At 47.1% G+C, this 230,686-nt stretch carries 183 protein-coding genes (2 of these 183 cut by a window edge); 96 read left to right on the top strand and 87 right to left on the bottom strand.

The window, feature by feature from the left end:
- Positions 1–1,104, bottom strand: the 5' portion of a protein-coding gene (locus AC5JBY_RS29435; RefSeq protein WP_495908275.1) for a heparinase II/III domain-containing protein. It extends 783 nt beyond the left edge of the window; only the first 1,104 of its 1,887 coding nucleotides appear in the window; it begins with the start codon at positions 1,102–1,104; its stop codon lies beyond the left edge, outside the window.
- A 339-nt stretch (positions 1,105–1,443) separates the two neighbouring features.
- Here AC5JBY_RS29435 and AC5JBY_RS29430 point away from each other — a divergent pair, with 339 nt between their 5' ends.
- Together AC5JBY_RS29430 and AC5JBY_RS29425 are read left to right on the top strand one after the other, a co-directional pair.
- Positions 1,444–2,475: a LacI family DNA-binding transcriptional regulator gene (locus AC5JBY_RS29430; protein ID WP_495908274.1), complete on the top strand. Its 1,032-nt coding sequence runs from the start codon at positions 1,444–1,446 to the stop codon at positions 2,473–2,475.
- 67 nt (positions 2,476–2,542) lie between these two features.
- On the top strand, positions 2,543–3,724 hold the full coding sequence (locus AC5JBY_RS29425; protein ID WP_495908273.1) for a glucuronyl hydrolase: 1,182 nt from the start codon (positions 2,543–2,545) through the stop codon (positions 3,722–3,724).
- 4 nt (positions 3,725–3,728) lie between these two features.
- Here AC5JBY_RS29425 and AC5JBY_RS29420 read toward each other — a convergent pair whose 3' ends face one another.
- The 4 genes from AC5JBY_RS29420 to AC5JBY_RS29405 all read right to left on the bottom strand — a co-directional run bounded on the left by AC5JBY_RS29420 (position 3,729) and on the right by AC5JBY_RS29405 (position 9,140).
- Complete coding sequence (locus tag AC5JBY_RS29420) at positions 3,729–4,739, bottom strand: LacI family DNA-binding transcriptional regulator (RefSeq protein WP_495908272.1); 1,011 nt, start codon at positions 4,737–4,739, stop codon at positions 3,729–3,731.
- A 151-nt stretch (positions 4,740–4,890) separates the two neighbouring features.
- Positions 4,891–6,453: a DUF6770 family protein gene (locus tag AC5JBY_RS29415; protein ID WP_495908271.1), complete on the bottom strand. Its 1,563-nt coding sequence runs from the start codon at positions 6,451–6,453 to the stop codon at positions 4,891–4,893.
- 36 nt (positions 6,454–6,489) lie between these two features.
- Positions 6,490–7,896, bottom strand: a complete 1,407-nt coding sequence (locus tag AC5JBY_RS29410) for a M48 family metalloprotease (protein ID WP_495908270.1) — start codon at positions 7,894–7,896, stop codon at positions 6,490–6,492.
- Positions 7,897–7,967: 71 nt separating this feature from the next.
- On the bottom strand, positions 7,968–9,140 hold the full coding sequence (locus tag AC5JBY_RS29405; protein ID WP_495908269.1) for a PDDEXK nuclease domain-containing protein: 1,173 nt from the start codon (positions 9,138–9,140) through the stop codon (positions 7,968–7,970).
- Positions 9,141–9,360: 220 nt separating this feature from the next.
- Here AC5JBY_RS29405 and AC5JBY_RS29400 point away from each other — a divergent pair, with 220 nt between their 5' ends.
- From AC5JBY_RS29400 to AC5JBY_RS29385, 4 genes are all read left to right on the top strand, one after another.
- Positions 9,361–9,816: a (2Fe-2S)-binding protein gene (locus tag AC5JBY_RS29400; RefSeq protein WP_495908268.1), complete on the top strand. Its 456-nt coding sequence runs from the start codon at positions 9,361–9,363 to the stop codon at positions 9,814–9,816.
- Between the two features lie 3 nt (positions 9,817–9,819).
- Complete coding sequence (locus AC5JBY_RS29395) at positions 9,820–11,973, top strand: xanthine dehydrogenase family protein molybdopterin-binding subunit (protein ID WP_495908267.1); 2,154 nt, start codon at positions 9,820–9,822, stop codon at positions 11,971–11,973.
- A gap of 171 nt (positions 11,974–12,144) precedes the next feature.
- Complete coding sequence (locus AC5JBY_RS29390) at positions 12,145–12,651, top strand: RNA polymerase sigma factor (protein ID WP_495908266.1); 507 nt, start codon at positions 12,145–12,147, stop codon at positions 12,649–12,651.
- 5 nt (positions 12,652–12,656) lie between these two features.
- Positions 12,657–13,307: a hypothetical protein gene (locus AC5JBY_RS29385; RefSeq protein ID WP_495908265.1), complete on the top strand. Its 651-nt coding sequence runs from the start codon at positions 12,657–12,659 to the stop codon at positions 13,305–13,307.
- A gap of 62 nt (positions 13,308–13,369) precedes the next feature.
- Here AC5JBY_RS29385 and AC5JBY_RS29380 read toward each other — a convergent pair whose 3' ends face one another.
- Complete coding sequence (locus tag AC5JBY_RS29380) at positions 13,370–14,068, bottom strand: hypothetical protein (protein ID WP_495908264.1); 699 nt, start codon at positions 14,066–14,068, stop codon at positions 13,370–13,372.
- Between the two features lie 508 nt (positions 14,069–14,576).
- Between AC5JBY_RS29380 and AC5JBY_RS29375 the strand changes: the two genes are divergently transcribed.
- From AC5JBY_RS29375 to AC5JBY_RS29350, 6 genes are all read left to right on the top strand, one after another.
- Positions 14,577–15,410, top strand: a complete 834-nt coding sequence (locus AC5JBY_RS29375) for a hypothetical protein (RefSeq protein WP_495908263.1) — start codon at positions 14,577–14,579, stop codon at positions 15,408–15,410.
- Positions 15,411–15,600: 190 nt separating this feature from the next.
- Positions 15,601–17,961, top strand: a complete 2,361-nt coding sequence (locus AC5JBY_RS29370) for a TonB-dependent siderophore receptor (protein ID WP_495908262.1) — start codon at positions 15,601–15,603, stop codon at positions 17,959–17,961.
- Positions 17,962–18,137: 176 nt separating this feature from the next.
- On the top strand, positions 18,138–21,548 hold the full coding sequence (locus AC5JBY_RS29365) for a carboxypeptidase-like regulatory domain-containing protein (protein WP_495908261.1): 3,411 nt from the start codon (positions 18,138–18,140) through the stop codon (positions 21,546–21,548).
- A 26-nt stretch (positions 21,549–21,574) separates the two neighbouring features.
- Positions 21,575–23,548, top strand: a complete 1,974-nt coding sequence (locus AC5JBY_RS29360; RefSeq protein ID WP_495908260.1) for a sensor histidine kinase — start codon at positions 21,575–21,577, stop codon at positions 23,546–23,548.
- Between the two features lie 19 nt (positions 23,549–23,567).
- Positions 23,568–24,239 (top strand): response regulator, encoded by a 672-nt coding sequence (locus AC5JBY_RS29355; protein ID WP_495908259.1) that lies wholly within the window; start codon positions 23,568–23,570, stop codon positions 24,237–24,239.
- Between the two features lie 109 nt (positions 24,240–24,348).
- The gene (locus AC5JBY_RS29350; protein WP_495908258.1) at positions 24,349–25,083 is read left to right on the top strand and encodes a hypothetical protein; all 735 of its coding nucleotides are present in this window, start codon (positions 24,349–24,351) and stop codon (positions 25,081–25,083) included.
- Between the two features lie 8 nt (positions 25,084–25,091).
- Here the strand turns inward: AC5JBY_RS29350 and AC5JBY_RS29345 are convergent, their stop codons facing one another.
- A complete protein-coding gene (locus AC5JBY_RS29345) occupies positions 25,092–25,565 on the bottom strand; it encodes an SRPBCC domain-containing protein (RefSeq protein ID WP_495908257.1) in 474 nt (157 codons plus the stop codon).
- A gap of 239 nt (positions 25,566–25,804) precedes the next feature.
- Between AC5JBY_RS29345 and AC5JBY_RS29340 the strand changes: the two genes are divergently transcribed.
- From AC5JBY_RS29340 to AC5JBY_RS29310, 7 genes are all read left to right on the top strand, one after another.
- Positions 25,805–28,036, top strand: coding sequence for an ATP-binding protein (locus tag AC5JBY_RS29340; protein WP_495908256.1), 2,232 nt, complete (start codon positions 25,805–25,807; stop codon positions 28,034–28,036).
- Between the two features lie 45 nt (positions 28,037–28,081).
- The gene (locus tag AC5JBY_RS29335; protein ID WP_495908255.1) at positions 28,082–28,717 is read left to right on the top strand and encodes a response regulator; all 636 of its coding nucleotides are present in this window, start codon (positions 28,082–28,084) and stop codon (positions 28,715–28,717) included.
- 89 nt (positions 28,718–28,806) lie between these two features.
- Positions 28,807–30,042 (top strand): C39 family peptidase, encoded by a 1,236-nt coding sequence (locus tag AC5JBY_RS29330; protein ID WP_495908254.1) that lies wholly within the window; start codon positions 28,807–28,809, stop codon positions 30,040–30,042.
- A gap of 15 nt (positions 30,043–30,057) precedes the next feature.
- Positions 30,058–30,873, top strand: coding sequence for a hypothetical protein (locus AC5JBY_RS29325; RefSeq protein ID WP_495908253.1), 816 nt, complete (start codon positions 30,058–30,060; stop codon positions 30,871–30,873).
- An 18-nt stretch (positions 30,874–30,891) separates the two neighbouring features.
- A complete protein-coding gene (locus tag AC5JBY_RS29320; protein ID WP_495908252.1) occupies positions 30,892–31,929 on the top strand; it encodes a hypothetical protein in 1,038 nt (345 codons plus the stop codon).
- A 19-nt stretch (positions 31,930–31,948) separates the two neighbouring features.
- The gene (locus tag AC5JBY_RS29315; protein ID WP_495908251.1) at positions 31,949–32,968 is read left to right on the top strand and encodes a hypothetical protein; all 1,020 of its coding nucleotides are present in this window, start codon (positions 31,949–31,951) and stop codon (positions 32,966–32,968) included.
- A 225-nt stretch (positions 32,969–33,193) separates the two neighbouring features.
- Positions 33,194–34,060: a restriction endonuclease gene (locus tag AC5JBY_RS29310; protein ID WP_495908250.1), complete on the top strand. Its 867-nt coding sequence runs from the start codon at positions 33,194–33,196 to the stop codon at positions 34,058–34,060.
- 79 nt (positions 34,061–34,139) lie between these two features.
- Here the strand turns inward: AC5JBY_RS29310 and AC5JBY_RS29305 are convergent, their stop codons facing one another.
- The 4 genes from AC5JBY_RS29305 to AC5JBY_RS29290 form a co-directional block, all read right to left on the bottom strand.
- Positions 34,140–35,036: a helix-turn-helix transcriptional regulator gene (locus AC5JBY_RS29305; RefSeq protein ID WP_495908249.1), complete on the bottom strand. Its 897-nt coding sequence runs from the start codon at positions 35,034–35,036 to the stop codon at positions 34,140–34,142.
- 40 nt (positions 35,037–35,076) lie between these two features.
- Positions 35,077–37,608: a phosphocholine-specific phospholipase C gene (locus AC5JBY_RS29300; protein ID WP_495908248.1), complete on the bottom strand. Its 2,532-nt coding sequence runs from the start codon at positions 37,606–37,608 to the stop codon at positions 35,077–35,079.
- 105 nt (positions 37,609–37,713) lie between these two features.
- Positions 37,714–37,944, bottom strand: coding sequence for a helix-turn-helix domain-containing protein (locus tag AC5JBY_RS29295; RefSeq protein ID WP_495908247.1), 231 nt, complete (start codon positions 37,942–37,944; stop codon positions 37,714–37,716).
- A 25-nt stretch (positions 37,945–37,969) separates the two neighbouring features.
- Positions 37,970–38,947 (bottom strand): DUF2975 domain-containing protein, encoded by a 978-nt coding sequence (locus tag AC5JBY_RS29290; RefSeq protein WP_495908246.1) that lies wholly within the window; start codon positions 38,945–38,947, stop codon positions 37,970–37,972.
- Between the two features lie 189 nt (positions 38,948–39,136).
- Here AC5JBY_RS29290 and AC5JBY_RS29285 point away from each other — a divergent pair, with 189 nt between their 5' ends.
- The gene (locus AC5JBY_RS29285; RefSeq protein ID WP_495908245.1) at positions 39,137–39,604 is read left to right on the top strand and encodes an Lrp/AsnC family transcriptional regulator; all 468 of its coding nucleotides are present in this window, start codon (positions 39,137–39,139) and stop codon (positions 39,602–39,604) included.
- Between the two features lie 5 nt (positions 39,605–39,609).
- Positions 39,610–40,629 carry an EamA family transporter gene (locus tag AC5JBY_RS29280; RefSeq protein ID WP_495908244.1) on the top strand — a complete coding sequence of 340 codons (1,020 nt, stop codon included), beginning with the start codon at positions 39,610–39,612 and terminating at the stop codon, positions 40,627–40,629.
- 83 nt (positions 40,630–40,712) lie between these two features.
- On the opposite strand, the gene AC5JBY_RS29275 is transcribed toward AC5JBY_RS29280, so the two are convergent.
- The gene (locus AC5JBY_RS29275; protein WP_495908243.1) at positions 40,713–42,848 is read right to left on the bottom strand and encodes a hypothetical protein; all 2,136 of its coding nucleotides are present in this window, start codon (positions 42,846–42,848) and stop codon (positions 40,713–40,715) included.
- 561 nt (positions 42,849–43,409) lie between these two features.
- On the opposite strand from AC5JBY_RS29275, the gene AC5JBY_RS29270 reads away from it, so the two are divergent.
- Both AC5JBY_RS29270 and AC5JBY_RS29265 read left to right on the top strand, forming a co-directional pair.
- Positions 43,410–43,853 carry a hypothetical protein gene (locus AC5JBY_RS29270; protein ID WP_495908242.1) on the top strand — a complete coding sequence of 148 codons (444 nt, stop codon included), beginning with the start codon at positions 43,410–43,412 and terminating at the stop codon, positions 43,851–43,853.
- Positions 43,854–43,954: 101 nt separating this feature from the next.
- Positions 43,955–46,774, top strand: a complete 2,820-nt coding sequence (locus tag AC5JBY_RS29265; protein ID WP_495908241.1) for a CHAT domain-containing protein — start codon at positions 43,955–43,957, stop codon at positions 46,772–46,774.
- 7 nt (positions 46,775–46,781) lie between these two features.
- Here the strand turns inward: AC5JBY_RS29265 and AC5JBY_RS29260 are convergent, their stop codons facing one another.
- Positions 46,782–46,991, bottom strand: coding sequence for a hypothetical protein (locus AC5JBY_RS29260; protein ID WP_495908240.1), 210 nt, complete (start codon positions 46,989–46,991; stop codon positions 46,782–46,784).
- Positions 46,992–47,342: 351 nt separating this feature from the next.
- On the opposite strand from AC5JBY_RS29260, the gene AC5JBY_RS29255 reads away from it, so the two are divergent.
- Both AC5JBY_RS29255 and AC5JBY_RS29250 read left to right on the top strand, forming a co-directional pair.
- Entirely contained in the window at positions 47,343–47,933 is a 591-nt protein-coding gene (locus tag AC5JBY_RS29255) for an RNA polymerase sigma factor (RefSeq protein WP_495908239.1), read from the top strand.
- Positions 47,934–47,940: 7 nt separating this feature from the next.
- The gene (locus AC5JBY_RS29250) at positions 47,941–48,675 is read left to right on the top strand and encodes a tetratricopeptide repeat protein (RefSeq protein ID WP_495908238.1); all 735 of its coding nucleotides are present in this window, start codon (positions 47,941–47,943) and stop codon (positions 48,673–48,675) included.
- 11 nt (positions 48,676–48,686) lie between these two features.
- On the opposite strand, the gene AC5JBY_RS29245 is transcribed toward AC5JBY_RS29250, so the two are convergent.
- The 4 genes from AC5JBY_RS29245 to AC5JBY_RS29230 form a co-directional block, all read right to left on the bottom strand.
- Positions 48,687–49,730: a homoserine O-acetyltransferase family protein gene (locus tag AC5JBY_RS29245; protein WP_495908237.1), complete on the bottom strand. Its 1,044-nt coding sequence runs from the start codon at positions 49,728–49,730 to the stop codon at positions 48,687–48,689.
- 78 nt (positions 49,731–49,808) lie between these two features.
- Positions 49,809–51,134, bottom strand: coding sequence for an O-acetylhomoserine aminocarboxypropyltransferase/cysteine synthase family protein (locus tag AC5JBY_RS29240; protein ID WP_495908236.1), 1,326 nt, complete (start codon positions 51,132–51,134; stop codon positions 49,809–49,811).
- A 347-nt stretch (positions 51,135–51,481) separates the two neighbouring features.
- On the bottom strand, positions 51,482–52,078 hold the full coding sequence (locus tag AC5JBY_RS29235) for a hypothetical protein (RefSeq protein WP_495908235.1): 597 nt from the start codon (positions 52,076–52,078) through the stop codon (positions 51,482–51,484).
- A gap of 77 nt (positions 52,079–52,155) precedes the next feature.
- Positions 52,156–56,019, bottom strand: coding sequence for an AsmA family protein (locus AC5JBY_RS29230; protein WP_495908234.1), 3,864 nt, complete (start codon positions 56,017–56,019; stop codon positions 52,156–52,158).
- Positions 56,020–56,213: 194 nt separating this feature from the next.
- On the opposite strand from AC5JBY_RS29230, the gene AC5JBY_RS29225 reads away from it, so the two are divergent.
- From AC5JBY_RS29225 to AC5JBY_RS29205, 5 genes are all read left to right on the top strand, one after another.
- Complete coding sequence (locus tag AC5JBY_RS29225) at positions 56,214–58,211, top strand: PKD domain-containing protein (RefSeq protein WP_495908233.1); 1,998 nt, start codon at positions 56,214–56,216, stop codon at positions 58,209–58,211.
- A gap of 25 nt (positions 58,212–58,236) precedes the next feature.
- On the top strand, positions 58,237–60,948 hold the full coding sequence (locus AC5JBY_RS29220; protein WP_495908232.1) for a CHAT domain-containing protein: 2,712 nt from the start codon (positions 58,237–58,239) through the stop codon (positions 60,946–60,948).
- Between the two features lie 446 nt (positions 60,949–61,394).
- Positions 61,395–62,183, top strand: coding sequence for a hypothetical protein (locus AC5JBY_RS29215; protein ID WP_495908231.1), 789 nt, complete (start codon positions 61,395–61,397; stop codon positions 62,181–62,183).
- 45 nt (positions 62,184–62,228) lie between these two features.
- On the top strand, positions 62,229–62,372 hold the full coding sequence (locus tag AC5JBY_RS29210; RefSeq protein ID WP_495908230.1) for a hypothetical protein: 144 nt from the start codon (positions 62,229–62,231) through the stop codon (positions 62,370–62,372).
- A 373-nt stretch (positions 62,373–62,745) separates the two neighbouring features.
- Positions 62,746–64,449 (top strand): T9SS type B sorting domain-containing protein, encoded by a 1,704-nt coding sequence (locus AC5JBY_RS29205; RefSeq protein ID WP_495908229.1) that lies wholly within the window; start codon positions 62,746–62,748, stop codon positions 64,447–64,449.
- A gap of 4 nt (positions 64,450–64,453) precedes the next feature.
- On the opposite strand, the gene AC5JBY_RS29200 is transcribed toward AC5JBY_RS29205, so the two are convergent.
- A complete protein-coding gene (locus AC5JBY_RS29200; protein ID WP_495908228.1) occupies positions 64,454–66,001 on the bottom strand; it encodes a sulfatase family protein in 1,548 nt (515 codons plus the stop codon).
- A 108-nt stretch (positions 66,002–66,109) separates the two neighbouring features.
- Between AC5JBY_RS29200 and AC5JBY_RS29195 the strand changes: the two genes are divergently transcribed.
- Positions 66,110–68,065 (top strand): glycoside hydrolase family 127 protein, encoded by a 1,956-nt coding sequence (locus AC5JBY_RS29195; RefSeq protein WP_495908227.1) that lies wholly within the window; start codon positions 66,110–66,112, stop codon positions 68,063–68,065.
- 57 nt (positions 68,066–68,122) lie between these two features.
- Here the strand turns inward: AC5JBY_RS29195 and AC5JBY_RS29190 are convergent, their stop codons facing one another.
- Entirely contained in the window at positions 68,123–69,448 is a 1,326-nt protein-coding gene (locus AC5JBY_RS29190; RefSeq protein WP_495908226.1) for a S41 family peptidase, read from the bottom strand.
- A 201-nt stretch (positions 69,449–69,649) separates the two neighbouring features.
- On the opposite strand from AC5JBY_RS29190, the gene AC5JBY_RS29185 reads away from it, so the two are divergent.
- Entirely contained in the window at positions 69,650–70,657 is a 1,008-nt protein-coding gene (locus AC5JBY_RS29185; RefSeq protein ID WP_495908225.1) for a hypothetical protein, read from the top strand.
- A gap of 67 nt (positions 70,658–70,724) precedes the next feature.
- Here the strand turns inward: AC5JBY_RS29185 and AC5JBY_RS29180 are convergent, their stop codons facing one another.
- On the bottom strand, positions 70,725–71,735 hold the full coding sequence (locus AC5JBY_RS29180; protein WP_495908224.1) for a LacI family DNA-binding transcriptional regulator: 1,011 nt from the start codon (positions 71,733–71,735) through the stop codon (positions 70,725–70,727).
- Positions 71,736–71,887: 152 nt separating this feature from the next.
- On the opposite strand from AC5JBY_RS29180, the gene AC5JBY_RS29175 reads away from it, so the two are divergent.
- Both AC5JBY_RS29175 and AC5JBY_RS29170 read left to right on the top strand, forming a co-directional pair.
- Complete coding sequence (locus tag AC5JBY_RS29175; protein WP_495908223.1) at positions 71,888–72,775, top strand: inositol oxygenase family protein; 888 nt, start codon at positions 71,888–71,890, stop codon at positions 72,773–72,775.
- Between the two features lie 76 nt (positions 72,776–72,851).
- Positions 72,852–74,483, top strand: coding sequence for a sodium/sugar symporter (locus tag AC5JBY_RS29170; RefSeq protein ID WP_495908222.1), 1,632 nt, complete (start codon positions 72,852–72,854; stop codon positions 74,481–74,483).
- A gap of 126 nt (positions 74,484–74,609) precedes the next feature.
- Here the strand turns inward: AC5JBY_RS29170 and AC5JBY_RS29165 are convergent, their stop codons facing one another.
- Positions 74,610–75,269, bottom strand: a complete 660-nt coding sequence (locus tag AC5JBY_RS29165; protein WP_495908221.1) for a RhiA family protein — start codon at positions 75,267–75,269, stop codon at positions 74,610–74,612.
- A 371-nt stretch (positions 75,270–75,640) separates the two neighbouring features.
- Between AC5JBY_RS29165 and AC5JBY_RS29160 the strand changes: the two genes are divergently transcribed.
- The 4 genes from AC5JBY_RS29160 to AC5JBY_RS29145 all read left to right on the top strand — a co-directional run bounded on the left by AC5JBY_RS29160 (position 75,641) and on the right by AC5JBY_RS29145 (position 78,327).
- Complete coding sequence (locus AC5JBY_RS29160; protein ID WP_495908220.1) at positions 75,641–76,207, top strand: hypothetical protein; 567 nt, start codon at positions 75,641–75,643, stop codon at positions 76,205–76,207.
- Between the two features lie 185 nt (positions 76,208–76,392).
- On the top strand, positions 76,393–76,863 hold the full coding sequence (locus AC5JBY_RS29155; protein ID WP_495908219.1) for a hypothetical protein: 471 nt from the start codon (positions 76,393–76,395) through the stop codon (positions 76,861–76,863).
- Positions 76,833–77,633 (top strand): sensor histidine kinase, encoded by an 801-nt coding sequence (locus tag AC5JBY_RS29150; RefSeq protein WP_495908218.1) that lies wholly within the window; start codon positions 76,833–76,835, stop codon positions 77,631–77,633. The genes AC5JBY_RS29155 and AC5JBY_RS29150 overlap by 31 nt, the downstream gene beginning before the upstream one ends.
- Positions 77,634–77,655: 22 nt before the next feature.
- The gene (locus AC5JBY_RS29145; RefSeq protein WP_495908217.1) at positions 77,656–78,327 is read left to right on the top strand and encodes a response regulator; all 672 of its coding nucleotides are present in this window, start codon (positions 77,656–77,658) and stop codon (positions 78,325–78,327) included.
- On the opposite strand, the gene AC5JBY_RS29140 is transcribed toward AC5JBY_RS29145, so the two are convergent.
- Positions 78,328–80,763, bottom strand: coding sequence for a TonB-dependent receptor (locus AC5JBY_RS29140; RefSeq protein WP_495908216.1), 2,436 nt, complete (start codon positions 80,761–80,763; stop codon positions 78,328–78,330). It abuts the gene before it with no gap.
- A 231-nt stretch (positions 80,764–80,994) separates the two neighbouring features.
- Between AC5JBY_RS29140 and AC5JBY_RS29135 the strand changes: the two genes are divergently transcribed.
- Genes AC5JBY_RS29135 through AC5JBY_RS29125 form a run of 3 tightly spaced genes read left to right on the top strand, consistent with a single transcriptional unit; the run spans position 80,995 to position 85,184 of the window.
- Entirely contained in the window at positions 80,995–82,482 is a 1,488-nt protein-coding gene (locus tag AC5JBY_RS29135; protein ID WP_495908215.1) for an ankyrin repeat domain-containing protein, read from the top strand.
- Positions 82,483–82,487: 5 nt separating this feature from the next.
- Positions 82,488–82,982 carry a DUF2271 domain-containing protein gene (locus tag AC5JBY_RS29130; RefSeq protein ID WP_495908214.1) on the top strand — a complete coding sequence of 165 codons (495 nt, stop codon included), beginning with the start codon at positions 82,488–82,490 and terminating at the stop codon, positions 82,980–82,982.
- 6 nt (positions 82,983–82,988) lie between these two features.
- On the top strand, positions 82,989–85,184 hold the full coding sequence (locus AC5JBY_RS29125; RefSeq protein WP_495908213.1) for a PepSY domain-containing protein: 2,196 nt from the start codon (positions 82,989–82,991) through the stop codon (positions 85,182–85,184).
- Positions 85,185–85,186: 2 nt separating this feature from the next.
- Here the strand turns inward: AC5JBY_RS29125 and AC5JBY_RS29120 are convergent, their stop codons facing one another.
- Positions 85,187–85,915, bottom strand: a complete 729-nt coding sequence (locus tag AC5JBY_RS29120) for a siderophore-interacting protein (RefSeq protein ID WP_495908212.1) — start codon at positions 85,913–85,915, stop codon at positions 85,187–85,189.
- A 107-nt stretch (positions 85,916–86,022) separates the two neighbouring features.
- On the opposite strand from AC5JBY_RS29120, the gene AC5JBY_RS29115 reads away from it, so the two are divergent.
- Entirely contained in the window at positions 86,023–87,027 is a 1,005-nt protein-coding gene (locus tag AC5JBY_RS29115; protein ID WP_495908211.1) for a helix-turn-helix transcriptional regulator, read from the top strand.
- Between the two features lie 5 nt (positions 87,028–87,032).
- Here AC5JBY_RS29115 and AC5JBY_RS29110 read toward each other — a convergent pair whose 3' ends face one another.
- Both AC5JBY_RS29110 and AC5JBY_RS29105 read right to left on the bottom strand, forming a co-directional pair.
- Positions 87,033–88,538: an alpha/beta hydrolase gene (locus tag AC5JBY_RS29110; protein ID WP_495908210.1), complete on the bottom strand. Its 1,506-nt coding sequence runs from the start codon at positions 88,536–88,538 to the stop codon at positions 87,033–87,035.
- A gap of 49 nt (positions 88,539–88,587) precedes the next feature.
- Positions 88,588–89,547 carry an energy transducer TonB gene (locus AC5JBY_RS29105; RefSeq protein WP_495908209.1) on the bottom strand — a complete coding sequence of 320 codons (960 nt, stop codon included), beginning with the start codon at positions 89,545–89,547 and terminating at the stop codon, positions 88,588–88,590.
- Positions 89,548–89,661: 114 nt separating this feature from the next.
- Here AC5JBY_RS29105 and AC5JBY_RS29100 point away from each other — a divergent pair, with 114 nt between their 5' ends.
- The 3 genes from AC5JBY_RS29100 (at position 89,662) to AC5JBY_RS29090 (ending at position 90,925) form a co-directional block, all read left to right on the top strand.
- On the top strand, positions 89,662–90,129 hold the full coding sequence (locus tag AC5JBY_RS29100) for a DUF6934 family protein (RefSeq protein ID WP_495908208.1): 468 nt from the start codon (positions 89,662–89,664) through the stop codon (positions 90,127–90,129).
- Positions 90,129–90,287, top strand: coding sequence for a hypothetical protein (locus AC5JBY_RS29095; protein ID WP_495908207.1), 159 nt, complete (start codon positions 90,129–90,131; stop codon positions 90,285–90,287). The genes AC5JBY_RS29100 and AC5JBY_RS29095 overlap by 1 nt, the downstream gene beginning before the upstream one ends.
- Before the next feature lie 176 nt (positions 90,288–90,463).
- On the top strand, positions 90,464–90,925 hold the full coding sequence (locus AC5JBY_RS29090) for a DUF6934 family protein (protein ID WP_495908206.1): 462 nt from the start codon (positions 90,464–90,466) through the stop codon (positions 90,923–90,925).
- Positions 90,926–90,971: 46 nt separating this feature from the next.
- Here the strand turns inward: AC5JBY_RS29090 and AC5JBY_RS29085 are convergent, their stop codons facing one another.
- A complete protein-coding gene (locus AC5JBY_RS29085; RefSeq protein ID WP_495908205.1) occupies positions 90,972–91,271 on the bottom strand; it encodes a hypothetical protein in 300 nt (99 codons plus the stop codon).
- A gap of 163 nt (positions 91,272–91,434) precedes the next feature.
- Here AC5JBY_RS29085 and AC5JBY_RS29080 point away from each other — a divergent pair, with 163 nt between their 5' ends.
- The 3 genes from AC5JBY_RS29080 to AC5JBY_RS29070 all read left to right on the top strand — a co-directional run bounded on the left by AC5JBY_RS29080 (position 91,435) and on the right by AC5JBY_RS29070 (position 95,435).
- Positions 91,435–91,884 (top strand): cupin domain-containing protein, encoded by a 450-nt coding sequence (locus tag AC5JBY_RS29080; protein WP_495908204.1) that lies wholly within the window; start codon positions 91,435–91,437, stop codon positions 91,882–91,884.
- Positions 91,885–92,018: 134 nt separating this feature from the next.
- Positions 92,019–94,037 carry a T9SS type B sorting domain-containing protein gene (locus tag AC5JBY_RS29075; RefSeq protein ID WP_495908203.1) on the top strand — a complete coding sequence of 673 codons (2,019 nt, stop codon included), beginning with the start codon at positions 92,019–92,021 and terminating at the stop codon, positions 94,035–94,037.
- Between the two features lie 51 nt (positions 94,038–94,088).
- Entirely contained in the window at positions 94,089–95,435 is a 1,347-nt protein-coding gene (locus AC5JBY_RS29070) for an alpha-L-fucosidase (protein ID WP_495908202.1), read from the top strand.
- Between the two features lie 10 nt (positions 95,436–95,445).
- Here AC5JBY_RS29070 and AC5JBY_RS29065 read toward each other — a convergent pair whose 3' ends face one another.
- The 10 genes from AC5JBY_RS29065 to AC5JBY_RS29020 all read right to left on the bottom strand — a co-directional run bounded on the left by AC5JBY_RS29065 (position 95,446) and on the right by AC5JBY_RS29020 (position 110,806).
- Complete coding sequence (locus AC5JBY_RS29065; protein WP_495908201.1) at positions 95,446–95,913, bottom strand: acyl-CoA thioesterase; 468 nt, start codon at positions 95,911–95,913, stop codon at positions 95,446–95,448.
- Between the two features lie 93 nt (positions 95,914–96,006).
- The gene (locus tag AC5JBY_RS29060; protein WP_495908200.1) at positions 96,007–96,834 is read right to left on the bottom strand and encodes a hypothetical protein; all 828 of its coding nucleotides are present in this window, start codon (positions 96,832–96,834) and stop codon (positions 96,007–96,009) included.
- Between the two features lie 27 nt (positions 96,835–96,861).
- On the bottom strand, positions 96,862–97,884 hold the full coding sequence (locus AC5JBY_RS29055) for a polyprenyl synthetase family protein (protein WP_495908199.1): 1,023 nt from the start codon (positions 97,882–97,884) through the stop codon (positions 96,862–96,864).
- A gap of 11 nt (positions 97,885–97,895) precedes the next feature.
- Complete coding sequence (locus tag AC5JBY_RS29050) at positions 97,896–102,020, bottom strand: hypothetical protein (protein WP_495908198.1); 4,125 nt, start codon at positions 102,018–102,020, stop codon at positions 97,896–97,898.
- Between the two features lie 41 nt (positions 102,021–102,061).
- On the bottom strand, positions 102,062–103,072 hold the full coding sequence (locus AC5JBY_RS29045) for a ComEC/Rec2 family competence protein (protein ID WP_495908197.1): 1,011 nt from the start codon (positions 103,070–103,072) through the stop codon (positions 102,062–102,064).
- Between the two features lie 46 nt (positions 103,073–103,118).
- Positions 103,119–104,384 carry a hypothetical protein gene (locus AC5JBY_RS29040; protein ID WP_495908196.1) on the bottom strand — a complete coding sequence of 422 codons (1,266 nt, stop codon included), beginning with the start codon at positions 104,382–104,384 and terminating at the stop codon, positions 103,119–103,121.
- Positions 104,385–104,414: 30 nt separating this feature from the next.
- A complete protein-coding gene (locus AC5JBY_RS29035) occupies positions 104,415–105,809 on the bottom strand; it encodes a JHBP domain-containing protein (RefSeq protein ID WP_495908195.1) in 1,395 nt (464 codons plus the stop codon).
- 400 nt (positions 105,810–106,209) lie between these two features.
- Positions 106,210–108,573 (bottom strand): family 10 glycosylhydrolase, encoded by a 2,364-nt coding sequence (locus tag AC5JBY_RS29030; RefSeq protein WP_495908194.1) that lies wholly within the window; start codon positions 108,571–108,573, stop codon positions 106,210–106,212.
- A gap of 194 nt (positions 108,574–108,767) precedes the next feature.
- Positions 108,768–110,375, bottom strand: coding sequence for a hypothetical protein (locus AC5JBY_RS29025; RefSeq protein ID WP_495908193.1), 1,608 nt, complete (start codon positions 110,373–110,375; stop codon positions 108,768–108,770).
- 71 nt (positions 110,376–110,446) lie between these two features.
- Complete coding sequence (locus AC5JBY_RS29020; RefSeq protein WP_495908192.1) at positions 110,447–110,806, bottom strand: hypothetical protein; 360 nt, start codon at positions 110,804–110,806, stop codon at positions 110,447–110,449.
- Positions 110,807–111,033: 227 nt separating this feature from the next.
- On the opposite strand from AC5JBY_RS29020, the gene AC5JBY_RS29015 reads away from it, so the two are divergent.
- The 3 genes from AC5JBY_RS29015 to AC5JBY_RS29005 all read left to right on the top strand — a co-directional run bounded on the left by AC5JBY_RS29015 (position 111,034) and on the right by AC5JBY_RS29005 (position 113,562).
- Complete coding sequence (locus AC5JBY_RS29015) at positions 111,034–112,029, top strand: GlxA family transcriptional regulator (RefSeq protein ID WP_495908191.1); 996 nt, start codon at positions 111,034–111,036, stop codon at positions 112,027–112,029.
- Positions 112,030–112,196: 167 nt separating this feature from the next.
- A complete protein-coding gene (locus tag AC5JBY_RS29010; protein ID WP_495908190.1) occupies positions 112,197–112,829 on the top strand; it encodes a hypothetical protein in 633 nt (210 codons plus the stop codon).
- Between the two features lie 169 nt (positions 112,830–112,998).
- Complete coding sequence (locus tag AC5JBY_RS29005; RefSeq protein ID WP_495908189.1) at positions 112,999–113,562, top strand: hypothetical protein; 564 nt, start codon at positions 112,999–113,001, stop codon at positions 113,560–113,562.
- A 62-nt stretch (positions 113,563–113,624) separates the two neighbouring features.
- Here the strand turns inward: AC5JBY_RS29005 and AC5JBY_RS29000 are convergent, their stop codons facing one another.
- Positions 113,625–113,819 carry a hypothetical protein gene (locus tag AC5JBY_RS29000; RefSeq protein ID WP_495908188.1) on the bottom strand — a complete coding sequence of 65 codons (195 nt, stop codon included), beginning with the start codon at positions 113,817–113,819 and terminating at the stop codon, positions 113,625–113,627.
- 97 nt (positions 113,820–113,916) lie between these two features.
- On the opposite strand from AC5JBY_RS29000, the gene AC5JBY_RS28995 reads away from it, so the two are divergent.
- From AC5JBY_RS28995 to AC5JBY_RS28950, 10 genes are all read left to right on the top strand, one after another.
- Complete coding sequence (locus AC5JBY_RS28995) at positions 113,917–114,417, top strand: contact-dependent growth inhibition system immunity protein (protein WP_495908187.1); 501 nt, start codon at positions 113,917–113,919, stop codon at positions 114,415–114,417.
- Between the two features lie 89 nt (positions 114,418–114,506).
- The gene (locus AC5JBY_RS28990) at positions 114,507–115,523 is read left to right on the top strand and encodes a GntR family transcriptional regulator (RefSeq protein ID WP_495908186.1); all 1,017 of its coding nucleotides are present in this window, start codon (positions 114,507–114,509) and stop codon (positions 115,521–115,523) included.
- Between the two features lie 14 nt (positions 115,524–115,537).
- Positions 115,538–117,124, top strand: coding sequence for a solute:sodium symporter family transporter (locus AC5JBY_RS28985; protein WP_495908185.1), 1,587 nt, complete (start codon positions 115,538–115,540; stop codon positions 117,122–117,124).
- 47 nt (positions 117,125–117,171) lie between these two features.
- On the top strand, positions 117,172–119,220 hold the full coding sequence (locus tag AC5JBY_RS28980; protein ID WP_495908184.1) for an alpha-amylase family protein: 2,049 nt from the start codon (positions 117,172–117,174) through the stop codon (positions 119,218–119,220).
- Between the two features lie 303 nt (positions 119,221–119,523).
- Positions 119,524–122,742 carry a SusC/RagA family TonB-linked outer membrane protein gene (locus AC5JBY_RS28975; protein WP_495908183.1) on the top strand — a complete coding sequence of 1,073 codons (3,219 nt, stop codon included), beginning with the start codon at positions 119,524–119,526 and terminating at the stop codon, positions 122,740–122,742.
- Positions 122,743–122,831: 89 nt separating this feature from the next.
- Positions 122,832–124,760: a RagB/SusD family nutrient uptake outer membrane protein gene (locus AC5JBY_RS28970; protein ID WP_495908182.1), complete on the top strand. Its 1,929-nt coding sequence runs from the start codon at positions 122,832–122,834 to the stop codon at positions 124,758–124,760.
- Between the two features lie 33 nt (positions 124,761–124,793).
- Positions 124,794–125,978, top strand: a complete 1,185-nt coding sequence (locus tag AC5JBY_RS28965) for a DUF5000 domain-containing lipoprotein (RefSeq protein ID WP_495908181.1) — start codon at positions 124,794–124,796, stop codon at positions 125,976–125,978.
- A gap of 20 nt (positions 125,979–125,998) precedes the next feature.
- Positions 125,999–127,204: a DUF4998 domain-containing protein gene (locus AC5JBY_RS28960; RefSeq protein WP_495908180.1), complete on the top strand. Its 1,206-nt coding sequence runs from the start codon at positions 125,999–126,001 to the stop codon at positions 127,202–127,204.
- 11 nt (positions 127,205–127,215) lie between these two features.
- Positions 127,216–129,621: a glycoside hydrolase family 95 protein gene (locus AC5JBY_RS28955; protein WP_495908179.1), complete on the top strand. Its 2,406-nt coding sequence runs from the start codon at positions 127,216–127,218 to the stop codon at positions 129,619–129,621.
- A gap of 13 nt (positions 129,622–129,634) precedes the next feature.
- Positions 129,635–131,830, top strand: coding sequence for an alpha-galactosidase (locus AC5JBY_RS28950; protein WP_495908178.1), 2,196 nt, complete (start codon positions 129,635–129,637; stop codon positions 131,828–131,830).
- Here the strand turns inward: AC5JBY_RS28950 and AC5JBY_RS28945 are convergent.
- The 4 genes from AC5JBY_RS28945 to AC5JBY_RS28930 all read right to left on the bottom strand — a co-directional run bounded on the left by AC5JBY_RS28945 (position 131,827) and on the right by AC5JBY_RS28930 (position 135,105).
- Positions 131,827–132,642 carry a nucleoside hydrolase gene (locus AC5JBY_RS28945; protein ID WP_495908177.1) on the bottom strand — a complete coding sequence of 272 codons (816 nt, stop codon included), beginning with the start codon at positions 132,640–132,642 and terminating at the stop codon, positions 131,827–131,829. The two genes, AC5JBY_RS28950 and AC5JBY_RS28945, sit on opposite strands and share 4 nt — an antisense overlap.
- The gene (locus tag AC5JBY_RS28940) at positions 132,594–132,821 is read right to left on the bottom strand and encodes a hypothetical protein (RefSeq protein WP_495908176.1); all 228 of its coding nucleotides are present in this window, start codon (positions 132,819–132,821) and stop codon (positions 132,594–132,596) included. Before AC5JBY_RS28940 ends, AC5JBY_RS28945 begins: the two co-directional genes overlap by 49 nt.
- 10 nt (positions 132,822–132,831) lie before the next feature.
- A complete protein-coding gene (locus AC5JBY_RS28935) occupies positions 132,832–134,115 on the bottom strand; it encodes an amidohydrolase family protein (protein WP_495908175.1) in 1,284 nt (427 codons plus the stop codon).
- A gap of 120 nt (positions 134,116–134,235) precedes the next feature.
- A complete protein-coding gene (locus tag AC5JBY_RS28930) occupies positions 134,236–135,105 on the bottom strand; it encodes a hypothetical protein (protein WP_495908174.1) in 870 nt (289 codons plus the stop codon).
- Positions 135,106–135,408: 303 nt separating this feature from the next.
- Here AC5JBY_RS28930 and AC5JBY_RS28925 point away from each other — a divergent pair, with 303 nt between their 5' ends.
- Both AC5JBY_RS28925 and AC5JBY_RS28920 read left to right on the top strand, forming a co-directional pair.
- Positions 135,409–135,723, top strand: a complete 315-nt coding sequence (locus AC5JBY_RS28925; protein WP_495908173.1) for an ArsR/SmtB family transcription factor — start codon at positions 135,409–135,411, stop codon at positions 135,721–135,723.
- A 2-nt stretch (positions 135,724–135,725) separates the two neighbouring features.
- Positions 135,726–136,223 (top strand): SRPBCC family protein, encoded by a 498-nt coding sequence (locus tag AC5JBY_RS28920; RefSeq protein WP_495908172.1) that lies wholly within the window; start codon positions 135,726–135,728, stop codon positions 136,221–136,223.
- Between the two features lie 47 nt (positions 136,224–136,270).
- Here the strand turns inward: AC5JBY_RS28920 and AC5JBY_RS28915 are convergent, their stop codons facing one another.
- Both AC5JBY_RS28915 and AC5JBY_RS28910 read right to left on the bottom strand, forming a co-directional pair.
- The gene (locus AC5JBY_RS28915) at positions 136,271–139,840 is read right to left on the bottom strand and encodes an ABC transporter permease/M1 family aminopeptidase (RefSeq protein ID WP_495908171.1); all 3,570 of its coding nucleotides are present in this window, start codon (positions 139,838–139,840) and stop codon (positions 136,271–136,273) included.
- Positions 139,834–140,736 carry an ABC transporter ATP-binding protein gene (locus tag AC5JBY_RS28910; protein ID WP_495908170.1) on the bottom strand — a complete coding sequence of 301 codons (903 nt, stop codon included), beginning with the start codon at positions 140,734–140,736 and terminating at the stop codon, positions 139,834–139,836. The genes AC5JBY_RS28915 and AC5JBY_RS28910 overlap by 7 nt, the downstream gene beginning before the upstream one ends.
- A 124-nt stretch (positions 140,737–140,860) precedes the next feature.
- On the opposite strand from AC5JBY_RS28910, the gene AC5JBY_RS28905 reads away from it, so the two are divergent.
- Positions 140,861–142,435 (top strand): sensor histidine kinase, encoded by a 1,575-nt coding sequence (locus tag AC5JBY_RS28905; RefSeq protein WP_495908169.1) that lies wholly within the window; start codon positions 140,861–140,863, stop codon positions 142,433–142,435.
- Positions 142,432–143,151, top strand: a complete 720-nt coding sequence (locus AC5JBY_RS28900; RefSeq protein ID WP_495908168.1) for a LytR/AlgR family response regulator transcription factor — start codon at positions 142,432–142,434, stop codon at positions 143,149–143,151. The genes AC5JBY_RS28905 and AC5JBY_RS28900 overlap by 4 nt, the downstream gene beginning before the upstream one ends.
- Positions 143,152–143,182: 31 nt before the next feature.
- Here the strand turns inward: AC5JBY_RS28900 and AC5JBY_RS28895 are convergent, their stop codons facing one another.
- The 6 genes from AC5JBY_RS28895 to AC5JBY_RS28870 form a co-directional block, all read right to left on the bottom strand.
- Positions 143,183–145,435 carry a WD40 repeat domain-containing protein gene (locus AC5JBY_RS28895; protein WP_495908167.1) on the bottom strand — a complete coding sequence of 751 codons (2,253 nt, stop codon included), beginning with the start codon at positions 145,433–145,435 and terminating at the stop codon, positions 143,183–143,185.
- Between the two features lie 20 nt (positions 145,436–145,455).
- Positions 145,456–148,752, bottom strand: coding sequence for a hypothetical protein (locus AC5JBY_RS28890; protein WP_495908166.1), 3,297 nt, complete (start codon positions 148,750–148,752; stop codon positions 145,456–145,458).
- Between the two features lie 16 nt (positions 148,753–148,768).
- Positions 148,769–150,061 (bottom strand): ATP-binding protein, encoded by a 1,293-nt coding sequence (locus tag AC5JBY_RS28885; RefSeq protein WP_495908165.1) that lies wholly within the window; start codon positions 150,059–150,061, stop codon positions 148,769–148,771.
- A 7-nt stretch (positions 150,062–150,068) separates the two neighbouring features.
- Positions 150,069–150,473 carry a hypothetical protein gene (locus tag AC5JBY_RS28880; RefSeq protein WP_495908164.1) on the bottom strand — a complete coding sequence of 135 codons (405 nt, stop codon included), beginning with the start codon at positions 150,471–150,473 and terminating at the stop codon, positions 150,069–150,071.
- Between the two features lie 122 nt (positions 150,474–150,595).
- On the bottom strand, positions 150,596–151,108 hold the full coding sequence (locus tag AC5JBY_RS28875) for a type 2 periplasmic-binding domain-containing protein (protein ID WP_495908163.1): 513 nt from the start codon (positions 151,106–151,108) through the stop codon (positions 150,596–150,598).
- A 6-nt stretch (positions 151,109–151,114) separates the two neighbouring features.
- Positions 151,115–151,585, bottom strand: coding sequence for a hypothetical protein (locus AC5JBY_RS28870; RefSeq protein ID WP_495908162.1), 471 nt, complete (start codon positions 151,583–151,585; stop codon positions 151,115–151,117).
- 99 nt (positions 151,586–151,684) lie between these two features.
- Between AC5JBY_RS28870 and AC5JBY_RS28865 the strand changes: the two genes are divergently transcribed.
- On the top strand, positions 151,685–152,206 hold the full coding sequence (locus AC5JBY_RS28865; RefSeq protein ID WP_495908161.1) for a hypothetical protein: 522 nt from the start codon (positions 151,685–151,687) through the stop codon (positions 152,204–152,206).
- Positions 152,207–152,216: 10 nt separating this feature from the next.
- On the opposite strand, the gene AC5JBY_RS28860 is transcribed toward AC5JBY_RS28865, so the two are convergent.
- Together AC5JBY_RS28860 and AC5JBY_RS28855 are read right to left on the bottom strand one after the other, a co-directional pair.
- Positions 152,217–152,684 carry a hypothetical protein gene (locus tag AC5JBY_RS28860; protein WP_495908160.1) on the bottom strand — a complete coding sequence of 156 codons (468 nt, stop codon included), beginning with the start codon at positions 152,682–152,684 and terminating at the stop codon, positions 152,217–152,219.
- 55 nt (positions 152,685–152,739) lie between these two features.
- Entirely contained in the window at positions 152,740–153,531 is a 792-nt protein-coding gene (locus AC5JBY_RS28855) for a hypothetical protein (RefSeq protein WP_495908159.1), read from the bottom strand.
- Positions 153,532–153,912: 381 nt separating this feature from the next.
- Between AC5JBY_RS28855 and AC5JBY_RS28850 the strand changes: the two genes are divergently transcribed.
- From AC5JBY_RS28850 to AC5JBY_RS28820, 7 genes are all read left to right on the top strand, one after another.
- Positions 153,913–154,335 carry a DUF5958 family protein gene (locus tag AC5JBY_RS28850; RefSeq protein ID WP_495908158.1) on the top strand — a complete coding sequence of 141 codons (423 nt, stop codon included), beginning with the start codon at positions 153,913–153,915 and terminating at the stop codon, positions 154,333–154,335.
- 98 nt (positions 154,336–154,433) lie between these two features.
- Positions 154,434–154,823, top strand: a complete 390-nt coding sequence (locus tag AC5JBY_RS28845; protein WP_495908157.1) for a hypothetical protein — start codon at positions 154,434–154,436, stop codon at positions 154,821–154,823.
- Between the two features lie 103 nt (positions 154,824–154,926).
- Positions 154,927–155,337 carry an SMI1/KNR4 family protein gene (locus AC5JBY_RS28840; RefSeq protein WP_495908156.1) on the top strand — a complete coding sequence of 137 codons (411 nt, stop codon included), beginning with the start codon at positions 154,927–154,929 and terminating at the stop codon, positions 155,335–155,337.
- A 79-nt stretch (positions 155,338–155,416) separates the two neighbouring features.
- Positions 155,417–155,872, top strand: a complete 456-nt coding sequence (locus tag AC5JBY_RS28835; RefSeq protein ID WP_495908155.1) for an SMI1/KNR4 family protein — start codon at positions 155,417–155,419, stop codon at positions 155,870–155,872.
- A gap of 71 nt (positions 155,873–155,943) precedes the next feature.
- Positions 155,944–156,240 (top strand): hypothetical protein, encoded by a 297-nt coding sequence (locus tag AC5JBY_RS28830; RefSeq protein WP_495908154.1) that lies wholly within the window; start codon positions 155,944–155,946, stop codon positions 156,238–156,240.
- Between the two features lie 45 nt (positions 156,241–156,285).
- Complete coding sequence (locus AC5JBY_RS28825) at positions 156,286–156,777, top strand: SMI1/KNR4 family protein (RefSeq protein ID WP_495908153.1); 492 nt, start codon at positions 156,286–156,288, stop codon at positions 156,775–156,777.
- 42 nt (positions 156,778–156,819) lie between these two features.
- Entirely contained in the window at positions 156,820–157,029 is a 210-nt protein-coding gene (locus tag AC5JBY_RS28820; protein WP_495908152.1) for a hypothetical protein, read from the top strand.
- A gap of 98 nt (positions 157,030–157,127) precedes the next feature.
- Here AC5JBY_RS28820 and AC5JBY_RS28815 read toward each other — a convergent pair whose 3' ends face one another.
- The 5 genes from AC5JBY_RS28815 to AC5JBY_RS28795 all read right to left on the bottom strand — a co-directional run bounded on the left by AC5JBY_RS28815 (position 157,128) and on the right by AC5JBY_RS28795 (position 160,838).
- Positions 157,128–157,916: a hypothetical protein gene (locus AC5JBY_RS28815; protein ID WP_495908151.1), complete on the bottom strand. Its 789-nt coding sequence runs from the start codon at positions 157,914–157,916 to the stop codon at positions 157,128–157,130.
- A 167-nt stretch (positions 157,917–158,083) separates the two neighbouring features.
- The gene (locus tag AC5JBY_RS28810; protein WP_495908150.1) at positions 158,084–159,310 is read right to left on the bottom strand and encodes an RNA polymerase sigma factor; all 1,227 of its coding nucleotides are present in this window, start codon (positions 159,308–159,310) and stop codon (positions 158,084–158,086) included.
- Between the two features lie 6 nt (positions 159,311–159,316).
- Positions 159,317–159,673, bottom strand: coding sequence for a YciI family protein (locus tag AC5JBY_RS28805; RefSeq protein WP_495908149.1), 357 nt, complete (start codon positions 159,671–159,673; stop codon positions 159,317–159,319).
- Between the two features lie 96 nt (positions 159,674–159,769).
- Complete coding sequence (locus tag AC5JBY_RS28800; RefSeq protein ID WP_495908148.1) at positions 159,770–160,330, bottom strand: dihydrofolate reductase family protein; 561 nt, start codon at positions 160,328–160,330, stop codon at positions 159,770–159,772.
- Positions 160,331–160,406: 76 nt separating this feature from the next.
- Positions 160,407–160,838, bottom strand: coding sequence for a hypothetical protein (locus AC5JBY_RS28795; protein WP_495908147.1), 432 nt, complete (start codon positions 160,836–160,838; stop codon positions 160,407–160,409).
- Between the two features lie 228 nt (positions 160,839–161,066).
- Here AC5JBY_RS28795 and AC5JBY_RS28790 point away from each other — a divergent pair, with 228 nt between their 5' ends.
- Entirely contained in the window at positions 161,067–161,984 is a 918-nt protein-coding gene (locus AC5JBY_RS28790; RefSeq protein ID WP_495908146.1) for a ketopantoate reductase family protein, read from the top strand.
- 69 nt (positions 161,985–162,053) lie between these two features.
- On the opposite strand, the gene AC5JBY_RS28785 is transcribed toward AC5JBY_RS28790, so the two are convergent.
- From AC5JBY_RS28785 to AC5JBY_RS28755, 7 genes are all read right to left on the bottom strand, one after another.
- On the bottom strand, positions 162,054–163,118 hold the full coding sequence (locus AC5JBY_RS28785; protein WP_495908145.1) for a M12 family metallopeptidase: 1,065 nt from the start codon (positions 163,116–163,118) through the stop codon (positions 162,054–162,056).
- A 182-nt stretch (positions 163,119–163,300) separates the two neighbouring features.
- The gene (locus tag AC5JBY_RS28780) at positions 163,301–164,377 is read right to left on the bottom strand and encodes an alpha/beta fold hydrolase (RefSeq protein ID WP_495908144.1); all 1,077 of its coding nucleotides are present in this window, start codon (positions 164,375–164,377) and stop codon (positions 163,301–163,303) included.
- A 17-nt stretch (positions 164,378–164,394) separates the two neighbouring features.
- Positions 164,395–165,825: a SusD/RagB family nutrient-binding outer membrane lipoprotein gene (locus AC5JBY_RS28775; protein ID WP_495908143.1), complete on the bottom strand. Its 1,431-nt coding sequence runs from the start codon at positions 165,823–165,825 to the stop codon at positions 164,395–164,397.
- A gap of 9 nt (positions 165,826–165,834) precedes the next feature.
- Positions 165,835–169,044: a SusC/RagA family TonB-linked outer membrane protein gene (locus tag AC5JBY_RS28770; RefSeq protein WP_495908142.1), complete on the bottom strand. Its 3,210-nt coding sequence runs from the start codon at positions 169,042–169,044 to the stop codon at positions 165,835–165,837.
- A gap of 260 nt (positions 169,045–169,304) precedes the next feature.
- On the bottom strand, positions 169,305–171,671 hold the full coding sequence (locus tag AC5JBY_RS28765; RefSeq protein WP_495908141.1) for an ABC transporter permease: 2,367 nt from the start codon (positions 171,669–171,671) through the stop codon (positions 169,305–169,307).
- A 165-nt stretch (positions 171,672–171,836) separates the two neighbouring features.
- Positions 171,837–173,072 carry a purple acid phosphatase family protein gene (locus AC5JBY_RS28760; protein WP_495908140.1) on the bottom strand — a complete coding sequence of 412 codons (1,236 nt, stop codon included), beginning with the start codon at positions 173,070–173,072 and terminating at the stop codon, positions 171,837–171,839.
- Between the two features lie 214 nt (positions 173,073–173,286).
- A complete protein-coding gene (locus AC5JBY_RS28755) occupies positions 173,287–173,661 on the bottom strand; it encodes a response regulator (RefSeq protein WP_495908139.1) in 375 nt (124 codons plus the stop codon).
- A gap of 113 nt (positions 173,662–173,774) precedes the next feature.
- Between AC5JBY_RS28755 and AC5JBY_RS28750 the strand changes: the two genes are divergently transcribed.
- Positions 173,775–175,043, top strand: coding sequence for a sensor histidine kinase (locus AC5JBY_RS28750; protein ID WP_495908138.1), 1,269 nt, complete (start codon positions 173,775–173,777; stop codon positions 175,041–175,043).
- On the opposite strand, the gene AC5JBY_RS28745 is transcribed toward AC5JBY_RS28750, so the two are convergent.
- On the bottom strand, positions 175,044–176,339 hold the full coding sequence (locus tag AC5JBY_RS28745; RefSeq protein ID WP_495908137.1) for a glycoside hydrolase family 16 protein: 1,296 nt from the start codon (positions 176,337–176,339) through the stop codon (positions 175,044–175,046). It abuts the gene before it with no gap.
- Positions 176,340–176,537: 198 nt separating this feature from the next.
- Between AC5JBY_RS28745 and AC5JBY_RS28740 the strand changes: the two genes are divergently transcribed.
- Together AC5JBY_RS28740 and AC5JBY_RS28735 are read left to right on the top strand one after the other, a co-directional pair.
- The gene (locus AC5JBY_RS28740) at positions 176,538–177,332 is read left to right on the top strand and encodes a helix-turn-helix domain-containing protein (protein WP_495908136.1); all 795 of its coding nucleotides are present in this window, start codon (positions 176,538–176,540) and stop codon (positions 177,330–177,332) included.
- Positions 177,333–177,393: 61 nt separating this feature from the next.
- A complete protein-coding gene (locus tag AC5JBY_RS28735; RefSeq protein WP_495908135.1) occupies positions 177,394–177,909 on the top strand; it encodes a dihydrofolate reductase family protein in 516 nt (171 codons plus the stop codon).
- An 84-nt stretch (positions 177,910–177,993) separates the two neighbouring features.
- Here AC5JBY_RS28735 and AC5JBY_RS28730 read toward each other — a convergent pair whose 3' ends face one another.
- Positions 177,994–179,421: a hypothetical protein gene (locus AC5JBY_RS28730; protein WP_495908134.1), complete on the bottom strand. Its 1,428-nt coding sequence runs from the start codon at positions 179,419–179,421 to the stop codon at positions 177,994–177,996.
- Positions 179,422–179,650: 229 nt separating this feature from the next.
- On the opposite strand from AC5JBY_RS28730, the gene AC5JBY_RS28725 reads away from it, so the two are divergent.
- The 3 genes from AC5JBY_RS28725 to AC5JBY_RS28715 all read left to right on the top strand — a co-directional run bounded on the left by AC5JBY_RS28725 (position 179,651) and on the right by AC5JBY_RS28715 (position 183,387).
- Positions 179,651–181,066, top strand: a complete 1,416-nt coding sequence (locus AC5JBY_RS28725; protein ID WP_495908133.1) for an MDR family MFS transporter — start codon at positions 179,651–179,653, stop codon at positions 181,064–181,066.
- 51 nt (positions 181,067–181,117) lie between these two features.
- Positions 181,118–182,065: a helix-turn-helix domain-containing protein gene (locus tag AC5JBY_RS28720; RefSeq protein WP_495908132.1), complete on the top strand. Its 948-nt coding sequence runs from the start codon at positions 181,118–181,120 to the stop codon at positions 182,063–182,065.
- Positions 182,066–182,148: 83 nt separating this feature from the next.
- Positions 182,149–183,387 carry an MFS transporter gene (locus tag AC5JBY_RS28715; protein WP_495908131.1) on the top strand — a complete coding sequence of 413 codons (1,239 nt, stop codon included), beginning with the start codon at positions 182,149–182,151 and terminating at the stop codon, positions 183,385–183,387.
- A gap of 74 nt (positions 183,388–183,461) precedes the next feature.
- Here the strand turns inward: AC5JBY_RS28715 and AC5JBY_RS28710 are convergent, their stop codons facing one another.
- The 4 genes from AC5JBY_RS28710 to AC5JBY_RS28695 form a co-directional block, all read right to left on the bottom strand.
- Positions 183,462–184,094: a hypothetical protein gene (locus tag AC5JBY_RS28710; RefSeq protein ID WP_495908130.1), complete on the bottom strand. Its 633-nt coding sequence runs from the start codon at positions 184,092–184,094 to the stop codon at positions 183,462–183,464.
- A 26-nt stretch (positions 184,095–184,120) separates the two neighbouring features.
- Complete coding sequence (locus AC5JBY_RS28705; protein WP_495908129.1) at positions 184,121–184,786, bottom strand: hypothetical protein; 666 nt, start codon at positions 184,784–184,786, stop codon at positions 184,121–184,123.
- A 105-nt stretch (positions 184,787–184,891) separates the two neighbouring features.
- Positions 184,892–185,425: a hypothetical protein gene (locus AC5JBY_RS28700; RefSeq protein ID WP_495908128.1), complete on the bottom strand. Its 534-nt coding sequence runs from the start codon at positions 185,423–185,425 to the stop codon at positions 184,892–184,894.
- A gap of 114 nt (positions 185,426–185,539) precedes the next feature.
- Entirely contained in the window at positions 185,540–187,183 is a 1,644-nt protein-coding gene (locus AC5JBY_RS28695) for a serine hydrolase domain-containing protein (protein ID WP_495908127.1), read from the bottom strand.
- 672 nt (positions 187,184–187,855) lie between these two features.
- Between AC5JBY_RS28695 and rbp the strand changes: the two genes are divergently transcribed.
- Positions 187,856–188,224 (top strand): RNA-binding regulator, encoded by a 369-nt coding sequence (gene rbp / locus AC5JBY_RS28690; protein WP_495908126.1) that lies wholly within the window; start codon positions 187,856–187,858, stop codon positions 188,222–188,224.
- A gap of 114 nt (positions 188,225–188,338) precedes the next feature.
- On the opposite strand, the gene AC5JBY_RS28685 is transcribed toward rbp, so the two are convergent.
- The 8 genes from AC5JBY_RS28685 to AC5JBY_RS28650 all read right to left on the bottom strand — a co-directional run bounded on the left by AC5JBY_RS28685 (position 188,339) and on the right by AC5JBY_RS28650 (position 193,553).
- Entirely contained in the window at positions 188,339–188,686 is a 348-nt protein-coding gene (locus AC5JBY_RS28685; protein ID WP_495908125.1) for a YciI family protein, read from the bottom strand.
- A 35-nt stretch (positions 188,687–188,721) separates the two neighbouring features.
- Positions 188,722–189,474, bottom strand: a complete 753-nt coding sequence (locus AC5JBY_RS28680) for an alpha/beta fold hydrolase (protein ID WP_495908124.1) — start codon at positions 189,472–189,474, stop codon at positions 188,722–188,724.
- Between the two features lie 81 nt (positions 189,475–189,555).
- Complete coding sequence (locus AC5JBY_RS28675) at positions 189,556–190,485, bottom strand: hypothetical protein (protein ID WP_495908123.1); 930 nt, start codon at positions 190,483–190,485, stop codon at positions 189,556–189,558.
- A gap of 16 nt (positions 190,486–190,501) precedes the next feature.
- Positions 190,502–191,488, bottom strand: coding sequence for an alpha/beta hydrolase (locus tag AC5JBY_RS28670; RefSeq protein ID WP_495908122.1), 987 nt, complete (start codon positions 191,486–191,488; stop codon positions 190,502–190,504).
- Positions 191,489–191,581: 93 nt separating this feature from the next.
- Positions 191,582–191,890 carry a hypothetical protein gene (locus AC5JBY_RS28665; RefSeq protein ID WP_495908121.1) on the bottom strand — a complete coding sequence of 103 codons (309 nt, stop codon included), beginning with the start codon at positions 191,888–191,890 and terminating at the stop codon, positions 191,582–191,584.
- Between the two features lie 40 nt (positions 191,891–191,930).
- Positions 191,931–192,134: a hypothetical protein gene (locus AC5JBY_RS28660; RefSeq protein ID WP_495908120.1), complete on the bottom strand. Its 204-nt coding sequence runs from the start codon at positions 192,132–192,134 to the stop codon at positions 191,931–191,933.
- A 219-nt stretch (positions 192,135–192,353) separates the two neighbouring features.
- Positions 192,354–193,109, bottom strand: coding sequence for an SDR family oxidoreductase (locus AC5JBY_RS28655; protein WP_495908119.1), 756 nt, complete (start codon positions 193,107–193,109; stop codon positions 192,354–192,356).
- A gap of 156 nt (positions 193,110–193,265) precedes the next feature.
- Positions 193,266–193,553 (bottom strand): hypothetical protein, encoded by a 288-nt coding sequence (locus tag AC5JBY_RS28650; RefSeq protein WP_495908118.1) that lies wholly within the window; start codon positions 193,551–193,553, stop codon positions 193,266–193,268.
- Between the two features lie 117 nt (positions 193,554–193,670).
- On the opposite strand from AC5JBY_RS28650, the gene AC5JBY_RS28645 reads away from it, so the two are divergent.
- The gene (locus tag AC5JBY_RS28645) at positions 193,671–194,648 is read left to right on the top strand and encodes a GlxA family transcriptional regulator (RefSeq protein WP_495908117.1); all 978 of its coding nucleotides are present in this window, start codon (positions 193,671–193,673) and stop codon (positions 194,646–194,648) included.
- A gap of 87 nt (positions 194,649–194,735) precedes the next feature.
- Here the strand turns inward: AC5JBY_RS28645 and AC5JBY_RS28640 are convergent, their stop codons facing one another.
- Positions 194,736–195,500: an SDR family NAD(P)-dependent oxidoreductase gene (locus AC5JBY_RS28640; RefSeq protein ID WP_495908116.1), complete on the bottom strand. Its 765-nt coding sequence runs from the start codon at positions 195,498–195,500 to the stop codon at positions 194,736–194,738.
- 257 nt (positions 195,501–195,757) lie between these two features.
- Complete coding sequence (locus tag AC5JBY_RS28635) at positions 195,758–196,168, bottom strand: winged helix-turn-helix transcriptional regulator (protein ID WP_495908115.1); 411 nt, start codon at positions 196,166–196,168, stop codon at positions 195,758–195,760.
- A 152-nt stretch (positions 196,169–196,320) separates the two neighbouring features.
- On the opposite strand from AC5JBY_RS28635, the gene AC5JBY_RS28630 reads away from it, so the two are divergent.
- Together AC5JBY_RS28630 and AC5JBY_RS28625 are read left to right on the top strand one after the other, a co-directional pair.
- Positions 196,321–196,977 carry a DUF2306 domain-containing protein gene (locus AC5JBY_RS28630; protein WP_495908114.1) on the top strand — a complete coding sequence of 219 codons (657 nt, stop codon included), beginning with the start codon at positions 196,321–196,323 and terminating at the stop codon, positions 196,975–196,977.
- Between the two features lie 72 nt (positions 196,978–197,049).
- Positions 197,050–197,676 (top strand): hypothetical protein, encoded by a 627-nt coding sequence (locus tag AC5JBY_RS28625; protein WP_495908113.1) that lies wholly within the window; start codon positions 197,050–197,052, stop codon positions 197,674–197,676.
- Here AC5JBY_RS28625 and AC5JBY_RS28620 read toward each other — a convergent pair.
- On the bottom strand, positions 197,673–198,362 hold the full coding sequence (locus AC5JBY_RS28620) for a class I SAM-dependent methyltransferase (protein WP_495908112.1): 690 nt from the start codon (positions 198,360–198,362) through the stop codon (positions 197,673–197,675). The two genes, AC5JBY_RS28625 and AC5JBY_RS28620, sit on opposite strands and share 4 nt — an antisense overlap.
- A gap of 248 nt (positions 198,363–198,610) precedes the next feature.
- On the opposite strand from AC5JBY_RS28620, the gene AC5JBY_RS28615 reads away from it, so the two are divergent.
- Positions 198,611–199,906 carry a DUF3108 domain-containing protein gene (locus tag AC5JBY_RS28615; RefSeq protein WP_495908111.1) on the top strand — a complete coding sequence of 432 codons (1,296 nt, stop codon included), beginning with the start codon at positions 198,611–198,613 and terminating at the stop codon, positions 199,904–199,906.
- On the opposite strand, the gene AC5JBY_RS28610 is transcribed toward AC5JBY_RS28615, so the two are convergent.
- Together AC5JBY_RS28610 and AC5JBY_RS28605 are read right to left on the bottom strand one after the other, a co-directional pair.
- Positions 199,872–200,702: a hypothetical protein gene (locus AC5JBY_RS28610; protein WP_495908110.1), complete on the bottom strand. Its 831-nt coding sequence runs from the start codon at positions 200,700–200,702 to the stop codon at positions 199,872–199,874. The two genes, AC5JBY_RS28615 and AC5JBY_RS28610, sit on opposite strands and share 35 nt — an antisense overlap.
- A gap of 134 nt (positions 200,703–200,836) precedes the next feature.
- Positions 200,837–201,301, bottom strand: a complete 465-nt coding sequence (locus AC5JBY_RS28605; protein ID WP_495908109.1) for a hypothetical protein — start codon at positions 201,299–201,301, stop codon at positions 200,837–200,839.
- A 338-nt stretch (positions 201,302–201,639) separates the two neighbouring features.
- On the opposite strand from AC5JBY_RS28605, the gene AC5JBY_RS28600 reads away from it, so the two are divergent.
- A complete protein-coding gene (locus tag AC5JBY_RS28600; RefSeq protein WP_495908108.1) occupies positions 201,640–202,056 on the top strand; it encodes a hypothetical protein in 417 nt (138 codons plus the stop codon).
- Positions 202,057–202,122: 66 nt separating this feature from the next.
- On the opposite strand, the gene AC5JBY_RS28595 is transcribed toward AC5JBY_RS28600, so the two are convergent.
- Positions 202,123–203,001: an AraC family transcriptional regulator gene (locus tag AC5JBY_RS28595; RefSeq protein ID WP_495908107.1), complete on the bottom strand. Its 879-nt coding sequence runs from the start codon at positions 202,999–203,001 to the stop codon at positions 202,123–202,125.
- Positions 203,002–203,192: 191 nt separating this feature from the next.
- Between AC5JBY_RS28595 and AC5JBY_RS28590 the strand changes: the two genes are divergently transcribed.
- The 10 genes from AC5JBY_RS28590 (at position 203,193) to AC5JBY_RS28545 (ending at position 225,327) form a co-directional block, all read left to right on the top strand.
- Entirely contained in the window at positions 203,193–205,022 is a 1,830-nt protein-coding gene (locus tag AC5JBY_RS28590) for a sodium:solute symporter family protein (protein ID WP_495908106.1), read from the top strand.
- A 25-nt stretch (positions 205,023–205,047) separates the two neighbouring features.
- Positions 205,048–206,244, top strand: coding sequence for a glycoside hydrolase family 130 protein (locus AC5JBY_RS28585; protein WP_495908105.1), 1,197 nt, complete (start codon positions 205,048–205,050; stop codon positions 206,242–206,244).
- A gap of 80 nt (positions 206,245–206,324) precedes the next feature.
- Positions 206,325–208,451 carry a polysaccharide lyase family 8 super-sandwich domain-containing protein gene (locus AC5JBY_RS28580; RefSeq protein WP_495908104.1) on the top strand — a complete coding sequence of 709 codons (2,127 nt, stop codon included), beginning with the start codon at positions 206,325–206,327 and terminating at the stop codon, positions 208,449–208,451.
- Between the two features lie 34 nt (positions 208,452–208,485).
- Positions 208,486–211,542 carry a SusC/RagA family TonB-linked outer membrane protein gene (locus AC5JBY_RS28575; RefSeq protein WP_495908103.1) on the top strand — a complete coding sequence of 1,019 codons (3,057 nt, stop codon included), beginning with the start codon at positions 208,486–208,488 and terminating at the stop codon, positions 211,540–211,542.
- 11 nt (positions 211,543–211,553) lie between these two features.
- Entirely contained in the window at positions 211,554–213,218 is a 1,665-nt protein-coding gene (locus AC5JBY_RS28570; RefSeq protein WP_495908102.1) for a RagB/SusD family nutrient uptake outer membrane protein, read from the top strand.
- Positions 213,219–213,293: 75 nt separating this feature from the next.
- The gene (locus tag AC5JBY_RS28565; RefSeq protein ID WP_495908101.1) at positions 213,294–215,630 is read left to right on the top strand and encodes an alpha-L-rhamnosidase-related protein; all 2,337 of its coding nucleotides are present in this window, start codon (positions 213,294–213,296) and stop codon (positions 215,628–215,630) included.
- 7 nt (positions 215,631–215,637) lie between these two features.
- A complete protein-coding gene (locus AC5JBY_RS28560; RefSeq protein ID WP_495908100.1) occupies positions 215,638–219,411 on the top strand; it encodes a glycoside hydrolase family 88 protein in 3,774 nt (1,257 codons plus the stop codon).
- A 7-nt stretch (positions 219,412–219,418) separates the two neighbouring features.
- Entirely contained in the window at positions 219,419–222,226 is a 2,808-nt protein-coding gene (locus AC5JBY_RS28555) for a polysaccharide lyase family 8 super-sandwich domain-containing protein (RefSeq protein WP_495908099.1), read from the top strand.
- A gap of 245 nt (positions 222,227–222,471) precedes the next feature.
- Positions 222,472–222,852, top strand: coding sequence for a response regulator (locus AC5JBY_RS28550; RefSeq protein WP_495908098.1), 381 nt, complete (start codon positions 222,472–222,474; stop codon positions 222,850–222,852).
- Between the two features lie 15 nt (positions 222,853–222,867).
- Entirely contained in the window at positions 222,868–225,327 is a 2,460-nt protein-coding gene (locus tag AC5JBY_RS28545; protein WP_495908097.1) for a PAS domain-containing protein, read from the top strand.
- On the opposite strand, the gene AC5JBY_RS28540 is transcribed toward AC5JBY_RS28545, so the two are convergent.
- From AC5JBY_RS28540 to AC5JBY_RS28525, 4 genes are all read right to left on the bottom strand, one after another.
- On the bottom strand, positions 225,328–226,716 hold the full coding sequence (locus tag AC5JBY_RS28540) for a sigma-54-dependent transcriptional regulator (RefSeq protein ID WP_495908096.1): 1,389 nt from the start codon (positions 226,714–226,716) through the stop codon (positions 225,328–225,330).
- On the bottom strand, positions 226,713–228,719 hold the full coding sequence (locus AC5JBY_RS28535; protein WP_495908095.1) for a tetratricopeptide repeat-containing sensor histidine kinase: 2,007 nt from the start codon (positions 228,717–228,719) through the stop codon (positions 226,713–226,715). The genes AC5JBY_RS28540 and AC5JBY_RS28535 overlap by 4 nt, the downstream gene beginning before the upstream one ends.
- 219 nt (positions 228,720–228,938) lie before the next feature.
- Complete coding sequence (locus AC5JBY_RS28530) at positions 228,939–230,609, bottom strand: hypothetical protein (protein WP_495908094.1); 1,671 nt, start codon at positions 230,607–230,609, stop codon at positions 228,939–228,941.
- 5 nt (positions 230,610–230,614) lie between these two features.
- Positions 230,615–230,686, bottom strand: partial view of a hypothetical protein gene (locus AC5JBY_RS28525; protein WP_495908093.1) — the 3' portion only. The gene runs 1,050 nt beyond the window's last position; only the last 72 of its 1,122 coding nucleotides appear in the window; its start codon lies off the right edge, out of view; the stop codon is at positions 230,615–230,617.

Here is a 230,686-nt window from a genome sequence, read left to right as displayed (position 1 = left end):
TACCCACATGGTGGATGTAGGGGCTTGTATTTTGTCGATGCTGGTGCCTGCGCCCCATAGCATAATCGCTGGCAGCAATCGGTTGCCGACCTGTGTTTTAGGATCGGTGGTGAGCAGACGGCTTCTTTCTACCCAAAGCAGGGAGGGGTTTTTCTGTTTATTGGCAAACCAGAACATGGCTGGCTGCAAGCCTCCGCTGCCTCCTGCATCGGAATAGTTGAAGGGTTTGCCTGAAGGGCCGGTCATGTTTTCCAGATAACCGGCCGTCTTCAGGAAGCCAGGTTTTTCATTGAGGCCAAAGTCCTTTCCGAATAATTTTTCTATGGCGCTGTTGAACATAACATTGAAGCTTGTCCCATATCCCCAATAGCCGTACCCTTCGGGATAGGCTCCATCGGGTGCATAATCGGCCATGGGCAGTACGATGGTTTCGATAGCGCGGTTTATGAGTTGTTTGGCCAGTGCCGGCTCATCTTCATAAATGGCCATTGCTCCGTACGCCATGCCGGCGTTGCACACCTGGTTCCAGTTGTGTTCTGCTTTGAGCCAGCTGTTGTTTTTGGCATCGAGTGAAGGTTCGAGGCCTTTCTTCAGTATAGCTGCTTTGATGGTAGTGCGGGAGGTTGGCGACAGTTGATCATATAGCCAATCGTACCCAATGGCCATGGCCATCGTCATTTCGGCCACATCGAGGAAGTGGGAGGGATTCCAATCGCTAAAGGCGGCAATGGCCAGCATTTCTTTTTCTGCCCGCTGGTAGTATTGTGGTTGTTGTGAAAGCCGGTAAGCATAGGAGAGGAAGAAGATGCGGCGGATGGCTTCGCGTGATTTGTCCAGCAGGCGACGGCCAATTTGTATGCGTTCCAGTACGGGCTTTTGCAGCAGATCATCCGACTCGGTCAGGATAGCCTGGTGCATGCCGCTCCATATCTTATCGGCTTTGATGGTGTTTTGTATGTTCTGCTCTTCGCCTTTGTGCAGTAGTATGCGTGGGTGTGCCGGTAGCTTGTTGAAGGCGCCAACATGATCAGTTTGTGCAGTGGCTGTAAGTGTAGTTAACAGGAGCAGTGCCGGCAAGCCGGACAGCAGGCGTTTTAGTGACATAGCAATCGGTTTCGCGTTATAATCAAGGAAATTAGACATTCTCTGTCACACCAATCCTGTGGTGCAGGACTTTATTTTTACGAAAACGTTTCAGTAAATAAATTGATTGTTCCTGAAAACGATTCCAGCTTTTTTCATCAAGTTTGGATGGCCTAATATTTCAGACCAAAACGATTGCCTATGTCAACGAGCCCTCCTTGTGTGGACCATGTTCCACTGGTTCCTCCGTCAACTCAACGTCTCCAACTACCTTATCCATTATAAGCATACTGGAAACGATTTCAGCCTTTTTGCAACTAATGATGCTGCATCGTGTCCTTGTGTGTAGAGCCCGCCATTATGAAGAAAAAACTCAACAAAAAAAACTCCATTCAGGACCTTGCAGCTGCTTTACAGTTGTCGCCCGCCACTATTTCCCGTGTATTGAATAATCATCCGCATGTACATGAAGCCACCCGCACCAAGGTGATGACCATGGTTGAGCAGGTGGGGTACAAGCGTAATGTGATGGCATCGGGGTTGCGGACCAATAAGACGAATACGATCGGCTTGATCGTGCCACGTATTTCGATGTTCCTGCATACGGAGGTAATCACTACTATTCAGAACGGGTTGCATACGCATGGTTATAACCTGATCATCTGCCAGTCGAATGATTCGCTTGAAATAGAGAAGGACCTTGCGCAAACGATGTATGCTTCGCGTGTGGATGCGGTGATTGTGGCTTGTACCTTGTTTACTTCCGACTTCAGCCACTTCGATGTGCTGACGCAAAATAATATTCCTGTTCTTTTTTATGATCGTGTTCCGGTAAAACCGTACCCCGCGTGTGTGATCAAGGGGGATGATTTCCGTGGGGCTTACCTGGCTACCTCGCACCTGATCGAACTGGGTAGTAAACGGATCGCTTATATCTCCGGCCCGATCGGTTGTAATATTTATATTGATCGATATGCCGGTTTTGAGCGTGCTATGCGGCAGCATGATATGCCGATCCAGAAGGACCTGGTGTTTTATCATGAGCTTACGGTGGACAACGCTCGCAAAAGTCTGCACCGCTTGTTTGCCCGCAAGCCTTATCCTGATGCTATCCTGGCCGCCAACGATCTTACTGCGCTGACGGCGCTGGCTTTTGCCAAAGAGATCGGTATCGCTGTGCCGCAGGAATTACGTATCGTAGGTTATTCCAATGATCCGCGCTCTTCTATCGTGACGCCTTCTATCACTACTGTAGAACAGTTTCCGGGGCGTATCGGTCAGGTCATTGTTGCCGAATTGCTGAGGGTCTTAAAGAACGATATGCAGTCTGTGGCGATCGATGCCCCACCGATCATAACGCCGGTGGAATTGATCCGGAGGATGTCTACGTGAGGGTTGACTGGTTAACAGGTTGAAAAGTTGATAGGGTAATACAATAATCAAAATACTTGTTATTAATATGAAAAGGATTGTTCTGTTTTTTATTGGCGCTGTTTTTTGTCAGGGAATGTTTGCGCAGCCTTCTAAGAAAGCGATGCAGCAATTGATCGATGAGAATATGCAGTTTGCTGCGCAGCAGTATAAGGTGTTGGCGCAGAAGACGCCGGCTACTGTGATGCCGCGCACTTTTCAGGGTGATACGCTGGTGACCAGCAATACCAAGTGGTGGTGCAGCGGGTTTTATCCCGGCACGCTTTGGCTTATTTATGCCGGTACGAAAGATGCCGCTATTAAAGCTGAGGCCGAAAAAAGGCTGGGTATTCTGGAAAAAGAAAAGACATATACTGGCAATCATGATCTTGGATTTATGATGTATTGCAGTTTTGGAACTGCTTATGATATTACGAAAAACCCTGCTTACAAGGATGTGATCTTTACTGCAGCTCATTCGCTGTCTACCCGGTACCGTCCCTCCATCAAAGCGATCCAGTCCTGGGATTCGAGTAAGAATTTCAACTGTCCGGTAATCATCGACAACATGATGAACCTGGAGCTGCTGGAGTGGGTGACGCAACAAGGCGGTGATAAGAAGTATCACGAGATCGCTGTGACGCATTCCAATACCACTTTGAAGAACCATTACCGTCCCGATTACAGTTCCTGGCATGTGCTGGACTATAATCTTTCATCTGGCGGTGTTTCGAGGAAGAAAACGCACCAGGGGTATGCCGATGAATCGGCCTGGGCGCGTGGTCAGGTGTGGGGCTTGTATGGCTATACGGTGATGTACCGGTTTACCAAAGATCCTGCTTACCTGGACCTGGCTCATAAGATCGCCAGTTTCCTGCTGAAGCATCCCAACCTGCCAGCCGACAAGATCCCTTACTGGGATTTCAACGCGCCTGACATTCCCAATGCCAAACGTGATGCTTCTGCGGGATCGATCATGGCTTCTGCGTTGCTGGAACTGGCGCAATATTCCAAGGGTAAAGTGAAGGATGAATATGTGGCTACTGCCGGACAGATATTGGAGTCGCTGGCATCTCCTGCTTATCGTGCTCCGCTGGGTTCCAATGGTGGTTTCCTGTTGCTGCACAATGTAGGCTCACTACCACATAATTCGGAAGTGGATGTGCCGCTGACGTATGCAGATTATTACTTTATTGAAGCGTTGGGCAGGTATAAGAAGTGGTATTTATAAAAAATTATTTTGCTGTAGATGTCCTCTGAATGAGTGATGAGCGGAAGATGATGCTCTCATTCGTTAAGGGGGCATTCTTTTTTTCAAGGGTGTTCAGCAGTCTGGTAGCTGCTTCTTTGCCGATGTCGAAAGCGGGTTGGGTTATAGTGCTGAGTGATGGGTTTAAAAAGGCGGCTATGGGCAGGTTGGAAAAGCTGATCACTTTTACATCGTTGGGAATGTGGAGGTCAAGCTGTCGGCACACATCATAGCTGGCCATTGCGTAGCGCTCTACGGCGGCAAAAACGCCGTCTGGCTTTTCTTTCAGGAACATTTCTTTAATCAACTCCCTGTCTTTTTCATCGTCGTTCATGCATTCCACGATCAGGGATTCGCTGGCTGGCAGATGAAAATCGGCCACTGCCTGTTGATAGCCTTTCATGCGCTTATTGCCAATGGACAAACTGCCGGAGATCGACAGGTGGGCAATCTTCTTACAGCCTTGCTCCACCAGGTGGCGGGTAGCCAGGTAGCTGCTTTCGTAATCGTCAGTCGTTACTTTGGCGGTTTCAAACTCATCGCATACGCGGTCAAAGAACACGATGGGCAATCCTTTGTCCTGCAGGTGGTGTAAGTGTGCGTAATCGGAGGTGGTGCTGGAAACGGAGATCAGCAATCCATCCACCCGGCCATTGTTCAATTCTTTGGCCAGTGATATTTCTTTTTTATAATCTTCATGGGTAATGTAGATGAGTACATGGTATCCTTTTTCCTGGGCAACGGTTTCTATGCCATTAATGGCAAGGGTGAAATAGTTGTTGGCTATTTCCGGTATGATCACTGCAATGGTCTTGCTTTTGTGTTTCCGGAGACTGCTGGCATGCGGGTTGGGCTGGTAATTCAGTTCATTGGCCAGTGCAACTACCTTTTCTTTCGTCTCTTTGCTGATATCATAACTATCGCGCAGTGCTTTCGACACGGTAGCAATGGACAAATTCAATAATTGCGCAAGTTTCTTAATGTTAACAGTCTCCATAAATGACGGGTCGTATATTAGACCTGTAATCTAAGTATCTTTTTTCATATATAATTTGGGTGTAATGATAAGTGTGGAAAATACATACATTAAAAAAGACGTCCGCAGTTTTTAATGCTGCGGACGATGTGTATAGTAGGTTATACTGTTATTATCCCAGTTTCTCCAGTCGCAGATCGAGGCGTTTATCTTTTTTGAAATACTCCAGGATCATTACCGATCCTGCTTTAGCTGGAAACACCCGCATGCTGCTGGCTTTTGATTTCAATTCTATTTTGTCGGTAGTAAACTTGCTGCCGTTGTAGCGAATGGAATTGAAGGTTTGTCCTTTGTAATCGGAGCTTCTTACCCAATCGCCGTAGCAAACCGTGAAGGTGCTGTTGTCGGGCTCGCCGGTTGTAAATTCGTAATCAAATGCGCCCACCATTTTCAGCATAATGGCGATGGCATGCTGGCTGTTGTAATCGCTGATGGCGGATAGGGTAGCGTCGTTCTGGTTTTTGTCATATATAGTGGCGTTCGTCACCTTATACTTGTTGTTGAATTCCATCATGACCATGTCGGTGATCACGATCTTGGTTACACCTGCTGAACCAGTGCTTCGGCCACCACTCAATACTGCAAGGCCAATACCTACGGCACTTGCTTTCCGCTTGTATCCTTCGCCCACTACAAACAATTTGCCATCGGGTGTTTTCATCAGCTTATGAATATACAGGAAGCCCACATCGTCTATCTTGCCTTTGGCGTTGGTGGGCAGGTATTTGGCAAAGTCGCCGCCCCAGCTATTATAGGTTTTAGTCAATATTTTTCCTTTGCTGTCGATCTCATACAAGCCAAGGCCGAGGCTGGCATCTTTGGCAATATTGGCATTGAGATCAAAGTAGCTGCCCATAACGAGCATTTTGCCACTCTCTTTCAACGACACTACGCTGGAAGGAACGAATTTGTAATCGGTGCCTTCTGCATCTATCTCAAATTCCTTCTTTTTAGTTACATAGTTTAACCCGATCAGGCTGGCGGCCATTTTACCGCTCAATGCCCGCCTTCTTTTTACTACTTCCAATATAATGAGGCTGTCAGTACTTCCGAGGAATTCAGCTTGTGCAAATTTTTCTTCATCATCGGTGGGCACATACGTCCATTGCTTTTTAGATTCTGACGAAAAGAAATCTACTTCATATGTACGTTGTTTACCATCGCGTAATGGCAGAACAGAGGCGTAGCCTCTTTCTCCAAGATCAAACACATTCTGGTTGGTACCTTCGTCAGTGTGCATGGTCTCGTATTGTTTCATCAGGTCGTCAGTTCTCTTATCATATTCACGTGTGTAGGTATATTTCAGCTTGCCATCGAGGCTGTATATTTTCATATCCAGCGTTTTATTATCGGCGTTCTTAAACAGGAAGGCCAGTGTAGAACCATTATAGGCTGCTTCGAGCAGGTTGAGCTGTCTGCTGTCCTGGAATTTGATGTCTTTTACTTTATTCAGGTTCTGGTCCAGTATCTGCAAGGTGTATTCGTTGGTCTGCCTGTCGATCTTATCGCTCTGGTACAGGAAGAAGTAACCTTTGATCTGGTTGTTTTCCATGATGGCACCACTGTTTCTTAAGTAGGCTGAATAAACTTTGTCAATACTCAGTTTGTTTTGGGCATTGATCGTTTGTGTGCCTAAACACAGGAAGGCAGCAGCGACGATGAATTTTTTAATCATTTTTCTTGTTTTGGGGTGGAGAGTTCAGTTTTGTTTTTATTGTTGGGCTATCTGTATGCTGTTGCTATAGGCTGTTTTAAAAGGTTCATATTGGTTCAGCTGTGCCTGGTACCGGTTGAGGAAGTGGTAACTGATGGAGGCCAGGTTTTCCAGGTAAAGGTTTTGTATGAATTGCAGCACCAGGTTGTAACTGGAGGCATACCCTGGAGCAGGCATATCGATGTATTTGCCTAAAGTGTGGGACTTTTGCGCTGCAAACATACTATTGAACAGTATACCTGTATGCGCTACCAGGTAGGGGTCTGCAGGCTTTTGCTGTAACAAGGCCAATGTGTAATACAGGCTCCTTGTATAATTGTTGTTGCTATAAGCGTAAGCTATGACCTCGTACCTGAAATCATTTTTCAGTGTTTCGAATTTTGCCTTGTCGATGATGTCTGATGGACGCGGCGCCTGGTTGTAACTATTGATAATGGGCTGTAGCTGTTTGATCCTTTGTTGACAGTCGGGGTGTGTTTTCAGCGAATCTTCCAGCTTTTCGTCGTCATCTTTCAGCAGGGCATGACCTCCCAATAATCCTTCTTCTTTTTTGATCCACTTTTTCTGAAAAGGGTATTTAGGCGCATTGAAGGTAGCTTCGAGGGCCGTTGCAGTATTGAACTTATCCGTATCGATGGTGTCGAGTAGAGCAAGCGTAGTAAGTGCACCTGTGATATCGAATCTTGTATTGCGTATTAACGAGACGGCCACTGAATCAGCTTCGCCTTCATGATCCCTGCTATGGCGGCGGGAGGTAAAAGTGAGGCCTTTTACCAGTTTGTCCAGTTGCTCCCGCTTCCTGAATTCCGATCCTTTTATCTTCCGTAATTCAGCTTGTACTTCATCGGAATTGATGGTGGTAACGTACCGGTTGATGGCATTGTCGCCATGCTTTAAAAGGAAATGAGCAATTTCGTGGGCTATTACAAAGACTGCCTGGCTTTCATTGTCGAGCCGGTGAAACAGGCCCATATTGAATAATATGATACCTTCTCCAATATAGCTGGCGTTGGGAACGCCGGAACGGGAGAAGTAACAATGAAACGTCTGTTGTTTTAGCGTGGGATTGGCCTGTATGAGTTCGTTGACGAGTGCGTCAAGATATTGTTGAGCAGCGGTGGATGTGTAGATCTCTTTGTCGTCGAACCTGGACTTGATATTTTTCCAGCGCTCCTGGTACATTTCTTTGAAGTCATCTTTATATTTTGCAGGGAGGGCTGTAATGTGTGCCTTGTGCTGGTCTTCGTATTGGGTAAAGAGCTTTTTAAGTAAGGCAGCGTCCTCCGGTGCAGGGGCAAATGCTTGTGCAATGCCGGTACTGACGAATGAAAGAATGAATACAACAATGAGTATGGCTGTCCGTACCGGACATAGCAGGGGTGTGGGCCGTAAGCAGGGCTTCATATTAGGAGTTAGTTGCTAACGGTTGCAAGTAACAGCAAATATTCAAATTAAACAAAATTTGTCGTGCTTGCTTAGCCGAAGCGTGGTAAATGTGATAACTCTTTGTTTAACTCATTTTCAAATTCTTCTATTGTGGGAATATTGCTTTTTAATTCGGCTGGTAACGCCTGCGTAATATTGAATTCGCTAACCCCGATGGGTTTGGTGATTCCCCGAAGGGCGTATTCAACTTCTATCCCTTTTTTGCCCTTGCAGAGAATAATACCAATAGAAGGTTGATCGGTTTCCTGTTTCAGTTGATCATCTATTACTGACAGGTAGAAGTTCATTTTACCTGTGAATTCAGGTTCGAAGGCTCCTGTCTTAAGGTCAATGACCACAAAACTCCGTAAACGAATATGATAGAACAACAGATCGATACGGTATTCCTTATCACCCAATTCGAGTGGATATTGTCGGCCAATAAAGGCGAACCCTTTCCCTAACTCCAATAGGAATTTGGTAATGTGCTCGGTTAGCCGTTTTTCTAACTCCAGTTCCTGCACCTGTGGCTCCAGCGTTAGAAAACCAAAATTGTAGGGGTCTTTGAGCATTTGTTGAGCCATCAATGCCTGCTGTTCCGGGAGGGTATTTTTGAAGTTGTTGAAGGCTTTTCCCTGGCGGGCAAACAGGTTCTGTTCAATTTGAAGGGCTAGAATGGCCCTGCTCCAGTTGTGTTCGATGGTTTGTTGGATGTAGAATAATGCCTGTTCCGGGTCTTTAATTTTATTCAACATCAACAGGTGATGTCCCCAAGGAATTAAAACAAGGAGTTGTTGTATTGAACTAATTCGTTGATTATCATAGCTGCCCAGTGCAGCAAGCTGCTGCACTGAAATTGTGTCGAGTAAGGCTGAAAGATTTGCTGATTGGCTAATTCGTTGATTATCATAGCTACCCAGTGCAGCAAGCTGCTGCACTGAAATTGGGCTGTAAAGAAGATAAAACCTACGAATTTCAAAAAGATTCCTTCTTGAAAACCCTGAAAGATCGGGGAAAGCCGATTTAATGTCTGCTGATAACTGTTCAATGTAGCTATTCCTTCCTTCAAACAAAGACTGGTTGTTGGCAATCATTTCTCCAATGTTCCAGTAAAGTTGAATGATCGCTGAGTTAACTGCCAGGGCTGCTTTTGCCTGGCTGGAACGTATGCGGTCTTTAATAGCGGTTAGCAGCTCCCGATATTGGTAATCGTTTGTTAGCATTGGTTAGTCATAGAATGAAAAATAAATATACTATTATATTTTAATTCATGGATAGGCCAGCCATGTATTGCTAACTATTTAGTGAGCGGTTTTGCCAAAACCAGCTAAGGGCTTGAATTTGATTCGACAAACAACGGAATTATCAGGATGAATGGTTTTCATGAACGATCGCCTGCCTTGCTTTTTTTCCTAACTTTAGAGCACTCAAAATGAAATCCTTATGGCCATTTTCAAGCTTACTGTTAACGGGAAACAGCAGCAGGTGGATGTAGATGCCGATACGCCCTTGTTGTGGGTGCTGCGCGACAGCCTGCACCTCGTGGGTACCAAATACGGCTGTGGCATGGCACAATGTGGCGCCTGCACAGTACACATGGGTGGTAATGCTGTTCGTTCCTGTATTTTACCTGTATCGGCAGTCAGGCAGCCGGTAACTACTATTGAAGGTCTTTCAGCTAACGGGGATCACCCGGTGCAACAGGCCTGGGATGAAGTGGATGTGCCACAATGTGGCTATTGCCAGGCGGGCCAGATGATGACGGCTGCTGCCTTCCTCAAAACCACATCCCATCCAACCGATGAGCAAATTGCCAGCGCCATGCACGGTAATATATGCCGCTGTGGCGCCTATCACCGTATTCACGAAGCAGTAAAAGTTGCCAGTCAAAAAAAGTAATCTATGCAAACCACTAATGATACCAGCAGGAGGGATTTCCTGAAATGGTCTGCTTTCACCGCAGGCGGGCTTGTTCTGGGCTTTAAATGGGCCGATGCAGAGGCTTCCACCGCTACTGTCTTTTCTTCGACCGTGGCTGAAGCTGAAATAGCCATGGGGCATTATCTTTCCGTTGGCACCAATGGAATTGTAACTATATTTTCTCCCAATCCTGAGTTGGGGCAGAACATCATGACCTCATTTCCCATGATCGTGGCAGAAGAGCTGGATGCGGACTGGAAGCAGGTGAAAGTGGTGCAGGCTCCGCTCGATAGCCGTTTCGATCGTCAGTTGACTGGCGGTAGTGGGGCTGTGCCTCATTCCTGGCCTTTACTCAGAAAGGCAGGCGCTACAGCCCGGTTCATGCTCATTGCTGCAGCCGCCCAACGTTGGGGTGTGCCTGCTTCGGAGTGTACTGCCGAAGAAGGATTTGTGCTGCATAAGGCCAGCGGCAAAAAGCTGGGCTATGGTGAGCTGGCTGAAGATGCCGGCAAGGTGCCTGTTCCTGCTACGGTAACGCTCAAGGATCGCAAGGACTTCAAACTGATCGGTACGGCTGTTAAGAATGTGGCCAATAAAGATATCCTTACTGGTAAGCCTTTGTATGGGCTCGATTTTTACCGGGAAGGTATGTTGTATGCCATGATCCAGCGGCCACCAGCATTTGGTACCAAAGTGCAATCTTTTGATGCTACTGCGGCCAAAGCAATGCCGGGTATCATCGATGTGGTGCAGGTGAAGAATGGGGTAGCTGTTGTAGGCAAATCTACCTGGCAGGTGATGAAGGCTAAAAAAGCACTCAAGATCACTTATGAGAAATCCGGCAATATTGAAAGTACTGCCGACCACGATAAAATATTTGTTGATCTGCTGAATAATGGCAAACCCACTTTGCGCAGGAAAGATGGTGATGTGGAAACGGCTTTTAAAGAGGCGGCTAAAGTGGTGAAAGCTGAATACCAGTGTCCGTTCATTTCACACAGTCCACTGGAGCCCATGAACTTCTTTGCGCACGTGAAAGAGGGGAGTGTTGAACTGGTTGGCCCTTGTCAGATCCCTGGCAGTGCACGTACAGCAGTTTCCAAGTTGCTGAATATTCCTGAAGACAAGATCACGCTGGAGCTTACCCGCCTTGGTGGTGGTTTTGGTCGCAGGTTGTACAACGACTATGTAGTAGAAGCTGCCGAAGTGTCTTCACTCATAAAGGCACCGGTAAAAGTGATCTGGTCACGGGAAGATGATATGACGGGCGGCACTTACCGTCCGGCGGTTCGCTACCGTTTTGAAGCGGCATTGGATGCTTCCGGTAATATGATTGGTTACAGATTGCGTGGTGTGGGCATCAATTCAGGCAACCCTACGCGTGAACATAATTTCCCTTCGGGAGCTGTAGAGAACCTGCTGATCGAATCGGTAGAACATCAGTCGCCTATTACTACAGGCGCCTGGCGTGCACCGATCACCAACTTCCTCGCTTACGCCGAGCAATCATTCATTGATGAAGTAGCGCATGCTGCGGGTAAGGATCCTGTGCAATTCCGCCTCGATCTATTAGAAAAAGTGAAAGCCAAGCCTGTTGGCAGAATTGATTATAATGTCAACCGCATGATCGATGTTACTAAAAAAGTAGCAGAGCGTTCCGGTTGGGGTACAAAGGCTGGGGTGATACAGGGCTTCAGCGTTTATTTCTCTCACCGTTCTTATGTGGCGCAGGTAGCTGAAGCGGTAATGGAGAAAGGGAAACCTGTTATCAAGAAAGTATATGCGGTGGCCGATTGCGGACAGATCGTTAACCTGGGTGGTGCTCGTCAGCAAGTGATGGGTGCTATTGTCGATGGCATGGGGCATGCTTTATTTGGCAAGCTGTCGTTTAAAGATGGTGCTGCCGAGCAAAGTAACTTCCACAATTACCGCCTCATCCGTATGAAGGAGATCCCGCAAGTTGATCTACATTTTGTAGACAGTGGTTTTGATCCTACGGGCCTTGGTGAGCCAGCATTACCACCAACAGGTGGCGCTGTTGCCAATGCAATCTTCAAAGCAACTGGCAAACGATTGTACCAACAGCCGTTTATGGATAGTGAGATTTTTGGTGGTAGTGGGAAGAAGACTTTCTAAGTATTATCATACATCATTTCAAAACATTGATTATAACGAAGCCGGCAACTTGCCGGCTTTGTTGTTTGTTAGGGTAAGCGCCGAGCCGGTGGGGACTCAAAAAAAGTTGCTGCCGGGTGTGATATTTCCTCTGCTTGTGCGAATAATAAGGAAAAGCACTAATATTAAAGCATGGCTATGACAAGAGATGCTCCCGCTTTCCTGGCCGTTATCGAAGCAAACAAGGGAATTATATACAAAGTGGCCAATTCCTATTGCCGAAATGCGGACAACAGGAAAGACCTGATCCAGGAGATCATGGTGCAGTTATGGTTATCATTCAATAACTATGATGAAAAGTACCGCATCACTACCTGGATGTACAGGATAGCCCTGAACGTTTCCATCTCGTTTTACCGGAAAGAAAACCGCCGGGATACCATCAACCATCCTTTGCCGGGAGAAATACTTACTCTGTATGAAGCTGATGCAGGACATCCGCAGGCTGAGGTAGAACTGTTGTACAAGTGTATACGGGAACTAAAGGAAATAGACCGGGCCGTGATTCTCCTGTATCTCGAAGGGAACGCTCAACAGGAAATTGCCGAGATATTAGGTTTGTCCCTGACCAATGTATCAACCAAAGTGTCAAGGATCAAACAACAACTTAAAACAGCTTTCTCGAACTTAACAACTTAATTAAAATGGAAGACAAAGATATTATCGCACTGTGGAGATTTTATGATGATAGCCTGAGGCAGGCGTTGGTGCTGAATACGAAAAATGCAGAAGATATTACGAAGCTGAAGGTGCAGTCGTTTCTCGCATCTATGAAACCGATCAAGGTGTTTACGCTTGTGGTGGGCATTTTATGGGTGGGCTTTATCGATATGCTGCTGGTCAACCTGTTTCATGTAGCCAGCCCGTTTTTTCTGGTATCGATGGGCATCCAGGTGTTACTGACAAAGTTGGCCATCGGTGTATATGTATATCAGTTGGTGTTGTTGCATGGGACAGATGTGAGTGAGCCTATTCTCGCTACCCAGGAGCGGATTGCCCGCCTGATATCGTCTACTTTGTGGATTACCCGTATACTCTTTTTGCAGTTCCCTGTGTGGACCACTTTTTATCTTAGTATGGGTATGTTGGAGGGTTCTAATTGGTGGCAGCTTGCTATTACATTCGGCATTACTGCGGTGTTCACCTGGATTGGTGTTTGGTTCTTTTTCAACATCAAATACGAAAACAGGGACAAGCGCTGGTTCCAACTGATCTTCCGGGGCAGGGAATGGACGCCTGTGATGAAATCGAGGGAGTTGCTGGGGCAGATCAGTGAGTATAGAGAGGGGTATTGATGAGTGTAAACACGAATTTTTATCGAATTACACGAATTAAATGGCGGGCGGGCTGGAGCACGTTATGCGACGCGTTGGTTGGGTGGTTTTAGTTGGATGGATTGGCGTTGTTGTTCGCGCTTTCTCTTCTTCTTGCGCAAGGTTCCGGAGGCGATGATCTCCTGCATCCATTTTTCTTTGCGGCGTTGTTCTTCGAGCCAGGCAAGCTTCTTTTCGCGGGCTATGCGCTTGCGTTCCCGTTCGATGAGTTCAGCAGTATTATCGTAGTTGCTTTTCCAATGATTGCGGCCAATAAGCCTGCGGTAGCGACGGCACTTGGGATTTTCGGTGCGGTGCTTTAGACGTGTCTTGTAAGTTTTCTTTGGCCTGACGGGTTGTTGCTTACGGCCTGTTTTGAGTTTGATGCCGGTGGCTTGCTGGTATAGCACCCAATATTCTACATAGGTTTTCCAGAGATAATCGTAGGCTTCCTGTGCAGTGGCGCCGTTATCAATCATGATCATCGCTTCGCCGGTGAAATCGCGGTACATCCAGAACTGGCGCCAATTCATAGGCAGATCGCTATAGATGGAGGAGGCGATCTTTGAAGCGGTTACCAGTCTGCCGGCAGCAAGGCGGGTTTTGTGGAAGGCCGGGTGTGTGAGGACTTTCTCCCGGGTGAGCCTGCTTTTCATGCGTACGAGGTGCTGGCCCTCCCATTTGTAAAAGGTGAGGTTGTCCCAGGTGCATTCAAGAAATATGGGTCCACATTGTTGGGCCATCGGTAAGCGTTAATTATATGCATGAAATTAATAATGTTATTTGTGCTTTGGAAGGGGATGACCGAAATTATTTTAAGGAGGGGCACAAGCACCCTGCCCGCCAAGGCCGTACGGCATGCTTGCGCCAGTATTTAGAAGCAGGCGATTGCTTTGATAGCAGATTTCTCACTCCGCTATCGCTTCGTTCGAAATGACAGCGTAAAATGAGGTATTCCGTCCGAAATGGCAGGGATACGGACTAAGGGTTCGCGATGGTACCTCAATGGATTATCGAGCCCCGGATAGGCCTAAGCGATTGACTTACATATAATTATTAAGCATTCAGTTGCACGGACCGGTGGAATGTTTATGAAAATGCGCCTTTAGTGCGGATCATGTACGGCTCAACCCCGGCTTAAGTACGGCTTATCCCGTTTAGGGGTACGGGAAAAGGGGTAAAGTGCAGTCGGTGTGGCTGGCACTTGCAGGAGCTTTGCGTAAGCAGTACATTTGATTCAAACCCTTTACCGTGTACGAAACTGTAACTGTAGATCAGGCGATTGCGAAAGCGCAACGGACGATCAATCTCCCTGTCATTCTTTTCATTATAGGAGGCATTGCTGGCGTCGTTTATGTAGGCTTCCAAAATATCCTGCCAGCCTGGACCATTCCAATAGGAATAGTACTGGCCATTGGCCTCGGCTGGCTTTACTGGAGTATTACGATCACCAAATGGAAGGTGTGGGCTTTTGAAAATGTCCGTAATGTGCATGAGCTAAAAAAGCGCGCGGTGAAAGAGAAGCTGATCTGGTCCGACTATAGTTTCTGGAACAAAACAGAGATCTGGTCGGCGATAGATCGTGAAAAATGGGAGTCCCTACAAAGCAAGTTTGACAAGGAAGACCTTTTTACGGATGACGTCACTGTGCCGTCCGAAACGATCATTCGCTATTCCAGGAGCAAGAACTTCTTTGAGATGGCTGTTATGCTGGCGATTATGGGTGGGGGCATATATTTCTTAGTCGCTACGGATAACTTTATTATTGGCATCATTGGTATTGTACTCGGAGGTTTTCTGGCTTATAAAGAGTACAAGCAAGCTACAAATACGGAACCACAAATAGTCCTGAGTGATAAAGGTATTCAAACGGCATCTACTCCTTTTTATGCATGGAATGATATTCTTGATGAAGATGTTGTTGACAAGCGTTGCGGTAAAACTACCAATTACTATCTCGTTTATGACTATCCCGGAGGATCAGCCGAGGTACAAATTGATGACCTCGAAACAGATCAGAAACAATTATACGACCTGTTGAACTTATATCGTGGACGTTATAACAAGAAAAGTAAGCTTCGATAAGTCAATATGCTATACAACAGTAGTAACAATTACTGCATATGTAAGGCTGATGTGTGTGTGCGACACAACTAATACTTATCAGCAAACGAAGTAATATTTGAATTTCCACATCTCGCAAAGACTTTTTCCCGCTATAAACTGTATAAGATTTGTTGGTGCAATTACTTCGCGCCTCAAATACTAACTGATCATGAAAATAGCAATATCTCCAGGGCTGTTATGCCTTGTTATTATTCTTTTGTTCTCTTCATTCTCCTCATTTGCACAAGCTTCACAGGAAGGCACTATTAAAGGTAAAATAGTAACTGCCGATGGCCAGGCTGCCGAAGGTGTAAGTATTGTGTTGGCCGGTTCTTCAAAGGGAACAGTCTCTGCTGCCGATGGTTCTTTCGAATTGAAGCGGGTGAGTCTTGGATCACATATACTGATCGTGAGTTTTGCAGGGTTGCAAACGCAAAAGATCAAGGTGGAAGTAACCAGTGGTAATAATACTGTGCCTGATATTACTTTAAAAGAGAGTTCGAATGTCATGCAGGAGGTGATCGTTCGCTCACAAAGAACAACTTATAAGGATGATCAACCGTCTTCTTCGCTGCGCATTCAAACTTCTGTAATGGAGACACCTCAAAGCATCATTGCTGTGAACAAGAATGTGTTGGAAGATCAGCAGGTTTTTGTGGTGACCGATGCTGCCAAAAACGTGAGCGGCGTTACCAGCATTTTCCCTTACGTTGGTATTTACACCGATTTTAATATCCGTGGCACGCGGGCTTCTTCCAACAAGTTGAGGAATGGAATGAATACCAGTGGTGGTGGTGTGCTACAGGAAGATGCGAGCTATATAGAAAGCATCGAATTCATTAAAGGGCCTGCGGGTTTTATGCTGGCGCAGGGAGAGCCTGGCGGCATGTATAATGTGGTGACCAAGAAGCCGCTTGGCAAAACTCATGCGGGTGTAAATTTCACTACAGGCAGTTATGGGTTGTTCAGGGGCGGCATTGATTTTGGCAGTACTGCCGGCAAGGACAAGCAATTTAGTTACCGGTTAAATATCATGGGCCAAAAATCAGGTACTCATCTTGATTATGGCATCAATAACAGGTTGTCTATTGCTCCTGTTATCCGTTATGATTTTAATGATAACACAGCGCTGACGCTTGAATATAACTTTGACAAGGTGACGGTGAATGGAACATTTGCCCAGGTGCCTACGAGGAATGGCAAGTTTCTGAGAAGAAGTTTTACGATCGAAGATCCGCTGGCTGATCCGATGCACCTGACCAATCATTACGGTTACATCAACTTACAGCATAAGCTCGATGATAACTGGAAGCTGACCGCTCAGCTGGGCGTACAATATGCCGATCAATATGGTACGTTGTTTTACTCTACAGCAGTTGTCAATGCCAACGATCTGCTGCCAAGGAACTACCGTTATCTTGCCCGCAGAAGCACCAATACTACCGGGCAGGTATTTTTGAACGGAAACGTGAAAACAGGAAAACTTGAGCACAAGCTGTTGTTTGGATTCGATGGGGGAGTAGTAGAGAATAAGTCTGCTTTTGTAAGCTTGCTGAATGTGTTGCCTATAAATGTCAACAAGCCAGTTTATGGGCTTAGTGTTGGTATCGACACGCTGATGAATGAATCGGCTGTACCCTGGGCTTCTCCCAGCAAAGTTTTATGGCAGGCTTTTACTTTGCAGGATGATATCAGGATCACCCCCTGGTTGCAGCTTACTGTAGGTGGAAGGTTTACGCATTACGAAAATAGTCCCAGCCGCGATGCGCTGAAGGACGGCGTATTTACGCCGCGCGCGGGTATCGTGTTGCAGCCGCTGAATGACCTTTCCATATACGCTTTGTATGACCGTGCTTTTGTGGCGCAAACCGGTACGAATGCTGCCGGTGAGCGATTCGAGCCGTTACGGGGAAATAATCTTGAAGTAGGTATTAAGCGTGAGTGGTTCAACAGGCGTCTGCTTACACAAGTGGCCGTGTATAGTATTACCAAGAACAATGCACTTACTGCCGATATCAACAATCCCGGGTTCAATATCCAGACAGGTTCGGTAAAGAGTAAAGGGATCGAGTTTGATGTGATGGGGTTGATTGACAGGAATACCAGCATTGTAATGAATTATGCTTATACGGATGCAAAGATTACGAAGGATAATAATGCAGCCCTGGTAGGGCAGCGGCAACAAACGCCTTTGCATACAGCCAATGCATGGGTGAAATACAACTTCGTGGATGGAGCGCTTAATGGCCTTGGAATTGGATTGGGCGGTTCATATTATGCTGACCAATATACTTTCACTACTAAGAAGGCCGCTTCAGATGCGCAGGCGACATTGCCTGATTATAAGAGTCTGAATGCTTCACTGTCATACCGGATCAAAAGGCTCAATTTCGGATTGAATGTAGATAATATCACCAATGAGTTTAATGTCATTGGTAATTACAATTATACGCTGGGCACTTCAGGGGAGTATGTTTACATCGCTATGCCGGGTACGAACTGGCGTTTTTCGATCGGATATAAATTCTAACTATATCGAGGCGTTCCAACTATAGAGAGCTATAAGCCCAATACTAACCCCTTCAGGTCGCTGGATCTGAAGGGGTTAGTGCTTTAAGGTTGTCCTGTACTACAAATTGAGTATTTCCCACGCAGGCTGAAGATTAGATTTTTGGACCATCAAATCATCTTCTAAAGCGTAGAAATATGAAACAGGTTTTTCTTTTCTCCTTTCTTATACTGCTGGTGATCAGCAATGGTTGCCAGAAAAATGATCATCCGGGTAAGAATGATCCGCCCATTCCCGGACTACCCAAGGAAGGCGTACTGGTCAGCACCAGTATGTTTGGCAGGGTAGTGGATGAGCAGGACAAACCTTTGTCGGGCGTCACCGTTGCCGGTGGCGGCAAAACAGCCCTGACGGATGACAATGGCGTTTTTGTGATCAACAATGTCATGCTCGACCAGGCGCGCGCTTACATTACAGCCACTAAAGCTGGCTACTTTGGTGGTTCGCGCATTTTTCAGCCTGTCAAGGATGGCACATCGAGACCTCCATTGATCAAAATGCTGGCGCAAAAAAGTATTGGCACCATCAAGGCTTCTACAGGCGGATTCGTGGAATCCAAAGGTGGCACCAGAATAGAACTGCCGGCCAATGCAGTGGAAGGCTACACCGGAACGATCAATGTAGTAGCCAATTATATCAATCCTACCAGTCCGGACTTCTTTGCACGGATGCCGGGCGACATGGCGGCTGATAATTCCGAAAACAAAAGAGGGGCTTTGATCTCATATGGTATGTCGCATATAGACCTGCTGGATGATAACGGCAAAAAACTAAAGATCAAGGCCGGTGTGCAGGCAACTGTTACGCTGCCTGTTCCTCAAAACTTACAGGCCAGTGCTACGCCCACTATCGCGATGTGGTATTTCGATGAAACAAAAGGTATCTGGAAACAGGAGGGAAGTGGTACTTACCAGAACGGGAAGTATGTAGGCAAAGTATCGCATTTCTCCATCTGGAACTATGACCACTGGAATCCGCTGATGAATCTGCCTATGATATTGCGGTGGATGTTGTCCAAGCTTTCCAGCACACCACCCGAAGACCTCGATAATATCCTGAGCCGTCCGCCCGATTTTGTAGTGACGGTGAAAGATAAAAAGACAAAAACAACGTTGTACACCAATACTTTTCCTCCTCCTGTGCGTGATCAGTCCAGCAGTACACCTCAGGCAACCAGTACTGTTACTTTTCCGCTGCCTACTATGACGGATGTGATGGAAGTAACTGTTACGCCGGTACAGCCCGGGGGGCCAGACTATCCCAGGAATACCAATTACTCACCAACGGATGATGAGGTACCACCCTCAGCACCCACCTTTGCGACAGAGCAGGAAAGTGTTACTGTAGAGGTGACGCCCACTAATCCGCCATCGACTATTACTATCACGATTCCGCCGCAAGGTGGTGGAGGTGGTGGTAGTGGCGAAACCGTTGTGAATGTAAATGGTAAAGCGGTGAATTGTGAAAACAGGCCTGTTACCACAGGTTATGTATTCATGAGCATGCGCAGTGGCAATACGATAGTCAAAAGCACCACGGCCCCCATTTTTGGTACAGAAGGACGTTTTACTGCGCAATATGTGTTTTACAATGCGCTGCCAAGCCGGGTAGATAATGTGGTGCTCACCGTGTATGATGTAGCTGCCGGCAAAAAAAGCCAGGATCTGGCTATCAATGTCAATCCTTCGGTGGCGCATATGATACAGGCTCCTGTATCTGTATGTAATACTCCCGGTACCGGTAATCCCGGAACAGGAACAGGCAAAGTGTTTCAGGGTAATTATTTAATTAATGATGCCGCTACTTTGAAAAAGTTCATTGACTCTGCTTATACGGAAGTAACGGGTATGCTGTATATTTCCAACATGAGCGATCTCGGAGGCATTATAAGTCTTAAAAAGGTATGGGGGCTTGAGCTTCGGAGTAATACTTTTAGTAGCCTTGGTGGATTGGCTGAGTTGGAGAATATGTCTTTCCTCACGATAGTTGCCAATGGTCAGCTGACCAATGCGGCTTTTCCCAAACTGGCCAGTAAGAGTCTGCAGGGCATTCACATCAATCACAATTATTCATTGGTTGGTCTTACGCTGCCTTCCGTAGAAAGTGTCAGTCCATTGGGCAACGATAATATCAGTATCACGAGCAACCCGGTGTTGAAGACGTTTTCTATGCCTAATCTGAAATCGGTAGACAAGTGTGGTAATATCGAGATCACCAATACGCTGCTCGAAAACCTCAACGTGTTCTCCGGCGCCAGCGGCACGTTGGGAGGCTGGGGGATGACGCTGGTAGATAATCCATCAATGACGTCTGTAAGTGGGTTGAAGAATATTGTGTGTACTGCCCGGCTTACGATCGATCAATGTCCTAAATTAACTTCCCTCGATGGTATCAATATTCCGGCTGATATGACTGATTGGGTGTCATTGACCAGGAATGATGCGCTTACGGACATTACTCCCGTAAGTAATAAGTTGAAATCTACGGGTGGACTTACCATTCATCTTAATGGGGCTCTTGTCACTGCCAGCTTCCCGTTGTATGAAAAAGGCAGTGTATCGTGCAAGGATAATGGAAACCTTGCCAGCCTTAGCATGCCGAAATTTAAAGAGGCGGTATCGGTGGATCTTACGCACAATGTGAAGTTATCTTCTGTGAACATGAATGCGCTGGAAACGCTGCCCAATGGCTTTAACCTGAATGGTGGTTATGAAACGGTGCAGGCATTAAGCACCTTCGATCTGCCAGCTTTAAAAAGTTGTGGACGGTTTACGATCACTAACTGTCCGGGCATCACTAATCTCGATGGGTTCAATAACCTGGAGATCGTGGATGGTGATCTTAGTATCTCCAATGCCAATATTCCGGGCGCCAGTATAAAACTGAAAACCATCAATGGTTTCAATAAACTCACCAAAGTGAACTATTCTTTGGGGCTGGAAACTGCGGCAGGATCAGGTGACGGATTGGTTGGTTTTGATGGGCCGTTGAATAGTATTAAAGGGTTTACGCAACTGAAGACCGTAGGTGCTATGTTCAATATTGGCGGTAAGAGTCTGACAGATATTTCTGGTTTTGCCAACCTGGAAAGCATTGGGCAGGATTTCAGGATCATTACCACGGGGCTTACAGGGCTGGAAGGGTTTGGCAAACTGAAATCATCGGGCATGAATGAAAACAGGCTGATCCAGATCGCTGATAACACGAAGCTGACCTCGGTCAAAGGATTTACATCGCTTACCACAGTGGCAGGTATTTACTTCGTGCGCAATCCCGAGTTGAAAGACTTGCAGGGGCTGGAAAAGATCACGTCTATGAAGAATGGCATGACGGTGAGTGGCAACAATAAGCTGACGAATGTGGATGGACTGGCCAATGTGGAAGGTGCTACCACCGGCATTTTCATCAATGCAAATACCATCCTGCGCAATTTGTGTGGTATCACCAAAGTCGTGAAAGGCGGAGGCAATACCGGCTCATACCAGGTGACAGGGAATGCTTACAATCCGACTGTTCAGCAGATAATTGCCGGACAATGTAGTCAATAGCAGAAAAAGAGTATATTTATTACCGCATGAACCGCTTTGTTTTATCTGTCATTGCCCCTATGCTTTGTGTATGTATGGCTACTGCACAAACGAAGACTATTGACAGTTTGCTGTCGATGATCTATAAGGCAAAGACTGAGCGGCAGGAGTTGGTAGCCATGATCAATCTGTGTGAAGAGTACCAGAGCCTGAACCGCGATACGTTGGATTATTATTCGTTCAAGGCGCTGGAATTATCGAAGAAGGTGGGTGATGAGAAACTGATCGATCTGGCGGCTATTGCGGTAGCGGATGATTACTACAGGTGGGGATGGGGCGACAGCGCGCTGGCGACTATTGCCCCGGTATTAAAGAATAACTCAGTTACGGTGCCTGCCGAAAGAGCTGTGTATTTCAAAGCAGCCCGACGGCAGGCATTGTATTTTTCCAGTAAAATGAAGCTGCCCGAGGCGCTGGATGTATTGTACAAGCTGGTGAACGAGGCAGAGCAATACAATGATACTATTGTCATTACCACCAACCTTAATACGATAGGCTCTATAGCGCTGCTGCGTGAGTCGCCGCAAGTGGCATTGGGATGGTTGAACAAGGCGAAAGGTTTTTTGACAAGCGATGCACGCTTTGATGCGGTGAGGGCCGCTATTTACGTCAACCTATCTGAAGGGTATTTCCTTGATAATCGATTGGATTCAGCCGTTTATTATATCGAAAGTGGCGTACGTCTTTTCAAAGCGCAACAAAACCTGATGAGTCTTGCACTGGCGTTACAACGGCAGTCGAGGATATTGCTTAAGAAAGGGGATTTGGCAGGCGCCGAGTCGGCGTTGAAAGATATGATCGAGGTGCGCAAGTCGACACATGATGGCGGCGTTTGGGTAGACGATAATATTTCCCTGATCGATTTTTATATTACTTCTCATCAATTGGATAAAGCGATTGAGTTTTGTAACACGATGTTGAGGCGGGGCGACTTGTATGAGGCAAAGCCGGAGAAAGGAGTACTCCTTACCAATAACCTCAGTATGCGCTTGCTTTACTACCAGCAACTGGCCAGGTGTTATAAGCTGAAAGGGGATGTGAACCTCTATCAGCAAACACTGGAGCAGATCATCCTGGCCAAGGATACTTTGGCAGAAGCACGTGAAGAGTTGGCTATTGCAGAAGTTCAAACCAAATATGAGGTGCAGAAGAAGGAGAATACTATCATGCAGCAAAACCTCACCATTGTGCAGAAGAATAACATGCTGCTGCTGTCACTTAGTATTGCGATTATTATTGCTGTTATTGTTTTCTTTCTGTTCAGGGATTATCGCAAAAAGCAAAAGCTGAAAGTGACCAAAGCCATTGAACATGAAAAGCTGCTGACGGTTCAGGCGATAGCAGATGCCGAAGAGAATGAACGCAAGCGGATAGCAGCCGATCTGCATGATAACCTGGGGGCTTATGCTGCTTCTATTGCTTCCAACCTCGATGTGCTGCAATCGGAACAACTGGGAACACAGCATGCCACCGCTTTGCAGGAGTTGAATAATAATTCGCAAACGATGGTGGCCCAGTTGAGCGATACCATTTGGGCCTTGAATAAAGATTCGCTTACCCTGACGGCCATCAGCGACCGGCTCAAGCTTTTCCTGAATCGTCTCCGGAAAAGCTATCCCGGCATCGAGATGGAAGTGGAGGAGCATATCGGTGATGATGTTGAATTGCCACCTACGCAGGCATTCCACCTCTTTCAGGTGATCCAGGAAGCGGTTACCAATGCGGTGAAGCATAGTGGAACTCAATTGCTGACCGTGCAGGTAACTGGTGGTGAGCAATGGGAGATAGCAGTCATAGATTATGGAAGAGGGATGAGCTCAACAGGGCATAATGGACATACTGTTTCCGGCAATGGCCTCCGGAATATGAAGGACCGGGCCGGTATTTCCGGCTGGCATATTAGCTGGGAAGGCGTGAATGGCGGCGGTACTGCCGTGGTGGTCCGTTCTATGGAAGATTAACTTATTAAAAAAGCGTGTTATGGAGTTTAAAGTAGCCCTGGTAGAAGACAATGCGGTGAACAGAAACACCTTTATGCAAAAGCTGAAGCTGTCGGGCAAGATGGAGCTGGTGTTCACTGCTTTCAACGGCAATGAATGCCTGGAGCAGTTGAAAGGATTGTCGCATACCGGTTTACCACAGGTGATATTCATGGACCTGGAAATGCCTGAATTGAATGGCATTGAAACGATTCGTATTGCAAAGTCGTTATATCCCACCATTCATTTTATCGTCCTCACAGTTTTTGACGACGATGCTAAATTATTTGAAGCGATCCGGGCGGGGGCGTCTGGTTATATGTTGAAACATGAGCCCGCTGCCATGCTGGAAAACGCCATCGTTGAAGTGTTGCAAACCGGAGGTGCTCCTATGAGCCCGGCCATTGCCCGCAAGGCGCTGCAATTGTTGAGTCGTACTCCGGAGCTGACGCAGGCGCCGGCTGCCAACAACGAAATCCTGGTAAATGTTACCGACCGGGAAAAGGAGATCCTTCAGTACATGGTAAATGGCTGGGATGCCAAGAGGATTGCCGTTGAAGCCGGGTTGAGTGTACTGACTGTCCGCAAGCACATTGCCAATATTTACGATAAGCTGCATGTCAATTCAAGGGCGCAGGTAATAAGTCTGGCCCATAAAAACAAGTGGGTTTGAGTATCTTTGCATCATGGGTATTGTCCGGCATATTATTTTTATTGCAGGCATAACAGTATTGCTCATTGTATGCATAATATACCCTTTTCTTCCCGGTAAATATGATCCTTTGGCTGTGCCGTTATCTACTATGGCGCAGGTGTTTGGAGTAGTTGGATTACCTCTTTCTTTGGTTGGCCTGCTATGGCTACTAATGCCCCGGTACAAGGTTGCTTTTGTCATTACTTATTTGGTGCTGGCAACGTTTGTTGCGTTGATCATTGCCCTGTTTGCGGCATTAAGCGTGGGAAATGCTTTTGGGATTCTTACTGTCGTAGTGTGGGTGTATGTACTTCTCTGGCAAATACCGAAATTGAAAAAGCTAAAGTCGACACACAGCCACCTGTTTAATTGTACACCCTGGTATCTGGTCACCTTGCCTGTACTCTCCTTGTTTTTTCAATTGGTGCTGGCAAAGCCAATGATGCAGTATAGCAAAAATCGCGCGATCGCCCATGCGGAAGCATTTATTGGTGACATTGGGCAGTATCATGCTCACCATGGACGTTATCCGCTGTCATTGCAGGCGCAAAACAAGGATTATTACCCTGGTGTGGCCGGTGTTGAAAAATACCATTATGCCTTGCAAGGTGATGGATATAACCTTTCTTTTGAACAGCCGCGCTTTCTGTTGGATCGTTTTGGCACCCGGGAGTGGATCGTGTATAACCCGCTCGATGAGCATAGGTCATACAGCCATGTTGCCTGGCTGCTGCCTGGCTTTGACACGTCGGCTCCCAATCAGGGCTGGTATGCCTCTGGCACAACAGACCACCCACATTGGAAATACTTTTGGTTTGATTAAATAGGTGCTCAGGAGGCTGCCGTAGCGCCTTGTTGCTCTACCAATGCCTTGATCTGTACCAAGATCGGGTTCCAGCCTTCGCCATTGTTCCACGCCTCATTGTATCTTCTCTCGCCTTCTGCTACTTTGGAGTAGTCGCCTTGTGTTACTGTCAACACGGTATGACCGTTTTCTGGTTTCAGGTCATAGGTGACGGTGAGGTAGTTTTCTGACACGTCGTCGATATTGGAGTGGGGATCGATGGTGGTATAGGCCAGAAATTTGCCGGGGTTGATCTCCAGGATAGTTCCTTTAACAAAAATCATTTCTTTTCCTTCGTATTCACCTTTCCACTCCAGGCTGCTGCCGGGTTTCCAGTCGGACACTGTTTCACAGCCAAACATGTACTTTTTGGTCTGTGCCGGATTTACCAGGGCATCCCATACGGTGGCGGCCGGAGCGTTGATGGTAATGGTGTTCTTTACAAATAATGGCTGGCTCATAATGTGTTGTTTTTAATGACTTATGCAAACGTAGGCAGTTTGCCATCAGCCGGATTGCATTTTACGGATTATTTATTGCAGAAGCAGGTATCACCGCTTTTCATAGTACACGTGGGAAAGAATTTGGTGAAATAGAAATTACAGTTAATTTTAATTCATGCGGCCATCACCCTAATATGGTATTTAAGGATGGGTGCGGGATGATACATTTGTTGACTGCTTAATTTCAAAATTAACCAATGCGTCGAGCGGCCATCTTACTGACTGTTTTCTTCTTTCTTTCCTGCCTTGAAATAGTGTGTCCGCTTCAGGCTCAGGTATATACAGTGAGGGATTCTGCTGCCATCTATAAATTGCTGGATGATGCCGACCAGGCCGACCTTTCCGGTAATCTCGATGCGGCACTTGGATTGGCCCGGCAGGCGCTTGCTATAAGTACAGAAAAGCGCATGAAAAGAGGGGAGGGTTTCGCCCTGCTCAAGATTGCGGACCTGGCGCTTAAGAAAGAAGGCGCCGGTAAAGTGCTCGATCAATTGCATGCTCCTTTGCAAATTGGTATGCAATTAAAGGATAGTTTCATGATTGGCCTTGCCTGCCAGCAGCAGGGACAGGTTTACCTCAATCAAACAAAATACCAGGACGCGGATAATAGTTACAACAAGGCTTTGCACTATTATACAGAACAGAAGCATCCCGATTACCGGGCTATGATCCTGAATGAAAAAGGGTTTATCAATGACCGGACGGGTGCTTATGACAAAGCTGCGGGCTTTTATCTCGAAGCTTTGCGGTTGTTGGAATCGTTGAACAATATCAAAGAGGCAGCCAATACAACCGGTAACCTTGCCGTTACCAACTTCCGGATGGGTAATAAGGAGGAAGCTATTCGTCTTTTCAAAAAGTCGGCCTCCATGCGGGCGCAGATAGGGGACGCCAAAGGGCTGAGCGCAACTTATGGTAACCTGGTTGTGGCATACACGCCTATTTCGCTGGATTCGGCGCTCCATTATCAGCAACTGGTATTGCAGTATGCCAACAAAACAGGGGTTAAAAGTAATATGGCGCAGGCCAATGCCAATACCGCCATGCTGCTTACAAAGCAGAAAAAATATACGGAAGCTATTTCCTTCCAGCAAAAGGCTATAGAACTCTACAGGGATGTTGGGGATCGCCTTAAGCTCGGCAATCAATATATCGGTATGGCCAACCTGGCCAATTTGATCAATGATTCCGTAAATGCTGAAAGCTGGTATGCGCAAGGCGCGGCAACCGCCAAAGAGCTTGGCAATAAACCTTTGCTCCAGAATTATTACACGCAGTATGCCGATTTCCATTTTAAGCGCAACAACTTTGAAAAGGCTTATCAACATACCCAGGCTGCCTATAATTATAAGGATAGCATCGTCAATGAAAAAACGGCCACCAACATTGCGGAGCTGCAAACAAAATATGAAACAGAGAAAAAGGACAATGCAATAGCGCGTCTTGAAACAGAACAGAAGATACGGCAACTGGAACTGGAAAAGCAGCAGGTAGTTATTGCAGGCAATAAGCTGGAGGCGCAAAAGAAAGAGACGCAGATCCAATTGTTGCAGCAGCAGCAGCAGTTGCGCGATGTTGCACTGGCAAAGCAGAAAGATGAGTTGGAAAGGCAGGTGCTGCTCAATAAGAACAACGAGCAACAGTTGTTGCTTTCGGTACAGCAATTGCAGATATCTGAAAACGAAAAGAAGCTCCGCCTGCGTCAGCTTGATCGGGAGCGGTTGCTGCGCAATGGTGTTATTGCCGGCACTTTGTTGCTTGCTTTATTGGGGGCGTTGCTGTTCAATCGTTATCAACTGCGCAAAAAGATACAGGAACAGGATAATCTATTACAGGTGCGTAACAGGATATCCAAAGACCTGCATGATGAAATAGGCAGTACGCTTACCAGTATCAACATCCTCAGTAATGTATCGCTCGCTGCGGTGGACGCCAATCCCGGGCAGACCAAACAAATGCTGGGCGATATTTCGCAGCAGAGTAAAACCGTGCAGCAGAACATGAGCGATATCGTTTGGGCCATCCGCCCGGACAATGACAGGGTGGAAAATCTGGCTGCCCGCATGCGGGAGTATGTAGGTCAGACCCTGGAGCCGCAGCAGATACAAACGCGCCTGGAGGTGAATGATGCTGCGCTGAACCAATACCTGCCTATGGAGCATCGCAAAGAGCTGTTGTTGATCTACAAAGAAGCTGTCAATAATATTGTCAAGCATGCGGGAGCTACTGCAGTAGCTCTGAAACTGGATGTGCAGGATGGTAACGTGGTGATGAGTATAAAAGATAATGGAATATGGAAAGGTTCGCCTTCTTCCAGCGGTACCGGCACTTACAGCATGCAGCAGCGGGCTGCCGGCCTGGGTGGAAAGGTGACTATTACAGGCAATGGCCATGGTACTGAGGTAAACCTCGTTCTGCCCCTACCATAAATATGGGATGGAGGGTGACCGGCCGTTGGTTAATTTTACGATCTGATGATCCGGACTATTTTATATGAGGATAATGAAAGTCTGCGCAACAGTCTTTCCTCCCTGTTGCAATGGCAAAGTGACATTGAACTGGTGGCTGCTATGCCCAATGCGGAGACGGTGCTGGTGGATATAGCTCAATGCCGGCCCGACGTGGTATTGATGGATATCGATATGCCCGTGGTAAACGGCATCGAGGCATTGAAGAAGATCAGGCAGCAACATGCCGATCTGCCTGTGATCATGCTCACCGTGTTTGAGGACAACGACAATATTTTCAATGCTATTTGCGCCGGAGCAAGCGGCTATCTGCTGAAGAAAAGCTTCGATCAGATAATACCTGCGCTGAAAGACGTACTCGCCGGTGGCGCACCCATGACCGGCTCGATCGCCAAAAAAGTATTGACGCTCTTCCCACGGCCTGCACAAACACAAATCGAAGAAGAAAAGCTGCTTTCTTCCCGGGAGCAGGAATTGCTGCAACTGCTTATAAAAGGTTACAGCTACAAGATGATTGCTGAAGAACTGAGCATAGCACTTGAAACTGTTCGCTCGCACATCAAAAAGATCTACCGCAAACTCCAGGTCAACAGCGCTACGGAAGCGATCTACAAAATCACCAACACGACTACCGGGCGTTAATGCCCTGCCATGATTATGGCATTGATAACGGTGTGAGGTATCTCTACTTTCACATCGTTAAAAGCATTGTTTACCATAATCATTAAGTCATGAAACTCTTCCAACATGGATTACAACTTACACTTGCTTTCTTTTTATCGATGCCTGCATGGGCTCAACAGAGTAATACGCCTGTCATCAAAGCCATCACCAAAACACCGGCCGGGGTGCTGGCGCAACCCCGTGATGTGACACTGCATAAACTGCAAACTGCTTTTTTTGTTCCTCCTTTCAAGAGCGGTGGTGATAAGGATTTCGGGGGCAATGGTCCGCAAATGCGTATCACGGCACAGTTAATGATCAGCTCCGACAGGCAGCAGATACTGGCGATGGTGACCATGAGCGCCAAAGAATCGAAAGACAACTGGACCATGGCCGAAGGCAGCAAGGTTATGCCTATATTTTACTGCAATCCCGGTCAAACTATCCAGGCGCTGGGCGCAGGAACGGGTTATACCAAAATGGATATCAGTGTTACAGATAATAATGGCCATGCCGACCAGTTTTTCCTTGCCAATGGACAGCCGGCTGTTACTGCTGCACAAAACTCTGCCTGGGAGCTCACGAACCCTCTCCCGCATAGTTCGGGCGTAGAAGTGGTACGTGTGGTAGGAGATGTCGATGGTGAAGAAGCAGGCAGCAGAACCGGTGTAGAGATATTCTTTGCTCCTGTTGCTATAAAGCTGTTGGGCAATCCTATCAATGAAATACAGCTGAACATTGCCAGTACCAGCCCTACCTGTGGTGTCAATACCTGCGGCTCCAGTGCCAGCTCAACAGTGATGACCTTTTATGGTTTTGCCAATACCTGCGAGCAAATGAAGGCAAAACTGGATGCTTCCCCTAATCTCATCAATACCATCCGTTCGGTTTCGGGCTATAATATTGGTATCGACCCCAATTCTATGCGCGACCGGATGAACGAGATCAATAACCGTTTCACAGCTGTGGAGGCCAGGCCCAATCAAATGCTTACGCATGTTGTTCAGGCGTTGAACAACCGGAAGCCTGTGATCATCCTAACCGGATGGGGATCGCGCACCATCCGGAACATTTATGCCAACAGCAGCGATCCCGTAAGCCTGAATCCCAATAGTGTTCTTCATTATCTGGTTATCGACGGCTTTAACAGACAGACCAATGTGTATTCTGTGATCGACAACGGCAGGCGCATCTATCTCAAAGGGGATTACATCAAACAGATCGTTTACTGGCGCCCGGAGAATGCTGTTATTGAAGGAGCTCTCTACTCCAACCAGGTGAAACCCGGCATGATCATTTATTAAATCAATTTATTAGTTATGAAGAAACTCTTATTGCTCCTTATTGGAGTGATCACGGCTACGCAATGGCTGACAGCGCAATCGCCCGACTCACGCATTTGTAATTGTTTTACCGGGGCTGTATCGCCTGACCTGATGCTTGGTACAAAAGCCATTTATGGTACAGTAGGTATTACATTAAGCCGTGATCTTGAATTAAAGCCCCGTCAGTTGGAGGCGGTGAAGTTCACGCTGCCGGTCGTTGCATCCAAAAGCAATTGCCGCACCTGGTATACATTGTACATCGCCGATGATCAAAACAAGAAGGTGTATGAATTGACAAGCGGCTCCAATGAAATGACCTACAGTTTTCCCGACTGTAACCGCACTTATTATGTGCGGCTGTTGGTCTTCAGCAAGTCGGCGGCAGGCGGGGATGGGAATTGCAGCCGAGCCATATCTATTAAGGTGACGCCACAATGTATAACTGCTACCTGCAATTGCTCGGTGGAAAAAGGATCGAAGGGTGGTGTTATGAGTGCTGATTTTACACTGGCCGGTAAAGTGCAAGCTGCTCCACCTGCTGCCGGTCAGCGGAAATATGTTGTTCGCTTCGACATTGTCAACAAGTCGAACTGCATACTTAATATTCAATCATTGACGGTGCACGGGCAAACTATCGAGGTGCCTCCATTCAATACGGCTCCGCGAGCGCAGACCAGGGGCATCTCTCTCGGTTTTTCCACGCCGGCTACTCAATCGCCACCGGCTGACTCCAAAGTGAGTGTGTTGGTCCGATATAGCTTAGGCGCCAGGAAATGTGCAGAAACTATCGAGCTTCCTTATTCCCAATAACTGATCAAACAAACTGATATGAATAAGCAATTGTTATGGCTTGCCATTATGATAGTGTTGACAGTGCCGGCATTTTCTCAAAAGCCGGACAATAAGCAACCTTCCAAAGCGATCATCAGTACGTCGCCTGTCAACAATGCTCAATTGAAAGAGGCATTAACACAGCCGGCAGAGCCCGAGTATTATCGACTTGAGTTCACCGCTTTGATCGTGGAGGCGCGGCAAAAGTTCAGGCTTGCCACGCAAAGGGCCTTTGTAAACATACTTTTTACTGATGGCTTTTATATTACCATACCCATCGATAATAACTCCGGTGGTAAACTGTATGGGGTGGGCCGGTGCTCAAGAAGGCTGGCCGATACGTCTATTGCCCGCATCGAATTGATCTATACCAACCAGCCCAACAGGGGCGGCAATTACGAATGGGAGGTATTCGATGTGATCATACGGGGTATGGCTATGAGCATCACCAGCCCGGGTAAGACGTTCATGTGGGAAACGAAGAATTATTTCAGTAACCTGCAGATATTACTACCGGGTCAGGTGGCTGAAAGTCTTGCACGGCGTTCCATGCGTTTATCGGATTATACGCTTAAAAATAGCTATGTCTCATCGCTGTGTCCGCAATTTATCATTGGCAAGGATGATATCAGGGATAACTATAGTGCATTCAATATGCTTATTACGCTTAAGTCCAATCCCGGTGTTTTTCTCAAAAGTCCTGTAGCACCGAGGCCGGATTACAGACAGAAGCTGAAAGGGGCGAACACTTTTTTCTGGCTTACGAATGAAGAGTTCTCCAGAGGTTTTCCTTTCGGGCAGGAATGGCGCGATAACAGCAACAACCGTATTGCTTTAGGTGTTCGGCTGGCCGATCTGGACAAAGTCTCCATGGAATATTTATTTGGTGATCATGGTCCTCTTGAAAATGACGACTGGGACCTCGAAGGCCTTTGCCTGAATGTGATTCAACAAGGTAATACCGGTTACCGGTATTATACGAACTGGAAGCTCAAAAAACGGATGGCCAGAACAACCCGTTTAGACATTTTATAATACTTGTAAACAAAAAAACATGAAGCGTATTATATTCTCATTGATTTTACTATTAGCTGGCAGCTTTGCTATGGCGCAGGAGCCGCCTGTGAAGAAGTCGAAAGTGGTAAAGGCGACCGAAAAAATAAACCAGCAAACACAAAAAGCAAATGAAGTCTCCAATGAGGTTGTGAATCAATCGCAACAGGCGGCTAATAACGTGAAGCAGGTGCTGAACAATGCCAAAACTGTTATCAGCATCTTTGAGCCTATCCTGCGTTTCCGGCTCAAAAAGAACCGGGCGACTGCGGATACAGATATCCCTGTTCAGTCTAACTCCGTAACCACCGAAGACCCAGCTGTAGCTGCGCCGCCAACACCTCCTTATGATGATCCGGCGGTGTATGCTACCCAAACCGATATTGCGCAAGGTGTGCCATTGGTTGCCGAAGGACCTGCGTACAATACCGATGGCACGGCCAACCTGGGTAGCCAGAACAACAAGAAGTTTGGTTGCTACATAGATGTGGCGCAGGGATTTGTAATGGATGAAGTAGATGCAGCCGGCAATGCCAGGTCGATAGACCTCATCTTTACTGCTACCAATGCTTTCAACGAGCAGGTGCCGATGTATGCTTTTCTTACACCGTCATACGTAAAGAATGATGCAGCTGCGTATAATTTCTTCAAGGGAACCAAATACAAGGACCGCAATATTCCTCCTGCCGAATGGGAGGAAGTGAATGAATCGGAAGTGGCCATGACCAGCCTTACCGGGCAGCAGTTTGAAAAGATTCAAAATAATAACCAGCTGATGGCGGTAGTAAAACAAGTAAAAGGCTTTGGGCAAAAAGTGGAAAGCCGTGTTAAGCTGGATGGAAAGGTGATTGCCGTTAAAACAGAAATGGGCGACCGTACTGCTTATGGCCTTATCTACATTATGAACCATTATGGGACTACCGGCGATAATGGCTATTTGAAGATCAAGATCAAAGTAACAGGTTTTGATCAGAATGGTGACGGTATTCCGGATGGAGCTGTGTATCAGAATATTCCCTGAGTCGGCGTATCAATAAACAGGATTTTCAGAGCTGTGCTTACCCATTTTAACATGCCTCTTCGGGCTTAGTAGCCTGAAGGGGCTTTTGTTGTAAAATGCAGGGCCCCGATTGCATACTATCTAAATAAAAACGTTTTTTGCTCATGTTGGTTGAATATCTATGTACTATTTTAGAGTTCGTTCTTGCTTATTTTATTAGCTTTAATATGGATTAAATTACTTCTTATGGCCTTAAGAGCATACATGACGGTTTCATTCGAATATTATCGTAGCGTTATACTGAGAAGTTTTTTAGCACCTGAATTAATAGCCTTTTATGAATTACATAGAAAGTTAGGGACTGATTTTAATTCGAACGAATTTGGTATTGAGTTTCGGCAAAGACTTCATCAAGCATTAGATACAGTTTTAGCCCAAGAATCTTCTTTGGCAAGTTCAATATTAAGTGCTTCTAAAATCATGGACAATTTCGTTTTTAGTCCTGTAAATGTTCATGAAGCGCAAACGATGCAGGATATATTGATAGCGTTTGATCATCCAGATGCAAATGTTGATTCTTCTATACAACTGAGTAAAGTTCTTCCTTCTTTTGCTCAACTCGAATATGATTTCTTGAATGGGGTAAGTAGTAGCCTTTTGGCTGAAGCTATTATTAAAGAAGCCGATAGAATCAAAAGAATAATATATGACATTTATAAGAACAACGATCAAATACATCAATTGGGATCACGGCAATTCGAAGAATTAATAGCTGAATTGCTTTTTAAACAAGGGTTTGAGGTTCAGTTGACAAAACAAACCCGTGACGGAGGGTATGATATTCTTGCTATTTATCATATGCCTTCACAAGCCCCACAAAAATGGTTAGTTGAATGCAAGAAATTCACTGAAAATAAAGTGGGTATAGAAGTAATCCGTAGTTTTAAAGAGGTTATTCAGGCTGAAAATGCCAATAGAGGTGTTATTGCTACGACTTCGTACTTCACAAAGGATGCATATAAAAAACAGCAGGAAGTTCCTTATTTACTTGATTTTCGGGATAAGGATGCTGTCATGAAATGGATATTTGAATATATTAGTCATTCTAAATAATGAGACTCTGCATTGGACTGAACTCTTGAATAGTGTAAGTTTATTTGGGGAGTCATTTTTGTTTCAAAAGAGAATCAGATTATGTCATATTTCTTGCTGCGGCCGGTGTAATGCCAAACTTCTTGCGGAAGGCATTGTTGAAATGCTGGGGTGTAGCAAAGCCCAGCTCGAAGGATATTTCAGCTGCTGTTTTACGGGTATCGCGTAGATAACGTTGTGCGAGGTGCAAGCGCTGATCGGCGAGGTAACCAAACACAGTATTGTTGAACACTTCTTTAAAGCCACGTTTAAGTTTATATTCGTTAAGCCCGACCATGCGGGCTATCTGCGACAGGTTGGGTGGGTCCTGCACCCGGTCATTGATAATGTCTCTTACTGCGATCAGCTTTTCTTTGTCAGAGGGGCTTTTGATGAACTGCTCCTGGCGGGTGTGCTCATAAGCTTCTGCGCATAGTACCAACAGCTCAATACTTTTGGATAACAGAAACAGCTTCTTCATCTCCTCATTGTATCTGCAATGGATGATCTGCTGTAATACCTGCTGGATAGGGGAGTCGATAGCGCCCCATTGCTCCGAAAGCATCACATTCCTGCCGCTGAGGATGTCTTCCGCAAATCGTTTCAGGGAGTCGTTGGCATGTTGGGTGAATTGAATAAACAAGGCCGAGGGAAACTGTACGCCAAAGGTTTCCAATACCAGTGTTTTGTTGAACACTGTAATGTCGAATTCCTTTGAGTACATGATATTGTGGTGGCCGCCAATGAGGTCGTAGGTCTTGTCGAGTTGCTTGTAGGTGAAAGCATAGTTGCCCTTCATGCCAAAGTGCAGGCGTACTACATCGGCCTTGCCGCTGCCTGTAAAGGTGGTAAACTCTTTAAAGGTGGATACGCCATGCCCTAATATGATATCGTCCACTTTCCAGGTAACGCTGGTGCGGGTGCCGTATTCGTTGGTAACAGTGTTCCTTTCTTCCATGCCGGCTGTAAAAATACTGGCTTACCGCCGGTATTCCAACCTATTTGATCATGCCGCCCATGAAGGGGTCGGTTTTGCTGGGTACACCTGTTTCTATACGGCCGGCATACCTTTTACTGAAAGAGGAATGTCCTTTTACGGTAATGGTGAAATCGTACCAGCCATAGCTTTTGGTAGTGTCTATAATAGTGCCATTTTCCTGGCGTGACTGAACGATCACTGTTTTTTGCGGCTGCTTATAAGCGTTGTCGGTAATAATAACTGTTTGTGGAGTAGTTTCTCCGTTGGCAAGCGTAAGGATGAGCTTATTGGACAGGCGTGCAGATGAGTTGTCAACCGGCTCGTACCTGGTACGTGCGAACACCATGGGTTCTTTACTGCTGCCGATAAACTCACGGAAGAAACCATTAGGACCGTATACCTGCAGGTGATAGATGCTATTCTCAAAGTCCTGTATCTTCCAGTTATCAGTTACTGCTTTACCGGCTGCTGCCGTATAATCCCACACACGTACCTTTTCTCCTTTGTAAATGCCAGGAGCATACACCTGGAAGGGGGCTCCTGCGGTTGCTTCCTTAAAAGCATCGTCTTCGGCTTTCATCACAATACCGAACGACTCTCTATCCTTGCTCATCAACCCTTCTGCATATAATTCATAAGGTAGGGCATTGGCATTACGGATACCCTTTTCCTGTGCCGTCATAAAGGAGGCTGGCAGGGGTTGGGCATTAACCTGTGCTATTTCTTTTTTGGTGAGCTTGCGGTAATTGGAGGGCAGTTTTTTGAACTGCGCTTTGTGAATGCCTTCGATAAAGGTATTGCGTTCTACAGGAGTAGGTATGGCAATCTTTTCGCCGTTGTATGGCCTGAATGTGGAGGTCAGGTCGCCACACACTGCGCGGCGCCAGGTGCTGATGTTGGGCTCCGCTACGGGGCGGCCCAGTTTATGGGATAAGAACTTCTCGAGCATTTGCAGGGAAGAGGTGTGATCAAACACCTGTGAGTTGACCCAGCCACCGCGGCTCCAGGGGGAGGCAATGACCAGCGGTACGCGGTAGCCTAAGCCGATAGGGCTTTCCCGCATATCTTTTGCATTAGACGATTGCTGGCTGGCTGTGACATATTCTACACCTGTGTTTATTCCTTCAGACACAGTGCCTGTTTCTTTTTTGTAGGGATGGGGTGCTACAAAAGGAGGCACGTGGTCGAAGTAACCATCGTTCTCGTCATAGGTGAGCACGAGGATCGTCTTCTTCCATACTTCGGGGTTCTTCGTCAATATGTCCATCACCTCACTGAGGTACCAGGCGCCATACCAGGCAGCGCCCGGGTGGTCGGAGAAGTTCTCCGGCGCTACGATCCAGGATACCGTAGGAAGTTTGCCGGTGTTTACATCTTCACGGAATTGGTGCAGGATATCGCCTTTGGGCAGTTTAACGGTGCGCTCTATATCACCATCCTTGTATGTCAGTGTATCCAGTTTATGGTAATCAGGGTCTTTGCGATTGGTAGAAAATGCTTTGTCGTGCAGGTTCTTTTCGCGTTGAGATAGCTGGTCGTACTTTTCCCGGGTGTATATTTTCTGGTCTTCTTCTACGGTGGCCAGTTGTTTTTTCAGCCAATCAAGTCTTTTGCTCACCCTTTCTGCATCCGGCGATCCAACGGTCAGGGTCTTCATCTGTTGTTCCTGCCGGGCGATTTCGTCAGCCAACTGCTTAACTGCTTTGGGCAGGTTGGCAATGTATTCTGCAGAGAGTTTCACATTGTATTGGGAGAAGAACTCGAGCGGGTTATCCGTGAAGTTGGAGAGCCAGGCATCTTCTTCGCCTTCAAAGCCTACGCCTACGCTGATCTCGTTCTGGTATACCTTCCAGGCTACGCCCAGGTCTTCCAGGCGTTCGGGGAAAGTGGTCCAGTTGACCCAGTTGCCATAATCGGCATCGCCGTTCCATACGCGGGCCATTACATTTTCGTGGGCTTTCTCGCGGATGGTGCCCGACCAGAAATATAGGCGGTTGGGCGTAGTGCCGGTGAGGGAAGAACAGAAGTTCTGGTCACACACGGTGAAGGCATCGGCCAGGGCATAATAAAAGGGAATGTCTTCCCGGTTATGATAGCCCATGGTGAGCGGCATTTCTTTATAGGCTTTATTGCCGGATGCTTTGGCCTGCAGCCAGCGATCGTATTTACCGTTGTTGCGGGCGTCTACCTGGTTGCTCCAGGAGTGGGGCAGGGAGTTCATCCAGGTGGCTTTGGTGTTCCTGATATCGAGGTGAAAGGGTGCGTAGGTTTCACCGGCTGCATTGGTTTGCAACCATACTTTATTGTTATCCGGGAGGGTGATGGCGCGGGGATCATTGAAGCCACGTACACCCTGCAGGGTGCCGTAGGTATGGTCGAAAGAGCGATTCTCCTGCATCAGGAATACTACATGTTCTGCATCGAGCCAGGTGCTGCCGGCGGCAGGATTGATGGCCATGGCTTTTGCAATGGATGCGGGTAGAACCTGTGCCAGTCCGGCTCCGCCAGACAATATCGATGCTTTCTTTAAAAATGATCTCCTGGTCTCCATAATGTGGGGTAACTATAAGTTTCTAAAAGGGCTAAAAATATGGGATAGCCACTAAATACGTTTGTACAAGTTAAGATTTAAAAGGAAGGTAACACTGGGCAAACGTTAGCCCATGAGTTTTTTATAGTCTTTGGGGTTTAGGTATTCCAGTATGTCGCCGGGCTGGCATTCCAGCACTTTGCATATTTCTTCGAGGGTGGAAAAGCGAATGGCTTTGGCTTTTCCGCTTTTCAATATACTCAGGTTGGCGATGGTAATATCTACTTTTTCACTTAACTCGGTCAGTGACATTTTCCTTTTGGCCAACATGACATCCAGGTTCACAACTATAGGCATGGTATACCGGAGTTTAATGGGGAATTTAGATGGTCAGGTCTTGTTCATCCTGTAAAGAAAGTCCTTTCTTAAATGCTTTGGCAACAGCGAGGATGATAAGTCCTCCGATCAACACCTTTTGGTAATCCGCCAATGTTGTCCAGGGCGTCAGCTTTACATCAGCCGTGATGTACCGGTGAAAGATCCACTTTAGCAGATATTGTATAAAAACGATAATAAAAGGGGGCAATAGCCAGCACCAGGCTGATAGATACAGTTGACGTACGTTTTTCCGAGTAAAGATCTCTCCTTGTGAAATGCGGATCAGCACTTTGGCAGGGAGTCCAATGCAAATGTACAGAAACACCAGGCCGAGCAACAGGGTAAGTATCATTGCAGCCTGTGAGCATGTATTATACGTTTTTATACTGATGGGAATTAATACTGCGCCTTTATCTTCTGTTTCAGGAGCCTCTGTGTCATAAGCAAAACGAAAACGAAGCTTTTTATATTCGTAATGTCCTTCCCTTGCAGGTTCTCCATTCCTAAGTTTGTAAACTGAATCCCATACAGGATACTCTAAATAATATTCACCTTTTCGAACAAGAAACCTGCTATCATTATCCTTTAATGAATAGCCAGGCAATAGAAGGTAGCACCTTTCTGATTCCCTGGGGTTACTGAAATCTGCCAGTGTTGTGCAGTCATAGCATTCTGAAAATTTTCTAAAATCGATCAAGGAGGGTTGGCCGCTGCCTCTCATGCCGCGATCAATCATGTTCAACTGTGTTTTGAGGCTTTTCTCATCTTGTTCGATTTCCCTGTATTGATCGTAGGTGAGATGGCTTGTGTCTCTCCAGTTGAGCGTTTCTACAGAATCTTCAGTTTCACTTAATACTATCGATGATTGATAGTCTACCTCATTGACCATAGGGAAATGCGGAAAAAAATTGACTAAAAAAAGTATCATGGGGCCGACTATCAGTACAATATTGGCGAAGTCGAACTTTATTTTCCGGAGCATAAGAAAGGCTTTAGGATGCCCAAAATAATAAATATTTATTGATAAACGATAAATAATTGTTGTAAATCGTTTGTATGGGGATATTGGCTATCAGGAATGGAGAATATAATTCTGTTAATAAATGAAAAAACAGAACTTTATTCAGAATTATATTCTGAATAGTTGTAAGTTTACAGAAATATATTCTGTATGACTATTGAACTGGATGACATTGACCTTCGTATTCTCGAGCTGATGCAGGCCAATGCCCGTCTTTCCAATGCGGACCTGGCACGGGAACTGTCGATGGCGCCCTCGGCAGTACTGGAGCGCGTAAAAAAGCTGGAGCAGAAGAAAGTGATCCTACAATATAATACAGCTATAAATCCAGCTGCCTTGAATCAGAAGCTGCTGGCGTTCATTTTCATTAAAACAAAGGAAATTGGTTCAGACTCAGCTATAGCCGCTCAGTTGTCCAAGGTCCCTGAAGTACAGGAAGTGCACATCGTTGCCGGTGAAGATTGCTTCCTGGTGAAGGTACGTACGGAGGATTCCGCTTCTCTGATGGCCATGATGCGCAAATCCATCAAGCGGATCCCCAATGTATTATCAACGAAAACGACGATTGTACTTGAAACCGTGAAAGAGCAACAACAATTGGTCATTCCAAAAACTTAGCCTTTATGTCATTAGCCGAAAAACAAAAACAAGCTTCTCCCTTAATGATCATCATAGCGTTTGCTACGGTGTACATTGTATGGGGTTCCACTTATTTCTTCATTGCCAAAGCGGTGGCTCACATACCGCCTTTCATCCTTGGCGCCATTCGTTTTATTGCTGCAGGTATATTATTGCTGCTGTGGTGTGCCATCAGAAAAGAAAAACTATTCGACCCTGCTCAGATAAAAGTTGCCGCCATTACCGGGGTATTACTGTTATTTGTTGGAACAGGGGCGGTGATCTATGTTGAGACAGCTTTGCCCAGCTCACTGGTGGGGGTTCTGATCGCCTCGCAGGCCATCTGGCTGGTGCTTTGGGACAAGGACAACTGGAAAACCAACCTCACCAATCGTAATACGGTGTTGGGATTGCTGATAGGGCTTGCCGGGGTAGTGCTGCTGTTCCTTGAAAGTATCAATAGTATCTCTTTACAGGCAGGTACGTTTGGTTTTATCATCAGCTTTATCATCCTGTTTATTGGCATGCAAAGCTGGTCTGGTGGTTCCATCTATTCCAAGAAACACTCAAAGGGTTCTTCAACCGTCAACTCTGCCTGGCAAATGCTGGCAGCGGGGCTGGTATTTATCCCTGCAAGCTTCATTAATAAGGAATGGGCAGGTTTCCAATGGCAGGCGGTTCCTGCTGAGTCATGGTTGTCGGCCCTGTACCTCGTTATCATGGGTTCGCTGGCCGGTTATAGCGCCTATGTGTGGCTGTTGAGCGTGCGGCCTGTGGCACAGGTAGGTACGCACGTATATGTCAATCCGGTGGTTGCCGTATTGCTCGGTGTGTTGTTTGCCGGCGAAAGCATGAGCGGGCTGCAGGTGGTGGGCCTGGCTGTTATTTTAACGAGTGTACTGCTGATCAATTTATCTAAATATCGTAAGCAAAAAGATGTTTCTGAGACAGTTAGTTCAACGCCATCTACTGGTAAAGTGACTGTCGCCGGCGCTGGCAAGCCAGCCATTAGCGCCGATTGTTAGGGGTTATAGCCATGAAAGAAGATCACCCGGCCATGGCAGTTTTACCTGCCATCCGCCGGGTGATGTGTTTTCAAGTGGTTGTTTTAAGGTGTCCTCAGACAGAATCCTTGTATATCATTGTTATGAAGTCCTATGCCATGGGAATTATAGATCGTCCTGTCCCAGGCATCGATCCGCACGTTGTAACCGCATTTGGGTACGCCTGCTGTGTGGATCACGAAAGTGCCCGTTTTGCCTGTAGCTGGTAACGTGCCGCCGGAATAGCTGAGGCTATTGACGCCAGTGCCATCTACATCAACTACTGCTCCTTTATTTGGCGTTACAGAGATGGAGAAAGAGCCTGCATGATCGTCGAGCATGGAATAAGTGCCGCTGATGTCGGTGCCGGAATTGAAGTCGGCGCAATCGCCGCCGCCGGTAACGATATGTATCGATACATCCGGTGCTTTGTCGTCGATCAGCAAGGTCACAGAACCATTGGGATCGTCGTATATGGTAATGCCATCCCGGGCCTGTATGCGGATAACGTGTTTGCCCGGTACATAGGCGCCATAACGACCCAGTAAGCCGCCTACGATATTGATGGAAGCGGTTTCAAGGTAAGGAATCCATCCATCGCTATCGGGGTCGAGTGCATGGTCGGTAAATGTGCCGCCGCTGTTGGCAGTAGTGATGATCTGCTGATCCAGCAGTGGTCTTTCTGTTTCGCCGGGTCGTGTTATCAGGAAGCGGTATTCCATGCCAGGTACTGCATAGAAAATGTGACCTATCAATTCAATAATGCCATAGAACGGACTATTGAGGGCGCCGCCGAGTGAGCCGGCTGAACCAGTGGTGGCCAGTCCGGTGCCATCGTTGATGTCGACTACAACCATACCACCCGCTTTTTCCAATACTATGCTGGTCAGTCCGGAAGTAACACCTTTGGGCAACGGCTTCACTTCCACGTTGCATTCTTCCCAGTCGCCCCAGGGCGCCACGAATTCCGGATCGTTGGGTGCAGGTACGAGGTTGTAGGAGAGGATACCTTTTACTTTGGCCTTACCTACCTGGCACCATTGTTTGCGGTGGGCATCGAGCTTGATACCAAGCGATACATTGTACCAGAGGCCACCGGCAGGATTATCGGGTATATCGTGTACAGCAGTAGATTGGGTGCCCATGTATTCCCATCCGGTGCCAAAGTCCATATAGAAGGCTACATACTCTCTGCCGCCATTGCTACAGAGGTCGCCATTGTACCCTGATTTTCTTTTGATCTGTATGGAAGCGTGCAAGGTGTCCATATCACGGTTAAGGCTGACGCAATGCAATTCTTCATAATCGGTGTTGAACTTTGACTTTGCATATACGTCAAATATTTCCACGAGATTGAAGTTGGGCAGGAGGGTGGAGATAATGCTGTTGTTGTGGAGCGTAGCATTATTCAGGGACAGTTCATGGATGGCTTTGAGCGCGATGCGTGCTTCCTGTACTTCTGCGCCATATGCTTTTTTGAGGTCGGCGGCTGATGTGGTAAGCTCTGCCAGTGGTTTTACGAACTTGACTTTCTCCTTTAGGTCGGGCAGGAACTGCTTTTCAAATTCAGGCTTGTAAAACTCCGGCGCCAGTTTGAAATTGGGATACTTGTCGAGTGAGCTGAGAATATAGCACCAGATGCTGTTGCTGGGCTGTATCTGTATGAAGGCTTCGTGTACATCGCCCCATACGAAGGGGAAGTCGGGATCGCCGGCCGTGGGAACGATGTTCCAGGAAAGGATAGCGCGTACTTTGGGCAGTACGGCCTTGCTGCGGCAGCAGCTGACTTTGTCGGGGCTCAGGTTGATCTCTACGTGATAGCACAGGTCATCTGTAAATGAGTGATCATATACGCCCAATTCTGCCAGCCCTTCATCGGTCCAGGTACCGTTGTTGTCATAATCGACAAAGAAGCGTACGTATTCGCGGCTACCGCCGATGCACGGTGTGCCTCCGTAGCCGCCGGATTGCTTGACTTTGATCACGGCGCCCAGGCGGGCTGTTTCTGGTTTGTAGTCGATACATTCCAGTTCTTCATAATACTGTTTACTGCTGCCAAGGTCCAGAACGGGTTCAAACTTTTTGGCGATCACTTTATCGGTAAGTGTGCCAAAGTAATTGGGGTTTTGCAGGAGGAGCAGCGGTGTTTGTTTACGCAACTGTACCAGCTTTTCGTGGTCAATCGTTGACTTGTTTGCCATGTTGGTTATGTTTTTAGTGTGACAAAGACATACCTGGCCTTGTGTACCCGATTGCGGCAGGAGAATAGCGCACACAGGGATGCTAAATAACCGGAACCTTTAAGTGAGGGAAAGGGGCAGGAGAATCCGTTGGCAGGGAGGAAACGAAAAACCCGGTATTAAAGTAGTCGTTGATTGGCAGGAAAAGGAAACAGTGTGAAATGTTTTTTTTAGCCGTGGCTTTTTGCTACTTTCACTTCGTTAAATAACAAACCCCAACTGACTGGCCGATTCAGGCGCTTCTGATGAGAAAGATTCACCGCTTTGTTTCCCTTTATTCAATGAATTACGACAAAAAGCTGTAAAAGCTTACGACCCTGGAAAGAACAGTACTGTACTTGTCCTTATTTATGGTTGCTCATCCTTCCTTATGGAACGTATGCTTCTCTGAAAACGGAAGCCATCCTTGTATTGAAACCAACAGGTAACCTTTTAAAACCTGCCCTGGCGGTGTTATGTACGGGATGTGCCAGCAATAGCACATAGCAAACCTCCATTGTTCACTTTAAAAAAACGGGTTTTATGAGTAGTAATGCATTAACCGCCGCCACTGATGCGCAAGCGCTAAAGGGTGGACCTCCCGCTCCCAAGGGCTATACCAAATGGTTCGACGTCGTATTTAAGAATGTTATTTTCGATCCTTCCATCCTGCATCGCAAAGAAGCCATAGAGGGCTATTATATCGGTTATCTTACCGGTTATAATACGATCAAGCAGAAGAAATATGCCATTCTTTTTGAATGGACCGAAGTGCCCAGCAAGCTGCCTAATTGTAAGGATTTTACTTTACATGTGTTCGTCACTCCGCCTCCTGTGTTTATCCGGAAAGGGGGGAAAGCGTTAACGTCGAATGATGCACCTTCTTTTGCTGCCGCTGCTGTTCCTGTTATCACAATGGACGACCCCGATGATGACCGTGAAATCGATCCACCACCGCCACCGCCGCCACCACCACCTACCATGTAAACGATATTAGAACAGAGAAAGGCGATGAAAGTCCCGGCAATGCAGCTTGCTAAAAGCTGTTTGCCGGGACTGTGTGTTTTTATTAACTACCTTTAACTGCCATGTTAAAGCTCGTCGTCTTTGTTATTAGTAGCCTGCTCCTGACTGTTGGACTGAAGGGTCAATGTCCTGACAGGGATTCCCTGTGGCGGCAGATCAACAGGTTGAAAGATTATCCTTATCCTTATGACTCGACGAGGGGGGAATTGCTGGCGCTGGAAAAAAAGATCGCAGCCTGCCCGTATGCCCAGGATTCAGTACGCGTGTTATTGCTCCGGTCTATTGCCAATACCTGGTATTATCAAAAAAACTATCTCAACACTATCCGATATTTTCAGCAGGTGACCTCGCTGATCAGGCGGGTGCCCAATAATCCTGCTATAGATGAACGGGAGCTACTCCGTGCCTATTATTGGATTGCCGATTCGTATCAAAAGATCAATAATATACCTGAAAGAATAAAGGCGCTCGATAGCTGTATCGATGTGAGCCGGCGGCTCAATTATACCAATACTTCGACCCTGCCTGCACTCTACTACCGCGGAGAGTATTTTTTCAACATGGGTGACTATCACCATTGCATTGATTTTTTTAGTGCCTGCAAAACAAAAGCGATCGGGTTTCTTCCTTTTGCCGAAAGTCGCCGGGACAGTACATTGGCTATTAGCTGTGCGTTCAGCAGCTTTGTGTGGCATGTCAATGCCCTTATACGACTAAAGCGGTATGATGAAGCGGAGGTATTGCTGAACAGTGAGGTCAACGCATCGGGCACCAGCAGTTTCGTTGCCTATAGGGGTATTTTTTATGGCCTTCGTGCAGAAATGGAATTGCATAAAGGCAATTATGATCAATCCATTAAAACTTTCCGGCAAGCGCTCACCGTGGAGCAGCGGCCATTTGGGCGCAAACAACTGCTCAATACCATGGCCACTGAAGTGTATTTCAAGCATTACAAAAACTATAAGAAGGCGCTATCCCTGTTCAAAGAGGCGTTGGCACATAATAATACTGATAGTACTTATTTTACCGTAGACTCTGCCGAGTCGATGAATATCTGGGCCAATATGGCCGAAGTGTATGTGCAGCAGGGCATGTATGACACGGCTTTCAGGTGTTTTCGCAAGGCGTTAGACTTTATCAGGCCGGGCATTAGTATGGCTGAGATCGTAAACAGCCCTACGGAAGCTTTTGTAAAGTATAAAAAAATCCATTATCTCACCGGCCTGCTGACTGAGCAGGGTGATACCTGGCGGAAGCAGTATGCCCGGTCGGGCAACACAGGGGATCTGCGTACGGCTATCGATATTTTTAAAAGGGCCGATCAACTGGTGAATCGTATCAAGGGGGAACAATCGAACCTCAACTCCAAATTATTCTGGCGCAGTAACAGTCATGGCTTGTATGAACATGCGTTGGAGGCTTGTTACGATTCCCGCAACACAGAAGATGCTTTTTACTTTTTTGAAAAAAGCCGTGCCGTATTGCTGAACGACCAACTGGCAGAGCAGCGCTGGATGGGAGAGCAGGACATCCTGGAGCAAACGCAGGCTACGCAGCGGCTCAATACTCTTACCCGGGAGCTGGACAACCGGCAGCTGTCTGCTTCCGACCGTGCTACTAAGGAGGCCGAAAAAGCCAATACCCAGCAGCAACTCAGTACGCTGACAAACTCTATCAAGGCACGCAACCCATTTTACTATCAGAGCTTCCTCGATACGAATTTTGTGAACCTGCAACAGGTGAGGCAGTCGATCCTGAAAGATCACCAGGGGTTGGTAGAGATCTTTTCCGGTGACAGTGCGGTGTACGTAATGATCATTACTGCAAAAGACGCCCGCTTCCGGAAGATCGATAAGCAGCTGTATGACAGCCTCGCCAACCAGTTTATCAGTTATCTTACCGACTACAACAAGCAGAATACCAATTTCGACACTTTTACACAGGTATCGCATAGCCTGTACCAACTGATCTTTCAGCGTGATGGGATCCCTCCGGGTCGATTGATCATTTCACCCGACGGGCATTATTTTCCTTTTGAGGCGCTGGTGACGCGCATGAGCCCGGTCAATTATTTGCTTAAAGATTATGCTATCAGCTATACTTATTCGGCCCGCTACCTGCTGAATGACTTTGCGGCTGTTACCAATAAAAAAGCCAAGCCTTTTATGGGGTTTGCGCCGGTGCAATATGCAGGTACCCGGCTACCCGCATTGAAGGAAAGTGATCGCTCGCTGAATGCTTTGACGGACTATTTTGGCTCTGCAGATAATTTTACCGGGAGGGAAGCATCCCGTAACAACTTCCTCCGGCATTTTGCCGACTACCGGGTAATTCAGTTGTATACGCATGCCATGGATAATATGCAGGGGGAGCCAGTGATCTATTTTGCCGATTCTTTGCTCTACCTGTCGGACCTGGTGAGTGATAAAAAGCCTGCAACCAGCCTTGTGGTACTGTCGGCCTGCGAGACTGGCACCGGTAAATTTTACCAGGGAGAGGGGGTGTTCAGTTTCAACCGGGGGTTTGCTGCGCTTGGTATTCCGGCTGCTATAACCAACTTGTGGAAGGCTGAGGATAAAAAAACTTATGCGCTGACTACTTCTTTTTATAAATACCTGGCAGCAGGCGAGCCAGCCGACGTGGCGTTGCAACATGCCAAGCTGGAGTTTATGGCTACTTCTAAAGAAAATGCACTGCCTTATTGCTGGGCAGTGCCTGTGTTGACGGGGAAGGTAACTGTGCTGCCGGAGCAAACGACTACTGCCTGGTGGCTGTTATTACCGGCCCTTGCGTTGGCCCTGATCGTGTTGGTCGTTGTCTATCGCTGGTGGCGTGGCAAGAAGGCGGTGCGCTCCTTTTCGCAGCAGCCTGTGGTTGAATAATGGGTTATTAAGTAACGGGTGTGATCTTGCGCAACAACTCCTTAATGGCGATGATCTGCTTGCAGATGGCCTGTATCTCGTGGGGGTGCTCCAATATATTCAACCGGTTCAATTCTTCTTCCAGTTGTTTCATCCTGGCCAGGTGGTAAACCTGCTGGGCTTCCCGTGAATCGAACGGCACTGTATCGTCACTAAGATGCATGTTTTGCACTTTCATAGAAGATAGTCTTATTGCTACGTTGGTTAATGTGCCCCGGCTTTCTAACCGGGTTTACTGTTTTATTGCGCTTTTAAATGGGCTATAAAGCCCCACGCAGAAGCGGGGGCTTTATGTTATAGCACTGCAAATCCCTGCCGCGCAGTTATTTTAAATTGTCATTATCTGGTAAATTGTTCTCTACAGGAATATTGAGATACGCGGTTTTAGCATGGATAGATAGCTAAGTAGTCGCGGGGGTTAGTCCGATCTTATTTGATTAGACGCAGCATTTGTGGTGGGGGAAACAGGTTGCATAAATTATTTTTGGGCATATTTTTGGTATCTTACATGCAACTGCCGCATTCTATAATGAACGAGTCTAAAAATTTACCTGTTGCCGATCTCCGGATCATCGAAAGTCTTACCCGTGGCGGCATTAACAAACGAAAAGGGGAGGAAGAGCTGTTTACTACATATATGTATTTTATACATGAGGGGATGCGTAAACACTCGCTCACGGAGGACGAAGCCTTTGATGCTTACTCCGATACGATCCTCACAGCCATCGAAAAGATCTCCGACGGAACCTTTGAACGGGCCTCTTCTCTAAAAACCTGGTTGTACAAAATTTTTCATAACAAAAGCGTTGACCTGTTACGCAAAAGGACGACTAATAAGAATAAGGTGCATCAAACGGTCGATATCACGGACATGTTGGTACATGTCTCGGATGCTGCGAAGACCATCGTGCAAAAACTGGCAGATCAAGCAGATGAAGCACTGTTGAGGCAACGGTTGACGGAGGTGGGAGATACCTGCCACCAGTTGCTACAGCTCTCGGCAGAAGGACACACAGATAAGGAAATAGCCGCACTGATGGAGTACAAAACAGCCGATGTGGTAAAGACCAGCAGGCTACGTTGCCTGGAAAAACTGCGCCGATTATACAAACCGACATAAAGGTCACATGAAACATCTTGCGTACATAGACGACTACTTCAAAAGCACTGAGCCGGCTGTCGATAGCGGCGAATTCGAGCAAAAGCTGCTGGATGACACTTCCTTTGCGGAAGAAGTAGCTTTTTATCTCACTACTCAACGGCTATTACAGGAAAAAGCCCGGAACGAAAAGATAGAGCGGTTCAAAGAGCTGTACGAACAACAACCGGTGTCTTCATCCCCATTGCGGGTTGTAAGACCGATCAACCGTATCTGGCGCTATGTGGCCGCAGCAGCTGTTCTTGTGGGATTGATATTTACGATCAACCTGTTGCTGCCTGTGTCGAAGCAACAAATGGCTGACCGCTATATTCAGCAGGAATTATTGGATCTCGATGTTTCCATGAACAGCACGATAGATAGCGTTCAAGCGATGCGCGACCTGTACAACCAGGGCAAGCTCAGTGAATCGCTGGCCATGTCTGAAGCTATTATAAATAATAATGGTGGCAACCTGAAGGCGCTCGAGTATGCAGGTGTTATCAATTTGCGGTTGCAAAAATACGATGAGGCATTGCGTTGGTTCAAGCAATTATCTGAACAAAAAGCCTACTCCAATAAAGGTGTTTTTTATCAAGCTGTTACACTCATGAAACGTAACCAGCCAGGCGATCTGCCACTTGCCAAGACATTACTGGACGAAGTGGTGAAGAAAGACCTGGATGGAAAAGCGTTTGCTGAAAAATGGTTGGAAAAATGGTAGTAAGTAAAGGATCAGTTAACCTGAAGTCTGTAACCTGCCGTTTTTAAAAAAGCTGTTATCTCCTTCTCTATAATTTCAAACTCCAGCAGGAAACCATCGTGTCCATACAGTGAATTGATCACTGCCAGTCTTGCGCCCGGTATGTGTTGCGCTAAGTAGCGTTGTTCGGACACGGGGAACAAAATATCTGTCTCTATTCCTATTACCAGGGCCTTTGCTTTAATGGACCGTAGTGCGGTGGGGGCGTCGTTCCTTCCCCTGCCCACGTGGTGACTATCCATGCTGGCGCTCAGGCGGTGATAGCTGAAGGCATTAAAGCGTTTGGCCAGCTTTTCTCCCTGGTATTGCTGGTAGGAGCCTGCTTTGTATTGCCCTACGGGGTAGGGTGCATCATCGCTTTGAAACAGGTCGTAGGTTTGATAATGGCGGTAGGAGAGTAGTGCTACACTGCGTGCCACCTTCATTCCTTCTGTTCCTGCTTCCGGCGTGCTTTGCTGCCAGGTAGGATCTGCTTCTATACAAGCACGTTGTGATGCATTGAATGCTTTGCCCCAGGCCGAATGCCAGGCATTGGTTGCAATGGGAACAATGTATTCAAAAGCCTCTGGCTCTTCGATAGCCCATTCGAGTAATTGCTGTCCGCCCATCGATCCACCAATGCCAATATGGATCTTGTCGATGCCCAGGTGTTGTCGTAATGGCTGGTATGCGCGTACCATATCGCGTATGGTGAACGCCGGAAAATCATGGTAATACAGTTCTTCACTGTCAGGCTTTTTCTCTAACGGTCCAATACTGCCGTAACAGCTGCCTGGCATGTTGACGCAAACGATGAAATACTGTTTCGGGTCGAATAGTTTCGACGGGCCTACCAGCCCCGGCCACCAACTGGCTGCATCGCTGTTGGCGGTCAATGCATGGAATATCCATACGACGTTATTGCGTTGTGCATTCAGGGCACCGTAGGTATGATAAGCAAGTTGATAACCCGCGAGGGTGATACCGCTTTCAAGTGTAAATGGTTTGCGGTATTCAAATAATTGATGATCGCTCATGTTCAAATCACTGCGTTACTGAGAAAAAAGGCCACCCCACATGGAGAGATGTGGGATGGCATGAGTGGCACTTTCTAATTATGATACAAGTTCTTTGGCAAAGACCTTATCGATTGCCTGCTCGAAGTCGGCAATGATGTCGCCTATGTGTTCAATACCTGCGCTTACTCTCACCTGGTTGGGGCGAACGCCGGAAGCGAGTTGTTCTTCTGCGCTCAGTTGTTCGTGGGTGGTAGAAGCAGGATGTATTACCAGTGTTTTAGCATCGCCAACATTCGCCAGGTGGCTGGCCAGTTTCAAAGAATCAATAAACTGGCTGGCTTTTTCCTTACCGCCTTTGATGCCGAAGTTGAGTATACCGCCATATCCATTGGTGAGGTATTTGCGGGCAAGGTCATGATAGGGATTGTTGTTCAATCCCGGATACTCTACGAACTCAACCAATGGGTGGTTTTGCAACCAATTGGCCAGCGCCAGTGCGTTGTCTACATGGCGTTGTACGCGCAGTGACAATGTTTCCAGGCCCTGCAGCAACAGGAATGAGTTGAAAGGACTCAGGGATGGTCCGAAGTCGCGCAATCCTTCTACGCGTGCGCGGATAGCGAATGCGATATTGGGCAGGCCGAGTGGGTTTCCTTCACCAAATATGTCCCAGAACTTCAGGCCATGGTAGCCTTCAGAGGGTTCTGTGAATTGTGGGAATTTACCGTTGCCCCAGTTGTAATTGCCGCCGTCAACTATCACGCCGCCAATGGAGGTGCCGTGGCCGCCAATCCATTTGGTGGCAGACTCTACTACGATGTTGGCGCCATGTTCCAATGGCCTGAACAGGTAACCGCCAGCGCCGAAGGTGTTGTCTACTATCAGTGGCAGATCGTATTCTTTGGCGAGCTGGGCAAACTTCTCAAAATCAGGGATGTTGAGGCGTGGGTTGCCAATGGTTTCGAGGTAAATAGCTTTTGTGTTCTTATCGACTTGACGTGCGAAGTCGTTTACGTCATCTCCGTCTACAAAGCGTACTTCAACGCCGAGGCGTTTGAAGGCTACTTTGAATTGGTTGTAGGTGCCTCCATATAAATAGGAAGTAGATATGAAGTTATCGCCCGCCTGCAATATGTTATTGAGGGCGAGGAACTGAGCTGCCTGACCTGAAGAGGTGGCCAGGGCTGCTACACCACCTTCCAGCGCTGCGATTCTCTTTTCAAACACATCCGTGGTGGGGTTCATGATGCGGGAATAGATATTGCCAAACTGCCTTAATCCGAAGAGGTCGGCTGCATGGGCAGCATTGTCGAACCCGTAGGAGGTGGTTTGGTATATGGGCACAGCCCTTGCTTTGGTGGTTGGATCAATTTGTTGACCGGCATGCAATTGCAATGTGTCGAAGTGCCACTGCTGACTCATAATGATAGTATTTAATAATGATGGAATAAACGATAAGAAAAGCGATACTGGAATTGGATGGGCGTGCTTATTGACAAGCGCAACCCATCATGGATTGACTGTTACAACAATACGAGCGGTGATATGTCTTTATCGATGGCAGGAGAATACTTATATCCTACAAGTTATGTAGGATATTAAACCTGTCCAAATAATTTTTCCCGGTTAGGTTTGACAAATGTAGGCCGGGTTATACGTGGAGAAATGTTGTATTGAGTTGGAAGGAGGTCTTCTTGAGTGAAAGGACGGGATTATTGATTGGGGGTTATTCCTGTTGAAACTTTAAACCTGGCTCCAGGGTATTTGCCTTATCTCGGCGTCATTACTCTTGCAAACGCATCAGCGATGCGAAGTCTTGCTACCCAAATTATTGACTTATTGGGGTTTGTTTCTACAGCTTTCAATATTCCTCCGCACCGTACATTTTTTCCGATAAATTCTGAGGGATTGACCGGCGCAGCATAGTCGAAATACTCAAAGCAAAGAATGCTTGTCTTGGCATTATTGGCTGCGATTGTAAAGCCTTGTAATTTACCACTCTCATCTTTAGTAAACTGTAGTGAGTTGAAAGCGCGGGATGAAGTGTCGACGCAGGGGTGTGCAGACATGACGATATACTGTCCAATGTATTTATTCGCGTTTTTGATAAAGTCGTCATGCGTCATTTGATTCAGTACGACCATGCCTGCTGCTGAAAAGATGTTCATATAGGTAACGATGCCTCGTAAGTCGGAGCTGTCGTTTTGGGTTGAACTTAAAATCTTGCTTGATTTGTCAAAAGCTTCTTTGAAGTCTTCTTTTTGGAGGGATGGGATAACGGTCCTGAAGTCTTCATAGGTCACAGATTGGGAATAAGCGTTTGAAATCAAGAAAACGGTAAGCAGAAGTGCCAGTGTAAGTTTCATTTCAATAGCGTGCTGTTTAAAATTGCACTCAATTCCGAATATACACATAATTGATTTGCGTGTATCAAAATCATATGTTATAAATGTATCGGAGGAAGCCCTTGCCTGCGCAACTCACGTTTGTAGTGTTTGATGTATTTATTGTTCTTTTTGGCGCCTACGCTGGAGCCGGCACCACTCATCACCATCTTAATCATGTAGTTGAAGATGGACCGGTCGCGGAGGCGCTCGAAGTAGATGATGCCTGTTTTATGCTCATTACGGGTTTTGATCACAAAGGTGTTGGCTATGAAGGTGATCATCTTCGTTATAAAGCTTCTTTTTTGTGCATCGCCTGCCTGCAGGAATTGTACGTTTAGCTTACGGTAGAGCATCTTCATTTCGCCGTAGGATAAATACTCCCGGCCGATTGCTCTTAGTGTAAGTGTGTCCAGGTGGCCGGATCTGATCCTGACAGAAGCCAGTGGCTCTACTACTTTATTCAATACCATCAGGTTGGTGGGGCCAATTTTGGTCGTCATATGAAAGGCTGCCAGTGAATCTGTGTAGGATTCGTGGAGGCGTAAATTAACATGGATGGAATCCAGCAGCCAGGCGTCTGCATGCAGGCGTAGGCTATCTGTAGGGTGGAGGTCGTGGCTTTTGATACTGACCAGTGATGCGTTCAGTTTCGAGATGCCGATGACACCTGCGCGACCTGTCTTCTCACTCAATTCTTCATACCGCACGAGCCCGTTGTGTACCAATATGCTGTCTACTTTCAGTTTCAGCTGCAGGTTCTTAAGCATGTCAACGGGTAACGGCCTTATTACGTGGGGTTCACGGGGTGGTCGCTTATCGCGGTATACGCTGATCAAGGGGTTCTCGATGTGCATGGTAGCTACATGGGCCAATGTGTCCCTGAAATAACCATGCAGATCGGGGTTGTGCATGCTGATCTTACCGGTATGTAGTTGTATGTAGTCTGTCTGGTAGGGGTGTGCGGCTACGTAGGCGTCTCTTTCCTGCACTGGTGTATAGGCAAATGAATCGACTGTTAATGTTCTTTGCTGGTGCTGGTAGCTTAACTGTTTCCAGTGAAAATAGTTTTTAGTGGTAGTCAGTTCTCCCGAGAAGTCCTGCAGGTAAAAGTGAGGACTGTTGTTGAGCCATTCCCGGTGATGTTGATCAGCTTGGAGGGCCAGGTGCTCCAGAGAGAGTGCCTGTAGTTTTAGCTGGCCACTGTCTTTGCCTATGCCATCTACCTGCATATTCCGGAGTGCAAATTTCTCTATGACCGTTTTCCAGGGTACGTCGTGGTGTTTGATCGTGGCAACGGCTGTATTGTCCAGTACCAATTGTATGCTTTGTGGTTTCAGCACAATCGACTTGTCTGCATGCCGGGCAAACGATACGTCTGTGCCTGCTATGCTGATCTTACCAATGTTGAGGGGCTCTTTTCCATCGTGCCTGATGTTGGTGAAGGACCATTGATTACGGGCGGGTTGTTCCCCCCGGTTCCAGTTGAGTTGTAGTGTATGTTCATCCTGCCGCTGCTGCAGGTGTAGCAATGGTTGTTCTACCAATAGTTTCTTAATATATATAGCTGGTAAGGGCTTGCTGCTATTCTTGTACTGTTCCTTCTCTTCTGTCTTTGATAGTTTAACGATCAGGGCAGGATCCTTCAGTGTGATCTCTTCTGCCCGCAAGTCTCCTGCCATCATCGCTTCGAGGTCGGGTACCAGGTTCACCTGTGGTATGGCGGCGGTGATGCTGTCGTGGGTAGTATAACGGGTGAAGCGGATGTCATCGATGTGCGAGCGTGCCATGGGTGCCAGGTTGTATGCGCCTGTATTCAATGACATATCCTTGCCGATGTACTGCAGGTAAGTGCCGTGGATGGCTACGCCTTCCAGTTTGGGCTTTTGTTGCTGTCCTTCCTCTCCAGCCCCCAGTTCTTTTGTCACTGCATCCACGCGCAGGGTTGTGACAAAGGTGGTGATGGTATGATTAGGGCCTGTTATAGAGAGGTGGGTATTGTTGCCCTGTATATGCTGCATGCTTAAGGTGATGGGGGAACGATTGGCCGGAGCAGGGGCTTTATGTCCTGTTTGCAAAGATACTACTGCTTCTTTCCAGGTGGCCGATCCTACATTGATATGATCATTGCTGTCGTTGAAGTCCAGTCCACTCATGCGTAAGCCTTTTACTTTTACGCTCATTTTACCTTCCCGGTCATGGACGGTGGCTTCGGCTGCTTCGAGCAGGCTGCCATCTCCTTTGAAGCTACCTCTGTATATGGTGGCCAACAGTTTTTTTGTTTTTATGCTGCCATTTTCAAAATGTAAAGAGTCTACCGCATCGCCCATCATAGAGGAGGAGCGGGCTGCCAGCAGACGGTTACTTCTGACAGTGAGGTTTACCTGTTGGAGCAGTAGTCTTGTATCAGGGTTGGGTTCAAAGGATACATTGCCGTTGATGACGCGTATTCTTTCCAGGGACATGGAGTTGTCCAGCGAATTGAGCATGGAATATATAGATGTCTTCTTGCCTTTTTGGGTAATGGTGGATTTGATGTAATGTATTTTGGGGCCGTATAGTACTGCCTGTTTTGCTTTGATGTGGCGGTTGAAAATTAGTTCCTCCCATGACAGGCTGTCCAGTTCGAACAACGGTAATTGATGATGGCGTACGACTGCAGCGTGGTTAAGGCTGTTGATCGAAAAGTTATTGAGTAATATGCTCGAGTTCTCGATGCGGATGCTATCGAACTTAAAGCGATAAGTGCTGTCTTTGTTCAGGCTGGAATATCCCCGCACGGCCATGTCGAAGCGGCCAACCGTGACTGGCTGTTCTGCTGTGCGATCAATTACGAGGTCGCGCATTTCAAAGTCATCGCCTTTCGTACTGAATTCAGCAGATTGTCCGCTTTGTGTAGTGACCACGGAGGTGCTGATATTCTTCACACCCATGTATTTAAGCTGTGTGTTGATGCCCAGGTGGCGCAGCAGGGTATCCATCTGAACGGGGGGCTTATCTTTCTGATGTACACTATCTACCGTTACTTTCAGGTTGAGCAATGGGTTTACAGCATACATGGAATCTGCCTTGATGATATTGCCTGCATAGAGTGACGGGAAATCCATATTGGCAAAACGCAGCTTGTCAAAGAACAGGTTTACCGATACTTTCTTTTGCTGCAAGCCAGTGGAAATGATATGGCAACTGTCCAGTGCGATCGTCCGGTCTTTTACATCGATCCTGAAATTGCTGAAGGCCATGCGGTAGCGGCCATCGGGAAATGTGATCTCCTGGTGATGGGTATTGAAAACGATGTCGTCGCTGAAATAGAAGCCTTGGCCGTCCTTTTTATCTTTATCTACTTTCAGGTTATTGATGCGGAAGTAAATGTTGGAAATGGTGACCGGCTGCCAGTCTTCCCGTGCGCTATTGGCCAGGGAGAAGCGGCCATTGTCGATCTGGAAGTGACCAACGGAAAACAACGACAATGCTTTATGAATAGAATTATACAGGTTGCCGATCTCATGGGAGAGGGAGCCGTGTTTTTTCTGGAGCGTATCCGACTTCATAACCCTGATGTCGGGGTTGTTGATCAGGATACTGTCGATGGCCAGTTCCCGGTGCAATATCAGTGGCGTCAGGGCATGCAGTTGCAGGCTGAGGCGCTTAACTGATACGTGATAGGCGGTTTTTGTCGTTAATGAGTCTGTGTTGTATAAAATGGCTTCTTTCAGGTCGAGCCGGCGGTCGCTGAAATTGTAGGAGACGTTTTTGAGGGACAGTTCTACTTTGCCTTTTGATTTGAGGTGTACGATCTCCCGGATGATGCTTTCGGCATGGTGTACAAACCACACGTAGGCCAGTACCAGCAGCACCAGCAGGATGCCGATGGTGATACCGGTAATCTTCAACAGCTTCCTTATCAAAGGTTTAACGGCCATATTGTAATATACGTCAATTTGTTTGAACAAGCTACCTGCCGGCGGCTTCGGGCGGAGCGTCTTTTATGTGGTGTATACTATCCGAAGCTTATGGCTATAAACTCTTTAATCATGCGTCTTTTTTTATATCTTTCGTGGGGTAACAAATCCAATGTCTTGTTGATATACCTCTGAACACCATAAAACGGCTGAACATGAAACCGGGCCTGATAACAGGATTGCTATTGCTAAGTCAACTGGCCATGGCGCAGGTAAATGATACCTTGCCTGCCGTGGTAGAACCTCTGATCGAGGACAACCGCGTGAAATTTACTTCCCAACTGCGCCCGCTGCGCGGCGTTGCCGGGGCACCTGTTCCATTTTATACTTACTTCTGGGAATTTGGTGACGGTTCTTATAGTTTTGAAAAGGAACCGCATCATGTATACAAGGATACCGGCGATTATCCTGTGCGCCTGTATGCTACGAATAATTATGATGATGGTAAAAAGCCGCCTACGCGTCTTAAGAAGATAAAGGTGGAAAAGAAGACCATGCTGGCAGCCAATACAGCGCCTGCTTTTTTCAAAGGCACCGGATCGCTGGAAATGATCACCAACCAGATGCCGCGGCCGGGAGAAGACATGGTATTGCTGCTGGGCTACCGGAATAAGCCGGGCAGCCCGCTGCCGGCAGTAAGTGGCTCGGTGATGTTGCTGTATAATGAAAAGCAGTTTGCCCAGAACAGTTTCGATATGGCAGAGGCCCGGCGTTATCACCAGGAAAAAAGTATTGGCCTCGATTCGCTATTGGCTTATGCGCCCGCTGAAGAATGGGGCATGGAAGCGGTAGCTGCTTCTTATAGAGAAAACAGGAACGGTAAGAAGAGCTTGTTCACTGCCAGCGCGGGCAGTGCAGCGCCTTTTGCGGATAAACCGCAGCTGAAGCAGTTCCTCAAACAACAGATGGAAGGTTATCGCAAGCATCATATCTGGCGGATAGATGGGGTGAAGCAGGAGCAGTTCATGTTCCTTTCGCTGAATACGCTGCCTGAAATGATCAAGGATACCAATGCTGTGGTAACTGTAACCGGTCTGTTCATTCCTGATGATCCTTCTCTCGATGTGGAGCAATACAGTCTCGAATTGCAGATCGTAGCGTCTCATGATCCCAACCGTATCATGCTCAGGAACCGTCGCCTCAATTACCGCTTTGCCGGTAAAGGCAAGGAGAATATATACAAGATACAATTCCAGAATACCGGTAAGGGGCCTGCCAAAAGGGTGGCTGTGACTGTTACTATTCCCGGCATGCTGAATACGGCCACGGTGGAACTCGTGGACATGAAGCCGGCCTGTGCCTGGTGTGATTCGGCTTATGCCAATCAAAGCTGTATCGATACCATACTTACGAAGGATAGTATTCAATTCATCTTTAAGAATATTTACCTGCCTGGTACGCAGCAGGATGGTATCAGTGATCCAGACTCTACGATGGGCTATGTGCGATATAAGCTGCGGTTCAACAAAAAGATGAAGAAGTTGCCTTTTACCAGCCGGGCCTCTATTGTATTTGATAAAAATGAACCGGTGTATACGAACCGATCGACGGGCCGTTTCAAGAGAGGGTTGTCGCCCGGTATTATTATCGGTTACAATGCTATTCCCGGTAAAGTGCCTGCGGATATAGCGCAGCAGAATTATGTATTGGGGTTCAGCTTGTCGGAATATGCTGCTTATCGTAACTACTTTCAATGGGAGCTTTACCTGCAAAAGTCGCGCACGATCGAATCGTATGATGGCCGCAGGCAGGGTGGCGATACCATGATCAATGGGGTAGGCTATAAGGTGGAATACCGCGATTATTACCGCAAGCAAAAGGTGTTATCAGCAGAGGCTGTCCCTGTGTTCTTCCGGCGTAACCTGAATAACTGGCTGGTAGCTGGTGCGGGTGCATTGGTGGCAGTAGATGTAGAAAGAAGTATTAAGCCGTCGGTAGAGACCTGGGTGCAACGGGCCAATGGCCAAGGGCTGGCCTTGCTGAAGGGTGATGAGCATAAACAGCTTGAATCGTTTACCAACTGGCGTGGTGCTGTCTTTGCGGACGTGCAACTGGGCATGGTACGGACCGGTCCTGCTGTTGGCTGTCGTTTTCTGCAATACATCAATCCATCGCATCAACGTATTTTCCTGTATGCAAGCTGGAAATTATAATTATTTTTAGCGAAATACAACCCTGATGACGCACTGCCTGTATAGGGTAGTTTTACAGTTTGCCTTTTATTGTACTTTCTTTCTTCTTCGATCTTATGCATCGCCTGATAGTACCGGGGTGCCTGCTACTTTGCAGCGCCAGTTGCAGGAGCTGCGGCAGAAAGACAATCTGGAGCAATGGTTGTATGCACGCATCGATTATGTAGATGCTGCTCCTTTTGAGCGTATCGATTTCCTTATGGCCACTCAACAGGACGCTTGGCGATCATACGTCTCGTATGATGAACGCCTGGCCTGGTTCAATGTGCTGATCCTGCAAGGGTATTACCAGCTGCAAACGGGCAATATCCTTTCTTCTATCAATGCTTATGAAACAGCACTTGGGTTTTATGAAGCTTATCCCTTGCCCGACGCGGATAATATCAACTATGTATTGAAACCGCTGGGGAATAATTATACCCGGCTGGCGGATTATAACACTGCCTTGCTCATTCATAGTAAAATATTGGCGCTGGCACAACAGCAAAACAATAACCGGGAAATAGCCGCTGCTTATAGCAATATGGCTATCTGCGCCCGTTGGAAAGGAGACTTATCAACGGCCATGCAATATTGTAGGGAAGGTATTGCCAAGGCCGATCATCGTACTTCTTTGTATGGATTGTTGCTGAGTACTTCGGCGGATGTGTTAACGGAACAGGGAAGGTACGATACGGCAAGTGGTGTAATAGCGGAAGCGTTGCATCATTTAAAGCAATACAAACACGATACGGATGCTGTGTATTGGTATGGGAGTGCCTTGCAAATGGCTGCGCGCATCGCGACATTACAGGAAAAGGATGGGGTTGCCTTGCAGTATGCCCGTGCCGCATTGCAGTTGTTCAATCGTTATTATCCTTCTGCACGCCAACGCGAAAAAGCGAAAGTGAATGTGTTGCTGGGTGATGTATGCAAGAAGACTGGTAAGCCGCAGGAGGCTTTACAGTATTATCAACAGGCTTTGCGTTGGTTATTACCTTCCTGGCAACCGGCCGACTTACTGGATGTGCCGGATGAAGCATTGCTATATAGCGAGAGTACACTGGCTGATGCGCTGGCTGGCAAGGCGGCTATATTGCCGCTGCTGGATAAACGGGAAGCTGCCATGGAGCATTATATTGCTGTATTTGCTGCCGGGCGCAAATTGCGGTCGGCATTTTATTATACAGAATCCAAGCTGAAGGAATTACAAATGACCAGGTTGCGTGCGGATGGGGCCATGCAACTGGCATATGGATTGTGGACTTCCACACAACAGAAAAAGTACCAGGAGCAGTTATTGCTCATTGCTGAACTTTCCAAGGCACAGGTGCTGGCAGAGGAAAGGGCGGCCCGGATTGACCAGGCACAGCATAAACAGTCTACAGACAGCATTACCCGCAAGATGAGGCAGCTGCAGGATGCCATCATTTATTATCAGCATGAACTGGCTGTGGCTCCCAACAACAAGAATATCCCGGCATTGCTTCAGGTGGCCGAGTATGAATTGTCGCTGCTGAATAAAAAGAACCCGATGCAAGACCTTTCGACTGTCAATATGATCGGCATGGCGCAGCTGCATCAGTATTTTCAGCGTATCCCTGTCGGGGTAACGGTGTTGGAGTTCTTCGCAGGGTTTAATAATGCTTATGTCATAGAAGCAGACAATAAGGGTGTCAATAATGTAAGGAGCATTGAAAACAGCGGTCAAGTGCAGCACGCCGTGCAGCAATTCATGGGACGTTGGTTCCTGAAGGGAGCAGGGCCTATGATGAACGCGCCAAAGCAGTATTTTGGGGAGAGCTATGCTATCTACAAGTCGCTATTTGCCGGTTATAAGTGGACGGTAGGGCAGCGCTACCTGTTGATCCCGGATGGTCAGTTCAACTACCTGCCTTTCGATGCGCTGGTGACCAATGATCAATACAGTAATAATTACGCTTCATGGCCTTTTCTGTTTAAGCAAGTGGCTTTATCGCAAGCTTATTCTTTGCAAACCTGGTATCAGCAGCAGTCTGCTACTTACGCAGGTAATGGCTTTACGGGATTTTTTGTATCTAAAGGAAAAGGCCAGCGGCAACCGGAGCTATCGGTTATGCAGGAGTATGGGTCATTGCAAGGAATGATCAAGGGTGATTACTATCTCGATTCGATGGCTACCTGGCAGGAGTTTACCTCCCGTGCAAATGGTACAGGTGTCATGCATATCAGTACGCATGGCGTGTCGGGTGTTGAGGAGGCTGTTCCTTATTTGCAATTGTATGATCAGCCTTTTTATTTGTTCGACCTGCGTTACCGACATTTTGCTCCGGCGCTGGTGGTGCTGGGAGCTTGTAAAACTGCCGATGGTGAATGGCTGGCCGGGGAAGGCGTTAATAGTTTAAGCCGTGGCTTTACTGCTGCGGGTGCCGGTGGTGTGGTTTCCGGGCTATGGAATGTAAATGATGACGCGGCGATTGGTATTACGCAGCGATTTTATGAGGAATTGCAGCGGGGAAAAGATCCTGCACTGGCGTTGCATGATGCGAGGCTGCAGTGGTTGCAGGAGCATACAGAGAATGCTACGATGCATCTGCCTTATTATTGGGCGGGGTTTGTGTATAGCGGTCATTTGCAGCCGATATCGTTGGCGAAGCAACAACAAAATACTATTTTGTATGTTATAGCAGGAGGTGTATTTGTTGTTGGGTTGATCTTTTATTTGAGAAGGAAAGTCTGAACCTGGATTTATAAGATTTTTAGGATTTAAGTTGGAAATATAAATTGTTCTTATTGCTTTTTTTGTCTTGTATATTATATGTGCTTCAATAAGTTATACTCCGATCTACCAATAAGCCGTACAGTGGCTATAAGCGTATTCCAGCGTCCCTGCTGCATTTGAGCCCTCCCGCCTTACTATTCTCTTACTATTGCCTTACAATTGTCTTACTATCGGCTTACTATTGTCATGCTTCTGCTATATGGGAACTATGGAGGAGGCTGGGTGTAGCTATTAGTCTGGCCGCTTTGAGCGGCCTGACCACAGCTCTGACGGTTATTTTAGGACGAAACTTGTCAAATAAGATACACCATTTCGGATAATCTGGCCTCATGTGAGTCATTTTGGATCATCGCGATTTGGAAATTGGTTATGCATGATCGTAAGTTTGAGTAAAATCCAATTTTATGGGAAAACAACTTCGAAACAAACCGGGTCCTACTTCTGAACAGGTGCTTAAGCACAAGAATCTTGATCTTACGCGGCGTAATGCCAGTGAGTTTGGCAGGGCTATCAGGGATGCTATGTTGCTGCGACGTGCATTGGGCAGTATGGTGCGTGCTGTGAAAGACCCCAAACTGAACAGCCACATGAACAAGTGGCTACATAAGGCAGCTAAGTCGGATGCAGTGAATGAATATGGTTCGCGTCACGCGGATGCAGGCAACCTTCAACTACTGGAAGGATTCAACTATAATCGTTTGCTAAGCCTGGATAGAGCATTGCCAGTAAGACCGGAGCATGCGATGGATGTAGCGACAGGCGTTATGCGGTTAAATGTGCCAGCTTGTATTGTACGACGTAAGAAGGACTTGTTTCCTGAAGACGCTACGCATTTCAGGATCGTTTCCTGTGGGGGAGCTGTTGATTTTGGCAAGCAGCGTTATTCTTCCAACATTACTAAAAGTGAATTGCTGACAATGAGTAAGAAAATGCCTGGGTTTCAACTGGAACATAGTCTTGAGGTACAACCTGGACAAGTGATGCTTCATACGATTGGCATCGTGTTTTATAAAGTAGAGGACGGAGAGGCTATCATGTTGCGTGGCGGTGCGTTGAAGATTGTTCAGGTGGCGAGGAAGGAGAAAGTTGTGGAGACTCCAGGCACAAGTACCCAGCGCGGCCGAGCCGGGCGGCATACTTGCGCCAGTGACGGAAAAGGAGAGCCTCTGGGAGGAATTTATTCAAGAATGTGAAGTTGATCTTAGGGATAAAGATTTCTCAAAGTATTTCTACTTCGAATGCCCGTTTTGGGCGTCCTGATCATTGGTGGTACGATCGTGTCGGTCATGATATCGGTGCGTCCTTTTGATGAAGATGCCTTGCAAAGGTTTCTCGATGAGCGGGAGCACGTTGAAGGAGCCTCCTTCCGTGGATATATTTAAAATAGCAAAGCCCGCCTATGCGGGCTCTGCAAAAAAAGAAAAGGAAGAGACGAGCGATATACTTAGTTGGCCAAAATATAATTATGGATGGGCAATTTAAGACTAACTCTATTTCTTTATTACACGATCTATTAAGTGTGTCAAATCTCACTGTAACTGTGTTGTTTTAGCCGAAAACCGTGCAGCGAAAAACGGCAGTACACCTTAGTTGCCTTCCCGGGTTACACTTAAAACAAGTGTATATTGTACAGTATATAGTTCTCCGATGCTTTCCGGGAATCGTTACGTTGCAGCAGCCGTTCTTTATGCCTGTTTGTTTTTCATGCTGGCAGCGTTTCCTGTTTGCCTTCATGCTCAGCAATCTGCGCTTTCTGTGAGTGCGACCAGTACGCCTTCTACCTGTTTTAATAACAATGGAAAGTTAGTTATCCGGGCTTCCGGTGGCGTGGCGCCCTATACTTATAATTATAACGGATGGGATTTTCAGAGTAGTGGTGTTTTGTATGTAGCAGGCGGTTCTACTTATACGGTGGGTGTAAAAGACGCTACAGGCACCACTGCTTATACATCCGTGCTGGTCGGTAATAATGGTGTTGGCCCTAATTTATCAGCCAAAATGCTTGTCAACCCAACTGGTTGTACAGGTGCCGATGGTGTAATGGAGGTGACTGCTTCCGGCGGCACACCTCCTTATACGTATACGCTCGATGGGATTAATTATCAAGCCAGCAATATCTTCAATAATATTTCTCCCGGTACTTATGAGCCGATCGTGAAGGATGCTTTGGGCTGTTTAAAGGCTTACTGGTTTGTGGCTGCGCAAGGAAACGGATGCAGTAAATTTCCTGTAGATGTTTACTATAGCCAATCTACCTGTAACAATGGAGGCTTCATAACTATTTATCCGCAAGGAAATCCGCCTGATCCGTATACCTATTCGCTTGACGGCATTAATTACCAAACGGCTCCTGAATTTAATAACCTATCGTGGGGACTACATACCGTTCGTATTAAAAACAGTGCCAGTGTAGTCAATTTGTTCTCGATCTACATTCGTAAGTTCTGTGATATAGCGCTTACTGTGACGAAAACTGATGTGTCGTGCGGCAACAATGATGGCCAGCTGACTATTTCTGCTACAGATGGTTTTGCTCCATATGGTTATTCGATAGATGGCTTCAATTTCCAATCTGCAGGTTTATTTGCCGGGCTTGCTGCCGGCAATTACACGGTTACTGTAAAAGATGCTTTTGGGACTGTCAAGACAATATATGCGATCATCGGGCATGATTGTCCAAATGTTGGTATACAAGTAAGTGCCACGTCTGGAAATGCTACCTGCAGTAATAACGATGGTAGTATTACAGTTTTTGCCAACAATGGAGTAGCTCCTTATCAGTATTCTCTCGATGGTAATAACTGGCAAGGCAGTAATGTATTTGCAGGATTGGGAGCGGGGCCTTATACCGTTACTGTCAAAGATGCGACAGCGCTAATCACCACCAAATCTGTATTGATATCTCTTGATAATCGCCTGACAGTGGAAGCTGGTAACGACCTTACTGTTTGTACGGGGAAGGGCGTTGTGCTGCCTGTAACTGCCAACGCAGCCTCTGCCCGTTTTTCCTGGACACCGGCAAGTGGGTTGAGTCAAACCGATATTGCCAGCCCTGTGGCTAATCCCCTTGTTACTACCAGGTATTATGTAACGGCAAGTGTAGGCGCCTGTGAGGCCATAGATTCTGTCATGGTCACCGTCCGTGGCAATACAGGTATCGGAGACACCGTATGTTTTGGCAAACTGGCTGATATTTATGTGCCCACTGCTTTCTCGCCTAATGGGGACAAGAGAAATGATGTGCTTAAAGCTATTCCTACAGGCATAAAAGAGTTTAAATACCTGGTGGTGTACAACCGCTGGGGTGAACAGGTATTTAAGTCTACCAATGCAGCAATAGGCTGGGATGGCGCTGCCAAAGGGCTGAAGCAAACCGGTACTTTCATCTGGATGGCTGCCGGTGTAGATCACCTGGGCAACGTCATCCAACGAAAGGGAATGGTTGCCATAACAAGGTAGCATGTTATTTCATTGGCCTGCTGTATCCCTGTTTGCGGTATTGTTCCAGTAATGCGGATAATTCTTTTACTACTTCAGGATGTTCCTTGTAAACATTGGTCTGTTCGGTTGGGTCTTTCGACAGATCATATAATGTGCCGGGGGCTTCGCCGGGCTCGGGCTTTATTACTTTCGGTGTGCTGAAACCGCCTGACCCCAGTTGCGTAGTCAACTTCCAGTTGCCTTTGCGAATGGCGAAGAAGCCATCGATAGAGTGGTGGATGGTGGCTTCACGGATGGGTTTGTTGTTGGCGGGTTTTACAAAGGCATCCAGCATGTTGTAACTGTCTTCGCCTGCCTGGGCAGGTAATGGCTTGTTGATAATGGCTGCCACCGTACCCAGCAGATCGGTAGTACACATGGTTTGGTTGGAAACAGATCCTGCAGGGATCTTAGCCGGCCAACGGGCTACAAAGGGAATGCGGTGACCTGATTCGTAAATATCGGCTTTGCGTCCTTTGTAGATATAATTGGCCTGGTGTTGTGTTTTTTCAATGTCCTCAGGCTTCCAGTCGGAACCATTGTCGGAGGTAACGATGATCAGGGTGTTTTCGGCAAGGCCATTTTTTTCAAGTGCTGCTACTACTTTACCGATCATCTTATCGACTTCGGCTACATAGTCGCCATACTTACCTGCTTTTGATGCTTTTTCATATTCTGCTACCGGCATCCAGGGGGTGTGGGGCGCCGGCAGGGGCAGGTATAAAAAGAAAGGTGATCCTTTTTTAGTGCTGTGTTCATTGATATAGGTTACGGACTTGTCGATGAAGTGGGGGAGCACCTGGAAGAAGTCGAAGTCGGGTGACATATTACCACCGCGCCAGAATACACCGCGTTCGGATGATTTGCCGGGAGTAAAGGCCGTGGGTGCATTCACTGTTTTGTTGTTCTCCACATAGCAGTAGGGATTCATGTCGAGCGATGCCGGGAGAATATAGGAGTAATCAAAACCGTGGTTGGCCGGTCCATCGGTGAGGGGCAGTGCGTAATTGACATTGTCTGCCGTGTCGGGTGATTTGGTATTGTTGAAGATCGGTTTGGAGGGATCGGTCCTTTGCCAGCCAAGTCCGAGGTGCCACTTGCCGATGCAGGCGGTTTGATAGCCATTGTCTTTGAGGAAAGAAGCTACCGTAACGCGCCCCGGTTCAATCAAAGCCGGAGAATAGCCATTCAATACTCCTTTTTTGAGGGAGGAACGGAAGGCATAACGTCCGGTCAATATTCCATAGCGGGTAGGTGTGCACACGGCTGAATTGGAATGGGCATCGGTGAACACCACACCTTCCTTTGCTAACTGGTCCATCACCGGCGTTGTGATCTTAGAGTCTTTATTCAGGCAGGAAAGGTCGCCGTAGCCCATATCATCGGTTAGGATATAAATGATATTGGGTTTGTCTGCAGCGGCAGCTGGGTGTTGGTCTGCTTTCCGGGTGGCGGAAACGCCCATGATGCCAATGGCGGAAAGAGCTACTATTCCTGCAAGGTACCGGCGTTGGGTGGCTTTCTTCAGCATATCGTAAGGTGCTAATTAACAGAGCTATTTAAAACAGCAAGCTAAAAAGTATGGCAATATTACAATTATCTTATTCATACATTTGACTAAGCTATTTAAGCATATATTATGAGACTCATTCGATCATTATCCCTGTCATTGCTTTTGCCATTCACTGCGGCGACGCAGCAATCGCTGCAAAAAGTAAATCCTGTCAACTTTTCACAGGTGACTATTACGGATGGCTTCTGGAAAGGTAGAATGTATAGTGTGGCCACCGGCACGCTCAATGCCTGTATCCTGTATACTGAAAACAGAACCGGCCGCATCCGCAATTTTGAAAAGGCTGCTAAAAAGAGTGGTACGCATGAGGGCATTTATTATGACGACTCCGATGTATATAAGGCGCTGGAAGCAATTGCTTATTCGCTGAAGAATAATCCGAACCCGTCTATTGAGCGAAAGGCTGATGAGTGGATCGCGAAGATTGCTGCTGCACAGCAACCAGATGGTTATCTCAACACTTTCTATACCCTTGTTGGACTTGATAAGCGCTGGACCGATATGGAGAAGCATGAAGATTATTGTGCTGGTCACCTCATAGAGGCGGGCATCGCTTACTACAACACCACCGGCAAAAAACAATTGCTGGATGCTGCCATCCGTTTTGCCGATCATATCGATTCTATGTTCCGGCAGCAGAACCGTCCATGGGTGAGTGGTCACCAGGAGATAGAACTGGCGCTCATGCGGCTGTATCATCATACCAATCAACGCAAGTACCTGGAGCTGGCACAATGGTTCCTGGAGCAACGTGGTCATGGACATGGCAAGGGGGTGATCTGGGACCAGTGGAAAGACCCTAATTATTGCCAGGATAGTATTCCTGTAAAGGATCAGCGAAATATTACCGGTCATGCCGTGCGCGCCATGTATATGTACACCGGTGCAGCCGACGTAGCAGCCGTGACCAATGAAGAAGGCTATATAAAAGCCATGCATGCCATTTGGGATGATGTGGTGGGGCGCAATATGTACATCACCGGCGGCATTGGTGCGCAGGGAAGGAATGAAGGTTTTGGCATCGACTACGACCTGCCAAACGAAAGTGCTTATTGTGAAACCTGTGCTTCTGTAGGCATGGTGTTTTGGAACCAGCGTATGAACAATCTTACCGGTGATGCCCGGTACATCGATGTGCTGGAAAAGAGCCTGTATAATGGTGCTCTTGATGGTTTGTCATTGACAGGCGATCGTTTCTTTTACGGCAATCCGCTTGCTTCTTCCGGTACGCACCAGCGCCGGGAGTGGTTTGGTACCGCTTGCTGTCCTTCCAACATTGCGCGGCTGGTAGCTTCGCTCGGCAACTATGTTTACTCAACTTCCAATAATGCTGTATGGGTAAACCTGTACATTGGCAGTGATGTAAGTGTGCCGGTACAAAAAGAATCATTCAGCCTGTCTACGCAAACCGGCTATCCCTGGAATGGCAAAACGACCATCGCGGTTACGGCAGCGCCAAAAAAGACAATGCAGCTGAGGCTGCGCATACCGGGCTGGCTTCGTGAGCCTGCACCGGGTGGTTTGTATTCTTTTGAAGACCAACAGGACACTAAATTCACTGTAACTATCAATGGCAAACCTGTAGCGTTTAAAGAAGAGCAAGGTTATGCAGTAATAGATCGCAAATGGAAAAAAGGAGAAGTAGTGGAGATCAATACGCCCATGGAAGTGAGACGCGTAGTAAGCCGTCCGGAGTTGAAACAGAACAATGAGCGTGTGGCTATTCAATATGGACCCATGGTCTATTGTGTAGAAGGGGCTGATAACAGTGGGCAGGCGTGGAACTTCATTGTGCCCAAAGCAACCAGCTTTGCTGTAAAATATGAGCCGAGCTTGCTCGGTGGGGTAAATACCATTGCATTCAGTGTAAAAGAGCCTGGCGGTGCTCCTGACGGACAGACTATCCAGGTAAAGGACAGAACCGTAAAAGCCATCCCTTATTTTTCCTGGAATAATCGTGGCGCCAATCAAATGCAGATATGGTTGCCTACTGCTTTCCGGGAGTTTAAAGTGAATCCGTAAAAGCTATCGCGAGGTGAGCTGTCCCGACTAAAAGTACGGGACGACCCACCATGTGATCTACTTCGTTCTCGTAACAACATCAACCCAGCCATCGCGCCAATATAGCTTTATTGTATTGCAGCGATCCTGTGCATCCAACAGGAACTCTACCTGGCATTCATCATCCAGTACAAAAAGGTTGTTAGTGACAGGTGTCAGCTTGTTTGTTCTATTGCGTTGAGATGTATTGGTGCAGGTCAGTTGATGATTGGTGGTAGTAAAAAGAAACTCTTCGAATTGCCCGGTAAACTTGCTGATCTCTGTTGGGGTAGCCTGCATAGTGACGTTTTGTGCCCGACAATAATTGATCAACCATTGTAGCTTTCTTCTTTCGGTAGAATCTGCTGTAGTCGACAGCTTCGTTTCAAGGATGATTGTTTGTGCAGTAACAAGGCTATTGCTTTCAATATCCCTGGTGTCCGGTATAACACCCGTGCCTTCCCAATCAGTCTTAGAAATAACGCTTTCGCTGCGGCTGAAAGGAATAAAGCCAACAAATCCATTACCCAGACTAAAGCTCCTGGTGAGGTGAGCGCCCCCGCGGGTTGTATCGCCGATCACCACCGCCCGTTTCAATTGCTGCAGGCTGTATGCCATGCCTTCAGCAGCAGAGAAGGTCCGCTGGCTGGTGAGTATATACACCGGCATATTCAGTACTAATCCTTTTGTAAGAGCGGGATTGTTTTCCTGCCACATATCGGTCCATGTATTTCCGATCCTGCTGTAGCGACGTCCTGCATAAACTTTTTCCTTGAAAAAGTAACCTGCTATTTCGCCTGCCATGATACCATTACCGCCATAGTTATTGCGCAGGTCTATGATCAATGCATCTGTGTAGGCTACAAATTGCATGGCTGCTCTCACTGTGGCTCTTGCCTGTTCACTCGTGTCGGAGAAGTTGGTAAAAGTGATATAGCCAATATTCCCGGGCAACACTTCAGCTTTCCTGAAATAGAAATTCTCTCTTTGTTCGCGGGCAACGTCTGTCCTGTCTGGTTGTTTCGTGGCGTTGAAGCTTACTATCCTTTGTTGGAGGTTGGGGTCAAACCGGATCTGCAGATGCCGGTCTTTGTGTACAGTACGTATGTCGGTCATAAGCTGTTCGGCCAGTGCTGGTCCATTCAATGGGGCATCATACTTATGTTTCTGCCATTGCTGTTGCAGGTGTTTTGTCATAGCTGCTGCCTGCTCCGGATAAACATAAAAATTATTGAGCGCCTGCGACAGGCTGTCGATAACTGCCTTTTTGGTAGACGGGTCGAGGGCCGGTAAAGGATTCTTCTGAGCAGCAAGGGGCATGTAGCAGCTAATAAAAGCAGCCAGCCAGGAAGCGAAACGATGCATACGGGATTTTTGGCTAAAGTAGCCCCGGCCTGTTCCGGCAGGAAACCAAATCTGCAAACAGGGCAGGCATCTCTACGAACTGACCGGGTCCCCGGTCATGGGCTTGGCCCAACACCCGGCCTAATACAAATTGAGTATTTTTTAGCGGCTCCATACCGGCGACTTTTACGGAGTAAATCTTCAAATCTAAAAAGCTACAATATGAAACAGTCACCCGTTTCTTTTGCTTTCCTGCTGTTACTGACCGGTATTACCTTGTCGGGTTGTGGTCAAAATGCCGGGAATAGTCCCGTCGCTTCTTTAAAGGACAGGGGCACTTTCAAAGTGCCAGCCAACATGCATCTTATAGAACCATCATCACCCTCAAAAAAGAATACCATGAATAACAACGCATCCTTGCAACAAAAGCCTCAGGAATTAAGAATCGGACAAGGCAACTTTTTCTCTTACGCGCTGCCGCCGGGCTGGAAAGTAGGGGAGGATGGACAGTTTGCGATTACCCTCGTATCGCCTGACCACCAAGCCATGACCGTAATGGTAGGTAACTCCGGACTGATGCCCGGTTATAACCCCGGTCAATTCGTGTACGAAAAAATGATGGCTTTGCGGCCTGCCAACCTGCAGCTGAGCAATGCTATCAAGACAACGCCTGTTAATGGTTTTCAGGATGCGTATAAGTTCCAGGTAGCCTATAGTCTTCAAAGTGGCAACTATACCGGAGAGGCGGTTTGTCATATCACCAATTATTATGGTGGTTGCGTGATGGCCATGACGGCAGCGTTGTCGGAGCAGTCGCAGTGGGCTTCTTATAGCAGCTGGCTGCCACAAGTGTCACGACAGTTATCGGCTACGAATGGGGCAGCATTCGGCATGCGGGGTGTTATGCAGCAGAACCTGCAAAACTCAAAAGCGTTTGGGGAAGCCATGACTGCTTACCGGGCGTGGTCGCAGGCGAAGTGGCAACAAGTGACGGATGAGCGCAATCAATCAGTTGACCGGCAGAATTACCAGTTCCGTGAGAATCTCGGTGCAGTAAATACGTGGACAAATCCTTACAATACAAATAGTCCAATAGAACTGACTACGCAATATCAATATTATTGGATCGATAATCAGGGAAGGGTATTGGGTACGAATGATGCTGGTGTCAATCCCAATCACGGTAGTACTATAGAGTGGAAACAGTTACAGCGAAAAGTGAACCCTTAATCCGGTATGCGGGCCGAGTCTGCATTCGGCCTGCACCGTACCCTCTGTTTATTCTTTTGTTGAAGTTTTATCCCTGATGCACACCCGTAGTACTTTCTCTCGGAACCAGTACCGATGGCACTACGATGGTTTCGGGTTTATATTGCTGGTTGTTCCTTTTGAGATTATTGAACAAGGCTGCCGCCGCAGCTTTGCCCATTTCAAAAGCCGGTTGTGTGATAGTAGTGAGTGAGGGGTTCAATATCGGTGCTGTGGACTGATTGGAAAAGCTGATCACTTTTACATCTTTGGGGATGGCCATTTTCAGGTCGCGGCAGGCAAGGTATACGCCTGCTGTCAGCTTTTCTACTGACGCTATAATGCCATCGGGCCTGTCTTTTCGTTGCAGCAACTTTTTGATGATCTCACGGTTGTCGGCGTCCTTGTCGGTGCATAATACCAGGTCGTTTTCCTGGAAGCTAAGACGATGTGCTGCCAGTGCCTGCCTACAGCCTTCGAGCCGGTTCCTGCTGATAGATAGGCTTTCGGACAGGGTGAGAAAGGCAATGCGCTTGCAGCCGTTTTCCAACAGGTGCTGGGTAGCCAGCCGGCCGCTTTCGCGGTCATTGGTGGTGATGCGGGTAGTAGCGGTTTCCTCGCACACCCGGTCGAAGAACACCACGGGAATACCCCGCTGCATCATATCATTAATATGGGAGTCGTTGGTGGTTTCGTTCGATACAGAGATCAATACGCCATCTACCCGGCCGCTCTGGAAGTCGGCCAGGATGGCCTGCTCGCGGTCGAACAGCTCATGAGTAAGGTAAATAAGTACATGGTAGCCTTTTTCGCGGGCAATGGATTCGATGCCATTGATGGCTACCGAAAAGAAACTGTCGGCCACTTCCGGCAATACAACGGCAATTGTTTTGCTTTTTCTTTTGCGCAGGCTGCTGGCATAAGGGTTGGGCACATAGTTAAGCTGTTTGGCCATTGCCAGCACCTTCTGCTTTGTTTGTTCACTGATCTCATGACTGTCTGTAAAAACCTTGGATACCGTCGATAATGAAAGGCCTAATTCCTTCGCTAACAATTTCATGCTGATGTTTGGCATACTATACGCGTGTGGGCCAAAAATAGCTATTTCGCAACCGGTTTCGTAAATAAAAGTGTTCGTTAACAAGGAGTGAGCAGGAAATATGTGCAAATTAGGGAAACAATCCGCCCACATTATCCATTAAAGATTGCCGTATGACACCTGTAAACAAATTGACCGAAGCTGAAATAAATCCATTACAAAGTCTTGATGAATGGGAAGATGACGTGTTGGAACGTTATCCTGATCCTGAGTCTATTGCCACTTCCAAGAAAACGGAAGAGTACCGCAATTATGAAACGCCGGGACGCGATACTGTAAAAGAGTTTTACAGGCTGAACCATACGTATCAGACTTATGACTTTGTGCAGGAAAAGAGAAACGACTACCTGAAATTCGATAAAAAAGAAATGCCTGTTTGGGATGCCTTCCAGTTCCTCAATCAACTGGTGGATGATTCCGATCCGGATACTGACCTGGACCAGTTTCAGCACCTGCTGCAAACTTCTGAAGCCATCCGTGCCGACGGGCACCCTGATTGGATGGTAATGGTGGGGCTCATGCATGATATGGGTAAGGTGCTTTGCCTGTTTGGTGAGCCGCAATGGGCCGTAGTAGGGGATACTTTCCCTGTGGGCTGCGCCTATTCCAATAAAATAGTATACCCTGAATTCTTCAGTAATAACCCGGATTATTCCGATGAACGCTACAATACCAAATACGGTGTGTATACGCATGGTTGCGGCCTGCGCAATGTAGATATGTCGTGGGGGCATGATGAATATGTATACCAGATGATGAAGGATCGTTTGCCTGAATCGGGTCTGTATATGTTGCGTTACCATTCTTTTTATGCCTGGCACCGGGAAGGGGAATATGATCACCTGCTCGACGATCATGATCGTGAGATGCTGAAATGGGTGAAGCTGTTCAATCCTTATGATCTGTATTCCAAAAATCCCACTCCTCCGGATTGGAACAAGTTAAGGCCTTACTACCAGGAGCTGGCCGACAAATATTTACCTGAGAAGCTTCGTTTTTAAATAGGTTAACCAAAAGGTCACATGTATTGGCAGCTGTGCCAATACATGATGGCTATTCCCTGTCCGCAACTGCTATATGAATAAATTACAACCCGCAGACTATGTTGTCTTCCTGGTATACTTCGTGCTGGTATCGTTGTACGGATTATACATCTACACCAAGAAGAAGAAAGCAACCACCGATTCCAAAGACTTTTTCCTGGCTGAAGGTTCTCTGACCTGGTGGGCCATTGGAGCATCGTTGATCGCTTCCAATATTTCAGCCGAACATTTTATTGGTATGTCTGGCTCAGGTTTTGCCCTGGGGCTGGCAATTTCCACGTATGAATGGATGGCGGCTGCTACATTGATTATTGTGGCCGTGTTTTTCATTCCCCTGTACCTGAAGAACAGGATCTACACCATGCCCCAGTTTCTGGCGCAACGGTATAATGATAAGGTGAGTACCATCATGGCCGTGTTCTGGCTGCTGGTGTATGTATTTGTAAATCTCACTTCTATTATTTACCTCGGGGCTATTGCCATTACCTCTATTACGGGCATCAGCTTTGCCTGGTGTATTTTTGGCCTCAGTGTTTGTTCTATCCTCGTTACGCTGGGAGGTATGAAGGTGATTGGCTATACTGATGTGGTGCAGGTGCTGGTGCTCATAGCCGGAGGTCTTATTACCACTTATCTGGCGCTTACGCTGTTGTCGGAAAAGTTTGGCTATGGCAAAGATGTATTGAAAGGGTTGTCTCTATTACAAGAGAAAGCGGACTCTCATTTTCACATGATCTTCAAGTCGGATCATCCTTATTATAAAGACCTGCCCGGACTTTCGGTATTGATCGGCGGCATGTGGATCAATAATCTGAGTTACTGGGGATGTAATCAATATATTACGCAGCGGGCATTGGGGGCTGATCTTAAGACTGCCCGTAACGGTATTTTATTCGCGGCCTTTTTGAAACTCTTGATTCCCGTTATCGCCGTGCTGCCGGGGATTGCTATGTACGTAATGCATCAGAATGGTATGTTTCAACAGGAAATGGTGGATGCTGAAGGTGTTTTAAAACCTGATCATGCTTACCCAACGTTGATGAACTTATTGCCGGCAGGTTTGAAGGGGATGGCTTTTGCGGCTTTAACCGCGGCAGTAGTTGCTTCTCTGGCAGGTAAGACGAATAGCATAGCTACTATCTATTCACTGGATATTTACAAGAAGTTCTTTAATAAAAATGCCAGTGAAAAACAGGTAGTGCGTACCGGCAGGTGGGCCGTGATCATTGCTATGCTAATTGCTGCAGTAGTGGCGCCTGCGTTGCGTACACTCGATCAGGCTTACCAATTTATCCAGGAGTATGTAGGTTTTATATCGCCCGGCGTCCTGGCTATCTTTCTGCTGGGCCTTTTCTGGAAAAAGACGACAGCTGCTGCTGCGCTGGCTGGCACGTTGCTCACCATACCTGTTTCTACTTTGCTGAAATTCCTGCCATCCTGGACAAACGGGGCGTTCCCCGATTATCCTTTCCTCGATCGTATGACTATCACTTTTGTACTGATTATTGCGGTAATGGTGGCCATGAGCCTCCTATGGCCGCGCAAAGAGGGTAAGGGTGAGCCGGTTGTTATCGAGAGGTCCATGTTTAAGGTATCACCCGTGTTCATGGTTGGTTCGGTGATCATACTCGGTATTCTTGCTGCGTTGTATACTGCATTCTATTAACAACTATTAGAGAGGCGAGCGTTTCAAAGTTCACATTGCGTATAGGTTGATTAAAAAAGGGGTTGTCAAAATAACATTTTTGACAACCCCTTTTCAGTTCCTGTTTACATTGCCTGCATTGGGGGATTACACAGCCAGTGTTTTCCTGAAGTTGCTGCTTTTGTCTTTGGATATAGTAGGTGGTGTTGCGGATACATGCCATGTATTGGCTGCATCCAATGTGGCATACATTACATATACATTCGGAGGGAACTCGATTTTTGCACCTTCCGTCATTTGTTGCACATCCAGCACTTCTCCTTGCTCAAAATCACCAAATGCCACATAGTAAGTTGGGTGAGGGGTGAAGGTAACATCCATGTTCGGCTCTGCCTGTACTACGAATGTTCCTGCATGCGACATACCTATTCCTACCGAAGCTTTTTGTAGCGGTATGTTGCCGGTTTCCTCAACATAGAGACTGCCCTGAGGAGTAGCGCTTCCCTTGGCGCCGAAATGAAATGCTCCATCATAATCGAGTGTGATCAGGTTGTTTTGCGCTAAGTCGGCGGGGATGGTTTGTGAAGCCTGGAAGGTGATACCTGGTTTTAGTATGCCTGTCTCAGCCCAAATAAAGCTGTAATCTATTGTCCAGTTAAAAGTGCAGCTCGAATTGGTATCGCATCGTTTGGCGAACCAAGCCAGTGACATTACTCCTGAAATCTTCATGTCTTCATCCTGCTGAAAGCAGCAAAAGGTTCCATCATTAGTAGATTGATTGTTGAAAACGATTGAATACTGTGACATAGTGTTAAGTTTTTTGTCCTACTCGTAAGGCTTTTCGGATTGCGCCCCCGCTTTAGTGCCCTGTGCGGACAGGTCTGTTTTTAAAGTGATGACAGCCTCCACTTGGTTTTCAAAAGCTTTTGATACCTCAAAATTGCTACATGCCCTGCTGCCGGGAAAGATGATAAATAACTGTTTCTGAAAACAGTATATAATGCGCTGTTGGCCCCAAACAGCGTATAGGTATAAATACCTGTTTTGAAACGGAAGGCAGGTATTAATACTGCTTTTGGGGTCATGCCGTCTGTTGGCTGCGTTCCACAATGGATAAACATTTTAATATTGTATTGCCAATGGATATGTGTTGGCGTTATTAACCAAAAACTAAAGACATGAAAAAGATCATTTGCAAAATGCTACTGGTTGTGTTCGTTACGGCTATGGCAGCGGCGTGTAATGACAAAGTGGCTGACAATAGTAATGAAGGCGGATCGCCGGATGTTTTAGATTCAGTGCAGCTCGTACTTACGCCTTATGCTGTTGCTTCAGAGGATATAGGGCGCTTTAAAAGCATACAGGATACCGTGCTTAAATATGCTAACCAGCCCCAGCTCGGCACTACGACAGCGATTACAGCTTATACTATACGGGCTATCGATATGCTGGCTGCTATGGGTTTGCCATCCAATTTGGTCAATTCAAAAGAATGTAAATATAAATATGCCCGGGTGTACCTTGCCGTTGACTCTCTCCTGAAATTTAAATTGTACATATTGCCTGTCCAGGGAGCCGATTTAACCGACTCTATTGGTGGTACTGATGTTTATCTCAACAGTAAAGGCAAGTATAAAAATCCGGCAGCGCAGGATGGGGATAGCGACAAATACATGCTCGATCTAAATGCCCCTTGCCCCAGTACATGTGCTGACAATCCGCCTTCACCCATTGTAAAAAAATGATAGTACCTAAAATTATTATCCTTTTATCGCATGTTCCTATACTTCTGACCACCTTGTATGCTTTATACTGTTATAAAAGCCTGGGCCGGGAGTTAAAAGTATTTTCCTGGTTTATTTTCTTTTCGGGCTTTATACAGATGGGGTCCTTGTTGCTTTGGTTCCTGCGACATAACAATATGCCCCTTTTGCACTTATATGTGGGCATCGGCTTTGTGCTGCTGGCATGGTTCTATACTACCTTGTTGCATAAGTTTATGCCTACCAAAATAATATGGCTGACGGCCATATTATTTTTATTGTATACCATTGTCAACGCTCTCTATTTTCAGGATATCTTTACATTCTGTTCTTATGCGTTGACAACAGAATCTGTCCTTATCATTATTCTGGCTATTTTTACTTTTACCGTTTTTTTAAACCGTATCGTAAAAGCTTCTCTGTGGAGCGACAGTAAAAGCCTGAATTGGATCAACGCGGGCTTGTTCATTTATTATTCCTCGACCCTGCTTATTTCTTTTTTTGGAACCGCTATTGTGCATCGTATTCAGGGAATGATAGCATTGTATACCTGGGTATTGCACTCTTTCTTCTCCATAATAATGTATACCTGTTTTATTATCGGTTTATGGAAACGATCAAAGACACCAATGTTGTAAGTGTGCTGCTCCCTATGGCAATCGTTATTTTTATCATTGCCGGGGGCGTAGTGTTGCTGAGTCTGTATTTTCAGAAAAGCCTGTATGCGCAAAAACTGCGAGAGGAGGAGTTGAAGAACAGGCATCGTGCTGAATTGTTGCGGCATAGCATTAGTGTACAGGAAATGGAGCAGAAGCGGATTGCGCAGGACCTGCATGACGAACTGGGAGCGGCACTTTCGATGATGAGAATGCACCTGATGCTGATAGAGCAAAAGGGGGAAGCACTGCCGGAAGGTGTCATGAAGTCGGTACATAACGCCCGCCAATTGTCGGAAGCTGCCATGGCAAGTACACGCAGCATAAGTCACCGGCTAATGCCGCCACAATTAGAGGCATTTGGTTTATTGAAAACCCTGGAGGGTGTGGCAAGGCAATTGAACAGTGCCGGGAATATAGCGGTGAACCTTGTCAATGATTCAAACGCTGAAGAATTAGCTTTTCCTGTTAGCCTGGGATTGTACCGGATCGCTATGGAGCTGATCAACAATACGATCAGGCATGCGCAGGCAAATAAGGTAGATATACTTCTTACTGTTGAAGAGAAACAGGTTACTTTTAGATATACTGATAATGGTATTGGTATAAGCGGAAATAATGCCAATGGATTAGGTCACAAAAGTATAGAGGCAAGGGTAAGTGCATTGGATGGGGTATTCGAAATGGGCAATAGTATGCAGCAGCCCGGCTTTTATGCGCTGGTCAAAATACCCCTTGAAGCTATTTCATAAACCGTCTAAATTATGCATGACTATGGAGAACAAGATTTACGTAGGCATAATAGAAGATCAACTGCTTTTCAGAGAAGGGATGAAGGCGATATTGAGCAATTGGCCTGAATTTGAACTGGTGTTTGAATGTGCCGACGGCTATTCGGCTATAGATAAGTTAAATAAATGTACTGTCCTTCCGGACGTAATGCTGGTGGACCTGTCACTACCGCCACATGGACAGAAAGAGTTTAGCGGACTTCATGTGACGCTGGCGCTGGCGGAAGCTTATCCGGATATGAAGATCCTTATTTTATCTGTTCACGAAGATGAGAACTTTATCACGCAGTTGATCAATCATGGCGCACATGGCTACCTGGTAAAAGATGTCGATCCCGGAGAAGTACAGGAGGCCATTATATCTGTTCATAAAAAGGGCGCCTATATCAATGAGCGCACCTTGCGGGCCTTACAACATAACACCGGAAAAAAGGTTAGGACCGTAAAATTGCTAACGCAGATCACCAGGCGGGAAGAAGAAATATTGCAGCTTATCTGCCGCCAATATACTGCCGAGGAAATAGCCGAAAAGCTCTTTATCAGTGTGAAGACCGTGAATGGGCACCGAACCAACTTGTTGCAGAAAACCGGTAGCCGCAATGTTACCGGGTTGGTGCTGTATGCTTTGAAAAATAATATCGTCGACCTGGTATGATTAGTTAGAAGGCGCCGCAGGTTTTGTCAGCATATCATCGTTATTGACGCCTTTCTTCTTCGATACACTTTCTGTGAGCTTACCGAAGTTCCAGGTCAGTGCAAGTACTCCGCCAGCCCTGATCACCCGGGTCATATTGGTATTGTAAAAGTTCTTGTCTTTGGTGGTATTCGTGAATTCACGATTCTTTTCATAATAGTTTACGCCCCTTAAAGAAATATTGATCTTGTTTTTAAACACCTTATAATTGAGGGCAACATTGTGCCAGGTATTGAAAGGGTAGGTGGTTTGAATGGTGGGGAGTTCCTGCCAAAATCCAAAGAAACTGCTCGCCATGAACTTCTCTGAGAACTTATAGGTAGTATTGAGTCCCACATCATAACCAAAACCATTGTTGGATTGCGATGCATCCGAGTTGTTGGTTACCTTATTGTACCGGACTGAACCTCCAATATAGATATTCCACTTCTCAGTGATCCTGGTGCTCAGGTTCAGGTTCAGGCCAGCTTGAAACTCTTTGCCGATATTCAGGCTGGTAGTTTTCGTAATACCTGTTTGTGGGTCGAAAGATGAATATTGAAGGATCTTGTCGTCGCTATAGCTACCATCTATATTGATCCCTATAAACGTATTGCCTTTATTGAACCGCACCTGGGCAGATAGCGCATGGGCTGTTTGAGGGCCCAGATCGGGATTGCCAAAAGAGATATTCAACGAATCATTGTTGTATACAAATGGGTTGAGGTCCCAGATATAGGGCCGCTGTAATCTTTTGGTATAATTGAATACGAGCGTTGTTACGGGGCTCATCCGGTTGGTGAACTGGATATTGGGCAGCAGGGTAGTGTAGCTGCTTTTCACCTGTGTTTTGGAAGAGGTAAAGTCGCCGTCTATATTGGTATATTCAACGCGCAGGCCTGCACGGATGGTAGACTTCTTCAACCGCAGGTTATACATGCTGTACAGGCTGATCACATCCTGGCCATATTTAAACCGGTCGGTGTTGGCAGGGTTGGTTTTATAACCATCAGACTCAACATGCTTGATAAGACTTTGAAAGTCGGAGCTGGCGCGTCGCAGGATCGCTTTTAAGCCGCCTTCTATCTTGCTGCTTTTATTGATCGGGATGATGTTATCGGCCTGGATGGTATATTGGTTATTGACAGCATGGCTATTGTTGATGAGGTAGCGATCCGTGCCGGGGTTGTCCTGGAAACTGTTGAGCTCCGCATCATTCTTGCCAAACTCTCCTAAAAAGCGCAGGCTAAATTCCCTGTCCTTATTCTTTTTAAACTTCTTTATGTAATCGCTGCCCACTGTTACGCCCGGATTGTTGACCTTGTTAAACAGGTGATAGTAACTCACTGTAGAAGGCTGGCCATTGAAATCAGTGGTGATCGTTTGGTCGCCCACCGTCTTGTTGGACCAACTGTCGATATTGGCATACAGGCTGATCGTGTTGAGGCTATCGAGCTCCCAGCTTAATTCTGCATTGCCAAAATTCCAGCCCGAGCTGGCATGCTGATCTCCATCGAGCGTTCTTTTCGTGTATATATTTTGCGTGGCAGGGGTGGTTGTGTTGGTATTGTGTTGCAACACGGGGTCCTTAAAACCAGTATTGAAGAAAACGCTTAGGCCAATGTTGCCAAACTTGGCATTACCATTCACTGAAAAGTTGTTCAACTTGTCGCTGGTGCGGGAGAAGGTGGATAGTGAACCATTGTAGCCTGCTACTTTTTTCTTCGTGATGATGTTGATGAGTCCGCCTATGCCTTCGCCATCGTATTTGGCAGAAGGGGAAGTGATCACTTCTATCTTTGAAATGATGGCTCCGGGAAAGCCTCTTAATGCTTCTTTGACATTCCTGGCAAACATGGATGTTTCGCGGCCATTGAGCAATACACGGAAATTGGGTTTGCCGTTTATCTTTATATTATCCTCGCCATCTACTGTGATAAAAGGGGTCTTGCGCAAAATGTCGATGGCCGTTTCTGTTTTGTTGGTGGGATCATCTTCTACGTTGAATACGATCTTATCATCCGATTGTTCCACCATTGGCCTTCGTGCATTTACCACCACCTCTTTCAGCATGCCAGTTGCCTTTGATAATTGTACAGGATCGATCTGCATATCGCCGGTTGCCGAAGTAATTTTTACGGAGATACTTTTCTCTGCAAAACCTGTATGGGTAAAGGAAAGTGTGTAGGTCCCGGTATCCGGTTTGTTGAGCAGGTAGCTGCCGTTATCCTTTGATAAAGTGGTTTCTAAGGGAACCGTATTGTTCTTTTTGAAAATGCGGACAGTAACTAATGGAATAGATCTGCTGCTGTCTGAAACTGTTCCGTTCAACTTTGAGGTTGTTTGCGAGAACGCTTCATGCCCTGGTATAATAAGCAGCGCAACCGCTACAAGAGCGGTTAGCAAAAACTTTTTCATGGCTGTAGTTTTGCAGGTTACTATGTAAGATTAACGAATTTATTCGTACGTCGGCAATCTATGTGATGAAAGGCACCAGCCGGATATAAACTTTCCCGCCGCTTGATAATTTTCCGGATTGTGTAAATGAAACACAGGGGTGATGGCTACTTTTGCCGATAGATCATATATGTACCCTTCTTTGTTGATAAACACTTCATTTTCACCCCTTATCAGGTAAAGTATATACAGATGAAACGATTATTGGTAACTCTTTTTGTACTGACATCTTTTCTGGCGCAGGCCCAGCAAAACACATTATTAGATGCAGCTTTCTGGAAAACGAATCCGGACGTGGCCGCTGTAAAGGCCGAGATCGCCAAGGGCAATGACCCTGCAGCATTTAACCGCTCCTCTTTCGACCCGACGGTGCTGGCCATCAATGCCAATGCTTCTACAGAAGTGATCACCTTCCTGCTGGAGCAGAAAGGCAATGATGTCAACAAAATAACGCATGACTCACGCACTTATATTTTCTGGTCTGCCGCCCGCGGCAATCTCCCAATCGTAGAATACCTGATCAAAAAAGGCGCTAAGCTGGACCTGCGCGACAGCCATGGCAGTACTGTCTTTGGCTTTGCTTCCGGCGGTGGCGCTGCCAATATACCCGTGTTTGAGGCGCTGATCAAGGGTGGTGGCGATATCAAACAAAAGAACCAGGAGGGCGCCAGCTTGTTGCTGACAGGCATCGCCAACGACAAAGATTTTGCACTGACCAATTACCTGGTATCGAAAGGTCTTTCTCTACAGGAAACTGATGCTGCCGGCAATACGGCATTCAATTATGCAGCGAGAAGCGGCAATATCGAATTGATGAAAACGCTGCTGCAAAAAGGTGTTAAATATACCGACAATGCTATGATCATGGCCAGTCAGGGCGGCCGTGGTGGCGGCAATGGATTGCCCGTATTTCAATACCTGGAGAGCCTTAATATCAAGGCTTCTGCAGTGAATAAGAATGGTGAGAATGCGCTGCATAATCTGGCACGCAGACCCAACCAGCAGGAGCTCATCAAGTATTTTGTTTCTAAAGGAGCATCGTTAAAGCAAACCGATAATGAAGGCAATACGCCTTTTATGAATGCTGCTACCAGTAATAGGGATACTGCCACGCTGGCGCTGCTGTTGCCCGGCGTTAATATCAACCAACCCAATAAGCAAGGTGCTACTGCATTGACGATGGCGGTCCGCAGCAATTCTCCTGAGATTGTTCAGTTCCTGGTGCGCAATGGCGCTGATGTGAAGGTGAGTGATGGGGCAGGCAATAACCTCGCTTATTACCTGGTGCAATCTTATGGTACAGGTGGTGGACCTGGTGCTCAACCGGCACAGGACCCGTTCAGCGCCAAACTGGCCATCCTCAGCCAGGCTGGATTCAGCCCTGCCACTCCGCAAAAAGATGGCAATACGCTTTATCACCTGGCTATTATCAAGAATGACCTTTCTCTGTTGAAACGCATAGAAACATTGCAGGTAGATGTAAACGCCAAGAATAAGGAAGGCATCACGCCGCTGCACAAAGCAGCGATGGTTTCCAAAGATGACGCTATCCTTAAATACCTGTTGTCAATCGGCGCTAAAAAAGATGCAACCACCTCCTTCAAGGAAACAGCCTATGACCTGGCTAAAGAGAACGAGCAATTGTCTAAAACCAATGTATCCGTAGATTTTCTAAAATAAAGATGATGAAGCGTTTTTGTAAGATAGTATTTACCCTGGTGATCCTTTACTTCCTACCCATTGAAAGCAAGGCCCAGAAGGCTGGCAGCACGCAATATAAATGCCTGGTGCAAATGACCAATTACACAGGACAGGGTGCTTATATCGTGGTGTCGCTGATAGACCCCAAAGGCAATTATGAAAAGACATTGCGGGTAATGGGGCCAGATAAGAAATGGTACAATACGCTGGTGTCCTGGGACAAGTTCCGTAAGAAGAAGCCGGCAGATGTAGATGCTGTTACAGGGCCTTCCGTAACCGGTGGTGATCGTTCGGTAACTGTGTTGGAGATCGAGAACACAAAGATCAATGCGGGATACAAACTACGATTTGAAACAGCAGTGGAAGACCAGAAATACCACGAGAAGGATGTGGAAATACCTGTTACTACAGAAGGCCTCGCCAGTAAGGTGGATGGCTCCGGGTATATCCGCTACGTAAGGCTGGCTCAAAATAATTAAGTACTCATGACGATCTCTGTATGGAGATACAGCCATTTCGCACTGGCCGTATCTTCTTTTCTTTTTATAACCCTCGCAGCTGTAACCGGTATTGTGCTCGCCTTCGAGCCAATCACGGGGAAGTTGCCTTCTTATAAAGGAGATCGCTTCGATGAGCTTACATTGGCAGAAACCATTCCGGCTCTTCAGCCATCTTTTAAATCGATTACTAAGATCACGGTCGATGCGCATCAGTTTGTGGTGGTGCAGGGTACTGATAGCAGTAAGCAGGCCGTGGAAGTATATGTGGACCCCGGCACTGGCAAAATATTGGGCAAGCCCACCAGGCAACATGCTTTTTATCAGTGGGTCACGGCCTTGCACCGTTCATTGTTCCTACATGAAGCAGGGCGTTTTTTCGTTGGCCTTGCCGCTTTTCTTCTTTTGCTCATAGCTATTTCAGGCACGATACTGGTGATACAGCGCCAACGTGGCTGGAAACGTTTCTTTACGCGGGTAGTAAAAGAGCATTTTTCCCAATACTATCATGTGGTGCTGGGACGCTTAATGTTGATCCCTATTATATTGATCGCGTTGACCGGCACCTGGCTGTCGCTGGATAATTTTCACCTGCTGCCTGAAAAGAAGATTACCCACCAGATCAACGAAGATTCTATTAAAGAAGAGCCTGCGCTGAAGCCTGCCGACTTTCCTCTGTTCAAACAGATCAAGCTATCGCAGGTGCAAAGTGTGGAGTATCCTTTCTCTGAGTTCCCGGAAGATTACTTCATGCTGAAGCTGAAAGACCGGGAGATCGCCGTGAACCAGTTTACCGGTGAAACGCTTAGTGAAGTCGTGTATCCCATGACGAGGATATTGTCGCAACTCAGTCTTGATTGGCATACGGGCCGAGTGAGTGTGATCTGGGCCATTGTGCTGGCTGTTGCTTCTATCAATATCCTGTTCTTCATTTACTCAGGCTTTGTTATCAGTTTGAAACGACTGGCCAACCGCGCCAGCAATAAATACAAACCGGAAGATTGCCGCTTCATCATTCTTACGGGTTCAGAAAAAGGCAGTACGATGGGCTTTGCCAAAGCGCTGTATCAGCAACTGATCGCGCAAGGGGAGAAGGCGTATTTTACAGAGCTCAATAATTATAAGGTGTTTCCCAAAGCAGAACACCTGATCATTCTAACTGCCACCTATGGCCGTGGTGATGCCCCTACCAACGCAAAGCGGTTCTCCTCACTGGTAAAAAAATATCCGCAGCAGCCGGGTGTTCATTTCTCTGTAGTTGGGTTTGGTTCACATGCGTATCCCGACTTCTGCCAGTTTGCTTTCGAAGTAAACAACCTGCTTTCTATACAAAGCTGGGCAGTACCATTACTGGAAATACATACGATTGAAGACAGATCTCCTGACCAGTTCAACCAATGGCTGGTGACCTGGTCGCAAAAGACAGGGCTTACCGGTATTGCTTTGCCGGAGACTTTACGTCAAAAACCAGCGGGCCTTGAAACGATGGTAGTGGTGGAGAAAACGGATGCTGCGCATGCTGACGAACCATTTATCGTGAGGCTTAAACCATCCTGGAGGAATAAGTATACTTCGGGTGATCTGCTGGCTGTGTACCCTGCCAATGATTACCGGGAACGTCTTTATTCTATTGGCAAAGTGGATGGGCTTATTCAGTTGAGTGTAAAATTGCATCCGGAAGGACTGGGGTCTTATTACCTCTACCAGCTTGCACCGGGTGATCGTATAGAAGCAAGAGTAGTGCTCAATCCACACTTCCAGTTCCCGGCCAAAGCACCAGCGGTGATCATGATCTCCAATGGTACTGGTATTGCGCCTTTCCTGGGCATGATAGAACAACACTCACCGGCAACAGCCTGTTATTTATACTGCGGTTTTCGTTATCGGTCATCCTTTGCGCCCTTTGCTGCCGCGATGGAAAACTCATTGGCCAATAAACAACTGAACAGTTTACAGGTGGCTTATTCGAGAGAAGGAGACAAGCACTATGTGAAGGATCTGCTGGCGAAGGATGCCGGTTTTGTAGCGCAAACACTTGCACAAGGTGGTGTGCTGATGCTATGTGGATCACTCTCTATGCAGCATGATGTGATCGAATGGCTGGATACTGTTTGCCAGGCGCAAAACAACAAATCCATCAGCTTCTACCAATCTCACGGGCAGATACTAATGGATTGTTATTGAGATTACAGTCCTTTCTTTCCATCAGCCCAATACGCATCTGTTCGTATCTGCTTTGCCTCCACACCTTTATCCAACAAATACTTTTTAAACCTGCTAATGGACATGGCCCTGCCTGCGAGGTAGAAGGTAGCGCCCTTCCAGTTGGCCCAGCAATCAGGATGCATGTCTTCCATCCAGGTGATGGCATTCACTGCAGGGGCATCCATAGCCGTATGCACACTGTCGACCATGATCTTCAGGGCAGGCAATGCAGGTTCATGTTGTGGTTGCAGCTCCAGTACACCAAAGTACTCATGGCTGCAGGCGAGGGCAGTGGTCTTGTACCAGTTGAACAAGCCAATCGATGTTTCATCACCAAAGAAGAAATGATGTTTAGCCTGCAAATCATATTGCAGTTTTCCTTCACCACTTCTGAACTTCACTTGTTGTCCTTCCTGTAAGCTGGATGCCCATTGACTTCCGGGGCCTTTACCATGCAGGTAAAAGAGCACCGTGCATAGTCCCTGCTGTTTGTTGAATGAGGAAAGCGTGTAATGTCGGAAACTGGTATCGTCCACCCTAAACTGGACAATCTTTCCGGGTAGAAAGTTCTCGTGATCGAAGTCGCCTTTGAAGGTGACTTGTTTTAACTCGTCTGTTATCATGGCTATATTGGCAACTACGGCCTGTCGTAACCAGGGATTGGCTACAGTGATCATCGTATCAGCCAGCCATTTTGGAATTTGTGGCATGGAATATAACGGTATTAATCAATGGATGGTTAACTTTACAAAAGTATCTACAACCGTAATGGGCATTGTTATGTTAAACGGATAAAGATTTACACCAAACGGATTTTATGCGTATCAGTATCAAAGATGGTGATGGCGAGAAATTCATTTTCAGTGATGACTTTTACCGGGATGCTATCAGCCAACCGCTGGTAACGGAAAAGCGGGAGATATTCAGTTTCCCTTTTGGTGATGCAGAGCTGGTGAGGGTGGCATTTCCTGGTGTGTACATCGTGTATGGCGATATGCAATTGTACGAAGCCCGTTTGCTCTATTTTGAAATGCTGGACCATGACGATTTGGTAGAAATGCATTTTACCCTGGCAGGCAGAGGTACCATGCGGGATGCGGTGACCGGTAGCCAATACCACTTCCGCGAAAACCACCACAACATGCACTACATGCCCATTTTCATTGGCAGTGGTGATTATGGACAGAATGTTCGCTACAAATTCTTCGAAGTACATTTTACCAAAGACTTCTTTATAGAACTGGCCCGGCAGGGCAGTCCGGGGCTTATGCGTTTTGCAGAGATCATACAGAGCGATAAAGCAGCCCTGCTCAGCCAGCAGAACCTGCCCATTTCATTTGCCATGCATCAGTGCATCCGCGACATTATGCATGGAGGCTTTGAAGGCGGGTTGAAGCTGTTGTTCCTGCAATCCAAGTGCATCGAACTGTTGACGCTACAGGCGCAGATGTATGAGGATATCGCGAAAAGGTCATCCGGAGGACAATTGTTCACCAGCATTAGCGGCCACGATAAAGAGAGCATAATGTATGCGCGGGAATACTTGTTGCAAAATGCCTTACAGCCACCTTCCCTTACTGAGCTGGCGCGGATAGCAGGCATCAATGAGTTTAAACTAAAGCAGGGGTTCAAGCAGGTGTTCAACAATACCGTGTTTGGCTACCTGAGCGATTACAAACTCAATGAAGCCCGCGACCTGTTGCTCCAAGGCGATAGCACCATCAAGGAAGTGTCTGATAATTTAGGCTACTCATCTGTGCAGCATTTCAGTAATGCCTTCCGTAAGAAGTTTGGCATGCCACCCGGCAAGCTAAAAAAGTAGGTATTTTATTCATACCCATATTTCTTCAGAAAACCAGTACGCAAGGCTGATATCTTTGGAGTAAATCTTCTGTCGAACCATATTGCATGACCTGCCCCTTCCAGCGTTTGAAACTCCAGGTCGTTACCTGCTTGTTGGGATGCAGTGGCAAAAGCCTGGGCGGTTGAATAAGGCACACTTTGATCGCCAGTACCATGGATCAGCAGCATGGGGGGCAAACCTTTTCGCACCAGGTGTACCGGTGATATCTCTTTCACCGTGTTTTTATCTTTCAGGTCTTTTGCAACCCAGGCAGTGTTTTTATCAGTAATAAAGTCATACACCCCGGCATTCACCAATAGTAGGTTAGGAGTGGCGCTATAAAGCAGGTTGTCTGTGCTTTCATTCCATTTATTGGCCAGTGCTGTTGCCAGCACCAGGTGACCACCAGCCGAATTGCCTGTTGCCACTATCCTGTTTGTGTCGATACGATACGTTGCAGCGTGTTGGCGCAGCCAGCGTATGGCCGACCGGGCATCTTTTACCGCTTCGAAAGGCGTAGAGCCATGGCTGTCGGCCAGCCGGTATTCTACCGAAGCGGCTACCCAACCTTTCTTTGCATAGGCAGCACAGTTGTAAAAGGCCCATTCCGGATTACCTTCCGTCCAGCTGCCACCACTGAAATACACGATCACGGGTCTTGGTGTGGTCAGTGTGCTATCGGGCAAAAACAAGTGAATATCCAGCTTGAAACCATCTACTGTTTTGTACGTCTCGATCAGGTGATTACTCCGTTCCTGCAGTCCTTCCCGGTAAGCGGCGTTGAGCTTTCTGAAACGTGTAGTATCTCTATGGGTAAGGCCATAGGAGTGCATAAACGGATCGAGGTGCTTCACACCAAAGTTCTCGATATGATTGTTCAGGTATTCATGCTTCCAAAATTCACGGCAGTCTTCGTTTTGAATATAGCGGGGTATTACCTGCAAGGTGGCCATGAGCCGTTGGTTATCGAATGTCCTGTAGGTGGGGGCGGTGAGCTCGATAGACGATTGATGGCGCAGGAAAGCCCTGATATAAGCTTTAACATCTTCGCTTTTAAGGAAGGAGGTATCATTAAAGAACGCCCTATTAGCGTCCAGCCGCTTTTGTGCAGGTGAGGACAGCTTGACTTTCTTGCCGGTAACCGTTTCATGAAAATAGGGATAGTCGAGTATAAACCTGTCGAAGAAGAAGCGGATATCTGTTGCTTCTGCAGTAATGAAACCTTTATCAGTCTGATTACTTTGGGCTTTATAGCGATCAAGCCCGGTTTGGAAGGTTTGCCGCAACGAATCGACGATACGGACAAAAGCCTTTTCCTGTAGTGCGTACAACTCATTCCTGTTGGGATAGAAATAACCGGCAAAGCTGCGGCTCACCATCCTTTGTCCTGCCTGGTATTGCTGGCGCAAAGTATCTGTGGAAGCAGGTTGAGCAATACTACTATAGCAGATTAATAATAGGAGTACGGACAGGTAATTAATTTTTCTCATGTTTTGGTCGGCTTGGGTTAAGTAACGGGAGCCGACTAAAGATAAAGGATTACTTCATTACCTGGAACACTACCGGCTGTGTCATTTGCTGCGGCACTTTGACGCCAAATACGGTAGCGGGTTTCCATCGGGGTGATTCGATAACAATACGTATCGCTTCTTCGGCGAGTTTGGCGTGTACTTCTTTTTTATTTCTCACCGATACGTTGGAAACCTGCCCTTGTTCGTCGACAAGGAAGTCGACGATCACTTCCTGCGTAGCAGTATTTTGATCCCGAGGAATCTTCAGGTACTTAACTGCCAGATCACCCTTCAGGTTGTTCTGCAGGTATTTGTTCCAGCCACCGCTACCGGAAAATCGTGCGGGTACACTGATGGCTTCATACGTAAACTTTTTCTCCGGCAGTGCAGGCAGGTTGAAAACAGCATCATCTACGGGTGTTTGTTTGATGGAGGTGCATTGGTGGTTTAGTGTATACGCCTTGTTTTCCTCCGTATAGCTTAACCATATGGAGCTGGTTTCCCGGATAAACGCATCGTAGTGGCCGATCTTATTATTCTTGTTGTATTCAGGATTCTGGTACAGCGAGGGGGCATAGAATAGTTTGGTATTTCCCTTGCTTGTTGTTATGACAATCGCTTTACAATCTATACCGGCGATATTCTTTTGCTCAGTCTTTTTTTCGACATTGATCACCTGGGTGGTGTCGCTGTCATAATCGAGATAATACAACGTGTCGATCTTTTTGATCTTGATATATACCCGTTGCTTTTGCGGGATATAGTATTCGTCTCCATAAACCGTCGTACGGCGCATGTTACCTTTCTTGATCATCACCTCCAGCTTATCGCCCAACCCTAACATCGTTTTCCAGATCTGGTCGCTGATGCCTGGCATGTTGGATTTTGTTTCTACTGTGTAGGTAATAGTTCCTTCGAAATCCTTTTGTTGGGCTAACAGGGTACTGGCAAAGGCTACGAACAGGCATAAGAGACTCAGCTTTTTCATCATGGGTGATTTAGGAGAGGCGGAAATTAGGAAAGTTTGGGCAGATGCTGGAATTCTCTTGTAATATGAAAAAGTAAATCCTGAGACCTCTGAATTTCGTATGTCTACAGACGTATGAATTATGAAAGATATACTGAATGGGAAATTTCATCAGATTCGTTAGAATATCGATTCATTAGTAGTGGCCCTATGGGTGATATTCCCAAAATAATTCAATTCCAGGCAACCTTTATTCCCGACATGTATAACCTATCTTTTGGTGACATATGTCAGGACGGCTCCATTGATGATTTAGTGGTGAACAATAATAGAGACAGAAACAAGGTACTTGCCACTGTTGCTGTAGCAGTCTATGAGTTCACCCGTAACTATCCTGAAAAGACTGTATTTTTTTCAGGAAGTACTCCTGAAAGGACAAGGCTTTACAGGATGGCTATTACTCTTAATTATGAGCGATTAATGCTTGATTTTGAAATACTTGGAATAGTAAGGGATATGAATGCCTTTCTGGATGTGCCGTTTGAAAGAGGGGTGAATTACTTTGGCTTTTTATTGAAACGGAAAATTAGTAAATTTGAGTAATGAAAAAGAAAACAAAGTTAAAGGGAGCGAAAGATTTTGGGGTAACTCTAACAGTCAACAAAGAGCTTGACGCGCTTTCGCGCAAGGTACTTTTTCCGGAGAAGCTGGAACAGGCCAACAAAATCCTTTCCAATACCAAGTTCAGGTACGTGAAATAACTATCTTTATATAGCATGCAAAAGCCACCCACGGGTGGCTTTTTTGTTTATCCACAATTAGAGTAGCTGGATAGTGATTAAAAAAAGTTTCAATAAGTAAGTCCCGATTGGGGTCTATTGCGTATATTTTACCAACCAAACTAACAAATCCTGGCCCCTAACGACATCTTTCGCTTATGAAGTTTAACAACCCCTCAGGCATACTGGCAGCTAACGGCTACCAGCAATATGAATTCACCAGCACAGGCCCTAAAGGGGCGATCTCCAAGATCATTCAGTTTGAGCCAACGCACAATGAGACAATCGTCAACCTGTCCTTTGGTAATAAACGGGCTGATGGGAGCATAGATGACATGGCCAAAAATGGCAATAAAGACAAGAATAGTATCCTGAATGCCATTGCGTCGGCGCTTGTCTCCTTCTTTGAAGCACACCCGGATAAATGGGTATTCTTTGCAGGTAGTACCCCGCAAAGAACAAGGCTTTACCGTATAGCGATCACCCATACGTTTAAAGAACTGGCCACTGGTTTTGAAGTAATGGGGGTAGTAAGTGAAAGAGGTAACTACTTCGATACTACTTTTGAGAAAGGAGTAGACTACCCTGCATTCCTGGTTAGACCAAAGAAGAGTAATTAAAACGACGTCTTGAATATTCTCATCTTTTAACTTCTCGATCACTCAGTCACCGTATCACAATCGTCTGCAGATAATGGTGCTCACCGCAAAAAACAGCTACTTTATAGATGCCAGTGCCTATTTTGGCGGGTAGCCAAATGGTGTGTGTGGAGAAATGATCCTTATGTGCCAGGAAAGTTTTGAACAGCAGTACGCCGCTTAGAGTATAAAAGTAAACAGCAAAGACACTTCGCTCGATATTATACAATTGAAGCCAGAAACGCTTCTCTGTCACCAGGCTGGGGTACAACGTAATGCGTTGAGACAGCTGTAAATACCGTGCAGCAGGTAGTAATGACTGGTTCATAGGATAACTTGTTATAAGTAAATACGGATGCCCTACTGTCCGGACTTTCCGATGAAAGAGGGCGATGATAAAAGTAGCCACTTTTTGAAGTGCCTGCAATAGTAGAGTTATGAGCCTGCGCGGTATTTTTACCAAACACCTACCTTTAGTACAAAGAACAACTATGACAAAAAGAGACCTTTCCTTAATAGGCATCACCATCTTAGTAATGTGTGTGCCATTGGCCATTGTGGCCCATAAGAACCAGGAGCCCCAAATGTCTTCTTCCATTTTTGATTGGGCAACCATTAAAGTAACGCCCACCAAAACGGGCGAAAGGCGTCAACTCTTTCAGGCGCCGACGCCAACCCTGGATGAACTGGAATGTCACGTAACCACCCTCAACCCTGGAGAATCTCCACACGCGCCACATCAACATCCGGATGAAGAGCTGATCATTATTAAAGAAGGAACTGTTGAATCGACCGTAAATGGCATGGTAAAACGAGTAGGAGCGGGATCGGTGATCTTCCAGGCAGCGAACCAACTGCACGGCATTAAGAACGTGGGTACTACACAGGCGGTTTATCATGTTATTAAATGGAAAACTGCCAAAACAGGAAAAAGCAATTAAGGGAGAGGCAGGCCGCGGCCTTTAACGTCCGTTTAATATTTTATGGGCTATCTTAGCTGCGTTGGATGAGCCTGCTTATGCCGAAATTTTCTACTATTTGCAACGATCACCTATTAATAAGGGTCAATACTCCTATGCAATGGAGAGTAGTTGTATGGGTATTGATCATACTGTTTCCCAATTATTTACTGGCTCAAAACTGTACCGCACTGGGGCAAAGCCCTGCTTCTGCTTTCCCCGTTTGTGGTGAAAGCACCTTCACACAAACTACTGTTCCCATTTGCGGAAATACACCCGTAGCTGTTCCCGGATGTCCCGGCGGTGGTTATTCCGATAAAAATCCTTTCTGGTATCAATTTACCTGCTTTACAGCCGGTACCCTCGATTTTCAGATCACCCCCATCGACCTGGGTGACGATTACGATTGGATGCTGTATGATATTACCGGCCGCAATCCATCAGAGGTATTTACCAATAACAGCCTCATTGTTACCGGCAACTGGTCTGGTTCATCCGGGGTGACTGGCGCCTCGTCCAGTGGCGTTACTTTCATTCAATGTGGTTCCAGCCCCGGTGAAAACAAACCCACCTTCGCCAAATCGCCCACGCTGATAGAAGGACATACCTATCTCTTGCTGGTGAGCCATTTTACCGACTCTCAAAGCGGCTATAAGTTATCGTTTGGTGGTGGCACAGCCGTGATCACCGATCCCAAACTGCCTGCACTGGCAAGTGCTTCTGCGGCCTGTGGTGGTACCATCCTGCGGGTGAAGCTCAATAAGAAGATGAAGTGTAGCAGCCTCGCGGCCGACGGCAGTGATTTTACGCTGACACCCGCTGCTGGCACTATTACCGGCGCTATAGGTGTTGGTTGCTCAGCCAATTTTGATCTTGACAGTGTAATATTGACCACAAGCGGTGTCATTGCCCCGGGTGTATATAACCTTTCCATGAAAAAGGGGAGTGATGGAACTACTTTGAGAGATAACTGCGACCGTGAGATCAACGAAGGTGATGCCCTTCCTGTGACAGTATATCCCCTCGTACCCACACCGATGGACAGCCTTTCGCTTCCTGTTCGGTGCGAGCCTGATGAGATACAGGTCTTTTTCAGGGGCTTGATGCGTTGCAATTCTATTGCTGCTGATGGTAGTGATTTTGTGATTCCCGGTTTGCCGGTAGGTATCAAGAGTGCGGCTGGGGGCAACTGTACCAATGGACTTTCACCTGTGGTCATTATAAAATTCACAGCGCCTATACAAACGGCCGGCAACTGGAACATACAGCTAAGGCAGGGTAGTGATGGCAATACGATCATCGATGAATGTGGTATGCCTACACCTGCCGGCGCCAACCTCAACTTTGTCACGTACGATACGGTCAATGCCGACTTCACGTACAACGTGTTATGGGGATGTAAGAAAGATACCGTCGAATGTTTCCATCCCGGTGGTAATGGTGTGAATGAATGGGCCTGGAACTTTGATAACATCGGTAGCAACCAGCTGCAAAACCCTTCCTTCATTTTCCCCACTTTCGGCAGCAAGAAGATTGTGCTGAACGTAACCAATGGCATTTGCAGGGACAGTGTAGAGACCATTGTAGTGCTCGATAATGCCATGGATGCACGTTTTGGCGGCCCTGTGTTCCAATGTCCGGAAGACCTGGCCGTGTTTACAGATAGTAGTACGGGTAAGATCGTTTCCTGGAACTGGACCTTTGGTAATGGTCACACCAGTGCACTGCAATTACACGAGCCACAGCGATATCCGCGGCCTGCCGCCAGAACGAAAAAGTATACTGTGCAACTCGTCGTTCAAAATGATAAGAATTGCAAGGATACTGCTTACCATCAAATAGAAGTAGTAACTTCCTGCTATATCACCATACCTACAGCTTTCAGCCCCAATGGTGATAACAACAATGATTACCTCTATCCAATGAATGCCTTCAAGGCCACCGATTTATTATTCAGGGTGTACAACAGATATGGGCAATTGGTATTCGAAACAAAAGATTGGATGAAGCGGTGGGATGGCAATTTCAATGGGCAAAAACAACCTTCCGGTACTTATGTGTGGACGCTTTCTTATACCCACACGGATACAAAACAAAAGATCGTCCAGAAAGGCGCTACGATGTTGGTGCGTTAGCGTACATTTGGTGCCTGCCGGGCGGCTGGCACAGCTAACACATCAACCATTATGTTGCGAAGATCACTACTAACAACTTTTGTACTATCTGTACTTTGTCTCGCCACTTTTCAACCTGTACAAGCACAGGTACATATTTCTCCTGATTCCATACGGCCCAAAATGCAGTGGTTTGCCGATGCCAAACTGGGCATATTCATTCACTGGGGCATTTATGCGGTGAATGGTATCGATGAAAGCTGGAGCTTTTACAACAAAAAGATCAGTCATCCTGATTATATGAAGCAGCTGGCCGGCTTCACTGCCAGTCGCTATAACCCGGATGCCTGGGCTGCCCTGATCAAAGAAAGCGGTGCCCGTTATGCGGTGATCACCACCAAACACCATGATGGTGTAGCACTTTGGCCCACCCGTGAAAATCATTATAGTGTAATAAAAAATACACCTGCCCGTCGCGATGTACTAACACCTTTTTATAAAGCGCTCGACAAACAAGGCATCAAACGCGGCGCTTATTTCTCGCTTATTGATTGGAGCCATCCTGACTACCCGGCTTTTACAAAAGATAGCAGCCGCTACCGCATGGCCGATGAGCCACAGCGCTGGGAGCGCTTCCGCCAGTTTTACCAGTCGCAGATCAATGAACTTAGCCAGGCTTATCATCCGGACCTTTGGTGGTTTGATGGCGACTGGGAGCACAGTGCTGCTGAATGGGGAGCAGCCACTGTGCGCAGCAGTATATTGAAAGAAACACCAGGTGCTATTTTAAACAGCCGCTTGCAGGGGTATGGCGATTATGAAACGCCCGAACAAAACTTTCCCGTTACAAGGCCTGCCTTCAACTGGTGGGAACTGTGTATGACAATCAACAACAACTGGGGCTATCAGCCACAGGATACTGCCTGGAAAACACCTTACGAAGTGATCACCATCTTTGCCGATGCCATCAGCAATGGCGGCAACCTGCTGCTGGATATTGGTCCCAAAGAAGACGGTACCATTCCTGCTCAACAAGTACATGTGCTGAAAGAGTTGGGCAAGTGGAACAAAAAACACGCGCCAGCCATTTTCAATACCCTGGGTGGTATAGCGCAGGGACATTTCTACGGACCTACTACTTTGTCTAAAGATTCATCCACTTTGTACCTGTTCATTCCAGCCAAAACAACAGGACAGGTAATGATCAAAGGGCTAAAGAATAAGATCCAGGAAATAAAAGTAGTGGGAGGCACACAAACCCTCACACACAAGATCGTGGGAAAGATATCCTGGAGCCCGGTGCCGGGCCTGGTATACATACCTGTGCCTCCGGCTGTGCAGGATGAATACATGACGGTGTTGGCAGTAAAGCTCGATGGGCCTGTTCAATTATACAGGGGGCGGGGAGGACTTAATTAATATCAGTGTATTAAAACTGCTCCTTTGTAGCCTCATTGATTTCTTTACGCAGTTCCGATAGTTTGATGGCATATTCCTGTAGCTTTTTCTCCTCTTCCGTTTGAGGCGTCCATGCCGGAACGGGCACCGTTTTACCTTCGTCATCTACGGCTACAAATACGATCACACAGTGCGTGGTCTTGGTTTCTACTTTTGTTTTGGGATTGATGGCTTTGATGTCTACGGCAATATGCATACTGGTCCTGCCGGTATAAATGATCTTGGCCTGCACTTCTACAATATCACCAATGTGGATTGGGTTGATGAACCGGATGCCGCCTACATACACCGTAACACAATACTGACTGCTCCAATTGACAGCGCAGGTGTAAGCTGTCTGGTCAATCCATTTCATTACAGCGCCACCGTGCACTTTGCCACCAAAATTCACATCAGCAGGCTGACTCAAAAAGCGAAACTTGACAATATGTTCATCCATGAATTACCGGAGTTTAGGCACGGAAGGTATAAAAAAAGAGGCTGACATACATCAGCCCCTTGCGCAAAATAAAGTGAAGGAGTTATAACTTATTTATATCAGCCCGGCGGTCTTCATGCCAAAAATATTGTTCACTTTTTCAGTGAGCATGTTGCTCAGGTCTTTCAAGGCGCCCGGGTCTCTTAGCTTTGCATTGATATTGTCCACCATTGCCTTGCTCACCTGGTCATAATTCGCAGCCTGGTTGGCCAGGAAATTAAACTGGTCACCACTACTCATGTGTATCGAAATACAGATATTGGAATTCTTCTGAGCGCCCGGCGCAGTACAGGTAGCCACTGTAGTAGTGGGACCAGCGATCAACGCCATAGCATTTACTCTTACCAGCAGACGGTCCGCATGGTCAGGGTCGGGAATAATATCCATATTGCCGTATCCCTGCGCTTCAAATATCTGCGCCTCGAAAGTGCCGTTGCCTATCACCGTATAATCGTCGCCACCCATGAGCGGTGTACATTTCTGCGTAAAAATATAGCTACCTGTCACCGTAATGTATTGACTGGTTACATACTTGCCGGGAGGCAGCTTACAGAAATTAAGTGTTGTTTCCAGGTTCGTATTCTTTATAGTAGGTTTATTGGCGCCCGGCTGCAAATTGTACAGCCCTTTAATGGTTACATCTTTTAGTTTCAGTGAAGGATATCCATCACATTTTCCTAAGTGATCGTCGTCATTACAGGCTGCATCCACTTTCTCCGGCAGTTGGGGCATATCCCATTCATCTACATGGTAGGGATCATAACTCGTTTGCTGTTCACTCAGCATTTTTGGCAGGAAGAACTGACTGTCGGGTATTACCATCTGTCCCCATAGATAATTGACAATAAACTGTAAGATAGGTTCGTCATTTGCTTTAAGCATATGCTATAATTTAAGGTGAGTTAAAAATTACTCATCATTGACCACGGCTTCCACAAGCGCCCGCAGGCCCTCGGCGTACTTATTGTTGCCATAAGACTCCAGTTGCTCCAGTGCTTTGATCATATACACCCTTGCTTCGGAATACGTTTTATCAAGGCCCGGCGATTGTAACACCAGTTGAGTGGCCTGCCGGAATTCCTGTTCGGTATAAGGTTTCCCTGACAACACCTTCCGCACCGGGTTCTTCACCGGCAACCCTTCCAGTACATACACGTAGGGAAGAGAAATGCGGCTATTCTTCAGGTCGATGAATTGTTGCTTGCCCGATTTTCCATCCCCATGAAAAATATCCTTCAGGTCATCCATGATCTGGAAAGCCCGCCCACAATAAAGGCCAAACTTTTCCATATTACTTACAAGGCCGACACGTGCATCCATCAACCTGGCGCCAGCCTCACAGGACAGCGCGATCAGCTTGCCCGTTTTACGATCGATGATCCGCAGGTAGCGGCGGCGTAGGAAATCAGTTTTCCACGACACTTTCTGTTGCAGCTCGTCAATCTCTCCTTTGCATAAGTTGAAGGCTGCGTTCAGGTAATGCTGCACCAGTTTAAGGTCCTGCTCTGTACGCACAGCACCTACGAAATTGCGCATGGATTCGATCATCTGCATATCGCCCACCAGCATGGCGATATCATTACCACGCTCAGCATTCAGGCTGGGTAATCCGCGGCGTAGCGGGGCCTTGTCTACAATGTCATCGTGGAGCAAAGAACCTACGTGCAACATTTCCAGCGATACCGCAGCACGGATCACTTTGCCAGGCAACAGCGCACTGTTATTTCTCTTGTCATTGAGTTTGGCACTTAGCAAAAGCAGCATTGGCCGGAATCTCTTCCCTCGTTTATACAGCTCTAGCGTGTTTTTGGTCAGGTACTTCCGTTGTGTCTTCAACGTCTTCATCAATTCCACTTCAAACCGGTCCAGTTCCTTTCCCAATAGACCTTGTGCATGGGAAAAGGCTTCCGACTGTGTCATGGTTGTCGTCATGATTCAAAAGATCAATTGTTAATGTATACAACACCCATTTCCTCTCTGTTTACTCCTTGCACAAACTGAGCATACGTATCGCGCCGGTAAGGCCGCAGCTCCGCAATCAGCGGTTCCAGGTCGTCTGCTGCACCAGGCCCGCCGTTAGCAGCTACAACATGCAATGCCGTGATGATCTCTTCCACGACCAGCATATCCGTCGCTTCGGGCGACGTGCATTCCTGTAACACCCTGTATAGCCGCGCGCGCACCACTGCATTGCGGGCACAAACGCCGTCGATCAATGGTTGGTTCATATAATAGTGATACAGCATTTCCTGCGCGCGCGGAGCGGTCGTTAGTGTTTGCAGCAACTCGATATCGGGCCGCGCCGTAAACACAGTTGGGTGCGATAGGATTTCATGCGCGTTATTGATAGAGCAGAAAGCAAGAATATCGCTTACGAGTTTTTCTGCAGCGGCAACAGCCATGCCCCATATCGACACCAACGCTTCGACGATAGCCATAAAGCCCCAGCCTATATACCGTAGCAGCTTCGCTGCTTCATCGGCTATCACATTGAAAACATTGTACAGTATTCTCGCTACATCTTCAGCCACCTTGAACAATCCCTGCTTCAATGCTTCTATCCATTTCTTCACGTCCGCCACGAGATCGCGGAACAGTTGTGCGGGGTATTTGATGAAATAATCGATCAATGCCTGCTTCAGGTCACTCCATGATTTGATCTCCAGCTTGAGATCGGCCGAAAGCGTGAGAGAGCCCCAGGCGAAGGAGCCCTTCACCTCGAATGTAAAGCCGGGATTGATGATCACCGTAACCGACATATCGAGGTGCATATCGATGTCGATAGCTGGTATGATCGTAAGGCCATCAATCTTGAGTGGGGAGGTGTGGAAACTTAAATCGATAGAGCCACCAATGGAGCCATAAAAATTAAATGCACCATTGGAGTTGCCCAGCCTGCACATCATGTTCGTCTTGAACACATTCAACAAGTTGGTGCTGGCTTCAAACGTAAACTGGCTGTCGGAGATATAAGCATACAAAGTACTGGTAAAGCCCAACAGTGTTATCGAGCCCGACAGGGTAAGGTATGGCTTACCGGGCGTGGGGGATGTCAGGAATGTTGTGTCGATCAGTCCGTATGGACCTTTTTCACCCGATGCATCCGACAGTTTAAACAATCCATTGGCCAGTGAAAGCGGCTTATTGATATAGCCCGATGCCTTGATACCTGTGCTGAAATACACAGCAATGTCGAACACTGCTTCAAAACCATAGAACAGGATATCGCCACTGGCATAAAAGCCCATTTGGTATTGCGTGCCCGTAGCCGGATTGCGCCAGCCCGACGGGTCCAGTACAACATACAGCTGAAATTCCCGGAAGCCTATACTGTTCAGCACAGGTATCCAGCTCAGATCGAGCGTAGTAAACTCTTTGATCAGGTCCGTCAGGAAGATGGTTTTGCCCTTATCCTGTTCGATGAGTTTGAACACAAAGGCATTGAGCACAGGCACCTCACCTATAATGCCACCCACGAGGTCCAGCTCCAGCTCTACAGGATTGGTTTTGCCGATGTCTACATTGCCACCAAAGCCAAACATCAGTTCGCCCTTCACTGATACACCTATTTCCCCCCAGAAGTTCTTGATCGTGAGGCCCTCCAATCCCAGTGGGTCTTTCCAGCCCGGGCTGGTGGTAGGAGGCGCTATGCTCGTCAGCATATTTCTTACCAGCCTGCGATGCGTGTGCATTTGCATCAACTGCACATTGCGCTGATTGATCAATTCACTATTGGCCTTAAATACAAAATAAAGATCGAACGATCCATCGAGCGTTAGCGTACCCCCACCAATGAACTCGAGCTTCACCTCCTTGCCTTTGTTGGGTCCGGCAATTTCCGTAAAGGAAAAAGAAACACCCGTTTGCAGCGAGAAAGATTTGGTGGCCGGTGAAATAATAAGTTGAAACCCGTTGAATGAATACTTATTTTGTTTGGAAGGCTCGCCGATACTGGCAATAAACTGTGAATTACTCAGTGGGTCTGCTATGTATGCGTACAGGTTGATGCCTGTTGCATTGGGGAAAAACATATTGAGCGTCTTCAGCAGATCACCTCCGAATGCGATGGTGGTGAAAAAGGTAAGCCCTTTCCCCACAGTCTTGGGAATGGTAGAAGGAGGGTTTGTCCATTGCACGGCCGGGTTGTCGAGTGAAGAGATCAGCAAACCCGATTTGGTGAAACTGATATCCTTGAATATGTCGGCAAAAGTGCCCGGCCATTGCTGTGCCGGCGACCATGACCAGTTTTGCGTCCATACCCCTGCCAGGCAGCCCCAGACGCCGTCCTTTTTTTGTATTTCAAACAAAAGCCCTACATCCGTGCCATTGATCTGCACGGTAGATGTAATATTGAAATCATAATTGGTGCCGGTCGGTTGATTGCCGCCATTGGAATTAGTAACCGTTAAGGTCACTGTGGTGTCCTTAAGGTCCAGCTGCGGAAAGCCGCTGGGTAAAGAAAGATTCACGACACCCACAATATCTTTGGCCAGTTGCGTAAGGTTGATCTCAGGGAATTTACCAGTCAGCTGGAAACTCGTACGAATGTCCCAGTTTACCATAAACTCCGCAATCGGGTCCGTACCGGTAGCTGGTAAAAAATCGACCACGGCATAAATATTACCTGTAGTAGCCGGGTTTTTATTGCCATCGTAATTCAGACTCAAAGAAGATTCCTTCAGCTGGATTGAACGGATACCTGAATTGATCTTCCATTCACCCGTAAAACCAGCCTGCAACGAATAGTTTTTATTCCCCGGGGTACCATTTACATACAGTTGATTGCAAATGAGTACGGGGAAGCCGGAGGCGGCAGGGTAGAACTTGGAAAATAGTTGAGTGAGGTTAAGCGTACTATTGTAAAGCTGAACATAAAAAGCAGGTTGCGGAAAATTGGCATTCACCAGCACAGGTACATTATCCACCAATATCGCTGTGCCATTCACCAATGTGCTGATAGATGGACTGTTGGTAATATCGTCCACCATAAAAGTCACATCAAAAGTCTTGATATCGAAATAGCCCGGCAGAATATCCCATTCACTGGTGCTGCCCACATCTGCAGCAATTGCACTGAAAGCCTGTAGTGGGCTTTTCGTAAGCAGACTGGTATCAAAATAAAGACGTACAGCTTTCAGCGTTATCAGGTTGCTCAGGTTCTTTATGTATTGCTTCAATACTTCGCCTACCGGTGCGTTGTTCATGAACTTTGCCAGCTCCTCCAGCCCATGTGTCACAGCATTACCCAATTTAGCCTCAAACACCAATTGCTTTCCCGGATTGCTGATATCTACACTAACAGGAATAGGTGGCGCCTGTCCTATAGTCACCTTGCTGCAAAGTAGAATAGCAGCCGACAGCTTGTTATTGGTTCCGGCAATAGCTGTACTACATTGTAGGTAAACAGGCAACGTTAAAAAATGAAGATCGATACTGACTGTTGGAGTAGTAATCAGGATACCGGGTTGAAGTTTATCGAGGTCTGCAATATTGCCGCCAAGAATTTGAATGCCCCCGGAGATCGTGATGCTGGTGCCGCCACCGAGCAATGAGGCTACTGTGTTGAGCAAGCCACTGGTTGTTTGCAGGGCGCCGCTATAGAAGTTCAGACCTGGAGATAAAGAAGGATAGGGGGCTGTAGCCGCCTTCGCATAAGAACATAAGAGAAAATGACATTGCCGGAAATCTAACTGTGAAAAAGAGTCACTGCCAAGTATAGGAAAAGAGGTCGCAAATTTCCAGGAGGCAGGCAGCGGGATATCTATGTACAGCGCCGGCGTGCCGTCCGCTACCGGGTTGCCATTACCATCGATAATGGAAAACACGATAGTAGTTACGGACTGGTCATTTACATTCAGCAGGCTCATCTTGCCGGTGAGCGTGATGCTATTACTATCCTTTTGCGGTGGCTGCGTCATGCCGCTTACAGTCATTGTACTGCCCATCCAGGAGCTGATCAGCTTATCTACAGGCCCGTCAGGACCCAGTGCATTGGCTGGCAGGTTTAAAGAAGTGCCATTGAATACAGGTGCATTCGAAAGTATATTGTAGAGCGCATCGAGTGTCATGGTGCTTGATTTAGAAATTGAGAGAAAATATTGACCATCTTTTACTTAAGCCTATCGACCGTGATGCTATAATCAGTACCATCACTCTTGAACACAATATTGCCCTGTGTGGCAGTAAGGAAAATGCCCAGATCATTATTTTCTGTTACATACTTGGTAACAGGGTCCCGATAGCAGTCGACCCGATGCATAGGGATCGTAATACCGTTTTTCCCATTGCCGTCCACCATATTTTGTACATAGTCGAGCAGGTCGCAACGGGGGTGACCGTACCCCATATGTTCCGCGCTGGCCGAAAAGATGCCGATCTGAGGCTTGACTTTTCCCAGAAAAAAGGCGCTGTTGGAATAGTTGGAGCCGTGATGAGCAAACGAATAAACCGTTGCCCGCAGGGCTTTGCTGGACCAGGTTTGTGTTATCCAGTTTTCTGTGACCGCTGTGGCATCGCCTGTAAGAAGCACCGTCGTGTTGCCATAATCAACCGAAGCCACGATACTCCTTGAATTGGCGTCGCCGGGAACATTTGCGGCCAGTATGTAAACCTTCGTGCCTTGCCCGACATCCACTTCGTTACTGGGGTTTGTACTGGAGTAGTAATTGGGATAGCTTATGTACTGGGTAGTATTGGGCAATGATGTAAACCAGTCACTGAGATATTTGTCGTATTCCGACTTGTTACCACTATAATGTACATACAGCGGTTTTTTTGCCTGCACTATAGAAGGGATGATACTGACATGGTCCTTGTCGGCGTGTGAAAGAATAATGGTAGTGATATCGGCGCCGCCAGTAGCCTTAGTGATATATTTTACTATGTCGTTATAATCTACCTTGGAAGAAGTCGTGCCTGCATCATATAGCATGTACTTGCCTGCCGGTGTTTTGATCAGAATACAGTTGCCTTGCGCCACATCGATAAAATGCACCTCAAGCGTAGCGCCACTGACCGGAGATGCTGTGCTAAGCGCCGTTACCTGCGCCTGCAGCGACGCTGCATACAGCAGCAATAATAGCAATAGCCTGAAGCGGCTTATGAATAATAAGCATTTCATAAGAAGGTTTATTTGAATGATCCAATAAATATTCGGTCAGATCGTATCAGGAAACGACCAGCGTTCCGACAATGGTCATCATATTCGCACCCGAACTGGTTACATTGCTGATCTGGGGCACAAACTTCAACTGCGTACCACTGATGTTGACCTTATAAGCAGGCAGGTTGTACGAACTAAAGTTGATGTTGTGCAGTGAAGTACTTACGATTGGCGTCACCACGGCTGTAATAGCTTGCGTAATGGGCCAGGTAATAGCAGAAAGAATCCATTCCAACACACTGCCGCTGGGCTTGAGCAGGAAAGTGAAAGCATTGATACTTCTGGCAACTATATTCACACTGTTGCTGCCAGCAGGCTCCAGTTGACACGTTGCCTGTGGTGCAGGGCCGCCCAGTACATCGTAGTTCACGCCAATGGGTATCCATAATACAGTAATCTTAGCGCCTACATTACCATCGATACCAAAGTCCACGATCAGGTTGGTTCCCTGTAGCGATATGGTGGGATTGTTGATATTGATAGAATAATGATAGTCGGCGCCGCCTGCACTGGTGCCAACGCTGCCACCACCGGAATAATTCTTCGATTGGCCCAGCGCCGATGTTGTCACCGCCTGCATGGCATCCTGGCTAAGCAACGCAAAGAAGTTGGTAGATGGCCATGGATAACCATTGGGAATACTGGCTGGTCCTTTATTGATAAGATTGGTGACGGCTATGATGGCGCCACCAGCCACGGTAGCGGCTATAGGCGACAGCTTAATGCCGGGCATATCAGGAGGCGGTATACTAAGGCCGGCAAGCGCTTTGTTAGAGGCCGTCAATAACTGAGGCATTACCACTTTACTGGCAAAGAATTGTTCCATGGGATCTTTGAGCGGTGTAAAACTTGCACTGCTGGCGGCCAGCGTCAGGTTATTGCCCGATACACTGAGCAGGCAGGACAGCGTAACATTCAGGTTGAGTACCGTCTGCTCATTATTAGGTTGCTTAAGCGTGATCTGCAAATTGGGGAAAATGACATCGAAGGCAGGGCTTTGCGCAACGGCAGCCTGTAAAACTTCCTGTGGTAGTTGCAGGTCATTATTACTGTGCATTGCCGCTGCCTGTTCATGCAGTGCCTCCACAGTAGACTTCGATGGTGAAAGATTGAACGTGGGTGGGGCAGTGGCAGCCCAGGTCATCGTGATGCCTGGAAACTGATCCGAGGTGCCACTCCCTTGAAAGAGGTCGGGGATCCTGGTAAATAGCTGTGCACTGCACAAATCGAGTTGTTGCTGGCTTACGCCAACGGCTACATCAAATGGCATACAATTAGTTTTAAGTCGATAAGTTGAGGATTATCCGAATATCTTTTTAATGGCATCGTTTATGCGATCGCTCAGGTACTTTTTCACATCATCGCTGTTTAAGCCCGATGTGATCTTTGTTACCATCAGGTTTTGCATAAAACTCATATTGGCAATAGCATTTTGGACCCTTGCATTGAGCTCTGATGCATGATCGGGATTAAGCGTTACGTGCAGCAAAGGGATGGTGGCAGAAAGATCAGTTACAGTTACTACCAGGTCGGTCCCCTGCATAGCTACAGTGCCTGTAACAGATAAAGTAGGTAAACCAAAATTATCAGTGAAGGAGCCGGTAATCTGCGAAATATCACCCGTACTGGCAAAACGGTTCGTTTCAGGCGCGTACTCCTCGTGCCGGTTGTTGGCCAGCCATTCTTCATGCGCAGCATGCGCTTCTTCGTAGGCTTTCTGATAAATAGCTTCTTTACGAAGTTTGGAAGCCGCAAGCATATCTGGATGGAGCGATTTGGAACCTCCGTCTTTAACATAGCCCATGAAATTGTTGACACTTTTTCCGCCATAAGAGTGAGCTTCACCGTTGAGGTTGCTATTGTCTGCATTGGCATAGATAGAGTTGTACAACTCCTGTCCACGTGGGTCACCCAGTTTGATCAAAGAATTAGCTTCAATAGTGAGCACAGTTTCCATGTAAAAACCATGATGATTGTACCCATCATCATTAAATCCAGTGCCTGTATCATCCGGGTTTTTTGCGGCATTACTGGTGTTGTTCATAAAAAATGCAGTATCCTTTCCATCTGTGGTATAATAGATCCAGGCGTTATGAAAAAAGCCATTGCTCTTATTGTCGTGGCCATTTACTTTGGCGTTCTGCGCCAATACGATAGAATTGAGCGTGTCATTCTGCTCATAATAAGCATTCACCAGTTGATTGCCATTAGGATTGGATGGGTCAGTTAGCTTATCACGATACTGATAAGCGAGGTCTATATTATCGGCTGTAGCGCCAGTCATAGCCATAGCGCGGGAAGCACCCAGCAGTCCATTGGCGGCACCTATAGCACAACCTACTATACCACCCGAGTCCACTTCATAATGACCGCTGAAATTTAGCTGTCCGAAACCGATCTTGAGCGTGAGTGTATGAGTAGGGTCGTCATAACCAAACCCCTTCTCAGTAATGGAAGGTAGACCAGTGATCTTGTTATTATTCATCTTAAGAGAAATATAGCCAAGCACGCTGTCTTTGAATAAGCTGATAGGGCCAATATCCTGTACGGAAGATCCTTCCAGTGGAGGAATATGGATGTTGTTCCAGTTTAACCCATTTTTCATGACATTGGGAAGATAGTACTGCGTGTTGGGCGTCCATAAAAGTTTCCAGGCAGCCCGGAGAATTATCTCATCAGTGGATTGCTGTGACATATTTTTTGGTTTAACGATGACGTATGAAAATGACGGGTCGGTTCGTTCAATGCTGATTGAACAGATTATGACTATTGGTCGGAACAGTGAAATTAATTAGTTAACAATGGGTCTTTGGGGAGAGTGCTATGGTCGGTAAGAAATATGCGCTAAGTTAATGAGCATGCGATATCGAAAACAAGCGTATATCTACTGTACTATATGCGTAGACGTGAGTGAAAACACTACGTAGGTTAAGTAATGTGACCCTGATCGTAATAAATGATACGTGTGACCGAAAAATAATCCATATATAATAAGTAGATAATTGCACTGATTAGCTTATTTGTGACACAAAAAAGGGACTGACTTACGTCAGCCCCTTAATAACTATCTAAGCAAAGGACTCGATGCCTTTTCTTTACAACTTCACCAACTTCACTGTTTGAATATTGTTCCCTTGTTTCACCTGCAGGTAATACATGCCCGGTCTATAATTAGCACCAAGCGTAAACAAGCCATTGGCAGCTAACCCTGTTCTTGATTCCACAGTGCGACCGGTGTTGTCTGTTACGATGAAGCTCAACGGCTGCAATGAAGTACTTAAAGTAAGTACATAGAATTGATTGGGCGAAGGATTGGGGAACGCCTTCACAGTAAGTATGCCATCCGGGAATGGATCGTTGGGAATACGTGGTATCCGTACATGCACCTGTTGAGCACTGCTGTTACCTGCCAGGTCGGTAGCTGTAATCGTAATGGTGTAAGTGCGGCCATTACTCAGCAAGCCTTTCTCTGCACGCAGTTTTACATGGTGATTGTCTACAATCACCCAGTCGGGCGCAAGATTGCCATACAAGCCACCGGTTACCGGTTCACTGCTGGTAACAGACAGGGCGGTGGTAACGCTACCACAATTATCTGTAGCATCATAATTGATGGTCACATCTTTCAGCTGCAGGTTGGGGGGCCATATTTCAGCAGGACTAGCAGCTGCGTTGGTGATCAGCGGAGCAATACTATCGGTGATGGTGAGCGCGAACTCACAGGAAGCTTCGTTGCCGCCGGCATCTGTAGCTGTCAGTGAAATAGTTACGGCGCCATTGCCATTGATCACAGTGCCTGCCGCCGGCACTTGTGTTACCGTAACGGCGGATTGACTATTTACCAATGCCTGTGCAGTGTAATCAGGCAACACGATATTGCAGGCCGAGTCGAGGTACAGCGTTTGATTGCCCGGGCATACGATAGATGGCGGTAAGTTGGACGCTGTATTGGACAGTACACTTTCATTGTTAAATCGGTCCACCGCAGTAACGGTATAATAATAAGTAGTACCAGGCAACCCGGTAGTATCTGCAAAGAGCGTGGTATCCGTATTGGTAATGGTCAGGATGTTATCGACATTATTAATATCGACAGTAGTATCTTCCGAGCGATAGACGACAAAACGAATCGCCCTGTCCAGCTCAGTCGCAGCAGTTGGTTTCACCCAGTTCAACACCACAGAATCGCCGGGGTATTTTACCGCTGTGAGCGAAGCAGGTGCGTCAGGCGCTATGCTGTCGCGCCAGGGCATGCGTGGAAGCAGGGCTGGCCGTTGGTAAAAGAACAAACGCAGCGAATCGCGAAATCCCAGCTTAGTGGTGCTGCGCAAGCTGCTGGTATTATAAATAGCCTCTCCATAAATATTAGGATAAAGCGGGTCCCTGTTCAGCCGCATTTCGTTGGGGATCATGGAAGGATTGGCCCAGTTGACGCCCTGAGCAGGATCATTCACCTTGTAACCGGCCATACCTATATAAATATGTCTGCCGTTGGCCTGGTTGTTCCACCAGGGAACAATGGCTGCATAGTTAGCCCCGGACTGACCTATATACCAGTATACCTGCGGAGCAATATAATCTACCCAGCCTTCCTGCAACCATCTTTTGGTATCTGCAAAGAGGGTAGTGTAATGCTCCAGGCCACTGGTAGGTGTGCCAATAGCAGGGTTGGTACTGTTGCGGTAAATACCGGAAGGCGATACGCCAAACTTCACCCAAGGTTTCAATACTTTGATGGTGTCGTACAGACTTGATATTAAAAGATTCACATTATCACGACGCCAATCGGCCCGGCTGGTAAATCCGCGTGGATCGAGCGTAAAGGAAGAGTCATCATTGTAAGGCGTAGTACCTGCCGGCGCAGCAGGAGGGTAGAAGTAATCATCGAAGTGAATGCCATCCACATCATAACGTTGCACGATGTCGACAATAACACTGGATATATGATTACGTACTACCTGTAAACCGGGATCGAGCACACGTAAAGTGCCCTGACTCAACAACCAATCGGGATGCAACTTGGCCACATGGTTGGCAGCAAAGCCTGGCAGGTTGCCCGAGTTGGCAACAGCCCGGTAAGGGTTGATCCAGGCATGAAACTCGATACCCCGCTTGTGACATTCATCGATCATGAACTGCATGGGGTCCCAGGGCGTACTTGGCTCCCTGCCTTGTGTACCGGTCAGGTCGGCAGACCAGGGTTCGATGGTGCTGGGGTAAAGCGCATCACATTGACTGCGTACCTGTATGAACAAGGTGTTCATACCAGTTGCTTTGTGGTGGTCGATGATGGTAAGGAATGCGGCCCGTTGCTGGGCGGGTGTTTGTGTGCGGTTGGGCCAGTCGATGTTGGCGTAAGTAGCTATCCAGGCGCCGCGCATTTCACGTTTAGGCGGCTGCTGGCCTATAGCCAACAAGGATAAGATCATAAGACATACAGCAAGTAAAGATCTTTTCATAAGTGTTAGTTTTGCAGGTTTACGCCTAAAATACAGCACCCTGCTGCATATTAGTGCAACTTTTAGGCGGTGTGGAAAGAAAAATAACCTGCAAAAACACGCAATAACAGTCAGGCCGCTCAAAGCGGCCAGACTAATGACTGGGCTGCAACCATCACTTATCAACCTTTTAACCTCTCAACTCGTCAATCTTATCATACGATTGACTTAACAAGGTCTGGTGACGTATTAGCAATGTATGTAGACAACCCTGTATCCTCTAAGAATTTATTGGAGAATAACTGCGCAGTCTTCTCTGTCAGCAATGCGCTGCGGTATTCCTTCCAGGTAGTAGCCTTGTCGTCATACATATATTGAACAAGACCGGGAAATGCCCAGTCGGCAGTTTTACCCCAGTGGATGGTGAAGGGTATATTATTAGCTTGAAGTACTTCAATAGTGCGTTTACAGAACTGCTCCATGCTGATGATCTTATTCTTCTTAGCCTTCCAGATCAGGCCATCGATCTCCAGCATGCAGGTGATAGGAAATTTGGTAAAGGCAAGTGTAGCCCTCGACTGCTTTACAAACCGCATGGCATAGATGCCGGGAATAGGTCCTTCATCCTTTGCCAGCTTGGTCAATAGTTCCAGCGCTTTCCCGGAGTTGGTGTGGTCAACACCTACTGCAATAGCATAAGCAGGTCCCTGGTAAGGAGCATCCCAGAATATCTCTGCCAACGTGCCGGTAGCTTCCAGGTCCACGGCTGGCAGCACTGATTTTTCCAATACCTTGATCAACTTGGGAATGCTGTTCTTATACTTCTCTGCGATCTTGGTAAACAGGATAATGAGGTCGCGGTAAATAGCTGTCTTGATGCGTGGTAGCGGATCGGGATACTCTGCCACATACGGCTTTTTATAAATAGCTTCCACCACATATTCCGGATCATTGACATAAGGATTGATGAACACCTTATAATGAAAAGCGGTGTTGCCCTTTCCATTAGCATCTGTTTCGCCGGGAATGGTAAAGGCAGAGTTGGCAAAGTCAAGTGTCTTGGACAACTCTATCGCCAGATCTTTATTGATCTTCTTTACATACCGTTTCAATAAAAAGCGGTCTTCCGTTTCAATAACAGCACCATGAATAAAACCAAAAGAACCAAGCCCCACCAGCGCCGCGTTGAACAAACCGTCATTGCGTATCACCCTTGCCTTGATACGACCGGCAAACACCTCATTCAAAGCGGGCTCTGTATGACGCTCCAGGTACACGATATCTTCAGGGTTGGGACCAATAATCAGGTTTAGCCCTACCACCCAATCCTGTACAGAACCTACACCGAGCGCCGAACCATGCACGCCGGTTGATATGCACCCTGCAATAGTTTGTCCATTGCTGGCGCCCGTAGCTTTTAAAGACTTTCCATGATCGAATACAAACTTGTGTATCTCTTTGATCACATTACCACATTGCACAAAGAACAGGTTTTCCCGTTTGAATGTAGAAGCAGCATGCATCTCGTCATCCAGAATGGCTTTCTTTGTATTCATCTCCGCATTGAAATGCATATTATCCTTCTGGTGAGCCACATGATTCATAGACCAGGCAGAGCCATACGCCCTGAAACCTTCCTGCTTGTCCAATGCATCTTTAAGCAATCGCTGTATCTCTGCGGCAGCATCATTATAGCGGTCGATCAGGGAAGGCATATTGCCCTTTCCTGCAAGAGAAGTTTTATATAATACTTTAGTAGGGAACGGGCCGTTGTTGTGAAAAGTGTCCCAGTTTTCTATTGCATGTTTCGTAGTAGTAGCCATAACAATTGGTGTAATTGATGTTAATACATTTTTCTAACTCGTTGCCTCAATGTCTTAATGCCTTGTTGCCTTTATTGCTCCTTCAAACACACATACTTGATCTTCACTTTCCGTTTTTTGCCAAAAGTGATGGCGCTCAGCAGCACGCCGCCGAAGGTAACGCGGTACTCAACCGAGTAAAAGCCACCCGATGGGCACTTTTCGATGAGGTAAAAATCCCCTTCATGCAGCTTCAGGGAAATGGTCGTATCGATCACATGCACCTTTTTGCCCTTGTAGAAATTACCGCTATTATTCAGCGGGTCAGGCTCAGGTGTACCGTCCTTGTTGACGATGCGGACAGAATAGCAAGAGGATAGAGAAAACAGGATAATAAATGAGAAAAATAACAGAACCGACAGGTTCTTGCGCTTGCAAATCCGGGTGGTCATGATATAGTTGTTTGGGTGTAAGTATGTAAGGGCCACGGATTTGACGCTAAGATCAGCATAAAAACAATACCGCCACATACCACAAAGAGGTGATACCAGGCATTAGTTGGCCGGAAACAGGCATTCATACATCGTCAGGAGGTTGTTTATAGAAAGAGGGCCAAACAGGCAGCCCTCAGGGGGATTTCAGACAGGCTTTCGGCGTAACTTTATAGCAAATCATAGCCATGAAACATGTATCCATCCTGGTGCCGGAGGGAAAAAACAACGTTAGCAGCATCATCGGTCCCTACAAATTCTTTCTCAAAGCCAATGATTACTGGCAACGGCTTGGCCATGAACCGGTTTTCCGGATACAGGTAGTTGGCCTTTCCCAGACCATTGAGTTATACGATGGCTTATTTACCATACGGCCGCACGCCTCTATTGCAGACATCAAACATACCGACCTGATCATTATACCGGCCCTCAGTGGAGATTTTGCCTCCAAGATCCCCCTCAATATGGATTACCTGCCCTGGATCAGGGAACACCGCGAAAAAGGAGCGGAGATCGCCAGCATCTGTACCGGCGCATTTATATTGGCCGCTACCGGACTGCTGGATGGCAAACAATGCTCCACCCACTGGAATGCTGCCGGTTCCTTCCGGAAGCTATTCCCGCAGGTAGAGCTGGTAACCGAAAAGATCATTACAGATGAACAAGGCATCTATACCAACGGCGGCGCTTACTCTTTCCTCCACCTCCTCATTTACCTGGTAGAAAAATATTATGATCGCTCCACCGCCATCTTTTGTTCCAAAGTATTCCAGGTAGACCTTGATCGCTTTAGCCAGTCGCCTTTCATTATCTTCTCCGCACAGAAAGAACATGAAGATGAACTGGTGAAAAAAGCACAGGTATACATGGAAGAGAACATGGCCGAAAAGCTATCGTTTGATCACCTGGCAGCTCATCTCAATATCAATCGCCGCAGCTTCGACCGGCGCTTTATCAAAGCAACTGGCAACACACCACTGGAATACCTGCAGCGCGTACGGATAGAGGCAGCTAAAAAAGCACTGGAAACATCGCAGCATTCCATCAACGAAGTATTATATGATGTGGGCTATGCCGATATCAAATCCTTCCGGGAAGTATTTAAAAAGATCACAGGCCTGTCGCCGCTGGAGTACCGTGGCCGGTATAATAAAACTGCGATACCGGAAAAGATGGAACATTGACCGGAAAACTACAAGCACTTCAGCGGGTTTTTCCCCCATTTTAATAGCGATACAGTCTGTTTCAAGAAATAAGTCATTCTCAATAAGGTTACAGGCTGTACATTTAATAATTCAATCAACTACAACCGTTAATCATTAATCCTTCTATTAAAATGGGACTTTTCAGCATGAAGACACCGGTAAATAATGGCCCTTATACGGACAGCTCTACAAACTTCATTTACAACCTGCTCTTTTGTGACGACTTAAGCCTGTATGTACAAAATACTAAAGAGCCATACACATATCCATTTGATATCCTGTTTGCAGACAATACCTCCATTGCAGACTTACAGGGAATTATTGATGACGCCAGTGCAGACCCACGAATAAAAGTGCTTGCTTATAACAAACAGCTCACAGTCGGACACAAGCCTGCCAACAAAGAATTGCTGGCTGTGATTGTGGAAATAGGACTTGATGACGGACTGGTTGTTTTAGCCTCCTTCCATGACGGAACAGCAAGATATATCAACCATACAGGCAATGTCCTGGTGTGGGAAACAACCGATGACCCCAATGCAAACGCAATAACGAGACAGCTTTTTGATAACAGCATAAAGATCGTTAACCAGATCGGTCCCTGGGATAAGCCAAGAAGGCCGGCTCCAACAAAGGGACTTATGAGAATTACGTTCCTTGTTTCCGACGGACTTTATTTTGGTGAAGGCCCCATGGATGTGTTGTTCAATGACCCGTTGGCAAGCCCGGCCCTGACAAGCGCCACCCAACTGATGCAATACATAACCTCCAAGTCTTAGAAATAATACAATGCCTGACAGGGTAGTAATGCCCGCGACAGGCCACGCCAATTCATTTTAACAGAATTTTTACACCTTTCGATAGCGCGTATAGGCTACTCCATGCAACACGGCAGAAAAATACAGTACATTAGGTGAGAATCTTTTTTCCTCACCCAACATGTATAGTATGAAAAAGACATTGACTATTGCAGTAGCCCTGAATCTCCTTATGCTCGCTTCGTTTGCTCAGGTCGGTAAAGTCTTCGCCAGTTACAATAAGCTCACAGAACTCAAAGGCACAGATTATGTACTCGCATCTGTGGAAAGCTGGGGTAAAATGATGCAGGCAGAAGAGCGCCGCCTGCTGTTTATCAATACCCGCAACGGAGAAAATAAACAGATCGAATTTCCCAAAGACGCCTATATCGAAGGCATCGAGCAACTCAAACTCGACACACTCAACATCAACAAAGTGCTGGTAACTGCCAGGACGGTTAATCTTAATGGTAACAGGTCAATCGACTGGTATGATCCCAAACAGGTGATCATATTTACACCCGATGGAAAACAACAAACCCAGATCACCAATAACGATTTCTTTGTAAACAACTGGACCCTCAACCGTCAGACAGGCGTAATTGTCGTTGCAGGACGCATAGACTCCAACAAAAACGGAAAGCTCGACAAGGATGACCAGCCAGAGATATTTCTGTACGACCTGAAGGAGATGAAAGAGCTGGTTAAACAGTAGCCCTTAGTGCGAATAGGGAATACCGAAAGATACATATGAACCATCAAGACAGGCACATTCCATCAGGAAGGCCTGTCTTTAGTATTTTTGATCAATCCCATACCGGCAAAGAAGAATATAGCGCCCAGGATGGCATAAATGATAATACTTTTGACATTCCGGGAACCACCTCCGCCATTCATGAAGCTAACGCCAGCCATAATGAGCCCAATGGCGCCCAACAGCGAAAAGATGATCCCCAATACACGCTTTTCCATGGTTGTTTTTATAGAGCCCTTTCAAATCACGTGCCCGGGTAAGGTATTGAGACTCAGCAAGCAGATATTCTATATATTTGGACATTATGCAAGTATAATGAGCATCATCAGCATCTTTAGAAGACGAAAAAGCATGCAGCCCAAAGAAATAATCTTACTGGCAGGTGCAACCCTTTACCCTGATAAAATTCTCATTGAAACAGTTGACCGTGTTAAAGAAGGTTTCGGCATTTCCTCGACAAAGATCACAACATTACCTGTTGATGCTGACCTGGAGACATTAGGGGCAATAATCCGGCAGCATCTTAATTTATCCCAAACAGGCTTGTCAATTCCCAAAGATTACAAACAACATTACAAGGAGTTTTTAACTAAAGCGGGGTTTAAAAATGGCAAGGAACATCATGAGAGCGCTTTATACCTAAGCATTTTATTCCGGCAGGATCAAATAATAATTGGCCCAACAAAGAATGGCGGCTATACTGGTAAAGACAGAGGGTTTTCAGGCATAAAAGGTTCAGATATAATTATAGATGCTAATGTCGATAATTCAACATTAGCCGGTAAGATCAGATACGGATGGGTCAGATGTGAATAAGCAGCCAACATTATTTTGCCAGTAGTACAGAATAGGATAGATTTGTTGTGCTGGGCTTTTGCCAGCATACCAAACCAAGTGATTGCCGTATGGATGATGTATACAAGCAGATCTATGAGATGGAGGGTGTCAACAGCCTGTCCAAGCACGAGCAGCTCGTCAATGGCATATTGAGTGCCATTCAGAAAAAAGCCCTGTCGCAGGGCGATATGCTCCCTTCTGTCAACAACCTGATCAATGAGTTTGGCTTTGCCCGCGAAACCATTGCCAAAGCCTATAAAGACCTCGTAAAGCGTGGCATTGTAGAGTCCAAGAACAGGGTAGGCTTCTTTGTTTCCAATATAGATATCAACCAGCACCTCCGGGTGGCCCTGGTCCTTTTTGCCTTCGATGCTTTCCAGGAAACCTTCTACAAGGTCTTCCGCTCAAAGCTGGGCAAAGGCGTGCATATCGACGTTTTCTTCCACCACAACAATATAGATGTACTGGACAGCACCATACAAAACATCCGTGGCCGCTATGGCATGTATGTGGTAGCGCCAATCCCGCACCCCCGTACGGCAGGCATCCTCGAAACCCTGCCCATGGACAAGTTCCTCATGATTGACCGTTTCGAGAAAGTAGGCGGTGATCATTCCTATGTGGCCCAGGAGTTTAAGAACTCGTCCTATAAAGTATTTGCAGAGCTTAGCGATACCATCAAGGAGTACGATGCAATGATCTATTACCACCGTCCTGCTGCCGATACGCCCATTGAGATCCTGCAGGCCTTCAAGTCGTTTGTAAAAGACTATAAAGTAAAGCACGAGATAAGAGCCGAATATTTGCCCGGCACCCTCGAAAAAGGGAAAGTGTACTTTACCATCAACAATACCGAGCTGTGGATGATGCTGAAAGATTGCAAGACGATGAAGCTGAAGCCTGGTAAAGATGTAGGCATCCTTTCTCACAACGATGAGGTGGTAAAAGAGCTGATCTTCGATGGCATCACTACCTATGCTGCCGACTTCCGGGCGATGGCCGAAAAAGCAGCAGACTTTGTGCTGAAAAGAGAAAAGATCCAGGAAATAATCCCTACTGTGTTAATCAGGCGCAAGTCGCTATGATGATCTGATACACCATGAATCTGACAGGATTTATTTGCTTCTTACTATGCCTCGCCACCGTGGCAGCTGTCGCCATCTTCAAAACAAGGAAGATACAGCTGAATACCACGGTAGCCTACTTTATGGGCAATCGTACCCTCGGCTTCTGGATGGTGGGCATGTCATTATTCCTCACCAACCTCAGCAGCAACCAGTTTGTAGGAGAGAACGAATTTGTATATACCACCGATATGACGGTGATGGCCTGGGGCATGAGTTCTATCCTTGCCATGCTCATTGTGGCAGAGTTTTTCCTGCCTATTTACCTGCGCATGGGCGCCGTCACCACACCCGATTACCTTGAACACCGATTTGGACCCGGGCTTAAGAAGATCGTATCACTCATCTTCCTGGCCAGCTACCTGGTCACACTGATACCTACTATTTTATATGGAAGCGCCGTGGCGCTCAATGGCATCTTTCACATCGATGAAGCCTTGGGCATTAGTTATTTCTCTGCCATCTGGTTGTTGGTAGTGTTGATAGGTGTGATCGGTTGTTGCTACACGGTACTGGGAGGTTTCAAAGCCATCACTGTGTCCGATCTGGTGCAGGGAACAGGCTTATTGATAGGTGGCCTTGCCTTACTCTGGTTTAGCCTGCGCTACCTGGGCGATGGCAGTGCTACAAAAGGTGTGCAAACCCTTCTCGGTTCAAAAAAAGAACACCTCAATGCCATTGGAGGTTCCCACGATCCCATACCATTCAGCACCCTGTTTACGGGCATGTTCCTCATCAACCTCTATTACTGGGGCATGGAACAATACATCATGCAGCAGGCCCTGGCAGCTAAGAGTTTATCGCAAGGACAGAAAGGAATGTCGCTGGCTTGTCTGGGCAAATTGCTGTCACCCTTATTGCTTAACGTGCCCGGCCTGATAGCTGTGCACCTGTATCCTAATATCACCAATACAGCCACGGTATATCCGCGGCTCGTAGGCGATGTGTTGCCGCCCATCATGACCGGCTTCATAGCAGCCATCATTTTTGGTGCAGGCATTAGTACCTTCAATGCTGGCCTCAACAGTACAGGAACCCTATTCATCATGAACCTGTACAAACCCTGGCGAAAAGGACAGGCGAGTGACCGTGAACTGGTAAAAGCTGGCCGTACTTTTCAGATCAGCATCACAGCCATTGCCATGTGCTTTTCACCCTTCATTCTTTATTTCGAAGGAGGCTTTTATCATTACATACAAAAGATATCCAGCTTCTTCAGCGTACCGGTATTTACGGTAATGATCGTAGGATTTCTCACGAAACGCGTGCCTGAATTGGCAGCCCGTATCGGTTTATTATTCTTCATCATTACCTATACACTAAGCCAGTTCGTGTTCGATATACAAATGCATTACCTGCATGTGGTAGCCATCCTGTTTATAGTAACAGTATTGCTGATACTGGCGATAGGGAAGTGGAAGCCATTGGCAGAACCCTACACACCGCGCAACCTGGCAGTGGTAGACCTGCAACCCTGGCGCCACCGGTATTGGTTCTTCCTGTTGCTGATTGCAGGCATGGCAGGCGCCTTTTTCTTGTTTTCAAAAGCAGGTATAGCATAAAACAGATACAACATAACCACCCCATGAATAAAACCGTGAATAGACAAATGAAATATATGTCAGGCAAAACGCCGGTAAAGATGATGGTTGCCATCATGCTCTTATGTAATCTTTCTACTGTTTGCATAGCCGGAGATAAAAATGACATCATCAATATTCCCTTTGGTAAAAAAGATACTATACGGTACTATATGTTCAGTGGTACTTACAATGTAATATTCAATGGCAAACGGGTTATCGAAGACGCCTCCGCCGCATATGGCGGAAATGTTGCACTCAAAAGCACCAACGCAAGCAAACGAAAACATTCAGTCACTTCCATTAACGATGCGTGGGGGAAAGGAAAACTACATATCATAGAGCGAACTGAAGAAGGCATGCGCATGCAGCAACTCTTTTACGTATACCCAGGGAAGTCCTTCTTTTTTGTACAGGCAAAAGTGTATGGAAAGGAGGCTGCGGCTGATTTCATTTCACCACTCTACCGGAGCTTGCTCATAATAGAAGATGCAGGAGATATACGTGCGCTGCAGGTGCCTTTTGACAATGATATGTGGGCGCGCTTCGACGCTCAGCCGCTGAGTAAAGCCAATTATATCAGCAGTGAGGTAACGGCCTTGTACAATAATGACAACCATCAGGGGTTAATTATCGGCTCGATAGAACATGACGTTTGGAAGTCAGGCATTAATGTGCGGGCGCTAGACAAAGGCGAAGCATTGTTGATGGCTTATGCCGGATTTACTGACAGTGTAGTTACCCATGATAATATCCGGCACGGCAAAGTGTCAGTCAATGACACCCTGTGTAGTTCACCTAAAATAATGGTGGGTATGTTCGACGACTGGCGCACCGGTATGGAAGAATACGCCAAGGCCAATACGCTTGCCGAACCCCGTAAAATATTTAAGTGGAACAAAGCTACACCTATGGGATGGAACAGCTGGGGCGTTATACAAAATCACCTCAACATCGATAAAGCCAAAAGGGTAGTGGACTTCTTCGCCGATAGCTGCAAACATTTCCGTAATGAAGACAATACCCTGTACATCGATCTCGATTCTTATTGGGACAATCTTGTAAAGGGAGGCTTAAAAGGTGATGTAAGTCAGCTAAAAGAATTCGTACAATACTGCCGCAGCAAAAAAATGGTACCCGGCATCTATTGGGGTCCTTTTGCCGACTGGGGCAAATATGATCGTAAGATCGAGGGCTCCACTTTTAGTTACCCGGCTTCCTGGATCACGCAGAAAGGAGTGCCCACAGAAGTGGATGGCGCACGCGCCATGGACCCAACCTATCCCGGCACTAAAGACCGCATTGTTTATTATATCAATACCTTCAAAGAGTTGGGATTTGAAATGATCAAGATCGATTTCCTGGGACATGGTGCCATGGAAAGCGATCATTTCTACGATCCTTCCGTCACTACCGGCATGCAAGCCTATAAAATAGGAATGGAGTTTTTAGACAGTGTACTGGATGGCAAAATGCTGACGTATGCGGCTATTTCACCTACCATGGCTACCGGGCGATATGTACATATGCGGCGCATTGCCTGTGACGCCTTCAGCGCTATCGACAACACAGAATATACTCTGAACAGTACAGGATATGGCTGGTGGCAAAACAAGCTCTACGATTACGTAGATGCCGATCACATTGTATTCAACAAAGAAAAGCCCGGCGCCAACAGGGCCAGGCTGGCCTCTGCGCTGGTGACAGGCACACTGATCACGGGCGATGACTTCTCTGCTACCGGCGAATGGAGCACAGTCGCCAAACAGTTGCTGCAAAACAAAGAGCTGTTGAACATCATCAAAGACGGCCGCAGCTTCAGGCCCGTAGATGCCAATTCAGGAAAGAGAGCGCCGGAACTGTTTACCCGCACCATCGATGGCATCACTTACCTGGCCGTATTTAATTATGATCAATCTGCCCGCACCTATACCATATCACCTGAATGGCTTGGCCTGAAGAAGGGCGCCAAATTAAAATTGCAGGAGCTGTTCACCCAAACATCCTCTACAACTACCGGTCAGCTTTCGCTCACAATTTCACCATCTGACGCAGCGATCTATAAAATAGCGCAGTAGTCGTACTCAAGTGTTGTGCATCTCTTCAGTCGCCAGCGTCTCGCTGGTGACGCCTATTTACAAGCCTCCGGCTTGTTCACAGCAAGCCAGAGGCTTGCAAATACCCTCACTCGCCAGAGGCGAGCGAGTTTATGCGTATTATAATTCCTTCCAATCCATTAAATCCAACAAATCGTGGTCAAAAATATTTTGCTCCATACAAAATAAAAGTATATTTGTAGTAGTATAGTATAGGATAGTACAGATAGGACTGCGACTAACCCCGAATCTGTCAAATTTGGAAAACTAACATTGCTTTTTATTATGATTAAAAGAATTGCTTGCCGTGCAGGGCGACTGATCGCTCATCCACGCGCCATTCCCATTCTGCTCCCTTCCATCTTATTCACCTTTTCATTATTGGTTGCTACTGGTGCGTTGGCCCAGGACTCAGGTGGTACCATTTCCGGTACCGTGGTCGATAGCGCCAGCTCGATGCCATTGGGCAGCGTGTCGGTTATGATCAAAGGCACCAAACAGGGCACCAGCACCGATGAAAAAGGGCATTTCTCTATGGACATCTCCGGCAACCAGGCGCTGCTGGAAATTTCCTTTGTAGGCTACCGCTCCAAAGATGTGATGGCCCGCAAAGGACAACCCATACGTGTGCTGCTGAGCCTCAGTGCCGATACCACGGGCGATGTGATCGTGGTGGCATACGGGCGGCAGAAAAAACAAAGTATGGTGGCCTCCATTACCTCCATCAACCCCAAAGAACTGCGTGGTCCCACCAGCAACCTTACCACCATGCTGGCCGGTAGGATCTCGGGTGTGATCGCTTACCAGCAAAGCGGTGAGCCGGGCGCAGATAATGCGGCCTTCTTCATCCGCGGCGTAGGCACCTTTGGCGCTGGTAAACGCGATCCCCTCATCCTGATCGATGGTATGGAATCGTCCAATACCGACCTCGCCCGCTTGCAACCGGATGACATTACCGGCTTCTCTGTATTGAAAGATGCCGCTGCCGCCTCACTCTATGGCGCACGAGGTGCCAACGGTGTGATCCTGGTGACGACCAAACTGGGTACCGAAGGCAGGGCCAAATTTAATGTGCGCCTGGAAGCACCGGTTACTACCAATACGCGCAACTTCAAGTTTGCCGATAACATTACTTATATGAAGCTGGCCAATGAGGCCGTGCTTACCAGGGACCCGCTCGGCGTATTGCCCTATTCACAAAACAAGATCGACCACACCGCTGCAGGAGATGATCCCCTCCAATATCCCAGCAACAACTGGATCGACCAATTGATAAGAGATTATTCTGTGAACCAGAAAGCCAACCTCAACGTAAGTGGCGGTGGCAAAACAGCACAGTATTATATTGCTGGTACCTACAACATCGACAGGGGTATCCTGCGTACCGTACCCGGCAGCAGCTTCAACAGCAATATCAAACTCAGTAACTACAGCGTACGCTCCAACGTAAGCATCAACGTCACGCCTTCTACCAAAGTAATCGTAAGGACTTCTGGTCAGTTTGATGACTACAACGGTCCTGTGGGCTATCGTGATGAATACGGCAACTGGGTGAATGGTGGACGCGCAGTATTCAACAGCGCCATATGGTCCAACCCGGTAATGTTCCCGGCGTATTATCCATCCAGCTATGCACCGTATCTCAACCACCCGCTGTTTGGTAATGCGTTCATTGGCAATACCACCTCGCTGTACAACAATCCTTTTGCCGGCATGGTATCAGGATTCCAGCAATACAATACTTCGACACTCAACGCACAGATCGAGGTTAACCAGAACCTGAACTTCATTACCCCGGGCTTGTCTGCCAACTTTATGGCATTCACCCAGCGGTATTCCTTCTTCAATGTGAACAGAAGGTATCGTCCTTTCTATTATACTTTATTGCCCGATCCTAATGGCAAGCTCACCGTATTGACGCCCATCAACAAAGGGCAGGGGACTGAGTACCTCAACTATGAGCAGGGCGATAAGATCCTGAATACCGTAACCTATGCACAGTTCTCTGCCAACTACAGCCGCACCTTTAATGATAAGCATGCTGTAAGTGGTATGGTGATTGGCATTATGCGCAACTTCCTCAATGCAAACGCCGGCGATCTGCAATCATCATTGCCGCAAAGGAACCTCGGTGTGTCAGGACGCTTTACCTATGCATTCGACGCCCGTTACCTCGCCGAAGCGAACTTTGGTTACAACGGTTCCGAGCGTTTTGCTTCCAACAACCGCTTTGGTTTCTTCCCCTCTGCGGGTCTTGGTTGGGTAGTGTCTAATGAACCTTTCTTCGACAAAGCAAAAGATTATGTATCCAACCTGAAGTTCCGCTTTACCTATGGTCTGGTAGGTAATGACCAGATCGGTAACGTGAACGACCGGTTTTTCTATCTCTCCAATGTTAACCCTAATAATGATGGCCGTGGCTTCCACTGGGGTTCCAGTCAGAATTATTATGTAACAGGCTATTCCATCGGCCGCTATGCCAACACGGCCATTACCTGGGAAAAGGACGTGATGACGAACTATGGTATGGACCTTTCTTTCGCCAATGGCATCAATGTAACCGTAGACGCCTTCCATGCAATACGCTCCAACATCCTGATGGATAGAAGCACTATCCCCAGCACAATGGGATTGGAAGCTACTGTAAGAGCAAACGTGGGTAAAGCATCACGCAAGGGTGTGGATATAGCGATAGATTACTCCAAGACCTTCAAAAGAAGCCTGTGGTTACAAGTGCGTGGCAACATGACCTATGCTACCAGCAAGTTCCTCATCAACGAAGAGCCCAACTATCCTGATAACCTGAAATACCTGTCGCGCATCGGCAACTCCCTCAACCAGGTATATGGCCTTGTGGCAGAAAGATTATTTGTGGATGATATCGAAGCAGCCAACTCACCAGTACAAAGTTTTGGTGGCAACAAGCCAATGGGTGGCGATATCAAATACCGCGACATCAATGGCGATGGACAGATCACAGGGCTGGATATAGTGCCGCTGGGACATCCAACTACCCCGGAGATCACGTATGGCTTCGGCTTCTCCCTCGGATACAAGGCTTTCGACTTCAGCGCCTTCTTCCAGGGCAACGCGCGCGTATCATTCTTCATTAATCCTTATAATATTTCACCCTTTGTTCTCAATGGTGGTTCACAGAACGGATTGCTGACAGCCATTGCCGAAAGCCATTGGTCTGAAGAAAACCAGGACCTGCACGCCTTCTGGCCCAGGCTCGACCCACGTTTCAACGACAACAACTCACAAGCCTCCAACTGGTGGTTGCGCAACGGTGCCTTCATGCGGTTGAAAACAGTGGAGTTGGGATACAACCTGCCCAGCAAGTTTTTACAGCGCCTGCATTTCTCCAACTTCCGGGTATATGCCAACGGGCAAAACCTGTTTGCCATCAGCAAGTTTAAACTGTGGGACCCTGAAATGGGTGGCAACGGCCTTGGTTACCCTGTACAGGCAGTATACAACTTCGGCATCAACTTCGGGTTTTAGCAGTCGCCATTTACCGGTAAGCTCGAACAGATACGAACCACTGCCGATTGCCGACTGCCGATTCACGATTCAAACAAAACGAACAACAAATGAAACCAAAATATTACATCCCGGCTTTCCTGCTGATACTGACAGCAACAGCTTGTAAAAAGAACTTCCTCGATGTGGTGCCGGATAACGTAGCAACACTCGATAATGCATTCACCATGCGCGCGGAGGCCGAGAAATACCTCGCATCCTGCTACTCATACCTCCCCAATGACGGCGACCCGGTGAGCAACGTAGCTTACCAGGCCGGTGACGAATTCTGGCTGGCCTATCCACCAGCGAGTCTTACGGCTACCAACTGGAACATCGCCCGCGGCAACCAGAATGTGGTAAGACCTTATGGCAATATCTGGGATGGAGATTACTTTGAGAATGTAGGTTACGACAACATGTTCACAGGTATCCGCACCTGCAACACCTTCATTGAAAATGTAAGCAACACCAGCAAAATACCAGACCTCACTGCCGACGAAAGAGACAGGTGGTTGGGCGAAGTGATGTTCCTGAAAGCCTATTACCATTACCTGTTGCTGCGCCAATATGGACCTATTCCCATCATGGACAAAAGCATTCCCATCAATGCGCCGCTGGAACAAACCAAGGTAAGACGTGAACCAGTAGATTCAGTAGTGAACTACATTGCCGGCCTCATGGACCAGGCAGTGGCCAAATTGCCGGTAGCATTACTGACGCCTTCTGTTGAGTTGGGCCGCATCACCAAGGCCATCGCTTTAAGTATGAAAGCGAAGGTGTTGGTACTGGGCGCCAGCCCTCTGTTCAATGGCAACCAGGATTACCTCACGTTCAAAGACAAACAAGGCAGACCACTTGTCAATACAACGTATAGTGTAGAAAAATGGCAACGCGCTGCTGCTGCAGGTGCTGCCGCCATCAAGGCTTGTGAAGATGCTGGTATCTTCCTTTATAAGTTTATCAATACTACAGGCTTCAACCTGACGCCCGGCACTATTACCCAGATGAGCGTACGCAATGCGGTATGTGAAAAGTGGAACCAGGAATGGATCTGGGCCAATTCAGAATCTTCTACCTGGCAGTTACAATACTCCTCTATGGCACACATAGACCCTGCCAACTCCGGCAACTCCAGCATTTATGGAACCCTCGGGCCAACCATGCAGGTGGTGCGTCAGTTCTATAGCAAAAATGGTGTACCCATCACAGAAGATAAAACACTGGACTTCTCCAACGCCAATCAGCTGCGCACTGCCAACAACAGTGAACGCATCAACTTTGTAGAGGGCTATCAAACAGCGCGCATCAACTACGACCGCGAACCGCGTTTCTATGCCGACCTTGGTTTCGATGGTGGCCGCTGGTATATGCAGAACAGCCCCAGCCGTACTGATGAAAATACCTGGAGCGCTCAATTGAGACTGGGACAGTTTGGCGCTGGTGTAGCCGTAACGATCACAACTTATTATCCCAAGAAAATGGTGAACTGGAAGTTTGCTTACCAAAGCAACAACAGCAGCCATATAGAAGATTATCCGCTGCCCACCATGCGCCTGGCCGAATTGTACCTGCTCTATGCAGAAGCATTGAACGAAGCCTCCGGCCCACAGGAAGATGTATACAAATACCTCAACATGGTGCGTGAGCGTGCAGGCCTGCCTACTGTACAACAAAGCTGGACCAACTTTTCTACGAATCCTGCCGCTTACACCAGCAAGGATGGACTGCGCGAAATTATCCGCGCAGAGCGCAATATCGAGCTGTCGTTTGAAGGGCACCGCTTCTGGGACCTGCGTCGCTGGAAACTGGCTGGTCAATTGCTCAACGGCAACGTAACCGGATGGGACAGGAGTGGTACTGCCGACAGGCCCGACCTGTTCTATACACCGACCACCTATTACAATATGCGTTTTGTAGTGCCCAGGGATTACCTGTGGCCCATCAGAGAAAACAACCTGCCGGTAAACGAAAACCTCGTACAAAATCCGGGCTGGTAATCATCATTAACAAGGCTTGCAAAACAGATTAATATGAAAAAACAAACTTTAATAATAGCCGCTTTCCTTGGGATAACAGGAATGTGGAGTTGCACCAAAGAAGACCCCAACGGGATCACGGAAAACAATTCCAATCCTCCCGGACAGGTTTCCAATGTACAGGTCACCAACGAGCATGGTGCCGCGTTGATCACCTATACGCTGCCTGCCGATCCTGACCTGTTATACATCAAGGCCATGTATACCCTGGCCAACGGTACAAAGCGGGAAGTGAAAGCATCTACCTACACCAATCAGTTGAGAGTAGATGGGTTTTCAGATACGCTGAAACATACTATACAGCTGATAGCTGTGAACAAGAGTGAGGTGGCCTCTGCTGCCGTGAATGCAGAAGTATCGCCACTGGTATCACCCATCCAATTGGTATTTCGCAACCTGCAGGTAACTGCCACCGCCGGTGGTATCCGGATAAAATCACTCAACCAATACAAGGGCAATGTAGTGATCGTTCCATTGATGGACTCTGCCAGCAAGGGCGATTACATCAGCCTGGACAATATCTACACCAGCGATTCCATCATCGCTACCAGCATCCGCGGCCTCACACCCGTACAAAAGAAGTTTGCCTTCTTTGTACGTGATCGCTGGCTCAATACAACCGACACCTTGTATGCCTCCATCACACCCGCCAAGGAAGTGCTGCTCGACAGAACAAAGTTCTCCTCGTATGTGTGCGACAACGACACCAAAATGTCGTTCAATACCACCGTTGATATGATGTTCACGGGGTTGCTCAACAATGAATGGCCCTGCACTTATACTGACGAAAGCTCTGGTGTGCCCACCACCATTACCTGGAGCCTCGGCCAACAGCCGGTTAAGCTAACGCGCTTCAACCTGCTTACCCGCCGGGAAGGGAATTTCTATTATGCAAAAGGAAGCCCCCGCAGGTTTGAAGTGTATGGCTCCAATGAGCCTACACGCGATGGGGACTGGTCTAAGTGGACGAAGATATTGACCTGTGAAGTGGTAAAACCTTCCGGCCTGCCGCTGGGTCAGGAAAACAGTGCCGACTACGCTGCCGGTTCTGCCGGGTTTACATTCGATTTCAATGAAGACACGCCGCCTTACCGGTACCTGCGCATCAAATGCCTGACAAACTGGATAGGCGCTTATTTCATCGTTATCCAGAACATGAATGTCTGGGCCACTGAATAACACACCATAAAACTAAGTTCATGAAACGATACATCATTAATATACCAATTTGCCTTGCAGGGGCGTTCCTCGTCATTGCTTCGTGCAAAAAAATGGACGATTATAAAAAACACGCAGAAGGAGGGGAGATCATCTATCCTTCCACCTTCGATTCCCTGAAAGTGATACCCGGTAAAAACCGCGCTATGGTTACCGGTATACTGAAGAGTGATCCCCGTGTAGCCAAATACCGCATCTTCTGGAACAGCGGCAGCGATTCTCTTGAAGCACCTTTTGTGCGTTCAGGCGGCGTTGATACGATGAAACAGATCGTGCCCAACCTGCCCGAAGGACCGATCACCTTTACCATACGCACGTATGATGCCAAGGGTAATAAATCCATCCCCATGATCGCCACCGGCAATGTGTATGGACAAAGCTTTCAATCCTCCGTTAACCAACGTGGTAACCGCGTAGTACTGAAGACGAGTTTTGCGGCCGATGGATCAGCCACGATCAACTGGGCCAATGTGGATGCATATGTAGGCGTGCTCGGCATGCAGATACATTATACGAATGGCGATAATGTTGTTCGTGATACCATTGTGCCAGCGCAGTTGGTAGATCAACAAACCGTTATTCCCAATGTAGGCATTAAAAATTTGCTTAGTTATAACACACTATATCTGCCGGAGAAAGTTGGTATCGATACATTTACCGTAACAAAGAAAGAATTGCCGGCATTTACCGAAGTGATATTACTGAATAGTGTGAAGCCCGTAGCCAATTCAGCGAATGATGGCAGCCGTTGGGCTACCCTGCGCGACTGGATCACCAACCCTGCCGCCAAGAACCACAATGGTTATGGCGGTACAGATAATTCCAGCGATGCCAAGATCTATTTCGAAGCAGGGTGGGGTGGAGCAGCTATCCAGAATGGTAAGATCCACCAGATCGTTACTTTGCCTCCCGGAAAGTATAAATTCGAGGGATCAGTAGACTGGTACCACCGTGGAGCGAGAAACGATGTATACCTGGTGGCTATGCCCGGCACCAATGGCTTGCCAGATGTAGACAATGTGAATACGGCTTTCGCTTCCGCCAAACTTGAAAGCGGCTGGTGGTGGTGGGATACCACTTTCGAAGTGACCCAAAAGACTACTTTCTCGATGGGGCTGCTGTTGTATATGAATGACGATGGAGAGGCGACGCGACTCAACAGCATCAGGTTGTATATCGTAAATTAATATAGGATTTAATGAAAAGCATAAGTAAGAAAGGCGTACTCTTATTTGTATTGTTTAGTAGTTCAGTTGCAGTTAAGCATGTTTTGGCATTCACCGCAGGGTCTCCACTGGGGTTTGTCGCACCCCGGTGGAAAGACTCCGCGGCTAAGCTCCCCCTCCGGTTGTGGTATGAAAAGCCGGCTGCTCAATGGGAAGAAACATTACCCCTCGGCAATGGCCGTCTCGGCATGATGCCCGACGGCGGCGTGATGAAAGAGAACATTGTGCTGAATGATATCACCCTATGGTCGGGCGCTCCGCAGGATGCCAACAACAAAGAAGCCTACAAAAAGCTCCCGGAAATACAACGGCTGCTGTTAGAAGGCAAGAATGACCAGGCACAGGCATTGATCGATAAAGATTTCATTTGTACAGGAAAAGGTTCAGGCGCTGAACCTTTTGGTTGTTTTCAGACGATGGGCAACCTCAGCATTGCTTACCGCTATAATGGCGTTCAGGACAATGAAGTAAAGTACAGTAACTATACAAGAGGCCTTTCCCTTGACAACGCCATTGCTTCCTGTACCTACCAGGTGAACGGTGTTACCTATAAAAGAGAATACTTTACCAGCTTTGGTGATGACGTAGGCATGATGAGGATCACGGCCAGTAAGCCCGGCATGATCAATATCGGTCTTGGCTTGTCAAGAGAAGAGAAAGGAACGGTCACTGCTGTCAACAATGCCCTGGAGATGTATGGACAGCTGGAAAATGGCACCGACGGCAAGGGCATGGAATACCTCGCCAAAGTAGCCGTTCAGGCAAAAGGTGGTAAAGTATCTACAGACAACAACAGGCTGGTGGTACAACAGGCCAATGAAGTGATCGTATACTTTTCAGCAAAGACCAGCTTTAAAGACAATGCCTTTCGCCAACATGCACAACAATTGCTGGATAAAGCAAAATCCACTGCTTACGATCTCCAAAAGCAAAAACACATTACCAACTTTCAGAAGCTCTTCAACCGCCAGCAGGTATACCTCGGTCATGGAGCATATGAAACATGGCCTACCGATAAGCGGCTGGAAAACTTCTATAACGCTGCTACGCCCGATAATCAGCTGACGGTGTTGTTCTATCAGTTCAGTCGTTATCTCTCCATCAGCAGCACACGCGTAGGTTTATTGCCTCCTAACTTACAAGGTTTGTGGGCGCATCAGATACGCACGCCCTGGAATGGAGACTACCACCTCGATGTGAACGTGCAGATGAACCATTGGGGCGTAGAGCCGGCCAACCTATCTGAGCTTAATCTGCCATTGGCTGATTTAGTCGGCAACATGGTGCCACATGGTGAGCGCACTGCTAAAGCCTATTACAATGCCGAAGGCTGGGTGGCCCACGTGATCACCAACCCCTGGATGTTTACCGAGCCCGGCGAAAGCGCCTCCTGGGGTGTTACCAAATCCGGCTCAGGTTGGTTGTGCAGCAACCTGTGGGACCACTACGCATTTTCCAACGACAAGAACTACCTGAAGAAAATATATCCGGTACTGAAAGGATCGGCTAAGTTCTATTCGGCCATCCTCATCAAAGACCCTAAAACCGGTTACCTGGTCACTTCACCATCTTCTTCGCCGGAAAACTCGTTCTTCATGCCCGATGGCAGCGGCAAACATGTAAGCATTTGCATGGGCGCCACCATCGACAACCAGATCATCCGCGAGCTGTTCAACAATGTGATCACCGCTTCCAAAACATTGGGCATCGATGAAGCATTCCGCAAAGACCTGCAGGCAAAGCTTGATCAGATACCGCCAGCCGGACGCATAGCCCCCGATGGCCGGTTGATGGAATGGCTCGAAGATTATAAAGAAACAGACAAGGAACACCGTCACATATCACACCTGTACGGCGTATATCCTGCCAACCTCATTACTCCTTCACAAACACCCGACCTCGCAGAAGCCTGCAGGAAGTCGCTGAATGTAAGGGGAGATGATGGTCCCAGCTGGGCCATTGCTTACAAGCAATTGTTCTGGGCGCGCCTGCATGATGGCAATAGGGCTTACAAACTATTCAGAGAGATCATGAAGCCTACCCTGAAGACCAATATCAACTACGGCGCAGGTGGAGGCGTATATCCCAACCTGTTGTCGGCTGGTCCACCATTCCAGATCGATGGAAACTTTGGCGCCGGTGCCGGCATTGCTGAAATGTTGCTGCAAAGCCATGAAGGATTCATCAACTTCATTCCTGCCATTCCGGATGCATGGAAAGGAGAGGGATTTGTAAAAGGTATGAAGGCAAGAAACAACATCACGGTTGATTTTGCCTGGAAGAATGGCAAGGTGATCAGCTACAAACTCCGGTCGCCGCAAAAGCAGACCGTGAAAGTGATGCTCAATGGAAAATTGACAACAGTAAATACACAATAAGTAACATCGTACTATGAAACGAATGAGAGAAACCGGATTGATCGTGGCAGTAACCCTGCTTTCCCTTGTACAGCAAAAAACGTTTGCACAGCAGGTTTTGATACCCATTGAAACAAAGAACAACGCCCTCGTCTTGCAAACAGACGCCAACAAACAGGTAGGCATCATCTATATGGGCCCCAAGCTGGCCGACAAGAACGAATACAACCAGGTAACAGCCATGTACAAGCAGGGCAGCGATTACACCGGTGTATCGAATGCGGCTTATTCAACCGCTGGCACACGGAGCCTGTTTGAGCCTGCCATTGCAGTAACTCATGCTGATGGCAATAATTCCCTCGACCTGCAGTATGTGCGTCACGAAAGCAAAAAGCTGGATGATAATACTTCGCTGCTGACCGTGTTCCTGAAAGACCCGGTATATAATTTTGAGGTGACGCTCTTCTATAAATCCTGGTTCAATGAAGATGTGACGGAACAGTGGAGTGAGATCAAACACAGCGAAAAAGGAAATGTAATACTGCACAAATATGCTTCTGCCGGTTTATACCTGAAGGCAGGCAGCTATTGGCTGAAACAATACCACGGTGATTGGGCCAAAGAAATGCAGGCCGAAGAAGCCCGCCTTACCCATGGCATCAAGACACTGGACTCCAAACTCGGTTCCCGTACCAACCTGTTCCAGCCACCCAGCTTTATGGTATCACTGGACAAACCAGCTACAGAAGATGAAGGCACCGTGTTGTATGGTTCACTGGAATGGAGCGGCAACTTCCGCATCGACCTGGAACTGGACAACCAGGACAACCTGCGCATCATGGCAGGCATTAATAACTATGCATCCACTTACACGCTGAAGCCCGGCGAAGTGTTTACCACACCCGCCTTCTTATCTGTTTTATCTACCAACGGAAAAGGAGAGGCCAGCCGCAAGCTGCACAGCTGGGCGCGCAATTACAAGATACTCGATGGCAAAGGCAACCGCCTTACCCTGCTCAACAACTGGGAAGCCACCTACTTTGATTTTAATGAGGCTAAGCTGAAAGAGCTATTGAAAGATACCCGTAAACTGGGTGTTGATCTCTTCCTGCTCGACGATGGCTGGTTTGCCAATAAATATCCCCGCAATGACGACAAAGCGGGCCTGGGCGACTGGCAGGAGAATAAAAACAAACTGCCCAATGGCATTGCTTCATTGGTAAAAGAAGCGCAGGCCAATGGTGTGAAGTTTGGCATCTGGGTAGAACCCGAAATGGTGAACCCCAAGAGCGAACTGTATGAGCAACATCCTGATTGGGTAGTCAAACAATCTGCCCGTCCGGAATATTATTTCAGAAATCAGTTGGTACTCGATCTTACCAATCCTGCCGTGCAGGAGCATGTGTTCAATGTAGTAGATAACCTGTTTACGAAGAACCCGACGCTGGCGTATATCAAATGGGATTGCAATGCCGTGATCTATAATGCACATGCCGCCAAACTGGGTAATCAATCACACTTTTACATCCAGTATGTGCAAGGGCTGTACAATGTATTGAAACGCCTCAGGGCTAAATACCCTACCGTGCCAATGATGTTGTGCTCTGGTGGTGGTGGCCGTGTTGATTACGGCGCCCTGCAATACTTCACCGAGTTCTGGCCAAGTGATAATACCGATCCGCTGGAACGCATCTTCATGCAGTGGGAATACTCTTATTTCTATCCGTCTATTGCTTCTTCCAACCACGTTACCGACTGGGGAAAGCAACCCATTAAGTTTCGTACCGACGTGGCCATGATGGGTAAAATGGGCTTTGATATCGTGGTAAGCCACCTGAAAGAAAACGATCTTACCTTCTGTCAGGAAGCAATCAAGACCTACAACGCTGTGAAGCCGATCATCTGGCAGGGAGACCAATACCGCTTACAGAATCCTTTGGATAATTCAGTGGCTTCTGTGCTGTACCTGAATACACAAAAGACAGCAGGCGTTGTATTCAATTACCTTGTCAACAACCGCTATGATGCCGGCAGCCAGTTGCCTATCCGTATGAAAGGACTTGACCCGGCTAAGAAATATACTATTAATGAACTGAATGTGTACCCCGGTACTACTTCTACCATCGATGTTTCGAAAGTATACACAGGAGAATTCCTGATGAAAGTAGGCTTCAACCCTGATGTGAAGAATGGGCGTAATAGCGTGGTGCTGGAAGTGAAGGCTTTTTAACGTCTTGTCATTGGCTGGTGCATGATCAGTTGGTTGATCAATGCAGCCATTTCATGCACCGGCATTTTCTTTACCACATAAAAATGCCCTTTACCGTTGGCATCCCATGTGTTGCTGCCATCATCATGAATAACAAAGCGGCCAGACTGCGCAGTATAATATCTTTTCCATCCCCTGATAGCGATCAACACGGCAGTCTCATCCCAACTCATGCGGCCGTTAATGTCCTGCTTACTCATAGGAATACTTCTGGCAAATGCATCTTTCACCGGGCTCTTTTGAATAGCATTATTGTTTATCAGCGGCAAGCCAGATAATATCTCAACACCTACTTCAAAGCCAGTCAAAATAATGGTGCCGGGCCATTGGGTGAATACAGTTTTGGAGGCTGCGCTGTCCTTGTGTACATTAAACTCTTTGCCTGCAGGAAACCAGCCGGCCATGCACACCAATTGCTTCACTTTCTTTTTTACCAGGTCTGTGCCATTCAACCGGGAATACTGATCAGCCGGCGATTGCAAGAGATTGGCCAGGTTGGTCAGAAATCCTACCGTTACAACCGTTACTGAATGATCAGGCTGCGCAGCCAGTATCTTGCGATACAAGGCTACTGCATCCATGGCCTCCTCATTCGATTGTATAGCATGCGGATAATTGGCTACTACCAACGAATCCCACTTTTGCCAGGCGCCTATGTCAAGTGCCTTGCCTTTGGGAACACCAATGGGGATATTGGGTCTGTTGAAATAAGTGTTGAACACATTCAATGTGGCAGCCACCTTTGCATGCTTGGTACTGGCGATGGTAGCCAATATGTTGGCCTCACCGCTATCTGCCAGGGCATGGAGCAGGGCAATGGCGCGCCCACATCATCATAGTCAGGCCCCATATCGGTATCGAAAATAATAGGGACAGGTTTCTTTTGCTGGGCCTGGACAATGCTGCCAGTGCAACCGATAAGCAATAAAAGCAGCAGGGAATATACTTTCATAACAGCCATTTTATGGTTGATGAACGATCTTGCCATCTTTGATCACCATCCGCACATCGAATAATGCCTTCTTAAAGTTAGCCTCCAGGTCGCCATTAAACACCACTATATCTGCCTTAGCTCCCTGGCGCAATACACCCAACTCGTTTTTCCTGCCCAATGCCAGTGCTGCATTCCAGGTAGCAGCCTGCAGGATGTCTGTTACCGGCATGCCTTCTTCCCAATAGGCGGCCAGTGTTTGCTTGGCGGCATTGCCGCGTGAGCTTTTGGTATCGAAATAAGCATCGGAACCCGCCACGATCATGACACCCATCTTACGCGCCCGCGTAAGCCTGTCGGTGAGCGGCTGCAACATCTTCTTTATCTCTGTGGTGTCGTGTTCTTTTTTACGCTGGGCCTCTTCCGTATCGATGATCGCCTGCATGGAAGGATCGGTGGGCACCATGTATACACCCCGGCGGGCCATCCTTGCCAGCGAGCTATCGGAAATATAATAGGCATGCTCGATGCCATCCACACCCGCTTCCAGCACCTGCTGAATGATGTTGTCGGAATTGGCATGCGCCGTTACCTTCAGGCCATATTGATGGGCTGTTTGAACGATCGCTTTCATCTCCTCCATTTCAAGCCCCATTCTTTCCCCGAAGGCGACGATCTTGATCACATCCACCATGTTGTTGACATGTTCTTTGACAGCCTGTATGGCATCAGGCACGCCGCTGATCACGCGGTACTCAGACTTTGTGATCGCTTCCTGGTCTTTTTGTGGCAGCTGATAAAACTGGCCATCCATGGCACTCAGGATAGGACCTGATACCAACATGCGCGGTCCCTGTACAAAGCCACGCCTGATGGCTACGGCCACTTCTTTATCGAGATATTTGCCTGAATTACCCAGATCCCGAATGGTCGTAAAACCCGACTCCAGGTATGACCGCGCAAACCCGGCAGCCCTGAGCACCCGGTATTCCGGTGAGTTCATCAATACGTCGATGGCTATATTGTCATCCACTTTTTGCAACATCAACAAATGGGTATGAGCATCGATCAGTCCGGGTACCACCGTAGCATTAGGCAGTTCGATGATGGTAATCCCTTTGGGAACAGTCAGTTTATTGCCCACCGCTTTGATGGAGCTGCCTTCTATCCAAATTTCCTGGTTTTTGATAAAGACATTCTTTTCCGCGTCATAGAATTTGCCCGCCCTGATCAGATAAGAGGAGGAGGGCGCCTGTGCAATGATAAATAAAGGCAGTAATGCAATACAGATAAGGGTACAGTGAAACTTGATCATGGAATAATCGGTTAGTGTTCTTGAATTTGAACACTAATGTAAAGAAAAACAATCGATTGGCAGTTAGAACACGCCTGAGGTCAGGATATAGTATCCTCTGTAAACAGCGCCAATTATTTTTTACTTTTTTTTGGGGACGCGGGAGGCTGATTTAGTTATTTGTAAAACCTCCCTTATTTGTTCCAAAATAACATCGAGCCTTCCATCCTCTTGACAAGGAAGGGGATTGAACTTCTCTCTCGAACCGTTCATAAAATTGAAATTCTTTGCTTCATTATCGATACAGCTGAACAGGCAGGTTTCTGATTGTTTCTTCCACTCAGGAGTCTTCTCCAATCCTCCCCATGCCAGCGCCCGTGCGATATTGTTTCGCAAGGCAGGTCGGGTGCCACGTTTGGTATAAGCGAGGATACAATTGCGTATGGTATCATAAAAGTTTTGATACATCAATCTATGCTCTTCTACAGGCGTAGGTGCTTTACCCTTATCAGTTAGCCATTGCCAGTTTCTTCCGAAATGTTCTTGCAAGAAAGTGTCAGTAACATTGTTTATATGACTATTGAGAAATGAATAACGGCTCCAGTTGATAAATACATGGATACTTTCGTGAGCGATCAATTGTACAATATATTCCTTGCAACCTCGTCTTAAAAATTCTGAATTTAGAACTATTGTATCGATGAACAATCTATTGATTGGATCATAATGAGGTCTTGTCTCCGCACCTGTTTTTATGGTCATATCTTCCATTACAATATAAAGTAGGTGCTGCCTGGTGTCAGCTAAATGGTCATACACACCTAAGCGATAGGGCGGTTTGCCACCGATGATCGAATCATGGATAAGATTGTAGATGTCTTCATGATATTTCTTAATGCTATCGCTGATTCTGATAGAAGGATAGTGATGGAGGCGATCATTTTTAATGCTGCTTGACGAACATATAGTAATAGCAAGCAGCACCATACAAACGTATAGTCTACGATTCATCAGATAAGGTTTAGGTTTAATGGAAATGTGATGCACATTTCCACAGAGAAAGGACTAATAGCAGTTCAAAAGGGCGGGAATAATGTTTGCATGTATAATTTACACATTTCCTGTCAAACGGAAATACATATCCTAATACAACTCAATCATTATTTGATTATTATCAGCCTCTTTGACCGCCATATGCAGATATCTTAACCTCAATCAAGCTGCGAACAGGAGTAGACCTGAAAATAAATTTGCGCAACCCGTTAGTTGCACATATATTTGCAACCAGTAAGTTGCATATCAAATAAGGTAGCCATGAAAAAAGACGTATTCCAGGCAATAGCCGACCCCACCCGTAGAGCCATCCTAAGCCTTATAATCATACAGGCTATGACACCCAATGCCATTGCCGAGTACTTCGACGTGAGCAGGCAGGCGGTGTCTAAACACATTCAGGTCCTGGTAGAAAGTGACCTGGTAAAACAGGAGTCATCGGGCAGAGAAATTTATTACCACTTAAATCCAAAGAAAATGAAAGTCATTGCTGACTGGCTGGAGCCATTCCGGCAACTCTGGGAAACCAAATTCAATCAATTGGATGCAGTATTAAAAAACTTAAAAAACAAATGACCATGATTGCAAACAAAGAGCTTGTCTTCGAGAAAGACCTGGACAACAAAAAGATAACCATTGAAAGGGAATTCGATGCTCCGCTGGATCATGTATGGAAAGCGTGGACCGACAGCGCCATACTTGATCTGTGGTGGGCGCCACGTCCCTGGAGCACAGAGACGAAGTCAATGGATTTTAAAGAAGGTGGCACCTGGCTTTACAGTATGGTAGGCCCCGAAGGCGAACGCCATTACTGCCGGGCCGATTACCAAAAGATCGTTCCCAACAAGAGCTACACCTATATCGATGCCTTTTGTGATGAGAACGGCGTTAAGAGTGCTGAATTCCCCAATATGAATTGGACTGTTGAGTTCAAGTCTAACGGCAAGGGAACCACCGTAACGATCGAGATAAAATTCACGAGCGAAGAAAGTATACAGAAGATACTGGAAATGGGTTTCAAGGAAGGATTTACCATGGCATTGGGCAATTTGGACGAAATACTGGAAAGCAAATAATCTGGTATACAGCAAAGGTAAACTCCGGGCCACGCGCCCGGAGTTTTTTATTTAACCAATACGATATTATCTTCCTGATCCGCATCCGGCAAATACCCCCAGGGATCAATAGCCGCCACAGCCGGTCTTTTATCCAGTTCGATCGCCAACACGTTGAGGGCACGGGAAAGCGGGTGCAGCCCCACATATACAGGCATTGTATACCGGTCCCACCGGTCGGCCGGTTGATCATACACCGCTATTGGCATTACGACATTTGGCGCCAATGGTTCCAGTCGGGAACCGCTTTCATCAGTGGCTGCTACCTGTACTTGTAATTGCAGCCTGAACCTGCCTGATAGCAATGAATCACAGCGCAGCACCTGCAGTTTATTATTATAAACGATCACCTTATTGAAAATATCATTGATGTGTGTTGCCTGTTGTGGTGTAGCTACAGCATCTAATTCCCGGAGCAGATCGCTTGTGGTGGCACGTTGGTGCGGGAACTCATGTTGATCGATCAGTCTTTGCAGTGCGGTATCCATAGCAGCTTCACCCAGCATTTCTTTGATGCCATACAGCGCGCGGCCACCCTTCTGGTAACAAACAAAAGACTGCCCGGCACGTATGAGTGGCTGTTCCGGTTCGCCGGCCATATTGCGCAACGCAAAATACAGGTTGTTATCAGCCAGCGATAGTTGCCGCAGCAGTTGCTTTCCATAACGTTTTTCTGCCACCATCATCTCGGTATACTTCGCCAGCGACTCCGTGAGCACCGCACGGCCTGGCACTGGCAGTGGTGACAATTTATTGGCCCACCATTGGTGCGCCACTTCATGAGCCGTCACCGCATACACATTGTTGAAGCGGTTGCTATCGCTCAGATTACTCATGAAGTTGATCTTTTCTGTACTGAACAGCACGCCCGGATACGCCGTAGCAGCGCCGGGATACTGCGGTATCTCAGCCAATGTGAGATAGGATAGCGGATAAGTGCTGAAATGTTCACTGCCGTAGTCGATAGCATCCTTCATGGCCTGCATGATGGTTGGCAGGTTAGCCGTGTGCCCGGGTTGATAATAAATACGGAAAGTAATATCCTTGTGCACCTCTTTTTGTACAGCATAGCGGGCCGAGCTGAACGCCAGCATGTAATTCACCGGCTGTTCCGTTTTATAACGAAAGAAACGGCGGTTACCGGCCACCCATTCCTGCTGCAGGGCGCCTACCGTTACTACCTGCTGATCGGCAGCCGTGCTGATCACCGTTTCATAATCGACGAGGTGATAACTGCTGTCGCGTAGTATACCTGTTATTTGTTGTGGCAGGCCATGCTTTTTGCGAACAGTGATATCTGCTGTTTCAAACCGGTTATTATAACCCAGGTAAGGAATATATTTCTCCAGCTCCACATAGCTGCCATTGGCCACGATCGAATGCTCAGGATTGAAGCGGTCGAAACCACTGCGCTCTACTTCCATGGTAAACTGTACCTGCATTTCTTTGCCCGGCAACAAAGGTTGTGCAAGCGTGTACCAATACAGTTTGAATGCAGTGTCGGTCTTATCGATAGTGGCACCGGGCACTGTAAAGGAAATGCTGGTTACTTCGGGATCTACGCCAAACCATAAAGTCGTGATAGGCTGGTTAGTTTCATTGCGCAAGCCATAGCTGCCCTGCACCGTGTACCTTCCTGCTTCGAGGTATAAAGCAATGTTGGTCTTTACGGCTATGATATAGGGCTGCGGTAAATGTTCCTGCGGCTTGTAGCGCTTCTCGTACTCTACGCCCCATATTTGCATGGTGGAATTACCCCGCGCTGTACTTACCTGCGTAGTCCTGCGGTCGATGTAAATGCCAGCGGCTGTGCAACACAGCAGGCAGACTAACAACATTACTTTACCGGGAAGCCCCCATTGCCGCCCCATGATTCGCATGCGCTGCCACAGAGTAGTATGTGCACTCGCTTTCCACAAAGCAGCCGCCAGCAGGCTCAGCACAGCGGCGAAGGAAGTCCAGTACAATAGATACCAGTGGACAGCCTTTGTATAATGGCCAAAACCATTCATGAGCGCATACCGCAGGTCAGGCAGGGTGGCATAGCGCAGCAGATAATGCTGGATGCCCAGCTGACGGCTGAACACAACAATGCCCACGACCACCAGGCTCAACAGCATGCCGAGGTATTTATTGGCAACAATGGTCTGTATAAACACGATCAGCACAGCAAAGAGGAATAAAGGCAGGCCGCTGTAATAGTAAAGAGAAAGATAGGCACGCAGGTCGATAACAGCGTAACCCGTCAGCAACTGTAATCCAATGCCTACTATACTATTCGCTGTTATGAGCAACGCGACCAGCACCGCCAGCGTAGCACACTTGGCGCCCCATAAGATCGCATTACGCACGGGTGTAGTAAATATCAGTCCTTCCATGTTGGCGGTACGCTCACGACTGATGAGTTCACCGGCATAAAATACAAGCAATAATAGGGCAGGACGTATGCTGCGCAGTTCCTCTACAATATAACCGGTAGCTGCATAGAAGCGGGTGCCATAAGGTCCTTGTAAAATATTCTCCTTCAGTTCTATTGCATACAGGAATACCCACAAGGCCATCATCACCAGGAAGGGAATATGCCTGCACACCGATGCTACTTCCAGCTTTAACTGTGAGGTGAATGCCAAACGGTGATATGTAAATCCTGTAGATTTTACTGGGACACTTCTAAGCGTGGGCACAAGTACCCCACGCTGCGGAGCCCGGCGGCATACTTGCGCCAGTTTGGCGATGATTGGAACTGTAGTCCGCTTGCGTGTTTTTTCCGTTGCCGACAACCTGAATTTGAAATACCGGTAAGCGATCCATAATAAGGAGCAACTGATAGCAGTCCACAATAACCGGTTGGCCAGGAAAGCACCCGCCAGCGGAAACAATTTAGTGTTGCGGTCGGCCAATGACCAGGAGCGCATTTCATATAGGAAGGCAGACAACCCAAAAGGATCGAGCAGGTAGGGCAGGAGGCCGGGCTGACTTGTTTTTAAAGAGCTGGCCATCATCGGCGAATTGCCCAGGATAGAACCCAGGAAATATAAAATGAACAGCAACACACCGGCTATGTACACAGCACGCACCTGACGTGTGAGTAACGCCACACTGAATATCACACTGCAACAAAACAGCACATTGGGTAGTCCAAATACAAGCAGCGGTTGTAAAAAATACAAGAAGTTGTACGGTCCTAATTGATCAGCACCTGCAGCCAGGCTGCCAAGAGCAATGCCCGCTATGCCCAACGCCAGCACGATAAAAACAGTCAACACCAGGCCCAACAAGCGTACCATGAAATAAGACAGACGTTCCAGCGAGGTCGTGAAAACAATACTGTCCATCCGGTAGACGCTATCCCGCAATACCACATTGGCGCAAAAGAGTGTGCTGATAAAAATAACCATGAGGGAAAGAAAACAGGTGAGGTAGCTGATAACATACGGCCCGTTCTTGTGTAGTTCAGCGCCGCCAAAATTGCCCTGTATCATCAGTGTACCGAGTGCTATAAACAGCATAGCCGACACAATGAACGTGATCTGCCTGAAATGATATTTCAATTCAAACCCTAATAAGTATGTTAGCATGCTGCCACCTCCTTTTTGGTACGTTGCGCACCGAACAAAGCCGAGAAGTAAACAGCCGACAGATCGGGTTGAAAAGGTTCAAAGCCATCGCCGGGATGAACACCGCTCAGTACGTATACTTGCATCTTGCCGCCAGTCATGCGCGTGGAGATCACGGGCAGGGCAGACTGGTAATGTTGCAGCCTTTCTTTAGGAACTGTTTTGCGCCATACCTGTCCGGCCAGTGCGTCGGTCAATAAAGCCGGTTTGCCCTGCAGGATCACTTTGCCACCGGCCATGATGGCCATGTCGGGACAGAGGTCGTGCACATCTTCTACGATGTGCGTAGACAGGATCACCACTACCTGTTCGCCAATCTCACTCAGCAGGTCATGAAAGCGGTTACGCTCCAATGGGTCGAGCCCGGCTGTGGGTTCATCCACGATGATCAGCTGCGGGTTGCCCAACAGTGCCTGGGCAATACCGAAGCGTTGACGCATGCCGCCGGAAAAGGTGCTCACGGATTGTTTTCTTACGGCGTATAAATTGGTTTGCTGCAGCAGGGCCAGCACCTGTTCTTTGCGGGTGCCTTTATCTGTGACTCCTTTCAGGATAGCGAGGTGGTTGAGCAGGTCGATGGCAGCTATTTTGGGATAAACACCAAAGTCCTGTGGCAGGTAACCCAGCTGGCTGCGCAGGAACTGCTGTTGCTGCAGGATGTCTTTACCATCAAACAACACCTGCCCGCTATCCGGTGGCTGCAAGGCGGCCAGTGTGCGCATCAAAGAAGATTTGCCGGCGCCATTGGGACCCAGCAGGCCAAACATGCCATTGGAGATAGTAAGCGACACATTGTTGAGCGCCTGTACACCGTTGGGGTAGGTTTTGGAAAGGTTGGTTATTTGTAGTCGTTGCATATATTGTTTTGATAGGGCGAAAGTATCCGGCCAAGGGAACCCCGGCAATTATCAATGAGCAAGGAGCGGGAAGTAGTGATCAACGACACGTATAGCCCGTTTTCAGGAACGCTTTACTTACATCATGAAAAATGGTACGTTCATCATTAAAATTTGTGCAGCCAGAACGGGTGCTGTTCTTTTATCATTTGATAGAGAAAGCATGAACCGGTGGTACCATACAATAGCAACGCTTGGTAGCAGGCATTATGAAACGCTCCTGCACATGGGCATCCTGTGCTGGGTGGCCATTTTCGAGTTGCTGGATAAACAGGTGTATACCTGGCTGCATTACTGTGGCGCATTGGGTGTATTGGTGTTGGTGCAGTTGCCTATTCTGCTTTTCTCCTGGTATAAACCACGGATGAAAGAAACACTGCCAGCTAACCGATACTGGTTGTATTGGTTGGCCTGCTTTGGGCTGTACCTTTGGGGAATGTTCTTTGTCTGCACCACGTTGTTCAAAGTGAACTCTCTTTGGCAGCGACTGGCGCCTATCAGTCTGCTGTGCACGCTGTCGCTTGAACTATTGTTGACGGTAGCTGCGTGGCTACGCACAAGAATGCAGCAATGGCAATGGATGAAATGGCTGAGCCTGGACCGGGCGCTGCTCATCAGCCTGCTGCTCATTGCTGCGATACTCTCGGTGATGGCTGTATCCAGCATCGGTAATCCGAAATATGAAAGGCCCGAAGGGCTGCTGGTAGGTTTTGAGTTTAATGTGCGGAAACTGTTTGCCCACTTTGGCTTATTCCTCGCCTTTACTGTGCAATTCCTGTTCATGTACCTGTGTGGGTATTTTTTCTACTATATCAACAACCGGGTACTGGTGCCTCATGTGCTGAAACCCAAGGGGCTGATCGTGTATGTGCTGGCGGGACTTGCCGTGGTGAGTATTACTTATCCGGTACTTGCACAACTGTTGCTGTTGCTGCCCGTGAATAAAAGACTGGGGAATATTTTTGCGGCCAATCCCTTTGCATTGGAGAATGCAGGCGGCGCTATCATCATTCTCCTGCTGAGCCTTCCGATCGTGTTGGCTCTGCAATGGAGCAGACAAAACGGCCGCATCATGGCGCTGGAGAAAGAAAAAGCGCAGGCCGAGCTGGACCTGCTGAAGCAACAACTGAACCCGCACTTCTTCTTCAATACACTGAATAACCTATATGCGCTGAGCCTCACACAATCCAAGCAAACCTCTGAAAGCATATTGCAATTATCTGAACTGACACGCTATGTGCTGTACAAAACCAAGGAACCCACCGTGACGGTGCAGGAAGAAGTAAAGTACCTGGAAGATTTTATGTGGCTGCAACAGATCAGGCTGAAGCGCAAGCCAGACATACAATTCACGCAGGAGATAGCGCCCGATACGCCACGCATAGCGCCATTGCTGTTGATCGTGCTGGTAGAAAATGCATTCAAACATGGCATCGAGCCTGCCGAAAGCGAAGCCTTCCTGCATATCCGTTTACATACCAGTGCAAGCCGCCTGCATCTTACCTGCGTTAATTCTTTCGAAGAGAGGAGTACGGTGGCCGGTATCGGGCTCACCAACCTGCAGCGGCGGCTGGCTTTGCTCTATCCCGGTAAACACTTGTTGACAACAGCGGTAGAAAATCATACATTTAAAGCTGAACTGGAACTGGACCTGACATGAAAATACGTTGCTTAATCGTGGATGATGAGCCGCTCGCTCACCAGGTGATCCTGAAATATATGGAGGATGTTCCTTTCCTGGAACCGGTGGGGCAGTGCTACCTGGCCACGGAAGCGCTTTCTTTTTTAAGCACGCAGGCCGTAGATCTCATCTTCCTCGATATCCGTATGCCCAAGCTCAGCGGGCTGGATTTTCTGCGCACCCTGCAAAAGCGGCCATTGGTCATCATTACTTCCGCCTTTGAAGAACATGCGCTCGAAAGCTTCGACCTCGAAGTGTGCGATTACCTGTTGAAGCCTTTCCGGTTCGACCGTTTCCTAAAAGCCGCCAACCGGGCACTGGCTTTGTACACGTTGAAGAAGCAGGCGTCAGAAACGGCTACCACTCCCGTGCAACCTGCCGTAGCCAGCGAACCCGCCAGCATCTACATCAAGGTGGATAAAAAGCAGGTACAGCTGGCACTGGATGAGGTCTACTACCTCGAAAGCGTCGGCAATTACGTAAAGATATGGGACGCTCAAAAATACCTGTTGACGCCGCGCACCTTAAGCAGCTTTGAAGAACAGCTGCCTCCCGAGTCTTTTATACGCATCCACAAATCTTACATACTCAACAAAAAGTTTGTACACTACATAGAAGGCAACATGATCAGGTTGAAAAATGGCAAGGAGCTGCCATTGGGGAAAAGCTATAAGCATGTGATCAAGCAGTTGTAGACAGGGATTCTTTGTAGCATCTACACCGGGTTCATGAGGTCATTCCTTCCAGCTGATATATAAACAGGTGTGTTCCCTTTCCGAAAGCCCAAACGGGTTGGGCAGGAGAACTTGCGTAAAACAGATCGAGTCTATGCGGCAGCCTTGCAATTATTCCCTGCCAGGCGTGAACAGTAATATTTTCATTATCTGCCTGCAGCGCCACTGAATTACCTCCTGCCCAGTTTGCAATACCTTTAATATTCGATAGTTTTCCGCACAGCGGATGCACTGTTCCTCCTTCAGTTTCTATCAACTCCCGCTTCAGGATCATCTCCTGTAGATCATCTATCCGTCTTTTAATTAATCGGGAAGCATCTTCCTGCGATCCGGAATAGCAATCAACCTGCCTTCCTGTACGGCGGTCCCAGATGCGCAACAAATCTACTGTCGGATTAAACGCAAGCATATTGGCGTGTCCTGTCACAAGATATTGGCCATCCCGGGTAAAGCCGGCTAATTTAACGGGATTAACATGCCCATGGTATTCATTGCCTTCCGGGGTTGCTTCCAACACCGCCAATTGCCTGCCGGTAGCCACTTCCCACAAACGGGCAGCACAATCAACACCTCTGTATTTGGACCCCGACCCGGAGATCATATACCTGTTATCATCCGAAAACCGGAAGCACCTGATCAGGCTGTTGTGTCCTTCGAAAGCGCGCAACATAAAACCGGAACCGGCATCCCACAGCAAAATGCGCCTGTCATCCCAGGCCGATGATATAATGTATTTTCCGTCAGAGGAAAAAGTAAGGCCAAAAACATCATCATAATGGTTGTGCAATCTGGTGTGTGGCTGACCGATCTTTTCAAGGTCCCATACACGCAATGTTTTATCGAACGACGAAGACAGCACCCGCTTTCCGTTGGGAAAAAAATCAACAGCAGTGACTCCGTGAAAATGTCCTTCAAAGCGGTACAGCAATTGACCTGTTGATACCTGCCATAAACAAATTGGGGATGCTGATGAAATTGCCATCGCTCCATGTCCCGAAACCAGTAATTTACCATCCAGTGAAAAAGCAACACAATTTGCCCATGATCCGCAATCGTCGAACGTACGAAGAAGTTCCCCGCTTTCAATATCCCACAATCTTATGTCTGATCTTTCTTTTACGTCATACATCACTTCACTTTCGACTGTACAGGCACAGGCAATAACTTTTCCATCCGGAGAAATGGCTGTTCCTCTTATCGGCTCTCCGGTATCAATCACCATTTTAACCGTACCGGTCCTGGCATCCCATAGCCTTATCGTGTGATCGGAGGATGCGGTTACAAAAGTGGTCCCATCCGGCGTACAACCTGCAAAGTTCACCGGCTTTGTGTGTCCTGCCAGCTTTTGCAACACAATGCCGGAATCCATATCCACAAGCAGCGTCGTACCGTCATAACAACCGGCGATTATAACAGATTGTGATAACCAGCTTATTGTTTTAATGCCGTGGGGTTTAAAGTTGTATTCTTTTTTTAGCTGAAAGGTTCTGGCATTCCACAGCCATATATTGCCTTCTGAATCACCTCCGGCCAAATACACGCCATCTTTTGAATACCTGATATCTGTTACTTCTTTCTCAATCCTGTTAATTCCGGAATAGGTTTGTGTATCTCTCAATACTATTTCCGGCAACTCTGCATCATCATATCCTTTGGCTGATGAGGAAACGATGAACTTGCCGCAGGGCGACACCAGCGCGTTGAAAAGCAAATAGCCCTCTGTCCGTATTTCAACGGAATTGGATATCCCCAACGGTTCAGGTGGAGGGCGAAGTGAACGCATCCATGCGAAAGGACCTTTATTTTCTTTTGCAATGCGCCATTTTTCCATCCACCGGTACAAAGCAGGATTATCTGATTTCCCGGATAGCTGATCAATCTGTGCTCTTTCTTCCCTTTCTTCATAATGTTCTGTCTCTACAGGTGCATCATGCCACCAGCAAAGATTCCACAGGCATTGAAATAAGGTTGATGGATGCTCTTTTATGAAAGAAAAATCCCTGACGAGGGCTTCATGAATAAGGGATAACGGTTGATGCCAGGCGTGGGTGGGTGAAATATGGTTGGTAGTCAACAACAAGTCATTCAAAAGCTCGGCCAGGTAACCACTTTCCGTTTTGTATTCCAGGAAATCACTGTCTGTAATGATTTTTATCAGATCGGCAGTTCTTGCACAGGCCGCCAGGTGGGCAGGCAAATGCAATAACTCGTACGCGGAAAGTCTGTTATACCGGTTGTGTTCCATAGCAGCAACAATTGGTTTGGTTACCTCCACCATGCAGCAGTAACCTGCACGTAGTGAATAACTTTTTCAATAGAATACTCCCTGAGAAGCCTGGCTTGCAATTGTCTGGTTGCAGCAAGGTCAAATAAAAGATCTGCCCTGCCGGCCTTATTGGGCCAGGGGAATAACTCACGCCAGATGGCCATCAACTCTTCTCTGCCAACATCAGGTATCTGTTCACACAACATTTCCAGTGGTTTCTCCCTGTTAAATTTGTTGTCGATCTTTCGTAGTACAGGTATTACCTGTTTGATCAGCGCCGGATCGTTCAGGTGGGGAATGATAAAACACAATGCGCCGGATTTATGTTTTTCATCTCTGTCACTTAACCAGCTGACCCATTGCAGGATTTCCGGCAACATGTTGAGAACGGCTTGCCTGTTCAATTGCATTATGAATTTTACTATCAGCCATTGACTGGAAATCCGATACAAGCCGGAATACACCTGTTCATAGTAACCCAGATTTGCATACTGTGCCAAAAGATCGCACGAAGCTGCATCACGGTCATATGAGTCCATACTATTCACTATGTTCGTTGCTTTTGCAAGTACAGGCGGTGACATAAATCGGGCTAATCCGGACACTATATCTCTCAGGTATTGAGATCTCACAGCTGGTAAAACTTTCATCAGTAGCGAAGAAAGCTGCTCCTGTGTCAGCAATGCTCCCAACGCTATAATCGCTTTGGTTCTGTCGGATTCTGTTTCAGGGTCCGTTTCCGTTTCAAAATGCCTGCTTTGAGCCGGATGTTCAATGATCGCTAAAGATTCATTTACCCAAGAGGGAGTTGTGAGGTGCGGGTTGGTAGCTGCTATTGCTGCCTGTGCCCGGATACGCATAAAAGGCGGGGCAATGGTTTGTGCCAATTGCATCATTTCAACTGCCAATTCACCTCTACTATGTGGTGCAACAGACAAAATAGCTGCACCCTTCAATTCATGGTTGTGTATGGAAGCCATGCAGGTAAGGAGTGCCGGAAAAACAGTTTTATCTATGCCTGAAAAGCCCTGCACCAATTCTTCTTTTTTGCTGTCAGTGTAGTCCGAGACCTCTTCAAGCACGGCAATTTGCATTTCAACAGGAAAGTGAGCAATGGATTTGCACAGGAAATCATACCTGATCTCTTCATCATTCAATTCATCTATTATTACCAATGCCTCGTTCACCCATTTTTTTTGCGCCATGAAAGACAAAAGCGTTACCATAGCAGATTCCCGTAAACTATTGAAATGAAAGCGTTTGACTTTCTCTATCGCCTTTGTAATCATTTCAAGGCTCAGGTAGCCGCCAATTTTATCAAGCAACGTTTGTTTTGCACCATCAGCCAGTTTCTGCATATTATCGATCAGGCCGAGTGCAAAGTGAAAGGTATCCCGTTGCAGGGTTGCCGGCGCAATACAGGCCAGACCAGCCAGATTCCGGGCGACTGCATAGTAGTCAAGCATCAGTCGGGTCGCTTTCAGGGCTTCTCCGGCAAGTGAAACGGATAAATGAGGTGCAATGCAGTTAATAAGTGTCGGGCGGTAATCGTCGTAGTATCCGGGCAATATCTTATCAATGAAATAATATTTGAGTTCATCCGAAACATAGGGAATGAGTGCTTCCACTATCTCAATATCTTTTGCATTTTTCCAGGTTTCTTCCAGCAGCGCATTTGAGAGGAACGGCGCCAGACCCGTCAAGGCAACTCCCTGGGCTTTGACACCCATTAATTTGCCCGACAGTTGCAGCAACCTGCCTGCAAATGAACGGGGCAGCAGGCCACTGACTTCACAGATAATGTTTCCTATAAAGATGTAAACATGTTCTGTTTCTTTATGGTCGCAATGCCTGGCCCGGTTGGCAATAATGTCATCAAGTATTTGCATGGCTACAGACCGGTAACCAAGCGCAGCAATACGTGGCACAATTTCACCCAATGCAATAACATTGGCAGCATGATCAGTGTATAAAGTAAAAGGAGCAGCAGTGTCATGAGGGATATACCTGATGTCCTGCATTGATTTGCGGACGTTCTTTACAATGGTGCGTGCTCTTCCCGGGCTGAGCCTTGTTGCCAGGATCAGCAATACTTTTGTTGTGTAATATTCGCTTCTTATTAGTGTGGCAATATTCAATGCCCGTTCTGTTTGTGTATTCTTCAGGTAAGGGATAATAGCGACCAATGTATCAGCCAGCACCTTCTGGTTCCTGATACCGGTAATTTTTCTTAAACAAATGCTCAGCTTTCCTTTTTGGGCCAGCCGGATGAGGATATACGACAAAGCCTCATACCGTATATCATCTTCTGTCAGCTTTGCCGCCATTTTCAATGCTTCATCAAAGGCGCCCAGGGAAGCCAGTTGCTTCAAAAAGCCGACCCTTACTTTTTGAGACAGTTTTTTATCACGTAAGAATATGTCATAACGTACCATGTATTCCCGAACCTTGTCTGCTGTTAATTTGGGAGCAATCAGCTGTACAAGTTCGGAAAACAACACTTCGTCCATAATATCACCAATACGAAGAAGCGCTTCTTCTGTCTGCTTCGTTGTCGTTATTTTCGGTATGAGTTTCCTGAGCAATACCTCTTTCGTATAATAAAAATGATCTGGTAGTTGCTTCAGCTGTTCCCAGAAACGATCTGTCAGGTTCTCCGGAATATGATCACATAAAACTTCAACCGCCCGCGACCGTTCACTGTCATCATGTATAGCAAAGCATTCATCGATAATGGCATTTTGTAAATGTCCTGGCAGGTTGGGAAAGATCATCACCAATAATTCCAGTCTGAATGTCCCGGATTCGCGGGTATTTATATTATCATAAATCGCCTCAAGCTGGTGCGTATCGAGCAAAGGCATCAGGGCAATAATAGCTGATCTTCTTTCTTTAGGGTCACGGACCTGCAAGGCGTATTTAATGGCTTTCCGGGCAGACCAAAGTTCTTTTTTTACCAGTTGTGCAAGCAGGTTGGGAGGGACATTGCTCACCACATTCAACACTGAACTGTTGGCAAGCAGGCAATAAATGAAACCGCAAACAGGGTCATCTGCAGCATCGGAACCGGCAGCCAGTAATGCCTTTTCATTCAACTGCCAGTAACGGTTTATGTCGGTCAGGTATTCATCGATATTATCTTCCTGATCCTTTAATTCAAACCAGGCATTCAGCCGGCCGGCAGTCTCGAGGTTGAGCAGCCTGCTCATTTTTAACGGTTGCCCGCTTTGTTCGAGGTGAAAAGTCAGGTGCTTTAGTTCGTACGTTGTAAGTCCTGCAAACAGTGTGTTGACCATGGTCAGGGGCTTTTGGCTAAAAGCCAGGGATTTTATCCAGGGCATTGGAGGCTATGATCGCATCATACAAAGTGAGGTCGACCTCTTTGCGCAGGAAGTTCTGGAAACTGTAATGATAGATCCTGTAGGTTGGGGGCTCCAGGCTTTCATCTTCAGTGAGAAATTCCCGCCAGGATCTTATTACCTTTTCAATCTCACCTGCAGACAGCTGTGGCCATTGTCTTCTTGTCCACTCCACGATCTGTATGATGGATACCGGCTCACGTGCAGTGGCCAGCATACATACAACCGGTTCATAATAATTCCTGAACCGGTCGGGCTCATTGTGCTGCATCGATCGCCAGTGGCGCTGATAGTAACCTTTCAATCCCTGCGGCAACCGGCTGACATGATCTATGTTGTGCGGGTTGATGAATCCTTTTGCTATGTCCTGCAACACATACACGAGGTACATAAAATTGCCTTCGCTCTTGTCCATCAGGGTTTGCACAAACTGCTCTTTTGTCAAATCCCAGTGGGTAATAGCAGGCAACATGCTGTCTGCATTTTGCTCCACGAAGTTTTCTATGTACTGCTGAATATCTTCCCGGTTTTGCAGACCACCGGACTCAATAGGGATTTCTTTTTTGTTATCAACATCGAGTCTGTAATCGTATTGCGGACGTGTGGATACGAGGAAGAAAACGCCTTCCGGAAGTACAGACGGCAGGAAAAGACGGTTCACATCAGGTGGCAATCCATCATCTTCTGCTTCGTCGAGGGCGTCGATCACAATCACTACCGGTTTTCCGTTGCTTTTAGCAACAGCCTGTAACAAAAGGCTCGACAGAAAACCGCTATCCCGTGTTGCATTATCCGGCAGCGTGGAGTACTCCAGCCCGTAAGCTGTTATTATCTGCGCGCAGACATTGCCCAGAAAGTCTTTGGCTGTACGTATATTTTGCGTAGCAATGTTGAAATGATGGATGAAGTTGTTTTGCTTAACCAGCCTGGCCAGCAAAGATGTTTTGCCAATGCCAGGCTCTCCATTTACTACAATATAACCGGAAGGGAAATGCTGCGTATTGTTTAATGCCTGATCGATGGCATCAAAAATAAATGAACGGCCTATAAAATCCTTTGTCCGTGCAGCGACCAGGGTTTCAAACTCCCTGGTACGGATGTACTGACCTATTGTGCCGGAAGATCGATGGAAGAACTGAAATATATTAACATCGCCGGTAATGACCATGCCACTGTTGTAGCCTCCTATAGCTACACTCCGGTGTCCTGCGCTTTCTACCTTTGATGGCTCCTGCTGCTGTGGCATTGGCCCGTTATTTATTGGGGGCATGTGTATCGCCACCTGTGATGATAACGCCCGAGTTATCGCCTCCTATCGCAACGCTGCGTTCTCCTATGGCGATGACGTTGTTAGAGTCAACAGCGCGGGCCTCGTTCAACAGCTGTTCAAGCAACTTTTGCAGCTCCGGGTCTTTTTGCAGCTTTTCTGTGAGTATTGTTTTAAGGGTGGACTGATTGTTGGGTGAGGGGTCAGCCTCAGCACGGGCCAGCGTCTGCTCGGCATAGGCATCTCCGGTAAAGGCTTTTTTGACTGCCTTGTAAAGCGACCCGACCTTATCGGCGAATTTCTCTCCGAATTTTCCGGCAAATCCTTCTGCTGCTTTTCCGAGATAGGGGGCAAGGGCAGCCATTGCGGACACTGCTAAGGCTTCAATCATCTTGCAAGTTTTTGGTTAAATAGTTCATCAATTTACAATATACCAGGACATGTAAACCTGTTCAAAGCCTTTTTTTTCAAAAAATTGATCTATTATGGTCTTCCGGCCAGGCCCCTTTCATTTCAGAACGGCAATCCGCGTTGTAGCAGGCTGCGCCAGTTGTCCCAGGATCGTTTGTCCATCACCCTGTTCATGGTGTAGCTGAACTTATCATTGCCAACGAGGAAGTTTTTGTCTTTATCCAATACAAACAATACCTGGTCGCCGCCCTTCAGCAATAGCAAACTCACTTTACCCATCTCCAACCTGTATACAGTTGCCTGAGGATCGGCGGGTATACCTTTCTCGATAATCCATTTCCCTTTGCCACTGCGTATGTCCATGCCCTGCAACTTGTAGAAAGTAGGCTTGCGCGTAGTTGCATCCACATACAACAGCAAGGCCGTTTTGCGCTTGAGGCATTCCGCCCTGTAGGGTACATTCAACGCCTGCATGATCTCCCGGCAGGGCATTCTGCCTTCATAGTAAGCCAACTCTACCGAACCGGGCGGCAGGGTATCTTTCAATACCTGGGGCTGCGCATCAGCAACCAGCATGGCTATGGCAAAAACAGATAGCAGTAATAGCTGTTTCATGGGCTGTTATTTGGTGGTACGGTTAAGTGTATAGCTCTGCAGGGGATTACCGCGCATATAGCGGCCTTGTTCATCCAGCAGATGGAGGAGGCTGTTGCCCAGCTTTACAAAGCGCAAGATAGGGCCGGCCTTGACGGGCATCAATTCATAGATCATGGTATGGGCATAATCGCCCGTGCCTTTTACGATGCGCCACTGGCCGGTGGATTCGCTTTGTGTGTCGGGGCTTGAGGCGTTATTGTCCGGCAGCACGTGACAAGTCGAGGCGACCAGTTTGTAGGTAGCAGGCTGTTGCGTTGCGGGGTCGCGCTGCAACGTAAGCTCCCAGTTGACGAAGGCGCAGTCTGTCGCCGGGCCAACCTTCAGCAGCGGCCTTATGAGCTGGCCACAGGGCGTGGCGCCGACGAATACTTCTTTGGTGGCAGCACGGGGTATACTCTGCAACAATAAGATCAATAGTGGTATGAGCAGTTGCATAAATAAATAATTATACTTAAACTTACCTAAAAAGGCGCTATACCGGCAGCACTACTACACATACCGGTGCAGTGGCTTGACGAAATACAACTATTGCCCATGAGTTATACCCTTGCTCTTTGGATACTGTTTATTTTATTATTGATCACCTATTCGATCGTCAGGAAAAGAAAGAACAGGACACTGAACGTGGTGCTCTTCTTCTTGCTGATAGGCATCCTTTTAACAGAAATGGTGTTGCCCGGAAGGATATGGGGAAAGTGGAATGCTATTTCATCATTAGGCAACAAAGAAGTGCGTGAGATCGTATTGCGGCCGTCCGCACCGGGCTGGAAAGTGAACCTTGTTGGCAAAAACTATATCATTACGGATAAAAAACAGATCGACTCGTTGCTGCACTTGTTCAAAAAAGTGGAAGTGTATTTCCCCAATCACCCAACGCGGATATGGGAAACCCAATTGGTGTTTAAAACGGCAGCCGGCGATTCACTCAAAATAGAGGTGAAAAATACTGACAACAATGGCACTGTCATCTATACGCCCACTAACAAGTGGCGTATAGATGACGCAGGGCCTTATCTTGAAAGGATCACTCAGTATACTGGCAAGCCCAGCCTGTGAGGAATCTTCATTAATCCTGCTTTTCCATTATAGTCATGATCTTCCTTGCTTCGTCGATAGGAACAAGGGTCACCGTTTTACCGGAGAAGGTATAATTCATATTCATTTTGTTTTCCCGGACGGCATTTTTGGAGATCTGTGTGAGCAGTTTCTGTGCAGCATCAACTGTGTAGGTGCCTTTCTGCTTTACCTTATCGCCTTTCATTTCATCGTACGTGCCGTCGGCTTTAAACACGAAGTAATAATCCTTAAAGCCTTCGATCATCATGTTCATAAAGCTCACCGCCATGGCGCTGTCTTTATCATCTTTGAAAGAAGCTCTCATTTCTTTGCCGATCGCTGTAGAATCGTTCCTGAAATCATGGTAGAAACCCATGTCTACCACTACGATCTTCCATTTGCCTACGAAAGGGTTAGTCTGACTAAAACCGGTAGAAACAATCAAATAACATAGGGCGAGCATTACTATTTTCTTCATATACGGTTGGTTAAGGGCGCAAACGTAGCTGTTTTTGGGTGAATTTAATAGATTTTCATACTACTTCCAATATTTTGGCGCTACCGGCATCTTTCGTTTGTTTGATATGGTTGGCTCCCACCAATACGCCATAAGCAATGCCTACACCTAATACCAGTGACCACTGTTGACCAGGAGGGACCGACATGAGAGAAATATTCAGGTCTATTGCCGGCGATCCTTCCAGCAGGGGAAACCAGTCACTGCTTACCAATTTACCTCCATACACATGTTTCATCTCAACAGGCCTATAGCCAATTTTATTCCACGACAGATCGGGCACAACACCTAATGAAATATCCAGCCTAAAGTAGGGATAGTTCTCTTCACTCATGAGGTGTAAACCGGGAAGCAATTCCGGAAAATGAACTGTTGCCGAACAGGTGTCCCGTTGTATGGTCCATTGCAACGGGTGACGTATCACGCTGTCGAAAAGAGTCGTTCGATTGAGCGAAAACCCACGCAGTATATGTGGGCAGGTGGAAAGAGCGACTCCCCGCTTACCCCATTCGCTTACCTTGTCGTTTTCCTGTACCGCCACCATCAATGAATTGAAGGCGCCGGCAAGGTTGCGGCCAGCCAGCCATTCCAGGGAGGACAAGGAGTTTCGTAGATGCTTACTGGCAGTGCTTCTGCCGCCAAATTCAGCGATCACACGTTGAACTTTGGGCATCTTTTTTACCTTCTGCTTGGTGTGACCACCTTTTTTGCGAATAATAGGCCTATCTACACCCTTCATGGTGTAAACGGAAAAATCCTCAATAGGCCCCCTGATACCTGCGGCGATGCCGCCAACAACTTTAGCCATAATAGTAGATTTTACAGGTATCCGCTCCATACTTCACCTATAGAACAACGATACCATTATTGGGTTAAATAAAATGACTTAACATTATTTAAACGATCTTGTAATATTAAACAACCATAGATGTACCATATTTTTATAATGTGGTGTATCTATGGTATGTTTATGGTGTATATATGGTAAATCTATGGTGTATCCTGTTATAAAATACTAATAAAGAATGGCTTAAGCAGGCTGCAGCTATGGAGAATCAAGGAGATAGACAACTTTGCGAATGGCAACTATTGGCAAGAATTAGCGATACGATTGGGTTAACATCCTTACTTTAGAACAAATCTTCGAGTACAAGTAGAAAATACATACATCATTAAGTCACGTTAAATAATGAAGATAGAGTACGAAATATTAATCAATAAATATGGGCAAGAGCTAATTGGCATAGAGCACTTGTTGCTGATTTTTAAAGATTTTGTAATTACATCCCAAAAAGATTTCCTGAATGATATTCTTTTTCTTATCCTTCAATCGAAGCCAAAGGATAGCGATATCGAACCTGCTATTTTGGAAAGTAGATTAGAGCCTACTTATACACCTTGTGTTTTATTACGAAAAGGTGTTGCAACTCATAATTTGGAAAGACTTGTGAAGTTGCCTGAAAATGAGCTTTCGAAAGTGCTTGTATTACTATTGAATTTATTCAGAATAGCTTATAAAAGAAGGTTTTTGATGGAGAAAGACAACCCAAATAAATGGTGGTATTGGGATTTGTCTAACGAAGCAAATATTCGCAAAATTAACGCGAGTTAAATGATTTGCCCCGAGTATTAAGTAGTGTGCTGAATGAAACAGAAATATAGACAAAGAGGTATGGTGAGACCGATTAAATATTCTTTACTTTTTCAACCATGCAACAATTTCAATTAAGACTTTTTGATGGAACTGAGTTCAGTAACTCAGCATGGACATTCCAGAGAAAACCAGAGGAAGTTGAACTGGAGTTCCAGTCGGCATTTTTTAACATGAAAGTGCAAGATTCCTTCCCTTTTCTTGCACTTAATAAGATTCGGCTGAAATTGGAGGGTATAGGAATTAAGATATTGTGCCATGGGGCCAGAATAGATGTTTATCCTTCCGGCATGTTATTAACAACCGTCAAAGCCTATGAGATAGAAATGGGGCAGAAAGCTACAAAAATGATAGTCATTTTCGATCCAACAGATGATATCCATAAAATTGCCACTGTAGAGGAACAAAAGGCTTATTTTGATAGTTGGTTTGTAAGCATTCCTGTCTGAGTTGATAGAGTATAGCTTCGGTATTAGCACAAGTATGCTAACTCTCATGCTCCAGGTCACATGGGGAATAGGATACAAGATTCATTTCGGAATCAATAACAATATGTACGATAAAATAGATTTTTACTTGAAAGGCCTTGAATGTGATGGAATTCCTGTGACTGATGAAATAATAAGTAATGTACAAAAGTTACTTGATTTCAAGTTGCCCGAGGATTACTTATATGTTGTTAAGTATTATAATGGGGGCGAAGGAGATGTTGGTGAAGAAGGTTATATTGAGTTATTTCCTTTTGAAATGCTTATTCAAATAAATGCCGATTATGAATTATTAATGAAGCAGATTCCGGATTATTATCTTTTTGCAAAAGATGCTGCTGATACAGGCTTTGCATTTCATAAGCAAAATCACACATATCATTCTTTTGGGTTAATGTCAAATTTTGAAACGGATAATATGGATTTTTGGGGTAACAGTTTTTTAGAATTTATAGACCATCTGTTGGTTTGGTAGGTAAGTGGGCGATTGGCACCTGCAAGAGAGTTGGGTAGGTAGATATTAATGATGTAAATGCAACGAAAACAATAGCAAGATGATCAGTTCAACCATTAAAGTGCTGAAGTTTAATGCAATTAAATGCTATCCCTGCAGTCAAGCAGAGATTCAGGGCTTGAAAGGTAAATTTGGTAATGGCTTCCCTCAGTGTTACATAGATTTTTTGGAGTACATGGGTAAAGGCGCTGATCAATACATGACAGGCTCTTTTGCATACTATAATGAACTTGATTTGATTAATTTAGAAGCAAAGGAGTTGATAAAAGTTAATAGTTTTAAAAGTCTGCCTGAAAACGCATTTGTATTCTGGATGCACCAAGGATACCAATTTGCCTTTTTCTTACTTGCTGACAATGACAATCCTTCAGTCTATTACTACAATGAGGCAATACCCTTGACCGATTTCAGGAAAACTTATGATAGATTGTCGGATTTTTATTATGACGAACTTATAAATTCAGGAATTCCAATACCCAAAGCATTGCAAAAGTAGGTAGCGAGCCGATTGGCATTGGTACAAGTGCGCCAGTGAGGAGGTGATTTTATTAATCCAAGAGATAAATAATGTTTTTAGAATACTTGAATAAATGGATTAAAGAAAATGAACAGCTGCTAAACAAGCAGCAATTGATAGTAGAGCACATTATTGATCATGGAGGAAAAAAGACTGAATTAGGTATATCTAATAATATTACAAAAAATGGCGGATCATTTGAACTACTTATTGATGGAACCTGCGATGTGATGATTATTGATTATAAAACTAATGGGTCACTCTTTTTCGGTACATTTTATTTAAAGGACACTAACGAGTTAAAGAATGCCATTGATACTTTTATTCTTAAAATGATAAGTAGGTAGGGTCGTTTACCGATTGGGAAGTATTTCTTTAAATAATGGAGGCAAATGATATATAAAAACAAGCTTACTGAGCTTCTTGAGCAAAAAGCAAAAACATCAAACGAAGGACTTGAAGTAGCGTTTTCGAGTAAGGGAGGCGCTTCTGCACAGGATATAATGCTTTTAAACGAATACTTTAATTTAAAGTTGCCTGATGAATATATAAGCTTTCTTTTGGCCTATAATGGTCTGGAACTTTATAAGCATGAAGATGTCGGCGGATTTCTGTTTTTTTGTACAGGCAATCTTATTGAAGAAAATGGTTCACTTAAAAAGGAGTATGGCCTTTATTGGGATAATTCTATAATATTGTTTTGCCAAATTATCGGTGAGGGGAATTTTTTAGGATTTAGAATACAGGAAGATGGAAAATATGGAGTGGTAGATTGTTTTCATGAATTGCCTCCCCGGGAATGGGAAACTATAGAAACATCATTTGATGCCTGTTTGGATAAGCTATTAAAGAACAATGGAGAAAAATACTGGCTAATCTGCTAGGATAGGTGGCCTATTGCTAGAGGCCGGTTAAAACAGGAATACATGTTTAATAATCAGTTTGTAGACTATTTAATTCGTCACGGTTGGATAGAAGCTGGCCCGATGAAATACAAAAAAGTAAATACAGGCCTTATGCTCTTATTTGATACTTCTAATCAAATTGAAATAGAAAATAATGACCGCCGGGTAGGGGATTTTTATTTACAAGATTTAAATGATTTAATCCGGGTATTAGATAGTGTACAACGATAGATTAGTGTAACAAGATTTAAAATATAAAAGATGGGTTGACAATCAGTCAACCCATCTTTTATTTAGAGAATCAGATAAGCACATAGTCTAGAGGCGGCTTACTGTCCCTGACACTTATAAGCTATGATAGCATGGTCAGGAGTAATGGCTCCGAAGGGCAGCAAATACCGGCCGGTAGACTGGCGCGTAGCTACCGGCAACCCCATCCAGTTATAGCTGGCGCCGGTTAGCGGATTGTTCTTGCTATAATCCCTCGCCAGGAACATCCACAGCTTATGGGTTCGCAACAGGTTGATCTTATGATCATAGTTGGCATAAGCTGATGAATTGCCAGCAGTGTTGTACGTGTAGATCTTTTCAACCTCTGGCGTGAAGGGCATTTTCGTTGTCGTCTTTACAATCCTGTCAAGGCTGTCATACTCGTACAGTACCATGGTAGCAGGGCCTTCACTGATAACATGGCCATTGTACAACGCACCGCCATAGCCTGTGCTGGAATAAGTGATCCTGTTGCCTGTCCAGGTGAATCCGGAATAGTTCGGTAAATAGCCGTTGCCGGATACCGTGTCATAATATATAACCGTCAGTAATTCCGTCAATTTACCGGCAGCGTTATACTTAAAGAGGTAAGTAGGCTTTACCGTCTTCAGGGATGCAGGCGGTGAGATAGACTCAGGATTGCCCTGGGCATTGTACTTGAAGTAAAGCGTGTTGGTGTCGGGCGTAGCATACCCATAGGAAGTCATCTGCGTGATGCGACAGAGGGTATCGGGTGTTGGACCTCCGTCGTGATGCTTGACAATGTCGAAGAGTTTGTGACAGGCAGTGAGTTGACATACCGCCATAATCAACACGGTGCCGACCGTGTAGCGTACGATCTTTTTCATAACAAAATGTTTAATGACGAATAATTACCGTTTAGCTATAAAACCGTTATGAAATAAAGGGTAAGCATCGACCCGGACAAGACAAAGCTTGTAAGTGCGACGTTTTGGCAATAACTGTATCGACTGGAGCAATAAGTGTAATGATCAGTACCTGGTTGAACAAGCTGCTAAACCTGGTTGAGTTTCTTTTGGATCACCTGTTGTTCTGCAGTTGTTTTTGCCAGCAGGAGGGCCTGTTGCAAATGTTGTTGTGCTTTGTGAGGATCAATGCCAGTGTATAATTCACCCAGCAATAAATAATAGAAGTGATTGCCGGTCAGTTGCAGCTTTTCCGCTTCCACTATTGCTGCGGGTTTGCCATTGGCTTTGGCAAGGGCATAGGTCCTGTTGAGGGCGGCCACAGGCGAGTACTCCATTTGCAACAGCTGGTTGTACAGTTGCAGGATGTTTTCCCACTTTTCGGGTGTGTCCTGCTGTTGCGTATTCCACCAGGCAATGCCGGCTTCGAGGTGGTAGCGCGACAGTGTTCGCCCGGTGCTGGCGCAGCGCAGGAAGTAACCGCCTTTGCTGATGACATCGGTATTCCACAGGCTGGCATCCTGCTCATCGTATAATATCAATTCTCCGGCTGCATTAGTGCGCGCCTCCAGCCGCGAAGCATGAAAGCACATGAGTGCCAGCAAGGCATTTACCGCAGGTGTATTGGTAAGGGGATTCTCTACCAGCATGGTGCAGAGCCGCATGGCTTCAAAGCAAAGTTCCTTGCGTACAGTGGCCGCCTGACTCACAGAATAGTATCCCTCGTTGAACAACAGGTAGATCGTTTTTAACACGGTGGCCAACCGGCTGTCGATATCGGCAGGAGCAGGTAGCTCTATCCGGATATGCTCTGCACGCAGTTTTTCCTTTGCCCGCATCAGGCGCTTGTTGATCGTTTCTTTATTGGAAAGGAAGGCGTCAGCTATTTCCCCGATGCCAAAGCCGCACAGAATGCGCAGCGACAGTCCTATTTGTGCTTCCACGGGAATGGCAGGATGACAAATAGCAAACATCATCTGCAGCTGGCTGTCGATGATGTTTTGTGTTGATAGGTCTATATCGTATGGATCAGCCTCCGGTGCTGTATGGCTGATGATGGGCGCAACCTTGTTGTCGAACACGGCATTGCGTTGCAGGAAATTTTTCGCTTTGTTCTTTGCCACTTCGTACAGCCAGGCTACCGGGTTTTGTGGAATACCCTTGACGCCCCAGGTTTGTGCAGCGGTAAGGAAGGTGTCGCTGGCCAGGTCTTCGGCGGTTTCTATCTGCTCAAAGCCGAAACGCTTGCACAGGACCGACACGATCTTGCGGTACTCGTTCCTGAACAGGTGTGGTATCAATTCACCGTGCTCCATACCGGCTTAACGGGTATTGTCTTTACCCATTACTTTTCTTACTTCCACGCTGTTGCCTTCACCTTTCAGTATAGGGCAGGCCCTGGCCATCGATACCGCTTCGTCGAAGCTTTCTGCTTTTATGATAATGAAACCTGCTATCGATTCTTTGATCTCTGCGTAAGGGCCATCGGTGATCACATCATTGGGCCTGATCACTTTTCCTTCGGTTGAGAGGCCCGTGCCGCCGCCAAACTTGTTTTGTGCAGCTATGCCGCCCACCCAATCCTGGTATTGCTTCATATATACCTGCAACTGCTCGGGTGATGGTTGTTTGTCTTTAGTGATGAGATCAAGCCGCATTAAGATTAAGTATTCGTCCATGATGTTGGTTTTAGAAAAAGGAAGTCGTTCAACGTGGGCCTTCGAGGTGACACCTTTTGAAAAGGTGTCACCTCGAAGGGTATATACAAATGTAATTTACTTTTTCAATGGCCGGTAGGAGAGCAATACCACGCCACTGCTGAAAACACGGTGACTGATCAATTCAAGATCCAGCTTTTGGGACAGGCCGCTTAGTACAGCCGCGCCACTGCCCAATGCCACCGGATCGATCATGAACTGGAATTCATCTACCAGCCCAGCTGCTGTCAACTCGGTTAAGATGCTGCCGCTGCCCAGTATGGTCATGTCTTTGGGAGATTCTTTCTTCAGCTTTTTCACTTCGGCGGCAATGTTGTCGCTGATAACACGTGTGTTGTTCCAGTCTGCTTTTTGCAGCGTGCGGGAGAACACGATCTTTTCAGACTGGTTCATGCCTTTGGCTACTTCCGGTATTGTTTGCTCGGCCTGGGGCGTGGGCCAGAAGCTGGCCATCATTTCGTAGGTGGTGCGGCCAAACAACAGGATGCTATCGGATTGTGCGCCTGCTGCGGCAAAATCGCTTTCTTCGCCGCCATGGCGATGCCAGCTGATGTCGTTGTTGTCTCCTTTGTAAAATCCATTGAGTGTCAGGAACTGGAAGGATGTTAATTTACCCATTGTTATATGTTTTATAGTATAACAAGTGAGGTGCCTGCGATTGGACAGGCCGGGAAATATTTTTTACAAGTATTTATTACTGGGCCGTCAGCACCGTGGGCGAGCCGGGAAAGGCGGGCGTTGTGTTGTCTTCGGCAGTTATAAAAACACGGATGGGCTTGTACACGCTGACGGCATCCAATGACCCACTGTATTTGCGGGTAAAGAAGCCTTTGGTGCTTTTGAGCTGTCCGAGGTTCCTGGCTCTTTCATTTTCTGTAACCAGCCAGGCTATGTATACCTTTTTAGGCGGCGTGAGCCTGTCGGGCGGCGCCAGGTGGGTAACCTTGATGCTGATGGAATAATTGCTGTTATTGTCTTTTTTGATCTTTACCCTGCCTTCTGCTGTTGGGACTACCGTAGATGTTTGAAAAGCCATTTTCTTTGCGCAGGAGGTTGTCAGCACAACAACCATCAGCATGATAAAACTTATGTAGCGGGCAGGCGTCCAAAGTGTATAATTCTTCATATACGTGGCGGATTAAGAATGATGTAAAATAGTTTCTTTTGTGTAAGTCGCAACCAATCAATCTATTACTAAGTTAGCAACTAATCGGATACAATAAAAGTTTAATGCCTGCCGCTGGTGATAAGTGATGTCGGACTATATGGGAACTGATCTACTCAATTTTGCCGAAACTGCCTCTGTTCCCGTTTGGAAATAAGCTGCATTTTTGTTGGCTTCAAACAGATGTGTATGCAAACAGTGTATATCATTGGCGCCGGGGCTGTGGGTAAAGTGCTGGCCGTTGCATTGTCGCTCAATAACCGCAAAGTGGTGTTGCTGCGCGGCAGCGTGGATCATGTGCCCAGCCATGTAGAAAGGATACAGGTCGTTACTGCCAACAATACCATACTCGAAGCGGATGTTGAAGTAAGCACGTTGAGTAATTATCCGGTATTAGACGGCATCATCGTGCTTACCAATAAATCGTATGGCAATGCGCGACTGGCGTTGGTGCTTGCCGGCAAAACCGGCCAATCGCCACTGGTGATCCTGCAAAATGGGCTGGGCGTGGAGCAGATGTTTATTGATCATCATTTCCCGGAAGTATACCGCTGTGTGTTGTTTGTTACCAGCCAGGTTGCCAATAACCATACAGTGAGTTTTAAGCCGGTGGCTATTTCTCCCATTGGAGCTATTACAGGCAATGGTCATAACCTCTCTGTTATTGTAGCACTATTGAATACTACACAATTTGGTTTCCGGGCGGAACCCAACATACAACCGGTGATCTGGAAGAAAGCGATCACCAATTGTGTGTTCAATTCTGTATGTCCTTTACTGGAAATAGATAACGGTATCTTTCACCGCGATGAAAAGGCGCTTGCGCTGGCTACACGCGTGATCAGGGAATGTGTGGACATTGCACAAGCCAAGGGCATTGAACTGACAATAGAGGAAGTAGTAGAGAATCTTTTGCTGATCAGCCGCTTGTCTGATGGACAGCTTATTTCCACGTTGCAGGATATCAATAACAAACGACCCACTGAGATCGACACCTTGAACTTTGCCATTGTGGAGATGGCCAGGTCGTTGCATAAAGAAGACGCAGTAAAAGAAACGAGACTATTAGGAGAATTGACCAGGTTGAAATCGACATTGACTCTTTAGTATCGTATTCCCAAAGAAGCAGAAAGAAAGGGTACGGTTTAAAGCTATGGGATTGTTCTCTTACGCGTATCACACTACGACGATGCCACCGCTGTTTTGAGCGGGCGAAAATAATACCCGGACGTTGATCAGGTAAGTTCTTCCTTTTACAAGCGGAAGCCTGATGCGGGCGTTCTTGTCGGTACCGCTATCGTCATCGCCTGCGAGGTGGATGGCCTCCTTTTTCACCTGCTCGGATATCACCATTACAGTGTCCATTTCACCAAATGTCTGAATCGTGTACTTGCGGCTAATGGTGGGAGTAAAGGTGAAGTCGGCCTGCCCACCTGATAAAGCGGCAATAGGTACAGATTGCAAAACGTTCAGTTTGGTAATGGTTGCAGGCTTGATGGGTGGGTAAATAGACCTGACGCCGGCAATGTCCTGTGGTGATAATATGCCGGGCGGGAAGATGCCTTGCTGATAAGGTGCAGGCGCCAGTATAAGACCAGGACCAAATTCATATTCCATGATAGAGGCGGGGTCCCACTGAGAACCATTCAGTCCATTGGGCGACATCTTGCGCAGTATGTTCGATTGGATAGAGCTTACTGACCAGTTGTTGGGTGGTCCTGAAAATTCAGCGATCACAGCATCGGTATTCCAGGTGATGCCTGCAAAAGGGCTTTGGTGTTCATGCTGAAAGCCAAGAGTATGGCCTATTTCATGCAAAGCGGTTGTTTTACCATATGTGGTGGTGAGGTCCCAGCCAAAGTTCATTGTACGGTTGGGTTTGGCGATCGTCAACACATCCCTGCCTACATACGACCAGGAGCCATCGGTTTGGTCGAACCCGATCCTCACCATCGACTCTTCCACGTTGGTCACTTCGGTAAATGTGAGGCCGATGCCCAATGCTTTCCAGTCTTTGAACGATTGTCTCACTACATCACACTGTGCTTTGGCGCCTTCAATGAACATGTATTTGATATCGGTACCATTGACCCACTTTTTGTTGTTGCTCAGTATAAAACCCACCCTTGTCTCGGAAACACCCGGGTCGAAGGTTTGCACAATGGGTTGTGGTTGTGAACAAAGTTTCTTTGTACCATATTCGGTTGCAGCTGCTTTTCTTGCTGCCTTTTTCTTAGCCATAACTTATGAGTTTAAATTTGATCAAAGTGGTTGTAAAGATGGGCTAAGGAGGTAGGGCATAGCAATGTGATTTTCCTGCTTTTTCGGGCAGGTGTTTTCACGGGTGGCACTGGCTAAAAGCAAAAGCGGCGCCCGTGGGCACCGCTTCATGAAGTGTCTATATCCTGGATCTAAAAACTCCTTTATTTCTTAGCTGATACTTCCAACAGCTCCTTCAGGTACATATCCCACATGGGAGGGTTGGAGTGCGTTCCATGACCTGTTGTTTTTTCGGAGGTAGGGATCAGGATATACCTGCCTTTAGGTATTCTCTTGATCACCGGCTCCATCAGGTTCAGCTCCGGAGGATTGCATTCGTCATCGGCTGAATTGACAGCAAAGATGGGCGCTATGATCTTCTCTGCCTGCGGCTCCGGATTGTAGAAGCGTGAGGCATCCATGGCATAGATCATATCGTTGGCATCTAGTGTAGTGAGGTATCGTGCTTTGGTGCGGGCCAGGTTCTCTTCTGCTTTCTCACGGGTAGGAGCACCTTTCTGCATTTGCCAGGGGGCACTTACCATGAAGATGAGGGAAGAGATGGCGCCGGTCAAGCCCACTTTAGGTTGACTGGTATACTCTCCGCCTTTCCACTCGGGGTCCATCATGATGAGGTCGATGGCCATTTTACGCGTCATGCGGTTCCTGCCGGCAATCTCTACAGGCAGACTGGCTAATGGGAAAAGGGCATCCATGAACGTAGGATACATCTCGCCCCATACCCAGGTGTGCATACCTCCCATAGAAGTACCCATCACCAACCGCAGGTGATTCACCTTCAGGTGCTCTGTCAGCAACATGTAATCGGCTTTCACCATGTCGTTGTAGGTATACTTGGGAAACTTCATGTGCATACCATCGCTGGGCTTGCTCGATTTGCCATGACCGATCGCATCAGGGAAGATGATGTAATACTTGGTAGCATCCAGCAGTTGGCCGGGGCCGAACAGGTTGCCTGAAAAACGGTCGTTGAAGAACCCGTTGCCGGAACCGGTTGTACCGTGCATTACGATCACTGCATTGGTGGTCTTGCCACTCTTGTCTTTTTGCGGTGTGCCCATGGTGTAATAGTGCAGGTTCATCTCGGGCAGCACTTCTTTACTTTCAAATTCAAAGTTCTTCACTTTGTAATCGCCTTCGGCCGCGGCCGGGTATTTAGCCTGCCCGGTGGCTTTCAAGGCGCATACAACAAGCAATACGAAAAGGGAACGTTTCATCATTATATGTGTTTTTATAACTAAAATTTGTCCCACCACAATTTGGTCTCGAATTTATCACCACCAATGTCACTGGCTGCTTTGGTATAGTTGGCGCCATTGAGCTGCTGCTCATTGCCGGGATAGGCCAACCTGTTGGGGAATCCCGTTCTGGCTTGTAATGGTAGTGGCATTTGCGGATAATCGAGCCTTCTCAGCTCTACCCATCCGTCATAAGGGCGGTTGTACAGGGCAATCCATTTCTGGAAGCCGATCTTTTGTCTCCAGGTACCCGTAGCGGTAGAGTAGGCAACATCCGCTCTGGCAAGGTACGTATCTGCCTCGGCATTGGTGCCGCCCCACGCGATGATGGAAGCCCTGATGGCATTGTTATAATGCCCTTCGGCAGTACCTGTCACCGTGTAGCCACGTTCGATGGCTTCTGCACGTAAGAATTCTGTCTCTACGTAATCGGCCATGATATGTGGAAAATCGGGTGCATAAAATTTAGCACCGGGTTTGGATACGGTAGCAAAGCTCACTACCTGACCTACTACGGCACCTACGTACTGACCTACGTTGTTGACACCAAAATACTGTGGCTTGCGCGGGTCGGACATATTATTCAATACATCCATCAGGTCTTTAGCTGCAATGAAATCTGAACGGCCGGATGTTACCAGCTGATCATACAACGGGTTGTTGTTGGGTGGGCTGGCGAGGTATTTGAACACGGTGTTGTCAGCAGCAGCACTGATAGCATTGGGGCTGGCAGCCTCGATCGCAGCTTTAGCAGTTGCATTGTCCACGTCGGCGACCACAATTGCCAACCGCATGTAGAGGGTATTGGCAAATTTGATCCATTGGCCAACGTTGCCTGAGTAAAAGAAATCTTCAGTGGCTATGAAGCCGGTACTGGCCGTATTCAGTTTGGCGATATCAGCAGCGAGCCTCTTCAATATATCGGCATATACTGTTTTGGCGTCATCGTATATAGGAAACAGCTTGGTGTTGTCCAGGGCATCGGTGTAGGGCACGTTGCCAAAAGTGTTCACCAGCACTCCCCAGGCGTATACTTCTATGATGTCGAGCATGGCCAGTTGGTTGGCTTTTACACCATCGGTAAGTGTCGCATCGGCAGTCACCAAACGTTTGGCATCTCTCAGGTCATTGATCACGTCGCGGTACATGCGTGTCCACCAGGCCGTATTGATCGCCCGGGTAAGGAAATCGTATTGCGCTTCTTCCTGGTTGGTGGCCTGGCCCCAATGTTTTACCACATGCCTGAATACGTTTGCATTCACACTGGCAGTAGCCATGCCATCGGAAAGGGTTTTTACAGCATTGTTGAACAAGGTGCCGGCAGGCACTGCGGATGGCCTTTTGGTTTCTGTATTAAACTGCTCGATATTCTTTGTACAGGAAGCCATCAGCAACAAGGCGGGCACCACTATCTTATATAATGTTTTCATAATTGTAGTTTAGAATTTTACCTTAAGGTTTAAACCAATGGTGCGGGAAGTAGGATAAGCGCCGCTCTGATTGCCTTGTATGTTACCGGCAGACAGTGTTTCTTCCGGATCGGCATAAGGCACATTTTTGTGAATAAGCCAGAGGTTACGACCAATCAGTGATACATCTATTCCTTTGATGTATTTCTTAACACCACTCAGCACTTTGGCAGGGATGGTATAAGTGATGTTGGCTTCGCGCAGTTTTACATAGCTGGCATCATATATAAACTCCGATTGTGGCAGCAACACGGTATTGTTGGCGTAGGCTATGCGGGTAGCATTTGGATGACCATCTGCGGTAACACCATCGAGGATCACGCCGCCACCTTGCGCCAGTGTATTCCTTTTGGGATTGCCCAGGTCATTGTTGCCGGTTGTTTCACGCAGCACACCAGCCTGCGTACCGTAGTACATATCCAGTGAGAACAGGTCACCGCCTTTGCGTACATCCACCAGGAAACTCAGGTTGAAGTTCTTATACCTGAAGCTGTTCAATACACCACCGATCCAGTCAGGATTTACATTGCCGATGATGTTATTGGTCGTGGTAGACAGCACATAGCCACCGGTTGCATTTACGAGCCTTTGGCCATTCACGTATTGGAAGGTATTGCTTTGCAATTCTCCATATGGCCGTCCAAGCGTAGCATTCAGCGTTACACCACCCTGGAAGGAAGCGATCTGCAAGTTTTTACTGTTGTCATACAGTTCTACCACCTTGTTCCTGTTGCGGGTGAAGTTGACATTGACATTCCAGGAGAAGTTCTTGTTGCTAACTGGTGAACCGAACATAGACAGCTCGATACCTTTGTTCTCCACATCGCCAGCATTGATGAATTTGCCTGTGTATCCCGTGCTGGCAGATACCGCTACCGCAAAGATCTGGTCGATCGTGTTGGTTTGATAGTAGGTTACATCAAAGCCGATACGGTTGCGCAGGAAGGCCATTTCCAAACCGATCTCACGGCTGTTGGTCCTTTCCGACTTAAGGGCACTATTATTCTTGGTGCTTGGCAGTGAGAAAAGAATATAGCTGCCCATGGGGTTGGGTTGATCATATACGTCGCTGATCGATCCCCAGGGAGCGTCGTTACCCACTGTAGCGTAGTTGGCCCTTAACTTACCAGAGCTGAGCCAGCTGATATTCTCCAGGTGTTTGGAAAATACCCAGCTACCTGAAACCGCATAGTACAAGTAAGAGTTGACGCTACCGGGCAGGGTTGATGAACGGTCGTTGCGGATGGTGGCATCCAGCGTCAGGAAATCGCGATAGGTGAGGGTGGCGCCACCGAAATAGCCATCCACTGCTTTGGGTTGATAAGCTTCATTGGTGGCAGTGATCGTACCGCGTGAGTTACCAAGATAGTACAGTTTGGGAATGATCAGTCCGCCGGAAGTAGATCCGGAAATACTGCTCAATGAATTTCTCCGGAGGTTGATGCCTGCGAGGCCGCTGAACTTAAAGTCATCGTTGATGTCTTTGGTTACGGTAGCCAGCAGGTCGTAGTTGGTTTCATTGAAGGCCCTGTTGGTCCTTGAATAAGAAGAAACACCGATGCTTCCTGCAGCTGTTCTTTCTTCCTGCAATTCATTATAATTATCCACCGCAACGCGGCCCATGATGTTGAGCCAGTCGGTAACCTGGTAGTTCAGGGATACGTTACCAAATGTGCGGGTACGGGTATCTGTCTGATAGTTTTCATAGATGGTCCAGTACGTGTTGTTGTAGAAGGCCGGAACCAGGCCGCTGGCCACCCGGGGGTCTTTCCAGTTCCAGGTCACGTTTTGTCTGGTACGGAAGTAGGCATCGCGTTGGTCCATCATGTCAACAACAGAGGTGCCATACTGGCGGAGGGTAACGTTGATGTTGCGGCCACCGTCATAACCGGTTCCGTAGCGGCCCTTGCCATCTACTTTGGAATAGTTGACCATGGCGCTGGCAGTCAGTTTATCGGTTAATTTATAGCTGGCGGCGAAATTGATGATATTCTTCTGGATCTTGCTATTGGGTACGATGCCTTTTTCTTCGTTGCGGGTGTATCCCAGTTTGAAGAATCCTTTATCGTTGGTGCCATCCATGAAGATGCTGTTGTTGGTAGACAGGGAATTTTCGAAAAGCGTCACCGGTCCGTTTTTAGCTGCTACCCAGGGCTTCGTTTTTTTATAGTAAGGAGAAGTGGGATCAAATGCATCCCAGTGGTATACCATCTGATTGGGATCATATTTGGGTCCCCAGGAACGAACCGCTTCTGTAGGAGAGATAAGGTCTTTTACACCGTCACCATCTACGTCGGCCAGGTAAAAACCATTCTGATCAAGCGGGGTGGAACGGCCACCACCATATTCTTCCTGAAGCTTCACATAAGTGGTTTTATCAACTGTACCTACTATCACACCTGAATTGAGGGTAACGTTAAAACCGGACTTTGCTTTTTTAGTGGTGATCATGATCACACCATTGGCAGCACGGGACCCGTAGAGGGCTGTTGCTGCTGCACCTTTCAATACGTTGATGGATTGTATATCGTCGGGGTTGATATCGCCTGCAGCATTACCATAATCGTAACCGCCGCCGCCAGATCTTTGCCCGTTGCTGTTATTGGTTGAGTTGTCGATGGGTACTCCATCGATCACAAACAAGGCCTGGTTATTACCTGACAAGGATTTGGAACCACGGATCACTACGTTCACCGATCCGCCAACGCCGTTGCCCTGGGTGATCTGCAGACCGGAAATTTTACCGGAAAGACCACTGGCCACGTTGGCAATTCTTGTTTTGTTTACATCATCGCCGCTGATCTGCTGCGCAGCATAGGGTAGTGTATTCTTTTCACGGCGGATACCATACGCAGTTACTACTACACTCTCCAATTGTTCATTGGATTTCTTCAGTGTAATATCCGCACGCTGAAGACCACTAAGACTGATTTCCTGCGTTACAAAACCTACGGCTGATACTACCAGTGTTCCACTACCGGGAGAAGTGATGATGAATTCGCCATTGTCTTTGGAAACAACGCCGCCGGTTTTTCCTTTAACATTAATAGAGGCGTTAGGCACCGGAGCGCCGGTTTCATCGACGACTTTTCCGGGGAGGCTTGTTGACTGCGCCATTGAAATGAGGCTGACGCAACATAAAATACCAAGCAGTGAAAGGATGGTGATTCTCCTTCTCATTGAGCAAGTTTTTGGTTACAAAAAATAGTTAGTCGCTCCAACCGGGTTGGAGTGTTAGGTAAGTGTTACGCACACTAAAGCGGAAATTCCATAGTAAGGTGGTTACGGCCTGGCAATCTGCAAGTGATTATGAGATGGATGTCAAAGGATGAATAACTGTGGTAAACTTAGACACATCAGCCCAATATTACTAAATCATTATTGATTGGAAAATAACAGATATTAACCCGGCGATAAAACAGGCGTGTATATGAAATATTTTAATCTGCCTTTAATCGCCTGGCTGGGTTAGCGTTAGCAGCTTTTATTGATTGAGAACTTACAGTCGCTAATGTAATAATTAGCGCTATCGCACCAGCTATTATAAATATCCATCCACTGATGCTTATCCGGTATTCGTAATTGTTTAGCCAACTTTTCATGAGCCAGTAAGCAAGCGGTGATGCCAGCAGACAGGCGATCAACACCAGCCATATAAACTGCTTCGATAGCAGTAACCATAAATTAGCAACAGAAGCGCCTAATACTTTGCGGATACTGATTTCCCTGGCTCTTTGCTCGGCCGTAAACATGGCCAACCCCAATACGCCAAGACAGGAAATGAAGATGGCCAGTACCGCAAATATGCTTGCCAATTTTGCTACCTGGTTTTCAGTCTCGAATTTCAGGGCAAAGGATTCATCGGCAAAGCGATATTCAAATGGCAGGGAAGGATTGTATTTTTCTGTAATAGCCTGAATGGCGCTCAAAGACTTTTGCAAGTCGGCATTATCCTTCAGCCTGATCAATACAGCATTTACACTCTCTGCATTGAACAGGATTACGCCGGGGCCAACTGATTTGAAAGGATTGCGCATCAGCACATTTTTTGTAACACCCACGATCATCAATGGCTTGTCGCCCAGCTGAATGGTTTTTCCTATCGGGTCTTTATACCCAATTAGCCTTGCGGCTGCTTCATTCAGGATAACGGCATTGGAGTCGGTCTTATACTGCATAGAAAAAGGACGACCGGCAACAAACTCCAACCCTGCCGCTTTTTCATAATCCCATTCAGTCATCACCACATCGATGCTCATATTAGTAGCAGGATCTTTACCTTCCCATTTGAAGTGGGTAAAATCATTACTCACATAATTCATGGCGCTGGATGCTTTGGCCACTGCTTCAATATTTCCGGTGCTCAATAGTTCATGTTTCAGGGCCTGATAGTTCTTTTTAAGATCAGCGCTGCCGTCTAACGTGATCAGGTTATCCGGACGATAGCCCATTGACCTGCTTTTTGCATGGCTGATCTGTTGCAATACGATGATCGTGCTGATCACAAGTGCTATCGAAACGGTGAATTGCCCCACTACCAGTATTTTCCGGAGATTAATGGCCTTGCCACGCTGTTGTATAACACCCTTCAACACTTTTACAGGCAATAGCGACGACAAGTACAAAGCGGGGTAACAGCCTGCGATGAGGCCGGTAAACAAGCAAACGCCCAACATGCCCGCCCAAAGATTGAGATTGCTGAAGTCAAGACGGATGTCGCCAAAACCAAGATCAGACAGCCAAGGAAGAGATACCTGGATTATTAACAGGGAGAGTACAAAAGCCAGGAGGGCAGTAAGTACCGATTCAATAAGGAACTGTATGATCAAATGAATGCGTGCCGAACCTACTGCTTTTCGTACACCTACTTCTTTCGCTCTTTTTTCTGAACGGGCTGTGCTGAGGTTCATAAAATTGATGCAGGCAATCAACAACACAAATATGCCAATGATGCCAAACAGATGAACATATTGTATGCGCCCGCCGTTATTCACCCAGTCTTTAAAATCGTCGTACAAACGCCATCGTGTGATTGGATGGAGTGACAGTGATTGCTGTTTTACATACGCATCTTTGCCGACGGGTATTGTGCTGATCTTTTTGGAGAGCGCTTCCATGGAAGCACCTTCTTTTGTCTCTACTGCAATGCTGACGATACTGTTGTTCCAGCGTGTCAACGAACCTCTTACTCCTTCATTGTTTTGTACCAGGAATGCAAAGGGTGTCAGGAAGTCGAATGTTATAGAAGAGTTCTTAGGAACATCCTGTACTATGGCCGTCACCTGCACATCATACCGGTTATCGAGCTTTATTCTTTTGCCGATCACATCGCTTGATCCAAACAGGGCTGTTGCGAGCGACTCTGTAAGTATGATGGCGTCCGGTTGTTGAAGCGCTGTTGCACCATCACCTTTGATAACATGGAAACTGAACATACGCTGAAAGTCGGGGTCTGCATGCAAACCGGATTTGTTCAGCATCTTATCACCTACTATGAGGCTGTAATCGCGCCAGTCGAGCCGCGTAATATGTTTTATTTCAGGATAATTGTTTTTCAGTTCATCATATATGGGCAGCATGAGGTTGTTCCCGGTAAGCTTCTGATTGTTCATCATGGAATGCTTCATCACCAGTGCAATGCGCTCCTTATTTTTATGGAAACCGTCGTAGTTTTTTTCGTGCTGTATCCATAGACCGATCAGGATGGCAAATGCCATCCCCAGGGCGAGCCCGCCAATATTAATGACGGCTAAAGTTTTATTCCTGGTAAGGTTGCGCCAGGCAACTATGAAGTAATTTTTTAGCATGTGCAGGAGGTTTATTGACAGCCAACTGATCAATACCAACTCCGATGCCAGCTAATAAAATGCTGTAATACAGCAGGTTGCTCTTTAGGCAAATCAGTAGCTTGTCCGTTTTCGATACATCAGTTGTTTGCTTTTGTATCAACACGGACAAGCTACATAATAATATTATCTTTTGGCGACTACTTCGTAACGGCCAGCTTCGGTGCCATCGTCTTTCAGCATCAGCAGGGAGAGCTTTTCCTGGTTGGCCTGCACCCGCATGATGGTACGGTTGCCATCTTTGGGGCCACCGCCAATGATGACGGGGTAATTGTGCTGGCCGACAACGGGTGGATGAATACCATATTTATGGGTATGGCCCGATATGACAATGTCTACTTTGTATTTATCGAACAGGGGAGAGAACAACTGTTTGCAATGCGCAGCGCCATGCCAGTCGCCAGAGTATTGTGGTGGTATGTGCATCATTACGACACGGTACTTTGCTTTCTTGAAAGCCTTGCTTTGCATTTGTTGTTCCAACCAGGCAGCTTGTTTCACGCGGTAAGAATCAAAGTCGACAATGCCTGCATACACAGGCGTTGAATCTTCTTTGTCTTCACCGGTATCCAGTGCGATGGCAAACACGGGTCCCCACTGGAAGGTAAAGTACTGGCCACCGGGGCTGGAGAAATAGTCCTTGAGCTGGCGGGCATATTTACCACGTGTTTCGTGGTTGCCACGCACAAAGATCATCGGTTTATTGGATGCAAAAGATTCGGTACAAGGCGTCAGCAGGTGATCGATGATCTGCTGCTCGTCGGTCTGATAGTCGAACATATCTCCATTCAGGAACACATAATCGTACGGATCTTTGTTCAGCTTTATCAGGTGGCCAAAAGACTCGGGCCTGTCGTGGATATCATTAAAGATGAGCCAGGATACTTCTTTGGCGCCAGGATCGATGGTAGAAAACGTATATGTGTCGCTCTGGATCGTTTCGCCATACGTAAGCTTATAAGGCAGGAACTCTTTGATGTCTTTTGACACCACCCGGTAATTATAGGTTTTGCCGGGTTGCAGTCCTTCGATCACTACTTCATGCACGCGGTTGTAGGCATTCACCAAACCTTCCGTTACGGCATGGGCTTTTTTATCATATGCCCCCTGCTCGCCATATTCCACCCAACTGTAGCTGGGACGGGCAGTGATCCACCGGATGCTGATGCTGCCGGTGCCGGCGGCCTGCAGGTAGGGTCGGGCCAGGAAAATATGATCGGCTGCAACAGGCGCTGTTGCGGCTTGTTGTTCTTCGGCCAAGGCTGCAAAAGGGGAGAGGCTGGCGGCCCCTAATGCGGTGGCGCGCGTTATGGAACCCAGGAAATGTCTTCTGTTCAGTGAAGTGGTGTTTTGCTCACTCATACGGTATAATAAATTGGCTTTAAAAGTAGTCAATCCGGCATACCTAAAAAGCGGGCAAACGTTTGCGCTAACAATAAGTTCATATTGCAGCTTTCTGCGGGTAAGTGTAGAGAAGCATGGGCAGGCATCAAAGTAGTGCTTACCGGGTTGTACCCATAGTTAAAAGGAAAATAAATGCACATGGATCAAAGGGCGTTACTAAATACAGAAGGGCTCAACTGGCCAACTGGTACATCTGGCGACAGAGCCGGATCATTTCTTCAAACTGGTGAGGCTTCTGAAAGTATTCCCTGGCCCCGTTCTTTTTACAGACTTCTTTATATAAATAAGCATTGGAAGTGCTCCAGATCACAGCAGGAATATGCTGGAAGCGTTCGTGCAGGCAGAGTTGGGAGAGCACCTGCGCGCCGTTCATATCGGGCATGTTGTAATCCAGCACGATCAGGCAGGGGAGGCTATTATCAGGGCAGCTGTGCAGGTAGTTCAATACATCTTTTCCAAAAGATACCGCCTCTACACCGACAAGTGGTGCTGCCTGGCGAAAAGCTTCTTTCAGTAGTTCCTGATCGTCCAGGTCGTCATCAGCCAATAAGATAAATTTCGGAGGGGTGTCCATATAGAAATGGCCCTCAAGTTAAATTAAAAACCTTTTCCGTAACCAATTTACCTAACTTCCGTTATCAATTTCTTTTCTCAACTAATATGGAACCTAAACAACCAACCTTGTCGCACATCGATGCCCGCAAAAAGGCAGAAGAAGCATTGAAACAGGTACGTGAAGAATCGGAGAGCAGCAAACGGTTGTTCGAGACCATCACCGCCAACACGCCCGACCTCATCTATGTATGGGACCTCAATTACCGTTTCACCTATGCCAATCAGGCATTGCTCAATATGTGGGGTAAAAACTGGGAGCAGGCGATCGGCTGCACCTTATTGGAAAATGGTTATGAACCCTGGCATGCTACCATGCACGAGCGGGAGATCGACCACGTAATAGCTACCAAGGAATCCGTTCGCGGCGTCGTTTCTTTTCCGCATGCCACGCAGGGTAAGCGTATCTATGATTATATCCTGGTGCCTGTATTGAATGACAAAGGAGACGTGGAAGCCGTAGCCGGCACTACCCGTGATATTACAGAGATCAAAAATGCCGAAGATGCTTTAAAACAAAGTGGTGAAATACTGGAGGCACAGGTAGCTGAAAGAACAGAAGCATTACGCCGTTCGAACGAAGACCTGCAACGGTTTGCCCACGTGGCATCGCATGACCTGAAAGAACCCGTACGGAAAGTGAGGACCTTCACCAGCCGCCTGAAGCAGGAGTTTGCTGCCGACCTACCGGAAAAAGCCCAGGACTATATTGGTAAGATCGAGAAAGCTGCCGAGCGCATGTATTCCATGATCGAAGGCGTACTGTTGTATTCTTCCCTGAATGCGATGGAGCAATCTTTTGAACCGGTTGCACTAAATGATACATTGACCAATATCGAGACCGACCTCGAAGTGGTAATACAGCAAAAACAGGCAACGATCCAGTATGGCAACCTGCCGGTATTGACCGGTTCATCCATTCTGCTTTACCAGCTGTTCTACAACCTGATCAACAATTCGCTGAAATTTGCCAGCACCAACAGGCCGCTGCAGATACATATTGATGCAGAAGTGACCGGGCAGGATGAATTACAAAAGGCAGGGCTGAATATTGATAAGCCTTGCACCAGGATAAAAGTACAAGACAACGGTATCGGCTTCGACCAACAGGATGCTGACAAGATCTTTCAATCTTTTTCGCGCCTGCATCCCAAAGACAGGTATGAAGGTACCGGGCTGGGGCTGGCTTTGTGCAAAAACATCGTAGAGCGTCATGGTGGCGCCATCACTGCTACCGGTGTTGCGAATGAAGGCGCCGTTTTCACCTTGCTACTTCCGCTGCCCGATGCTGATTCTTCGCTTGTGCAAAGTGACTGATCAATGTTTACCGGCACTTCCTGTACTGACAAGCGCTCCTTCATGTATAACGTTGCGCGAGCCACCCAATCCCTGCGGTACGAAACTGGTATCAGTGGTTAACAATAACCTGTCGCAACGTGCATAGTATTGCGAGTGATCGAAAAGCTCGATCTTATTGGAGCCGGCGGGCAGGTAAAACTGACCGCCATTTTCCCACGCATAGCCATTTGTTCCATGGTCGCCAAATAAACTACTGGCAGGCACTCCATTTATCAATACTTTAAAGTTGCGTGTACCCGATGCAGTAATAAAGTCGCGCGCCCTCACCCACAACGTATAAGTAGCCGCCGAGTCCACTATAATGTGCGTTACAGCTTTCAGTGCTGCACTGTCTCTCCCTGGTACTTTGGCCGTAAATCCTTTGATCACCTTTGTACTGCTTTCCCATTCACGCGTCCAGTTGCTCAGCTGTTTGAAATCTTCCGCTTCCATCCATAAGTCGCGCCCGGCTGAATGCGTTGTTCCTCTCAAAGAATCGAGGTATTGAATGAACGGTACTTTGCGTGTCTTGTAATTGACGGGAGAGATTTCGTAACACCGTAAGTAGTCGAAGAACACACTGCCTGCAGAATCTGCGGCATCAGGCTTCTTAGCAATGGTTGTTAGCCATAAATAGAAGTCGTGCGGTATCTGCTCGCGCATATCAACCGTTTTTAGCAACGTGCCATTGAAGTAGTAATTAAGGTAGTCGGGCGTGTATTCAAAACCAAAGGTATTGTAAGTAGTGGTGAGGTCAGGTGTCGTGGTGTGGAAATCGCGGTTGATATTACCTTGTACGGGCGCCCACTCGATAGCGCCATAGGTAAAGTAATGAGCGTTGTGTTCCGAATAATGCTCAAAGCAATCAATTTCGAGGCGGCCGGGCAACTGTTGATAGCCCGGGGCAGGGTTTGTAAGACTGTTGAGGAAGGTGGTCCAGAAGGCTTCGTGCCAGCCATACTTTCCTGATAGCTTTACACTCACTTCGTAATATCCGAAGCGGCGTGGTACTTTCGTGATGACGCCACCACCCGTGTACAATTTATTCTGATAATTTTCTTTCTTCAGGTCGATACGTACTTTACCATTATCCAGCACCACATTCGCCGGTCGCTGGTAGCTGTTGCCACTGCCATCGATCCGGTAGCGCCAGTTGACAGTATCTAATGTTGTTGTGTTGAATTCATCAGCCCAGGCAAGTGTATAATTGGTGGGCGCCTGCGGATAGCCATACAGGCTGATCAGCGATAAAGCGAAGAGCAAGCAATGTTTCATCGTTCAATGGTTGTTGCCATAAAACTAACCTATCCGATTGCGGACTTTATTGGATCTGATGGGTATATTTCGTTGGGAATGTTCCCTGTTAGCGGGAACATTCCCATATTTAGTCTGGCCGCTTCGAGCGGCCTGACTATTGCTGCGAGACCTGTGTATTCACTGAAATATGTACCTTTAATATCGTTACCAAATGGCATGAGTCTAACCTTATACAATATTATTCCAGCGTTGCAGCCTTATGTTAAGGCCATTTGCTCAATGGAAATGGATGCATCGGCACCGCCTGCCCGCTTCAGGGTGCTGCCCGATACCTGCGTGGAATTATTTATCAGTTATACTACCCAACAGCTCGCAACTGTCAAAGGTAAAAACCTATTCGACAGCACAGGCAGCCTGGTAAACTGCCGGTTGAATACCTTCATGGATGTGCAGATGTTTCCCGGTACAGGTTGCATTGCATTGTGCTTTCAGCCGGGCGCTGCTCATTATTTCTTCTCACTGCCCATGAGCGAGTTGGCCAATATGACCACCGGGCTGGATGACCTGTGGGGTAGGGAAGCGAAGGAGTTACAGGAACAGATCAGTGACTGCACCGACAACAAAGCGCGCGTACATATCCTGCAACAATATTTACTGCGCCGGTTGGAGAAAGGTTATGAAGCATCTCAGGAATTTGAATATTGCTTGTGGCAGATCAACCTGCTGAAAGGCAACCTCAAGATCAACACGCTTTCTCAAAAGACCAATATCAGTCAGCGGCAACTGAGCAGACAATTCAACGACCGCCTGGGCGTATCACCCAAAGAGTTTGCCCGCATCAGCCGATTTATCGATGCCTTATCTATCATCAAGAAGCAACCACCAGAAAGCCTTACCGAAGTAGCCTATGCAAGCGGCTACTATGATCAGGCACACTTTATCCACGACTGCCGCGAGTTTGCCGGCATTTCACCCAAAGAGTTGCTCACTGCCGGTTACATCGTGTGCTGATGTCCATTTTTTACAATTCCGTTTCTCCACACCTTTACACCTTTGCCTAAAATTATTTGTTATGCGAAAGATCATTCTTGGATTAGCTGTCAGCCTCGACAGTTTTATTGAAGGACCTAATGGAGAATATGATTGGTGCTTTACCGATCAGGATTATGGTATGTCTGATTTCTTTAAGCGGGTAGATACAGTGTTTATGGGCCGCAAAAGCTATGAGCTGACGCAGAACGTAAAAGAAAGCAACAGCTGGATGCCGCCCATGAAGACCTATGTATTTTCAAACACCCTTACAGCAGCGGGAGAAGACGTTACCCTCGTATCGGGCGATATCGAAAAGCAGATCGCAGCCGTCAAAAAAGAGGATGGTAAGGACATCTGGCTTTTCGGCGGCGCTGTGCTCACCAGTGCTTTGATGAACCTGAAGCTGGTAGATGAACTGTGGCTGGCAGTGCACCCCATCATATTAGGCAGCGGCAAGCCTTTGTTCAAAGATATCGAGAACCGCATCCTGTTAAATCTTGTCGATACAAGGACTTATTCCACAGGATTGATATCGCTTACCTATACATTGAAATAATACAGAAAGGTAGCCATGAAAAAAAGACAGCGCTTATTCCGTCGTTCGGAACACGCGCTGTCGTAATATATTCAGTCAGGGGAATTAATTTGAAATAGTCACTGGCATATGGAATTTGCCCGTCACAAGTGTCCGTTCTACCTTGCCATTGAAAGTACGTACCAAAGTAAATGCATAACTTCCTTTGACAATCTCCTGGATCCTGTTATAAGTAGCGATACTTACCCAGCCATCTCCATATTGATGTAATCCATTGGTTTCAGGATCAGGTGCAGAGGCCGCCCAGTTTTCGGTGTCGTAACTGGCAGAGGCGCCTACATGAAGGTTGGCAGGTTGGTTCATTTCATAATTGCCTATCCCGGCAAACACATCATTGACCTCCATGGAAGCCTGCGCTCTGGTGCCGGGATAATCATGGTTGCTAAGGCTGATGCTGATGTGTTTCCGTCCTCTCTCTTCCAAAGCACTTGCACGTACGTTCACAATGGTCTTCCCTTTGATTGTGATTGTATTTTCATTGATGAGCTTTACATTGGAAACCAGGTAATATTTAGACACGTCGTTTTTGATCACATCGATATCGCAGCTTATTGAAAAGGATTTACTGGTTTTATCTGCACCACCCGGTACTACATACGGCGCATGGTACACAAAAAAGTTATCCTTGTGGTTAGAAAGAATGGTGCCATACGGTTTACCGGCACCCATGGGTACGCCATTCACGTATATCAAGGTAATATAGCTGCGTTGCTCATGCGACACAGGCTTTTCGTCTACGAGCGGCACAAAAAGATCGTCTTCGATATCATCTATTCCCAGACAGGTAACGCGATACTCGATCTCATCATCGCAAACAACCGTGGTGCTGCTAACGGTATCACCATCTTTCCAGTTGATCCACAGTTTGTATTTCAGGAAGCTGATGATGTCGAGTTTGCCGTTGGATATTTTCAGGGGCAGGTCCATGGTGGCAGTGCCAGCTGCTTCATTGATCACCGGTTTGCCGGGTTGCTTGATATACACACCGGAGCTGCTGCCATTCTCTGTTTTATGAATAGCTACACCTGCCAGCGCTTTGGGATCGCCGCCGGGAATATAAGGCCTGTTCTCTTCATCCCGCGGAAAGGTATATATCATTTTCACTGGTTTGCTGGCTTGCACATCTCCGGTTGTTTCAAACCGATAGGCAACGCTGTCGATGCCATTGGGTGCTGTATTTTTCAATTGCTGCACTTTGAATGTAACAACCTTGTCGAGGGCACCGGCAGGGAATACAAATTTCACATTGCCCAATACGATCTCGCCACCTTGTGTACCGATCTGCTGCTGCACCAGCGTGCCGGGAATAGGTATACCCGCTTTGCGCTGTACGCCTTCCGGTAATTCTTGTCCGGGAGGATTGGGATTAGGATTACCGCCCGGTCCCTCCGGATTTTCTTCTGCTTTGTCTTTGGTACAGGAAATGATCAGGCAGGGTAGGGCAATACAACACGCCAGTAATAAACGCTTCATACATGAGTTTGATAAGGTAATAAATCAATATTTCAGGGCGCAAGTTAACCAGCAGGCCCTGCCGCCCTGGTGGTAACATTGTTGTATTGAAGAAAACAGTGTATGAAGTGTTTGAAGTAGTTTTGTTGTCCAATCTCCTCAGAAGCGATGAATAGGTAGTTGTGGACGGCACTAACAGCCGGGAATGGATTTTTAGTGGATGATTGGCATTGATTAAAAGCGTGGTATATTGAAGAACAAAACACAAGTGATCCTCACCTTAATGATCGGCACTTCGATGGCGGCTATCGACAGCAGCATTGTAAACGTATCGCTGCCGGTAATACAACGCCAGTTCCAGGTAGAAGTAGATGAAGTGTCACTGGTGATCACCGCCTACATGATCACCTTCCTGCTGTTTATACCACTCACCAACTGGCTCAAGAACAGGATCGGTTATTATCACCTGTACATGGGCAGCATCATAGTGTTTACCATAGGCTCGTTGTTATGTAGTTTGTCCACCAACCTCGACCTGCTGGTACTGTCAAGGATCATACAGGCCATTGGCGGTGGTGCGCTGGCGCCCACATCACTGGCCATCCTATCGGAGAGTTTTCCAAAGAACGAACGGGGAAGCGCCATTGGCTGGTGGGGTATTGGTAACGTGATGGGGCCTGCCCTGGGACCAACATTGGGTGGTGTGCTCACCGAGTACCTTGGTTGGCAATCTATCTTCTATGTCAACATCCCGGTAGGCATTATTGCGATTCTGATGAACATCCGCTACCTGTCGTACCTGAAACAACGTCCGCGCAGCAACCCACGTTTCGATTTCAGGGGATACTTTCTGTTTGTGGCCTTTGTAGTACTCCTGCAATTTACGCTCACCAACACGGGCTCCCGGCATGGCTTTGCTTCCTGGCAATTCATCACCGGCATATTGCTAACCTTCTTTTGTGGCTGGCTGTTTATCCGTTCTTCCCGGCGTCCGGACCCTTTGCTGGACCTCTCCGTATTCTCTAATGCGGGATTCAACAGGGCCTTTATCATTGTGGCCATCCGTTCACTGGCGCTCTTTGGTGGTATGTTCTTCCTGCCATTCCTTTTGCAAGGTTATCTCGGATATACAGAACTGCAAAGTGCCCTCCTATTATTGCCCAATGCACTGATCATGCTGGTAACGCGGCCTATCGCCGGTAAGCTGGCCGATAATGGCATGATCCGCAACATCTCTATATTGGGCATCTGTTTGCTGTCGGCGTCTTTTGTACTGTTTGCCTTCATCGATACAGGCACCGCCATTCTGTTTATCATATCAGCCATGATCGTGCGGGGCCTGGGCATCAGCTTCCTGATATCACCGGTCTCTACAGCCATGCTCAACGCGGTAAGCCAGGCACAAACATCCACGACCACCTCTCTCAATAGCCTCATCATACAACTGGGCGGCTCTGTAGGCATTGCCATCAGCAGTTCCATGCACAGTTATATTTACGACCATTACATCGATAAAGCCTACAGCGTATTGTTGTCCGAGCATTATGCCCTGCAGGATGGTTTTCTCTTTACAGCCGTGCTCATACTGGCAACGCTTATTCCCGCAGCCCGGCTGCCACAAAGGGTAGCCCGTTCATTACCAGCCAATAAAGAAGCGATGGGGTAATCTGTGACAGCCGGAATGAACAAAACACCCTACCTTTGAATTATATAAGAGATGGAAAAGAAAATACCTACAGAAAGCCTGCAGCAGTTTTACGAACGCTTTGGCCTCAGCGTGCCGGCCGACCTCTTGCACAACGCTTCCGGCAAAGGACATTTCTTTGTGAGACAGGCTACAGCGCCCACCCGCAAGACGCCGTTCAACCGGCGGGATTATTTCAAGATATGTATTGGCAGCAATATTGGCCCGGGCGGCGGCAGCCTCGTATACAATGACCAGGAGATCGAGCTCAATCAGCCCTGCCTTATCTTTACCAATCCCTCGGTGCCAGCCTCTATCGAGATCAATTCGAGTCCTATCAACAGGTACCATTGCCTGTTCAACAGCCAGTTCATAGAAGGTTTTATCCCCGCAGATGTTCAATACGCCTGCTCGCTGTTCAACCCTTCGCTGTTTCCGGTAATTACACTCACCAATGAGGAAAGAGACCGTTTGTGTGGGTATTTTGCAGAGATGAAAGCACTGCAGGAATCCGATTATCCTTTCAAATGGGACATGATCCGCAACATACTCCAGCTCCTGATCCATGAAGGCATCCGCCTGCAACAAAAACAGTTTATACAGCCGGTCATTGCGCGCGACCGCCTTGTCAACGTTTTCCAAACCCTGCTCAACCAGCAGTTCCCGGTCGACTCTCCGGAGAGCTCGCTGAAGCTATTAACGCCTGCACATTTTGCCGACCAATTGCATGTGCATGTGAACCACCTCAACAGTGTGGTGAAAAAGCATACCGGCAAATCAACCCGCACCATTATACAGGAGCGTGTACTGGCTGAAGCCAAAACACTCCTGCGCAATACCAATTGGAACATAGCAGAGATTGCCTATGCCCTTGGTTTTGAATACCCTTCCCACTTCAATAAATATTTTAAACAATCTACGGGCATGCCGCCGATGGAGTTCCGGACAGGTCAGAAAATGGCGCCGGCCTACCATCTTTGATTTTTATAAGCATCCCTTTGAATAGTATAATAACCGGGAACCAGCGCTGAGCTACTTTTACATCTTCAAAAAGTACATCAGCCATGAGACGCATCAAAGAATCAAGAGTAGGTTTCAATACCATTGTCGCATTGGGGCTCATTCCATTGTCGGGATTTGCAATGGATATTTTCATCCCCTCGCTGCCCGATATGGCAGTAAAGCTGCACACCACGCCGGCAGCTATTCAGCTCACGCTATCCCTCTTTATTATCACCTATGGCATTGCCCAGCTGATCGTAGGCGGCCTTATCGATAGCTTCGGCCGCTACTGGCCCAATCTCATTTCCATGCTGGTATTCAGCGCCGCCAGCTTTACCATTGCCTACACTACCAACCTGCAATTGATATACGGCATGCGCATCCTGCAGGGCATCACAGTAGCCGTCATTGTGGTGAGCAAGCGGGCATTTTTCGTCGACGTATATGCCGGCGACCAGTTGAAGAAATACACCAGCATGTTCTCTGTCATCTGGGCCATCGCACCCATTGTGGCGCCCTTCCTGGGCGGATACTTTCAAACCACCTGGGGCTGGTCGTCCAACTTTGTATTCCTCGGCTACTTTGGTCTCTTCTTCTTTGTGATAGAAGTGTTCACAGGTGGCGAATCCATGAAAGCAGCACAACCATTCAGCCCACGCCAGATCTTAAAGACCTATGGCCATATGATCAAAACGCCCGACTTCACAGCCGGCATGGTGATCTTGGGCCTTAGCTATGCCATGCTGTTGGTATATGGTATGTGCAGTCCCTTTCTCATCGAAGAGCGCCTGGGTTTCTCCGCAGCTGTAACAGGATATTGTTCGCTGTTCTCCGGTGTGGCAGTTTTTGTAGGCGGATCTATTTCCCGCATGCTGATCAAAAAGCCATTCCTGAAAAAGTTGTTGATGGCCAGCACCTTTCAACTGATAACAGTAGCCATATTGATCCCGGTTGCCCTGTATTTCCAGCACATCGTTACCCTGATGGTGTTTGTATTCCTGCTGCACAGCCTCGCGGGCTTCATCTTCAACAACCTGATGTCGTATTGCCTTACCCGCTTTCCACAGTTTGCCGGTAAGGCAAGCGGACTGACAGGTGGGGGCTTTAGCGTAGTAACAGCTGTATTCAGTTCTATATTGGCCAACACGATCACCATCACTACACAAGCCATGCTGGGCGTAGCCTATGGTGTGTTGACGCTCGGTGTTATGATACTGCTGTTGAAAACAAAATGGCAGGGTAGTGGCGTTAAAAAAGAAGACGAAACCATTACACAGCAGAAAGCGGCTGTAGCAGCCTAACCTTTGCTGGTAAAGCATTTTAAATAATCAATGCCGCCCCGGTTGAGGCGGCATTGCTCTTACTATAAGAAACCTTATAATTTTTGTTTCGGTAGTTTGTCTACATTGGGAAAGTCGGTATCAGGAACAGGCCTTTGTATGATTTCAGTGGCAATACCCTTTGAAATAAACTGGTCAGCCTCTATAGAAAACTTCAGGTAAACAGCTTTCGTATTGCCATAAAGAATATTATAGTAACCGCCCAGGGTGTTTTTATACCAATCAGGATCGATGGCCAATGAAGGATCATAACTAAAACTCAATGTCATCTTCCGCGTTTTCAATGTCAGCCGGTTACAGATCCTTCCTAAAACGGTGTCTGCATTAGCTTGCGTATTTACAGATAAAACAGGGTCGAGGTCAGCCGACAATTTGCTATAATCCAGCAAAAGCAAGGTATCCATATTGCGGAGCTTATAGAATATCTCATTCAATGAACGGTTAAAATAATGGTATTCCACGGAGCCGCCGTCGGGCCATTGAACAAAGCTGCCATTCTTACAAACAAGCCGGGAGGTTTTAACACCCGCCGAAGGGATACGATTCAAGTCGAAGGAAGAGTCTTTCTTAATAACTTCAAGTGAAAAAGTGAGCTCGCCTTCAAAATATTTGGGCGTAGTAGTGCAGCCAGCCAGTGCAGTGATCAGGAATATAGTTATTATTTTCATAGCAGTCTAAGTATTCAACTTTACTATCAGTACCAGGTAAGTCGCATATAAAACAAAACAAATCCCAGTATTACACAAACCAAACTCAAGGCCATCATGATACGTCCATGCTTCCGGTCTTGTTCGGTAAACATTTTTATGACACTCCCGTTCTTTAAGGTCTTTTTAGCTTGAACAATGGCCAATCCGGCAAAAAATCCTGTGAGGCTCCAATAGAAGATGAGAAGTAGCCCCACCAGGCACCCAATATAACCGAGTACGATCCATGGCTCCTGGATCTTCACAGGCCCTTCCACTTCAACAGCACTCACGGAAACAGGTATTGGCTCATCCGATTTCTCTGATAGAAGCGTAGTAGCCACCTGAACATCATAAGCATTCCAGGTAGCGGGCTCCCTTACTATTTCCTGCAACTCTGCAGTTGTGTAAGACTGTAAGTAATGCTCAAATCCCGGCTGTGCCATATCCTTTTTGGCCAGCTCAGCCATCAATGCATTCACGTCATTAAAACGGTCGCCAGGGATCTTTAAAGCAAACATCGGATCGATGTTACCGCCAATGTATATCGGGTCCAGCTGGTTTACCTCATGCTCAAGCGTATAGGGAACTTCGAGATGCTGCAAAAGATCGATCAGGTACTGCGCATTTTCCGGCGTATGAAATTTGGAATAAGTAGCAAATGTTGCTGACATGGGGAGGGGCAAATGATTTAGGGCATAAATATAAATAATCAGGGCTGATTCGCCATTAGTATGGCAAATCAGCCCTAAAGCAATGAGAAAATATCTATATATGGCCTAATGCTTATACTTCGGATGTTCCTGCAAAACAGAAGGCGTTCTGTCCTTCGTTTGATTGAGCTTCACTGCATACGCCACCACGATATTGATCACACCACCAACACCAAAATTGACGAGCGTAGCCGTCATGGCAATCAACATGAGTGTACTGGTGTTATCGACATTGATGGCTTTCGGTGCACGGCTTATATAACTGTCATCACTGTTGCCACTCATAAACCCGGGTATAAAAATGAAGCACAATAAAAAAGAAGCAAGAATAGAACTAATAATACCAATCAAAACAACCATATGGCCCGCAATGATCATGGACCAGGTACTTTTGTATTCAGGCCGGCGACGTGTTAATTTCATCGTATAGCTTAACACCACGAACATAAATAGAATACAACCTATAAATATGGTGGCAGTATAATAATAATTAGCCACAGCCAGATAAATGAGGACCGGGATCGAATAAGCCAGTCCGGCAATAATGCCCCACAGAGAATATTCCCGCAGGTGACGGCGATCGAAAAGTAGATTTGCCATAACACATGTTTATAGCATAAGCCGCACAATTCTCCTGCCAACCAATGGTCTGATTTACAGTTCTGTTTGCGTGTAGATAGATGGGGAAGGGCTTACTCAACCAGGCCAGTAGTATCACTTCACCCTGTCGAACCGCAAATGCAACACCCTGCCTGAGTTCACTTCAAAAGCTATGATCTTTCCTTTGCTGTCACGTATAAACCTGATGTGATTCATCCACCAATGCGCAGAGGTAAACTGATCGGGAGCGATGTATTGCAAAGCAACAGTGGGATATTTTCGATGCTCCAGCGACAACTTGCCTTCTTTAAAAGTTACCGTATAAAAGCCTTCCGTTTCAGCGCTATAATACCTGCTGGCAAATTCAGCCGTCACTACCTGGTCGGTTTTAGGTTGCCGCTTGAAGTGTAGGAGAGAAGTAGGCATTTCTACTTGCAACTCTGGCAAAGAGTCTCGCTTTACATAAGCCTCATTCAATATTAAAACACCACCGGTAGAAACCTTATAACGGTTAGCGCCTGCCGGCGATAGTTTCAATTCAAAAGTGGTATTATTGAAATTACGCCTCATCAGTTTTCCATCACGCCACAGCATTTCCAGACGGTCGCCACGCTCCGTATAATACTTTCCGGGCAGCTTCTTCAGCAACACACTATCAGTCACATAAGTTTCTTCCACTTTAGGTTCTTCTTTAGCCGTGGAGATGAACACATCAGCTACACGGTTAGTTAAGCCGGTCACATCCGATGAACCGAGGTTACTGAATATAATAATACCGAGCCCTTTCTCCGGGAAACGGCTGACAAAGGTCCGGAATCCCGCATCCCCACCGCCATGAGCGATCTGCTGCCAGCCCTTGTATTTACCCGTACTCAAAGCAAAAGCATAGTTCAGCTTGCGGCCATCATTCAACACACCTACTTCGTACATTCTTTCGATAAGCGCCTTGCCACCTACAGTGCCGGTTTCATAATTATTGAGCCACTTGGCTTCGTCCAGCACAGTCGTAAGCAGGCTGGTAGCCCCCACTATAGAATAACTCAGTACCGCATGCTGGAACTTGCCCCCGGCAGCGTTGCCATATGAATAAGCACGACCAGGAACAAGTTCCTGATAGTTGTCATGGAAATGCGTATCCTTCATTCCCAGGGGCTCAAAGATATTCTTAGCCGCATATGCCCGCAGGGAAAGACCACTCACTTTCTTCACGATCTCTGCCATCAGTGTATAACCAGTATTGCAATACAGCCATTCTTCGCCGGGTTTAAAGTTGAGTGCCTGCTGCTTCGATACCAGCTTAATGACATGGTCCTGCATGATAACGTCATCCAACTGTTGGCCGGCATTGGCCAGCAACTGCCATTGATCCCGCAGCCCGCTGGTGTGATAAATGAGGTGACGGATGGTGATCTTGTGACCGAAGTCGGGCACATAATCAAGGTGTTTGCGGACATCATCATCCAGCGATAATTTGCCTTCCTTTTCCAGCAACAGCATACAAAAAGCTACATACTGCTTCGATTCGGAAGCGATGTGAAAAATAGTATTGGGCGTAATGGGTACTGAATATTCCAGGTTGGCCAGGCCATAACCTTTCTGGAACACCACCTGTCCATCTTTTACCACGGCTACGGCACAACCGGGCGTCACAGCTGTATAAGACTTAAAAACACTATCGATCTTCCGGGAGGTAGAGTCGGGGAGCGACTGGGCATGAAGCGCCACAGGCCACAACAGGCAAAGCAGTAGTCTTTTCATGCCCAGAAGATAAGCAATTAGCCCCAAAAGAAAAACCCTCCGGCTGCTCGCCAGAGGGTAATGAATTTCTACGGTAAAAACTTACAAGTGGTTCGAGAGGTGGCACACTACAGTTGTTGTAAGGGCGCGAGGTTCAGGGTAGTGGTACTTTCAGATAGGGTACGGATTTTTGTTTGGACTTTCGGGACATTGGATTTTTACGGACTTGGACTCTATTGCGTTTTGCTGGTGTAAAATTGCACCCGATTGGACACGAAAACAAGAATGTAAGATCGTTTTGAGCGCAATCCGGTAGTTTACGGTACAGGAAGTAAGGCAATATACTTATCGTCTAAGGGTAAACGCGGAGATGCGGCTATCACAGTCAAGCCAGGACCATCCCGGATAGTGAGACTTATAAAATAACATTTTTCATTATAAGATGTGTGGTATCTACACAACTAACTGTGAAACAAGGGAAAATAAGACCGGATACGGGCTTATTAAAGGCATTTTAATCCCGTTCCCCGGAATAATATACCGCGTTTAGCACTTTATATTCCGATAAATCATACCTTTAATTCGTAAACGAGCTTTGCATCAGTAACGTTAATTATTCTGCTCTTGTACTTGCATCTTAATTATTCTCTTACTCCTTGCTTTCTCACTATTTTAATTTTAAATTATTAAGAAATGAACATCTATGTTTCCAACTTAAGCTTCAACGTACAAGATGAAGACTTAAGGGACTTTTTTGCTCCTTATGGCGAAATAACATCTGCCAAGATCATCAACGACAGAGAAACCGGTAATTCACGCGGATTCGGATTCGTTGAAATGGAAGATGATGCAGCTGCCAAAAAGGCCATAGCAGAACTGAATGGCGCCATGGTAGAAGGTAGGGCTATCAAAGTAATGGAAGCCAGACCCAAAGAAGAAAGACCATCTCGCGGTGGCGGCGGCTTTGGTGGTGGTGGTGGTAACTTCCGCGGTGGCGGTGGTGGTGGCTACAACAAAGGCGGTCGCGGTGGCGGCGGCTACGGTGGTGGCAACAGGTATTAATACAACACATTGAAGCTATACGAAAGCTCTGCTCTTATGCAGAGCTTTTTTTATGCAATAATAAAAAAGCTGCCTGCCCCCTGGCAAGCAGCTACTCAAACAACACCCAAACCCCTATGCAGCGGGAATAGCCATACGAACTTCAACAATAGCGCCATACTGAATAATGGGGCACCCTTTGGCAATCTTCACAGCTTCATCGTAGTCTTTTGCCTTGATAAGGAATAAGCCGCCAATAGAACTTTTCTTTTCAGCAAATGGGCCTTCCTTCACAGTGCCGGTACCGCTGATAGTTCTTCCGTCAATGTCCCATCTTTTTACAGTGCCTACCAAATGATCACTGGATGCAATACCGGCAATCCATTCCTGGTAAGGTTTCATGGCCTCCTTCATTTGTTCGGGAGTGGGAGTTGGGTTTTTGCTGGTAAGATCCCTGTGGATCGCAATTAAAAACTCTTGCATGGTGTTTTGATTTTTATGGAATAAAAGAATTGATATTATAAGCTTTGCGCGGCACTGATAATGAACGCTGCCACTTTACCGGGTTGAGATAGCATGGGGACATGACTTGTCTTCAACTCGATTGCTTTTGCATTGATCATTTTCACTTCTGCCCGGGCCAGATCAGGAATAACCAGGTGGTCATCGAGACCTACAATAAACCAGGAAGGCTTATACTTCCACGCCACCTTTTGCACCTTATCGGTAGTAGCCTTCACAGCCCAGGGACCTTGCGTAGCAAACAAGATATCCCGCTCACCAGGTTTCAGGTCCTGCGCAAAATGATCATGAATACCTTTATAAGAAAGAGATAAGAAACCGGCAGCATCCGGCCTGAACTCTGCAGTACCCGGGCCAGGAGGAAACGCTCCAGTGACATCGACAGCTGACTGTCCTTCATTAGGAACCAGCGCGGCCACATATAGCAACCCAACCACTTTAGGATCATTGCCGGCTGCAGTAACTACCATGCCACCGTAAGAATGGCCAACCAGCAACACGGGCCCATCCATCGATGCAATAGCCCGTTTGGTAGCCGCCACATCATCCTCTACAGAAGTAAGTGGATTTTGAACGGCACTTACATTATACCCTTTAGCCTTTAGAATAGGCAACACCTTGGCCCAGCTGGAGCCATCGGCGAAAGCGCCATGAACAAACACGATATTCTTTACCCCCTTGGGAATCGTTTGAGCATTGGCACTTGATGACAGTACCAATAAGGCAGCCATCATTATAATACCTGACATTGATTGTTTGAGCGAAAACATAAACGAGATTTAATTGATGATAAAAAGTTAGTTTGAACCGGTCAGCCCCTTGCCAGCGATCTAACTCAACGACACCTGACGCGATTCGAGAATACAATTATTGATAAAAGAAAACAGTTCAGCAGCGCCCAGTCGTGTAGCATACTTTGCAGCAGCCCCGGAAATGGCACGGCCCAGGACTATACAGTAAGGAATATCGAGCTGAAGCAATAAACCAAGTTGGTAACCGGAATTAAAGTACCCCCTGTTGTCATCTGGCACACTAATCTTATTCAACGACTTTCCTGTAAAATTGAATTGCCCATCCCGCGACAACAACACCATACGATCATTTCCATTGATCAGCAATACATCTACACGCATAGCATTGAAAAGGAACAAGTATTTTTCTTTCACGTTGGGTGATCTGAATCCGGAACTGGTAGCATAAGTCGCCCGGCCATTTAACCGGCTCCATAATCGATCCGCATCCTCCTCGTCAACCATCAACGTAACCCGCCCATAAGAAGCATAATCACCAATGATGTCCAGCAACTCATTCACCTCGAAAGAAAGCCGCGCCGATACATTGCCCGGATGAAAAATGAACTCATAATCCCGTTTGTTCAACGGCCTGATCACATCAGAAAACAAGCCATACCAAAATTCAGACGCATCAACCGTCTTCGACCAGTCTGCAAACTGTACAATAGAGCAATCCCTGAAAAGCGATCTTAGACCTCCAATTACTGCGTCATTCTTTAAACTGCTCCACCTGCCCCTGCCATTACCGATCTTATTATTTAGAACAGACCAATAGTCCTGGTTCTCCAACCGGCTGAGCAAACTATTCAATACGATATGGCTTATGCCGAGCCTTTGCGGGAACCAGTGCTGCAATTGATGCTCCCTGATCTGATCGAGATAAAGCTCTACATCATCCTGAAAGTCCCGCAGACGGTCAACAACAGCCGTTAAAGCAGCAGCCACATCAGGAGTATAGCTTTTCATGTACATAACAGTCCGGTTAATGGGCGAGCGATTTTTTAATAACGGCCGCTGCCTGCAACAACGCAGTTTGCACAGCAGGCACACCCGCCAGCGGATTTAACAAACCATAGTCATGGATGAGGCCGCCATACCTCGTCAACGTAACCGGAACACCCGCCTCATCCAGTTTACGGGCATAAGCTTCCCCTTCATCCCGAAGCACATCATTTTCTGCAGTCTGTACAAGTGCAGGAGGCAGCCCTTTTAACTGGGCAGTAGTAGCACGCAAAGGCGACGCATAAATTTCCTCCCGCTTCCTGTGATCAGGCAGGTAATTATCCCAGAACCAGATCATCATATTTTTCGTCAGGAACCTTCCTTCCGCCAGTTCATTGTAAGAGCCCGTTTCAAAATTTGCATCAGTTACCGGCCACAACAACACCTGCAACTTGATAGCGGGACCTTTCTTGTCTTTGGCCATCAGCGCCACTGCTGCAGTCATATTACCGCCTACACTATTGCCCACCACTGCCAGATTTTTTCCATTCACACCAATCTCATCACCATGCTCCGACACCCATTTGGTAGCAGCATAAATTTGATTGATGGCCACGGGATAGCGTGCTTCAGGAGAAGGCGTATAATCGGGGAACACAGCCACCGCACCACTGCCCACCACGAGGTCCCTCACCAGCCTTCTGTGCGTTGGGTAATCCCCCAAAACCCAGCCACCACCATGAATATAGATGAACACCGGTGCGTCAGCTTTTGCCCCTTTAGGCTTTACAATATGAATAGTTACCTTTTCACCATCCTGGGAGATCAACCGCTCATACTCCTCGATGCCGGAATAATCGACAGATACGGAGTTTTGTGCGTCTGTTAACACCTGCCTTGCAGCAGCAGGACTCAGCTGTTCTATTGGTTTTCCACCACCTGAATTAAGCGCTTTTAGAAAACCCCTTACAGGAGAAAAAATGCGGGGATCGTTTTCAGGCTTTACAGATTTACTCGTTTGAGCCATAACAAAGTTGTTTGAATACATGAATAACAACGTGCACACAGACACACGTAACAGATCAATTTTCATTATTAAGAATTTAATTACTGCGGGAGACTATGCACGGGATGATGGTGGCTCACTACGTAATTTTTGAGCCATCTCGGCATTCAAATGTTCGGAATCTCCATCGATCAATGTACCCTTTACGCCAAGCGGAGAAGAAATAGCATATACTACAGAGCCATCATCCGGACTTGAATTGTCCTTAACCCGGTAGACTTCATCTACATGAAATTCCTCCGGATCAAGCCGCATGTCCAAGTCGCCACAGTAAAGACAGAAATGCTCTGTTGCCAGATCAGTGTTATAACCCCTGTTCTTCAGATCCGACAAAGCGTCACCGGGAGAGTCATAATTTTTCATACCACTTCATTTTAAAGGTTACTAAATACAATTGAAATACTTACAGCAGGTTATTAGGACTACCGGAAGAAACACTTTCTTCCGTATACACTACAGGCTCATCATCCATGCGCAAAGCGTCGTCAAGGAACTCACTGCCTTCGGCGGTATTGTGATCTGGCTCATGAAGCGGCACGAGCTTGCGTTGATCAGCCGGGTCATGCGGATGATAATACGCTGCAGGATGCAGGAAGTAAAAGATCATAATAGACGGTTTGATAAATGATTAATGAGAACAGACATTAGAAGAAGTTGCCTGCCGACGATCGACTTGCCGTGTTGTTGACCGGTTTTCGTAAGGATCATACGCCGGCGTAGAGTTATCCTGGTACACGAACAGGTAGAAAGTGCACACCCGTTACAACCGCCTCGGCAAACTGACACCTGTCATCTTCGTTTCAATGGTCAGCAGGCAACAACCCCGTTAAACCCTGGGCCTGGAGAGTTCCAGCCATTTGTCAAAAGATGTAGCTCCCAGGTTGGCTTTGCCGGCAGGCACCAATGCAGATTCACTGATCTGAGCACCGAAGTATACAGCCTTTCCATTGGCAACCACCTTGCGCGGATCACTGGTCTTTTCTAAATACTGACCAATAATGTCAGACGCGATAAAACGTTCAGGACCGGCAATCTCGATAAAGCCATTGATCGGTGCTGCCAGCGCAGCCTGGGTCACGAAACCAGCCACATCATCAGAAGCGATAGGCTGGAATTGAACAGTAGAAATATGGACTTCATTACCATCAGTAGCCTGGTTGGTAATACCCGCCAGGAACTCGAAGAATTGCGTGCTGCGGACAATAGTATAAGGAACACCCGATTGCCTGATCAGGTTTTCCTGAACCAGCTTTGCGCGCATATAACCACTCTCTTGCATCAGGTCCACACCTACGATGGAAAGAGCAATGTGATGCTTTACACCAGCCTTGATCTCTGCAGCCAGTAAGTTGGTGCCCGCTGTTTGAAAGAAATCCATAACAGCCTTGTCTTCAAAAGAAGGAGAGTTGGCAAGATCAACCACCACATCCGTGTCTTGCATGGCCTCTGCCAGGCCCTCTCCGGTAATCGTGTTGATACCTGTGTTGGGAGAAGCGGCGATCACTTCATGCCCCCACTGACGAAGATTTGCGACTACTTTGCTGCCGATGAGGCCGGTGCCTCCGATGACTACGATTTTCATAATTTGACGTTTACAATTGTTGAATTATCCTGAAGGATTCCAACACAATGCCAATTTGTCAAATAAATGATTGTCAATAAAATAGGAGAAAATAAGCAGGATATTTTTTACCATATTTAGTGAAAGCACGAAATAACTCACTAAATAAGAAGAGGGTCAATTAAACTCTTTCGGCAATAACAACTTTGCCTTTACATCGATCGCTTCCAGCAATGGCTCAAAGAATTGTGCATCCGCCCTCGAAGAAAACACAGGCAATAAAAAGCTCTCCAGCCAGAACTTGACATGCAACTCATGAATAACAGGATGTCCCTTCACATGTACATGTGCATCCCACGAATCGCCTATGCCTTCCAGCTCCACTTCGGCCGAACAAGGCTGACCGTTACCCACAAAATCTATTTGAAAAGCTTCCATAAAATGTGAAGATTCGAAGTGATTCATTCCAGCCGCAATTTACAGCGTCCTGCACAAACATCGAAAATCTCCAGGGGTGCAATATGGACATTCAGACGGGTTGATCCGGACAACGACCTTGCCTACTTTTGACTAAACTTTCGCATGAAACACATTACCATCGTCGTTCCGGTTGGAGAAGTAAACCTTACCAGCGTAGGAGGGGCCTACGAAATATTAAGCAGAGCAACCGGATTTGGTCAAATGCTGGGCAACCAAACCCAGCTCCACATTCAGATTGCAGGCTACATTACCGAAGTGAAAGCCTACAACAACTACCTCGCCATACACCCTGCAGACATCAGGACGATTGAAAAAACAGACCTGGTGATCATACCCTCTGTAGATGTTACAGAGGAAGATATCAAACAAAACCAGCCACTGATCGACTGGATAAACGAACAATACAAAAACGGAGCAGAGATAGCCAGCATGTGCTCAGGCGCCTTCCTGCTCGCCGCTACGGGCCTCCTTGAAGGAAGACTTTGTTCCATACACTGGCATAAAGTAGAAGAGTTCAGGCGGCTGCACCCGAATGTGAAAGTAATAGAAGACAGGATCATCACCGACGAAAAAGGCATCTACACCAACGGCGGCGCTTATTCATTCCTGAACCTTATGCTCTACCTCGTAGAGAAATTCTTCGACCGGCAAACAGCCATCTTCTGCTCTAAGATCTTTCAGATCGATATAGAAAGAACCACCCAGTCGCAGTTTGCCATCTTTCACATGCAAAAAAGCCACGGCGATGATGTTATCAGCAGAGCACAGACCTATATAGAAGAAAACATCGACATCCGAATATCTTTCGAGAAACTGGCCACTGACCTCGCCGTTAGCAGGCGCAACTTCGACAGGCGCTTCATCAAAGCCACCGGCAACACACCGGTAGAATACCTGCAACGTGTAAAAGTAGAAGCCGCCAAAAAAGAATTGGAAAGAGGCCGTAAGACCATCTTCGAGATCATGATCAACGTAGGCTACTCCGACGACAAAGCCTTCAGAGAAGTCTTCAAAAAAGTAACCGGCCTCTCACCACAGGAATACAGAAATAAGTATAATAAAGAAAGCCTTCCGGTTTAAACGGAAGGCCTTCTTTATTGTATGTCACACTGAGCCTATCGAAGTGCTGTCGAAGGGTTATATTATACAATCATCCCCGCAGTCAGATTAACAGTAGTGCCCGTAAAAAGCACTGCCGGCATCGGAAGCCACAAACACTGCTGCATTTGTCAGTTCATTGAGCGTCGTCAAACGTTTCCGGTGCGTTGCTCCTTCCATCGACGCATGGAATTGCTCAAAAGGAACACCATGCGCCTTTCCATGTATCTCCCACACTTCATCGATCAAAGCCGTCTCAGGTATACCAGTTGTATGCAGGCACACAGCCCTTACACCATAGGGGCCGCATTCTGTCGACAAAGAACGGCAGAGCGCTTCCAGCGCTGCCCAGGCAGGCACCATGCCACCCACAAAAGGAGGGCTGATCCGGCTGGCATTGGGCGTATGTATCAGGATCACACCATTGCCTTGCTTTATCATTCGCCGCGCCGCCGCTTTCGCCGTCACAAAGTGTGATTGGGTATAAGTAGAAATGGGAAGAAAGAAACGCTCCAGCGAAAGTTCAGTGAGTGAAATACCCTGAATACCCTTTTGAGGAATACCGATGGCATTGAAAGAAATATCTACTTTCCCGGCTTTCTTTATTACAGCATCCATATGCTGTTCTACCGCCTGTTCGTCCAATGTATCCAGTTGAGCAGTCTCGACGCTGCCACCTGCAACCAGAATATCATCCTTAATGGCCTTGAGCTTCGCAGGCGTACGACCAGCCAGGAATACCCGCGCACCAGCCCCTGCAAATGCTTTTGCAATGGCGCCGCCAATACCGCCATTACCATACACAACAGCTACTTTGTTTTCCAATTGATTCATGAGCTTTACTTTTTATGTTTTATAAAACACCAAAGCTATTCGCTCAACAAAGAACAGACCGGTAGGGAAATAGACTTTGTAGGAGGGGGATTTGGACAACAGATAAATAAACTATTCACTCTTCGGGCAGCATGAATACAAGCCTATATGATCGCCAACAGCGCCACCCAATATACAAGACACAAGCTGTTGCTGCATTAAAGCTGTGTTACCCATACTTAAGATCAGATCATAGTGAAGCTAAAAATAAAACAACATCAACAAATAGCGCTCAATTCGTTCCGGGAGTGCTTCTTGTTAGTTGGGTCTTCCTGTCCGCTTTGCTGATAAGCTATTTTCTTCACCACCTCTTTGTTTTGGAGACCCCAGGCACTGAGATGAGCAAGAATTGGCAGGATGCTTTCGCCCATAGGAGTGAGGGAGTATTCTACATACAGGGGAAATCCTGTACCTGCTTTCTTGGATAGTACACCATAAGTAACCAGTTCACTCAGCTGCATATCGATCACACGGGCGCTGGTAGTCGTGATCTCACGGTGCAGTTCACTGGGACGCTTAGCCCCGCGGCTGATGGCATCGATAATACAAGGCTTCCACTTGGCGCCAAATACCTTCATCGCCACGCTAATGCCACAATCAAGGTCCTCCTGTATCTTTCTTTCGTACATCTTTTTAATGGTAAATGTACCTTTTTAAGTCCATTTGCCTCTCCGGCAGCCATACCGAAAAAATATTCAGTACCTGAAAATCAATTCGGTTATTTTAATTCCGGCGCTGCCATTCCAATTTGCAGGCATTATTCACATACAACAAACCGCAAATGCCTGAAACAGTAAAGCCATCCGGAACCACCGCCAAACGAATACCATTTTACCGCCTCATCAGCCTGCGCCAGCTGTTATTCTGGATACTGATCTTTGTCATTACCCGCCATTTTATGAAGGGAGCCGATCACTTCCTCCAGCTAACCCCCGAAGCACTCGGCAAATACTTTACCCGGAAATGGGTGCTGATCGCACACATCACAGCCGGCGGCGGAGCCCTGATCCTGGGGCCACTCCAGTTCTGGAGCAGATTTAGGGCACGCTACATCAAGCTCCACCGGTGGGTGGGCATAGGATACTTGCTGGCCATACTGGTCAGCTCAGTTTGCGCCACGATCCTGAGCTTCACAACAGCCTACGACGTTAACTGGGCATACGCCTTTTCCGCACAGGTATGGGTAAGCGTTTGGATCATTTCAACCGTCATTGCCTATAGAGCTGCCCTGCAAAAGAAGTTTAAACTCCACCAGGAATGGATGACGCGCAGCTACATCGTCACCCTCGCATTTATTGTTTCAGGGCTAACCCTCAAATATCTGCTGAAGATCAACTTCGGCACCTTCGAAGACATTTCACCCTCCCTCTTCTGGATGGGTTGGTCGGTGCCGTTATTCATCTACCAGGTTATACTGAGCGCCAAAGCAAAGCATTAATCCCTTTGTCAGGATAAGTTTTTACACTCCTGGATATTTTACTTATTTTAAACATAATATAACCCTTGACCAATGAGTGTAAATACAGACATCTATATCTTAACGTACAAAGACAAGCAACTACAAACTGCCATTCCCCTTCAAAACTTCAGGTTCATACGCTTTGACGACGGTATATATGGACAGGTATGGGATATAAATAATGAAAGCTACGAACTCAAGGATACCTTTAAAAAGCAATATAACCTGACAGACGAGGAATACCGGCTATTGCAGTTTTACTCCTGTTCAGAGTCGAGGAACCCACATGTTCTTGACGAAGAAACAGGCGCCCCCAACTTCAATAAGATACCCACAGACAATGTGGTGAAACCCGTTTTCCTGAAAGAAATATTGGAGAAAGTATATAACTATGAAACAAAGAAGAGGAGGGAACACGACAAAAGCTTCCGGACCGACACCACAGACAATCCCGATAACAAAACAAGCAAGTCCGGGCCTGCATGGAAAAACATCTTCAACTCCGGCGATCCCTCTGCAGAAAAGAAACTGGAAGCAGTCAATAAGCGAATCCACCAATACCTGAATTCAAAACCACTCGTAGAATTTCCGGCCCTGCTGGCACACTTTATCGGCATCTTAACCATACTGGAAAGCAACGACGACCTAACCGTGCAGATAGTCTTCCATGAAAGTTAAAGACCAACAGCATAATAAGAATCAACAGCATCCTGTCCGGTATAATTTGGACCGGCCTGATCATTAGCGCCAAGATACGTAAGTTGAACAGCAATATTACGGGGACCTTTACAGACTAATAACTTCTGCCGGGCATTGTAATCAATATTGTTTGTTTTGAATAAACCCTTTAACTGCTTGTGAAGCGGATCACCTTCAACCTTAATACTATTCAGATCGAGATTAGCCAATAACAGGCCTTCATCGGCAACAGCCTGTAGCGCTGCCTGTATTACCCTGATCTTATCCCCGGTATAATGCAGTCCATGAACACAGGTAACGAGGTCGTATCGTTCATCCGCAATCCAATCAACCAATGAACGCACTTCAAACTGCAGGCAACTGATAAACGCAGGCACCGTTTGAAATTGATCAACAAGATCGATACCTTTTAGTACAGCCTTGTCCTGTAACTCTTTTCCATGTAGCTCTTTGGCGTACTGGAGTAAGGCATTGCCCTCACCGCAACACAGGTCCAGCCACTTAACCAGCCCCTTTTCCTGAAGCCGGCTGTTCAGGAACGTCTCAGGCTTGAACTTCAGCTCCTTTTCATAGCTATTCACACCGCTCGCATTCCGCTTACGGTTCATCCGGTTATTTGCCACCACATCAGACCAGATAAGCTCCTGTTCGGTCAGTAATTTCATATCGACAAGGTAATAATTTTTTAACGCTACCACCTTCTTTGTCATTTCGAACCCTGCCATACGTACCTCAAACATCAATCACTGCACAGGGTGAGAAATCTGCCTGCGAAGTAAAGTGCTACATACCTGAAAACCAGTAGACATAAATTACTCATTTGTCGGTATTTGTGGGTGCTAAAACACGTCCTATTTTTGACTGTTTTAACCATCCATTTATGATCATGAATAGTTCAAAGCGAGCCCTTGCAATGCGCTCCCTTGCTACGTTGTTATTGATAAGTGCGACCCTTTTCTGCAAAGCGCAGGCACTCCTGACACCGGCAGATAACGCATTCGATAGAAAGTGGATTAAGAACGGCACCTATGAAATGGCCTGCTACGCCTACTCCAATGGCCAACAGGTAGAGATCAGCACCTTTACTGTACAGATCAACTCCACCGATAAAGCCCTCGCAGTCTATACGGCCTTACAAATGAGAGGATCGGAAGACCTGATCATCGACACCAGCATTGCCGACGGCAGCACCTTCAAACCCATTTACCGCTCTTCCTTCAGCAAAACCAAGGCAATGGTGGTAAACTATGGTAAAGAAGTGACAGGCCATTACCACGACAAACAAACCGGGAAAAAACATGCCATCAAAGATGGCGCAGGCACCGCCTTCTTCGACAGCTATACCTATCCATACCTGCTGGGCCTGCTGCCACTCACTTCAGGCTACAAAAATGATCTTGCCGTATACGATTACAAGCCAACCAACAAAACAAATACAAAGAAAGCCCGCATAGAAGAAGTAAAAAGCCATATGTATACAAGCGGGTTCACAGGGGAGCACAAAGTGTGGCAGGTAAAAGTATTTGAAGAAGCCACCAACGACAGCTATGTCTATTATATTGATAAAGACACCCGCCGCCTCTGGAAGATAGAAATACAAACCCAGGGACAACAATTGCTGCTTGTTGATAAAGAGATCGACTACAACCCCTTTACGACAACCTTCGACAAGACATCTACAATGAAAATGGTGACTTCAGGCAACTCAGTTATTCTGGGACAGGCCTTTGCCCGCGACAACCAGAATGAGGGCCTGCTGAAGGGAATGGCCGTTTTGAACATCAATAAAAAGCAACACGCCAGGGTAGGGACCTCAGTGATCCTGATCCCGCATACTGACTATTTCAAAGAATGGATAAAAGTGAATGATGCAGCCAGAAAGAAAGGCCGCCAGGGCTTTCCACTGTCCAAGGACGCAGCCGCCTGCATCAAAGTAACGACTGTATACGACAATGATGGCCATTTTGAATTCACCAACCTGATGCCCGGCGAGTATTTGCTCTATACAGAGTTTGGCTACATACACAACAGCAGCAGGACCGAGGTGGTTGGTTATACAGACACCTACATCAACGGCATGTTCCAGGGCTCAACCGCCAATACCAACACCTATAGTGTTTCCACCACTGCATCAGCGGCCATTAAAAAGACAATAACCATCAAAACTGAAGGATCTAAAGTTGAGGTGAAGCTAAAGAAGACTTTATAGAAGTAGGAGAGGCAAGTTTCATTTTCCCCGTCTGGAGTACCTTAACCTCATCACCAAAGATGGACTTCCTTAAACGATAAGCTCCACGCCAGCTACAGGAGCCATCCGTTTTATTCACATTTAAATACTTGCTTTTTACATCATACAAATCCGTTGAGATGCAGCCATCATCTTTCACATAGTTAAGCTCATTTTCAAATTGGATAAACCCCTGAACCCCCTCTTGGCTCATGGTGGTTGTTTGCAAAAGCCCGCCGTCTTTAAATTCTACCACCATTTGCCTACCTTTTTTCACGTATTTCCAGGAAGCGTTATAAAGTCGGGCCACAAACTGACCCTCAACTTTCGTAATGACAATTTTCGACCCACTGGCGTGATAGCAACCACTGGAATGAATCCAGACCACTACCGAGTCCTTTTCCTGCAATTTTGCCAATGTATTTTGCGGATACGCCGATAATTTGTCTGGACATAGCGCAACATTGTTGGTAGGCTTCTCAGTTAGTGTAACTACTTTATTCACTACCTGACCATAATTGTTCATGTAACGTACCCTGTAATTCCCGGTAACTGCGTTTTTAATTTTAGCGGGCCACGTTATTACCTGACCTGGCATAATTACATAAGCCAATGTATCCTCAGGCAACCTATAGAAAGAGACAGTATCTGAACCGACCCATGAAAACTCCTCCATCCGGCAATTATTAGTAGAAATCTGTATGGTTGTCGTTTGGGGAGTTTGTCCTAAGACTGAAAAGGAAGTGATAAACAATGAAGACAGAATAAGTAATCTCATTTTTATGGTATAGATGCGGGCCTTCTACCAATTACACAGGAAGTCTGGGAATACAGGCAGCGTTGTATTTACACAATGATACCCTTCTATATGTTAACAAAGATGTAAAAGTACCCGGCAGCAAAACCAGACAACTAAGGAGTATCCGTATCAAATGATATCCTCGCGTACTCTTTCGTGTGCCCGGCGTCGTATGCATAACAGCCGGCAATAAAATGAAGCCTGTTATTCTCGATCTTGAAGAATTGTTTGGTAGGATTGTTACTGCTGCTGAATACAATAATTTTACTATATTCTTCAGCACTTATATTCAGACACACACTTTCCTGAACGGTAGCATCAGCTTTAACAGTATATTGTCCGATCTCCGTAACCTGGCCGTTTTCAATGATCTCATAAGCAGTACTGGAAAATTTTACGATACGCCCATTGCCGGAGGCATATACAGCCCCTGTGGGATTCATAGCAGCGGTGGTTTTCCTTAACTCCCATATACCAACAATAGAATCCGGATCGCCGGTGCTGGCTTTGTCTTTCTTGCAACTGGCCGATGCAATTATTAGTGACCCGGCAAAAAGAGCCATTTTCAGGAGTTTCATACTGTCTGTTTTTCAGGTTGACAGCAATTTATGCTTCCCCGTTGCATCGCTACAAAAGCCATTACACGATCACACTGATATGTATAAAACATAGCAATGTTTTCAACCTGTAAACCGGGCGATTTTGTCAAGATGTCTGCAGAGAAAAAACACAGAAAAATAGCTGATAAATCTTTCGAAGGGTATAATATAGATAACGCTTACAATTAAGTAGTTACCACTAAATCCAATATTGGGAATGCTGTAATCACCTCCTTTTTGACAAATCCGTATACCAGTATTTTCGCCCCAAACGTTTAAGGGAGGCAATAATCCGCTAACCCTAAATCCGCATACCCGTGAAACATTTTGAGTATGTCTATTTCAACATTTACGCTCATTACCAACAGCGTAACCAGGACCTGACCACTTTCCCTGCACGATTATGGACCATGTACATTATTTCGATGTCTATTGGAGGATGGGTACTGTTTTTACAGGCAGCTTTCCTTCGACTGATCCGGCATGCATGGTTTTCTACCCAGTCATTGGGCATGTCATTTGCGATATTTGTTTACGTTAGTACCGCATTGATCTTTTACCGCATCTTCATCCTTAACAATTACGACGAAAAGATCTACAACAAGTTCGAACCAGCCTGGACCAAAAAACCAAACAAACTAAATGGATTATTGGTATCGATATTGATGGTTGCTGCACCCTACCTGTTGTTACTGACACTAAAGATATTTTTTCCGGGTAATCATTTGCAGTAGGACTCGTATTGCTGCTGGATTTTTAAGGCGCTTTCATAAAGGAAGCGCCTTTTTTATATAGTAGCATTAGATGAATATTCTCGTTCCCGAGTAATTCTCCCGGAACCCCTTGGGTGTAGTATTCTTCCTTCGTTTGAAGATCCTGTTGAAGTTGGACATATTATTGAACCCGCACTTGAAAGCCACTTCGGCAATCGTATCGGTAGTATTGATCAGCATGCGCGTGGCATGACCAAGACGGATATCATTTAAGCTATCAGTAAAAGTTTTCCCCGTACGCTTCTTGATAAAGCGGCTGAAAGAAGCCTCCGGCATATTGATCACCTTCGCCACCTCATTCAGCGTGATCTGGTTCTGGTAATGCTTGTTCATATATTCATATGCCTTTTCGATCCTTCTGCTATTATAGTTGAAGACCTCCTTGTTCTTGTTATTGATCGTGCCACTCAATATCACCATGTTTCGTGACGTAGAGAGATCATGAAGAATCGAGAACAACTCCAGTACGGAATCAAAGCCGGTTTTGCTTACAAGGCCAAGGAGCCTTCCCTGCAACCTTTTGATCACCTCCTGCGAAAAAAGAATGCCATGCCGGGAGCGATCGAACATATGATTAATAAAGTTGAGCTGATTCTTCTTGAGCAGTGAATCAGCCAGCAGGTCTTTGTTAAACTGGATGGTAACCTCCTGGATCTCCTTACCGGTAAGCTCACAGTCAAACCAGCCATGATCGAGGTTGGGCCCAACAAATACCAGCTCCGCATCACCAATGAGCGAAACATGATCCCCCACGATGCGCTTGGCACCCTTCGCATTGAGTATTAAATTCAGCTCATATTCTTCGTGATGATGCAGCGGAAAATCGAAGTTTTTCTTCTTCCGGGAAAACAAAGTAAAACAGTCGCTTTGCGTAAGGGGCGTGATTTCTCTGAGCGTAGTATTCATTGTACAGGCATAAATCGTTGCTAACTAAGGTACAGAATGAGTAGAATAAAACACATTGCCCTGTTAAAAATGTATCACAAAATGCATTTTAAGTATCACTGTACTGTACTGTGCTGGTTTACCTTTGAAATCCGGATAGATCGAACAGCCCATGCCAGCAAACGTACCGGAAAACCAACTACCTTAAGCGAATGAAATTGACGCTAATAGATTGCCTGATTGTAATTGCCTATCTCCTCGTTATGATCCTTATCGGTTTACGGTACCGGAAAAAAGCACGACAAGATCAGCAAAGCTACCTGATGGGAGGGAAATCACTGTCCTGGTACAAACTGGGATTGAGCGATGCCTCCGACATGTTCGACATCAGCGGAACGATGTGGATGGTGAGCCTCTGCTTTGTGTATGGTATGAAAAGCCTGTGGATACCCTGGCTCTGGCCCGTATTCAATCAGGTATTCCTGATGATGTATCTCTCCCGGTGGCTGCGCCGCTCCAATGCCACCACAGGGGCCGAATGGCTGGCCACCCGCTTTGGAAACAGTGGTAAAGGCGTTAAAGGATCACACAAAGTCGTGATAGCATTTGCCCTCATTGGTTGCCTCGGCTTCATGGTCTACGGATTCATCGGACTGGGTAAATTCATAGAGATCTTCGTGCCCTGGGAATATGTAAAAAACTACGTACCCTTCAACGTGCCGCCTCATTATGTTGCTCACTTTTATGGCATTGTATTGACCTTTTTCGCCATGTTTTATTCCATTATTGGTGGGTTGCACAGCATAGTGCTGGGAGACATGATCAAATACGGCATTATGACCGTTGCCAGTTTTTCAATCGCGATCATTGCTTACATAAAACTACAGGGACAAACACTGGCTGTGCCCGAAGGTTGGTACAGTCCCTTTTTCGGCACCCGTTTATCCCTCGACTGGAGCCATATAATTGCAGAAGTAAATACAAAGATCGAAAGCGACGGCTATTCACTATTCGGCGCCTTCTTCATGATGATGCTTTTCAAAGGCGTCTTTGCATCCCTTGCTGGTCCGGCCCCCAACTACGACATGCAGAAGATACTATCTACCCGTTCACCGAAAGACGCGAGTAAAATGAGCGGATTTGTATCGATCATACTATTACCTATCCGGTATTCGCTCATCATCGGGCTTACGGTCCTGGGCTTGCTGTACTACAACCAGATGAACCTGCAATCGGCCGATGGCACCATTGACTTCGAGCGTATCCTGCCGGTTACTATCAATAGTTTTCTGCCCGTAGGTCTGGTGGGCCTGGTATTGACAGGTTTATTGGGCGCATTCATGGGCACCTTCAGCGGTACCCTCAATGCTGCGCAGGCATACATTGTGAATGATATTTACCTGAAATACATTCACCCGGGCGCACCCAACAAAAAAGTCATCCTGATGAACTACATCGTGGGCACCCTCGTAGTGATCACGGGCATCGTATTGGGCTTTTTTGTAAAAGACATTAACCACGTACTCCAGTGGATCGTATCAGCCCTGTATGGCGGATACATTGCAGCCAACGTGTTAAAATGGTATTGGTGGCGCTTCAACGCCAATGGATTCTTCTGGGGCATGTTGTCGGGCGTGGCCGCAGCACTCATATTCACCCGCTTTTTCGAAGGTGTGGAATTCCTGTACTTTTTCCCCTTGCTGTTTGCGATCTCATTGGCGGGCTCCATTGCGGGAACGTACGCTGCACCGCCCACCGACATGAAAGTATTGAAGCAATTCTACAGCACGGTACACCCCTGGGGCTTCTGGAAACCGGTGCTGCTGGAAGTACAGAAAGACAATCCCGCTTTTGGACCCAATACCAATTTCCGGCGCGACATGTTCAATGTGGTCCTCGGCATCATTGCTCAACTATGCCTCACCATCCTGCCGATGTACCTCATTTTAAGTCGCACAGTACCCTTGCTGATCACCATACTTATCCTCGCCATCATAGTCGTCATATTGAAGAAAACCTGGTGGGATAAGCTAACCGATTAATAAAATACCAAATCCAGTTACCATAATGGACTTCGAAAAAAGACTACAACAACTCCAGCAGGCGCATGAGAGAGAGCTGAACCAACCGAACGAACCGGAAGAGTTGGGCAATGGCATTTTCGACAGATACAAGAACCCTGTCCTCACAGCAACCAGCGTTCCCCTTGTTTGGCGCTATGACCTTGACCCGGCCACCAATCCATTCTTGATGGAAAGACTGGGCATTAATGCGGTGTTCAATGCCGGCGCCGTAAAATGGAACGATCGTTATCTCCTCATATGCCGTGTAGAAGGAAGTGACAGAAAATCATTCTTTGCCGTAGCCGAAAGCCCCAACGGTATCGACAACTTCCGGTTCTGGAAATACCCTGTCAATATGCCGGAAACCAACGAGCCCGATACCAATGTATACGATATGCGCATCACGGTACATGAAGATGGTTGGATATATGGCCTGTTCTGTACAGAAAGGAGAGATCCTGCTGCAACAGCAGGCGATCAATCAGCCGCCGTGGCCCAATGCGGCATCGCACGTACACAGGATTTTAAATCCTGGGAGCGCCTGCCCGATCTTAAAACACCTTCACCACAGCAACGCAATGTGGTGCTTCATCCGGAATTGGTGAACGGTCAATACGCCTTCTACACCCGGCCCCAGGACGGTTTCATAGACACGGGCAATGGGGGAGGCATCGGCTTCGGCCTGGCAGACGCTATGGAACCTGCTGTGATCGACAAAGAAACAGTGATCGATAAAAAAGTATACCATACGGTCTACGAAGCCAAGAACGGGCAAGGTCCGGCGCCTATCAAGACAGCGCATGGCTGGCTACACCTCGCACACGGTGTACGTAACACGGCAGCGGGATTGCGCTACGTACTCTACATGTTCATGACGGCCCTCGATGATCTGACCAATGTCATCTATAAGCCGGCAGGCTACCTGCTCGCCCCACAGGGCGAAGAACGCATCGGCGACGTTTCCAATGTCGTATTCTGCAATGGCTGGATAGCCGACGATGACGGAAAAGTATTCATTTACTACGCATCATCCGACACACGCATGCATGTAGCCACCAGCACGATCGAACGCCTCACTGATTATGTAATGAATACACCGCCCGATGGATTCAGCTCGGCAAAGACCGTTAAGCGTATCATCAAAATGATAGACCACAACCAGTCACTCACAACAGCAGAAACAGCCGGATTAATACCATAAAACGCAAAAAGAGTATCAATATCCGGTTTATTGGCAAGCTATATTTGGTTTATCAATTCAGGATTCGCTAACGAACTTTTATGGCAGGAAACCATCGATTGCAAGCCACTGTCTTCACACTGCTTATGACGGCTCTCCAGCCGGTAATAAGCCAGACAATGCCTGCCTCCAAAAGCCTCGATATACTTACAGAGCGATTAACCGCCAGGTCACTGCGCGGCACCGCCAATCAGACCGATCCATCCGCCGGTATGCAGGCCGACGGTAGCTGGTCTGATATTAACTACCAGGATACAGTCACAGCTAAGTGGTCTGCCCACATGAAACGCCTGCGGTCGATGGCAGCTGCTTACAACAATCCTGCAGGCGGCAGCTATCAGTCAACAGAACTATTAAACAAGATCGACAAAGGCTTCGCCTTTATATATAACAAACGCCTGCGTTCCTCCAACTGGTGGGATATGGAGATCGGCGGGCCCAATGAGTACATGGCCGCACTGATCCTGGTAAAAAAATACCTGCCAGGCGAACAGGTAAAAAAGTATGCAAGCTACCTGGTCGATGCAACACCGAGCCCGGGACATAAAGGACAGAATAGGGTATGGGTTTCCATCATCACCATTTATAAAGGCTGCATCAGCGATGATCAGCAACTGGTAGAACGAGGATATGCTTCACTGGCCTCCACACTTACGATAGAACCGATGCAAGGGGATGAAGGCATTAAAATAGATAACAGCTTTCACCAGCACCGGCCACAACTTTACTCAGGCGGTTATGGATTAGGCTACGTGCGTGATGTAGCAGAAATGCTGGCACTTTCCCGCCAAACCGTTTTCGCGGAGAGTTTTACACCCGAAAAGAAAACGATACTATCCAACCTGGCACTCAAAGGACACCAGCTCCTGGAATACCGTGATGTGGTAGACTTCGGTACTAATGGCAGGAACATTACCCGCGAGAATGGGCTCAGTGGTATGGATACAACCACCCTCAACAACCTGTCGCTGGCTGATCCTGTTCACGTAACAGATTACGCACAATGGAAAGCTCATCTGGCTGGTGCTGCATTCCCACAAGCATACCAGGGCAACAACTATTTCTGGAAGTCGGATATCATGACCCTGCATGGTAGCAATTACTACCTCTCTGCCAAAGTGATCTCTACCCGCACAGCCGGCACCGAATCATTGAACGGAGAAAACCTCAAAGGTTTCAACCTGCCATTGGGTGCTACCAATATCATGACCCACGGCCGCGAGTATAAGAACATCCTGCCGGTGTGGGATTGGACCAAAATTCCGGGCACCACTGCAGTGAATCATCCTGCATCCGTGCTGTTACAATGGTACCAGTATGGTTCCAATCAATTTGCAGGCGGCGCCAGCGATGGCAACGCCGGACTGATAGCCTACGAACATAGCTACAACGGCATACAGGCAAAAAAAGCTTATTTCTTTTTGGGAGATGCCATGCTTTGCCTGGGTGCAGGCATCAATGCATTGGGCATTCAAACAGTACACACAACAGTCAACCAAACTTTCCTGAACGGAGAAGTAAGCATACAGGCTGGCAACAAAACAGAAGTATTAAGTGAAAAGACGAAGCAGTTCAACAGCCTGCAATGGATTTACCATGACGGTGTAGGCTATGTATTTCCGGAAGCATCATCCGTTGTTGTAAGCAAGGCACCGCAATCAGGGAGCTGGAAAAGCATCAACACAACAGGCAGCAACGAAACCATCACACGCGATGTATTCAGCTGCTGGTTTGCACATGGTACAGCGCCCACCAATGCACACTACCAATATATAGTAATACCTGCCGCTACAAAAGAAGCTTTCCTGGCCAGCAAGGTGCCCGGCAAGTTCAAAGTGGTTAGCAATACTGCTGATGTACAAGCAGTGGCTTACAATGATTATTACGCCATTGTATTCTATGAACCAGCCACAGTAGTGATGCCGGATGGTCTCAGCATCAGTTCACGGATGAAAGCTACTGTGCTGATCCGGCACACATCCGGCGGTTACTACATTACCGCTGCCGACCCTTTGCACAAACAAAAAGAAGTAACCCTGGTACTCAACCGGAAACTCGAAGGACCGGGTGCAACCAAACAGGGAAGTGGATCTGTTATTCGACTCACCTTCCCGACAGGCGACAACACAGGCAATTCCATAACCCGGCTATTTAAAACCCCATCATAAAAAATCAACTCCAAAAAATAAACTCTCCATTGCCATGTTTGAAAAATTGACTACTAACTTACGCTGCCTCCGGCGCCCAAAGTCCAGGGCAGCATTCATTCACCTGCTGCTGGTGATGACAGTATTCCTTCAGGCAATAACTGTACAGGCCGGCGTGCCCATGCGGGCTAAAGAAGTAACCGGAAAAGTGACCGATGACAAAGGCGTCGCCATTCCCAACGTAACAGTCAGTGAAAAAGGAACCAATGCCGTTACCCAAACAGGTATAGACGGAGCCTTTAAGATCAGTGTTGCCGGCGAATCATCCGTACTCATATTTACTTCCGCAGGATTTGGTACGCAGGAAATACGCGTCGGCACAAAAAGCTCAATCGATGTAGTTTTAACGGCCAATGCAGTGGCCTTGAACGATGTCGTGGTAGTGGGTTACGGTACAAGAAAGCGCACAGACGTAACAGGCGCCATTTCTTCCATCAGTGAAAAAGCACTGCGTGAAGTACCGGTCACCAATGCCCAGCAATTGCTGCAGGGCAGGGTAGCAGGCGTGTACGTTACACAGAACTCTAACAGGCCCGGTGCAGAACCCTCTGTGCTGTTGCGCGGTCACCGTTCTATTACAGCCGGCAACGATCCGCTGTATGTAATTGACGGCATCCCCACCAACGACGGCTTCAATGATATCAACCCCAACGACATCGTGTCGATGGATGTACTGAAAGATGCATCCGCCACAGCCATCTACGGATCACGTGGCGCCAACGGTGTGATCATCATTACTACCGCCAGGGGCAAACAAACAGCCAACGGACAACCGGAAGTACGGTACAATACCTACGTAGGCAAAACAGTGATCAATCGTTACATCAATAATCTCACAGGCCCGCAGTATGTAGAATTCCGCCGCGAAGCCAACAGGACGATCAACAACTACAATGATGCCGATCCTGCAGCCTCCGATGCCAAGATATTCTCCACCCTGGAACTGGACGCTATCGCTAAAGGTCAATACACCGACTGGCAAAGAGAGATCACACAAAATGGTTTCCAGCAAAACCATGAGCTGAGTATACTGGGCGCATCTGCCACTACGAAATACAATGTATCACTGGGCTACTACCAGGACGATGGGTACATCAAGCTACAGGATTTCACCCGCTATACCCTTCGCATAAACCTCGACCAGAAGATCACCAACAAGATCAATATGGGCGTATCGGTGCTGGGTTCTTTCAGCGAGCGCAACGGAGCCAACTTCAATCCGATCGCTGCTACTGTAGTGATCAACCCCATCGGCTCACCCTATGGCTCGGATGGCAAGATGCTCAGTAACCCCACCAACGACCCGCTGATGTATAACCCCCTCAGCGATTTCATCCCGGGCAATGTGCTCCGCAAAGAGAAACGCACACGTTTATTGGCCAGTCTGTATGCAGAAGCAGAGTTGGTTAAGAACCTGAAGTTCCGTGTCAACTTTGGTCCCGACCTTACCAATAGCCGATTTGGTAGTTTTAATGCATCCAATTCCATTGCCCGTCAGGGACAGCTACCCAATGCCAGCATGTCCAACGAATACATTTTCTCCTACACACTCGAAAACATCCTTGACTACAACCAAACGTTTGGTAAACATAAGATTGGCGCCACTGCCCTCTACAGCGTACAGGAACGCGTAAGAGAAACAGGCGCAGCAGCAGGAGAAAACCTTCCTGTAGAATCAGTGACCTTTCACAACCTCGGTTCATCAGGGTTGCTGGCCAGCATCGGCAGCAGCTATTCACGGTTCAATATCCTGTCCTACATGGGACGTATCAATTACGGTTTCGATAACCGCTTCCTGTTTACCGCTACCGTTCGTGCCGATGGTTCATCCGTATTCGCTCCCGGCAACAAATGGGGCTTCTTCCCCTCTGCGGCCTTTGCCTGGAACATTTCGAATGAAGCGTTCATGGCAAACCAGAATATCCTGTCCAACCTGAAATTCCGTTTAGGCTACGGACGCACGGGCAACACGGCACTGGACCCTTACGGTACCCTGTCAACACTCAACCGTTCTTATTACGATTTCAATGATGTGGCTGCACTTGGTTATTATCCATCCAGCATTCCCAACCCGAACCTGAAATGGGAAACAACAGAAGCCTTTAACATCGGTGTTGATTTCGGATTGCTGAACAACCGGCTCACAGGTGCTATCGAAGGATACAGAAGCCGCACATTCGACCTGCTGCTCCCGTATGTTCTGCCAAACTCAACAGGCTTCTCTTCTGTGATCACCAACATAGGCAGCACACAGAATACGGGTGTGGAGTTGACCCTTTCATCACAGAACATTGCAGGCAGGGATTTCCAGTGGACTACAGATTTTACCACTGCCTACAACCAGGAAAAGATATTGGAACTGTCACTCGGCAAAGTAGATGATATCGGTAATGCCCGCTTCATCGGGAAGTTCCTGCAGGTATACTACGATTATCAAAAAACAGGTATCTGGCAAAAAGGAGAAACACAAGCTGCACAATACAGCTCTTCTATCGGACAGATCAAAGTAGCCGACCGCAACACGAACGGCAAGATCGATCCGGATGACCGTATGATCATTGGCTCACCAACACCCAAATGGACGTTCGGTTTCAACAACCGCTTCAACTATAAATCATTCGACATCGGCATTTTTGCTGTAGCAGTAAGTGGCAACACCATCGTGAGCGCCTTCCACAACCCACCTAATAACTCTATCGCCTTCGGTGGTCGTTACAATGTGGTAAGCTCGGATTACTGGACACCCAACAATCCCACGAATGCTTATCCACGTCCGATCAGCGGAACCTCCGGCAGCCCGGGTGTGGTATTTGGCAGCACACTGAAATATTTCGACGGATCATTCATCCGCATCCGCAATATCAACTTGGGCTACAACCTGCCCAAGCAACTGATATCGAAAGTAAAAGCACAATCACTGCGCGTGTACCTGAACATCACCAATCCATACATGTTCTCCAACTACGTGCGCAAGCACGATGGAACAGATCCGGAGATCACCGATGCTCCTTCGACTGTCAATTACATGCTGGGACTTAATGTTAAATTCTAAAGCCACAAACCATGCGAAAAATATTCACGATAGCAATAGCCGGCGCCCTCGTTATCAACTCAGGTTGCAATAAGCTCCTCGACGAAGATGTGCGCTCACAGATATCAAACCTTTATCTCAATACACCTGCAGGCCTGGAAGATGGCGTAAAGGCCTCTTACAGCTACCTTCGCTCATTCTATGGCACACAAAGCGGTGGATGGATGACAGTGTACGGTACCGATGAATACCAGAACGGCAACGCCGACGTCACCTTTGCCAACTACACCGCCAACCTGAACCCGGCCAGTGGCATTACCACCGGTATCTGGAACAGCATGTATGGCGGCATCAATACCTGCAACGCTGTAATAGAAGCAGCGCCAGCCATCACAGGTATGGATGAAAAGCTGAAGAACATGCGGGTAGCGGAAACACGATTCCTGCGCGCCCAGTATTACTTCATCCTGGTACAGCAATTCGGTCCGCTTCACATCACCCTGAAGCCAACCAGCGATGCATCGAATGTAGCTACCCGCTCACCAATTGCAGACGTATACAAAGTGATTGTTGACGACCTCACCTTCGCCATTGCCAATCTTCCGGCAACAACAGGCGATTACGGTCGCATCACGATCCCGGCCGCCAAGCATATGCTGGCCAAAGTGTACCTCACAAGGGCTGGAGGCGCCGCAAAACAACCTACCGATTATGACAACGCCGCAACACTGGCCAAAGATGTAATACAGACAGGCGGATATAAACTACTCGATGATTTCTCCGAGCTGTATGCCCAACCCAGCAAACCCAATGCAGAAACGATGCTGGCCTGCCAATTCAGCGCCAACATTCAATCCAGCCCCGGCAACCTTGGTAATCCCGGTGGTGGCGCCAACGTTACCTGCTTTGGTTTCTGCACAGGCTACGAAGGTTATGCCGGCATGACACGCGACTTGGCCAATGGCCGCCCGTTCGCGCACTTCCGCCCAACTACCTACATGATCAACCTGTATGACAAGACACTCGATACCCGTTGGGAAAAAACATTCAAGAACACCTGGCTTTGCAACAAGCCCGGAACCTATACGATCAACGGCAAATCGGTAAACCTGAAGCTGAAAGACACGGCATTGGTAGTACTCGACAGAGAGATCACGACAGAAGAGCGCAATGCACGCGTTTACACGATCATTACTCCCAGCCAATACGGTCCCGGCATCTGGCCCATGAACCAGAAGTTCCAGGATTCATTACGTGCAGCTGTCAACAACAGCATCGGTGTAAAAGACTTCCCGATCTATCGCCTGGGAGAAACCTACCTCATCGCTGCTGAGGCATTGTTGATGAGCAACAAAGCAGCGGAGGCCGTTACTTACATCAATACTTTGAGAAGACGTTCAGCAAGGCCCGGCGCCACACCGGCAGAAACAGAAGCCAACAAGCTGGCGATGGAAGTGAAAGCATCAGATCTCAATATCGACTTCATCCTCGATGAACGCGCACGTGAGCTCTCCGGTGAATTCATGCGTTGGACAGACCTTGTGCGTACCGGCAAATTACTCGAACGTGTAGATAAATATAACCCGGTAGCTAAGTTGTTGATCAAGCCTTATCACGTATTACGGCCTATTCCGCAAACGCAGATCGACCGTACACTTGGTGGCAAGGAGAAGTTTCCGCAAAACGACGGGTATTAAAATATTCTCAACTCATCTTATCATTGCAGCATGTTGATGAGCCATAATTGCTTTTTATTTCGAATAGGAATTACGTTGAGCATCTTATTAATTGGAACCACTGGAGGGCAGGCGCAAGCGCCTGTCCCCGGTAATCCAATCCTGCCCCTGAAGGCCGAATGGATAAGATGCCCCGATATGGATGTGAAAGCCTATGGTGTATACCACTTCCGGAAAAGCTTTGAACTGAAAGCCGTACCGAAAGCTTTTATGATACACGTAACAGCCGATCAGCGTTACAGACTATTTGTCAATGGAAAGCCGGTTTGCTTTGGACCCGCCAGAGGCGACCTGCTGAACTGGAATTATGAAAGCCTCGACATTACCCCCTTTCTGCAAACCGGTAAAAACGTACTGGCAGCACAAGTTTGGAATATAGGAGGTGGTGCTCCCGTGGCGCAGGTTACTGCTCAAACGGCCTTTGTGTTGCAGGGCAACGGCGAAGCCGAAAGCCTGGTCAATACAGATACATCCTGGCGGGTGATCAGGAATGAAGCCTATGCACCGGTACCATTTCCGACATCACGCCTCGCTTCCTACATTGTCGGCAGCACCGACAGCGTAAACTTCGATAAATACCCCTTTGCATGGCAACAGATCGGCTATGATGACAAGTTATGGCAAAAGCCGGAGATAGAAACAAAAGCGAGGTACTATACCGACAAGCGCATGCTGAAGGCACGCTCAGTGCCCTTCATGGAAGAAACGCCCGAGTCAATAACGAACATCGTGCGGGTGTATGGAATAGACTCAGCCGTACTATTAAAAGAGTTTACCAGCAATGGAACTATCAAAATTCCTGCTAATACATCAGCCACCATACTGATCGACCGAAAAGTCTTGACCACCGGTTATCCCGAGATCACCTTTAGCGGCGGCAACAAAAGCACGGTAAAGATCACTTACGCTGAAAGCCTCTTCGATCAAAAGAACCTGAAGGACAATAGGAATGAGATTGCCGGCAAAAGAATACTGGGCTATTATGATATATTCCGGCCCGATGGAGGACAACAACACCTCTTCAGGCCTTTATGGATGCGCACCTACCGGTTTATCCAGTTGGATATTAATACGGGAGAGGCGCCCCTTGTGCTCGACAAGATGCAATCCATCTTTACAGCCTATCCCTTTGAACAAAAAGCCCTCTTTACTTCCAGCGACAAGAGCCTTGAAGACATTTGGACAGTCGGCTGGCGCACCGCCCGCCTGTGCGCCAATGAAACCTACATGGATTGCCCTTACTATGAACAACTACAATACGTTGGCGATACGCGCATTCAGGCGTTGATCTCCTTGTATGTTTCAGGAGACGATCGCCTGGTGCGCAACGCCATCGAACAGTTTCACCAATCACAAATGCCGGATGGCCTCACGATGGATGCCTACCCGGCAAGAGGCGGCAAGTTTATTCCGCCCTTCTCTTTGTTCTGGATCTCTATGCTGCACGACTATACGATGTACAGAGATGATCCTGCCTTTGTAAAAAAGTACCTCGTGCCGATGGAAGCCATCCTCAAATGGTTTGAATTCCGTATAGATCAGCAGACAGGTTTATTAGGAACACTCGGCTTCTGGAATTTCGTCGACTGGTCCTTTACCTACAAAGGCATTCCACCCGGTGGGCTCGATGGAAATTCATCTATTTTATCCCTGCACTATGTATACACACTTGAGCAGGCAGCAGATCTCTATCAGCAATTCGGCCAACAGGAGAAAGCAACTTATTACAAAACACTCGCCAACAAGATGCGTAAAGCAGTCTATAGTCGTTGCTATGATGCTACGAAATCATTACTGGCTGATTCACCGGAGAAAAAATCCTTCAGTCAGCACGCCAACATCTGGGCCATCCTGACCGATTGCCTTGATATGACAAAGCACGCTGCACTCATGAAACGCATACTGGACGATACCAGCCTGATCCAAACATCGCCGTATTACCGTTTCTACCTCACCAAGGCACTCAAAAAATCTGGCTTAGGCAATCGCTATCTTTCTACCCTGCAACCCTGGAAAGATGTGATAGCCCTTGGCCTGAGCACTTTCCCGGAAACCCTGGCGCCGAATGTCCGTTCCGATTGCCATGCCTGGAGCTCCAGTCCCTGCTATGATTTTCTGGCCACCGTTTGTGGCGTAGACAGTGATAAGCCTGGCTTCAAATCAGTGACGATCGAACCCAATCTCGGAGACCTGCAACAGGCTCGCTGCAGTATACCACATCCCAACGGAGATATTAAAGTAGAATATCAAAAGCAGGATAAAACATGGGAAGCAGTCATCACCTTGCCTGCAGGACTCACTGGTAAATTCATCTGGAAAGGAGTAAGCAAACCATTACATAGCGGCACACAAACCATTAAAGTACCCATCTGAAACATCTATGCGCCAACTGACCACCTTGTTCTTTAGCATATGTTATATTGTATCCTTCGGCCAGCACGAAAGCAGCTTGTCGGCGCATTCATCCGTACAATCATTCTTCCTTACCTCCGAAGCCGGCCACCAGGGCCGGCACAACTGGCAAATGGTGCGTGTAAGCGAATTGAAAGGAGATGGAGCATTTGCATCTGCAACCACACTACCAACAGGCAACTGGCAAAAAGCAATTGTACCGGGAACGGTACTCACCAGCCTCGTTGCCAATGGCGTTTATCCCGATCCTTATGTTGGTGACAACAACCGGCGCAGCCGCAAACTGATACCGGATATCAACGAAGCAGGCAATGACTTTTACCACTACTGGTACCGCACCTCCTTCGACATACCCACTACCTACAACGGAAAACGTATCTGGTTAAAACTACACGGCATCAATTACCGCGCAGAAGTGTGGCTCAATAGTAAAAAGCTGGGTGACCTGAACGGCATGTTCAATACAAAGTCCTTCGACATCACAGCGGCCGCACGTAAAGATGGCAAGAACGTCCTTGCCATCAGCGTAAAGCCAGTCGATGTGCCGGGCACTTCTACCGGTCCTAAACTATTCCGGCAAAGCGGTGCTGTTGGCGAAAATAGCAACGGCGGCAACGGAGAGATCGGCCAGAATGTAACCATGCTCATGTCGGTAGGCTGGGACTTCACCGCTCCTGATGGCATCCGCGATCGCAACACCGGTATATGGAGAGACGTGGAGATATACACGACAGGTGATGTAACACTCGAACATCCTTTCACCTGGTCACAACTCCCGTTACCTGATACAAGCACTGCCAAACAAACAGTCTCAGTAGAAGTAGTGAATGCAACCGATAAACCCCAACAAGGAATAGTAAGCGGGTTGATCAAAGAGACTGGCGCCAAATTCGAAAAAGCACTTACACTGAAACCGCGCGAACGGCAGATAGTGGAGTTTCGCCCGGAGGAATACAAACAGTTGATCATTAATCAACCGAAACTCTGGTGGCCCGTCAATAAAGGAAACCCTCATCTCTATACACTGGAACTGCGCTTTAAGGCAGGCGCCATCACCACCGATGTACAAACCGTTCGATTCGGTATCAGGCAAATAACCTCCGATCAGCAAACACCGGATAAATCACGAAGGTTCCTCGTCAATGGCGTTCCCGTATTTATCCGGGGCACGAACTGGATACCAGAAGCCATGCTACGCAACTCAGCAGCAAGAACAAAAGCAGAACTGCGCTACACCCGGCAGGCCGGCCTTAACCTCATCCGCCTATGGGGTGGGGGAATAGCAGAGTCTGACTACTTCTACCAGCTGTGTGATGAAATGGGCATACTGGTATGGAATGAATACTGGATCACTGGCGACACAAGATTCCCGGCAGACACGGCGCTTTATCTTGACAATATCCGCAGCACCGTGAAACGCATCCGCAACCATGCGGCATTGGCGTATCACGTTTCCTCCAATGAATCCACTGAAATACCGGAAGCGGCCGCGCTGATCAAAACACTCGATCCCAGCCGTGGTTACCAGATGCAATCGGAATGCTGTGGCGTTCACGATGGCAGCCCCTACAAATATGAAAACCCGATGCAGTACTTTGAGAATACAGCATCGAAACGCGGTAGCAGGGTAGATGGTTTCAACCCCGAGTACGGAACACTCTGCCTGCCCACTATATCATCGCTTCGCAGGCTGATGCCCGAAGCTGATCTGTGGCCCATCAACAAAGCTGTATGGGATTATCTCGACGGCGGCGGCTTTCACCAGGTAACTACGAAATACAAAGATGCCATCGACCAGTTTGGTCCCTCGGCATCTATCGACGAGTTTGCCCGCAAAGCCCAGTTCGTAGGCGCCATGAACTACCGCGCCATCTGGGAAGTATGGAACTACAACAAGTTTGGCTTCGGAGATCGCTGGGCTTCCGGCTTCCTGTTCTGGTACCACAATAGCCCGCTGCCACAAACAGCCTCCCGTATGTACGACTGGTACCTGGAGCCCACCGCCGCACTGTATTATTCACAAAGCGGCCTGCGTCCCTTACATGTGCAATTTGATTACGTGAAGAATACAGTTTCCGTTTACAATGATTACCGCAAGGGCTTCAATAACTATAGACTCATTGCAGAAGTATATGATCTGCGTTCTACCAGAGTATACACGAAAGAAACAACCATCGATATCCCGGCTGACGGTGTCGTGAAAGATGCTATCCAAATAGCATTCCCGGCAGACATCACACCCGTACATTTCATCAAGCTGCGCTTGCTCGACGACAAAGGCAAGCTCATAGATGATCCATTTTACTGGCGCTCGACAGATGCCTACAAAGGTGCCTGGACGTTGACCGGTCCGGCAACAGCAGGTTTCCAGGCCATCAATAGCTTGGAGAAAATAGAACTGAAAGTAAGCCCCATACAAAGAAGCAAAGACCGTTTGACGCTGACAGTGTCCAATCCTTCTCCTGTTATTTCTTTCTTTACCGAGTTGAAACTACAGGACTTTGCAGGTCGCAGCATAGCTCCTGTATTTTACTCGGACAACTTTTTCAACCTGTTGCCCGGAGAATCGAAGACGATACACATCGATGTTGATCAGGCAAGCCAGCGCGACTCGTTCAACCTGGTAACAGAAGCCTTCAATGCCCGCAGGCAGTTTCAGGGGCACGTCGCGAACCGTAAAACAGCAACAAAAGGTCAGTTATCGGCTGCCATACAACCAGCTTCCATATTAGCTGTCATGAACAAAGCAGCCCAATGGCAGATCGATGAATGGAAAGAAGGCCGCATCATAAAACGACCTAAAACAGAGTGGGAGAATGGCGCACTATATACCGGCATCATTGAACTGAAGAAGATCAACAATGCACCGGAATATGACCGCTTCCTTTACAACATAGGCGAAGAATATGACTGGAACACAGGCAAAGTGCGCTTGTTCGCCGATGACTATTGCATCGCCCAGATGTACACGGGCCTATATATGGAACACCGCGAACCAAAGATGATCGCGAAGTGGAAGGTATTGGCAGACACTATCGTGAACAGGCGTTTTGATGAACCGCTCACCGTGGCGCCCAACCTCAACCACCGCGAATGGGCCTGGTGCGATGCCTTGTTTATGGGCCCTCCGGGGCTTGCCATGCTGAGTACCGCTACCGGCGATCCGCGCTACCTCGCCAAAGCCGATTCTTTATGGTGGAAGACATCCGCCTTTTTATACGACACGACAGAGCTCCTCTATTACCGTGATAGCCGCTTCTTCACCCAGCGTGAAAAGAATGGCCAAAAGATATTCTGGTCAAGAGGCAATGGATGGGTAATAGCAGGGCTGGCAAGAATGATGGATCATATGCCCGCTACATTCAACAACCGTAACCGCTACGAAAAACAATTCAAAGAGATGGCCGAAAGAGTGGCCGCACTCCAGCAACCAGATGGCAGCTGGCATGCATCCCTGCTCGACCCGGTCACCTTCGCCACCAAAGAGACCAGCGGAACAGCTTTCTATTGCTACGCGCTGGCATGGGGCATCAACAAAGGACTACTACCTGCAAAAAAATACAAACCTGTAGTAGAAAAGGCCTGGCACGCACTCGTAACGGCTGTCCATCCGGAGGGAAAGCTGGGATTTGTGCAGAATATCGGCTCAGGTCCCATCACCACCAGTTATGAAAGCACCAACGTATATGGCGTAGGCGCTCTATTGCTGGCGGGATGCGAATTATATCATCTCGCTAAATAAGCCATTTATGAAAAAACCTTTATTCCTGCAAGCTTTACTGCTTGGAGCTGCTACCGCTATGTCGTTAGCCACCCATGCACAAACACTTATCTCCACCAATCAACCAGTCACCGTTTCTACCACAGAAAGTGGCTCCTATCCCGGATCGAATGCCGTCGATGGTTCCACCACCACCTTCTGGTCATCTTCCAATAATAATTTCAACCAATGGTTGTATATGGACCTTGGCTCCATTCAGCCCATTGACAAAGTAGAGATCACCTTTGCTGATGGCCGTTATGCCACCACACTCGATGTGCAATTCTCCAATGATGCCAACAGCTGGATCAACGCCGTTACTACCTCCAACACTTCATCCGTAGTAACTTTCACAGGCATGGCTGGCTATGCCCGTTATGTAAAATTCAATGGCCGTGGAAGAGCCAATAGCGCTGGTTACCGTATTGCCGATTTAAAAGTATGGACGCCTGTGCCTAATACGCCTACACAGACAACGGAGATCACCACCGTGCTGAACAGGTTGAAAGCCCATTACTCCAATAATGAAACTGGTGACCTGTCCGCCTACATCAATGCGATGCAACCGAACGGTCAGTTCTCCAACATCAGCTATTCCGGTACGGGTTGGACGAGACATGCTTTATACCTGAACAGGATCGCGGCTGCTTATAGCACTACTTCCAACGCGGCTTACCAGGACACTTCCATTCCCCGTAAAGTGATGCTCGGTATGCGTCACCTGTTGGGTGTTCATTATACGTCAGGCAACTGGCACGATACACAGGTACGGGTACCCAACAACCTGCTGACATGCCTGGTACTGATGAAGGGTGTCATACCGCAGGATTCTATTGCGGCCTATATCCACCTGATCGGAGACTATACTGCCAATGTAGCACACAAAGGTGCCAACCGCGCCTGGGTATCGATCAACGTGATCCGCAAAGGCCTTCTCTCCAATCGCTACGATGTAGCCAACAAAGGCTACCTCAACGTAGTGAAAGGATTGACAGTTACAGCAGCAGATGACGACGAAGGCATTATGATCGACAACAGCCTGCATCAGCACCACGACCAACTGTATACCGGAGGGTACGGCAGATCGCTGATCGGAGATGAAGTGGTCTATTGGCGCATGGCCAGCGGCACCTCGTTCGAATCGTCCTTTACGACGACCTACAAAAACAACCTCATCAACCTGATGCTGGGGGGATTGCAAGTGATCGGCTATCGCGGCAGCGTGGACTTTGGTTCTATTGGAAGAGGCGTTTCAGGACCGGGTGGTCTGGTTACAGCCGGCGCAGAGACGCTGGATACACAAAAGCTAAACGATCCCGCCAATGCAGTAGCCTACGACAAATGGAAAGCCCACCTCAGCGGCGGTCCGTCAGGTGTGCTCGGAGCAAAATACTTCTGGAAGTCTGCCATCCTTACGAGCCACGGAGAAAACTACTACCTGTCGGCAAAAGTGATCTCCACACGCACAGAAGGCACGGAACAATTGAACAATGAAAACCTGAAAGGATACAATCTGCCGCTCGGCGCCACCAATATCATGACCACGGGAACAGAATACTTCGATATATTCCCTACCTGGCATTGGGGACGCATACCCGGCACCACGTCTGAAATGAATGAGGATTCGGCAGCAGTAAGAGCCGGTTTTACGAATGGCTACCTCACCGGCACCAATACCTTTGGAGGCGGTGTTGCCCACAATGATGATGGCATCATTGCCTATGAGCACAATTACAAAAGCCTCACAGCAAAGAAAGCCTACTTCTTCATGGACAGTATGATGGTGTGCATGGGCAATGGCATTACCGCCAGTAAAACCAACGAAGTAGTGACGACAGTCAACCAAACAAAGTCGGTTGGCACCATTATCTACAACAGCCCTTCGACAACTTTATCAGTCGATTCCATGAGCTCTAATACGCTCAATTGGGTACACCACAACAACGTAGGCTATCTGTTTCCCTATGGAGGATATATGTCCCTCACCAATAAAACACAAACAGGCACCTGGAGAAGCCTCCACAATAGTGGCACTACCGCTGTGCAGAGTAACCTCATGTTCAACCTGTATGTAAGGCACAGTCCGACACCAACGAACAGGACATACTTCTACATAGTAGCACCCGATAAACAGGCCAGCGACATGACTACCCTCGCTGCCAACCATAATTTCGTGAGAATAGCCAACGATGCCAATGTACAGGCCATCCGCAGGGATCAGACCTATACTAAGTACGCCATCGTGTTTTATGCCCCAGGGCAGGTAGATATGGGTGATGGACTGATCGTGAAGTCTAATAAAAAGGCTGTAGTGATCGTGCGCAAGTATGATACGAATTACCGAGTTTCCGTAGCTGATCCGGTATATACTGAATCGTCTATCGTTATCACGCTCAATAAAGAGCTTACCGGCAGCGGTATCGTATACAGCAATGGCGAAAGCGCTATCACCTTCACCATGCCTACAGGTGACATGAAGGGTAGCACATTGACGAAGTTCTGCACCATCGCAGGAGGGTCGATGCAGGCGCCCGGCATTACGCAATCTGCTACCACATCAAAAGATGAAACCACAGGCGAAAGGGTAGAGGTGTATCCCAATCCAGCTACTTCTGTGTTAAAGATCAAAGGCGTTTCTGGCAATGCAGTGGTGGAAATATATGATCAATCCGGTGTTAAACATAAAACAGCGAGGGGCAATACCATCGACCTGAGTGGATTACGTGGAGGTGCTGCGTATTCCGTAAGGATCAATGATAATGGCAAACTGACCACCCGGCAGTTTATCAAGCAGTAGCCCCATTAAGAACTTGCTTTGGAGTACGAGTAAGAATATAGCAATCAGTTTAACCTCGTATAGCCTGGCAAGCAATCAGCAAACGCCCCATTTTCCAATGGGGCGTTTTTATTATGGAAAGTCATTGACTGACATACACGACCCTGGATTGAGGAAAGTTTTCTACAAAATCTTGTAAGGGATGCTGCCTATGATCATTAGCCCGTATTTTTATAGCCCGGCTTTAAAATTACTCTACCAAAACTATGGCTGTAACCAAGGTACTACATATCGATGATGACGAAGACGACCATGAGATCTTTGCCACTGCGCTGTCGGAAGCTACAACGGATATAGAATTATTGTTTATCGACAATGCCAGAGAGGCGTTGCAGGACCTGCTGACGGCCACAGAGCATCCCGATATTATTTTCCTGGACCTCAATATGCCGGAAATGAATGGCCAGGAGTTTCTCATAGAAGTAAAGAAGCATGATAAGCTCAAACATATTCCGGTAATCATCCTGTCTACTTCTGCTCATAAAGTAACTATCGAACTGACCAGGGAACTGGGCGCCAAAGACTTTTTTACCAAGCCTGATAAGTTCGAAGACCTCGTGCTGATTTTAAAAAAAGTATTGAATTAAGCTCATCTGATAGATATGGAGTTACGACAAGAAAAGGACGATCTGCGTTTTTTGGAAAATGCCGGAGAAATGGGCGAATTAGTTCGGTCGTATGACTGGGCTTCTACCAGCCTTGGGATGCCGCATCAATGGCCCAGGAGTTTACAAATTACTGTCAGTATTGTGCTTCATTCTGCCTTCCCCATGTTCCTCTTTTGGGGTAAGGAAGAGCTTATATGTTTTTATAACGACGCTTTTCGTCCAAGCCTGGGTAATGAGGGCAAGCATCCCGCCATCGGCAAACGTGGAAAAGAGGTTTGGGCCGATATCTGGGAATTTGCCGGGCCGTTGATTCATAAAGTAATGACCACCGGTGAGGCTGTTTGGTACGAAGATCAGTTAGTGCCTTTTTTCCGCAACGGCCGTATAGAAGATATCTACTGGACTTTTAGCTATAGCCCTGTTTACGGCGATGAAGGTAACATAGATGGATGCTTTGTGACGTGTACAGAAACAACACCCAAAATTTCCATGTTGAAGACGCTTTCCCAATCAGAACAACGGTTTCAGAACCTGGTCAGGGAAGCCTCTGTAGGTATTGTGATATTGAAGGGTGAAAATTTTGTAGTAGAGGTAGTAAATGATGCCTATGGAAAACTGATCGACCGGACAATAGGAGAACTCCTGGGAAAGCCTTTGTTCGACGTTATTCCCGAAACAGCAGATGATTATCGGGGAATCCTGGACAATGTTCGCACAACAGGCGAACCAATGTATCTCTACGATGCGCCGTACGCAGTGTACACGCTGGGCAAAAAGATTGAAGGGCTTCTCAATCTTGTTTATCAGCCCTATCGTGAAAGCGATGGAAGGATCACAGGCGTGATGGTATTATGCCATGATGTTTCGGACCGGCTTATTTTGCATAAAAAAGCAGAAGAAACTGAACATTTATTAAGGTCTGTGGTAGAAAACGCACCGTTCCCCATCGGCGTATATACCGGTAGGGAAATGCGGATCAGCCTGGTTAATAAAACAATCATGGATGTGTGGGGAAAAGGTTATGAGGTGGTTGGAAAAACATATCATGAAGTGCTGCCTGAATTAGCCGACCAAAATATTTACCCGCAGTTGGACGATGTATATACCAAAGGCATTCCCTTCCATGCAAGAAATCAGCGGGTGGATCTGGTAGTTGGAGGAAAATTACAGCCTTTTTATTTCAACTACAGCTTTACCCCGATCTATGATAGTGACGGAAAGATATATGGTGTGATGAATACAGCCGCGGAAGTAACCGATATTGTAGTTGCCAAGCAGCAAGTGGAACAAAGCGAGCAGAATTTTAAAAATATGATCCTGCAGGCTCCCGTAGCCATGTGTATTCTTACCGGGCCTGATCATATCGTTGAGATTGTGAATGACCTGATGATCGAATTGTGGGGCAAGCCCGTTGAAACAGTGATGAATAAACCTGTATTCGACGCGCTTCCCGACGCAAGAGAGCAAGGGCTGGAAGCCCTGATGAAACGGGTGTATGAAACAGGCGAATCATTTCATGCCAATGAACGCCCGGTGGAACTGATAAGAAAAGGAAAGCTGGAAACCACTTACCAGAACTTTGTGTATGAACCCTACAAGGATGCTGAGGGAAAAATACTGGGGATATTGGCGATCACCATCAATGTGACAGAACAGGTAATGGCAAGGCAAAAGATTGAAGATATTGTTGCCTCCAGAACCAAGGAATTGGCCGAAGCAAATGCCAACCTCAAAAGATCGAATGAAGAATTGGCCCAGTTTGCCTACATCGCATCTCATGATCTGCAGGAGCCTTTAAGAAAGGTCAGCATTTTCACACAGATGCTGGAAAATCACCTGCATGATGTTGACGACCGCAGCCGTGGCTATTTTGATAAGATAAAAAATTCATCGGCAAGAATGCTTACGCTGATAAGAGATGTACTTGCTTATTCACAGCTGTCGCGTGATACAATAATCATGGAACAGGTTGACCTGAATAAGATCGTGGCAGATATCTCCAATGACTTCGAGTTATTGATCCAGCAAACAAATGCCACGATCCAATATGATCATCTGCCCGTTATTGAGGCTATACCTTTGCAGATGTCCCAGCTTTTTAGCAACCTGATCTCAAATGCATTGAAATTTATTAAACCAGGTACAGATCCGGTTATCACCATTACTGCAGAGCCGGCAGACGAAGCGAATACGCAGTTGTTACATCTCCGGAAAGGGACCTACCATCATCTTAAAGTTGCTGATAACGGTATTGGCTTTAATCAGGAAAAATCCGATCAAATATTTAATATCTTTCAACGGCTACATGGCAAAAAGGAATACCAGGGCACAGGAATTGGCCTTGCCATGTGCAGAAAGATTGCGCAGAACCATCATGGAGCTATTTATGCCATTTCCTCGGAAGGCAAGGGGACCGTGTTTCATATTATATTGCCCGCCGCGCATTCAATCTGATCATTCGCCTTTACGCGCGCTGATCAGCTTTTCAATGCCCAGCTTCTTGATCCGTGAGAATAGGGTATTGGCATTGATATCGAGCAACTCTGCAGCGCCTCCTTTCCCCGATATCTTCCAGTTACATTTTTCCAGCACGGCAATGATATGGTCCCTTTCATTTTCTTCCATGGTCTTCACCTTCCTGGCATCGGTGTTTGTAACACTGTCAGCTGCACGTGTCACCGCTTTCATGGGCAGGTGATCGACCTCCGTACCTTCCGTCAGCAATACAGTACGCTCTATGATGTTCTGCAATTCGCGCACATTGCCCGGCCAGTTATAATGTTGTAGTGTATTGATAGCTTCTTTGGAAAAGCCACTGATGGCCTTACCGTTTGCCTGCGCATGGATCTTCAAAAAATGCTGAGCAAGTGGTAATACATCCTCCGTGCGCTCACGCAAAGGCAGGAGGTTCAAAGGAAACACATTCAGCCGGTAATAAAGATCTACCCGGAAACGGCTGGCAGCTACTTCCTGTTCCAGGTCGCGGTTGGTGGCAGCAATAATGCGCACATTCACTTTCTTCGCCTGGCCGCCAATACTTTCGATTTCCCTTTCCTGCAACACACGCAGGAACTTTACCTGCGCATCGGGTGGCAATTCTCCAATTTCATCGAGGAAGATGGTGCCGCCATCGGCCTGTTCAAACTTGCCCACACGCTTTTGAAGCGCACCCGTGAAAGCCCCCTTCTCATGACCGAACAATTCAGACTCTATTAGGTTGGCAGGCAAAGCACCGCAATTCACGACTACAAAAGGCTGTGCACTGCGCGGAGAAGACTGGTGAATGGCTTGCGCCACCCGTTCCTTGCCGGTTCCGTTTTCACCGATGATGAGAACCGAGGTATTGGTAGGCGCCACCAGGCGGATGTTCTTCAATAATTCCTCATGCGCAGGGCCGCTGCCGATGATGCCACCCACCGCAGCATCGGCCTGCGCACCTGATGCCGGCTTATGGTCTTTACGGCTCACCTGCTTTTCCTGGTGCAGATACCACGCCACATCGAGCATCACCAGCACATCACTTTTGCGAAAGGGCTTCACCAGGAAGCCATAGGGCTTGGTACTTTTAGCAGCATCGAGCACATCTTTATTGGAGTTGGCCGATAGATAAACAAAAGGCAGATGCTGTTTCTCCAGCGTTCTGGCGAGGTCGATACCGGTAAGCGGTCCCTGCAAAAAGATGTCGAGCAGCACCAGGTCCGGCTTTTCCTTTTCAATAATGGTAAGCGCTATAGGCACAGACCGGGCAATGGAGCACACCTCGTACCCAGCGCCCAATAGCGTATGCTTTAAATTATTGGCTTCTATAAACTGATCTTCCACGATCAGTATCCTGATGTTCATGAAAGGTTCTCCTTTTCTTTATTTAAGTGCAAGGTAGGATAGAAGGGTGAATCGGCTGAAAACCGAACAGTGATCTTTGTGCCGCCTTCGTTGGCAAACTCGATCCGGCCGTTGATGTCTTCACTCAATCCCTTCATCAGTTCCACACCCAGCGAGTTAAGCGTATTGTTGATAATATCTTTATCGATACCGATGCCATCATCGGCCACCTCCAGCACGATCTCTTCTCCGGAACGGTACATGGCCACCAGTATCGTTCCTTTACGGTCACCTGGAAATGCATATTTGATGGAGTTGGTAACCGCTTCATTGAGAATAAGCGCAATGGGGATCGCAACCGACACATCCAATGACAAGGGCTCGATCTCCGTACAGAACAGTATCTTATTCGAAGTTCCGAAACTTTGCTTAAGATATTGGATAAATTCAGGCAGGTATTGCCCCATCTCGATATTCTTGACATTGTCTACCTGGTACAGCTTCTGGTGTATCAGCGACATAGCATAGATCCGGTGCTGACTGCTCTCGATAGCTTTCAGTGCATCGTTCTCCAGGAATATAGCCTGCGATTCCAGCAGGCTGATGATGGTATGCAGGTTGTTCTTGACGCGGTGGTGCACCTCCTTCAGCAGCCATTCTTTCTCCTTCAGCAGGTGTTGCAGCTGATCATTCTGTGTAGTCACCAGCTGATTGGCATGCCGCTTCTGACGATACTGTCTGTAGAATAATACCGCAAGCACGAGGAATATAATGGTAGCGCCAATACTGATATTGCGTAGTAAGTTGGCCTGTTCCAGGTTGTGTTGCCGCAGACGATTTGTTTCGTCCATTGTTTTTATGAGTCTGTCCTGCTGATTAATTGCGGAGTCCTTCTTGTCGATATCATTTTTGATCTGCAGCTGGTGAAAGTGACGGGTAATAGTAACATTGGAGATAGAATCATTAAGACGCGTGTATTGGATATGATGCTCGAATGCCGCCTTATAATTACCTGCCACGGAGTCCAGCTTATATTGCAGCCACCGTATATCGCGCCGGTTGTTGGCTATAAACAACTGACTGCCGGAAAACGAATGGTCCCTGGTAACGGCAGCCACATAAGGCGCTGCTTCTGTATAGCGTCCCTGGTTTACATAGAAGCGTGCTATTTTAATATAAGCAGCGGTCCCTGTTGTACTGAACAATATTGGAAATGGTTTCCTCAATTTGAATGGTTGAGCGTTCTTATCCTGCACGATCATTTCCTTATAATGTTGTTCGGCCACCAACGGTTTGTTAAGTGCAACATAAATATCGCCTTTGATGGCCGCCATAGCTTCCTGCTCCTGAGAACGCTTCGCAGGATGCCTCGCTTCAAAGTCCTGCAGATAAGACAGCGCCTTTTCAGGTTGCCTGTCCCGGAGGTATATCTCTGCTATTTTCTGGGCCACTAAGTGATCATAGTCTCCGGCACTGTCCCCGATGGCGGATAAATGAGACAACGCCAGTTGGTATTGCCCATCTTCTATATAGATAAGCCCCAGGAGTATAGAATTGGTGATGTCGTCGTGGAGGTTGAATTCCTGTTCGTTTTTTTCCGTATTGATCGCCCATCTAAGTGCTTCTGTAAGATTGCCCCTGGCAAATTCAAGCCAGCCAAAGGCCTGGGCAATCGGTGCTATCTTTTTATTACCTGTTCGTATATGAAATTCTAAAACCCTGAGCAACTGCACATAGGCTGTATCGAACCGGGAATAGTACATATTGACGAGGGCAAGTTCTTGCAGCACTAGGGAGAGGTTCGCTGTATCTTTCAATCGGGCGTATAATTGCAGCGCCTCTTCATGAGCACGCAACTCACTCCTTAAAGCGCTATCCGTATTCGTTTTTGTTTGTGACAGGCGCTCAGGTAAAGCTGCCCGCTCTTTGGCAACAGGAGAGGGGGAAACGGATGTTTGTCTGGCATTAGTGGTAGCACGGAAAGCCAGTAAGGATATCAATAGTAGAAATACATGTCGGTTCATTGTTGCGCTGCTGACACTTCCCATAGAGGAGGAATCGCCCGCTAAAAGTAAACAATTGTCTACGGTACAAGCACTAAAAGATCAGTTTGTGATTAGTCACAAAACAGGCTCACGATATTTCGTGAATACACGGAATATCAAAAACAACAACCATCCCCGCGTAATACAATGTATTGACGATTAGATACTTGCCATGATCAGCGTTCATAGCTGACCGTTTCAGGGTGTATTGTTCTTTTGCCACACCGGCGCAGTAAAGGTTACGCCAAACCGCTTTCCATGTTCTCTGCTGCTACATGGATAAGGGAGCACCACGTTGTTTAAAGTTTGTATGCCATTAACAGATGTATATACTATCGCAGGGTACGGAGATTTTTGGATCGTATTATCATGGATATTGATATTACTGAATGCACCCGCCGCAGGAACTGTGGCCAGCCCGTTGACATAAAATACGGAAAGCACACCGGGCGGCATCCCCTGGTTGGTCTTCTCAAACATACATTCAAAGAAAAGGTTGTGACAGATCTCCACATTATCGGCAAAGCCTCCCCCCATCCAATGGATCTCGGGCGCCACCAACAGGCCATTCATAGCTGTGCCGGTAATTTCATTGTTATGAACAAGGCCATTACTGCTCTTGATAAGAATGCCACGCGAACGGTTATAGCCTACTTTATTATTGCGGATGACAAAACCTCTGCCGGTATGCGTATAGTTGTAAACAACATCTCCGGTGTCCATCGTTGGCAAGGTGTCCACATAAATACGGGTGCCCCGCGTATAACTTGTTTTAAACAAGAGCTCGGGATAGCGGATGTTGATGGCGTGCGTGTCCACTGAGGTAGGCGTGAATGTGGTGGTCGACAATATCTTCATCATGCCGCCCTTTACCCCGGCATACAATACCTGTTGCAAGGTGTCGCCCGCATACAGGATCGGCGCACCTTCTCTGCTCAACACATAAATACTTTTGGTGGCAGTATCGATCCTGCACACCGGCAAGGAGCGGCCACATACGATGATACAATCGTCACCGGTATGTTTCACCTCACAATTCTCCACCAATGGCCCCACGCTGGCATAACTGCTGTGAATGCCATCAGCATTGGAAGAACGCAGGCGGGCCGGCATGCCCGGCTTTGTGGGACCTCTGCCTACTTTACAGCGGTTGTAATGCGTGGCCTTACAATCCCTTTCAAAAAAAGAAAAGCTGTTGGAACTGTATACGTTCACATCCCGCACAGTGGCATACTGGCATTTCTCCAGTTGAAAAGCATGCGCAGCAGGATTGGCCTTGGTCGATACAACATCCAGCACCACCAGGTCACCCACTTTCTCATACGCCACCCAGGCATTGTTCTTGGTCAGCCTGAACCGGCGGGGACCAACTGAATCAAATGCGGAATAATACCCTTCACTGGTGGTAATACTGTTTCTCTTTAATTGCCGCGTAGCCGCATCATAAAACTGTACCCGGCTATGCCTTACATTTTTCACTGCATATCCTGAATCGATCTCTACCTCATACCACAAATTGCTTGGGTCTTTAGCCACAATAACACCCTGCGTAAAACAAAGCGGATCGTAATCGATCGTAAGGTCCTGTACAGTGATGTTCGTACAATTATAGAACCGCAGGGCCAGCTCCTGCGAATTGCAAATAATGGTAGCACCATTCCCCTTGACAGTTACATTGCTCAGGTTATTAAACTGGTAAGCCCCATAAGTCATATTGTTGAGCAAATAAGTACCGGCAGGTATTTCAATGACAGCATTGCCCGCCTGCGCATCGAGAATAGGTTTCAATTCAGGTAATTGCCTGGCTTGCGTAGCTGTGGCGCATAAAATAAATGAGCAAACAGAAAGTAACCTATATAAGAGCATCATACTAATTATTTTTTCGAATTAAGAGAAGCAGCTTCTTTGGCCAGCGCCTGTTGATGAGCTGCAGTGGCAAAAGAGGG

Source organism: Paraflavitalea sp. (assembly GCF_059502485.1).
The sequence above is the reverse complement of the archived record's forward strand: the minus strand, read 5'-3'. Positions and strand labels throughout refer to the sequence as shown.

What these genes read in the sequence shown, in the direction of transcription:
- AC5JBY_RS28875 (WP_495908163.1), bottom strand. Translation starts at nt 151,108, where the DNA reads ATGAAACAGCTATTACTGCTATCTGTTTTTGCCATAGCCATGCTGGTT.
- AC5JBY_RS28900 (WP_495908168.1), top strand. Translation starts at nt 142,432, where the DNA reads ATGAAAATACGTTGCTTAATCGTGGATGATGAGCCGCTCGCTCACCAG.
- AC5JBY_RS28895 (WP_495908167.1), bottom strand. Translation starts at nt 145,435, where the DNA reads ATGGAACACAACCGGTATAACAGACTTTCCGCGTACGAGTTATTGCAT.
- AC5JBY_RS28715 (WP_495908131.1), top strand. Translation starts at nt 182,149, where the DNA reads ATGAGACGCATCAAAGAATCAAGAGTAGGTTTCAATACCATTGTCGCA.
- AC5JBY_RS29145 (WP_495908217.1), top strand. Translation starts at nt 77,656, where the DNA reads ATGGAGAACAAGATTTACGTAGGCATAATAGAAGATCAACTGCTTTTC.
- AC5JBY_RS29245 (WP_495908237.1), bottom strand. Translation starts at nt 49,730, where the DNA reads ATGAGCGATCATCAATTATTTGAATACCGCAAACCATTTACACTTGAA.
- AC5JBY_RS29340 (WP_495908256.1), top strand. Translation starts at nt 25,805, where the DNA reads ATGCGTCGAGCGGCCATCTTACTGACTGTTTTCTTCTTTCTTTCCTGC.
- AC5JBY_RS29345 (WP_495908257.1), bottom strand. Translation starts at nt 25,565, where the DNA reads ATGAGCCAGCCATTATTTGTAAAGAACACCATTACCATCAACGCTCCG.
- AC5JBY_RS29165 (WP_495908221.1), bottom strand. Translation starts at nt 75,269, where the DNA reads ATGTCACAGTATTCAATCGTTTTCAACAATCAATCTACTAATGATGGA.
- AC5JBY_RS29060 (WP_495908200.1), bottom strand. Translation starts at nt 96,834, where the DNA reads ATGCTTAAAGCAAATGACGAACCTATCTTACAGTTTATTGTCAATTAT.
- AC5JBY_RS28555 (WP_495908099.1), top strand. Translation starts at nt 219,419, where the DNA reads ATGAAAAAACCTTTATTCCTGCAAGCTTTACTGCTTGGAGCTGCTACC.
- AC5JBY_RS29235 (WP_495908235.1), bottom strand. Translation starts at nt 52,078, where the DNA reads ATGAAACTTACACTGGCACTTCTGCTTACCGTTTTCTTGATTTCAAAC.
- AC5JBY_RS29110 (WP_495908210.1), bottom strand. Translation starts at nt 88,538, where the DNA reads ATGAGAAAAATTAATTACCTGTCCGTACTCCTATTATTAATCTGCTAT.
- AC5JBY_RS28820 (WP_495908152.1), top strand. Translation starts at nt 156,820, where the DNA reads ATGTTTAATAATCAGTTTGTAGACTATTTAATTCGTCACGGTTGGATA.
- AC5JBY_RS29415 (WP_495908271.1), bottom strand. Translation starts at nt 6,453, where the DNA reads ATGATTAAAAAATTCATCGTCGCTGCTGCCTTCCTGTGTTTAGGCACA.
- AC5JBY_RS28655 (WP_495908119.1), bottom strand. Translation starts at nt 193,109, where the DNA reads ATGAAAATCGTAGTCATCGGAGGCACCGGCCTCATCGGCAGCAAAGTA.
- AC5JBY_RS28850 (WP_495908158.1), top strand. Translation starts at nt 153,913, where the DNA reads ATGAAGATAGAGTACGAAATATTAATCAATAAATATGGGCAAGAGCTA.
- AC5JBY_RS29075 (WP_495908203.1), top strand. Translation starts at nt 92,019, where the DNA reads ATGCAATGGAGAGTAGTTGTATGGGTATTGATCATACTGTTTCCCAAT.
- AC5JBY_RS29300 (WP_495908248.1), bottom strand. Translation starts at nt 37,608, where the DNA reads ATGGAGACCAGGAGATCATTTTTAAAGAAAGCATCGATATTGTCTGGC.
- AC5JBY_RS29025 (WP_495908193.1), bottom strand. Translation starts at nt 110,375, where the DNA reads ATGGCTACTACTACGAAACATGCAATAGAAAACTGGGACACTTTTCAC.
- AC5JBY_RS28985 (WP_495908185.1), top strand. Translation starts at nt 115,538, where the DNA reads ATGAATCTGACAGGATTTATTTGCTTCTTACTATGCCTCGCCACCGTG.
- AC5JBY_RS29260 (WP_495908240.1), bottom strand. Translation starts at nt 46,991, where the DNA reads ATGAAAGTGCAAAACATGCATCTTAGTGACGATACAGTGCCGTTCGAT.
- AC5JBY_RS28590 (WP_495908106.1), top strand. Translation starts at nt 203,193, where the DNA reads ATGAAATTGACGCTAATAGATTGCCTGATTGTAATTGCCTATCTCCTC.
- AC5JBY_RS28960 (WP_495908180.1), top strand. Translation starts at nt 125,999, where the DNA reads ATGAAACGATACATCATTAATATACCAATTTGCCTTGCAGGGGCGTTC.
- AC5JBY_RS28610 (WP_495908110.1), bottom strand. Translation starts at nt 200,702, where the DNA reads ATGAGATTACTTATTCTGTCTTCATTGTTTATCACTTCCTTTTCAGTC.
- AC5JBY_RS29225 (WP_495908233.1), top strand. Translation starts at nt 56,214, where the DNA reads ATGAAACCGGGCCTGATAACAGGATTGCTATTGCTAAGTCAACTGGCC.
- AC5JBY_RS28835 (WP_495908155.1), top strand. Translation starts at nt 155,417, where the DNA reads ATGATCAGTTCAACCATTAAAGTGCTGAAGTTTAATGCAATTAAATGC.
- AC5JBY_RS29050 (WP_495908198.1), bottom strand. Translation starts at nt 102,020, where the DNA reads ATGACACTCGATGCGCTCTACAATATACTTTCGAATGCACCTGTATTC.
- AC5JBY_RS29085 (WP_495908205.1), bottom strand. Translation starts at nt 91,271, where the DNA reads ATGAACCAGTCATTACTACCTGCTGCACGGTATTTACAGCTGTCTCAA.
- AC5JBY_RS28780 (WP_495908144.1), bottom strand. Translation starts at nt 164,377, where the DNA reads ATGATGAAACGTTCCCTTTTCGTATTGCTTGTTGTATGCGCCTTGAAA.
- AC5JBY_RS29380 (WP_495908264.1), bottom strand. Translation starts at nt 14,068, where the DNA reads ATGGCCCAACAATGTGGACCCATATTTCTTGAATGCACCTGGGACAAC.
- AC5JBY_RS28935 (WP_495908175.1), bottom strand. Translation starts at nt 134,115, where the DNA reads ATGATCAAGTTTCACTGTACCCTTATCTGTATTGCATTACTGCCTTTA.
- AC5JBY_RS29120 (WP_495908212.1), bottom strand. Translation starts at nt 85,915, where the DNA reads ATGCCACAAATTCCAAAATGGCTGGCTGATACGATGATCACTGTAGCC.
- AC5JBY_RS28580 (WP_495908104.1), top strand. Translation starts at nt 206,325, where the DNA reads ATGGCAGGAAACCATCGATTGCAAGCCACTGTCTTCACACTGCTTATG.
- AC5JBY_RS28650 (WP_495908118.1), bottom strand. Translation starts at nt 193,553, where the DNA reads ATGAATCACTTCGAATCTTCACATTTTATGGAAGCTTTTCAAATAGAT.
- AC5JBY_RS29045 (WP_495908197.1), bottom strand. Translation starts at nt 103,072, where the DNA reads ATGAAATGCTTATTATTCATAAGCCGCTTCAGGCTATTGCTATTATTG.
- AC5JBY_RS29105 (WP_495908209.1), bottom strand. Translation starts at nt 89,547, where the DNA reads ATGAAAAAGCTGAGTCTCTTATGCCTGTTCGTAGCCTTTGCCAGTACC.
- AC5JBY_RS29385 (WP_495908265.1), top strand. Translation starts at nt 12,657, where the DNA reads ATGGAAGACAAAGATATTATCGCACTGTGGAGATTTTATGATGATAGC.
- AC5JBY_RS28670 (WP_495908122.1), bottom strand. Translation starts at nt 191,488, where the DNA reads ATGGCTCAAACGAGTAAATCTGTAAAGCCTGAAAACGATCCCCGCATT.
- AC5JBY_RS28560 (WP_495908100.1), top strand. Translation starts at nt 215,638, where the DNA reads ATGCGCCAACTGACCACCTTGTTCTTTAGCATATGTTATATTGTATCC.
- AC5JBY_RS29355 (WP_495908259.1), top strand. Translation starts at nt 23,568, where the DNA reads ATGGAGTTTAAAGTAGCCCTGGTAGAAGACAATGCGGTGAACAGAAAC.
- AC5JBY_RS28865 (WP_495908161.1), top strand. Translation starts at nt 151,685, where the DNA reads ATGAGTTATACCCTTGCTCTTTGGATACTGTTTATTTTATTATTGATC.
- AC5JBY_RS29430 (WP_495908274.1), top strand. Translation starts at nt 1,444, where the DNA reads ATGAAGAAAAAACTCAACAAAAAAAACTCCATTCAGGACCTTGCAGCT.
- AC5JBY_RS28920 (WP_495908172.1), top strand. Translation starts at nt 135,726, where the DNA reads ATGATTGCAAACAAAGAGCTTGTCTTCGAGAAAGACCTGGACAACAAA.
- AC5JBY_RS29320 (WP_495908252.1), top strand. Translation starts at nt 30,892, where the DNA reads ATGAATAAGCAATTGTTATGGCTTGCCATTATGATAGTGTTGACAGTG.
- AC5JBY_RS28665 (WP_495908121.1), bottom strand. Translation starts at nt 191,890, where the DNA reads ATGAAAAATTATGACTCTCCCGGTGACGCTTTGTCGGATCTGAAGAAC.
- AC5JBY_RS28710 (WP_495908130.1), bottom strand. Translation starts at nt 184,094, where the DNA reads ATGAAAATAATAACTATATTCCTGATCACTGCACTGGCTGGCTGCACT.
- AC5JBY_RS29400 (WP_495908268.1), top strand. Translation starts at nt 9,361, where the DNA reads ATGGCCATTTTCAAGCTTACTGTTAACGGGAAACAGCAGCAGGTGGAT.
- AC5JBY_RS28585 (WP_495908105.1), top strand. Translation starts at nt 205,048, where the DNA reads ATGGACTTCGAAAAAAGACTACAACAACTCCAGCAGGCGCATGAGAGA.
- AC5JBY_RS28885 (WP_495908165.1), bottom strand. Translation starts at nt 150,061, where the DNA reads ATGCCACAGCAGCAGGAGCCATCAAAGGTAGAAAGCGCAGGACACCGG.
- AC5JBY_RS29310 (WP_495908250.1), top strand. Translation starts at nt 33,194, where the DNA reads ATGGCCTTAAGAGCATACATGACGGTTTCATTCGAATATTATCGTAGC.
- AC5JBY_RS29330 (WP_495908254.1), top strand. Translation starts at nt 28,807, where the DNA reads ATGAAACTCTTCCAACATGGATTACAACTTACACTTGCTTTCTTTTTA.
- AC5JBY_RS29010 (WP_495908190.1), top strand. Translation starts at nt 112,197, where the DNA reads ATGAAGACACCGGTAAATAATGGCCCTTATACGGACAGCTCTACAAAC.
- AC5JBY_RS28980 (WP_495908184.1), top strand. Translation starts at nt 117,172, where the DNA reads ATGAAATATATGTCAGGCAAAACGCCGGTAAAGATGATGGTTGCCATC.
- AC5JBY_RS29280 (WP_495908244.1), top strand. Translation starts at nt 39,610, where the DNA reads ATGTCATTAGCCGAAAAACAAAAACAAGCTTCTCCCTTAATGATCATC.
- AC5JBY_RS29410 (WP_495908270.1), bottom strand. Translation starts at nt 7,896, where the DNA reads ATGAAGCCCTGCTTACGGCCCACACCCCTGCTATGTCCGGTACGGACA.
- AC5JBY_RS29040 (WP_495908196.1), bottom strand. Translation starts at nt 104,384, where the DNA reads ATGCCATTTGATGTAGCCGTTGGCGTAAGCCAGCAACAACTCGATTTG.
- AC5JBY_RS28795 (WP_495908147.1), bottom strand. Translation starts at nt 160,838, where the DNA reads ATGAAGAATTATACACTTTGGACGCCTGCCCGCTACATAAGTTTTATC.
- AC5JBY_RS28695 (WP_495908127.1), bottom strand. Translation starts at nt 187,183, where the DNA reads ATGAAAAGACTACTGCTTTGCCTGTTGTGGCCTGTGGCGCTTCATGCC.
- AC5JBY_RS28880 (WP_495908164.1), bottom strand. Translation starts at nt 150,473, where the DNA reads ATGATTGAAGCCTTAGCAGTGTCCGCAATGGCTGCCCTTGCCCCCTAT.
- AC5JBY_RS28640 (WP_495908116.1), bottom strand. Translation starts at nt 195,500, where the DNA reads ATGAATCAATTGGAAAACAAAGTAGCTGTTGTGTATGGTAATGGCGGT.
- AC5JBY_RS29100 (WP_495908208.1), top strand. Translation starts at nt 89,662, where the DNA reads ATGAATTATGAAAGATATACTGAATGGGAAATTTCATCAGATTCGTTA.
- AC5JBY_RS28760 (WP_495908140.1), bottom strand. Translation starts at nt 173,072, where the DNA reads ATGAGTGAGCAAAACACCACTTCACTGAACAGAAGACATTTCCTGGGT.
- AC5JBY_RS28930 (WP_495908174.1), bottom strand. Translation starts at nt 135,105, where the DNA reads ATGAATCGTAGACTATACGTTTGTATGGTGCTGCTTGCTATTACTATA.
- AC5JBY_RS29215 (WP_495908231.1), top strand. Translation starts at nt 61,395, where the DNA reads ATGGGAAAACAACTTCGAAACAAACCGGGTCCTACTTCTGAACAGGTG.
- AC5JBY_RS28635 (WP_495908115.1), bottom strand. Translation starts at nt 196,168, where the DNA reads ATGTACGAAAGAAAGATACAGGAGGACCTTGATTGTGGCATTAGCGTG.
- AC5JBY_RS29285 (WP_495908245.1), top strand. Translation starts at nt 39,137, where the DNA reads ATGACTATTGAACTGGATGACATTGACCTTCGTATTCTCGAGCTGATG.
- AC5JBY_RS28605 (WP_495908109.1), bottom strand. Translation starts at nt 201,301, where the DNA reads ATGAAACTCCTGAAAATGGCTCTTTTTGCCGGGTCACTAATAATTGCA.
- AC5JBY_RS29250 (WP_495908238.1), top strand. Translation starts at nt 47,941, where the DNA reads ATGAAACATCTTGCGTACATAGACGACTACTTCAAAAGCACTGAGCCG.
- AC5JBY_RS29005 (WP_495908189.1), top strand. Translation starts at nt 112,999, where the DNA reads ATGAAAAAGACATTGACTATTGCAGTAGCCCTGAATCTCCTTATGCTC.
- AC5JBY_RS29150 (WP_495908218.1), top strand. Translation starts at nt 76,833, where the DNA reads ATGGAAACGATCAAAGACACCAATGTTGTAAGTGTGCTGCTCCCTATG.
- AC5JBY_RS29020 (WP_495908192.1), bottom strand. Translation starts at nt 110,806, where the DNA reads ATGACCACCCGGATTTGCAAGCGCAAGAACCTGTCGGTTCTGTTATTT.
- AC5JBY_RS28950 (WP_495908178.1), top strand. Translation starts at nt 129,635, where the DNA reads ATGAAACGAATGAGAGAAACCGGATTGATCGTGGCAGTAACCCTGCTT.
- AC5JBY_RS29175 (WP_495908223.1), top strand. Translation starts at nt 71,888, where the DNA reads ATGACACCTGTAAACAAATTGACCGAAGCTGAAATAAATCCATTACAA.
- AC5JBY_RS29185 (WP_495908225.1), top strand. Translation starts at nt 69,650, where the DNA reads ATGAAACAGTCACCCGTTTCTTTTGCTTTCCTGCTGTTACTGACCGGT.
- AC5JBY_RS28845 (WP_495908157.1), top strand. Translation starts at nt 154,434, where the DNA reads ATGCAACAATTTCAATTAAGACTTTTTGATGGAACTGAGTTCAGTAAC.
- AC5JBY_RS29420 (WP_495908272.1), bottom strand. Translation starts at nt 4,739, where the DNA reads ATGGAGACTGTTAACATTAAGAAACTTGCGCAATTATTGAATTTGTCC.
- AC5JBY_RS29055 (WP_495908199.1), bottom strand. Translation starts at nt 97,884, where the DNA reads ATGACGACAACCATGACACAGTCGGAAGCCTTTTCCCATGCACAAGGT.
- AC5JBY_RS28575 (WP_495908103.1), top strand. Translation starts at nt 208,486, where the DNA reads ATGTTTGAAAAATTGACTACTAACTTACGCTGCCTCCGGCGCCCAAAG.
- AC5JBY_RS28645 (WP_495908117.1), top strand. Translation starts at nt 193,671, where the DNA reads ATGAAACACATTACCATCGTCGTTCCGGTTGGAGAAGTAAACCTTACC.
- AC5JBY_RS29405 (WP_495908269.1), bottom strand. Translation starts at nt 9,140, where the DNA reads ATGCTAACAAACGATTACCAATATCGGGAGCTGCTAACCGCTATTAAA.
- AC5JBY_RS28540 (WP_495908096.1), bottom strand. Translation starts at nt 226,716, where the DNA reads ATGAACATCAGGATACTGATCGTGGAAGATCAGTTTATAGAAGCCAAT.
- AC5JBY_RS28890 (WP_495908166.1), bottom strand. Translation starts at nt 148,752, where the DNA reads ATGGTCAACACACTGTTTGCAGGACTTACAACGTACGAACTAAAGCAC.
- AC5JBY_RS28765 (WP_495908141.1), bottom strand. Translation starts at nt 171,671, where the DNA reads ATGCTAAAAAATTACTTCATAGTTGCCTGGCGCAACCTTACCAGGAAT.
- AC5JBY_RS28750 (WP_495908138.1), top strand. Translation starts at nt 173,775, where the DNA reads ATGGAACCTAAACAACCAACCTTGTCGCACATCGATGCCCGCAAAAAG.
- AC5JBY_RS28860 (WP_495908160.1), bottom strand. Translation starts at nt 152,684, where the DNA reads ATGAAGAAAATAGTAATGCTCGCCCTATGTTATTTGATTGTTTCTACC.
- AC5JBY_RS29360 (WP_495908260.1), top strand. Translation starts at nt 21,575, where the DNA reads ATGAACCGCTTTGTTTTATCTGTCATTGCCCCTATGCTTTGTGTATGT.
- AC5JBY_RS29115 (WP_495908211.1), top strand. Translation starts at nt 86,023, where the DNA reads ATGCGTATCAGTATCAAAGATGGTGATGGCGAGAAATTCATTTTCAGT.
- AC5JBY_RS29030 (WP_495908194.1), bottom strand. Translation starts at nt 108,573, where the DNA reads ATGAAAAGATCTTTACTTGCTGTATGTCTTATGATCTTATCCTTGTTG.
- AC5JBY_RS28530 (WP_495908094.1), bottom strand. Translation starts at nt 230,609, where the DNA reads ATGATGCTCTTATATAGGTTACTTTCTGTTTGCTCATTTATTTTATGC.
- AC5JBY_RS28570 (WP_495908102.1), top strand. Translation starts at nt 211,554, where the DNA reads ATGCGAAAAATATTCACGATAGCAATAGCCGGCGCCCTCGTTATCAAC.
- AC5JBY_RS28615 (WP_495908111.1), top strand. Translation starts at nt 198,611, where the DNA reads ATGCGCTCCCTTGCTACGTTGTTATTGATAAGTGCGACCCTTTTCTGC.
- AC5JBY_RS28680 (WP_495908124.1), bottom strand. Translation starts at nt 189,474, where the DNA reads ATGTCAGGTATTATAATGATGGCTGCCTTATTGGTACTGTCATCAAGT.
- AC5JBY_RS28800 (WP_495908148.1), bottom strand. Translation starts at nt 160,330, where the DNA reads ATGGGTAAATTAACATCCTTCCAGTTCCTGACACTCAATGGATTTTAC.
- AC5JBY_RS29335 (WP_495908255.1), top strand. Translation starts at nt 28,082, where the DNA reads ATGATCCGGACTATTTTATATGAGGATAATGAAAGTCTGCGCAACAGT.
- AC5JBY_RS28770 (WP_495908142.1), bottom strand. Translation starts at nt 169,044, where the DNA reads ATGAGAAGGAGAATCACCATCCTTTCACTGCTTGGTATTTTATGTTGC.
- AC5JBY_RS28990 (WP_495908186.1), top strand. Translation starts at nt 114,507, where the DNA reads ATGGATGATGTATACAAGCAGATCTATGAGATGGAGGGTGTCAACAGC.
- AC5JBY_RS29425 (WP_495908273.1), top strand. Translation starts at nt 2,543, where the DNA reads ATGAAAAGGATTGTTCTGTTTTTTATTGGCGCTGTTTTTTGTCAGGGA.
- AC5JBY_RS28940 (WP_495908176.1), bottom strand. Translation starts at nt 132,821, where the DNA reads ATGAAAGTATATTCCCTGCTGCTTTTATTGCTTATCGGTTGCACTGGC.
- AC5JBY_RS28630 (WP_495908114.1), top strand. Translation starts at nt 196,321, where the DNA reads ATGCCTGAAACAGTAAAGCCATCCGGAACCACCGCCAAACGAATACCA.
- AC5JBY_RS28825 (WP_495908153.1), top strand. Translation starts at nt 156,286, where the DNA reads ATGATATATAAAAACAAGCTTACTGAGCTTCTTGAGCAAAAAGCAAAA.
- AC5JBY_RS29065 (WP_495908201.1), bottom strand. Translation starts at nt 95,913, where the DNA reads ATGGATGAACATATTGTCAAGTTTCGCTTTTTGAGTCAGCCTGCTGAT.
- AC5JBY_RS28870 (WP_495908162.1), bottom strand. Translation starts at nt 151,585, where the DNA reads ATGCAACTGCTCATACCACTATTGATCTTATTGTTGCAGAGTATACCC.
- AC5JBY_RS28805 (WP_495908149.1), bottom strand. Translation starts at nt 159,673, where the DNA reads ATGGACGAATACTTAATCTTAATGCGGCTTGATCTCATCACTAAAGAC.
- AC5JBY_RS28840 (WP_495908156.1), top strand. Translation starts at nt 154,927, where the DNA reads ATGTACGATAAAATAGATTTTTACTTGAAAGGCCTTGAATGTGATGGA.
- AC5JBY_RS28855 (WP_495908159.1), bottom strand. Translation starts at nt 153,531, where the DNA reads ATGGCTAAAGTTGTTGGCGGCATCGCCGCAGGTATCAGGGGGCCTATT.
- AC5JBY_RS28970 (WP_495908182.1), top strand. Translation starts at nt 122,832, where the DNA reads ATGAAACCAAAATATTACATCCCGGCTTTCCTGCTGATACTGACAGCA.
- AC5JBY_RS29090 (WP_495908206.1), top strand. Translation starts at nt 90,464, where the DNA reads ATGAAGTTTAACAACCCCTCAGGCATACTGGCAGCTAACGGCTACCAG.
- AC5JBY_RS28740 (WP_495908136.1), top strand. Translation starts at nt 176,538, where the DNA reads ATGAGTCTAACCTTATACAATATTATTCCAGCGTTGCAGCCTTATGTT.
- AC5JBY_RS28660 (WP_495908120.1), bottom strand. Translation starts at nt 192,134, where the DNA reads ATGATCTTTTACTTCCTGCATCCTGCAGCGTATTATCATCCGCATGAC.
- AC5JBY_RS29140 (WP_495908216.1), bottom strand. Translation starts at nt 80,763, where the DNA reads ATGAAAAAGTTTTTGCTAACCGCTCTTGTAGCGGTTGCGCTGCTTATT.
- AC5JBY_RS29390 (WP_495908266.1), top strand. Translation starts at nt 12,145, where the DNA reads ATGGCTATGACAAGAGATGCTCCCGCTTTCCTGGCCGTTATCGAAGCA.
- AC5JBY_RS28905 (WP_495908169.1), top strand. Translation starts at nt 140,861, where the DNA reads ATGAAAAATGGTACGTTCATCATTAAAATTTGTGCAGCCAGAACGGGT.
- AC5JBY_RS28745 (WP_495908137.1), bottom strand. Translation starts at nt 176,339, where the DNA reads ATGAAACATTGCTTGCTCTTCGCTTTATCGCTGATCAGCCTGTATGGC.
- AC5JBY_RS28535 (WP_495908095.1), bottom strand. Translation starts at nt 228,719, where the DNA reads ATGAACCGACATGTATTTCTACTATTGATATCCTTACTGGCTTTCCGT.
- AC5JBY_RS28700 (WP_495908128.1), bottom strand. Translation starts at nt 185,425, where the DNA reads ATGGCAAATCTACTTTTCGATCGCCGTCACCTGCGGGAATATTCTCTG.
- AC5JBY_RS28910 (WP_495908170.1), bottom strand. Translation starts at nt 140,736, where the DNA reads ATGCAACGACTACAAATAACCAACCTTTCCAAAACCTACCCCAACGGT.
- AC5JBY_RS28730 (WP_495908134.1), bottom strand. Translation starts at nt 179,421, where the DNA reads ATGAAGCGTTTATTACTGGCGTGTTGTATTGCCCTACCCTGCCTGATC.
- AC5JBY_RS28785 (WP_495908145.1), bottom strand. Translation starts at nt 163,118, where the DNA reads ATGGCTAAGAAAAAGGCAGCAAGAAAAGCAGCTGCAACCGAATATGGT.
- AC5JBY_RS29255 (WP_495908239.1), top strand. Translation starts at nt 47,343, where the DNA reads ATGAACGAGTCTAAAAATTTACCTGTTGCCGATCTCCGGATCATCGAA.
- AC5JBY_RS29395 (WP_495908267.1), top strand. Translation starts at nt 9,820, where the DNA reads ATGCAAACCACTAATGATACCAGCAGGAGGGATTTCCTGAAATGGTCT.
- AC5JBY_RS29240 (WP_495908236.1), bottom strand. Translation starts at nt 51,134, where the DNA reads ATGAGTCAGCAGTGGCACTTCGACACATTGCAATTGCATGCCGGTCAA.
- AC5JBY_RS29160 (WP_495908220.1), top strand. Translation starts at nt 75,641, where the DNA reads ATGAAAAAGATCATTTGCAAAATGCTACTGGTTGTGTTCGTTACGGCT.
- AC5JBY_RS28790 (WP_495908146.1), top strand. Translation starts at nt 161,067, where the DNA reads ATGCAAACAGTGTATATCATTGGCGCCGGGGCTGTGGGTAAAGTGCTG.
- AC5JBY_RS29365 (WP_495908261.1), top strand. Translation starts at nt 18,138, where the DNA reads ATGAAACAGGTTTTTCTTTTCTCCTTTCTTATACTGCTGGTGATCAGC.
- AC5JBY_RS29370 (WP_495908262.1), top strand. Translation starts at nt 15,601, where the DNA reads ATGAAAATAGCAATATCTCCAGGGCTGTTATGCCTTGTTATTATTCTT.
- AC5JBY_RS29170 (WP_495908222.1), top strand. Translation starts at nt 72,852, where the DNA reads ATGAATAAATTACAACCCGCAGACTATGTTGTCTTCCTGGTATACTTC.
- AC5JBY_RS29130 (WP_495908214.1), top strand. Translation starts at nt 82,488, where the DNA reads ATGAAGCGTTTTTGTAAGATAGTATTTACCCTGGTGATCCTTTACTTC.
- AC5JBY_RS28925 (WP_495908173.1), top strand. Translation starts at nt 135,409, where the DNA reads ATGAAAAAAGACGTATTCCAGGCAATAGCCGACCCCACCCGTAGAGCC.
- AC5JBY_RS29180 (WP_495908224.1), bottom strand. Translation starts at nt 71,735, where the DNA reads ATGAAATTGTTAGCGAAGGAATTAGGCCTTTCATTATCGACGGTATCC.
- AC5JBY_RS29125 (WP_495908213.1), top strand. Translation starts at nt 82,989, where the DNA reads ATGACGATCTCTGTATGGAGATACAGCCATTTCGCACTGGCCGTATCT.
- AC5JBY_RS29230 (WP_495908234.1), bottom strand. Translation starts at nt 56,019, where the DNA reads ATGGCCGTTAAACCTTTGATAAGGAAGCTGTTGAAGATTACCGGTATC.
- AC5JBY_RS29315 (WP_495908251.1), top strand. Translation starts at nt 31,949, where the DNA reads ATGAAGCGTATTATATTCTCATTGATTTTACTATTAGCTGGCAGCTTT.
- AC5JBY_RS29015 (WP_495908191.1), top strand. Translation starts at nt 111,034, where the DNA reads ATGAAACATGTATCCATCCTGGTGCCGGAGGGAAAAAACAACGTTAGC.
- AC5JBY_RS28545 (WP_495908097.1), top strand. Translation starts at nt 222,868, where the DNA reads ATGGAGTTACGACAAGAAAAGGACGATCTGCGTTTTTTGGAAAATGCC.
- rbp (WP_495908126.1), top strand. Translation starts at nt 187,856, where the DNA reads ATGAACATCTATGTTTCCAACTTAAGCTTCAACGTACAAGATGAAGAC.
- AC5JBY_RS28955 (WP_495908179.1), top strand. Translation starts at nt 127,216, where the DNA reads ATGAAAAGCATAAGTAAGAAAGGCGTACTCTTATTTGTATTGTTTAGT.
- AC5JBY_RS29190 (WP_495908226.1), bottom strand. Translation starts at nt 69,448, where the DNA reads ATGCATCGTTTCGCTTCCTGGCTGGCTGCTTTTATTAGCTGCTACATG.
- AC5JBY_RS29200 (WP_495908228.1), bottom strand. Translation starts at nt 66,001, where the DNA reads ATGCTGAAGAAAGCCACCCAACGCCGGTACCTTGCAGGAATAGTAGCT.
- AC5JBY_RS28965 (WP_495908181.1), top strand. Translation starts at nt 124,794, where the DNA reads ATGAAAAAACAAACTTTAATAATAGCCGCTTTCCTTGGGATAACAGGA.
- AC5JBY_RS29070 (WP_495908202.1), top strand. Translation starts at nt 94,089, where the DNA reads ATGTTGCGAAGATCACTACTAACAACTTTTGTACTATCTGTACTTTGT.
- AC5JBY_RS28595 (WP_495908107.1), bottom strand. Translation starts at nt 203,001, where the DNA reads ATGAATACTACGCTCAGAGAAATCACGCCCCTTACGCAAAGCGACTGT.
- AC5JBY_RS28720 (WP_495908132.1), top strand. Translation starts at nt 181,118, where the DNA reads ATGGAAAAGAAAATACCTACAGAAAGCCTGCAGCAGTTTTACGAACGC.
- AC5JBY_RS28550 (WP_495908098.1), top strand. Translation starts at nt 222,472, where the DNA reads ATGGCTGTAACCAAGGTACTACATATCGATGATGACGAAGACGACCAT.
- AC5JBY_RS29000 (WP_495908188.1), bottom strand. Translation starts at nt 113,819, where the DNA reads ATGGAAAAGCGTGTATTGGGGATCATCTTTTCGCTGTTGGGCGCCATT.
- AC5JBY_RS29270 (WP_495908242.1), top strand. Translation starts at nt 43,410, where the DNA reads ATGAGTAGTAATGCATTAACCGCCGCCACTGATGCGCAAGCGCTAAAG.
- AC5JBY_RS29290 (WP_495908246.1), bottom strand. Translation starts at nt 38,947, where the DNA reads ATGCTCCGGAAAATAAAGTTCGACTTCGCCAATATTGTACTGATAGTC.
- AC5JBY_RS28620 (WP_495908112.1), bottom strand. Translation starts at nt 198,362, where the DNA reads ATGAAATTACTGACCGAACAGGAGCTTATCTGGTCTGATGTGGTGGCA.
- AC5JBY_RS29295 (WP_495908247.1), bottom strand. Translation starts at nt 37,944, where the DNA reads ATGCCTATAGTTGTGAACCTGGATGTCATGTTGGCCAAAAGGAAAATG.
- AC5JBY_RS28705 (WP_495908129.1), bottom strand. Translation starts at nt 184,786, where the DNA reads ATGTCAGCAACATTTGCTACTTATTCCAAATTTCATACGCCGGAAAAT.
- AC5JBY_RS29035 (WP_495908195.1), bottom strand. Translation starts at nt 105,809, where the DNA reads ATGTCACAGCAATCCACTGATGAGATAATTCTCCGGGCTGCCTGGAAA.
- AC5JBY_RS29325 (WP_495908253.1), top strand. Translation starts at nt 30,058, where the DNA reads ATGAAGAAACTCTTATTGCTCCTTATTGGAGTGATCACGGCTACGCAA.
- AC5JBY_RS29210 (WP_495908230.1), top strand. Translation starts at nt 62,229, where the DNA reads ATGCCCGTTTTGGGCGTCCTGATCATTGGTGGTACGATCGTGTCGGTC.
- AC5JBY_RS28735 (WP_495908135.1), top strand. Translation starts at nt 177,394, where the DNA reads ATGCGAAAGATCATTCTTGGATTAGCTGTCAGCCTCGACAGTTTTATT.
- AC5JBY_RS29220 (WP_495908232.1), top strand. Translation starts at nt 58,237, where the DNA reads ATGACGCACTGCCTGTATAGGGTAGTTTTACAGTTTGCCTTTTATTGT.
- AC5JBY_RS28830 (WP_495908154.1), top strand. Translation starts at nt 155,944, where the DNA reads ATGTTTTTAGAATACTTGAATAAATGGATTAAAGAAAATGAACAGCTG.
- AC5JBY_RS28625 (WP_495908113.1), top strand. Translation starts at nt 197,050, where the DNA reads ATGAGTGTAAATACAGACATCTATATCTTAACGTACAAAGACAAGCAA.
- AC5JBY_RS28975 (WP_495908183.1), top strand. Translation starts at nt 119,524, where the DNA reads ATGATTAAAAGAATTGCTTGCCGTGCAGGGCGACTGATCGCTCATCCA.
- AC5JBY_RS28685 (WP_495908125.1), bottom strand. Translation starts at nt 188,686, where the DNA reads ATGCAAGAGTTTTTAATTGCGATCCACAGGGATCTTACCAGCAAAAAC.
- AC5JBY_RS29265 (WP_495908241.1), top strand. Translation starts at nt 43,955, where the DNA reads ATGTTAAAGCTCGTCGTCTTTGTTATTAGTAGCCTGCTCCTGACTGTT.
- AC5JBY_RS29095 (WP_495908207.1), top strand. Translation starts at nt 90,129, where the DNA reads ATGAAAAAGAAAACAAAGTTAAAGGGAGCGAAAGATTTTGGGGTAACT.
- AC5JBY_RS29275 (WP_495908243.1), bottom strand. Translation starts at nt 42,848, where the DNA reads ATGGCAAACAAGTCAACGATTGACCACGAAAAGCTGGTACAGTTGCGT.
- AC5JBY_RS28815 (WP_495908151.1), bottom strand. Translation starts at nt 157,916, where the DNA reads ATGAAAAAGATCGTACGCTACACGGTCGGCACCGTGTTGATTATGGCG.
- AC5JBY_RS28810 (WP_495908150.1), bottom strand. Translation starts at nt 159,310, where the DNA reads ATGGAGCACGGTGAATTGATACCACACCTGTTCAGGAACGAGTACCGC.
- AC5JBY_RS29195 (WP_495908227.1), top strand. Translation starts at nt 66,110, where the DNA reads ATGAGACTCATTCGATCATTATCCCTGTCATTGCTTTTGCCATTCACT.
- AC5JBY_RS28775 (WP_495908143.1), bottom strand. Translation starts at nt 165,825, where the DNA reads ATGAAAACATTATATAAGATAGTGGTGCCCGCCTTGTTGCTGATGGCT.
- AC5JBY_RS29305 (WP_495908249.1), bottom strand. Translation starts at nt 35,036, where the DNA reads ATGGAAGAAAGGAACACTGTTACCAACGAATACGGCACCCGCACCAGC.
- AC5JBY_RS28675 (WP_495908123.1), bottom strand. Translation starts at nt 190,485, where the DNA reads ATGAAAAGCTATACTCCTGATGTGGCTGCTGCTTTAACGGCTGTTGTT.
- AC5JBY_RS29135 (WP_495908215.1), top strand. Translation starts at nt 80,995, where the DNA reads ATGAAACGATTATTGGTAACTCTTTTTGTACTGACATCTTTTCTGGCG.
- AC5JBY_RS28915 (WP_495908171.1), bottom strand. Translation starts at nt 139,840, where the DNA reads ATGCTAACATACTTATTAGGGTTTGAATTGAAATATCATTTCAGGCAG.
- AC5JBY_RS29080 (WP_495908204.1), top strand. Translation starts at nt 91,435, where the DNA reads ATGACAAAAAGAGACCTTTCCTTAATAGGCATCACCATCTTAGTAATG.
- AC5JBY_RS28995 (WP_495908187.1), top strand. Translation starts at nt 113,917, where the DNA reads ATGAGCATCATCAGCATCTTTAGAAGACGAAAAAGCATGCAGCCCAAA.